Genomic DNA, 230,686 nt, shown 5'->3' with positions numbered 1-230,686 from the left:
GTGTCCCATTTTGGGAAAGCAACGATAGAAAATGCAAAACTCTCCTGGACGCTCAAAGATGAAGGGGGCACAAATGTGGCGAAAGGTAGTTTCGATCCTAAAACCTTAGCTATAACCAATTGCATAACCATCGGAGAGATTAAATTTCCCCTAAATAGCATAACAAAAGCAACCAAACTGAAACTGGAGGTTACCATTGATGGAACTGAATTCGCGAACGACTGGAGTTTCTGGGTTTATCCTGCAGAATTACCACAGGTTAAAAGCAATGTATATTACTGTACCAGTTTAGATGACAAAGCCCAGTCGGTTTTGGCCGAAGGGGGCAATGTTTTCCTCAATGCATCAGGCAAAGTGGTAAAAGGAAAAGAAGTGGTGCAGACTTTTTTACCGGTGTTTTGGAATACCTCATGGTTTAAAATGCGTCCGCCACATACACTGGGTATTTTATGCGACCCAAAACATGCTGCTTTTAACAATTTCCCGACCGATTTCCACAGCGATATGCAATGGTGGGAGATTGTCAATAAATCGCAGGTGATGAACCTCGAAGATTTTCCATCGGGCTTTAAGCCAATTATTCAGCCGATCGATACCTGGTTTTTGAACCGCCGTTTGGCGCTGGTTTTTGAGGCGAAAGTGGGTAAGGGGAAATTAGTAGTTTCGAGCGCCAATCTTTCGCCTGATTTAAAAGATAGCCCGGCGGCTCAGCAGCTTTATTTCAGTTTGCAGCAATACATGATATCTGATCAGTTTAATCCAAAATATGAAGTGGCTTTTAATACCTTAAAAGATATCTTCGAAAGTCCGTCGAAAATCCAGTTCGATACTTTTACAAAAGATAGTCCGGACGAATTAAAACCAAAACCGAAAACCAATTAAGATAAGCGAAACCACCATGAAGAAATTTATATTCAGCTCCGCTATACTATTCAGCATATCTGTCCAGTTACTTTTGGCACAGAAAATCCCAAATAAAAGGGAAGTTCTAAAAGTATTAAAATCTACAAACGCTTATTTTATGAATAAGTGGCCTGATGCCGGGAAATCGATCATAACCAACCGGGAAAGGCCAAGCAACATCTGGACAAGGGCCGTTTATTACGAAGGATTAATGAATCTTTATCAAATCCATCCTGAAAAAGCATATTATGATTATGCCGTTCAATGGGGGCAAAAACATAACTGGGGTTTAAGAAATGGCATTAGCACCAAAAATGCCGACGATCAGGCCTGTGGACAAACCTATATCGATCTTTACCTGATTGATCAGCAGCCCGAGCGCATCAAGGATATTAAAGCCTCGATCGATCTGGTGATTAAATCGGGCAAGGTAAACGATTGGACCTGGATCGATGCGATACAAATGGGGATGCCTGTTTTCGCCAAATTGGGCAAATTATATAACGATACCACCTATTACAATTACATGTACAAAATGTACCTACACTCCAAAAATACTGAAGGTGGTGGTTTGTACAATGCCAAAGATGGCCTTTGGTGGCGCGATAAAGATTTTGTGCCGCCTTACAAAGAACCTAACGGAGAAGATTGTTATTGGGCTCGAGGAAACGGATGGGTTGTGGCTGCACTGGTACGTGTATTGGAAATTATCCCTGAAAATGAACCTCACCGCAATGAATATTTAAAAACCTATCACGAAATGATCAAAGCTTTGGTGCCGATCCAGCGTACTGATGGTTTTTGGAATGTAAGTTTACATGATGCCACGCATTTTGGTGGTAAAGAAACTTCAGGTACTGCCTTGTTTGTATATGGTATGGCCTGGGGGGTAAACCAGGGGATTTTAGATAAGGCGACTTATTTGCCTATCATTACCAAAGCCTGGAATGCCATGACCAAAGATGCTGTTCAGAAAAACGGATCCATCGGTTTTATGCAGGGAACAGGTAAAGAGCCAAAAGATGGGCAACCGGTAACCTATACCAGTGTACCTGATTTTGAAGATTATGGTTTGGGCTGTTTTTTATTGGCCGGAACTGAAGTTTATAAACTTAAAAAATAATGAAAATGAATGTCAGAAACCTGGCTGCTTTATCGATATTAATGTGGTTGTTCTTGCTGCCTAAACAAAATATGGCACAAAGGGCAGGCATTGCTGTTTCTGAAATTAACAGTGTTTCATCGTTCCCGATTGTTGACGGAGGAAAAGCATCATCCATTTATATCGATGCAAAGGATGCCGAAGTGGTAGGAATTGCGGCTACTGCTTTTAAGGATGACATTCAATTATTAACTGGCCTTACTTCGCCGGTTTTTAAAAATAATACAACTTTAAGTGCCTATCCGATCATTATCGGTACAATAGGTCAATCATTTTATATCGATCAACTGGCTAAAGCCGGGAAAATCGACCGTACCACTTTAGCCGGCAAATGGGAAACTTTTTCGGTTTCGGTGATCGAAAACCCTTTAAAAGGCGTAAAAAGAGCATTGGTGATAGCCGGAAGTGACAGGAGAGGAACAGCCTATGGTGTATTTCAATTGTCAAGGATGCTTGGCGTATCACCCCTTTGTTGGTGGGCGGATGTGAAGCCTGCAACAAAAAAATCGTTATATGTAAAAGCTGGTCAGCCTTTAGTGGAGTCGCCATCAGTTAAATACCGTGGTATTTTTATCAATGATGAAGATTGGGGCATTCAGCCCTGGGCAGCTAAAATGATGGATACAGATGTGAAAGATATTGGTCCGAAAACCTACACCAAAATATTCGAATTACTGCTTAGGTTAAAAGCCAATTACATCTGGCCGGGTATGCATCCTTCAACCAAAGCGTTTTATTATTATGCCAACAATCCGGTCATGGCCGATAAATATGCCATTGTTTTAGGTTCCAGTCACTGCGAACCGATGCTGCGGAATAATGTTTTCGAATGGGCAGAGAATTTTGAACATGAATACGGTAAAAAACCTGGCGAATGGCGTTACGATCTGAATAAAAATGAAATGGCCAATTACTGGACTGACCGTGTAAAACAAGCTAAAAATTACGAATCGGTTTATACCGTTGGGATGCGTGGCATTCACGACGGCAGTATGCCAGGACCGAAAGATAAAAATGCAAAAGTAAATTTGCTGGGCGAAATCATAACTGATCAAAGAACAATTTTAAGCAAGAATATTACTAAACCCGTAAGCACTATCCCACAGATTTTTTGCCCTTACAAAGAGGTTTTATCTTTATATCAGGCAGGATTGAAACTTCCTGATGATGTAACCATTGTCTGGGCGGATGATAATCATGGTTATATCCGTCAGCTTTCGAACCCTGAAGAACAAAAACGATCGGGCGGAAGTGGGGTGTATTACCATATTTCGTACTGGGGTGCCCCGCAAGACTACCTGTGGCTTTCTTCTATTTCTCCATCCTTGATTTCTTATGAGTTAAGCAAAGCCTACCAGTACAAAGCTGATCGACTTTGGGTCATAAATGTGGGTGATATTAAACCTGCTGAAATGGAAACACAATTTGCGATGGACCTGGCCTGGAATGTAAATCAATGGAAGCCGGAAAATGCAGATCGATATGCCGAAAGCTGGGCCGCTGAAACCTTTAGCGCTGAGTTTGCAAAACCCATTGCCGAGATAAAAGCCGTTTATTACCGTTTGGCACATGCTGCTAAACCAGAGCATATGGCCAGTGTTACTTTCACTGATGAGCAGGCCGAAGAAAGATTGGCCGCTTATGAAAAGATTTACAATCAGGCTAAAAGTTTAAATGATCAGATCCCTGCACGTTTAAAAGATGCTTATTTCGAATTGATTTTGTACCCCGTTGAAGGTGCCATGCTGATGAACCAAAAGATTTTATACGCCAAAAAAAGTTTGGCCTTAGCGGCAAACGGAGATCAATCGGCTTTGACTTATTCGAAAAAATCGAAAGCTGCTTTTGAACAGATCCAGTTGATTACCAAAAAATACAATGAAGAAATTTCAGGTGGCAAGTGGAACGGCATGATGAGCTGGAAACCTCGCGATTTAGCCGTTTTTAAAATGCCAAAAGTGGCCGATTCTATTGCTGCGAGACCATCAGGTGCAGTAGCGAAAACTGAAAATAAAATAATTCTTCGTGCTGCTAAATATGCCGAGAAATCTGTTCCAAAAGGAGTAACATTACAAACTTTAAAGGGATTGGGTTTAGGTGGCGATGGTATTTCTCTATATCCTTTTACTTTTAAGCCTGTGAGCGATAATAAGCTTCAAAATGCTGCTTTTACCATTTATAATGTTGATTTTAAAACACAGGGTGAGCACCAGATCGAAGTAAAATGCCTGCCTACCCAAGGGGTTAATAACGGCATTAAAGTGCGTTATGCCATTTCTGTAAATAACGATACACCACAGATCATAAACATTTCTCCGGCTTCAGAAAATAACATCTGGAAACAGAATGTATTACAAGGTTACGCTTCAGGTTTAACCAAACACGAGATTAATAAAACAGGTAAATCGACGGTAAAAATTTATATGCTCGATCCGGGCTTGGTAATTAACCAGTTGGAAATACAATAAATATGATGAAGAAACTTTTAGCTTTTGCACTAACCTTAATTTTTATATTTTCTATTGCCAGGGCACAAAGCATTGGCGATTATAAATCTGGTTTTAAGAAAACGGGAAATACCATTTCATTTTCAACCACAAGGGGAGAAGTGAAATTCGAATTCTGTACACCGGAAATATTCAGGATCAGAAGCAGCTGGAGCGGTAAATTCGAAGCCAACGAAAACCTGATGGTAATCAATTACAGCTTGGCTAATGTTGCGGTTAAAGTTTCGGATAAAAAAGATCATTTTTTGCTTGCTACAGCAAAGTTGGTGGTTAAATTATACAAGGCCCCTTTCAGGATTGATGTTTTTGATGCTAAAGGTAAATTGCTGAGTAGCGAATTAAAGGGAGCGGTAAGTAAAGAAAATACGCAGGTTGGGGTAAGCAAAAAACTGCAGGCCGATGAACATTTTTTTGGTTTTGGCGAACGCATGGATTTTATGGATCGCCGTTTTAAAAAACTAACCTTAAATGTGGGCCGTGGTAAAGGTTTGCCGCATGCCATTGGTGCTTACAATATATTAGAGGCCAATTATTGTCCGGTTCCGTTTTTTATGAGTACAAAAGGCTACGGTATTTTCTTCCATAATTCCTTTGCCACCGAATGGGATATGGGCGCCACGAAAAAAGATCAGTACAGTTTTAAAGCAGCTGATGGAGAATTAGATTATTATTTCATGTATGGGCCAACTTTTCCGGCCATTTTAGATCACTATACCAGTATTACCGGCAAATCGCCGATGCTACCGCAGTTTGCCTTAGGACTACATGCTGGTACGTATAGCGGAGGTACGTGGGGGCATGAGGCTCAATCTTCTGATCATTATGTGGTTGAGCTGGCAAAAAAATACAGGTCATTGGGCATTCCGGTTGATTTGTTGTGGCTGGATTCTACCTGGCGCTTATTTGGCGAAAATGGCGGTAAAGGTGCCACTTCTTTCGAATGGAGAGAAACCTTTAAAGATCCAAAATCGATGTTCGATAGCATTTACGCCATGAACTATAAAATGGTGGGCTTGCATCTTCGTCCGCGGTTTGATAATGCCAAAAAATTAAACCTGTTAGATCAGGCGAGGGAAAAAGGTTATACCTATCCTGAAAATGGTAAACCCGGCGAATTTGTAAACTTTTTCGATGAAAAGGCTACACAGTGGTGGTGGGATAACGGTGTAATGCGGGTAGCAAAATTGGGGGCAAAATTCCTCAAAACAGACGAAGGCAGTGCTTTTGGATCTTTAGCCAACGAAAGTGAGAAAGTAGGGCCAACCGGAAAAGATGCCGAACGTTTACATAATCTTTTCCCTATCGCTTATGCCAAAGCGCCGTTTTTGGAGTTTGAACGATTTAATGGCTTTAGGGGATTGAACCAAACCCGTGAAGGTTATTCAGGTATCCAACGTTATCCTTATATTTTCGCAGGCGATTGGCCTAGCGAGTGGCAATATTTTGCTCCGGTAATTAAAGCGGGTCTAAATGTTGGTCTTTCAGGCGTAGGTTCATGGGCGCATTGTATGGGCGGTTTCGAGCATCAGGCTGATCCGGAATTGTATATCCGTTGGGTGCAGTTTGGGATGTTTAGTCCGATTGCCTTGGTTTTCGGGATGGATCACCCTGGTTATAAAGAGCCCTGGAAATATGGTGAAGATGCTTTGCGTAATTTTAAAAAATATGATCTGTTGCGTTACCGTTTATTCCCTTACCTGTACACGAGCATGCACCAGCAATATGAAACGGGTTTGCCGATGATGAGGGCTTTGGTTTTAAACCATCAGGATGACGAAAATGTATATGAAATTGGCGATCAGTATATGTTTGGCGATCATTTAATGGTCGCCCCGGTAACCACTAAAGGGGCCATTACCCGTTCGGTTTATCTGCCGGAAGGCACCTGGTTTAACTATTGGACAAATGAGAAATATGAAGGCAAAAGTTATCACCATGTGGTAGCGCCATTAGATACGATTCCTTTATTTGTTAAAGCGGGCAGCATTATTCCGATGCAGCCGGAAATGACCTACAGTGGCGAAAAACCCGTTGATGTGATTACCCTGGATGTTTTCCCTTACGGCGAATCTAAATATGACCTTTATGAAGATGATAATTTAAGCGCAGCCTACAAAACAGGAAGTTTTGCTTTAACGAAGATCACGTCTTTATTAACTGCATCAAATTTTACACTGAGAGTGGCCAAACCAGCAGGAAGTTTTAAGCCCAGTAAGCATAAATATCTGGCCAAAATACATTGGACAGGAAAAGCAGATCCTGCAACAGTTTCGGAGAATGGGCAAAAAATAAAAGCTTTAAAAACACCAGATCGTTTAGATAAAACTGAAGGCTGGTTTTATGATACCAGGAATAAAATACTCTGGATTAAATCGGCCGGAGATAACAGTACTGATTTGAGCTTTGTCGTGAATTAATGGGGGAGTTCCTCGGTCTGTGTCCTCACAGACCGAAACTGAACGATTTCAGTTTGGGTATAAAATAAATAATATTAGCGGTTCGTGCGGACACGAACCACGGCGAGGAGAATCCTTAAAAAAATAAAATTGAAAACATGAAAATTGCATTTAAGATGAAACTTAAACCCGGTTTTGAAACAGAATACAAAAAGCGCCACGATGAGATCTGGCCAGAGCTATCAACTTTATTAAAAGAAAATGGGATCAGCGATTATTCTATTTTTTTAGATGAAGAAACCAATACCCTTTTTGCTGTGCAACAACAAAACGGCAGCTCCTCCCAAGATTTGGGCAGCACGCGGATTGTGCAGAAATGGTGGGCATACATGGCCGATATTATGGAAACCAATGCCGATAATTCTCCAAAAACATTCCCTTTAGAAATGGTATTCCATTTAGATTAACGATATGCAATTACATCGATTCTGTTCTGTTCTGCTGTTTAGTACGCTAACTTTTGGTCTGGCCAAAGCACAAAAGCCTGTAAAAAATACCGGTAGCTGGCCGGTTATCGAAAAGCAGATGAAACCCTGGACCCGCTGGTGGTGGATGGGGAATGCTGTAGATGAACAGAATTTAGACCTTGTTTTAAAGAAATATGCCGATGCTGGCCTCGGTGGAGTAGAAATCACCCCAATTTATGGAGCCAAAGGCTTTGAAAAACAATATCTCCAGTTTTTGTCTCCTGAGTGGATGAATATATTACACCATACGGTAAATAAAGCCAATACTTTAGGCCTGGGGGTTGATATGAATACGGGTACAGGCTGGCCGTTTGGTGGTCCGCAGATTAAACCCGAAAACGCTGCAACCAAACTGATTACCCAGCAATACACGCTCAAAGCGGGCGAAAAGTTAACGGAAGCCATTCAGGTTAAAGAAGCCAAACAGGATTTCGCGCAGCTACAGGCTTTAACCGCTTACGGTAATAATGGTGAGGTACTCAATTTGCTTTCTAAAGTTCAGGCTGATGGATCTTTAAATTGGTCGCCCACTAGTGGCAGTTGGGATATTTATGCTGCTTTTGCAGGTAAAACTCGGCAAATGGTTAAACGTGCTGCCCCGGGAGGAGAAGGTTTTACTTTAGATCACCTCGATAAAAATGCAGTTGATGTTTACCTGAAAAGATTTTCGGATGCTTTTGGAAGCAAACCACAAGGTGTTCGCTCATTTTTTAACGACAGTTACGAAGTGTATGGCGCAACATGGACGCCAACCTTCTTTCAGGAATTTAAGAAAAACAGAGGTTACGACTTGGCCAGTCATATTAAAGAATTAAGCGGTAAAGATTCTACAAACGAAAACATAGCCCGTTTAAAATCCGACTATCGCGAAACCATGGACGAACTTTTGCTGCATAATTTTACACAAAACTGGACCGGTTGGGCACATCAGCTTAAATCGGCTACCAAAAACCAGTCGCATGGTTCACCAGGCAACTTGCTCGATCTTTACGGTGCGGTAGATATCCCCGAAACTGAAACCTTTGGTTCGAGTTATTTTCCTATCACAGGGCTTAGGCGCGATGCAGCAGATATCCGTAATGTAGATCCCGATCCAATGATGTGCAAATTTGCCTCATCTGCGGCACATACCGGCGGTAAAAAACTGGCTTCTTCTGAAACCTTTACCTGGTTAACTGAACACTTTAAAACCTCTTTTTCGCAGTGTAAACCAGAAGCGGAGCAATTGTTCTTGGCAGGTATCAACCATATTTTTTATCATGGTACCACCAATTCGCCAACAAATGCACCCTGGCCGGGATGGTTGTTTTATGCTTCGGTAGAAATGAACCCAAACAACAGTTTATGGCCACATGCGCAGGGTTTAAACAATTATATCACCCGTTGCCAGTCTATTCTTCAATCAGGAAAGCCAGATAACGAACTTTTAATCTACTGGCCCATATATGATGTATGGAACAAGGGCAAAGGTTTGGATATGGCCTTAAAAGTACATGATGTTGATGAGTGGTTACATCCAACGGCTTTTTATAAATTATCGAAAGAACTCTCTAAGTCAGGTTATTCTTTTGATTTTGCATCTGATCGGTTATTGAAGCAGTCAACGGTGAACCAGGCATTGATTAGTACCAACGCGGCAGCTGCGCCATATCAGGTACTCATCGTTCCGCAGTGCGAAATGATCAGTCCGGAAACTTTAGATCAGATGATCAAACTGGCCAGCAATGGCGCAAAAGTTATTTTTCAGGCATTGCCTAAGGATGTTCCGGGTTTAAATAACCTGGATGCAAGGAGAGCACAGCTCAAAGCCAGCCTGGCTAAATTGACTTTTACCGATGGTCCTAACGGAATTAAACAATTTAAGATTGGCTCAGGCCTAATCCTATTAGTGAACGATATACAAAAAGCATTAAGTTCGATAGCCATTATCAGGGAAACTTTAACTGATACCGGCCTTCAGTTTATCAGAAGAAAAACAAATACCGGCAAATATTATTATCTGGTGAACCACACGGCTAAAGATATCGATACCGAACTTTCCTTAAATGAAGAAGGCAAAGTTTTAATTATGGATCCGCAAAGCTCGAATGTGGGTGTGGCGGCAATACGCGATAAAAAGGTTCGCGTACAGCTTAAATCGGGGGAGAGTTTGTTTTTAAAAGTGGAGCGTAATGGAACAATCAATACGCCCTGGGTTTATTTAAATAAAGCTGCGAACACCATCAATCTTAACCAGTCCTGGAATTTACATTTTACCGAAGGTGGACCTGAGCTTCCGGCAGATCAGAAATTAGACAAGTTGGTAAGCTGGACCACTTTGAGCGATCCTAAACTACAGGCCTTTTCGGGTACGGGTGTTTATACTTCAGGTTTTAACTTAAGCTCAAAAACCGCTAAAGAATATGTTTTGAACCTGAACCAGGTTGATGAAAGTGCCAGGGTGTGGATCAATGGACAGGAAGTAGGTATTTTATGGAGCATTCCTTTTCAGGCCCGTGTGGGTAAATATTTAAAAGCAGGTCATAATACCATTAAAATTGAAGTGGTTAATTTGATGGCGAACCGAATCCGTGATATGGACATCAAAAAAATACAATGGCGGAATTACCACGAAATCAATTTCGTCAATATTAATTATAAGGATTTTGATGCTTCAAGCTGGAATGTAATGCCTTCAGGATTAATCGGCCCGGTAAGTATTACAGCTTTCAATTAATCCAATAATGGTGTGAACAGACTTAGTTGATCTCAGGTGGCTTAGGTAGTCAAATAACACTACGCATATTGGGAGTCAAGATTATTTACAGGTTATGCAACATTTTATCATGAAAAAACACATTATACTCACTTTGTTTATGGTCATTGCTATAAATGCCATGGCTCAGGATTATATCATCACCAAATTTGGTGTAAGTGCCGATAGCACCAAACTGAATACCAAAGCGATTCAAAGTGTGATAGATAAAGCTTATCAAAAAGGAGGGGGAACGATCGTCATCCCCAGGGGTGTTTACCTTAGCGGGGCACTTTTTTTTAAGCCTAAAACAAAACTGTTGTTGCAGGAAGGTGCTGTACTTAAAGGATCTGATCAGATCAAAGATTATCCATTTATCCCATCGCGTATGGAAGGGAGGAGCCTAAAATACTTCGCCGCATTAATTAATGCGACAAAAGTAGATGGTTTTAGTATTTCGGGCCCAGGCACTATTGATGGAAACGGACTTAAATTCTGGAAAACATTTTGGGCACATCGCGATTCGCTTAAAAAATTAGGAAGGGAATCTACCAACTTAGAGGTGAGCCGTCCACGCTTACTTTTTATCTGGGGATGTAATAACGTGAATATTAAGGGGGTAAAATTGCGTAATGCTGGATTCTGGACAACTCATTTATACCAATCGAATAATGTATTAATTGAGAATTGCGATATCCGCTCGCCATTTCGTCCGGTAAAAGCACCCAGTACTGATGGTATAGACATTGATTTTTGTAGAAAAGTAACCATCAGGAATTGTTATATCTCGGTGAATGATGATGCCATTTGTATTAAAGGTGGTAAAGGCCCTGATGCACAGAAACTGCCGGAAAACGGAATTGTTGAAGACATTTTAATTGAAAATTGTACTATTGGCGAAGCACATGCTACTTTAACCATGGGAAGCGAGTGTATTCATGCACGCAATATTATCATGCGGAACTGCAGGGTAGAGAATACCTGTCCGATTTTAAAAATGAAAATGCGTGGCGATACTTATCAGCTTTATGAAAATATCACCGTAGAAAATATTACCGGGAAATGCGGCGCCATTATCGATCTAAACCCCTGGAAACAATTTTTCGATCTGGCAGGCAGCACAGCAAAACCATTTGGTACCATCAGGAACATTAAGATCACCAATATTAAAGTGGAGGCAACAAAATTTGGCGAAATGGATGGCAATCCTGAAGATAAAGTATCAGGCTTTCTTTTTAAAGATCTGGAAGTTATCACCAAAACGCCATTTTTGAAGAACAGGTATCAGGATGTTAAAATCGAAAACGTAATGGTAAACGGGGCGCCATTGGTGGTTAAACCTTAATCCAAGACTTATTCTTAAGTTAATGATATAGGCTTCGAGATCAAACGATTAGGGTGACAGATTGCAAAGAACGGTCGTCTTTCCCGCGCAGGCGGGAACCACGAAGTGCTCAGCGAAGCTAATCTGAATACAAGATATAAACCTAGCTAAAACATTAAGATTCCCAATCAAGTTGGGAATGACGATCCACCTATACCTGCCATCTCCAGATAAATGTTTTTAACTCACCTTATCATCGGTTTTGTCCGGAAAGCACAAAAAAAATAGTATATATGTGGTCTGTGGAGACACAGACCACGGCAAATTAATACATCTCTATTTCCGTGCTTTCAGTGTTTCCGTGGCAAAAGAGCAAAATACTACCAATCCAGCTTCAATAAAGCTACCCCTTGCCTGGCCAGTTCCATTTCAAAAGCGCCACTTGTCGTGTCAAATTTTCTGGGTTTAGCAGTCATTTTAAGTTGCCCTGCTTTTTCTAACGCTGCAATTTGTTTCGCATCCGGGTTTTGTGGTGACCCCATTTTTTTCCATATCGCATAAGAATTACTGTTTTCAGCATCAATGCGGTATTCGGTTATGGTTACTGATTTGGCAGGTAATTTATTTAACAAAATGGAAATAAGATCTTTCGAATCTGTTTTATCTTCATCGTGATAATTCCACAGCATAACAGCTGCCGTTTTTTCAGCCTTAGTGGCTAAAACACCTATGTCTGTCTGGGCTTTTCTGATGCTCGAATCTAAAATAGAATTTAAATTGTACATGCGGTTGCTTATGGCTTCCACACGGTTCCCTTTCATCTGGCCAAACATCCTGAATACATTTAAAACAGGTTTGTCGACGCCGTTGGTGGCTAAATCGCGAAAACCCGCAAACCAGGGCTGATTTTCAAATTCGAACGACCAGGTAACGGCACCTAACAGATTGATGTTATATTGATCTGTAAGTTCATAAAGCCGGGCAAAGGAGGCTGCGGTATAACTCGAATACATCGTGCCGTTCCGATAAGCATTCTCCGGATTGGTACTCATGCCACAGGCGGCACAACCTTCAGGATCGGATTCGCCAATAATAACAGGGATGTTTTTAAGCTGAGGATATTTACTGATAATTTTATAATTGCCATCAATATTGCGGAGCTGGGTTTTAACATTCATCACCACAGTTCCGTTTGAAACTTTTGGCGATCCTTTGGCATGGAAAAGTACCGCATCTAAAGGCGATCCGATTTTGCCGGTTACATAATTGGTATCGTTTAAACAATGTTTGATAAAGGCATCTAAATACCTGGTACCACCGCCGGTTACATTGGCTCCACCAATTTTTGCAGTGGGCAAAGCCCTTTTAAGTCCATCGGCAGCATAATCGTAAAGTTTAAAGAATTCGGCCTGTGTACCTTTCCAATAAGCACCATCAGGCTCATTCCACACTTCCCAGTACCAGCTTTCTACCTCTGCCTGGCCATAACGTGCCACACTGTGTTTCACCCATTCGTAAACCAGATCTCCCCATTTTTTATAATCTTTAGGTGGATAGGCCCAACCGGTTAAAATCTCCTCATAACGGACACCTGGTTTCCATTTGTGCTGATAAGGAAAAGGTTTGGTTGACAGCGCTTCGGGCATAAAACCAATTTGCGCCAAAGGTTTCATGCCTCTTTTGACGTAGCTATCAAAAATCTGATCAACAATTTTCCAATTGTAAATGGGTTTGCCGTTTGCATCTTCGGTATAAGCATTCGTCGATCCCCATTTTAAAGCAGGGGTACCATCTCCAGAGGTCAGTAAATTATGCGCCCGTACATATACCGGAACCGGACTCAATTTCGAAATCTCCGTTAATAACTTCTGACCATCTTTCATATAGGTATAATTCGGTTCATCATAACCAAACCATGCCCAAATGGGTTTCATTTTCGCTATATTCTTGTCGAAATTAACCTGAATGTTAGCTTTTGATTGAGCATTGGCCGTACAGATAAAAACGGATAAGCTAAAGAATAGGAGGTAAGCACTTTTTAATGTTTTCATCGCTTTTTATTTTAGATATTTCGTCATACTGAACTTGCTTCGGTATCTGTCATGCCTTTAAGACCCTGAATTAAATTACGTTCGGTGAGCTCGGTTAAAGCCCGGTTTACTTCATAGCTTTCCGTTCACTACAGGTCAGGGTGACGACTGTTTAAAAATAGTTAATAACAGACTTCCGAAGTTTTGCCAAGTCACTGACATGTTAACTTCGGAAGCCTGGCACAGCCTAAGGCTGCTCATAAACCTCAGCTTCAATAATGCTTAATCCACCTTTTAATTTGGTTTCCGCACGTTCAACACCATCATCCAGCTTCTTGCCGTTTACCTCTACGCCAACATTCGAATTTTCTTTCTCTTTTCCGGAGCCCACTAATTGTATGGTCACTGTTTTTCCTTTCGTTGCTTTACAATTAGCCGTAAAATAACCCAAACTTGGTTTGCTATTGCCTTCGAAAACCACTTTTCCGTCAACTAAGATCTTTAATGGGTAAATTTTGGTTCTGAAACCATTCAGTTTTAAAGAGACCGCTGACAGGGTACTTTCTTTTGCTAAAGTATATTTGATCCATGCGGTGGCAATTTTTCCATCGTTTACCCAATCGCTCAATTCATTATCATCGAAGCTTAAACTGGCTTTATCGTTATTCGCACCAGCTTCCGCAGCAATAATTTTGATCGATTTCCGCGAAACAGTGTATGATGGATCAAGTGGTGTTGGACCTTTGCTTAAGTTCGGTTTCAAACCATCACCTGGCAGTTGAACAGATAATCCGTTAGTCGATTTAACAGGTAAAGTTTCAAAAGAAAGGTTTGCCATTTGTAAGCCTTCGGCCTTTGCCGTCAGATTAATTTTTCCGGCTGTAGTTGTCGATCTGATGAGCACTCTGTTTATGCCATTTTCAACCGGCAGGTCTTTAGCCAAAATATAGTTATCAGGTCCCTGCGCCAAACCACCACGCCATTCGGCAGGGCCATTTAAGCTGAAGTTGATCTTATTTGAAGCGGTAGGACAACGGTTTCCATTCTGATCGACTACTTCAACCTGCACCAACACCACATCGGCACCATCGGCTTTAAAACCACCCGGATTTTTTATTGTGGTGAATTTTAAAGCAACAGCTTGACCTGCTGTTTTTAACTGGGTTTCTGCCAGTTTTTTCCCGGCCGAAGAATAAGAGATGGCTTTGATTGTTCCTGCCTGATAATTAATGTTTTTAAAAGTGAACAGAAAACCATTACTTTTTTCACCAAAACCAAGTGATTTATTGTTCAAAATCAGTTCGACTTTGTCGCCACTTGCCACCACATATACATTCTTTTTGATGCCAGTTTTGTAGTTCCAGTGCCCTATTAAATGGATGCCTGTTTTTTTAGCGTCGACCCAACCATCCCACATGACCTGGTGTGCAAAAAAAGCATCTTTAGGGATGCGCATGGCATCCACTTCGCCGCTTCTGCGGTAGTTTTCTTCTCCGCGGTGGTGGGTATTCGAATCAGAGAATATGATGTTTACACCACCCGAACTTACCCGGGTTCCTGTTCCAGGGCGCTCTTCGTAATATTCGTTCCAGCGGATTACATCTTCAATCGCAAACGAATCCTGGTTGCGGTTATAATCACTGGCATCAGCGTCTTTATATTTAGGACCAGCGCCGTTTATGTGATAAGGAGGGGAGAATTCATCCCAATATTTTCGCAGGGCTTCATCTCTTGAATACTCCATAGACCATACGGGTTTAGTTGCACTTTTATTGATGTACAACATTTCGCCTCCATATTCCGCTTCAGGGATATCGAGCATTTCTCTCGAACCGATGGCCCTGCCGCCGTTTGGATCATACAGATTTCTGATGTCTTTCATTTCCTGCATGTGCGCTGCACTGATCGATTCGTTTCCACATTCGTAAAAAACGATACTCGGGTTGTTGCGGTTGTAAATAATGGCATCTGTCATTACTGTTTTCCGCTGATCCCAACGGGTTCCGGTTACATCTTTTTCCGAATCTCCGGCAGGCATCGCCTGGATCAAACCAACACGATCGCATGATTCGATATCCTGTTTCCAGGGCGTTATGTGCATCCAGCGTACCAAATTGGCATTGCTTTCTACCATTAATTGGTTGCTATAATCGCTTAGCCATGGTGGTACCGATAAGCCAATTGCAGGCCACTCGTTGCTGCTGCGCTGGGCATAGCCCTTCATCATCATTACCCGGTCGTTTAAGTAAACCATCCCGTTTTTAAATGCTGTTTTTCTAAAGCCGGTTTTGGTTTTAACCTCGTCGATAACCTGGTCTGCCGATTTTAACCTGGAGGTAACGGTATACAGATAACCATAACCCCAACTCCAGAAGTTTAAGTCGTTTACCAATGCCTGTGCTTTTAAGGTTAACGTATCGCCCGCTTTGATAGGGGTTTCTGCAGATTTAAAAGTTTTAACAATTTTTCCATCAAGGTCTTTTAATTCTACCTCGTAAACCAGTTTTTGATCTGTTGCACTTTCGTTTTTGACCTGCGATTCGGAAACAATCACCGCCGATTTACCTTTAATATCAAAATCCTTCGCGTAACAGTAGTTACCAGTGGTTTTTAAGGTCGAATAAAGTGGGAGTGTCTGGTATACCTGACCTGTTACATGCAGGCGTACGTTTTTCGATATCCCACCATAATTGGCATTAAAGTTTTTATCGTTCCATTGATAGCCAGAATTGGTCGCCTTTTCTCTGTAGTTCCAGGCATTATCGATCCTAACTGCAATTACATTTTCTTTGTTTTGATTGATTAAAGCGCTAATGTCAAACCCGAAAGCCATTACGCCATTTTCATGCCGACCAATAAACTTTCCGTTCAGGTAAAATTCACCGGCCTGCCTGATGCCTTCAAATTCGAGGAATATTTTATTGTTTGCATTGATTTCTGAAATGGTGAAATGCTTGCGGTACCAGGCAATACCAGTTGATAAATCTTCTATCGATTTTTTAAAGGCCTCATCTTCGTTCCAGGCATAGGGTAGGGTAATGGCTTTCCATGTTTTGTCGTCAAAATCGCTACTTTCTGCACCAGGTAAATCGCCAACATAAAGTTTCCATCCAGGATTAAAATTGTAGGTTTTTCTGTGCGTCGCAGGTTGCTGTGCCAGAGCAACAACAGGCAGTAGGGCAACCATTAAGAAAAGGTAAATGTGCTTCATTATATTGGTTAGGGTTTTAATTGAATAGGTAAGGGTTTGTCACGGTTGCAGCTGATTTCGCCATTCAGGTATTCCAGTTCGGCCAGTTGAATTACACTTCTTCTCGTTGTTGCGTTGTCAACGCCTTTATTTTCAGGTGTTCGGCCTGGATGGGTAAAATAGTAAATATAAGCTTTATCTCCGTTCACCACCACATCGGCATGACCACCCATTACACCATCATCGGTTCCTTTTCCGGGTTCCTGTAAAATATTTTTAGGCTGGCGTTTCCAGCTGAGGAGATCGGTTGAAGAATACAGGCCAAGGCCGTTCCAGTTGTCGACCACCATCCAATAGGTGTTTTTCCAATAAAATACTTTTGGACCTTCACAGCCTTTATCGCCAATCAGTTTTTTGCCGTTATCTTCCCAATGGTACAAATCTTTACTATCGGCATAATAGATCGATTTGCCTGCCATTTCATTATTATAATACATGCGCCAGCCCTTATTATCAGGCAGCTTAAACACACAGGCATCAATACAGCGGTCGGAAGCAAGCTTTAATTTAGATTCGAATTTCCAGTTGATGAGGTTTTTGCTGGTCAGGTGAACCATGTACCTTGGATGACGCCAATCTTTAAAAACGCCTGGTACATAGGTTAAATACATGTGGTATATCCCTTTATTTTCGATTACTTCAGGCGCCCAATGGGTATAATCGGTTAACCGGTATTGAATATCGCAGGTGTCACGGTATTTCCATATTACACCATCTTTCGATTCGGCAATGCCAATCCTTGTGCCATGCACCCAGCTTACCCCATCTAAATTTTTTTCGTTAGCCCTGCGGTTGGTATAAAACATAAACCATTTTTTTTCTCCTTTATTCCAGATCACCACCGGATCGGCAGCGCCATCGTAAACAGGATCACTGTACAATGGTTTGGGAACGGCTTGTACTTTATTGCTTTTTTGGCCAAAGGCGTATATCGAAAATAACATCAAACAGGCAAGCAAGATTTTCTTCATCTCTGAATTCGTAATTAAATGGACTTCTTCTATTTCACAGGGAAATGAAGCACCATTAATAAAAAGGAAATATTTGGTTAAATAGTTTAAACGAGTTTAGCGTTTAAAATTGAGAGCGCCATCCTGCTCTATCCTGTAGAAAATGGCCAGAACACATGTAAGCGGCTTTAAATGCTTTTCAAACGTTTGAAATTATGGTTTCGTGGCTGATATTGAGCGGTAACAAATACAATACGAAGTAGAGGGAGGGGGGAAAGGTTGCATCATAAGTTAATTTCTCATCAGATGCTGTCATGTTAGGTCCTGTCGAAACAATCAAAAGTGTTTAAAACAAGTCTTTCGACAAGCTCAGGATGACAAAACTATATTTATAATGCAACCTTTTTTATAGCCTAAACTGATTACCAGCCAGGGTTTTGCATCGCCTGTTTTTGCTCCGCAGTTAAAGGCTCGCCACCAATTTTAAGTACATCCAAGAAACTTTGAGGGATAGGGCGCAGGTAATGTTTGCCTTCTAGCGGTTTAGCTTCCAGGTTAAACGCAGCGGTACGTGCCACTAATGTTTTGGTGCGGGCCAGGTCTTCCCATCTCATCAATTCGCCCATCAATTCTCTGGAGCGTTCATCCAAGATAAAGGCTTTGAATTTATCTGCATTCGAGCTTGCACCAACTTTATCATAAAAATCTTTGCTGGAGTTAAAAATATCAGCCTCACTATTTAAATGCATCGAAGATAATGTATTGGTGGTGGTTACCGGAATATTGTTCGATTCGAAATAAGTGTTTTTGTCTGAATAGGAAACAATTGCAGAAGTAACCGCAGGATTGGTTTTATAAGCAATTCCACCATCAACGTAAGAAGAACGGTCTTCTCCGTCTTTATAGGCAGCGCGATCGCGAACCGTATTTAGGTAAGGAATGGCCTGAGCATACTGACCTAATCGTCCGTAAGCTTCTGCTGCAATTAAATAGGTCTCGGCAAGGCGGGCCAGAATTCCGTCACGCTGGCCGAACTGTGAGGCAACAAGGTTTCTGGAACCATCCATAAATTTAGATAAAGCCACATACTGGTTCACACCGTAATTGCCATGGGCATTTAAGTAACTTTGTGGTTGGCCGGCAAAATACCTTACAAACATAGATGGTTTGCGGCGGGCCAGATCGGTTGGTAAAGCAGGATCGGCCTTATCAACTATTGGTGTATATCGGGTATCGCCGGCATTGTTTACAATATACAAAACAGCCTCTTCGCCCAATGCAAATTTTGGTTGCCCTTCCTGTGCTGGAGTAGGTGCACTGCCTTTAACCCATTTTGGGATACTGGCTGCATTATTGGATACATAACGTGTTTTGAAGCTTTTCCAGAATCTCGAGTCATTCACACGGTCAAAAACATCCAAAGCATAATCTGTCGATCTCATGCGCTGAAATTCGCGTCCGCCTGCTATATCGCGTATCATTCCCGGAAGGGTTTGGTAAATGGATGGATAATACAAATGTATTTGGTTACCATATCTTCCCTGGGTTGCGGTATTGTTCGAAAACTGGGCAGCCAGGATAACTTCACGGTTGGTTTCGTTTGCACCATCAACTGTGGTGAAGTTCCAAAGATCGCTATAGTTAGTGGCCAGGCTATGCTGGCCGCTGCCAATTACTAAATCAGCATATTTAATCGCATTTTGCAGATCGGCTGTTTTAGTATCGCCATTCCAGTCGTTGTTCATTTCACTTGCCCGGAACAGATAAGCCTTCGCCAGAAAGTGAGCAGCTGCCCATTTGGTAATTCTTCCTCTTTCTGCAGGAACTGATGGGAGCAGGTTATAGGCTTGTGTAAAATCCTGAATGACCTGTTCGTATACTTCTTTAGCCGAATTCCTTGTAAAATCTTCTTTAATGGTTTCTAATGATTCGAGCTGTAGAGGCACACCTCCATATTGTTTAACCAGTTTAAAATAATCGAAGGCACGCATAAAATAACCTTCTCCCAGGCGGATATTTTTATTGGCCCCGGTATAATAAATAGGTACATTTTTAATCACAATATTGGCCGAATTAATATTGGTGTACATGTTGTCAAAAACAGCCTGCACATCTACATTTAGCGAATTTAAGGTTCCATCATAGGAGTTCCACATTTGCTCGGTTCTGTCGCCACCTACGGTAAACTCATCAACCCCGTAATTGGTGCTGGTGTAAGCCCAGGTATAATTAAAATGGAATTTTAAACTTTGGTACATACCTATAACCAGGCCATCTAATCCCTCTGTTTTTTGAAAATCGGATGTATTGCGCGAGTTGATCACTTCTTCATCCAGGAAACTTTTTTTACAGGAAGTGGGGAACACCATTAAGCTTCCTAACAAAGCCACTCCTGATATTATATTTATAATCTTTTTCATAATCAATATTTTTACACTCTGTTAGAAACTTGCGTTAATGCCAAATACCACACCTCTGTTAAAAGTGGAACCACCCAAATCCGGATCGATCCATTTTATCTTAGAATAAATTAAACCCGGATTAACCATCTGGGCATAAACCCGTAATCTGGATAGTGTTAATTTTTTGGTGATGTTGTCGGCAAAATTATAGCCCAAGGATATATTTCTAACCTTGATAAAAGACCCATCCTGATAGTTCATCGAACTTTTAAACTGATCGCCCGCTGCACTACCATAATTAGGTGCAGGATAATCGTTGGTTGGGTTGGTAGGTGTCCAGTAATCTAATACACGTTGTGCAAAACGGCCCTGTAATGATTCGGCGCCCGTTGCGATCAGGAAATTATATCTGGCAATAATAAAAACAGATAAATCGAAACCTTTGTAGTTAAACGTGTTGGTAATACCACCGCTCCAGCTTGGTGTATAACGGCCTAATACCTGACGGTCGCTGTTGGCATCAATTTTATGATCGTTATTTAAATCCCTTATTTTAATGCTTCCTGGTTTAAAACTGGTTCCATTGGCATTAAATAAGGCTATTTCTTTTAAATCATCAGGTGTATCTTGCCAAATGCCATCTTTAACATAATCGTATGCTACACTGATCCCGTTTCCGATAAAGAAAAGATCGGCAACCATGTCGCCACCATTCAGTTTAACAATCTCGTCTCTGCTGGTCGAAAAATTCAGGGTAGATTCCCAGCTAAAATCTTTTGTTCTAACGTTAACCGTATTTAAAGTTAAATCGAGGCCTTTGTTTTTAGTTGAGCCAATGTTATCATAAGAGGTAGGATAGCCGTTTATGATATTGATTTTTTTGAGTAAAATTAAATCGGTGGTTTTAGATTTATAAAGATCTAATGAACCGCTTATTCTTCCTTGCAGCAGGTCGAAATCGAGACCTAAATTATATTGTTGGGTTTTTTCCCAGCTTAACAATTTGTTTGGGAATGAAATTGGGTTTGCCAAAGAAGCATCTGATGCCACGTAACCGATTTGTGCAGCACTGCCAAAGGTATAGGTTAAGGGTTGCAAAAGACCCAATGTACTACCAATATCTACGGATGAGTTACCGGTACTACCCATGCCAAGCCTTAATTTCAATTGGCTTACCCATTTAATGTTTTTCATAAAATCTTCCTGATCCATGCGCCAAGCCAGGGCTGCTGAGGGGAAAAAATCCCACTTGTTGCCTTCTGCTAACTGCGATGCCCCATCGGAACGTAACGATGCGGTTAAGAGGTATTTACTATCAAAACTATAGTTTACCCTGGCCATATACGATTCAAGTGTTGATTTTCTAAAATCAGTATCAAATCCATCCAGTGCGGTAATACTTCCTGCCCTTAATCCATACCAGAGTGGGGCAATCAAATTTATTTTACTGCCTGTTAGAGATGAAGATTCATCTTGAAACAGTGAAGAACTCTGCAATAAGGTTACTCCAAAACTGTGTTTATTAATGGTTTTGTCGTAATACAATAAATGATCGAGGGTATAGGCAAACTTATTGCTCTGGTTTAACTGTGCATAATTGTTCACCGAACCCGGTATGCCTGCATCGCGGTTTACCGATTTTGCATCCTGGTATTTTCCGTTATAGAAATTAGAAAAATCAGGGCCAAAATTGATCCGGTATTTTAATCCTTTTACAATGTTTACTTCAGCAAAAGCCGAACCTAATGCCCTTAGGGTTTTACGGAGATTAATGTTGTAATCGGCCTCCAGAATTGGATTCTGAATATTGATATCACCTCCCGGCAGGTTAATTCTATTGCCGCTCGGATCGTAAGGGATAGCCATAGGAAGCATACCCCTTGCAGCCGCATAAATATTACCAGCGCCCGAAGCACTGGCTGCAACGAAACCATAGTTTTGAAGGCTATAGGTGGTGGTGATGTTAAGTCCCATTTTAAACCATTTCACCGGATTAATTTCTACACTTAATTTACCACTATATCTTTCAAAATCCTGACCCAGCTGTGTGCCGGTTTGGTTCAGGTAGCCGAATGATCCATATGCTTTCATTTTTTCGGTACCACCACTTACACTTAATACATGATCCTGGGTAATTCCGGTTCGGGTAACCAGATCGCCCCAATCGGTAGTCGGCACCAAACTGCCATCATAAACACCATTTGCCCAACCCTTTTCGATGTTCTCGAGTACGTAAGGGTCTCCGGCGAAAATTTCCCTGTCTTTCGCCAAAGTCGCTACAGTTGGATATTTCCTGGTATCACTGGCTGGTAATGCCCTAAATGCATCGCGGCGAAACTCAATATATTGTGCCGAATTCATCATTTCCATCCTGTCGTTTAACGTTTCGATGGTTGCCGTTCCCACATAATCCATGGTTAACCTTCCGGTTTTACCTTTTTTGGTGGTTACCAGTACAACGCCATTGGCACCTCTCGATCCATAAATGGCCGTTGCAGAGGCATCCTTTAAAATGTCGATATTTTCGATGTCGTTAGGGTTAATGGCATCGATCCCACCAGCTTGCAGCGGAATACCATCTACCACGAACAAAGGGGAGTTACTGGCTTTTAATGACCTAAGGCCACGGATTTTAATATCTCCAACCTGACCCGGGCGTTCATTAGAGGTAATATCTACACCTGCCGCTTTGCCCTGCATGGCTTGTAAGGCATTGGTTACAGGTCTCGATCTGATTTCTTTAGCGCCAACACTTACAACAGCTCCGGTTAAATCACTTTTCTTTACCGTATTATATCCCACGACTACAACTTCTTCGAGGTCATTTGTCGAACTCTTTAATTGAATGCTAATCGTTGTTTTTCCTTCAACGGGTACTTCCTGTGTGGTGTAACCGATATACGAAACCACCAAAACCGGGTTGCTCACCGTTGATGGAATAGTAATGGAAAAAGCACCGTTGGCATCGGTAGAGGCCACCAGCGTAGTACCCTTCAGTCTGATGCTCACACCAACTAAGGTTTCACCTTTTTCGTCAACAATTTTTCCTTTCAAGACTACGTCTCGTTTGCTCATTGAGCTGTTTGTAGTTACCGTTGAAAGTGCTGCTTTTCGATGACTGGAAGCTGCATTTGCAGTGCTCGCCACACACAGCAGGCAGAATACAGACATACCCGTAAGCAGGATTTTCTGGTGTGAAAAGCCTTTTCGTTGCTTAAGTTTTTCTGGATAAAAATTAAGATCCATAATTTTATTGGTTTTGTAAATATTTGGTTAGTTGGCCAAATAGCATATTAGATGTATGTGCTATCTGTTTTGAGGGCATATGATTAGGCAATTAATCCATTGTTTTTTGGATGCATGACCTGGTTGTACGATGAAAAATGAGTTAGTTTTTAATGTTTTGGCTATGATTGCTTTTCTTTTGTCTTACGTCTTTAAAAGACCATAAAGAGGTAATTTGATGCAAACGATTGCATTTTGCTGGTGTAATTTTTCTTGCTCATATAGGTATTGATTATACTTGGTTATACGAGATTAGAACTTTTATTTGGGTAATCCGTCCTGCTCTATCCTGTAGGAGGGATCTGATCTGCGAAATAAAAGATAAAGAATGATGTAAAGAGCAGTGTGTTCGGTCTGTTGTACCGGAGAAAATCGTTAAAAACAAAGACAGGCCATCCGGCACTGCCTCTGAGTCATTAACTAAAATTAAATCAACGCTGGCGGTTTAACGCTACCCGACCTGTTTATTGAAAAGCGTTTAATCCGCTTATTAAGAATTTTTTATAATTGGCTACTTCGAAATCTGCCCCCTGCGGTTGGGCCAGTAGGGTTTCTGTTTTAGGATCGAGCAGTACATAAAAAGGCTGTGAATTGGACTGGAATTTCCTGGCCTGCAGATCGCTCCATTTTTTGCCAATCGTATTGAGTTTTCTTCCCTCCGGGCTAATCACTACATCATCCGGGGCCAGTTCCGATTTATCATCCACATATAACTGGATCAGTACATAATCATCGTTGATCATTTTATATACCTCTTTGTCGGGCCAAACATTGGCTTCCATTTTCCTGCAGTTTACACAGGCACGCCCGGTAAAATCGATTAAAACAGGTTTGTTTAATTTTTTTGCTGCGGCCAAACCTTCATTATAATCGAAATAGGCGTTCAGCTTCAACGGTGCATGAAATTTATCTGCGTATTTATGTGGACCGTCATTTGTGGTTTGTTTTCCGGCTAACAAGCTGGCCGTATACAGATCGAAATCCTGTGTTTCCTGTGGTGGGAGGAATGCCGATACGCTACGTAAAGGTGCACCCCACATGCCTGGGATAAGGTATATGGTAAAAGCCAAGACTATGGTGGCCAGAAAAAGCCTCGGTACGGAGATAAATGCCAGCGGACTATCATGCGAAAACTTCAGTTTGCCCAAAAGATAGATGCCCATCATCCCAAAAATGACGATCCAGAGGCTTAAGAATATTTCGCGGTCAAACCATTCCCAGTGGTAGGCGAGATCTACATTGCTTAAAAATTTTAGCGCAAAGGCGAGCTCCAGAAAACCCAACACCACTTTTACACTATTTAACCAGCCACCAGATTTGGGCAGTTTGTTCATGGCCGATGGAAATAACGCAAATAAAGCAAAAGGAATAGCGAGTGCCAAAGAGAAGCCAAACATGCCTATGGCCGGGCCCAACAAAGCTCCGGTGGTTGCTGCCTGTACCAGTAAAGTGCCAATAATAGGGCCAGTGCAGGAGAAAGATACCAGAGCCAATGTTCCGGCCATGAAAAATAATCCTGCAAGGCCTCCTTTATCCGAATTGGCGTCCATTTTATTCACCCAGGAAGAGGGAAGGGTAATTTCGAATGCGCCTAAAAATGAAGCCGCAAAAACAACCAGCAGTAAGAAGAAAAAGAAATTGAATATACCATTCGTAGACAGGCTGTTCAGGGCATCGGCACCAAAAATTACCGTTACCAAAAGGCCAAGCACCACATAAATGAGGATGATGAAAAAGCCATAAAGTGCTGCACGCCGAAAAGCCTTTCCTTTTTCTGATCCTTTGGTAAAGAAACTTACGGTTAAGGGCAGCATGGGAAAGATGCAGGGCATCAGCAAGGCGGCTAAACCGCCAACAAAACCTGCAATAAAAATTCCCCACAGGGTTTTGTGTTCTTCTTTTTGTGGAGCAATAGTTTTTTGAACAGTTGCAGGTGTACTAACGGTTGTTTTCAGATTAGAATCGACCGCTTTAACTGTGCTGTCAGCTGTTTCAGGTTTAATCTCTGTAAAAGTTAAGTCATCGGTATTGGTGCTGTCTTGTGCATATCCATTTAAGGATATTGCACAACCTAACAGCAAGCCGAGACAGATTTTTTTTAAGGATATCATATGCGCTGCCAAACTTATTTTACGGGAATGCTAAAATCTACCTGTTCTGGTGGCAAACATTGTTTGTCATCGCATACCATGAACTCGACGCTACCTTTAACAGTCGCGGTTTTGCCTTTTAACTTGACCTTTTGCTGGAATATTACCGATTTTTCGAAATAACTCACATCCATTTTAAAGGTAGATTCGTACTTGGTAACTGCTTTTGGTTCGGTTGTGTACCCAACTAAGCTATAAGTACCCGATGATGGAAAGGTAAAGGTTGTTTTAACCGGACCACCATCCTTAACAAATTGCGAATAGAGGTGCCAGCCCTGGTCTACAGTAGCTTTTATAAATAGAGTGGCCGTAGTAGCGCTTGTTCTTTTTGCGGCGTAACTCCAGGTTACGGGTTTTAAAATCTGGCTGTATGCGCTGATGCTGATTAGGCATATCGCACATAATAAAAAGGTGATTTTTTTCATGTTGTGGTTTATTGGTTTATTTATTATTAATGTAATCTGCTAAAGGCCTGGTAATCGATAAAATCGACTTCAGGTGTGAGGTATCCGGCTTTAACAGGTTCTACCTTCATTAAATCGGTACTTAAATATTTTTTATTACTGTCAGAAAAGATGGTCACTACACAGCTGTCTGCACCCATTTTTTGCTGTTGTTTGATGGCCCCGATTACATTTGCACCTGAAGATATGCCTACGGCCAGTCCCAGTTTTTCGGCGAGTTTTTGTGCCATCAGGATGGCATCGCCATCGTTTACCTGCAGCACTTCATCCAATTCGTTCAATTTGACTATTTCGGGGATAAATTCATCCGAAATGCCCTGGATCCTGTGGCTGCCCACTTTATAACCAGTAGTTAAGGTTGGCGATTCGGCGGGTTCTAATGGATGTATTTTAATATCTGCATTTTGTTTTCTTAAGAAATTCCCTACGCCCATAATGGTTCCTCCGGTACCTACTCCGGCAACGAATGCATCAGGTGAAAGGTTTTTCAGTCGTAACTGCTCCCAGATTTCCTTACCCGTGGTATGTTCGTGTGCTTCAGGATTGGCAATATTCTCGAACTGCTTAGGCAGGAAAATATTTGGATCGCTTGCGGCCATCTTTTCTGCAAGTTTAATGCTGCCGATAAAACCACCTTCTTCTTTGCTCACCAGAATAATTTCTGCGCCTAAACTTTTAATAATGTCCATGCGCTCCTTACTTAACCAGTTTGGCATAATGATGGTAACCGGATGCCCCAAAGCCTTGCCAATGGCAGCAAAAGCAATTCCGGTATTTCCACTGGTTGCCTCAACAATCCGGTCTCCAGCTTTAATTTTACCTTCGGCATAAGCTTTTTTTAAGGTATAAAGTGCCATCCGGTCTTTAATACTACCCGTTAGGTTGTAGTGTTCGCATTTAACATAAATTTTGCCCAGGCTACCTTGATAGGTGTAGGTGAGTTCGAGCATAGGCGTATTACCAACCAGAAGTGATAAATGTTCAAATTTTCCCTCCATAGCAGAAGTCATTTTATTTCTTGTTAATGTGGTCATGGCTGTTGATTAGATCGGATAGCAATGCTTATTTTGATCGGTTTTTTATTTCGGTAAAACTCAGTATTATAATTTTTTATGTCAATACATGTTGTTTTTTACAGAAAATTTCTGCTTTTTTGATCATTATATAATTTTTATTTCAGTTTGAACTGATTTTTTTAACATCCATTATATCTTTTTTCAATTTATTCACCTAGATGACACACGGAGATTTAGACCAGGTTGATGTAGAAATATTAAAATTGCTGCAACATGATGCCGCTTTAACCAATAAAGAGGTATCATTGAAGTTGCATAAATCTATCGCTACCATCCACGAACGCATCAGAAGATTAAAGGAGCAGGGCTACATTAAAAGAATTGTAGCGATTCTTGACCGGAAAAAAATCAACAGAAATCTGATTGCCTTTTCGCATGTATTACTGAAAGAGCATACCGCTAAAACCCTGATCGAATTCGAAACTGAAGTTTCTAAGTTTGGTGAGGTTATGGAATGTTTGCAAATGACAGGCGCACATGATTTCATTCTCCGTATTGCCACAAAAGATATGGATGATTACCACGAATTCTTGCGGAACAAACTGGCAACACTGCCCAATATTACCACCGTTCAAAGTTATTTTGTCCTCTCAGAGCCTAAAAGCGAAACGGCTTATCCTTTGTAGTGTTGGTTTTTGGTTTATTGGTCATTGGTTTATTGGTGATTAGTCATTGGTTAGGGGTTAATTGTGTAAGTCGGTTAACTGGTTATGGTCTCATAGACTCTGGACTCCCGACTTCAGACTTTGGACTTCGGACTCTCAACTTCGAACTCCCGACTAATCCCAATAATTCTTACCTTTATTTCCAGCCATGGATCCCAAAGAAATACTGAAAGCGCATATTTCAAAAACTGCTACATTAACCGACGAGCAGTTCGACTATTTGTTTTCCCATTTCACGCTGCGGTCTTTTAAAAAAGGGCAGGCTATCATTAGCGAGGGAGATAAGGTCGATCACGAATATTTTGTGGTTTCTGGTTGTTTGAAAGCTTTTTTTATCAACGATGAAATCAAGATGTATATCCTGCAGTTTGCCATGCCTACCTGGTGGACTTCAGATTATGGCGCCCTGTATAATCATACCCGTGCAACCATCAGCGTAGATTGCATTAGCGATGCGGAGGTATTATGCCTATCTAACGATAACCGCGAAAAAGTCTGTAGCGAAATCCATCAGGCTGAGCATTTTTTCCGCTGGAGAACAAACAGGGGATATCTGGCTTCGCAAAAAAGGCTGTTATCTTTTATGAATAACGATACCAAAGCCCGTTACGAAGAACTTTTGACCATGTATCCTCAACTCTATAATCTCGTACCCAAACATTTAATTGCTGCTTATTTGGGTGTTTCGAGAGAAACCCTGAGCAGGCTTTACAACGCACACAAATAAGGCTTGCAGAATGTGATGTAGATCACCTAAGTCCCGTAAATTTCCTCCTTTACTTTGTGTTGTCAAATCACTAACGATTGATAAACAAAGAAATGGAAACTACAAAATTTGAAATTGTAAGCGCTCAAAGCAGTATCAACTGGACCGGTAAAAAAGTAACCGGAGCGCATAATGGAACTATAGCCATTAAATCGGGTACATTAACTTTAAACGATGGTAAACTCAGCAATGGGAACTTTATTATCGATACCACGTCCATCATCATATTGGATGTGACCGACCCTGCCACCAACGCACAGTTCGCCGGACATTTATTCTCTGAAGATTTTTTCGCCACTGATCAATTCCCGGAAGCCACATTTATGATCACAGCCGTTGATCAAACCAATGAAGATAATACGGTAATTACCGGCGATTTAACCATTAAAGGCATTACGCATGCAGTAATTTTTGCAGCAGATGTTGTGGTTAATGGAAATACGTTAACCGCTTCTGGTAAAATCTTTATTGATCGTACGAAGTACAACATGAAATTCAGATCAGGTAACTTTTTCACCAACCTTGGCGATAACCTGATCTATAATGAATTTGAGCTCGACGTAAAATTAACCGCGTCATTAACTATTTAATCGAAGAGCCATGCCATACGTAAAAATAGAAGTAACCCGCGAAGGCGTTACACGCGAACAAAAACAGACTTTAATTAGTGGGATCACCAAACTGATTAGTGAGGTATTGGATAAAGATCCAAAACTTACGCATATCGTAATTCAAGAAATCGAGCTGGATGATTGGGGCTATGCAGGCGAACAGGTATCGGTATTACGCAAAAAAGGAATAACAGCAAACAGGAAATAATCAACATCATGAAAACACTAACCATCATCATAACAGGCGCATCAACAGGTATTGGTCGTGCCATTGCAGCTTTATTTTTAAAACAAGGACACAATGTTGTAATCAATTCGGCTAATGAAAGCAATTTAATTAGGGCTTTCAACGAATTAGGGGCGCAGCATCAATTGGCCATGGTAGCTGGCGATATCAGTAAAGCTACTACTGGTCAACTATTGGTAGAAACTGCGGTAGCGCGTTTTGGTACTGTAGATGTGCTGGTAAACAATGCCGGTATTTTTGAACCAAAAGCATTTCTGGAAGTAGACGAAGCGCATTTAGATAGCTTTTTGAATATCAATTTGAAGGGTACTTTCTTTACCAGCCAAGCCGCTATAGCCCAAATGTTAAAACAGGATGGAGGCTCCATCATTAACATCGGAACCGTATTGGTAGACCATGCCATTGGAGGTTTTCCGGCAACAGCACCGATTTCGAGTAAAGGGGGCATCCATGCTTTGACCAAACAACTGGCTGCCGAGTTTGGTAAAAATAATATCCGCGTAAATGGTATCGCACCAGGCATTATCAGAAGCCCGTTACAGGAGAAAAATGGCATTAGTAATGCCGATGACCTTGCTGGTTTACATTTGCTGAACCGCATTGGCGAAACGCAGGATGTTGCTCAGCTCGCCCTGTACCTGGCAGAAAGTAATTTCGTAACCGGCGAAATCATCAATCTGGATGGAGGTCATGTAGCGGGTCATCATATGGGCTAAGTATAAAATTTAAAGCAATAACCAGGTATGCAAAGGAAAAGAATCAGCCCGAGCATACCTTAAAAATTAAAACCATGAACAATTACACCGAAAACGCAAATGCAATAGCAGAGGTACTGTCATCTTATTTTAAGGGAGTTTTTAATGGAGACACCGCACTGCTCAGGAAAATATTTCACCCGCAGTCTATATTGGCTGGTGATGTAAATGGCCTTCCATATTTTAAAACGCTTGATGAATATTTAGAAGGGGTTGCTAGCCGTAAAAGTCCGCAGGAGCTTAATGAAACATTCCGTATGGAAATATTGTCGATAGAAATTATCAATTCTATTGCAATTGCCAAAGTTCATCTGCCTATTTTTGATTTTAATTATTACGATCTTTTATCATTAAATCTAACTGATCGGGGATGGGTGATTGTGAATAAATTATTAACCAACGTAAAAATTTATTAGGATGTGGAATAGAACTAAAATAACCGAACTTTTAAAGATCGAATATCCCATTTTATTAGGTCCAATGGGCGGTGGATTTTCGACGCCCGAGCTTTTAGCGGCTGTATCAAACGCTGGTGGTTTGGGCAGCCTCGGCGCTTATACCTTAAGTCCTGAAGAAATTATCGAAAGTGATCAGCGCATCAAAACAAAAACAGATAAACCATACAACATTAACTTATGGGTAAATGATGTCGATGAACGATTAGTTAATTATCCATCAGAAAAAATAGAAAAAGTTAAAAGATTATTTAAACCTTTTTTTGATGAATTGAGCATCCCGATGCCTGATCTGGATACCCATATCCCTTCGAAATTTTTGAGACAGGTAGAAACCGTTTTTGAGCTGAAACCTGCTGTATTTAGTTTTATTTTCGGCATACCTTCAAAGGAAATATTAAACGAAGCGCGAAAATTAGGCATTAAAACAGTTGGTGCGGCAACCACATTAGATGAGGCTTTGGCATTGGAAGAAGCCCAGGTTGACGCCATTGTAGCAACGGGATTTGAAGCAGGCGGACATCGTCCTTCATTTCTTAAGCCAGCTGATGAATCATTAACAGGAACTTTTTCATTGATCCAGCAGGTAAAGGCGAAAACAAAAACACCCATAATTGCTGCGGGCGGTATTGCTGATAGTAAGGGGATACGTGCAGCACTAAGCCTTGGTGCAGATGCGGTTCAAATTGGCACCGCCTTTTTAGTAACCGACGAATCTAATGCCACGCCCATGCACAAGGCAAAACTTTTCTCTGATGAATCAAAAAACACAGTACTTTCTAAATCATTAACCGGGAGAATGGGCCGGATGATTGCTAACCGGATATCCACCGCGATTAACTATGAAACTGAGGTATTGCCCTTTCCATTGCAAACGCGGTTAATGGGGCCGTTAAGAGCCGCTGCTATTGAACAGGGAAAAACAGATATGTACAATTTCTGGTCGGGACAAAACGCGGTAAACTTAAAATATACTTCTGCAAGAGAATTAATGGGAGCGTTGATTAGGGAGATGGGGGTAGTTCGTTAGTCATTGGTTCATTAGTTCATTGGTCATTGGTTCATTTGTTCATTGGTCATTAGTTCATTGGTCATTAGTTTATTGGTCATTGGTCATTGGTTCATTGCTCATTGGTTCATTGGAAACTGATAACTATAAACTGAGGACTGCAAACTGATAACTGTTTCTTCCCTCATTTCCTTATTTTGTCTCTTCAGTAAGGCAACTTTTATGCTACATTGCGAAAAATATGTAAATTGAGCCGTTATTTTTTTGCTTAGTATTGCAGAGATATCCTTATTCTAATGAAACCTGATAATTTTCAACTATGGCCTGATAGTTTGCTTGTTAGCGATATGCAAAGCAATGACCGGTCTGCGTTCGAAAAAATCTACAACAGGTACTGGAGCAAGTTATATTTATCAGCCTATCATATTTTGCGCAATAAAGAGGCCTCTGAAGATATTATACAAGAAATATTCGTGAGCCTTTGGTTAAAACGTGCACATACTTCAGTCGATAACCTGAATAATTATCTGTTTACTTCAGTTCGTTTTCAGGTATTTAAGGCCATCAGAGACGGGAAATTACGCACCGATTTACTTCATGATACCGAACTTCTGGTAAGTCCGCACAATGCTGAAAATACCTTTGCCGAAAAAGAAATTGCACAACGCTTAGACGAGAGTATTGAGCAGTTACCGCAGAAATGTAAAGAAATTTTTATCCTGAGCAGAAAGGAACACCTTAGTGTAAAAGAAATTGCAGACCGCTTAAACATTTCACCAAAAACGGTAGAAAACCAGATTACCATTGCATTACGCCGCCTGCGCACCGATATGGGCGAATTCTTATTTTGGGCCATCCTCTTACTGGCCGGCATTTGGGGGAAATAAGTCAACACTCAGCTTATATTCGAAACAATTTCAATCCAATTGTTTACCATTACTTAACTTTGTTTAATTTTAATTTGCTGTTATATAGCTTGTTATATAAAATGTGAAATTTCTTTTGGGGGATGTTACCCATTTTAGGTACATACACCAAACCAGAAACGATTGAAAAAAGCAGAATTAATAAGATTAACAGAAAAATATGTAGCCGGTACAGCCAGTGAGGAAGAACGCCTGAAGTTAGAATCCTGGTACAATAATCAATTGGACCTAAAAAGTTTGACTGGTGAGAAACAGATTGATGAAGAGGAGCAGACTGAAGTGGGCGAAAAGATTTTTAATAAAATTAATCAACAGATAGATCAGCAAGAGATAAAACGTCCTAACCGGTATTTTTATCGCTTAGCTGTTGCCGCATCATTCATTGCCGTTTTAGGATTTGGCTGGTTTCTTTTGAGTGAACGTACGGATGTTAAAAAAATAAATACATCAGCCAGCTTAATCAAACCTGGAGGTAACAAAGCCTTTTTAACACTTGCTGATGGAACTAAAATCAATTTAGACCAGGCGGTAAACGGTACAATAGCTAAACAGGAGGGGATCCAAATTACCAAAACAGCCGACGGTCAATTAATTTATACCATTTTAGAAAATAAATCAGGCTCAGCGAAGCCGGGTTTTAACACCATCAGCACACCGGCTGGCGGCCAGTATCAGGTTACCCTTCCCGATGGAACTAAAGTTTGGTTAAATGCGCTGTCATCATTAAAATATCCGACCACATTTTTGGGTAAGTACAGAATGGTAGAGCTTGCCGGCGAAGGCTATTTTGAAGTAGCTAAAAATAAAAACAAGCCTTTTAAACTTAAAACAGCAAAACAAGAAATAAGTGTATTGGGTACACACTTTAATGTAAGTGCCTATGCAGACGATACAGAAGTTAAAACAACCCTGGTAGAAGGTGGTGTAGCGGTTAAAAACTTTAGTCCACTGGCTACAGGTTTATTAAAACCAGGACAGCAGGCCGTTTTTGAAAAGACGGGTTTCAAGGTGAGCAATGTGGATGTAGAAGAATATATCGCCTGGAAAAATGGCTTTTTCATGTTCAATAACGAAGACATTAAAGCAGCAATGCAAAAACTGGCCAGGTGGTACGATGTTGATATTGAGTACGTTGGCGATTTTGATGGAATTTATTTCGGAGGATCGTTTTCTAAACACAATAACCTGCAGGAAACCTTGAAAATTTTAGAATCAACAGATAAGTTTAAATTTAAAATAGAAGGAAGGAGGATTAAAATTTTAAAGTAAATATTAAGTTTTAATCTGAAAAACGGATTTCGAGTGCAATCGAAACCCGTTTAAAGCTTTAGATTAAAAAATTGTTCCAACAATAACCAAATAGTTAAAACATTGTAAATGTAATAGCAACTGCTATAAGCATTTAACTTAACCTAAAACCTAACAAATGTATGAAAATTTACGATTTTAATTTATACGGTAAAAGCTGTATAAAGAATAAAATTCTGTTATCTATGAAGCTAACCATATTATTGCTTTTTGTGGCCTTTTTACACGTTAATGCGGGCAGTTTTGCGCAAAAGAACATTACGCTTAACGAAAAAAACGCGTCATTACAAAAAGTGCTTAAAGCAATAAAAAGTCAAAGCGGCTATAATGTGTTTTTTATCCAGAGCGATTTAAAAAAGGCAAACATGGTGAGCATTGATATAAAAGATATGCCTTTAACTGAAGCTTTAAATCAATGCTTCAAAAATCAGCCATTAACTTATTCTATACAGGCCAATACGATTGTAGTTAAAGAAAGGCCTGCAAATATTGTCCCTGCCAATAAGCCTGAACAAAGTACACCTGTAAACAAGGTCATCGACGTGATTGGTACTATTTTAGATGAAATAGGCAAAGGTATACCTGGTGCCAGCATTAAAATAAAAGACAAAGAACAAGGCACGATGAGTGACGAAAGCGGAAACTTTAAATTGACTGGTGTAGCCGATGATGCCATTTTAGTTGTTTCTTATCTGGGTTATCAAACAAAAGAGGTAAAAGCATCAGCCACCGTAAAAGTTACTTTGGTGCCACAAAGCAATGATTTAAATGAGGTAGTAGTGGTCGCTTATGGTACACAGAAAAAATCGAGTTTAACAGGAGCAATTGCAACCATTACACCTAAACAATTAAAAGAGCGACCTGTAACCTCTATACAAAATGCATTACAGGGTATTTCCCCAGGTTTAACCATTTTGCAACGCCCTGGCGATGTAAGTGCAAGTGCTACAGGTGGTACTGCAGTAAATATTAGAGGAAGAAGCAGTTTGCAAGGTGCCGGTACCCCACTTTATATTATTGATGGTATTCCGGCCAGTTCGCAAGAATTTGCTACACTAAATCCAAATGATATTTCGGGCATGTCCGTACTAAAAGATGCATCTTCTGCAGCTTTATATGGCTCGAGAGCAGCTAATGGTGTGATTATGGTAACCACCAAAAGAGGTGGCGGAGAAAAAGCAACCATTGAGTTTAATGCCAATTACGGATGGCAATCGCCCACCCGTATTGCAAAATACTTAGGCTCGGTAGATTATACTACGCTTTATAATGAGGCGCTGACCAATGTTGGCCGTAGTCCAATGTACACACCAGCACAGATAGAGTTATACAGAAATGGTTCTCAACCAGATTTATATCCAAATACAGATTGGTATAAAGAAGTTTTAAGACCAAGTGCACCACAAGCAGATGTAAATTTAAATATCAATGCACCCGGAAAAGTTACCAGCAGTTATTTGGGTTTAAACTATTTAACTCAGGAATCGTTGATTCCAAACAAAGATCAGGACCGTTTTAATGCGAAATTAAATACGGAAACAAAGGTTATCGAGAATATTTTAAAGATTGGTACCAATATCTCTTTTATTAACCAGGCTTTCGATCGCTTGGGGAACTTAGCGTGGACAGAACTAAACCGTTCTTTGCCAACTACTGTTTTCCGTCAAAGCAATGGACAATGGGGATCGGTAAATAATGGTACTGTAGCCAGTAGCTCAATTCCATATCGTAACCAAGCCCGTATGATAGCTGAATCATCAAAAGGCAGTAACCGGAATAATTTGCTTCAAACTGCTGCGAATGCTACACTAACACCTTTAAAAGGTCTCTCAATAAATGGATTGGTTTCGTTAAAATTTACAAACAACAATAGCACGGCCTTTAACAATATCATGACGCCAATTAATAACTTTTTAACTGGTAATCCTATTGCGCTGCCTGCCGGACAAGGTACACAGAACGATTTAAGAGAGTATTGGTCTAAAAGAAAAGAATTGTTGGTTCAAGGTACTGCAGATTACGAGCGTACATTTGGAAAACATTATGGCAAGTTAACAGTAGGTGCGTCGCAAGAAAGTAATGTGCTTAGAAGCGCATTTCTTGGCAGAAGAAACTTTCCTAATAACGATTTAAGTACCATTATCAATGGTTCTGGTAACGGAGAAGATATTTTATCAGATAATAATAATGATGATATTATTGGCGGCGTTTTTGGCTTAGCCAATAGAACTGCTGCTGAAGAATGGTCAATGCGATCGATGTTTGGTCGTTTTAACTATGCTTTTAATGATAAATACCTGTTAGAAGTAAATGCCCGCATCGATTATTCTTCGCGTTTCCGTGAAGATGTGCGTAGAGCATTCTTTCCATCATTTTCTGCAGGATGGGTAGTTTCTAAAGAAGACTTTATGAAAAATATGACCTGGGTTGATAATTTAAAAATCCGGGGTTCTTATGGTTCATTAGGTAATCAGGACGTGGTTTCTGTTGGAAACTATTTTAACAGATTAAATGCTGGCTTTCAGTATAGTTTTGAAGGGACAGCCCAAGATGGAATCTGGCAGGCAGACGGATCATGGCCAACTACAACCTGGGAAAAAGTATACATGACCGATTTTGGTATAGACATGACTTTGTTAAAAGGTAAATTTGACATTACCGCAGATTACTACATTAAGGATACAAAAGATTTGTTATTACGTAATGCTGCCCTTGCAACCTATCCTTTAACTGTACCTTTTACCAATGCGGCAAGTACCCGCAATACTGGTGTAGAATTAGCCATTAACCATAACAACAGAATCGGAAAAGATTTTACTTTTAGTATTGGTGGTAACTTATCATTGATCAAAAGTAAAATCACCAAAATTGGAGACAATAATAACGATCGATTCGATGGTCAGTATATCCAGAGAGTTGGCGAATCGCTTGGATCTTTTTACGGTTATATTGCTGACGGTCTTTTTGTTAGTAATGAAGAGGTTGCTTCACATGCTTTTCAGGATGCACGTACCAGAGCCGGTGATATTAAATATAGAGATATAAATGGAGATAATGTAATTAACGCTGCCGACCGGACCATTATTGGTAACGATGTACCTTTTGTAAACTATGGTTTCAATTTAAGTGCGTCATATAAAGGCTTCGATTTTAATATCCTTACTTATGGTGTTGCCAAAGTAAAAACCTTTTTAGGGCAGGAAGCTTCAACGCCTTTCTTTAACGGTGCAAATGCCAAAACTCAGTTGTTAAACCGCTGGACAAAAGAAAACCCTGATCCAAATGCTGATTTCCCTAGAACATTATTAACCGCAGACGCTGGTCATAATATTGATCAACTTTCGTCATTCTACCTGTTTAGCGGCTCTTATTTCAGGGTAAGAGGCATTACTTTGGGTTATACTTTACCTCAAAATGCAGTGAAAAAAATTGGTTTGTCTAAATTAAGAATATACGGAACAACCAATAATCCTTTCACCATCATGGCAGATAAGCGCCTGAGTGATTACGATCCGGAATCTGCTTCAGGTCGTGGAGGTTACCCGGGTATTAAGACATGGTCGTTTGGTTTAAGTGCAGGATTATAAAATGATTACAAAAATGAAAAAGATATATATAATTACAAGTGTACTCTTATTAAGTGTTATTGTTTCTTGTAAAAAAGATTTTTTAGAAAGGCCACCATTAAACCAAGTATCGGAAGCTACTTTTTGGAAGAATGCCAATGATGTTTACCTAGCTGTAAATGGCGTTTATAGTCAGTTGCCTGGTGATGATATGGTATATGATGATGCGGCGGCAGACAATGCACATGCTCAATACCCTTGGGAGAGTTCGGCAACTTCAGTATCGTCGGGTAATGTAAATTCTACTTTAAATGCAGGTTGGGATTTTACAGCAATTGGCCGTGCCAATTATTTTTTAGATAATGCTGATAAAGTGACCAGCATGGATAAAGCATTATTAGACCGATATAAAGCTGAGGTACGTTTTATTAGGGCCAATGCTTATTTCTGGTTGATTTGTAAGTTTGGCGATGTGCCATTATCAACCAAAACAGTTGAGCTTGGCAGGGAAAATTTACCAAGAACACCAAAAGCCGAAGTATTAAAATTTGTAGTGGATGAATTAGATGCTATCGCTAAAGTTCTACCACAAAGTTATGCCGGCGGTAAACCAAACGAAAAAGGGCGCATTACCAAAGGAGCAGCTTTGGCCTTAAAAGCACGTGCTCACCTGTACGAAGGTCAGTGGCAATTGGCTGCAGATGCGGCAAGCCAGGTAATGACCTTGGGTTACGATTTGTATAAAGTAACAGCCGAAGATGCGCTTAACGCTAAGGATGATTACAGTGTTTGGGTAGATTTCGCAAATGCCGATGATGAGAAAAAATTCCGTTTAGGTCTCCGTAGTTATGAAGCCTTGTTTCATCAGGTGAACGAAGGAAATGTAGAAGTGATACTAGATAGACAGCGCATCCCACAACAAGATGCCAATTTCTTAAATACCTTGTTACCTTCAGGCGATCTTGGTGGCTGGGGCTCTATCGCGCCAACGCAAGAATTGGTAAATAGCTATCCAAGTTATAAAACCGGAGATTTAATTACTCCGCCATCGCAGGCACAAAGGGCAGCATGGTATAAAGCGAAAGATCCTGCATTTAAAAATGAATATAAAAACAGAGATCCACGCTTTTACGCCAGTATTTTATTCGATGGAAATCCTTGGAATGCCATCGAAGACGACTATTCGTTTAAATGGACTGAAGGCGCAGGTAATACAGCTTTAACGGGTTATAGCGTTCGTAAAATGGTTGATCCTAAAATTTATAGAGATCAGATTGACAACCACGCGAACAATATTTTAATTCGTTATGCGGAGGTTTTATTAACTTATGCGGAAGCTAAAAACGAACTAACTGGCCCTGATGCAACTGTGTATGATGCCCTGGATAAAATCAGGACGCGTGCGGGTATGCCAGTGGTTGATCGGACTAAATATGCAACACAAGAAACCTTGAGAGCATTAATCAGAAATGAAAGACGCATTGAATTGGCTATTGAAGGCCAACGTTATATGGATATCAGAAGATGGAAAATTGCCCCACAGGTAATGAAGCCAATATATAGCATTGCCGATGCGGCCAAACCGATCCAAGAAAGAACCTGGAATGATAAGTTGTATTTGATGCCAATCCCGCAAGATCAGATAGATCTCTCTAAAGGCGTTTTAAAGCAAAATAGCGGTTATTAGAAAATACACAACACAAATGAATAAATAAGGATGAATAGCGGCCAGTGTTTTACTGGCTGCTATTTTTTTGCCCTGATTTTTAATTTTGTTCAGTCGCTTATTAGCAATCAATATTTAATAAGATGAAGTATTTTGTCTTTTCAATTACTATAAAGATTGATGTTATGTTAAAAAAGTTTAATAAGTAGATAACTATGCTTAAATGTTTTCTCCGGTAATTATACATTTTTGAATAATTAATATAATACCCTACAATCATCCCAATATTCTATAAAAAATGACAATTAATACGACGGAGTGGCAAAATGACGATGAACTTTTTGAGGTAATAAAAACAGAACTTTATACTGCTGTTATTGGCGATATAATGGATAAGATGGGTTTGCTCCATCAGTTTTTGCCGCCACAGATACAACCTTTACATCCTGATATGTTTGTTGCTGGAAGAGCGATGACTGTGTTAGAGGCTGATGTTTTAGAGTGTGGGCAACATGAAAGCAGTAATCCCATTTTAAAAAAACCATTTGGTTTAATGCTCGAGGCGCTCGATGACCTTAAAAAACATGAGGTATATATCTGTACAGGTTCTTCCCCTAATTATGCATTATGGGGCGAGCTGATGAGCACAAGGGCACAGATGTTAGGTGCAGCAGGAGCCGTAGTAGATGGTTATTCGAGGGATACCAGAGGGATATTACACCTAAACTTCCCCTCATTTTCTTATGGCAATTATGCACAAGACCAGGCACCAAGAGGTAAAGTAATCGATTTCAGGGTGCCAATAGAAATTAAGGGTGTTTTAGTTAACCCGGGTGATCTGGTAATTGGCGATATAGATGGTGTTTGCATTGTGCCAAAACAGCATGAAGTGGAGGTGGTCACAAGAGCACTTGAAAAAGCCAGGGGCGAAAAAATGGTGCAGAAGAAAATCCTCGAGGGGATGAGCGCCAAAGAAGCCTTCGATAAATATGGTATTATGTAAAGAATAAATTCAAAAAGATAAATCAAACACACAAATGAAACTATTTTATAGAATTTTTACAGTTTTACTGGTTTTAGCGGGTGCGACACACGCACAAATTCAAAAAATCACCTATACCACAACCGATCAGCAGGTATTAAAACTTAACCGTATTTCACCTTCTGGCTCAAAACAGCCGGATAAGATCTCTTTGGATGGAACATGGCAGTTTTCTACCGATATCAACGCATTGCCTGCCGATAAAAATATTCAGGTGCCGGGTGAGTGGGTAATGCAGGGTTTTGAAGTAAAAAATTCGGTTTATGCCGGTTACAAAAAAAACTTCGACCTTCCGGAAAAGTGGAAAAACAAACGCATTAAACTCCGTTTCGATGCTGTATACAGTGATGCCGAAATTTGGGTAAACGGTAAGAAAGCTGCATCACATTTAGGTGGTTTTACACCTTTCGAAATTGATATTAACAATGTCGTAAAATGGGGCGCCAGTAACGAAATCCTCGTAAAAGTAAAGTCCGAAAGCAAAGCCGACTCCCTGGCAAGTGCATCTACCTATGCAGTGCATCCTTTGGGAGGGATTTCGAGAAAGGCATATGTAATGGCCCTCGCGCCAATCAATTTTGCCTATGCGGATGTTAAAACCATTTTGGATAAAAACTATGAAAACGCCACGCTGAATACGGATCTGATTATTGCCAATGAACAGGATAGTAAAACCGGGAATCTTGTTATAAAAGCAGAACTTTTCAAAACGGATGGAACGACAAAAGTGACTGAAAAAACGGTTACTGTTGATAAAAGTATGGCTAAAGGCGAATATTTACAGCAGAATATCAGTTTTGATGTAGTTAAACCTGCCAAATGGGATCCGGAACATCCTAATTTATATGTGGTAAAATTCAGCATTTTACAAGATGGTAAAGTGGAAGATGTCATCACCAAAAGTATTGGCTTCCGCCAGATAGAGGTAAGGGGGAACCGGGTTTTTGTAAATAACATGCCCATTAAACTTCGGGGTATATGCCACCACGAAACCATGCCTTTGCGTGGCCGTTCAGTTGGCGAAAACATGTGGGAAAAAGATGTTCAACTGTTTAGAGAAGGTAATGTAAATTATTTCCGTACCTCGCATTATCCGCCGGCAGAAGAACTGATTGATGCCTGCAACCGCCTGGGTATGTTTTTAGAAGTAGAAGCACCTTTTTGCTGGGCAGAAAATACTGCAGTACCAGCAGGAACAGAAATTTATCAAACCTTAATGGTCGATCAAACTTTAGATATGATTAACTATTTTAGGTCTAACCCAGCAGTACTCATCTGGTCGATGGGTAACGAGAGCGGTAAATACGCCGCCTATTTTAAAGAAACCGCTAAGTTGGCGAAATCGTTCGATCCAACACGCCCACGTAATTTTAGTCAGTATGGTCCCGATGCAGATGAAGGCGATCTGGAAATTACCAATCACCATTATCCGGGCCCAACAGGACCACAAACCTACAGGAATTATAAACGTCCGATTGTTTTTGATGAGTATGTGCATTTAAATGCCTATAACCGTTTAGAACTGGTAACCGATCCCGGCGTACGCGATGCATGGGGGATTGGTTTCGAAGCCATGTGGGAAAATATGTACCGCACCGATGCTGTTTTGGGCGGCGCAATATGGGCAGGTATTGATGATACCTTCTTTTTACCTAACGGAAAAACAGTTGGTTACGGCACCTGGGGGCCGCTTGATGGCTGGAGAAGACCAAAGCCAGAATACTGGCACATGAAAAAAATCTATTCGCCGGTAAAAATTAAACTGGCCAGCAACTGGAGCAATGGTAAAGTAGCCGTTGAACTGGAAAACAGATTACTTTTTAGCAACCTGAAAGAGTGTAAAATAGAATGGAGCGTAGCCAGTGAGAATGGATTAATTGAGGCCGATTTAAAACGAAACGGTAAAACCACAGCCAATGTTACCGTGAATAAAAAACCATTGCCAGGCGATAAAATGACGATTAAAGTTTACGATCCGCGTGGTGTACTCATTGATATTTACCAGTTTGCCATTGTACCAACAGTTACCGATTTAACTTTGGTACCCAAAACGGCTGGCCAGCCATGGACTTATACCCAAACCGGCAGCACTTTAACAGCTAAAAGTGGTAAGCTAAATGTTCAGCTTAATCTGGCTAATGGCGATATAGAACATGTAACCAACAACGGTGTAACGGTTTGGAATACCGGGGCACGATTAATGGTTTTGCCATTAACGGGCGAGGGCAGGGGAACGCAGATGACAGGTGAAAGCCAGCAATTTGATCCTTTTACCGATGTATGCAAAAACAGGATCGTTAAAGATATTAAACTGGATAAAACGAAAAACGGATTTACGGTTCACATAACAGATGTGTACAGCGAGGCCGGCGGAACCACAAGTTATACCTTTCTGGCTAATGGTAAAGTAAAAATCGATTATCAATATACCATCAAAAAAGAAGTTAACCCACGTCAATGGGGCCTTGTATTTGGAGTGCCAAACAGCTTTCAGGAGTTAGACTGGAACAGAAATGCACAGTGGGATTATTACCCGGCCGATCATATTGGCAGACCGATTGGTAAAGCACTGTTAAGCGCTGCTAACCAGGTTTCAGGTCCGGCAGGTCCATCTAAATTACCAACAACTGCATGGAACTTAGATCGAAATGATTTGGGTACCAACGATTTCAGGTCGACCAAAATGTATATCAATAAAGCAGTCTTAACCAACGGAGCATCTTCTTTTAATGTAAACGCCAACGGCCAGCAGCATATCAGGGCCTGGAAAGATGCACAAGGCATTAAAGCTTTGGTAGCAGGCTACAGCAATATGGGCGCCGAAAGGTTTTTTAGAGGGCACGCAGAAAAAATGGATCGCCCATTAAAAGCAGGCGATGTTATACAGGACAGTGTAACGCTTCAGTTGAAGTAATAAGTGGGTGTCGCCATTTCGATCGGATAATTGTCCTCGTTTGTAAGGAGGATAAAAAAGAAACACATTTTTAATGTGTGTGCATTAAGATTCCCGCCTGAGCAGGAATGACGAATGGCTCAGACTGACAACATGCCCATCTGCGACGTTATTCGGGACGATGAGCAAATTAAATTTTAATACAACAATCATGACCCTAAATAAAATTCACGGTTACCAAATAAGACGCAAATTATTGCTGACTTTTGCTTTGGTAACCAGTACTGCTTTAACGCTATTGGCACAGAACAGTGGCATAGCCAGTACCCTTTCACCAATCCCATCCTCGTTGCTCAGCAGCAATAAACCTGTTATTTCTTTAAACGGCGATTGGAAATTTGAACAAAGCAACAAAAAAGGAAATATTAAAGTGCCAGGGGAGTGGGTAATGCAAGGTTATACGGTTAATACCGGAGAAACGGCTACTTACACCAAAACGTTTTCGATACCGAACAATTGGAAAGGCAATCGCATGAAGTTGCGTTTTGATGGGGTAAGTTCTCACGCAGTAGTTAAAATAAATGGTAAAAAACTAGCTGAACACGAAGGTAGTTTTGTTCCCTTCGAAATTGACATTACCGATGCATTAAAAAGCGGAGAAAATCTGCTTCAGGTTGATGTGCAGGCCAATACCATCAGCGATATTTTGGCTTGTACCTCACAGTACGCTGTACATACCGTAGGGGGGATATTGCGTAATGTTACTTTGTTTGCCCTGCCAGAGGTTAATATCGCCGATTTTACAGTGGTAACAACACTCGATAAAAACCACAATAATGCGACACTTAACCTTAAAGCATTGGTCAACAATCAGGGGCAAAAGGCTTCAGCAGGACAGATCATTTACACTTTAGCAGCTGTTACCGGAAAAAGTATCGCTACGGTTAAAGCTGCAGTGCCGGCAGTATCTGGTCAAAAATCGACTTTAATTCATACCGATATTTCGGTGAAAAATCCAATAAAATGGAATACCGATAAGCCGTATTTATATACTTTAACCACGGTATTAATTATTGATGGAAAAACGACCCAAAGCCATCAACAAAAAATTGGATTCAGGCAGGTTGAGGTAAAGGGAAATCAGGTATTTGTAAATGGAATGCCCATTAAGTTAAGAGGAGTTAACCGCCATTCGGTACATCCACTTACCGGGCGTGCCATAAGCGACGATTTGGAGTTGAAAGATGCCGAATTGTTTAAACAAGCCAATTGCAATTACATCCGTACTTCACATTACCCACCAAGCGAAAGGTTTTTAGCCATAGCCGATAGTATTGGCCTGTTTGTAGAAAACGAGAGTTCCTTAACATGGATTCAGCACGGTGCTTCGCCAATCTGGAAGTTATGGAATTATAAAGACGAAAAGTTTTATCCTTACATGCTTGCGGCGAATATCGAAAAAATGCAGGCTGGCAAAAACCATGCTTCGGTAATTATCTGGAGTTTAGGTAACGAAAGTTATTGGAGCCCGCTATGGGATAAAGTTTATCGCGAAGCTAAAAAAATAGACCCTACACGACCTATTTCTTTTCACGATCAATGCTGGGGTGGTTTCAATAATGGAGGCAATAAAGTTGATATCGCCAATTACCATTATCCAGGCATTAATGGCCCCAAAGCTACCGATACGATGAAAAGGCCAACTTTGTTTGGCGAATATGCTCATTTAAGCACTTATAACCGTCGCGAATTATTAACCGATCCGGGCGTAAGGGCAAGTTATGGCCCATCATTGGTTAAAATGTACGATAGCATGTATGTACACAAAGGTAATTTAGGTGGTGCCATTTGGAGCGGTATTGATGATACTTTTCATTTACCCGATGGTAATATCGTAGGTTATGGCCCCTGGGGACCAATTGATGCCTGGCGCAGGCCAAAGCCCGAATATTGGGGCATGAAAAAAGCCTATGCACCCGTGGTCATCAAAAATGTGCTTCAGCCAATCATTAAAAATGGTAAATTGGTACTGGAAATAGAAAACCGTCATGATTTTATTTCGCTGAGTGATGTAGAAATTACTGCTCAGGTTGATGGTGTGCCTGTTAAGCTAAGCTCAGCAATCAAACCACATGGCGAAGGCCAATTAGAAATCCCTGTAAAAGAAGCAACAAAAGAAGTATATATTTCATTTAAAGACCCTTCGGGTAATGTGGTGAACGAAGAACTTATGGTTTTGAAACCGGCTGAAGAAACCATGGCACACAACAAGCTGAGCTTATCGCTTACAGAAAATGAAATGGCCTATTTTGTAACACAGGGAGATGTGAATTATACCATAAACAAAATTACAGGTGTAATATCTGGTGCAACAAACAAAGGGGTAAAAGTATTAGAACAGGGACCCGTATTTAGTGTAGTGGCGATGAATAGCGAAGATGGCGGCAAACCCAATGTAGCTGGCGAAACGTACCAGAATAATATCCACCCGATTAAAAATTATCCTTCGTACACCATTTTCGCAAATGCCATTAAGGTAGATCAAACGAACGATGCAATTACTTTTGCGATCAAAACCACTTATACCACCGGGGATGGTGATATAACCTATAGATTTTTTGCCAACGGCAACACTCAGGTAGATTACGAAGTGAAAACTACTTTAGAAAGGCCTTATCAATATGGGATGCTTTTCCAGTTACCTAAAACTTTCGACGAATTAAGCTGGAAACGCAAAGGCGAATTTACCGTTTATGCAGCAGAAGATATTGCCCGTAACAGCGGAACAGCGAAATTAAATGCTAAATGGTTACCAGGTGTAGAAGAATTTGGAAAACCGGCAGCTAAACAATGGAAAGATGATAGCAATGAGATGGGGTCGAACGATTTTAGATCAACCAAACAGCATATACTCCAAACCCGGTTAAGCAATGGAAGTAAGGAAATGGTGATTCAATCTAATGGTAAGCAGGCATCAAGAAGCTGGTTACAGGATGAAAAAATACAATTGCTGGTTGCTGATTATTGGAATAACGGTTCCGAGCCTTTTTACGGCTCGCCATTTACCGATGGACGCATTAATATTAAGGGCAAATCATTAAAAGGAAGTGTAAATTTTAGGCTGCAATAAAAAAGAAACGTCATTGCGAGAAGGCTTTTTCAGCCGACAGCTTGTCCCGACCTTTCGGGGAAGCAATCTTTCTAACAAGGATGGCTAGCATGAAAGATTGCTTTCCCGAACATTCGGGATTCCTCCTCGCAATGACGACCTTTTCTGGAATCTGTCAATGATAGCCTGTCGAAGGATTTGCAGTTTACTTAAGAAAACTCAATCTGACAGCTATTGGCTAAGTAAATAGAATAAATTAAAAGTTGGCGGTAATACCAACAAAACGAATATAAAAACAACAACAAAATGAAAATAACAGATGTAAAAGTATGGCTGGTTGAGGGCGTAAAATACAACTGGACCTTATTAAAAATATATACCGATACCGGACATACAGGAGTAGGCGAGGCCACAAACTGGCCAGGCAGTCCGATTGTTTTTGAAGCAACCAAACACGTAGGGCAGCGTATTATTGGTTTAGATCCGATGAAAACTGATTTTATATGGACTAAACTTTACAGAGATTTAAACTGGATGGGCCCGTTTGGTGCCAGTATGTGTGCCATTAGCGGGATAGACATGGCATTGCTCGATTTAAAAGCAAAAGTATTGGGCGTACCCTGCTACGAACTTTTAGGTGGCGCTTTCAGGAAAGACATTTTACTCTATGCCAACTACTGGTTTACAGGCGGCGGTCATAATACAGCAGATTATGCTGCACAGGCCAAAAAAGTTAAAGAAGCGGGTTTTACAGGCTTAAAATTCGACCCGTTTGCACACACCAATTATTTGTATGGCGAAGATCTATCATCAAACCTTCAGCTTACAGCTCCTCAACAGGATCTGGCATTTAATGTAAGTAAGGCCGTTCGTGATGCTGTTGGGCCCGAATTTGATATCATGATCGAAACGCACGCCATGTTAAATTACCGTGTGGCGGTAACCATGGCACAAAGGCTTTCAGAATTAAATATTACCTGGTATGAAGAGCCTGCAGGACCAGAAAATGCCAATACCTTAAAGGCCATGAGGGATCGGATTCCTTCGAATGTTTCCATCTGCGTAGGCGAGCGCCACTATACCCGTCACGGTATCCGCGATGTATTGGAAAAACATATCTGCGATATCATGATGCCTGATATTACCCGTTGCGGTGGGCCTTCAGAAATGAAACGCATGGCGACCATGATGGAAGCCTATAATGTACTCCTGGCGCCACATAATCCGAACGGGCCGCTATCTACATTGGCTTCGGCACAGGTTTGCGCTTCGGTGCCAAACTTTTTCAGACAAGAATTTATGTTTAACGATGTGCCATGGCGTGATGAAGTGATTTCGCATCCGATTGCTGATATGGTGCAAAACGGGCATTTGAAACTGAGCGACAGGCCAGGTTTAGGGGTAGATTTAATTGAAGAAGAAATGGAAAAACACCCCGGCATTTTAACGCCAAGGGCTGGTTTCTACGTTTAAATATGAATATAACCGATCAGGTTTAATGCCTGGTAGGTTTTTAAATGGATTTTATGGCACTAACAATAGATTTAAAAGGGAAAATAGCTTTGGTAACGGGTGTTACTTCGGGTATTGGTTTGGGGATTGCCAAAATGATGGCCAAAGCGGGTTGCACCGTTATAGGCTGTGCAGAACAAAGTGAAACGAGTGATGTTGCGCAGCGATTTTTAGCAGAAATGGAGTCTTTTGATGCACATACCGACTATTTTAAAGCCGATATGGTGGTAACCGAAGACATTGATGGGCTTGTTTCAGATATCACCAATGATTATGGGAGATTGGATATTTTAGTTTCTAATGCCGGACAGAATGTATTTACGGGATTAGAAAATAGTACCGAAAAAAACTGGCAGTTTAATTTAGACCTAAACCTTTCAGCACACTGGCGCCTGGCCAAACGTTGCAAATCATTATTAAACACAAATAATGGGGTAATTATTGTAATGGCTTCTAACCATGCCTTTGCCAGTATCCCCGGTTGTGCACCCTATAACATTGCCAAAACCGCCTTAACGGGTTTGGTTAGGAGTTTGGCCATAGAATGGGGGCCTGGTATTAGAACGATAGGTATTGCACCAGGCTTTATCGATACACCCGGTAATCAGCAATGGTTTAATTCATTTATTCAGCCTGAAGAAGAAAGACAACGTACGATAAACCTTCATCCGGTAAAAAAACTAGGCACGGTTGAAGAAATCGGAGGCTGGTGTGTGTTTTTATCCAGCGAATATGCAGGTTTTGCATCGGGGACTACCTATTTAATTGATGGAGGCCGAAGTGCAATGATGCAGGATAGCTAAGGTGATGATGGAAGGATGGGAGATGGATGATGGGAGATGGATGATGGGGTTTGGGGTTTGAGACAAAAGCGATACTAAGATGAGGGTAATTTTTTAACAATACGATGGATATTTGGAAGCCAGATGTGCTTTATAAAGCAGATTTAATTTTAGGAGAAGGTGCCCGCTGGCATGCTGGATGGCAAAAATTCTTGTTTATCGACATCAAAGGCAAACTAATTGGTACCTGTAATCCGGCAAATGGTAAAGTAGTTACCAAAAAAATATCGGCAATGCCTGGTATGCTGGCGCCTGCCGAAAATGATCAGCTATTAGTGGCTTTACAGGGTAAAATTGTGTTATTCAATTTAGCAACCGGTAAAACGATAAACCTGGCGAAATTTAAAGAGGATCCCGAAAACAGGAGTAACGATGGCGCTTGCGATGCATTAGGCAGGCTTTGGGTGGGAACCATGAATATTAATGCCAAACATGGTGCAGGTAATCTTTACTGCTACAACGGAAAATTAGTTAAGAAAATTGAAGGCACAAGTGTATCTAATGGTATTTGTTGGTCGCAGGATAACCGCACCCTGTATTACATCGATAGTTTTCTTTACCACATTAAAGCCTTCGATTATGATTTGGCTACCGGGAATATCAGCAACGAAAGAATTGTAGTAGAAATAACCGAACCTAATACCGTGGCCGACGGGATGTGTATTGATAGTGAAGGCATGCTTTGGGTAGCCATTTGGGGAGGTGCTTGCGTAAACAGGTATAATCCGCTCACCGGGGCCTGTATAGGAAAGATTGAAATCAATGCGCCAAACGTAACGAGCTGCGCATTTGGGGGTAAATTGATGAATCAAATGTTAATTACCACGGCAAAGGATGGATTAAGTGCCGACGAATTAAAAAAATACCCACACAGTGGCTCGCTCTTTATGGTAAAATTAAAGGTAACGGGATTGCCAACTGCTCCTTACAAACAACAATAGTTACTGGCTTTTGCCATAAAAACAAATACTACTAACCAAATAATAATCGTTTATGAAACTAGAACTTATCGACTACCTGATTATTGCCATTTATTTTGTTTTGGTAATGGGCATTGGTTTGGTGCTGAAAAAGAAAATAAAAACAGGGAATGATTTTTTACTGAGCTCGCACAACATTCCATTATGGATTACTTGTTTAGCTTTTATATCAGCAAACTTAGGCGCACAGGAGGTCTTGGGCATGGCTGCCAATGGCGCAAAATATGGCTTGTATACCATGCATTTTTATTGGTTGGGTGCTGCTTTAGCAATGATTTTTTTAGGCGTATACATGATGCCCTTTTACTACGGTAGTAAGGCCCGAAGTGTACCTGAATATTTAAAATTACGTTTCGACGAAAAAACCAGGACTTTTAACGCACTTACTTTTGCTGCAATGACTGTTTTTTCATCTGGTGTTTCCCTGTATGCACTGGCCATGTTAATGAAAGTTATTTTAGGCTGGGATTTCGATTTATCCATATGGCTTGCCGCTGGTGTGGTATTGATTTATACTTTCTCCGGAGGTTTAACAGGTGCCATTTATAACGAAGTATTGCAGTTCTTTTTAATTATTATTGGCATAGCGCCTTTGGTTTACATCGGTTTAGATAAGGCCGGAGGAATTGATGGTATTTTACAACATGTTGATGATGCGAAGCTTCACGTTTGGAAGGGTTTAGATAGTCCGGCAAACAACCCGATGGGCGTAGATGCCTTTAGTATGGTTTTTGGATTGGGTTTTGTATTGGCATTTGGCTATTGGTGTACCGATTTTTTGGTGGTACAAAGGGCAATGGCTACCCGAAATCTGAACGAGGCACAACGCACACCCGTTTTGGCTGCTTTTCCTAAAATTTTAATGCCAGCCATCGTGATTCTTCCTGGAATCATTTTATTGGCCTTACAGGGGCAGTATAGCGGCTTCGAACTGCCTGTTAATGTTAATGGCGATAAAGATTATAATATGGTACTGCCTTTATTGTTGCAGAAACTTTATCCGAGTGGTTTGCTTGGTTTAGGCATAACCGCATTAATTGCTTCATTTATGAGTGGTATGGCGGGCAATGTTACCGCTTTTAACACGGTATTTACTTATGATATCTACCAAACCCATATTAAGAAAAAAGCTTCCGATTTGCATTATTTAATGGTTGGCAAGGCCACTACTGTTGCCGGTATTTTAATTTCTATCGCTACAGCTTATGTGGCCCGTGGCTTTAACAGTATTATGGATTTGCTCCAGCTTGTATTTAGTTTTGTAAATGCACCCCTGTTTGCTACTTTCTTTTTGGGCATGTTCTGGAAACGGACCACTGGTCATGGAGCCTTTTGGGGTTTACTTTTAGGTACAGGCGCTGCGGCCATTACACATGGTTTATCGGTAGCCGAGGGCAAAGGTGGCTGGCTGATTCATTTGTTCGATTTTTATTCGGCAACAGGGCAGGCCTTTACCATTGCATCGATCTCCTTTATGGTGTGTCTGGTATTTACCATCGTAATCAGTTTGTTCACCAAAGCCAAAGACGAAAAAGAACTGGTTGGACTGGTTTACAGCTTAACGCCGAAACAAGATTTAAAGAGCAAAACCTGGTATACTAATCCACTTTATTTGGGGCTTATCGTTTTGATGATTACGGTAGCCTTTAATATTATCTTTTTTTAACCTACACTTCTGGATTAAAAAAAAGCTGATGGAAACATCAGCTTTTTTTGTTATTCCTGGATATTTTTTTAATTGCCCTTATACCAGCAAATAAGGCAATTTAAGAAGCACCGCTATTTTTTAAACCATATCAGTAATAGAAGAACAATAAAAGTGCATAATCCGCCAAAATGCATCAGGTAATTCTATTTTGAGCAGCGGCCATTGTACCTAAACGTGATTGAACGGAAATACTTTTTGCTGCAGATGTTTTATTATTTGGTGCTCAATTCGGTGCAAAAAGATTGCAGTGAAAGCAGGGCTGCAAACCGCCATGGAAGGATGTCCCGCTCTTTCCAAAAAAACATGTTTCAAATAAAGCAATCAACTGTTTCAAAAAGTTTAATCAGCTATAAAAAACAAAGGGCAATTTTCATATCGAAAATTACCCTTTTGAGTGTGTTAATTTATAATTGGCTAACGTTTAAAAGTATCCTTTTTCTGAACTGTAAAATTATCTATAGCATCTTTCTGAGGTTTATATGTTGTCTGATAATATAGATCTGTACCTGTTTTATAATCGTTAATCCGGGTTAATACCGATGAAGGATCTGTAACCTGCATGGTTTTAGGCAGGCCGTTTACATCAGTATACTCAACAGTCGTATAAATGGCTGTAGGATCTATGCCTTGCCAATCGATGGTTAAAATTTTACTGGTCGCATCGTATTTGGTCGTGGCGGGATTAAAAACACGGTTTACAATTGCTGAAGCATAATTTTCGCCAAATACAGTCCCATTGATGTAAATGGGTATAGACATGTTTCCTTTATTATCAAAAGTTCTGACTTCGAAATTAATGCCCCCTTCTGTTAAGTTATCAATAATTAACTTAACCTCGTCTACACCACTGCTGCGAACAATCGTTTTTTCGACCATGTTTTGTTTTCCATTCCAAAATACCTGGTATTTCACAATTTTAGGATCTGAAGTAAACTGACCGTATACCATCACCCGTTTGTTGCCCGCGAGAACTTTTGCAGAGTCTAAAATGCCTGGGTAAGATATTTCTTTGTCTCCTTGAAATTGCCCCCTGTAATCGTCTATTTTTGAGCAGGCACTAAAGGCGAAAAATCCCATTAATGCAAAAGACATCCATATATTTATTTTCATCTGAGTAAATTTAAATCGTCGTTATTATTTTAATTTTTACTGCCATAAACCTCTATTTGAGTACCCATAATGGCATAGGTGTTTTCCCAGTTGCGTGTAGACTTAATTCTTAAATACCTAAAGGCAGGTAAGCCAGGTTCGAACTCCGTTGGCCATCCTGCCAATGCATAGGCCAGATCCTCTGCTGTTTCGGTGCCCGATGGCAGGCCGGAAGGTTTTACTACCGATTGGGTAGCCAGTTTGGTCCAGCCGGTATAACTTCCATCTGCCGGCGGATTATTGGTTGCCCAGATTTCAAAATCGCGAAGATTTGCCCTAACATAGAATTTATTGCCCGATTCAGTTCGTGGGAAAAATATAAATCTACTTAGGGCCCTGGTTACACCTAAATCGATGGTAATGGTTTGTGGTGTGGTAACTCCTTCCAGTGTAAATGCCCTGGGCCAATAAGCAGGGGCGTAGGCGCCATCCCAAAAATAGCTCAAAAATGTACCATAAGCCATGGTTGCATCTCCTGGCAGGTTATATGCTGCAAACTTTGATTTGTCTAACATCCCTTCACTATAAGGTGTTATATTTTTATACAAAGTATCGGTATGATTGCCAAAACGGTCCATGACCACAAAACCAAAATTTGTGGCTACAGACTCTTGACCTCTAAGTGTACTATTCCCTGACAGCGTTTGGGTATAAATTTTATCCAATGCTTTAATACTGCCATTATCTGCTTTAATGATCGGGGCAATAATAACAGCAGCCCTGTTGGGATTGGTGAATTTTAAATTTGGTCCGCCAAAACCTGCAATAATATTTAAACTCTCATAAACAAGTTGAATGGCCGATTTTAGTGGTTTAATTTTTACGATAACAGGATCAGACATCACCTCGCTCTTCGTCACAGCGTATAATGTAATCTGCTGTTCATTTGTTGAGTTATAACCATCAATTAATAGCTGGCTGGTATAGTAAGAACTTACCACCTCCCTTTTTACACCTGGGCGTATTTCATATACCGCTTTAATGTAAGAAAGCCCTTCATTTGTGGGTAGGGTATAGGTTAACAAAGCACCACCACTCTTATTTTCTACGGTGACATTTGATACCGTTCCCGGCTTTTCAGCACTATTTTCGATAGGACCGTTAAGTATATCATTTTTACAGCCAAAGGTTGTAAGAACCACAAGCAGCAATATGATGCCGGATTGTAATTTTTTTAAGTTTTTTTCCATTTTGCCTAAAATTTACCAACCCGGGTTTTGAACCAGGTTTTCGTTTATTAATAAATTATTCTCTCTTATTGGCCATAAGTAATCTCTAGGGGCTACAAAACGTTGTGTATATCGGGTTATAATTCTGTAATAAAGTGTTGGATCGGCCTGATCTTTATCCCAGCCTTGTACGTTGCCATTAAGTTCCGTGCCTGCTGTTTTCCATCTTCTTAAATCCCAGAATCGGCTGCCTTCCAGCGCCAATTCAATCCCTCTTTCCTGGCGAATAATGCTGCGTAAGCCTTCTTTGCTTTGGTATTTGCCTGGGTTATTGGAAAAGTCTGTCCATGATTTTTGAACAGTAGGTAAACCAGAACGTTCCCGTACCTTATTCAGGTAATCGTAAACCAGGTTACTTGGGCCTGAAAATTCATTGAGTGATTCTGCATATAAAAGGTAGAGATCAGCTAAACGAAACATTGGCCAGGGATACCTTTCTGTACTGGTAGAGTTGTTTGCTGCCCAGGTAAATTTCCAGCTCACCAATTTTTTAGCATAGTAACCCGTTGGCGGTTGTGGCGTCCCGTTACCTGCCCCGCCTAAACGTACCTGCAAACTAAATGTTCCTTCATCGCTACGGGTTAAACTACCTTCCTGATACCATATCCCGCCATCAAAACCCAGTGAAGCATAAAAACGGTTTTCCCTGTCAAAATTAAGCCTCGATGAGGTATAACCTATTAAGTTGTTAAAACGCTCTTTGTTAACGCCGGCTCTTAGTTCTGATCGGTTACTGAAATTAAGGGTTTTATCTTCATTGGTCGGTACCCCATTCGTACTATAAAACAGATCAGCCAGTTTTAGCGTGGCGCCTACATCGGCAATAGCACCATTGCTTGCCCCATATCTGCCGTCAAAGTGACCCACCGTTATATATTGTAAATTACTGGTTGCTGTATTTGGATTCCCCCAGATCAATTCCGAGTTTTGCCATTTTTGACTCACTGCATTTCGCAGGTTCATCTGTTTAATGGTGGTATCGCTTAATTTAAATATAGAAGTAGGAAATTTGTACAATTGTATACCTACGCCTTCGCATGAAGTGATGGCAGCTTTACAAGCCAAAGCTGCTCTTTCCCATTTTTTTGGATCGTAGGTCGTGCTCACGAGTTGTACACCTTGTTTATCTTTAAATGTATTGTAATCCGTATTGCCATTAAATAAAGGGCTGGCCGCTAATACCAGAACACGTGCTTTCATACTCAGGGCAATAGGTCTGGTTACCCTGCCCAATTCATTGTTGGTGTTTTGAATAACATCTGGCAGGTTTGCAATGGCTAAATCAAGGTGTTTTACAATAAAGTTTACTACGCTATCAACAGGCATACGCCTTACTTTAGTGTTTTCTATCGGCCCGTCTACAGGTGCGTTTTCTTCGATAGTAGGAATCGGACCATAGGCACGTAATAAGATAAAATGGTAATAAGCTTTTAAAAATTCACCTTCAGCAATCCATCTATTTCTTTCGTCTATACCTATATCGGGTACTTTGCTCATGTCTTTCATGTTTTCTATAAAAACATTGCAATCCCTAATGGCCAGGAACATTCCTCCATCCCAATAATTAAAAAATGGTGCCACTACCGTTTGATTACCACGTGGTATATTCGTGGCAATATCAGTAGATCTGCTTGGTAGGGGAACACACATTTCATCGCCACCTAAAAATGCCGGATTTGAAGCAGTACTTCCATCATCTGGTATGTACGAATAACAGGTAAACAGGTACTTCTCTGCTTCGGTACGCAGGGCAAAAGCGTTTTCTATTTTAGGTAAGTTATCTGGTACCACATCTAAAAAACCTTTTTTACAGCCCATCACCAGTAATATGATACAGGCTATTATAGCGGGCGTTATTTTATATAAATTATTCTTTTGAGTCTTCATCTTGATCAAATAAAATTGTTAATCTGGTTAAATTCCAACCTTTATGCCCAGGTTATATACCCTTTGCAAAGGATACCCCAAACCATTACCGGCCATTTCAACTTCCCACAGTTTAAAGCTGCTTACTGCAAATAAGTTTAGACCGCTCATGTATATCCTGGCACTGCCTAAGCCGATTTTTTTAGCCAGTTTTTCACTAAAATTATAGCCCAGTTCAACCTGCTTTAAGCGTAAAAAATCGCCCCTTCTTAACCACCAGGATGATGCCACCGCATTGTTGGCCACTACTTCGCTGCTTAGTCTTGGCCAAAAGGCATATGCATTCCTATTGTCTTCACTCCAGTGGTCTTGTGCAATAATATCCAGCAAACCAGATTGGGTACCACCAAAGGTTACAAAAGGTGCTATCCCTTCTACATTTCCTGTACCTGCGCTACGACTTGAACTTGGATTGATGAAAAATGAAGAACGGGTTGATCCCTGAAAGAAAAAGCTAAAATCAAACTGTTTGATACCGAAAGAACCTCCAAAACCATAAATAATCTCTGGGTCTTTAGGCAGGCCGATAGGTACAATATCCAAAGAGCTGATAATCCCATCGCCGTTGATGTCGCGGTATTTAATATCTCCGGCACCATAAATACCAAAGTTTTGGCGTGGTGAGTTTCTCACTTCTGTTTCGTCGGTAAATAAGCGCTCGGCTACTAAGCCATACAGCTGTCCTGCCGATTTTCCCACCGCACTTAGGTGTTTTAAGTTGTCAGGATAATTAGGTTCTTCATTAAATAATACTTTGCTTGCGGCATAAGTAAAAGTTGAATAAATTTTAGCCCAATAGTTTTTGTTGAAATTTTTGTAGTAATTGAATGAAAAATCGACCCCCTGGCTGCTGGCTTCTCCAATGTTTGCAAAAGTACCGGCCTGCAAACCTGAAGTTGAGGGTACATTACTCCTGAATAATAAAATGCTAGAAGTGTTTTTCTTATAAGCTTCGATAACGAAATTGAAATCGTTAAATAAACTTAATTCTAAGCCTAAATTATATTGCTTTGTTTTTTCGAAAGTAATATTTGGATTTGCATAACGGCTGGTTGAGATACCCGGTCTGCTATAACCATAATTCTCTCCGAATGTTGCTCCTCTAGAGATATTATTTAATTGTACCTCTGATAAATAAAAGAAACGATCGGCATCAGATCCGATTTGATCATTACCACTTAAACCATAACTGCCCCGAAGTTTTAAATTCGTAATCACTTTACTTAAAGGCTCCATGAATTTTTCTTTCGTAACGATCCATGCTCCACTGATTGATGGGAAAAACCCGTAACGTTTATCCGGTGAAAACCGTTCTGATCCATTATAACCAAAACTAAAATCTACCAGGTATTTATCTTTATAAGCATAGTTCGCCTGGCCTAAAAAGTTTAAATTACGTTTTGGTAACGATAATTGTAAGGTGTTGGCATTGCCATTAACGGTAGAACGGACGGTGGTAATAAATCTTCCTCCAACTGAATGATTTTCGCTAAAGGTGCGTAGATAGTTAATTACCGCTTCACCATAAATAACTGTACTTACGTTTTTTGCTGATGGCGAATAGGTGAGGTACTCTGTTGGAGGGATTCCGATTTGGAGTGTTGATGAACCTGGAGTAGGTTCGTTAAGCGAGGTTAGGAGGGTTTGTCCACCAACCTGTCTGGCCTGATAATAAAAAGGACTGTACTGCCTAACCAAAGTAAAATCGGCATCACGCTGTGTAAAAGCCATGGCACGGGCACTTAAACCTTTTGTAATACCATCCAAATTTTGGTTTATCGTGATTTGGGGTACTAGTTGTGCCCTGTTGTATTCCTGAAACCCTTTTACTGATTCGGCAAATGGATTGGTATACAGTTGATTATTGGAGTTGGGCAATAAGGCACTGCCAAATAGGGGATGTTGTGCATAAGGTAAAAAACTTTGCGGATACAAAGCAGGGAAAGCTACCGGATTGCTTTGAGAAGCCAAAGTGAAAATCCGCGATCCACCGCCAACCGGCGAAGTATTGTTATCAAATGTACCACGTACGCTGATGAGCGCTTTGGTGGTTTTGGTAAAGTTGATGGTGATGTTTGACAATAAGGAATAAGAAAGTGCCTTTACATTGGTGTTAAAATTGTTTAACCCGGCTTCCCTCAGTAAACCATTATTCTCATCGTAAGTTAAACTTACATAATAAACTGCTTTCTCGTTACCGCCACTTACATCTAAATTTGCTGCCAAATTTCTGGTGTTATTTTTTGTCAGAATATTAACCCAGTCGTTACTTGGATACAGCAAGGGATCCATACCTGCAGCTGTATTATCGATTTTATTAGGTGAGTAAGGTGGATTTACACCGCCCTGGTTTTGAAAATCACGGGTGGTTACGGCCTCATTCGCCAAACGCATGTAGGTAATATTATCAGCCAGTTTAAAGTTTTGCGTATTGGTTGATAACCTGTTTTCTACCCTTGCATTGATTTTGGTAACGCCCTGCGCGCCCAATTTAGTGGTCAGTAACATTACCCCATTCGATCCTCTTGAACCATATAATGCAGTAGCTGCCGCATCTTTCAGTACCGAAAAATTATCAATATTATCAGGGTTAATACGGGCCAGATCGGTAGGTGTACTTTCAATACCATCAATATAAATCAAGGGATCTTGCTTTCCGGTTCCAAAAGTACCCACACCCCTTACAAAAAAGTTGGCATTATCTTGTCCGGGTTCACCGGTACGCTGGTAGGCAATAACTCCCGGAACACGCCCTGCTAAAGTAGTGGTAAGGTTACTGGTTGGGCCTTTTAGGTCTTTCGCACTAATGGTGGTTACCGAACCGGTTAAGGAACTTTTTTTCTGCGTTCCGAAGGCTACAACGGCCACTTCCTGCAGTTCATTCTGCGCATCATCTTTTAAAACAATGTTGATCGCTTTCGGATCGTTTGCGGCTACTTCGATTGTGGTGTAACCAACAAAGCTAAATCTTAGCCTTGCACCCGCAGGTTTGGGGATTTGAATCGTAAACCGGCCCTCATTGTCGGTAGTAGTACCAACATTCTGCCCGATTACCCCCACGCTAACACCGGCGAGGGGCTGTTGTTCTGCATTTCGTACTGTTCCTTTTACAACGGTTTTTTCTTGCGAAAAGGCTGCTGCAGATAGAAATAGCATGAAATAAAATAGGAAAATTTTCTTCATACAGTTTATATAGTTTTTGGTTAAAAAAACAGCTGATTGCTGAGGCACAGTCTATACCTCATGTAATCAAATGTTTACTAATACTAAAAGTACGCGCAGCATTATTCCTTTTGTAAAACTATATTTGGAAAAACTTAAATTTTTTTACCTTAAATAACTTAATTTCCTTATTTATCATTAATTTAGTTTACTTAATTAAGGTTTTTGTAAAATATTATGAGGTCTGAACTTATCAATGTTAACCATGCAGGTAACAAATCTGTCCATATAAAACATATCGACAATAACCGGCTGATTTCATCTTTCCACTTTCATGATATGTGCGAATTGGTTTGGATTGAACGAAGCCATGGTAAACGCATTGTTGGCGATCATATTGGGAATTTCGAAGATGACGACCTGGTACTGATGGGACCAAATCTTCCGCACATCTGGCAGAATGATAAAAGTTACGAGGATAGGGATGATAAGCTGGTAAAGTCTACCGTTATTTATTTTAGCATTGATTTTTTTTCGATGTTAACCGACGATCAGGCTGTTTTAATGCTGGTAGAAGACTTGGTTTCGAGGGCATCAAGAGGTTTAGCCTTCGAAAAAGAAACCAGTAATAAAATAAGGGAGATTTTACTCGGGATTGAAAATAATGATGGTTTCGAAAATATAGTTTCGGTTGTAGAAATCATCAAAATATTAGCTAGGGCAAAAGATTTTAAGTATTTATCTAGTCTCACATTTAAAAACCAATATGATGAGAAAGATAATAACCGGATTAATAAGGTGTATCAGTTTTTAATGAAAAACTTTCATAACGACATACACCTGAATGAGGTAGCCGAATTATGCAATATGACACCCAATTCATTTTGCCGCTTTTTTAAAATGCGGGCACAAAAATCGCTTACCCAGTTTATCAATGAAATACGAATAGGGCACGCCTGCAAATTACTCCAATCAGAAGATTATTCCATTGCGGATGTTTGTTATGCCAGTGGATTTAATAATCCAACCAATTTTAATAAATTTTTTAAGGCCATTAAAGGCATGAAACCATCAGAATATAGGAATAGGCTGAATAATTAAATGGTTCATTGGTCATTAGTTCATTGGTCATTCGTTAATTGGTCATTAGGCAAATGGTGCAGTTCAAGGCTATCGGTTAATCAACACTAAACACTAAGCTAACTGTTACTGTTTATTGCCAACTGTTAACTGCCAACTGTACTCCGGACTAAATTCTACTTCACCCGCACATTTTCTCCCGCCAGGCGAACGGTTTCGCTAATTCTTGTTGCTCTTGTTTCTGTTCTTTTGGCTTCTGATATCCATTTTAGTATGGCTTTCTTTGAAGAACGGGGAAATTTTTCCCAATATGATTGCGCTGGTTTGTTGGATTCAAATTCTTTTTTTAAATCATCGGGTACAATTAGATTTTCTACATCATTCAGGGCATCCCACATGCCATTGGCTTTAGCGGTTTCGATAGATTGTAATCCTGCATCGCTCATCAGTCCCTGGTCTATTAAGTGTAAAGCTTTATTCTTATTAATCGCGCTCCAGTTACTTTTAGGTTTTCTTTTTGAGAAAAATTGATAACGGCTTTCCTCATCCCTTTTTACCGTTAAGCTATCAATCCAGCCATAACAAAGGGCCTCATCAACGGCGTTGCTATGGGGCAGGCGATTTGCCGATACATCTTTTTTATAGATGATTAACCAAACAGATACTTCCTTTTCATGGTTCTCGGCCAGCCATTGGCGCCAATCGGCCTGGGTTTTGGCATAAAAAGCTTTAACGCCGTTTTTTATTTCTTCCATAAAATATAGTGCCTTTTTTTTGATGCTTAATCTTATTAAGATAGTAAATTTACCAATAATGTAATTGTTTTAATGGAGATTTATCATGGCTAATCAATCTTTAAGGAATGTATGGATAGATTACCTGCGCTCAACCATAACCGTTTTAGTGGTTGCACATCATGCGGCATTGGCCTACACCACTTTCTCTGTATTTAATAAGGATGCTTATATCCTGTCTACACATCCAGTAGTAGATCATGGCAGATGGGCCTTGCTTGATGGCATGGTCAGCTTTAACGATACCTTTTTTATGTCGCTTATGTTTTTTCTGGGCGGACTTTTCTTTTTTTCTGGCATTGATAAAAAGGGTTATCTATCCTTTATTAAAGATAAAATTTTCAGGTTATTGATTCCGTTCTTATTGCTGGGTACCGTGCTGATGCTTTTGGCATATTTCCCTTCATTTTATTTAATGCGTGTTAATACCAATATTTGGACTTATGTTCAGGATTTTTTCACAACTGAGGCCTGGCCGGTTGGTCCGCCGTGGTTTTTATGGTTATTGTTCGTTTTTAACTTTGTCGCGGCATCGTTTCATCAATTATTTTATGGTGGAAAGAACAGCGCGCTACAGTTAAACCTTAACAAAAACAGGACAACTGTTGGCCTGTTTTTAATTTTGTTTTTAACAGGTTTGCTTGCTTATCTGCCCATGGCAGGTTATTTCGGGCCATATAGCTGGACGGGGATTGGACCTTTCGATTTTCAGCTGAGCCGCTTAATCCTGTATTTTGCCTATTTTGCAATTGGGGCAGTCGTTGGAAAATTAGCGATCAGTGAAGGCGTTTTTGCTGAAAAATCGTTAACCGTTAAATACTACCGGTTATGGTGTTTGCTGGCCCTTTTGGCTTTCGGTGCTTTTTTGTATTCAACCGATGTTTTGAACAAAGCAGTAGATCAAAAATTGCTCAGTAGCAATCAGAATGCAATGATCAGCAACATTTTGTTTGTGCTTTGCTGCACTTTAACATTTCTTGCTTTCGTAACCAGTTATAGCAAATTGGTTGTCAAAAAGATCGCCTGGTGGGATTCGCTCAGTAGCCATGCCTATTTAATTTACCTGGTTCATTTTGTTTATGTAACCTGGCTCCAGTTTTTATTGTTATCGTTTAATATCCCTGCAGGTTTTAAGTTTCTAATTGTTTTTGTTTTATCGCTGGGATTAAGTTGGGCAACTGCTTATTTACTGCGGAAAATGCCTTTGGTGAAAAAATACCTGTAAGCTGGAGGATGTTGTTCATTAGGCATTGGTCATTGCATACTGACCATTGATAACTGCCCACTGTAAATTGTCTTTTGATTTTTGCTCATTGGTTCATTTGTCATTCGTTCACTAGTCATTGGTACAGTTCAAGGTTAAGTTGACTCTAAACGCCAAACCCTTAACTCTAAACTAATCAGCTCATTTATCCTTCACATCATATATAAGCTGCGCAACACCCGATGGAGCACTTTTGGTTTCTTTTAGGCTTAGCCAAACCCGATTGGTTATTTCGCTAAACAATAATTTTCCTCCACCTAATATTACCGGGTGTACAGCGAGCTGCAGTTCATCAACCAGGCCTGCATTTAAAAACGAAGATATTAACTTTGCACCACCATATAGCCATATGTCCTTACCCGGCAGTTTTTTAATCTCGTTAACCCTTCCCACAATATCCGACTGGATAAAGGTTGCACCCGTACCATCGTCGGTTTTGGTATGCGAAAAAACATACTTTTTCTTGCTGTTGATATTTTCGGAGATCGATTTCATCAAATCGTTTTCTTCTTCTCCGGGCTGGTAATTTCCCCAGAGATCGTAGCTGATCCGTCCATAAAAAATAGAATCTATGCCATCTAAAAAATCGTTAAAATTGGCATCCCCATCCATAATACACCAGTCAATTTCGCCATTTGGGCCTTCAATATACCCATCAAGGGTAACAGCAAGGTCGAGAATAATCTTTTTCATCTGTGGTCATTTTACGGTTTCGCTTTTTACAAGCCGTTAACCTCTAAATTACAAAATATCATTTAACGGGCTAATATAAAATCAGCCGCGAACTTAAAGTTGGCATTCATCCCCATCAGTTAATTTTTCAACTTAACCTTAAGTTAACATATACGCTCTTTCTTTGTTCAGCATTGCCTGATATATAGATGCTTTAACATGATCAAACCTTTTAGTGTTCTTTTACTTTTGCTGCTTTTCATTTCAAATGTAAATGCGCAGGAAGAAAAATTCGAATCGATTATTGCGCTCAATCAAAAAGACCCCACTGCAGCGCTGGCTCAGTTAAAAAAAATATACGCCAAATCTATCGACGATAATGATGAGCTTTTGGAAGGTAAATGTTTACAGCAAATGGGCAAGGTTTGTTATACACAGGGGCATTTTAGTCAATCGTTAGAGTTCTTTTTAAAAGCAGATAAAATATTCAATACTGCCAATCAATCGCTTTTGCTGGCCGCCAATCTTAACGATGCCGGTGTACTGTACTACTACATGAAGCAAAAAGATAAGGCCTTAAATAGCTATAATAAAGCCATTGGCATTTATAAACGAGCGAATAATTTAACTGGCCAGGCAACCGTTTTGGGTAATATCGGGCAGTTATACGAAAAAAGGCAGCTTTACGACAGTGCATTTTACTATCAAAAACTCGCTTTAAAAATAAACGAACAGGTTAACGATAAAAGTGGGGAGGCAAAAATACACGAAAACCTGGGCAGTATATATGAAGATCTGGAGCGTTACGACTCTGCTTATGTGCACTTTAAACAGTCGTTGGATTTATATCAGCAAGATCATAATGACCTGGGCAGCATTGAGGTGATTAATAATCTGGGCGATATCCTCCGTAAAACCGGCCGGTATAAAGAAAGTATTGTGCAAACTGAAACTGCATTAAAGCTGGCCGAAAAAATGGGCAATATTTATCAGTTAAGCTCCTGTTGCAGAGATTTGGGGAAGGCTTACGAACTGCTGAATAATATGGATAGTGCCTATCATTACGTAAAACTGGGTTATAAATATACCATCGATCTGTATTCGGAAGATGGTGCCCGGCAGGTCGCTTTTTTACAGGTGCTTTACGATATCAATAAAAAATCGGATGAGATTAATAAACTGAAAAACGACCGGAAGGTGAACCGGATTATTGCTTTTTCAGCCACAATTGTGGTGATATTATTGGTCGTTTTAGGTTTTGTTATTTTTAGCAGACAACGGTTAAAGTTGAAAGATCAACAGATGCTGGCGCGGCAGAAGGCAATAGAACATGATATGACCAGCCTCGAACTCAAAAATCTTCAGCTCGAAGAACAGCACCTGAAGCAGTTGCTGGAGGTTAAAAGCAGGGAATTATCTACCCATACCTTAAATCTGATCAAACACAACCAGTTCCTCGAAAACCTTAGAGCAACCTTACAGACGATGGTAAAGGAGGATAAACGCGATCAGAAAAAGCAGATGAACCAGATCCTCACCGAGATTAACCAGAGCTTTAACCACGAACGCAACTGGAAAGAATTTACAGTGGCTTTCGAACAGGTGCATCATCAATTTCTCGAAAGCCTGAAAAAATATAGCAATGAACTTACTTCAGCCGATATGCGCCTGATTGCACTATTAAAAATGAATCTCGATTCAGGCGATATTGCAACCTTGCTCGGTATATCCACCGATAGTTTAAGGGTATCGAGATATAGGCTCAGAAAAAAGCTGAATATGGCGCAAGGCGATAATTTATCTGCATTTATCCAGGCGCTATAATCGTTACATCAGCTGTAATAAATTACCTGTTTTTTGGTGTTTTTTACCGCTTAACAATTTGTTAATGTAACGGTAATAAAAGCATAACGGCGTTTTTGTGTATGCTTAATTTGTTGATAATCATTGTGTTGTATTTTTGTGTTGCTTTTTGATCTATGCCTGTTGTAACGCTGTTGCCTTTATGTAACCTCGATAATTTCCTGGTGTAAAATGGTGTATACACCTTTGCCCCGTCGATAATAAAAAGACATTACCAAACACGATGAATAAACGATTACAAATTCTGTTTTTATTTCTTTTTTGTGCAGGCACTGCAAATGCCACAAAACTGAAAGGCCATGTTTACGATAAGCAAACAGGAGAGGCCATTGTAGGCGCAACAGTGGTTTTAGAAAACCCAAGGCGCACAACCAATACCGGATTGGATGGCACTTTCGAATTTAAGGATGTAAAAGTAGGTTCAGCCAAAATTAGTGTAAGCTACATTACCTACAAAACCATCGAGAAAACCTTAGTGATACTGAAAGAGGATAATGATCACTTAAAGTTCTACATGGAGAGCGATTCGAAAAGTCTTGATGATATCACCATTAAATCGAATGCGGTGAGTTCTACCGACCAGGGGGCAAGACGCCTGGAAAAAAATGCGCCACAGCTGATGAATATCGTTTCAGGAAGATCGATTGAGATTTCGCCTGATTTAACGGTAGCCAATGTGATGCAACGCATTTCGGGTGTGTCTATAGAGCGCAATAGCAATGGCGACGGGCAGTACGCCATATTAAGGGGAATGGATAAACGCTACAACTATACTTTGGTCAATGGTGTGAAAATTCCAAGTCCGGATAATAAATACCGTTATGTTCCGCTTGATCTTTTTCCTTCTGATTTACTCGATCGTTTAGAAGTGTATAAAACGCTTACCCCCAATTTAGAGGGCGATGCCATTGGCGGTGCCATTAATATGGTGATGAAAAATGCGCCTGGTTTATTACAGGTAAATGCCAATGTTTCTACAGGTTATAACCAGTTGTTTTTTGACCGGAAGTTTACCAGTTACAATGCTTCAGGTATTAATTACAAATCGCCTTACGAAGTAAACGGGAAAAACTACAATGCTACTCAAAGCGATTTTACCAAAGGGACACTCGATTATAAATATAAAAATCCTGCACCCAATTTAATCGGGAGTTTATCCTTAAGTAAACGCTTTTTGGATAATAAACTCGGGGTGGTGCTGGCAGGAAGTTATCAGAATACTTACCGTGGTAGCAACAGTACTTTTTACAACAACGCAGTGGTAGGTATCGATCCTTATGCCAAAATTACCAGTAAAAGTTACCGTGAGTATTCCGAGCAGCAGCAACGAACAGGTTTACATGGAAAAATTGATTATGTTTTTAATAAAGATCACCAGATCAGTTTATATAATGTGTATGTTAACCTAAAAAATCAGCAGGTTAGAGATGCGGTAACCACTACCTATAATGGGGTTTATAATCCAACCGCAGGGAATGCTGAATTGGTTTACGATACGCGCAGCCGCTTAACGGAGCAACAGATTTACAATACGACACTTCATGGCGACCATAAATTCTTTGATGATAAATTTAAAGTACAATGGTCGGCTGTTTATTCTTCGGCTAAAAATGATGTGCCCGAAAATACCAGCATCAGTTTAAACGGGATACAGCAGAATTTTCAAAGCAAAAGGACCAGCTTGGTTAATACCGATCCGGTTACCCGCAGATGGGAGCGCAGTACTGATGAGGATTTGGCAGGATATCTTGATCTGACTTATCATGTTTTAGTCGATGAGCACAAACTGGATATTATGGCCGGAGGTTTATACCGCGATAAACAAAGAAGCAGTTTCTTTAACAATTACAACCTTGCCCCAAGTGCAGCCAATGCATTTGATCTTTACGGTGTGAATTTTCAAAATTATACCGATTTAAACCTCGTGGTGAGTAATCCTACAGGTGCAGTGTCTAATGCACTAACCTACGATGCAAGCGAAAAAATAGCGGCCGGATACGGTATGTTTAAATATAACTCAGCTAAATTGGAAGTAATCGGAGGGTTAAGGGTAGAACATACCAACCAGGGTTATAATCTGCTTTTTCCTGCAGGTGAGGCTTTTCCAAAAGGAAATCAGATTTATACTGATCTGCTACCCAGTTTAACTGCAAAATACTTCTTAAGTCCAAAAGCGCAATTACATGCTTCTTATTACAAGGCCCTCAACCGTCCGGGATTTTATGAAATTGTACCTGGAAGAGTGAAAAACGAAGAATTTGTAGAACGTGGTAATGTGAACCTGCAACGTGCTTTAGCCGATAATTTCGATTTGCGCTACGAACTTTTTCCCGGTGCTTCAGAGCAATTATTGGTTGGCGCTTTTTATAAACGCATTAAAAATCCTATTGAATATACCTTTCAGGCCGATGCCATTCGTGGACAAGACACTTTTTATACCCCAGGAAACTTTGGTACCGCCAATAACTATGGTGCAGAAGTAGATTACATCAAATATTTCAGCAAAATAGGTCTGAAAGCCAATTATACCTATACCCATTCACGCATCAATACCACTAAAACCACCAGGGTTATTAATCCTACTACAGGAGATACTGAACCGGCTAATGTTAATCAGGAGCGTCCGCTTTATGGCCAGTCAGCGCATATTGCCAACTTATCGCTATTGTTTAAAGACACTAAAAAAGGCTGGGATGTTCAGGTTGCAGGTGCTTATACAGGGCCACGCATCAACACGGTTTCTCAATTCCTAAATAACGATTTGTGGCAGGAAGGATTTGTACAGATGGATGCTTCTGCTGAGAAACGTTTTAAAGGTGGCATCAGTGTTTTTATCAAAGCCAATAACATCTTAAATACCCCCACAAAGTTATTTATAAAAGGTACAAATCCTGAGAATAACAATATCAATGAAGACCTGGTTAAAAACGGAAATACATTGATCAGAAGTGATTATTATGGCCAGAACTACCTGCTTGGCTTCAGATATAAGTTTAATTAATTAGAATTTAAAGATACAAAGACATGAAATCGAATCAGATTTTTAAATTGATGATCCTGATGGCGCTGACCTTAATAGGATGTGAAAAAGCCAATATCGATGTCGATACCACCGCTGTTGATGGTTCGGCAATTGGCGAAGTTTCAGGGGTTTGGGCTAAAGGCAGTACACAGGTCATTAAAGGTGATATTGTCATTCCGGAAGGGAAAACGCTCACTATTGAAGAAGGCGTAACGGTACTGATGGATACGGTTGCGAAACCCGAAATGATTATAAAAGGTAATCTGTATGCTTTGGGCACCACAGAGAACCCCATCAAATTTACCGTAAATGATTTTTACAAAACGCCATTGACCAAGTTTGGTAAACTTTGGGGTGGTATTTTAGCTGGTCCGACATGTGAGGAACTGGTGCTCGATCATGTCATTCTCGAATATGGCGGTGCTAAAACTTCCGATGCTTCTACTTCGGTAAAAATGGGCTTGTACAAAGCTGTTGCCGGCGAAAGTTTACCCGCCCTTTGGTTTGCCAATGCCAGGGGCAGATTGGTGGTTCAAAATAGTACCATCAGAAATTTTCAGGAAGATTGTACTTATATTGAAGGTGGAAGAATCATTTTTGCCAATAATGTGTTTTATACTACTGGAGTAACAGGAGGAGAGGCCATGAACTTTAAATCGGGCTGTTTGGCAGATGTGGCTTATAACCTGGTTTATAGCACCAATACCAATGCTTTAAAATTATCTAACACCGGAGATAAAACACCACAAGCCTATATTATTGCCTATAACAATACCATGGTAAATACGGGCTGGAGAAGGCCAACGGCGAAAGGCGGATCGATCTGGCTGGAAAGTACGGTTCGTGCCGATCTGTACAATAATCTTTTTGCCAATACCCGTTTTGGTGTGAAAAGAGATCCGAAAAAACCTGAAGACAGCCGTTCTGTTTACAGCAATAACTGGTATTATGGTTTCGACCAGACCACAGTAAATCAGTTTCAGCCAACTGGCGATATTGTGGGCGGTAAAAACGATGTCATTAGCAATGTTGCCGGTGCAAATGATCCTAAATTTGTGAATTATCCTTTAAATACAGCCGTGACGAATGCCGATTTTAATACCGCATGGGATTTCCACCTGCAGGGCAACTCACCAGCCTTGGGTAAAGGTATCACTAACTTTAGCCGCCATCACCAGACTGGAATTATAATGAAAAATGGTATCACCTATGTCTCACCTTCACCATCAACATTTGTTGGTGCATACGGAACTAAAATATAAAATGAAGCACAACAATATATTAAACCTTGCCGCTTTTGTGGTTTTAAGCCTGGCCATTTCTTGTAATGGAGGTACACCAAGCGGAAATGATACAGCAGTAAAACCCCTGTATGTATCTGATCCTGTCGATTTTGATACCGATGATCCTGCGATCTGGGTAAATCCGAATGATCCAGCGCAGTCTTTGGTGATCGGTACGGATAAAGATAGCAGTGGTGGCCTGTATGTTTTCGACCTGAAAGGTAAAATCATTAAATCAAAAACGGTAAAGGGTTTAAAACGACCAGATAATGTTGATATTGCTTATGGTTTGCAACTGGCCGGGAAAAAGACAGATATTGCAGTTACAACAGAACGTTACACGCATCAACTGCGGATATTTTCTCTTCCCGATATGAAAGCCATCGATAATGGTGGAATTGCGGTTTTTGTAGGCGAAACTGGTGCAGAGTACCGCGATTTGATGGGAATTTCGATGTATACCGATCCGAGTGGAAAAATCTATGCCATTGTTGGCCGTAAAACAGGACCTAAAAACGGAAGTTACCTTTGGCAATACCTGTTGACTGATGATGGAAAAGGTAATGTTAAAGCAGATTTGGTGAGGAAATTTGGCCAGTATAGTGGCAAAAAGGAAATAGAAGCCATTGCTGTAGATAACGAACTGGGTTATGTTTACTATTGCGATGAGCAGGTTGGTGTGCGTAAATATTACGCTGATCCGGCCAAAGGGAATACAGAATTGGCGCTATTCGGACAAGGCGATTTTGCTGTCGACAATGAAGGAATCGCTATTTATAAAACATCAGGAAATAAAGGTTATATCATCGTATCCGATCAGGGCGCTAAACAGTTAAAAGTGTACGATCGGGTGGCTAAAGCCAATACTGCCCGGCCACACCCGCTGTTAACCACCATTAAGTATTCCGCTAATCAAACAGATGGTATTGATGTAGTTTCAGTTCCTCTAAATAACGATTTTAAACACGGGTTGCTGGTGGCCATGAGCGATGATAAGACCTTTCATTTTTACAGATGGGAAGATCTGGCCGGTAAAAAACTCGACGTAAATAGGTAGGTTGCAACAAAGAAGTTAGCTGACAGATTTACAATGAATCGTCATCTCGACCGTAGTGGAGAGATCTGTCAATATAGTCCAAAGATCTCTCCACTGCGCGTTGCTCCGGTCGAGATGACGCCGATTTTTGGAATATGTCATTGAGAGTGGCACTGTGGAGTATAGAAGTCGATATTGAAAGATTTCTCCTCCAAATGAGTTCCTCTGGAACATTAAACAAATGCTTAAATCGGCTTGACTTCAGTCATAACAACAATTCATCGGTCTATACCGCGATATTATTCGATAATTTATATTCAGACGGGGTAATGCCCGTCTGTTTTTTAAAATACTTGCCAAAAAAAGAGGAGTTGCTAAAGCGCAGCTCCATGGCAACCTCCGAGATGTTCATTACATGGCTGGTTAACAGTAGTTTCGCTTCTCTGATCACCATTTCATCAATAATTGCACCCGCCGTTCTATCGGTTACCTGTTTAACCACCTGCGATAAATGCCTTGGCGTAATGCGTAAACAATTGGCATAATAAATTACACGTTTTTCCTTCTTAAAGTTTTCTGATACCAGTGATAAAAAACGATTGGTGAGTTCTGTCCTGCTATCGTGAACAAAAGGTAAGGCATCTTTCTGTTTGTTTTTTAGCAGAAAGAGGTCATAAAGCAGTTCCAGAAAGCTATTATGCACAATGTTTTTAATCTGCGGGGTATCTTTCGATACATTCAGCTTTTTGTGCAGGGCAAGCATATCATAATAAATGAATGTATATTCCTCTTTTGACAATGAAAATTTATGCGTGGGGTCGTTCTGGAACATCCGGTAAGCTTCTCCGCTGTTAAAGAATACCCCTTTGGTTTTTAAATAACTTTTGTTGAAATGGATGCTGATGAAAGAAACATCGCTGTTATCCTTAATCTCATAAACGGCATGTGGAAAAATGAGTAGAATATCCCTCTGGTTTAATACATGCTCCACAAAATTTATCCGAAGGTTCATCTTTCCCTTGGTGATCAGAATTAAAGCATAACTCGATACGCGGAAAGGTTCCGAACTGCAATAATGCGGATCGCTGCTATGGTGGATTTTTGCCATCAATCCATCATTTAAAGAAAGCGCTTCCTCATGGTTTTTTTCTGAAAAAGTTTTATTGAGTAACTCTTGTTGCATAAAATCGTTCAGCGTTTTTTAATAATTTCTTAACAGATTCGATCATCTTTTGCACCACAATTTTAGCCACCCTTTTACGGATAGTTTTTCGCCCTTTATCTGTCGGATTTTGCTATGGCAAATGTAATGTTCGGGATCAGTTTTGCAAGAACATTTTTTTAAAATGACTAATTTCTGATTGATTTTTGTGTTTTTGATTAAGAAATTGTATTGCTGTATTATGCTTAAATACAGGTATTTATGTTGTTTTTAATGCTTTTTTGGCTGTTTTTAACCTTTTTACTATTTTATAATAAAAGTCAGAATGTCAATTAGTCAATTCATCTGAATGTCACATTTTACCAATCCAACTTTTTGACCAATATATCCCACATTTGAACCTTTTTTTGGCTTCAATTCCGCGTTAAAATTGTGTTATCAAATCGTTCGGTTAATGCGGCCTTAATCTATATCGTTGATTTTAATATCTACAAATAGTATTCGGGTGCAGACCAAATTTTCAGAACAGGGTTTTAAAAAACTGAAGAATATAAGTGTTCAGCATGCGTAAAAAATTACAAGATAGAATTGCCTCTTTTAAGGATGCGGCGGTGATAAAAGAAAAGGGATTGTATCCTTATTTCAGGTCGATAGAATCTGGCCAGGATACCGAGGTGGTGATCAATGGAAAAAAGGTACTCATGTTTGGTTCAAACTCCTATTTAGGCTTAACCAATCATCCCAAAATAAAAGAAGCCGCCAAAGCAGCCATCGAAAAATATGGAACCGGCTGTGCAGGATCGAGGTTTCTGAACGGTTCGCTCGATATTCACCTCGAATTGGAAAACCGGTTGGCCGAGTATGTAGGTAAAGAAGCTGCAGTACTTTTTAGCACGGGTTTTCAGGTTAACCTGGGGGTAATATCTTGTTTATTGGATCGTAACGATTACCTGTTGCTGGATGAATACGATCATGCCTCTATTATTGATGGTAGCCGTTTAGCCTTTTCGCGGACGATTAAGTATGCCCACAACGATATGCAAGATTTACGCCGCAAATTAAGCCGGTTACCGGAAGATTCGGCCAAATTGATTGTTTCAGATGGTATTTTCAGTATGGAAGGCGATTTAGTTAACCTTCCTGAAATGGTAGACATTGCCAACGAATTTGGCGCCAATATCATGATGGATGATGCACATAGCCTTGGCGTAATTGGCTTTAATGGGTCGGGAACAGCATCACATTTTAATCTCACGGAGGATGTAGACCTGATTATGGGCACTTTTAGCAAATCGCTGGCCTCATTAGGCGGTTTTATTGCTGGCAGTACCGAAACCATCGAATATATCAAACACCGCGCCCGCTCACTCATGTTCAGCGCAAGTATGCCGCCATCTGCTGTGGCAAGTGTAATTGCTGCATTAGATATTATCGAATCGGAGCCAGAACGGATAGATAAACTTTGGGCCAATACAGAATATGCGAAAAAACTTTTGCTCGAGGCCGGTTTCGATATCGGGCACAGCAATAGTCCGATTATTCCCGTTTACATCCGCGATAACATCAAAACCTTTATGATTACCAATATCCTTCAGCAAAATGGGGTATTTGTAAATCCGGTTGTTTCGCCGGCAGTGCCTTCCGATTCGTCTTTGATCAGGTTTTCTTTAATGGCCACGCATACTTTCGAGCAGATTGAATCGGCCATCGCCAAACTAAGTGCAGCTTTTAAGGCCGTTAACGTAGAATTAGTAGGAAGCCAATCATGAGAGAACTGGTAAAGGTTTCTGGTAAAAAAGCATTAAAGTCCTTTGTTGATTTTCCGCACCAATTGTATGCGGATGATGTAAACTATGTTCCTGAGTTATTTATTGCCCAGCGCGATTTGCTTACCCCGGGTAAACATCCTTTTTACGAACATTCGGAAATCCAGCTTTTTTTGCTTTATGATGAGGGTAAAATAGTGGGCCGGATTGCTGCAATTAACAATACCAACCACAATAAGGTTTACGGCGGGCATGATGGTTTCTTTGGTTTTTTCGATTGTATTAATGATGTGAAAGTTGCGCAGGCGCTTTTAAACGCAGTACAGGATTGGTTATCAGATCGGGGATTGACGAAAGTTTTAGGTCCGGTAAATTTCTCTACCAATGAGGTATGCGGCTTACTGATTGAAGGTTTCGACGGACCGCCTGTAGCCATGATGCCTTACAACGCCCAATATTATCTGTCGCTTCTGGAGCAAACGGGTTTCCAGAAAAATGTCGATTTAAGGGCCTACCGTTATACCGCAGGGAATTATAGCGAAAGATCGGTTAAACTGCTGGATAGGATAGAAGAACGGCTGCTCCGGAATGATATTGTACTCCGAAAAATCAACATGAAGAAATTCAGGGAGGAATGCAACGCGGTAAGAGAGGTGTACAATAAAGCATGGGATAAAAACCTTGGTTTTGTGCCCATGACAGATAAAGAATTCGACTATACGGCGAACGATTTAAAACTGATCCTCGATCCTGAATTTTGCATCCTGGCCGAGCAGCATGGCAAGATCGTGGGGTTTGCACTGGCTATACCCGATATCAACCAGATCCTGATCAAAATTAAACGCGGCAGGTTGTTTCCTACAGGATTAATCAAACTTTTAGCCAATAAAAAGAAAATTGACGGCATCCGTATTTTATTGCTTGGCGTGGTCGATGGTTACCGAAAAATGGGCATTGAGGCCTGTCTTTACGGCCGTATCATCAAACATTTCAAGGCTAAAAATATGAAATATGCAGAGGCCAGCTGGACTTTAGATCATAACGACCTGATCAATAAACCCATTGAAGATATTGGCGGGAAGTTATACCGCAAATACAGGATTTTGGAGAAAACGATATGAAAAAGCGGGTATTGATAACAGGAGCAACCGGATTTGTGGGCTATCACCTGATTAAAGCTGCTTTAGCCAGCGATCTGGAAGTCTATGCAAATGTGCGCCGGTCAGCTGCTGCAGATCATCTTAAAGATTTTCAGATTAATTACGTAGATCTTGATCTTTCTTCGATATACCTGTTAAAAGAAAACATAGAAGAAAAAAAATACGATTATATCGTGCATGCCGCTGCGGTAACCAAGGCGAAAAAACTCGATGATTACAATCAGGTAAACGCCATTTATACCCGAAATCTGGCGCTGGCAGCTTCGAAATCAGAACACCCGATTAAGAAATTTGTATTTATCAGCAGTTTGGCCGCTCTGGGACCTTTAAATCAAAAAAATGAAAAACTGACCGATAAAGGGGCATCAAATCCGGTAACCAATTATGGGATCAGCAAAGCACTTGCCGAGACCTATTTGGCTCAGATTCAGAATCTGCCCTTAATTACCTTCAGACCAACAGCCGTTTACGGTCCGCGGGAGAAAGACATTTTCATATTGATTAAAACGATTAAAGCAGGGTTTGAGCTGTACATCGGTAAGCAGGAACAGGAACTGAGCTTTGTATACGCCACCGATCTGGCCGATATCATTATAAAAGCACTCGCATCTGATGTGGTTGGCAAAAGTTATAACATTTCAGACGGGGCAGTTTATAACCGTTCTGCACTGGCAGCCCATGTGCGGAAGGCTTTAAACAAAAAAACATTGACCTTGAATGTACCTGTGCAAATGATCAAGGGCCTTGCCTGGTCGATGGAAAGGTTGTATGGCGTATTCAATAAAATACCCGCCTTAAATGTAGATAAGATAAAAGAACTCACCGCCCTCAATTGGGGCTGTGATATTAAAAATATTCAGAACGACTTTGGTTTTGTACCCCAGTTCGGATTGGAACAAGGACTGAATGAAACCATAAACTGGTACCGTAAAAACAATTGGTTATAAGATTTTAAATAAAATAGAATGAAACAACAAGTAAAAGCAGCTGAAGGCAAGCTGGGAATATTAATGCCGGGATTAGGTGCTGTAGCAACAACCATGATTGCCGGCGTTGCTGCAATTAAAAAAGGAATATCGAAACCGATCGGTTCGTTAACACAGATGGGAACCATCCGTTTGGGCAAAAGAACGGAGAATAAACAACCAAAAATTAAAGATTTTGTGCCGCTGGCTGGTCTTGAGGATCTGGTATTTGGTGGCTGGGATGTGTACGAAGATAACGTTTACGAAGCGGCAATGAATGCCCGTGTATTAGATGCTAACCTTTTGCGCGATGTGCGTGAAGAACTGCAGGCCATTAAACCAATGCGTGCGGCTTTCGACAGAAATTACGTAAAAAACCTGGATGGAAAATATGTAAAAGATATCGATAACCGTTACGAACTGGCTTTAGCCGTAATGGAGGATATTAAAAACTTCAAAGCAGAAAACAATTGCGATCGTATCGTATTGGTTTGGTGTGGTTCTACCGAAATTTATTTCGAACCATCTGAGGTGCACGAATCATTAGCTGCCTTTGAGCAAGGTTTAAGAGACAACGATTCGCGTATTGCACCAAGTATGATTTATGCCTATGCTGCATTAAAATTAGGAATTCCTTTCGCTAACGGTGCACCAAACTTAACGGTTGATATTCCTGCCTTAATCGAACTGGCTAAAGAAACCGATACCCCAATTGCGGGTAAAGATTTTAAAACCGGTCAAACTTTAATGAAAACCATTTTAGCGCCTGGTTTAGCGGCACGTTCGTTAGGCGTAAATGGTTGGTTCTCTGATAATATTTTGGGTAACCGAGATGGTTTGGTATTGGATGATCCGGATAACTTTAAGACCAAAGAAGTATCAAAACTGGGGGTATTGGAAGATATCTTTAAACCAGAAGTTAACCCTGATTTGTATGGCGATATGTACCACAAAATCAGGATCAACTATTATCCGCCGCACGGTGATAACAAAGAAAGCTGGGATAACATCGATATTTTCGGCTGGTTAGGTTATAAAATGCAGATCAAAATCAATTTCCTTTGCCGCGATTCCATTTTAGCCGCACCAATTGTATTGGATCTGGCTTTGTTTATCGATCTGGCTAAACGTGCAAACCTATCGGGCATTCAGGAATGGTTGTCATTCTACCTGAAATCGCCACAAACAATTCCGGGTGTACCTGCAGAAAACGACATTTTTAAACAATTGATAAAACTTCAGAATACCTTACGTTACATCATGGGCGAAGAATTGATTACCCATTTAGGTCAGGATTATGAAGAAGAACTGATAGAAACGGTATAGTGTTTATCCACAAATTTCTTTCAACGGCTCTGGGAATAGGTTATATCGGCAAAGGTGCCGGTACATATGCTGCAATAGCAACCTGTATCTGCTGGCACCTTTCCCAGAGCCCTTATAGTAACCCATATTTATGGCCGGTACTGATCACCATGTTTATCGTGATGTTGGGGATAATGAGTGCCGATCGGGTGGAAGAAATTTGGGGAAAAGACCATCAAAGGGTGGTGATCGATGAAGTAGCGGGAATGTGTATTACCCTGTTATTTGTGCCTTTAAAATGGCAATATACGCTTATCGGACTTGTTCTTTTTAGGTTTTTTGATATACTTAAACCCTTTTATATCCGTAAAATGGAAGAATTGCCAGGTGGTTGGGGCGTGATGGCCGATGATGTGCTGGCTGGCATTTACGCAAATGTGATTCTCCAGCTGGTGGTGGTTTTAGCACTGTTTTAATCCATGATGTTCACTTACCTAAAAGCACAGGCATCATCTCTAGTCGCCTCGGCTACAGATTTCGGTGTGACGATCATTGCCGTAAATCTTTTTGGCTGGTGGTATCTGGCGGCAAGTATAAGCGGTACGGTTAGCGGTGGGCTTGTTAATTTTTACGTAAACCGGAAATGGGTTTTCGAAAGTGAGTCAAAAGCTATTAAATGGCAGCTATTGAAATACATTTTGGTATGGGCAGGCAACCTGATCATCGTAACCGCAGGGGTGTTTATCCTCACTCGTTTTTTTAATCTCAATTACGTACTCGCGAAGGTGTTTAGCTCGGTTTTAACCGGGTTAAGCTACAATTATATCATGCAAAAGCAGTTTATTTTTACAAGTTAAATGAAACCGATCTATTCATTTTTTCTCCTCGTGTTGCTCAGTTTTATTTTGCAGGTAAATGCCTTTGCCCAAAGGACAACAGTATCTGGTACAGTGCGCGATGCCGTAACCAAAGAAACACTGCCCAACGTTTCCGTTTTTTTTAAAGATACCAGGATCGGGATACAGACCGATATAAACGGAAAGTACACACTGGTTTCTCCCGATCCTCAAGGTGAAATCAGTTTTAATTATGTGGGTTATCGGACTGTTTTTAAAAATATAATGGCAGCTGCAACACAGGAGCTTGATGTTGCCCTGGTTCCCGATTCGAGGGCCCTGGATGAAGTGGTTATTGTGGGTGGTAAAAAGATAAAATACCGCAATAAGGATAATCCGGCGGTCGAATTGATCCGCCAGGTGATTGCCCATAAAGAAGAAAACCGCATTAAAAGTTATAATACAGCATCCTTCAGACAATATGAGAAGATGTTGTTCTCGCTGAGCAATGTTTCGGATAAGTTTAAGAACAAAAGAATGTTCCGGAATTATCAGTTTTTATTTCAGGAGCAGGATTCGACCTTGATTGGTGGGAAAAACCTTTTGCCGGTTTATATTCAGGAAAAACTTTCGGATAGCTACCTGAGTAAAAATCCCGAAAAGAACAAAACCATCGTAATTGGTGAAAAACAGGTTCAATTTGACAGCCGGTATATTGATAATAAAGGATTGAAAACCTATTTCGATCGGATGTACCAGGATATCGATATCTATAAAAACAACATCTCGGTCATCAGTAACGAATTTTTAAGCCCGATTGCAGATGGTGCACCTGCTTTTTATAAGTTTTTTATTACCGATACACTAAAAAATCAAAAACCTCAGGTTATTGAGCTGTCTTTTACGCCCCGGAATACAAATGATATGTTATTTGAGGGAAAGATTTATGTAACCAATGATAGCCATTATGCGATTACCGGCGCTTCATTTGGGGTGAATAAAAACATTAACCTCAACTTTGTGCGTGCGCTAAAAATCGACCTTGATTTTGAAGCAAACGATAAAGGCAAATACAGTTTAAGCAAAAGTAACCTATTGGCCGATTTTGGGATTGGCAAAACAAAAGGCATTGGTTTTACCGGCGAACGTACCGTTACCTTTAAAAATTACCAGTTCGATACGGTTTTGCCCGATACCATTTTTGAGGGGAAAAGTACTGTCGTATTAGCCGATGCTGCTAAAAAGGACGATAAATTCTGGGAGAAAAACAGGTTGGATAGCATTTCGAAAAACCAGCTGAAAATTTATGGCAATATCGATACCCTGCAAAACCTCCCATCCTTCAAACGGACAATGAAAATCGTTACCCTTTTATTTGCCGGTTATCAGAACTTAGGCCCTTACGAAATTGGCCCCGTAAATACCTTTTACAGTTTTAACAATGTAGAAGGTTTAAGGCTGCGTGTGGGTGGCCGAACAACGCCCGAGCTCAGCAAACGCTATTATTTCGAAAATTATTTAGCCTACGGGATTAAAGATGAAAAATGGAAGTTTTTCCTTTCCGGAACTTATTCGCTGAACAATAAATCGATCTACGAATTTCCTCAGAACTACGTGAGGGCCAGTTTTCAACGCGATACCAAAATACCTGGACAAGAGCTTCAGTTTGTACAGGAAGATAATTTTCTGCTTTCGTTTAAACGTGGGGTAAACGATATGTTGTTGTACAACGATTTTTACCGTTTGGATTATGTAAAAGAGTTCGAAAATCACTTTTCTTATAACCTTGGTTTTAAAAAATGGAGTCAAACGCCTGCCGGTGGATTGAACTATATCAACTCGAATAATCAATCTGTTAACAGGTTAAGCACCAGTGAAATTTCTTTACAATTAAGATACGCACCAAACGAAAAATTTTATCAGGGCAAAATTTATCGTGTACCCATTGCCGACCGTTATCCCGTATTTAATTTACGTTATACCGCAGGTTTAAAGGGTGTTTTTGGCGGCGAATACAATTACCATAACTTAATGGGAAGCATCGATAAACGTTTCTATTTATCACAGTTAGGCTATAGCGATGTGACTTTCGAAGGTAGCTATATTGCCGGAAAAGTGCCTTTCCCTTTATTGGCTATACACCGCGCCAACCAAACTTATGCCTATCAGCTTAATTCGTATAACCTAATGAACTTCCTGGAGTTTGTGAGCGATCATTATGTGAGCATTAATATAGACCACAATTTTAACGGCTTCTTTTTTAATAAAGTGCCCTTAATTAAACGATTGAAATTAAGAGAAGTAGTGTCGTTTAAAGCACTATACGGCGGTCTGCGAAATGAAAACAATCCGAATTTTCAGTCAGGATTATATCAATTGCCGGTTTACGAAAATGGCGCACAGCGAACTTATGCTTTGGGCAACGAACCCTATATGGAAGGCAGTGTTGGTGTAGGTAACATCTTTAAATTATTGAGGGTCGATCTGGTGAAACGGTTCAACTACCTCAATAATCCGGAAGTTTCGGAATGGGGAATAAGGGCCAGGGTAAAATTTGATTTTTAAGAAAAAAGCTATGGAAAAAAAATTAAGGGACAGTCTGCAACAGGGCATATATAAAGTGATCAATCCTTTTGTAAAGGGATTGATTAAAATAGGTTTAACACCTAATGCCGTAACCACCATAGGTTTGATCCTGAATATTGGTGTAGCGGTTATTTTTGTATTGGGTGCCGAAAAATCTAACCGCGGCGACATGTCATACATTGGTTGGGGCGGGGCGCTGGTGCTTTTTGCCGGCCTGTTCGATATGCTCGATGGTCAGGTGGCCCGTTTGGGCAACATGAGCTCGAAGTTTGGTGCGCTTTACGATTCGGTGCTTGATCGTTATAGTGAGATGATTATGTTTTTGGGGATCTGTTATTATCTCGTAGCGCATCATTATTTCTTAAGTTCCTTGTTTGCCTTTATCGCGCTGATTGGCTCGATGATGGTGAGTTATACCCGTGCAAGGGCCGAAGGTTTGGGCGTGGAGTGTAAAGGTGGTTTAATGCAGCGACCAGAGCGTGTGGTAACCATTGGTGTTTTTGCCATTGCCTGTGGTATTGCGGGTCATTTTATGGGGGGCGATTATAAGGTTTATGTGCCAGGTATTTCATTCCATGTTTTCGAAACGATGTCGATTTTTACCATGCCCATTACAGTAATGGCCGTGTTAACCAATATTACGGCGGTTAAACGGTTACAAGAGGCAAAAAGAGGACTCGAAGCACAGGAGTTTAATGAGCGAAAAGGAAATCACAAAGCTGCGTTAATTGCAGGTTTGGTGTTGATGACGAGTTTAGGTGGCATGTTTTCCTTCAACGCAAATGCACAGGCCGCTGATCCTTCTCCGATTACTTTCCCTACGCCGAAAGACATCAGTAATCAGTTGTTTTATTTACAGCGCGATCCGAATACCAACACCATTATCTGCCAGTTAAATGTAGATAAACATGGTGTGGTAGATAAAGATCAGCCTGTAAATGTATTTTGGATGCGGTACGGGGATAATGGTGAAAAGAAAGATTTAAGTTATATCCAGCGGAAATTTGCCTATGGTATCATCAGCAAAAATCTGGGTAATGGTCAGTTCGAACTTCGGTTTACCTCACATAAAAAACTGCCGATGTACTTAAATAAATCTGGCGCAGATAAAAAATACCACGTTTTTGCCACCATTAATAATAAAAAAATGCAACTGGAGCGGATATTCCTTCGGATTGAAGGCGGTACCTTTTGGTTCCCGAATGTGAAATATGTAGAAATAAAAGGTTTTGATGCTTCGGAACCTTCAAAAGTATTGATTGAAAGGATTAAGGTTTAGCGGAGGGCGTTATGCGGGTAGCGTTTCCTGGCTGTTCGTCATTTCGAGCGGAGTGCAACGTAGCCGAGAAATCTATATTCAAAGATCTCTCCGTTCCGCTTCGCTTCAGTCGAGATGACGAACCAAGGAGGAGCCGAAGACCTTTATTAGGTCGTCATTCCCAACTTGATTGAGGATCGTAATGCGATAAGCTTTAAGATTCCCGCCTGCGCGGGAATGACGATCGATTATATGATTTGTCTGTCTGAACGGATTCGAAGACCTTTTAGCGATTCGTTCATTATAAAGATCCTGAAACAAGTTCAGGATGACGATTAATGGTGAACAGAGTCGAAGACCAGTTTAAATAATTTTACCAAATGAAAAAGAATTTTGTTTCAAATTCCACCGCATCCATCAGGATGTTTAAACATGACTTTTTGGAAAGTTTATCCAAAGTTCGGTTTTATGTACCCTTGATTGTTTATGTTCCGGTGATTGCCTTTCTTTTTTGGAAAGCATTAGTGGAAATCGAAATGCCCGTTTTAAATTTTGCAGCTTGGTTTTTACTTGGCCTGGGTATCTGGACCATCACCGAATACATTTTACACCGCTATGTTTTCCATTTCGAACCGGAAGCGGAGTGGGGCAAAAAGATCCATTTCATTTTTCATGGTGTACACCACGATTATCCCAACGATGCCAAAAGGTTAGTGATGCCGCCTTCGGCAAGTATTCCCATGGCTTTGGGTTTTTACTTTCTTTTCGATTGGTTATTGCCCGATACGGTAGTTTACCCATTTTTCTCCGGTTTTATGATCGGTTATCTCTTTTACGACATGGTGCATTATGCGCTTCATCACGCCAATTTTAAAAGCGGTTTCTGGAAAAAATTAAAACACCACCACATGCTTCACCACTATTCCGATTCTACCAAAGGTTATGGGGTAAGCTGGACTTTTTGGGACCATATTTTTAGGTCTAATTTTGATAAAAAATAAAATGCAGCAAGAAGTATTGCTTAAAAACAACTTTTATAATCTTCGGACTATTTATCTAACAGCTGCTTTATCTGTTGGATACCTATTGTTATCGATACTTCTGGTCGGCTTTAAAACCGATCAGCTGGTACTGATTTTTATTTTTAATGCCTTATTCTTCATCTCCGCGGGAGCAAGGCGCTTTATCTTAGGTTTTTCAATCTTTATTGTTTACTGGATTCTGTTTGATTACATGAAAGCCTTCCCAAACTATCTGTTTAACGAGGTACATATTAAAGATTTATATGAGCTGGAAAAAAAACTATTTGGTATTCATCATCATGGATTAATACTTAGCCCTAACGAGTATTGGAAGATGAACAGCACTACATTTTTAGATGTATTGACAGGCTTTTTCTATCTGATGTGGGTACCGGTTCCGCTGGCTTTTGCCACTTATCTTTTCTTTAAAAATAAAGAGCAGTTTGTTCAGTTTTCGCTCACCTTTGTGTGGGTAAACTTATTGGGTTTTGTGGTTTATTATGCTTTTCCGGCAGCACCACCCTGGTATGTGCAGGAACATGGCTTCGAATTTATAGCCAAAACCGCAGGAAATACTGCCGGATTAGCCCGGTTCGATCATTATTTTAACATTACGCTTTTTCAGGGGATATACAGCAAAGGCTCTAATGTATTTGCAGCGATGCCATCGCTACATTCATCATACCCTGTTATTGTTGTTTATTATGGTTTAAAAAACCGTCTGGGCAAAATCAATATTTTCTTTTTTACGGTAATGTTAGGCATATGGTTTTCGGCTGTTTATACCAGCCATCATTATACGCTTGATGTATTGGCTGGATTAAGCTGTGCGCTTTTGGGGATCATTTCTTTCCATTATTTAATACATCATACCCGGTTAAAACACCTGGTTGCGAATATGATAAGGGCCATTGGTAATTAAAAAGCCCAATACCCGATCTTAAACGATCAGCTATTGGGCTTAGGATAAAATGAAACGGATTACTTAACCGTTATCCACTTGTTGAGCATATTATCTGGTGCTTCGAGTAGTATTTTATAAAAAGTTGAAGGATAATTTTTAAGATCAGCAAGGTAGTGCTGCTGACTGGCATCTACTTCGGCCAAAAGCTGATAATTGTCTTTTTCACCAGTTTTAAAATTATTCGTCGTTGCCAGCCAAATTTTTACTTTACCTTTCTTTTCCAGTGCTTTCCAGCTAATGTCGAGATGGTTTTGTACATGATTTAATTTTAATCCTGCTATGGATACCGGTCCGATAAATGGTGTGCCATCAATTTCCTGTGCTACATTTTCGGGTAGTTTTACCTGGAGAAAACGGGCAATTGAAGGCATAATGTCTACTACACCAAGATCGAAGTACTGGGCATAAGTATTCAGGTTTTTATAATTGCTCACCATCCAGGTTGAACGTTGACGCTCAGATTGTCCGCCATGTCCGCGGCCGGTTTTTTCATCACGTCCATGATCGGTTGTGATGACGATCAACCAGTCTTCTTTAAATTGCTGTTGACGGTAAGTAATGGCATCCCAAATCTGGCCCATTTGTTTGTCCAGCATCTCAATAGCTTTATAAAACTCCGGACTATCACCATAACGGTGTCCCATATCATCGGTATATTCGAGGTATACCCACGAAAGATCCGGCGCTTTATCGTGAATGATGCTGGCTGCCTGTTTAACCACTTCCTCATCAATAAGGTGCATGTAGGCCGAATTTTTATCATGTTTAAAGCGCGCTGTATCTAACTCGTAACCGTCTGCTACAAAATCGGGCTTAAAGTTGCCGGTTTCAGCAAGATCATCGCCAAGGAGTTTGGTCCGGTTATCGGTCCAGCTGGAGAAAATCGCTGTTTTTTTCTGCGGATACTGATTTTTAAACAGCCTGAAAATGTGCTGATAATTGTAATTAGGCGCTTTTATATCATTATCGGGCACGTTATGTTTATTCACCCAGGTACCGGTAAGTAAACTGTTGTAGCCCACGGCCGAAATGGTTGGTGTCTCGTTATAACTGGCTTTATCGCCACCCACATGCATGCGCGAATAGGATCCTGCTGAGATGATCTTTTTGAAATTCGGTAAGTTCAAACGTTCCATTACATCGGCAGGGATACCATCGGCGATTACATAGACGACTTTACGCGTCCTGTTTTGGGCAAGTACCGGCAGAGATAAAGAAACACAGCAGGCGAAAATAATTGTTCTTAATAACATGGTTCTGTCCTTGATTAGAAAGTGTGTGGGAAATATTCATTTTCAACTGTTCCGTCATCATACATTTTAAGTAATGCATATCCGGGTGGCGTTTCGAGGTAATAGCCTGGGCCTGCCGATTCTGCATCGCCCTTGCCCCACCAAAAACCACTCATGGCCCCATTGCAGCAGTATCGAACACCATTGTAAACGGTTTGATCGGAAAGATGATTATGACCACTCAGGCAGATTTTTACCTTATCGCGGTGTTTGTAGAAAAGATCTTTCAGCTTTTTACAATCCGAATGGCCGCCACCAACCAATACCTGGGTAGTGCCCAGAATTGGATAGTGCGACATCAGCAGGGTAGGCGTACCGGCAGGCAGGTTTTTTAACTCCTGCTCAAGCCAGTTATATTGCTCATCATCAAGCGAAATTTTACTGTTATTCCCGTCAAGGATAATGAAATGCCAGTTCTTTTTGGAGAAACTATAATAACGTTTAGGGATTTTCAGCCTTTTTACCACATAGTTCTTTCCATACATTTCATCGTCTTTTGTTGGCGCCTTCCACCAGGTATCGTGGTTGCCGATACAGCTGTGTACTTCGTATTGATCAATTGTTTTAATGCAGTCATCCCAAATAGCCCATTGTTCGGTTACCTGGTTGCGCAGCACATTATCGTAGGAAGCATCGTTGATCGAGTCGCCTCCGTTTAAGAAGAAATCAACTTTATGTTTGCCGATAATCTGTTTTAAACATGCTTTAAACCGCTCAGGGGCATTGTCTCCAATACGGATGTGCACATCAGTAATATGCGGTACAGTAAGGACCAGTTTTTTGCCTTTTGGTTTTTCCAGCAGTGTTTCCGAAGCCAGGGCAGGGAGTGTGCCTGAAAATGCAGCACCTGCTGATAGTCCTATGGCCTTTAGTAAAGACCTTCTTTTTATTTCTGCCATCTTACCAGCCAAAAATTTGTTTCAGTTTCGGGTTCAGGATTACTTGTTGCTGCGGAACAGGACGATAATAGAATTTTGGTTCCTCAAAGTTTCTGGTCGCATTTTCTGTTACGATATTTCCCCCGGTATTGCCGTTCTTTAAATAAACCGTTGCATCCGTTCCGATTAATCCAGCACGGTAATAAATAAGTTTTACCCCAAGTGAATTCTTTTCTTTCTGATCTTCACCGGGAATAGTTGCTGTTCTGTCGATCAAAATGATATCATCAACACCATCACCGGTAAGGTCGTACTTGCCCAGTCCGGCGAAAAACATGCCTTCAGGGCTTTTAGTAAGCAGTTTGCCCACTTTCCAGCGCATTAAATCATCAAACCTCATGTTTTCAAAAGCATATTCTACCCTGCGCTCCCTTCTAATTTCCAGGATAACACCTGCATTAGCCGTAACATTTGGATATTGCAATTGTAATGCGGGATCGGGATTAGCGTTAGCTGTTGCCAGATTGAGATCAGGCAGACCCGCTCTTTTACGAAGCAGATTTACCGATTGGTCGAGCTGTGTTTGACTTAAAGTACCTAATTCAGCAAGCGCTTCCGCATAGGTTAACAGCACTTCTGCATAGCGGTATACCGGAAAATCTACACCGTTTAAAATCGCATTATCGGTACTGTTTACATAACCCTTTAGCTGGTGGTAGCCGGTAAAGTTTTTGTTTAAGCGTTGGATATAGGGCGTAGGATCGGGTACCCTGATCCATCCCGGATAAACCATGGTTTGCGACATTCGCGGATCGCGGTTTTTAAATTCTGCCACAAAACCCAGTTGAGCATAATTGGCAACATCGGTAAACCTACTTCCATCTTTCATTAAATACGTTTGCAAGAGGTCTTTGGCTGGTGCCTGCTCATAATCGCCAAATACTGTCCCGTTCACATTCTGGCTTTTGCTCTTACTCAAATCAAAGATATTAACCAAAATCACTTCGTTATTGGCTGTTAAATCCTGACTGGAGAAAAGTGTGGCATAATCCTGTTCCGGTTTTCCGGTGTTGTAAATGTTAAACTTTTTGCCAGCGATGATCTCCCCGGAAATTCTGGCTGCGGTTTCTAAAAAAGTATTTGCCGAGCTGCTTAAATTCAGCTCATTGTGATATTTGCGATAAGTACCCTCGTAAAGTGCCGCCCGTGCATATAACGTAGCAACGGCCCATTTTCCCGGGGTACCCACCGGAACACTTTCCCTTACATTTTTATAGGCAAAATCCAGATCTGCCATGATACTATCGGCAATCATTGTTCTCGGATCACGGGCTTTGTACAATTCCTCATCACCTGGCTCCAGGGTGCCCGAATACCAGGGTACATCAGAGAAACGTTTTACTTTGTCTAAATAGAATTCAGCGCGGTAATACCGGGCTAAACCTGCGTAGTGATTTTTAACGGCAGCAGAAACCTGCGCTTTTCCGTAATTCTCCAGAAAGTAGTTAATGTTTCTTAATCTGCTCCAGCTCCAGCCGGTGGTAATATTCTGGGCATTCGCGTTACCCGCCATCATGTTTTTCACCTCAACTGCGGCGGTAGTGGCTACGTTATCGGTACTCTGATCGTTTAGATAAGTATTGCGGTCTGGTTGAGAGAGCAAACCATTTACATAAAGTGAAAGATCACTTTCGGTATTAAAGAACAGGTTAGGAGAGATGGAGGTTTGTGGAAAACGGTCCAGACCAGCTTTTTTACAGGCGGCGAGCATACCCACAGCTGCAATAAATACGATATATATATACTTTTTCATTTTAAAATGATTTAAATGTGAGGGCTTAGGTTAAAAATCGAGGTTTAAACCGAAAGCATATCTGCGTTGATAAGGATATGCCCAGGCACTTGGCCCCTGGTTAACCGCTTCCGGGTCGATGAATTTCTTGATGGAAGAAAACTCATACAGGTTTTCGCCGGTAACAAATACACGAAGACGGTTTACATGAAACTTTTTAGTCCATTGAACCGGTAGGGTATAACCAAGCGATACATTTTTGATCCTCAGGTAAGCACCATTTAACAAATATTTAGTTTGGGGAATATCTAAACCCGATCCATAATTGGCATCAGCAAGCCACGATTGTAATACCGGATACTGCGAGTCGGTATTGGCATCAGCAAGTCCGGCAGCAATATAGGAAGCCGAGTGTTTGGCTCTTTGTTCAGGCGAATCGGCTGCTCCACGGTAAAAATCAAGGTTCCATGGATAAACGTTAGCATAAGGTTGTTGATATGGTCCCCAGAAAAGATAGTGGTGAGGGTAAAAATCTCTTTTTAGTACGCCCTGTAAAAATATGGCAAGATCGAAACCACCCCAATCCATATTCAGGTTGGCACCAATGGTATAACGATCGGAGCTGTTTCCAATGATTTTTAAATCCTTTGGATCGTTTGAGCTCAGTCCTTTTTCTATTTTTTTGTTGCCGTCAAGATCTATATATTTTGGCCATCCCTCAACAATAGAAAGGGCACCCCATGGAATAAGTGCAGATTCATCTAAAGCGGCAATTTCTGCTTTACTGCGGAAAACGCCATCATTTTGTAATCCCCATATTTCTCCAAGAACCTGTCCTTCGCGGTAATTTGAAAACAGGTTCTGGTCATTTTTGAACTTGGTAATTTTGGCTTTAGAATCAGCCAGGAATACTTTTGCATCAAAGCTGAAAGGTTTCGAACCGAGATCAAACCGGTCTCTGTAGGTTACCGAAAGCTCCCATCCCTTGGTGCGCAGATCGGCCGAATTCTGGCGTGGCACACCTGTACCCAGCACACCCGGCAGTTCCTGACCGGCAGTAAGCATGCCTTTGGTATCGCGGATATAATAATCGAAAGTGAAAGAAAGTTTATCGTTCAGCAGGCCAATATCGGTACCCATATTCAAGGTAGAAACCCTTTCCCATGTATAAGTTTGAGGATCAACGCTTAGTCCCGGAGCGCCATTAATCACCTGATTCTGGCCATTGCCACCAATTAAATAACCTGAAGTACCTGGTACCAGAGATTGGATATAACCAAAATCGCCCACATTCTGGTTTCCAAGATCACCGTATGAGGTACGGAGTTTGAAAGAAGAAACGGTAGATAATAATGGTTTAAAGAAATCTTCAGCACTTGCTATCCAGGCAAGCGATGCCGAAGGGAAAAATCCCCAGCGTCTGTCTATCGGGAAACGCGATGAACCATCATACCTCCCGGTCGCTTCCAGGATGTACCTGTTTTTGTAGGTGTAATTTAATCTCGAAAATGCACTGTTGGTTGCATAAGCCGAATAACCTGCGCTGGCTGTTGCCGTACCGCTGGTAAGCGATAAATAGGGCAGAGAAGAAGAAATGAGTATGTCTTTACTCGCATTTACGGTAGAATAGCTATAATCTTCGCTGTTAAAGCCTACCATGGCACTGAAAAAATGATCGCCTAAGGTTTTTTTGTATGTACTGTATATGTTAAAGGCATTGTTATACAGGTAACCATTGTTTTCGGTTACTGAACCTGTTCCACCTTCTTCGCGGATATCATTCGGGCCATAGCCAATTTTGTATTTTTTACTGTCGTTATGTGTTTTCCAGAGTTCACGCTTGAAAGATGCATCTGCATTTACCTGAAGATCGCCTTTTAAAAATAAAGCCGTAGCGCTGGTAATATTCTGGAAACCGAACATATTCTGAAGGTTATTTCCGCCATCAACAAGTTTTGCAGCCAGTTTACCGGCAGCCGTATTTGCCCAGGTGCCATCAGGGTTTGTAGCTACATCAGTAGGCATGAGGTAATACAGATCGGTAATGTTTCCGTTGGGAAGCGCCCGTTTGGTTTGATAAATATTCAGGTTATTATCCACTTTAAGCCAGGAAAGCGGAGAAAAGCCCACTTTTGACCTTAAACCATAGCGGTCCCAATAATCGGCAGTAAGTTTGTTTAGCCCGTTATCCCGGCTGTAATCTGCCGAAAGATAGTAGGTTAAAGGTTTTTCGTTTACGGCTGCACCACCTGAAAAGGTAAGGGTATGGCTTTTAGATAAACTGGCGTTATTGAAAAAGTAATTATACCAATCGTTGCTGCCCATGTAAGCCCATTTGGTAGGATCGGTTGGATTTAATCGGGTATCGGCTATAGAAGGGTTATCAGATCTTTCTTTTGCCCAGCGATAATATTCATCGTTATAATTCACATAATCCCATGGTGTATTATCGGTAGAGGTTTCCAAAACCCTCGAAAAAATATACGGATCGGTTACCGGTTTAGGTAATAAGGTTGGTTTTCCCCATGATTGCGTGGTATTGTAGCTAATAACATTATTGCCTGCAGCACCTTGTTTAGTGGTAATCAGAATTACGCCAAATGCGGCACGTGCCCCATAAATGGCTGCCGATGCCGCATCACGTAATACCGTAAACGAAGTGATATCAGATGGGGTTAAGCGTAACATATCATCATTGCTGGTAGCAGGAATCCCATCAATAACCACTAGTGGCGAGCCACCGTTAATGGAAGTATATCCCCTGATGTTGATGTTGGGTACACTGCCCGGTGCACCACCTGCATAAGTGATATTCAACCCGGGACTGATACCCTGTAAACCCTGTAATACGTTGGTTACCGGTCTCGATTCGAGCTGTTTTCCCGAAATCTGATCAATTGCACCGGCAACATTGATTTTTTTCTTGGTTCCAAAGCCAACTACCACCACCTCATCGAGGTTGGCAAAGTCAGGAGATAGCGAAACATCAATTTTTGTTCTGCCACCAACGGCAATTTCCTGTTGTTTGTAGCCGATGTAGGAAAAAATAAGCGTAGCGTCTGGTTTTACGCTGCTTAAGCTGTACACGCCGCTGCTGTTGGTGGCGATGTGTAAGTTTGTTCCTTTAACAGTAATGTTTACAGCAGGGAGCGTTTCGCCCGTCTTTGCATCAGAAACCACCCCTTTAATGGCGATCCCCTGGGCAAAGCCACTGGCGGATAGGATCAGTAAGGAAAAGATCCAGAGTAACTTTTTTTTCATTTTTCTTAATTATTTAGTTGTTTGATTTGGAATGATAGGTGCTTTTCAGCGGCGCTAAATTGAACATATCATATTAAGGTTAAGTTAAGACTAAATTAATATATTAATTGAATGTTCATTCAATCTATTTAAAAAAATAAATTTGCACAATACAGCTACTTTTGATTAGTTTGCCTAATTAAATTAACTGCACGATGGGACGCAAAAGCCTAAAAGAGACAAGACGACTGGAAATTATCAAGGTATTTTACCAGGTAGCGAAGAAAGAGGGCTACGAAAATACCTCTATTGCCAAGATTGCGAAGGTAATGGATATTAACCCAAGCCTGATTATCCACTATTTTGAAACGAAAGAAGGACTGACTTATGAACTGATCGACCACATACTCGACCGGTATTTACTGATCTATACCATAAAGAATAAAGGGAAAGCAAACTTAGCCGATTTACAAGCCACAATTGAAATGCTGTTTTCTAAAAAGTGGAACCTGCTTTTTGATGACGGATTGTTTTACACCTTCTATGCTTTGGCATTTAGGGAGAAAAAGATCAAGCTGAAGTATAAACTTATTTTAGATGCACTTCGCAATGGTCTGGCCCTGATGATTGAACAATGTAATGAACAGCACATTACGAATGTGGAGAACCCACAGGTTGCTGCTGATTTTATTTTTGTACTGGTAGATGGTGCTTATTTTTACCTTTCAATGGAAAGCGATAAAAAAGCCTATTTAGATCGTTTGGCTTATTATAAACAAAAAGCATACGATGCCCTTTCTATCTCGCCCCTTAAGGCTGCTTCTGCTCCCGCTTGCTAAACTGCCTGCTTAAAGCATATAAACCAATAGACATCCAGAGGACATTTGCTGCGGCATTTGGCAGATCGTGGGTGTCTAACGCGGTTATGGCTAAACACAAACCACCCAATATATTGAGAGCCTGAAAAGCGAGTGAATCGGCACGGATTAATTTCATGCTTAAGAAAAGATAGCCAAGCGTACAAAATACCACTCCACACCATCCGATAATTGACATCACTAAGTTCATCATGTTGTATTGTTTGCTCGTAAAGCTATGAAATAATGTGGTTACATCTATAGGAACGATCAGGCAAAAAATTACATCGCTTTGGTTTTTATAGCCTGCATAAACTGCTAACCTTGATTGGTTTATTGAGTTATATATTTTATTTAGCAGGGTGTGTTTTAAACACAAACTGGTATATTTAACTGAAACAAAAGTAAATATGGATTTGAACATTGTAACAGCGATACAAAGTCAAGATCTTTTACCAAACTAAGCGAAATCAGGGAAAGAAATAAACGTCATATTATAGAACTTTTTCCGAATGTGAAATTTCGCGATAGTAAAAACCAGCTGCTTACAGTAGGTCGTTTTAAGCAGGTGGTTAAGGCCAGGGTGGAAATATGATCGAAGAAGGAAATAGAAGATTGTATAAAAACATTTAAAAAAGATGCTAAAAAAATAGCCAGGTATTATAGAAAGATCAGGAAATAACAGCGGAATTTTCCAGATACAGAGCGCTGAAGCTTGTTTTGATATTCAACAGGTTATTTTATATTAACATTTGCGCTATATTTTTGCTTATCCATGTGTTTAGTATAAGTTTTCAATTTTTTGTGTCATGACAGCAGTAATCGAATCAGCCGGGAACGACCATTTGCAAGGTGTATGTCCTTGCGGTAAGGGCGATAAATCGGATTTGGAAAGAATTCCACGGACATTTATCATGAAAACCCTGTTTTTCTGGTTACCTATGAAACGTTACCGGTGTTACCGGTGCATGCGTAACCGCTGGGTACTTGGCAGAAAATCACATCAAATCAGTGAATGACAATTTACAAGAGGGATATTTAATTTGCTGTTCCTGAAAAGGACTTATAGGACATTAGACCGCATCAGATCAGTTTGAGTATTTGCCCGGGTGATGATGATAGGTAATACTGGTTAAATATCACCTATCATCATCTTTCTTTATTTTATTGCACCAAATGCCGCAAAATAAGAGTTTTTGTGTAAGATCTCGGTAACGCTAAACCCAACTTTTTGCAATAAAGCCAGTTGATAGTTTAAAGAGCGTGGCGTATCTTCATATTCAATATAATCAAATACCTGCTGTTTATATGCGGCACCACCAAGGGTTTCGAGATAGGCCCCGTATTGATCTTTAAAAAGATGATCAATTAATACCGAATCGTGCGCAATAAGGTCCGAAATCCAGATGCTGCCTCCGGGTTTTAAAGCCTGGTAAACTTTAGAAAAAACGAGTTCCCAGTCGGCATCGGTTCGCAAATGATGAAATGTTGCAGCAGCAAGTATAATATCGAAATGATTATCGGGTAAATTCAGGTTGCGCATATCATCCTGCACAATGGTTATTTTTCCGGTCGTTTGTGCCGATACCCTGTCTCTTGCACGTTCCAGCATTGGTAAACTCAAATCGTTAAGGGTACAGTTAAGGTTTGGAATTTTACTGAGCATTTTTAAGGTATAATTGCCTGCACCACATCCAATATCCAGCAGTTCTTTCGCATTAGGATTAATATATTTAGCCGCTCCGGTGCAAAGCTCCATGGTAAGTGGTGCATCGATGGTGGTTTGTTGTCCGCTCTCTAAGTTCGAGAAACGTTCTACATCGTTATCAAACCTGGTTTTAATCTCTTCATTGGTTGCCTTGTGCGAAAAATCTTTATTCATTGCTTTAAATTTTTTTTGTAAAGTTAGTGCGGTTAATCATATTTGTAAAATATCAATTTTAGCATAAAACGATACTTTAAAGGTATTATAAATATGGAACTCAGACATCTGCTGTATTTTAAAACTGTTGCGGAAGAACTTCATTTTACCAAAGCAGCAAGCAAACTTTTTATCTCGCAACCTCCTTTGAGCAGGCAGATTAAAGAGCTTGAAGAAGAACTTGGTGTACAGTTATTTGTTCGGAATAATAAGCGGGTTGCATTAACCAATGCAGGCAGGTATTTTAAGGTTGAAGTAGACGCCATGTTTGCCAAACTGGAAGAAAGTAAAGAAGTGGTTCGTAAGATTCATGGGGGCGTTAGCGGCGAATTAAAGATTGGTTATATCAGTTCGGTTTATCAATCGCAGCTTGCCGAAATTTTAAAATTGATGCATCAGGAATTTCCTTACCTGAAAACAAGTTTATTCGAAGTACCTACACTCGCCCAAATTAAAGAGTTAGAACATGGTGGTTTAGATGTGGGAATTTTAAGAGCTCCGGTTTTATCGGAAAAATTAAAAGTAGAATCTTTATTTTTTGATCCCTTTGTAGTGGTTATTCCTTTAACGGATCAAAAAATTGATGCAAAAAACGGACTCGCCGATTTCTTGAAGAAAAGTCCGTTTATCTTCTTTAATAAAGATTTTGCACCCCAGTATAACCAGAAACTGATGGAGATTTGCCAGCGGATGGGCTTTAGCCCCGACATTACCCATGAGGCTAACAATGTGCACTCTATATTACAATTGGTAGAAGCAGGTTTGGGTGTATCTATTTTGCCCTTGTCGTTAAAAAAGCAATATGCACAGTTGAAAGTATCTTTTATTGAATTTGATGCTATTCCCGTTAATACTGAAGTGGTACTGGCTTATAAAGAATCGAATAAAAACCCGGCCTTAACCTGGTTTATTAAACATTATACCCAGTTAAATTGAATTAATTCACTCAAAAAAGAATCTCCTCTTACTTACGATACCCTTTAATGGGTAAACACCTGTGTTTTCCGCTGTTAGTTGCATGCTCCTTTTTATGATATAGGTGGCGGTTACATTCGATGCGGTTGTTAAACATAAACACCTTGCATAAAATATTCCTATCTCTGGTTTTAAGCTAAATAGCTTGATATTTAGTTGATTGTGTCCAATTTTCTATCCTTTCTTTAACAATTTTCACCCTTTTTTAACGGATAATACACCAGTTTTGATTTAACCAAACACGTATCCTTCCTGGCTTCAGGAAGATATGAGAACGTTATAAGTATGTCTACCTAAAGCATGTTTATAAGCAATTAACCAAAACCAACAATGATGAAAAAACAACTACTTCACAAGCTAGATCTTTTGAAGGTTAATCCGGAGCAAATTAAACGCTGTGTCTCCGCTGCGTTTTTCCGTTCCCCCTTACTGCTACACCTTAAAGCTTTAACCGAAATGTTTAATGTGCTGCCTTATCCTAAAATGATCCTGGTAACACTAAAATTTGATCATGTCAAATACTTTTCATTTCCAGGTCAACATTTAATTCCGAATTAAAGCCCGGCACAAAATTACAAAGGTAAAAACAGCTAAACAGTTTCCAGCCCAAAGAAAAAGAACAACAGAACTTGATGGAGAGCAGCCCCATTAGACTTTGTCATTTCTTTTCCTGAAGCATTGCCATAAAAATGGTGTGGGAATTTATTTGCCTAAACCGAAAGGTTTGGATGGGATTGTATTGCTGTTTTTAAATAGTTAAGCCAACAAACATTATTTAAAATGAACGAAAAAAATCAAGAATTGGATCATTACATTAAAAAGCTTTCCCAGGTCTGGTCACTTAAAAACATACCAGGAAAGATGGCCTTATTTTTAATGGCATCGATCATGTTTACCGGTATACTTAGCCTTAAGTCGTACGGAAAAGAAACAGATTACCTTAGAGCCGTTTCCAATAACAGCTATTTTCAGGATACGACAAAAAAAGCAAAACAGCCCGTTTCTATCGATTCGGTTGTGTTGGTGAGTTATGTATCGAAGAGAAATGTAGATACCGTAAAACTCAGCAACATTAGTATTTATCCTTTTATTTCTTTACAGCAAGCATTAAAGAGTAACTCGAAGGGCTTATATGTACAGGAAATTACCGGGGAACCTGGCAGCGCAGATCAATCGATGTTGTTAAGGGGCTTAAGCAGGCCTTTGCTTTCGAAAACCAATATTGCCGAAGCACAACCCGCTGTTTTTATCAATGGGATTCCCTTAATCGGCGATAATCCCTTTGTTTATACCATCCAGGAGTATGATTTCTCCCCAATTGGGCCAGCCACCAATTTATTGTCTTCTATCGATCTCGATAATATTCAATCCATAAACGTGGTCAGCAATTTGGCTGCTTTATCTATCTATGGCCCACGTGCTGCAAATGGTGCAATATTAATTACCACCAAAAATGCCCATCAGGGTAACCGTGAAATTTCTATTAACAGTTATTACGGCTATGCAACCAAAAATAAGATAACCACCACCAATGGTCGGGACGAAAGCCTTTTACGCCGTATTTTTTATAATAAATATGCCACTGCCGAAGATTTTGATAAATACCCTTCGTATCTGGCTGATGCCACTAACGAAAATTATTATGGCAGATCAGACTGGACCGATCTTTACTATAAAAATTCGGCCTTACACACCATAAATGCCAGTATAACAGGCGGAACGTCGAGATCTAATTTCAGGTTTTTTGCCGGTAACACTTCTAATGCAGGTAATGCTGACGATACACGACTCAATAGGTACAATGCATCTTTTTTTATTAATGTACTTCCTCTAAAATGGCTTACCATATCAACCATGGTTAATGCTACGCGGTTAAACCGTGATAGAAACCGTTCGTTAAGAGATCGTTTTGCCGAAATGCAATATATACCCGATCTGATTAGTCCGATAGCACCCAACAAAAATATTTATGGCAACTATTTAAGCGAATATGAAAATAAAACCATCGATAATAACATCAATAATGTAATTCAGGGCTCGTTCTCTGCCAATGCAAAATATAAAAACTTCGATTTCATTACCCGGATATCATTCGATTACAATGAGGGAATGAGAGATTTATTCTATCCTACAACTTTAATGGACGGGAATAATTATGTATCCAATTTTTATGCTTATAACCAACGTTTAAATGTAGATAACTCGCTGGCTTACAATTTTACACTAAATAAAACCCATGTTTTTAAAGCATTGTTTGGGCATACAATTTCGCTCGATGTGAACAAGTACAATTACCTGCAAGGTTACAAAGGCACCAGCGATTACATCAGGATCAATAGTGTTGACGGCGACATTAGCCATAGCGATTATTTACAGCCTGAAGGTTTTTATACCAAAAAGTTTACCGACAAGCAGAAAATCAATGTCAGTTCTCTTTACAGCAGCTTTGATTATACCTTAAACAACGAGTTTTTTGCTACTGTAATTGCCCGTACCGATGGTGCATCGAATATGCAGGCCAATAACAGGTGGTTTTTTTCACCGTCGTTAAGTACCAAATGGGACATTACAAAATATATTAAAGCCGGAAAATCGATTCTCAGCAGTTTAAGTCTTAATGCCTCATATGGTCGGTTGGGCACCCTTAATATTACCGATCAGTATGGTGCTGGTCCTCAGTATGTAACCGATTTAGGCTGGAGTTCTAATAAATCAGTAGGCTCGTATGGCGGTATTGGTACTTTATCCAGACCGTATAGCTCGGGCTGGATTGGTTATGATATTCCATGGGCTTATGTAGAAGAGCTTGATCTTGGTGTAGACGGTGCCTTTTTTAACAACAGGTTGCAAACCAGATTATCCTTCTATTCTAAAAACAATAAACGGATGATTTTGGGTGTGCCGGTTAATGCCGAATCGGGATATACCAAAGAGTACAAAAGCGGATTAGATGTAAATAACAAAGGAATCGAACTTGCAGTTTCGGCCGAAATATTAAAAGCCAGAGCCAATAAAATAGGCTGGACAACAGACTTTAACATTGCTTTTAATAAAAATACGCTGAAAGCATTGCCGAACAACCTTCAGGAAATAACCATCGGAACACAAAAACTAACCGTTGGAAAACCGATTGATCAGATTCTGGTGCTGCAAAGTCAGGGTGTTTACCAAACCGATGTTGATGTTCCTGTAAATCCCGCCAATTTTCAGATGATGAGCTACAAAGGGCTGAAACTTCATGGTGGTGACCCTAAATGGAAAGACCAGAATGGGGATTATGTAATTGATGAAAACGATAAAGTGGCCATGGGCGGTTATTTGCCAAGGATCGTGGGAAATTTTAACAGTACGCTGAGTTACAAAGGTTTTAATCTTGATTTTAACATCTATTTCGCCTTAAAAAGAAGTATCATCAATCAATCTGCTGCAAATCAGCTCGATTTCATTAACAAAACCGGAAATAACAACATCAATTCTGTAAATGAGATTACTTTTTGGCAAAAAGGAATTGATGTTGCCGATTACCCGACCTATAATCCATGGAGTGCTGTTCAATCGTACCGCACCGATCAGGATATTTTTGTTGAAAACGGATCGTATGCAAAACTAAGGTCTGTTTCTTTAGGGTACGACATTTCCAGATTCAAATACTTCAGCAAAAATTTCAAGAAAATTTATGTGTACGCCTCGGCGCTTAATGTATATACCCTGAAAAGTTATACCGGAGGTGATCCAGAGCTGGTTAACTATGTGGGTGAAGACACAGGTTATGGCCTGCCCTTGCCGAGAACATTCACACTAGGTTTAAAAATTGATTTATAAGCATAAAATGATCATGAATAATAAAGTAATACCATCAAGAAGGATATTCACAGTCTTGTTTATGCTGTTCAGTACCCTGTTTATATCGGCCTGTAATAAAAAACTGGATATCGATTCGACACACCTGGTAAATGAAAGCAATAACTGGAAGAGTTTAGCTGATGCACGCTCCGCATTATTGGGCTCTTATGGCCTGTTAAGAGCGGCACTGGCCGATAATAATGCGCATTGGTTATATGGCGATGTGCGTATGGGTGATTTTAAAGCCACTTCCAGGCTGGATTTAAAAGCCATTACCGAAAATAATTTAAACGCGCCATATCCGGTTGTAAAATCGTTGAGCAACTGGCGTAAGTTTTATGCCGTAATTAACAGCTGTACGGTTTTTATCGACCGTGCGGGAGAGATTTTAAAAAACGACAAACAGTATACCGAAGAAAACTATAAGGTAGATGTTGCCCAAATGAAGGCTTTAAGGGCATTTACTTATTTTTATATGGTTCGTATATGGGGCGATATTCCCCTGATTACCGCTTCAACGGATGGTAATTTTACAGAACGCCCGAGAATAGCAGGCGAAATTGTACTGCAGTTTGCGACCAATGAACTGTTAAGCATTGTAAATAATCTGCCTTACCGCTATGGTGCAATTGAGAATGGTTTCAATCAGCAAAACTATTATGGAAAAGTAGCCCCTTATTGGGACGGCATTTTATTCAACCGGATTTCTGCCTATTCAATTCTGGCGCATATTGCTGCCTGGCAGGGAAAATACCTCGATGCGGTAGCGTATTCAAAGTTTGTGATGACCAATTTTGGCCTAAGCGGTGGTGTATATACCACAACGACCAACTTAACCAAGGTAGATGGCCTGTTTTATGGCAATAATGCCGCCCAGTTGGTTGGTTTTCCTTTTAACTACAACACAACTGAAATGAGCACCATAGGCCATATGGAAGATCTGGCGCTGGCTGCACCCATTATCGCTAAAGCTGTTCCACAGATTAAAATGCCCGATGATGTAATTGCGTCCATCTTTAACGAACCCAACGACCTGAGGTTTAGGTTCGATCCGCTTACCGGTTTGCCGGTATCTGATTATTTCAGCGGATACGGAACTTCTAATACCGTATTCAGCAAAATAAAATGCATTAGAAATGCCTCAACCGATGGCTCACTGGCCATTTACAGTTCAGCTTTAATATTTACCAGGATAGAAGAAATTACCCTGCTTTATGCCGAGTCATTGGCTGCAATAGGCAGTATGGAAGATGCTACTGATGCTTTAGATATTGTCCGGAACAATAGGGGAATAGGTCTTTACAAAGGTACCAATGCAGGGTTGATCGACGCCATTTTTGCAGAACGCAGAAGAGAATTAATGGGCGAAGGCTGGAGATGGTACGATTTGGTGAGGTATAATAAGCTGAAAAACAATGATGCAAAGTTTTTAGACCTGATCAAAAAGGGAGGGATATACTGGCCTATTGATGAAGAGGTATTGAGCACCAATGCAAAAATTACACAAAACGAATATTGGAGGTAATGATGATAAAAAGTATTAAAAATATAGCATTCTGTATGGCCATAACACTGTTTATACTTTCCTGCAAAAAGGAAGATGACGGGGCATACAATTACGAAAATGAGGCAAATGTGTTCGATGGTAATGCCTATGCTTACCTAAAAGCGCAAACCGGACAGTACGATTCGCTACTAAAAGTATGCGACCGCATTACCTGGGCAAAAGATACCTTAACAAACAGCAAAGCGATTACTTTTTTTTCGCTCACCAACCGAAACTTTTCAATTGCCTTAAATGCCCTTAATAATTTAAGGTTAAGTCAGAATAAAAAAGCTGTGGGCATTTCTAACCTGGATGTAGACCAGCTGGGGATTTTGTTAGACCGTTACATTGTTAGAAATAAAATAACCACCGATAGCTTACACTTTGCCGATGGTGCATTTTTAACCAGTACACATTTTAATTACGGTATGAATGCGCAGGAGTTAAACTCAAATGCCAGCGGGTATGTTTTTGGCGGACCAAAAGGAGTGGTGTACAGCGATATTAAAAACTCACAGTATACCAAAGAATGGAAATCGGCTACTACACAGGCGGTAAATATTGCAACCAATAATGCAATTATACACGTGCTTTCTGCTTCTCACGAATTCGGTTTTGGCGAATTCTTAATCAGGTTAAATAAATAAATCATGAATGATATGATATCAAAAAATAAATCATTTGTCTTATTCTTTGTCGCTATTGGCATACTGGCCATATTTAGCTGCAAAAAATTATTACCGAGCGATAGTGATGCATTTAATAAAGATGCAGGTTTTAAACAAACCACCTACAGGCCTATACTGGGGCGTACAACCCTCATGGGCGATAATTTTAATATCGAAAGTTCTTCCTTGCCCTTAACTTTCAAAATCGTGGCGATGCGCAATGGCGACGGCCAGACCAGCCCTGAACTTTTAAAACCTTTTCCTGTGCTGGTATGGAAAAAAGCCTACGATGGAAGCGAAAAATCTATTCAGGAAATTGAAAATAAACGCACCACAGAGCAACACAGTTTATTTGAGGTAGGCGAACACTCTGGCGAATTTATTATGTGGGCTGAGGCTAAGAGCAATATTGTTAAAGCGCTTCCCGATTCAGGTTATGTTTTTGATGTGGAGGTTTCTAATAATGGTGGTCGTAAGTATTTTAATAATCTGGTATTACAACCACAAAGGGAATTGCCTTACGAGCCAAACAGAATAAATCCGTTAACAGGGGCCAATACCGGAGGTACCATTACGCCCTCTACTATAGCAGGCATTTTCGGTGAAAAATCGGGTCAGCCTTTAAGCGCCGGCGATGTTACCATATTGTTTAATAAAACAGGCGAGGGTAATTCGCTTTCCTTTAAGTTTTTAGATACCCTGTTAAAACCTATTGACCCTGCAAAATTTAAACTGACCAACTGGACTAAGCTGGTGCATGGTTTCAACATGAAGATGACACCAACATCTGTCAAATACGATGTGGCTTACCCAATTCCCCTGGTACAGATTCCAACCCCTTATACCAATGCTGCAGGGTCGAGGGCCCGTGTAGCTTTTTCGTACGACCGGATTGGTTTTGGAGGCTTTAGGGTAGAGGCAAACCTCGGTTTAGACTTTGCCATTTTCGAAAAGGGGGATTGGGAAATCGTGATCTGGTTTAACAAGGATAACCCCAAGTTTACTAACGATTAGCACCAGAAAAATAAGTTGAACATGAGTTTTTATTATACAGATATGGCTAAAAAATACATATTAAATTTATTGCTGTTAATGACGTTAACGGTATTGGGCAGTTCAGCATGGGCCCAAAACCTGATTAGCGTAAGGGGCAAGGTTGTAGATAAGGGAGATGGCTCAGGAATACCTGCCGTAACCATTATGGCGAGCACCGCAACCCGGGCAATAGGAATGACCAGAGATGATGGTACATTTACCGTAAGCGTACCCGATAACGCAACCTTAACCTTTAAATACCTCAATTATAAAGATGTTACGATAAAGTTAAACGGTAAAAACGATCTGAAGATCGTAATGGTTGAAGATCTGACCACTTTAGAAGAAGTTAAAATTACGGTTGGTTACGGTCAAAAAACCAAAGAAACCGTAATGGGGGCAGTTACTTCGTTAAGGGGGAAAGATATACAGGATGTTCCGGTGAGTAATGTTGCCGAGCTTTTTCAGGCCAAAGTACCAGGCTTAAACATCCAGAACAACACGGGTAGCCCGGGTGCAGCGCCTAGCATTAACATGCGGGGTTTATCAGGCATTAGTGTAACCGGATCAGGCGATAATGCATTTTTAACTCCTACTTCGCCGTTGTTTGTGATTGATGGGGTACCTGTTGATTTAAATACCGACTATCAGTACGGATTTTCCAGCAATGGTCCGGGTATTAGTCCATTATCATTAATCCCTGCCGAAGATATAGACGAAATCCTTTTCTTAAAAGATGCAAGCGCAACCGCATTGTATGGTGCGCAGGGCGCTTACGGTGTAATTTTGATCAATACCCGAAGAGGTAAATCGAAAACCCCGATTATCCAGTATTCTACTAATTTTTTCTTTAATACCCCACCTAAACTACGTCAGGTGATTGGGGGCGCTGCAGAAAGCAATTTAAGACTCTGGGAAATTTACACCTATGGTGCCAACATCTACTCGGCCAGGCAGAGTGTTGATAATACCCCCATGCTGGCCGATAGTTTAAATGCTTTTTATAATAACTCTACAGACTGGCAGAGCATTTTTTACCGCTCTACCTACAACCAGCAGCATAACGTAAATGCAAGCGGTGGTGATGACTCTTTTAACTATAAAATTAACCTGGGTTATTACGACGAAAAAGGTATACAGGAGAATACAGGTTTTACCCGGTACTCGCTAAGCATGAATACCCGCTACAAACCGAGTCCGAAATTTAATGTCAACCTCATTCTTTCCAGTAGCTTGGGCAATAGCCAGAAAGGAAGTGGTAACGGTATTCTGCAAACTGGTGTTGCTTCAGGGGCAGGTTCATCTTCACTATTACCTGGTCCAAATTTAATTAACAGCAATGCTGCCCTGGGGGCATTAATTGTTGATAACGACAACAAAGCCGGCAATATTAAAACGAGTGTAGAGGCCAGGTACGAGTTTCTTACTGGTCTGGCGGTTTCCAATATTACCAGTTACGATTATTCGATGGGCACAACAGAAACCTTTAATCCGGCCATCTTGAATAACAACGTTGCAGGTGTTTATTCTTATAACGATAAGCGGAGCACACTTTACAACAGGGCGATGGTTAGTTTCAATAAATCGCTCCAAAAGGATGTTCATAATATTGGCGCTTATGTTTTCTCTGAAGTTTATGTGCGGAATTTTCAGGCGCATGCTATTCAGCAGGATCAGTATACCAACGATCAGTACCAGGGGCCATTCGGTAGTGCTTCGGCAAGTTCGGGTGGTGGGGTATTGGATAATTATTCTGATTCGAGAGCCGCTTCACTGGCCGCAAGTTTATCTTACAACTACCAAACCAAATATCTGATTGAAGCTACATTCCGTTTGGATGGAACCTCAAGCACGGGCCTTAATGCACCATGGGCTAAAAATCCTTCATTAGCCTTGAAATGGAACTTCAATAAAGAAAATTTCCTGGCCGATTCTAAATGGCTTGATGTAGGTATGTTAAGACTTTCATGGGGTAGAAATATTGCACCGGTTGGTAACGTATTTGATGCCAACGGAACATACGATTATTATGGCAATTATAACGGTATACCTACCACCGCAGTCGATTTTAATAACCTTCCAAACATTAAATTACTACCAACCACAACCACACAATACAATGCAGGTTTAGATTTAAATCTGTTTAAAAACAGGATCACCCTAAATTTCGATACCTATTATAAAATGGTTGACAACCAGTTATGGGAGAAAAACATTACCACCCATAATGCCTTTACCAAGTTAAAAACCAACGAAGTAAGCAATGTTAACTATGGTTACGAACTGGCGCTTAGTTTTAGGCCTTTACCAGCCAGCAGCAAAGTTAACTGGTCTGTTAGTATAAACGGAGCCTACAATAAAGAGAAAATTACGGCTCTTCCTGATGCAACCAGACAGCTTTTACTAGATGGAGGCGCAACTGGCCAGGCCATATTGTACAGGCTGGGCCGAAATTCGTTAACCAATATCCTGTATAATTTTAAAGGGGTATTTTCTACTGATGATGATGTTCCGGTTAACCCTGCAAACGGTACGCGTTACCACACCTTTAATGGTTCAACCCCGGTGTATTTCAAAGCCGGAGATCCCTATTATGCAGATATCAACGGCGATTATGTACTCGATGCTAAAGATATGGTGGGAGCAGGTAATTCTCAGCCGCTAATTAATGGTGGTATTAGCAGTTATGCCTCTTACAAAGGCTTTTCGCTTAATGTAATTATGGCCTATACCTGGCACCGTGACATCCTGAACAATCCTTTAGCGGCAAGTTTCCAGAATTTCTCCTCACCATTTTCGGCAAACAACTTAGTGCCGATAACGGAGTATAACATCTGGCGTCAATCGGGCGATATTGCAAACTACCCGAACCCTTACGATTATTTAAGGTACGGCAGTTACTCGGCAACCGATAAGTCTACCCAGTTTTTGCCATTCAGGTATAACCAAACCCTGTTTCAGGAAGATGGCTCGTATTTAAAACTAGCTACCGTAACCGTGGGCTATACTTTTAAGCCTGAATTAACAAAACGCTTAGGTATCACCAGTTTAAGGGTGTATGGTACGGCCAATAACATCCACACATTTAGTTTTTATTCGGGCGCCGACCCCGAAAATGTGAGTTCACTGGGCAGAGATAACTCCGGAGGTTACCCCGTGAGGAGAACATATGCTTTAGGCTTAAACATTCAATTATAAACAGGATAACGATGAAAAAAATAATATACATACTATCAGTATTACTGCTGCTGAGTGTAAATTTTAGCTGCAAAAAATTCTTAAATGTTGAGCCGCTAAGTAAGCTGTCTGGTAACAATTTCTGGAAAAATGAAAAGGATGTAGAAGGTTACGACCTGGGTTTATATCGACTGTTTAGAGAAGCTTCGATGAAGAATGTGCTTTTCGAAATCGGCGATACCCGTTGTGGGTGGGTCATCCCGTCAACAAAAGGTTATCCACCTCGTATCGATTTTGCTTATATGGCTACGAATAACCTAAAAATGGCCATCGCAGCAAGAGCCGACCGTTCTTTGCCTGGCTATGAAGCCAATGCCATTAACGAATGGTTTCAATTGAGATCGAGGTATGATCTGATTCAAAAATGGATGCCTTTTTATAAAGTAATCCAGTCGGCCAATATTATGGTAAAGGAAGTAGAAGCCATGCCCGATGCCGCCATTTCACCAGTAAAAAAGAAACAGTTTATTGCTGAAGCCGTTTTTATGCGCTGCTTATCTTATTTCTTTTTAGTGAGGTTATTTGGTGATGTGCCTTACTACACCGATGCTTACAACCAGGAAGCGCTACCCCGCACCAATATGGTTAAGGTTTTAAAAGGCTGCTTGGCCGATTTGGGCGCAGTTAAAAATGATTTACCATGGACCTACAGCGATCCCACTTTTAAAGGCATCAGGGCCATGCGTGGCGGTGCTTTAGATTTAATGATGCACATGAATATGTGGTGTGCGGGTTTTGATGCCGCCAATGCCATTGCTTATTACAACCAGGTTGATGAACTGGGGAATGAGTTGCAGAATATCGGTGTCGACCAGGAAAAAGCCTACCGTTTATTGCCTATCGAGCAAACTTATCTCATCATGTTCGGTAAATCGCAAGAGGGACTTTTTGAGGTTCAGTTGAGTGATAACATAGGAGAATCGGTAGATGATGCCAGATATAAATACTCTTTCTCTGTGGTACATGTGCCGTTTTTTAATAGCGACAGACCTTATAGTGAAATGGTTTATAAATCAGACTACATGAAGAAAATTTATCCCGAGGGTGGTACCGATAAGCGTAAAACCGTTTGGTTTGATGAAACTATTTATGACGAAACAGGTACATGGCAGTTTTATAAATTTTTCAATAGGGCAGCGCTGGTTCAATCTCTTGATGATAACCCGATTATTTTCAGGCTGGCCGATGCCATCTTATTGCATGCAGAAGCCCTGGCCGAATTAGGTCGTGATGGCGAAGCGGCAACTTTGCTCAATGTGATCAGGGCAAGAGCTGGAGCTGATCTTTTCCCTGCCAACCCGGGCGAGGGAAAGATAAAAGATGCCATCTTTTTAGAAAGAGGTAAGGAACTGATGGGCGAGGGGCATCATTTTTATGACCTGGTGCGCACCAAAAAAATAATAGATCCAAAATTTACGCCAAATCCACTCTCGTTTTCGGCATTTCAGGCAGGCGCATGGACCTGGCCCATCGATCCGAGTGCAACGATAAACAATCCTTATATGACTTTGAATAACTATTGGAGGTAATAAGCAATAAGCAAATAATAAGATTTAACCTATTAAAGAATAGATTCAATGAATAAGTTTAATAAAAATACAGTACTGCTAACATTTGCCGCAATAGTTGTGGGTTTAGCTTTTAGCTGTAAAAAATACGAACATTATATAGATGGAGGGGTAAAAGAAGCCAAGTTTGACGGTACCATATTACAATATCTCCAATCTAAACCCTTACATTTTGATACCCTTACCCAGGTGATTAAAATAGCGGGCATGGAAAGTGTTTTCAGCAATGATAACCTAACATTTTTTGCACCCACCGATCCAACCATTGGCAAAGCGATCCGCACCTTAAATAAAGAACTCTTATCGACAGGAAAAGATACCGTAACCAAACTAACCGATATAAAACCGGCCGTATGGAAAACCGTACTTTCTTTATACCTCTTTAAGGGCACCAACCGGCTTAAAGATTATGGCCAGGTTGATACACTGGCACTGAACACCTATAAAGGCCAGGGCTACCTTTCTTACAATAGCACGCCAATGAACATTGGAGTGGTGTATAATGATGCAGTAACCAATGCCGGCAGTGCTTCAGAAGTAAGGGTGAAATATGCGGGCTACAGACAGTTGATGATTTCTTATATCCCTGATTTATCAAGGCCACAGGCCTTTTGGATAAATGCACTGGTGGCTTCATCCGATATCAATCCTACAAATGGGATTGTCCATGCGCTAAAAATCGAAAAGCACTCTTTTGGATTTAGCAGTAACTACTTTAATTCGATAGCAATAGAAAATGGAATTGGGAATCAATAAAAACATCAATATGTTAAGAAATAGACAAATTTTTGGTAAAAATACCATGTGGATGGCCTGTTTGTTATTGCTGGTACTTTCCGTTTCATCATGCAAAAAGGAAAATCCCATTAGCGAAGATCCCTATGCCGGAGGTAAAGAAACATTGGGTATAAAATTCTTATCAGATGTATCCGATACAGAAGATGTAAATGGCGCAACCCAGATCACATTCGAGGTAAATGGTTTAATGCCTTTTAAGGATAAAGTAAAATTCTACATCAACGATACCGAAGCTACCATTACTAAAATAACCGATAAAACCATTACGGTGCTTTTTCCTGTAGGTGCGAGTACCGGCGGAACTACCCTGGTGGTTGATGATCAGATCTTTTTTGGTCCGGCCTACCGCGTTGAAGGTAAAGTAGAAACAGATGCCACTTTTGCAGCCAATACCAGCGCTACCGTTATCAGGCAGATTTTACCCCTGCCCAATGGCAACTTGGTTATGGTGGGCTCATTTAATAACTACATGGCTGCTGCCACTGTTAAAAAGCCCATAAACAATATTGTATTAACCAATTCCAATGGTTTTATTACTTCAGGTTTTTCAACCGGAAAAGGTGCCAACGGTTCTATATCTTCTATTTTCAGACTGGCAACAGGTCAGTTTATTGTGGGTGGTAGCTTAACCAAATACAACGATCGTGATGGCATTAGCAGTATCACTAGATTAAATACAAACGGTTCTTTAGATTCTTCGAAGGTTGAAGTAGTGGGCACAAGCTCAGATCGTTCGTACGATACCGTAGCCACTTTTAACGGCGGGGTATTGGGCTTGGTGAATAAGGTTTTTAACTATAACAACAGCATTTATGTGGTGGGCAGCTTTAATAACTACGCTGAGTATTTCTACGAACGTTCAACCAGAGATAATAAAGTGGTGGGCTATACCAAATTAAACGGTTTGTTAAAAATGAGTATGGAGGGTAAAATGGACTCTACCTACAATTTCAATAAAACGGCAAACCTGCCATATGCTGGTGGTAACGGACCGATTAGCGATGCCTTAATGCAGAGTGACGGCAAAATTATCCTGGTTGGTTCTTTTACCAATTATCAGGGCCTGAGTGGCAACCGGATTGTAAGAATCGGTACAAACGGGCTGGTGGATCCAACTTATCCCTCAGGAACAGGTGCCGATGATGCCATAAACGCCATTACCTATAGTGCAACTTCGGGCAAATACCTTGTTGCGGGAGTATTTAACAATTACAATGGTTTTGCCACAAAAGGCCTGGTGATGTTAAATGCCGATGGTACGGTAGATAAAAGCCTGGTGTTAAGGTCAATCGAAGGGGGGAGCATCAGTAAAGCCTACCAGCTAAAAAGCGGTAAGATATTGGTGTTTGGATCCTTTAAAAAGTATGACGGCATCGTTAGACAGGGTTTTATGATCTTAAATCCAAACGGAAGTTTAGCTGCCGGATACAATAACACTGGTAAGTTTCAGGGCATCGTGAACGATGTGTACGAAAGTGTAGATATTTTCGGAAACCCTACCGCACTTATTGCAGGTGCAATTTCTCTTTTCGATAACCAGCAGGTTTCAGGTGCTGTCCGCATCTCTATTAAACCATAAAATAATGTTGTTATTAAATAATCATACAATGAAAAGTAAAATAGAAAAGTCAGCATTTATAGTTAAACTAACGGCCGTTTTAGTCGTTTTAACGATTTCTATAATTTCTTGTAATAAAGAATTAGCCGACAGAAAGGATTTCTCTAACAATACCGGAGGCAATGTTATTGATGCACAGCAGCAAAAAGTATTGTACGTGATTGTGGATGGTGCCAGGGGAGAGTCGGTTTTTAAATCCCCAACGCCCAATTTATCTAAAATGATCAAGAATGGTATGTTTACCATCAATGCTGTATCGGATGAAAACGGCCTCAACGCTACTTCATGGGCCGATATGCTTACGGGCGTAGACAAGACCAAACATAAGGTAATTAGCGAGGATTTTTCGAACAATAAACTTGCCGATTATCCAATGTTTTTTAAACGGGTTAAAGACAATACCAGTTTAAGAACAGCAGCTTTTAGCATATCTCCGGCACTGAGTACCAAACTGGTTACCAGCGCAGATGTAAACACTTCATTTTCGAGCGATGAAGCCGTAAAAACAGCAACACTGGCCGAATTGGCCAATAAGGATGCGGCTGTAGTGCTGGCTGAATTTCAGGGTGTAGATAAGGCCGGTGCACAATATGGTTACGATGCCAGTGTACCGCAATATGCAACGGCCATAAGCAATATCGATACTTACATTGGCGAGCTAAATACCGCCATCAAAGCACGGCCTAATTTTAGCAAAGAAAACTGGCTCATCGTAATTGCTTCAAACAAAGGGGGCGATTACCCGGTCATACCGGCTTTAATGGATCAAACCTTGTATAGTAAACCCTTGTTAAATGGCTTTGTTATCCTTTACAACCCTAATTTCAAATCGACCATTTATAACAAACCTGCTAATTTAAATTCATTGCCCTATTCAGGCAGTTATGGAAAATTAAATGGCGATACCATTGCCAGTGTTGATGCCGCCAAATCGAATCTCTATAATTTTGGTACCACTGGCGAGTATACAGTAGAGTTTAAATTAAAAGTTCAATCTTTCGGAACACAGAATGCACCAATATTTTTTAAAACAGCCAGTCCGGCCAATGGAACCACTGGCTGGTGGATTATCCATAACGGATCGAATGGTACCTGGAGGCTGGGCGGTTTGGCTTCTGCCGCGATCTCTACCCCAACCACCAAAGCCATGGAAGTTAATCAATGGTATCATATAGGCTTTAAAATCTACTTTGTGGGTACCGTGAGGTATGTGCAGATGTTTCAGGATGGCGATCCAATTGGTTCTCCAACGGTAATAACGGGCAGGAATGTAAACAATACTGAACCTTTAGTTGCCGGGTATCGTTCGGGATATGGCAATAGTGCTACACAGTTTATAACCGACATCAGGATTTTTAATGCCGCCGTTCCCGATGCGGTTATAAAAGATTTTGCCTGCCAGGTGCTTTTAGATAGCAGACACCCCAACTATAACAATTTAATCGGTTATTGGCCGGCACTCGATGGCACGGGGACCCTGATTAAGGACCAGAGTAAATCGAAAAGTGATTTTGTTTTCCAAAAATCTACCCAGTGGCAGAGCTTTGAAGATTACGACAATAAATTCTGTATCAAGCCAACACCAGAACTTTATAAAATAGTACCAAGAGGCATCGATATACCACGATTTATTTTAGGCTGGCTGAACATCAATGCAACAGGTTTTAACCTCGATGGAAAAGTTTGGACACCGATTTACACTAATATTTTAAAATAACTGAGCCATGAGAAGTAAAAAAATAATAGGCTTAACCTCAGCTTTTGCAGTTCTTTTGCTGCTTACCCAATCCTGTAAAAAGGATTATGGCTACTCTTTTGAAGATGGCTATAGCAAAACTGAAGTAGTAGATACTTTTGGAAACCAGGACCTGGATACCTCAAAATATAAGATTGATAGGACACAGTTTAACCTGGCGAGGGTTTTTCCAGGTTTGGTGGCGATTTCTGAACCTCGGATTAAAAATACCAAGGTAACCCTCGACTTTGATTTTGTATATGCCAATAATGCCAACCTCAGGATTTCTGTACCACCGCAGGGATGGTTCAGCACGGGAATGTATGCACCTGCCGGCGAACTCATCCAAATTGATGTTCCGGCGGGCGAATATGGAATGATTGCCCAGATAGGAGCATGGGATGATGATTTAACCAGCCTAACGACAAAGTTAAGGGCCCCCGTTATTTACACCCGCCATAACCTTGCGCCAGGTAAAAACCTGATCCGCAATTTATATGGTGGCCAGGTTTATATCATTCCACCAAGAGCGCTTGGCAGAAAAATAGATTTCTATTTCACGGGAACAGTTAAATCGCCAGATTTTGTGCTGGGCGAAACCACAGATGAAGAGTGGAAAGCCATGATTGCCAAAACAACAGTTCCTTTTTTCGAGCTGCGTGGCAAACGCATCATTTTTACTTTGCCGCTTTCACGTCTGGCTAAATTCCCAATTGCCAGTCCAACCGCTTTAATGCAAACCTGGGATGAGCAGATTTTACACTGCTACTGGGAATGGTATGGTTTATCAGAAAATGCAGCTGATGCCAGAGACTTAAATCCGATGTTGCCCTGGCGAATTGTACACGACATCCAACCTTCAGTTGGGGCGCAGCATAGCGGTTACCCGGTGGTAGCAATGGCCAATGATAATTATTTCGCACAGGCCGTAACGTTAAGCGGGGTGGTGGGCCAGAACTGGGGTACTTATCACGAGCTGGGGCACAACATGCAGATGAACAATACCTGGAACTTTGACGGTAACGGTGAGGTTTCGAACAACATTTTTTCTTTAATGGTAACCAAGTACCATGGTTATAAGCACAGTAATTATAAACGCATGATGACGGCTGCATTGGCTTTTGTAACACCTACTGGTACCAAATCATACGCTAATGCATCAGAAGATGCTAAACTAGGCATGTTTATCCAGTTGATGGAACGTTATGGATATAGTTTTATCACTTACCTCGCTACCGAAGCCAGGCACGCAAGGTTTACCTCAAACAACAACCAGGATAAGATCGATTTCTTTTACGAACGTTTATCGGAGTTTGCCAAAACCGATATGGAGCCTTTTTTAACCAAGTGGGGGATTACGGTAAGTGCGGTTTCCAAAGCTAAAATTCAGGCAAAATATCCATTGCTAACCGAAACCGTTTGGTTGTCTGATCCAAGTAAATAATAGTTAATAATAAAATAAACCAACAATGAAGAATTATTCACTTTGTTTAAAAAAATACAGCGTATTGACCATGCTGCTGCTCTGTGCCGTTATTTTTGGTTGTAAAAAGTATTATGATCCACCGGCCGTTTTCGAGAAACAGGAGATTGTTTCGGTTAAAAAAAGAAAGGTATTATTAATCGGTATTGATGGTGCTACAGGAGAGGATGTGAAAAAAATTATGCCTCCGGTTATTGCTTCCATATTGCCCAACAGTAAATATTCATGGCAGAGCAGAAGCGATGCTCCCGTAAGCGATGCCGGAACCTGGAAAAATATCATGACGGGGATCGCCACCATCCATAAAATACAGGATAGTACCTTTATCGTTCCTGAAAGTGCCAGCGAGCACGATGCAGTTGTAGAGTATCCCTCGTTAATTGAACGTTTGCAGGCTACCCCTAAAATGAGGTATTCTGTAGCGGTTTCGCCCTGGAACACCCTGGTTGATCGCTTACTTCTTTACGCTGATGAGCCGATTGCGGTGAACAACGATGCCGCTGCAGCCGATACGGCGGTTAAAAAAATAGGGATTAATAAGGCCGATTTAATAGTGGTCAACTTTAACCAGGTTAACCAGGCCGGGCTTAAATATGGCTATTCTGCTGATGTACCAGAATATAAGGCCGCGGTAGCGCAGGTAGATACTTACCTTGGTAAATTACTGGAGGCTGTTAAAGCCAGAAAAACATACGCGAATGAAGAATGGTTAGTGGTCATTACCTCCAATCATGGTGGCATAAACAAAGGTTTTACCAGCCAGACGGAGCGGGAGCGTAACTCCTTCAATATTTACTATAACCCGGCTTTTAAAAAGGTAGAAATAGATAATGTGTCTTTAACTGATGCCTTTTTATTTCCGGCAGCTAAAGCCGTTACTGATGTGAAGGCGGTGCTAAGTGCTGCTAATGCCAGCATTTACGATATTGGTAGCGCAGGCGATAAAACCATTCAGATAAAAGCTCAGGTAAAATCAACTGCGGGTGCAAATCAGCATGCTGTGATATTGTCGAAATTAAACGCTTCATATGGTACTGTTAACGGCTGGGAGTTCATGGTAGAACTGAGTGCAACCTCCACCAGAAGGTTTAGAGTAGTGATGGGCTATAATTCATCAACCTTAATTTATGCATATGCACCTGCTAATTTCGATCTGAATAAATGGTACGCCATAACCCTAAAAATCTATACAGATGCAGGTAAAAGAATGGCTGTTTTATATGTGGATGGAGTGCCAGGCACAGCAGTTGATATCACAGGAAGGAACATCGGTACGGTACCTTATGATCTGATTTTAGGTAATATTAACTCCGCAGTAAATACTTCATCATATGCCGTAAACGATATCGCCATATACAATAAAGCCCTTTCAGATACAGAAATTAAAAATTATACCTGTAGTGATGGTGTTGCAGTTGGTGATCCAAATTTAATTGGGTATTGGCCTTGTAAACAGGTAAATGGTAATAAGCTGCTTAATCAGGCACCTGTTGCGGCAGGTAAAGACCTTGTTTTTAGTGGAAATGGAGGCGCATGGAATGCCTTTGAAAAACCGGTATGTAACGCAACTGCACCATCAGGCAATACGGTTATGGCGGTTTCCAATTCAGATATTGCTTCGCAGATTATTTATTGGTTTGGGGTTAATATAGAAGATTCATGGAAGTTAAACGGGAAATCGTGGCTGAAACTCTACGAAGTGGAATTTTATAAACCGTAAATCAACAATAGATTTTAAATCATAAATATTGATGGATCTGCATCTTTTTTAGCTATGCAGATTCATCATTACTAAAAAATATATAGATGAAACACAAATACTATATCATCATTGTGAGTATTGCCCTGTGCTTTGCTGCCTGTAAAAAGTTTGCCACTGAAGCACTGAACGATACCACTACACCAAAAGAAACGCTGGATATTAAAGTGATTAATGACGATGACCAGTTGCCAGTGGCTGGGGTTAAAGTAATTATTAGTCGCCAAACTACAGGAACCGGCACCTATACGCAGGTAGATACCATTAGAACCGATAAAGACGGCCTGATCAAAACAAAATTACCCTATCCGAATAATATTAAGGTAGAAGTAGATACCACATATTATCACAAAGGTGAGCAGGCTGTTTATTTTAATGCTGCTGCAAGTATTCTTTTGCACACTACCCCAAAGTTTGGTATGGCACCACTGAACATAGCCGTTAAGGATGAGCAAAATGTAAGTATTTCTAACTTTCCTTTATTAATTGATACCAAAGCACCGGGCGCTGACACTTATACTTCTACCGGAGGTTTAGAACATGCAGGAACTGACGGACAGCTGGTGGTATCGTTACCTTATCCAAATGTGGTAAGGGTAGTGGTGGGCGATACCATGAAGTATTTTCCCGATACACTTTTGGCAACGCTTAAAAATGTGAAGGGTGGTGCTGTAAATCTGATCGCCAGGCTTAAGCCCCTAACCGTTCCATTAGAGATTACCGTATTGGATAAGGATAATAATGCATTACTGCCTGGTATTGATGTGGCCGTTCTGCAAAAACTGACTGGTGAAACTGATTTTAAAGATATTGGCTTATTGGGCACAACCGGCAGCGATGGAAAGTTGATTTTGAATGCTCCATTTGAAGGCGAGGTGAAAATCAGAACAACAGATCCCTCTTATTTCTTCCCTGATTCTGTAATTACCCGTCTGGCTTATGAAAAAAATCGAAAAGTAACCTTAAAATCGAAAAAACTGAGTCCCAAAGCCCCTGTTGATGTGTTGGTTTACGATCAGGCAAATAATCAGATTTTACCTGGTGTAACGGTTAATGTGAGTTCGAAAATTACCGGCGAAACCGCGTTTAAATTAGATACCACTGCCGTTACCGATGAAAATGGAAAATTGAGTGTACGGATACGTTTCTCTGGGGATATGAAATTTGAAGTAGTAAATGATACTTATTTTGCTTCGAAATCCATTACCGCAGTAAATACGGGTTCGGCAGCCAAGCAGGTTAGTCTTCCGCTAACGCTTAAAACAGCAACCTATCCTGAACCCATACTTTCGAATTTGATGGTGAGTTCACTGACTTTGAATAATGGAATTAGTTTAAACGCCCCTACCGATGTAGCAAACGATAAGCGGGGCAATATTTACATTTGCGACCAGAACAACAACCGCATTATACGGGTAAGTAGAAACGGTAATACCACCGTTTTAGCCGGAAGTGGTACGGCCAGCAGCGTAGATGGAACCGGAACAGCAGCTACATTTAACAAGCCAAAAGGGATGGTACTTAGCCAGGCTGGAACCGAGTTATATGTAACTGAATATTCAGGTCATAAAGTAAGGAAAATAACCATTAATCCAACCAATATGGCAGCTACTGTAACCACCATTGCAGGTAGTGGTGCAGCAGGTACTGCAGATGCCGTTGGAACAGCGGCCACATTTACCAATCCTAGCGGGATTGATTTAGATGAAGCAGGTGGTGCCTTATACCTGTCAGATTTATCGGCAAGTACATCAGTTGGCAGAATTCGTAAAATAGTATTAAATACCAATACGGTTAGTACACTTGGTACAGCTACAATATATGCTCCAAATGCCATTGCCCTAAATCCGAATAAAACATCACTTTATTTAGGCGCCTTTGGAAATACCTTCGGATCTACTGAAAGTTATCTCTTTAGGGTGACCGTTTCGTCGGGCGCGAGAACTGTATTAAAGCAAACCAAAACCAGCAATTTTAACGATCCTTCAGGGATATTTATTAGCCAGGCAGGGGTAATTTTTGTTTGTAGCGAGAAAGCACATTCTATCGCAAGAGTAACAAGCGAAGTAACAACCAATTCCACATTTGGTTTACTGGCCGGATCGGGTACAGACGATAGCATCACCGGCGTTAATGCGGTAACCGGTACTTCCGGAAACGTTGATGGCGCTGCCACTAATGCCAGGTTTAATCTCCCTTGGGCAATAAAATACAATACCTATGGTGGTTATTTCCTGATTGCCGATCAGGGCAACAACAAAATCAGAATCATGAAATCCAGTACGATTAATTAGTGAATGTAGCAAGCTGATTAAGGGCTATTGATGAGATTGCAAAAAGGCTGTTCTTCAATGAGAGGACAGTCCTTTTTTACGGATTTCAAAATATGTAGAAATCTGGTTGGCAGTATTTTTTCAAAAAGAACGGTCGACTGTATAAAAACGAGGTCTTAAAAATGGAAGATGTTGGAATATATCCTGAAAAGGTAGTTGATTTCAGATTTTCTACCTTATCATTTATAATTTTCACCCTCTTTTAAACTTGTAAAAGCACAAATTTGCCGCAACCAACATCAAAGCCTATGTTAAGGCTCAACACAAAATGAATAATACAAATTTACCTAAACTATGAAAAAATTATTGTTCGCCATATGTTTTCTGGCTGCAGCAGTAATGGCTAATGCACAACAGGCAGCTGATGATAAAAAAGCAATGAAAAACCTGCTCGACAAGCAGTTTGCATTTGCACAGAAACAATATCAGTTACTGGCCAAAAATACACCGGCAGACCGCATGCCAAAAACCTATTATGCCAAAAATAATAAACTGGAAACGAGCGACACCAAATGGTGGTGCAGTGGCTTTTATCCTGGTTCGCTGCTTTATATTTACGAGTATACAAAAGATTCCGGCACCTTAAAAGAAGCAGAAAAACGCCTTGCGGTACTAGAGAAGGAGAAACATTACACCGGAAACCACGATTTAGGTTTTATGATGTTCTGTAGTTTTGGCAATGCCTACCGCATAACTGGTAATGCTTTGTATAAACCAACCATCGATACGGCTGCTGCTTCGCTGGCTACACGCTACCGTCCGGCTGCTAAAGTAATCCAATCGTGGAACAGCAGTAAACAATGGAAAGGCCCGGTTATTATTGATAATATGATGAACCTGGAGTTACTGGCCTGGGTATCCGATCATGGTGGCGATCCGAAATACAAGAAAATTGCCATCAATCATGCCGATACTTCGCTTAAAAACCATTTCAGGTCAAACTACAGCTCTTATCACGTGGTAGATTACGATATGACTACAGGCAAAGTACTGAGAAGAGGTACAGCCCAGGGGGCATCTGACGAATCGGCCTGGAGTCGTGGCCAGGGCTGGGGCTTGTACGGTTATACGATGATGTACCGCTTTACCAAAAACAAACACTATCTTAATCAGGCAAAAAACATCGCCAAATTTATCATCAATCATCCGAATATGCCTGCCGATCAGATTCCATATTGGGACTTTAACGCACCGAACATTCCTGATACTTACCGTGATGCTTCTGCTGCGGCGGTGATTGCATCAGGTTTGTTAGAATTAGGGCAGTATGCAACAAAAAGCGAGCAGAAATTATATGTAAGCGAAGCAAAAAAAATGATTATTTCACTTTCATCTGATACCTATCGTGCAAAACTGGGTGAAAATGGTGGCTTTCTGCTCATGCACAGTACTGGCGCTTTACCACTGAAATCGGAAGTCGACGTTCCGCTTAGTTACGCCGATTATTACTATCTCGAAGCGCTAATGCGCTATAAAAACTGGTATTTATAACACACATAAAATGGAAAGAAGAAAATTTATAGGAGCGCTGTCATTAACTGGCGTATTTGGGTTATTTAATCCTAATGAAGTTTTATCCGCAACAAAAATTAATAATGCTGCAAAAGGCCAATCAAAAAACGACAGAGAATATTGGTATAAACTGCTATATAAAATTGCCAGCCCGGTTGTTTCCAATTTAGCCAATGGAACACTGATTAAAAATATGCCAGTGGTTACGGCGCCAAAATTCGACTCCAGAACACCTGCTGTATCCTATTTGGAGGCTGTTGGCCGTACCTATGCCGGTATTGCGCCCTGGCTTTCCTTACCTGATGATACCACAAAAGAAGGCGTTTTAAGAAGTACGCTGAAATTACAGGCCATTCAGGGATTGGACAGCTGTTTTGCAAAAAACAGTCCTGATAAACTAAATTTTAGCAAAGATTATCAGCCGATTGTAGATTCAGCCTACCTGGCACAAACTTTTTTAAGGGCGCCTAAAGCTTTGTGGGAGCCATTAAAACCTGAAACCAAGCAAGAAATTATTGCCTCGTTTAAATCATTGAGAAATAGAAAGCCATTTAAAAATAACTGGTTGTTATTCGGTTCTATTACAGAAGCCTTTTTATTGTCGATTGGCGAACCGCATGATGAAGCCCGATTAAATGAAGGTGTAGATACCTTAAACGCATGGTATAAAGGCGATGGCTGGTATGGTGATGGCGTAAACATGGCTTTTGATTATTATAACTCTTTTGTGATTCACCCGATGATGGTGGATACACTTGCCGTGATGCTGGATAAAAAGCTTATTAAAAAAGAACGATATGAGCTTGCTGTAAAAAGGATGCAGCGTTACGTAGTAGGGCAGGAGCGCATGATTTCTCCTGAAGGAACCTATCCGCCAATTGGCCGTTCAATTACCTACCGTACCGGTGCTTTTCAGGCTTTAAGCCAGATTGCCCTCATGCATAAGTTACCGGCCAATATTCAGCCTGCTCAGGTGCGTTCTGCTTTAACTAAAGTTAAACAGAACATATATGATGTCCCTGGAACTTTTGATGCAAAAGGATGGTTACAGCTTGGTTTTTGCGGGCATGATCCCGAAATAGCAGATTATTATACCTCTACAGGCAGTCTGTATATGGCTACTTTATCCTTCCTTCCTTTGGGTTTACCGGCCAGCGATGAATTTTGGGCTGCACCTGCGGCAGAATGGACCTCGAAAAAAGCCTGGGCTGCAAAACCCTTCTCCAAAGATTATCATGTAGATTTTTAATGATTTCAATTCAAATTAAAAAAAGCCAGTAGTTAGGCGTAACTACTGGCTATACATTAAGCTTCGTGTTAGTCGGTCTCTATCCACTCCGAAGGTAACTTCCCGAAGAACTTCTTGAATTCTTTACTAAAGTAGCGACTATCTAAAAAGCCCACCATATACGAAACCTGATAAACCGTATAAAGCCTGGTTTCCAGTAGTTCTGCCGCTTTTTTCAGGCGTAGCCCTTTTATAAAATCATTTACCGATGAACCAGTGACCGATTTTACTTTTTTGTAAAGGATTGGCGTACTCATGTTCATCAGCCTGGCCAGTTCGTTAACACCAAATTCAGGATTCTCTATGGAAGCTGTGATGTTTTCGACCAATTGATTCATGAATTTCTTACTCTCCGTACCAAGCTGGGTTTGGATTAACTGGTTAAAGATATCAATCGGCTCTGAATTTTTGTTCAGCAACTGACCAACATGCGTATGCACGTTCTGTATGGCTACAATAAGGTTGTTTACCTGCAGCAGCAAAGCCTGCGGGGTAAATGGTTTAGTGAGGTAAACATCAGCACCATGAGATAAGCCGGTTATTACATCTTCGGTCTGTGTTTTTGCCGTTAGCAATATAAAAGGAATATGGTTGGTGGCCACATTAGATTTGATCAGGTCACAAAAGTCAAATCCCGACATTTCAGGCATCATAACATCACTGATGATCAGATCGGGAATATGCCGTTTTGCCTGTTCCCAGGCTTCTTTTCCATTTCTGCTGATGATTACATGATAATAAGGGTTTAAGATATCATCCAGCAATGTAGCAAGCTCAAGGTTATCCTCCGCCAATAAAATGGTTGGTTTCTGGCTTTCATCAGCCTGTGTTAAGGGCAATAATGGTTTATGCTGCGTTTGTTCATCCCCATGATCAGGGAAAGTATGCTCAGCATTGTAAGCTGCTAACGAATCATAGGCTTCTTTTTGTCTTTTCGGTAATGAAATCGTAAAGGAAGTATGTCCGGGCTCATTCATCGTCTCCAACCGGCTGGTTACCGTAATCGTACCCTGATGAAGCTCAACAATAGCTTTTGACAGGGCCAGACCTATACCATAACCTGTATTTTGAAAACCATGGTCTGCAACCTGATAGTAATTTTCGAATAATTTGTTTAAATGCGATTGCGAAATCCCCCTTCCGTTATCTTCAATCGTAATGGTCACCTCGTGATAAGTCTGGCTGATCCTGAGTTTAACCAGGCCGCCATTCTGTGTAAATTTGTAGGCATTGGCCAGCAGGTTAATAATGGCTTTTTTTAATTGAAAGGCATCGCATAATAAAAAGGCTGATTTTAGATTTTCCTTTTCCAATAGGGTGGTAATCTGTTTTTGCTCAGCGGTTTCCGAAAACATCTGCAGGCAATCTTCCAGTATAGGCAGTAAATCCTGCACATTTTCTGATAATGTTAAATGTTTATCCTCTGTCTTTCTAAAATCCAGCAGTTCGTTAACAAGCGTTAGTAGTCGCCTGGCGTTGCCGGCAACCCCCAGTATTTTATCTTTTTGTTTCTTACCCAATTGTTCGTCAGAAACGAGTTGCTCTATCGGGGGAGAAATGAGGCTCAGGTGTGTTCTGATTTCATGAGATACATTGGTGAAAAAATTGATCTTATATTGGTGAAGTTCGTCTTCTCTTTTTAAGAGGGTGCGCAATACAAAATAACGACTGATGAAGAAAACGATGCTGGTTAAAATAATACCATACAGCATATAAGCCCACCAGGTGGCCCAAAACGGCGGATGTATGTTAATGGTTAAACGAATCGGTTCCATCCAGTTGGGGCTGCCATTATTACCGCTTACCATTAACGTATAAGTGCCGGGAGCGAGGTTGTTAAATGTTGCTTCGGCTAAATTAGTTGTGGTCCAGCCTTTGCTTAATCCCTGAAGGCTATACCGGAATGCATTTTTTTTAGGTTTAATAAAATCCAGCAATGCAAATTCGAAGGTTAACGAGTTCTGGTTATGGCTAAGTTCAACCCGGTTGGTATAGGTGATGGATTTACGCAATACCGAACTATCAATCTCTACCGGTACATCGAAAATCCGCATGCCGGTAATCACGATACTTGATTTTGTCGTATCGTCCCGGATTTGGTCAGGATCAAAATAAATCAGTCCATCCAATGTTCCAAAAAACAAATTGTTATCCCGTTCATACCTGGCGTTGATGTTAAAATTGGTACTAATCAGTCCGTCGGCTTTGGTATATTGTGTAACGATTTTCTGTTTTGGGCTAACCTTAAGCAATCCACTGTCACTGGCCAGCCAGATACGGTTTTGCCTATCGAAAGCGATGCTGTATACCGAACGATTATTCACCTGGCTATTGATTTGATATAAGGCGAACTGACCACGCTGCTCATTAAATGCTGCCAGGCCACGGCTTTCTAAACCTAAATAAATGGTGCCATGATGTTCGGAAATCGTATTTACAGGGTATTTTAAATGATAGATGCGGATACTATCACCCTCAACTTTCATTACTTTGGTTTCGGTAGCAAACCATAACCTTTTTTTGGTGTCCTGAAAGGCAACGCCAGCGAGGAAAGATTTTAGTCCCGGTTGCTGCATCAGTCTATCCGCTTTCAAATGTGTTCTGATGCGTTTATATACTTTTAAGCCATTGCTAGAGGTAATCCAGAGCCTGTTTAGCCCGTCTTCTACAATTGAGTTCACCTCGGTAATTCGCTCAGTCCCGGTTAAACGGTGTTCGATTGTGTTAGTGCTGGCATTAAGGACATCTAAAGTGCCCGAAAAAGTGCCAATCCATAAATTCCCATCCTCATCTTTAAATAGGGTTTTGATGAAATTTGAACTGATTGACTTATCGTTACCCTGTTGGTTTTTTAAATAAGAGACCTGTTTAGTTGACTGGTTATAAATATTTATTCCTCCGCCTTCGGTGCCAATCCAAAGCTCCGTTTGATTACGGTTGCACACGCTGCTGACCACCCGATGGTTGAGGTTTAAAGCGGTTGGACCAATGCCTAGATGGCGAAAGGGGGCAAGTGGTGGCTTTATTAAATCCAGACCGCTGTAATAAGAACCAATCCAAATGGTTCCTGAGCGCTGTTGAAACAAGCTGTGGATCGAACTATTATGTAAGCTTTGCTCATCGCCCGCTTTGCTGGTCAACTCAAAGGTATTCAGGTTATTGATATCGAAAAAAAACAGACCGTCGGCTGTGGCAACGCTAATCTTATGGTCTAACAAACTGATAATCGACCTGATTTTGTGGGTAGCCCCACCAGGCAAAGCAGGTTGTTGCTGCGCCTCAATAAATTTCCCTTGTTGGTAATGGCATAAAAGCAGGCCACCAGCATATGATCCAAACCAAAACCTTCCATTATTATCCATTTTAATCGAAGTAATTTTCTCCTTTTGCAAGAAAACGGGCAGTTCAGCTGTTGTTCTGCTCAGCATAATCCGGTCAGCTTTGATCTTTACTTCAAAAAGCCCCCTGTTTGTACCGCACCAGATCCTGCCATCTGACCCACAAAAAATCGTATGGCACAATATATCTTCGCCATCATCAAAAGCCCTTGCTGAAGCAATGATTTTATTTTCTTTAGTGATTAGTACGATACCGGCTGTGGTGCCCGCCAGGATATTTCCAGAAAGATCTCTTGTTACCTGCTTAACCTCGGGTTGTATGGGATAAGGAAGCTTGATCTGCCTGAATTTTTCGGTAAGGGGATCGAAAGTAATGAGTCCCAACGCAGTGCCCATCCATAACCGGTTCTGTTGATCCCAGAATAAAGACCTGATCAAAGCAGGCGATGAAGGTTTATTGGTATCCCCCAGGATATTCTTAAAACTGCGCCACCTCAAACCATCAAACCTGCTTAGGCCATTTTCGGTACCGAACCACATAAAACCCTGTCTGTCTTGAGCAATAGACAGCACATTATTCTGAACAAGTCCATCTTCGGTACTGAAATGTGTAGAAACAGATAATTGCGCATTTACCTGCAAAGCTCCACACAGGAGTAAGCACATCATGCCTATCCAGCCCGCTGCACGGATGGCGCATTTTCTATTTAAATTTAAATGAAGCAGGATGATCATTATAATAAAGTTATGAGATATTTGGTGTTAATATTCAAAATTAACCGACGATTACTGAAAAAGCGTAGGATTTAAGATTTTCGACCTATTTGTTTAAGATTTTCACCCTTTAATAATCGGTTAATTAAGGAAATTTACAAGCTAAGCTGAGCAAATAAGCGCTCAATAATATCCATAACCAAATAAACCCATTAAGCAGTTTTTTAAGATGCATGCACCTTAAAATGGGCATATCTAAAAATCAACTGGAGACAATCAAATGCGTAAATCTAGCCTTTTACTTTTTCTAATTCCTGTTTTATTCAGTGCAAAAACTGCGCATAGCCAATCGGGTGCATTAACCAGCAACACCATAAAAGTGAAGCCGATTAACTGGAGCAGTTTCCACAAAAAGCCACCTCATGATGAACTGGCGAAAGTTGTAAAAACAAGCCTGCTTAATGCCAATAAATTTGCATTAAGCACCTGGTACCGGGATATCAAAAAATACCAGCAGGATTCCAGCGGTTACCTCGACCTGAAAAGCATCTCAAAGGTTAACGAATACCGTTATCGTTTTCCTGCAGCAATGTCGTTTGGTGTAGCCATCGCGATCAAAACCAGGATCTACGATCCCGCTATTACAGGGGTTTCTTTACAGGAAGCTAAAAATAAAACGATCCAAATGGTAAGGGCTGTAGCCTACGACCATAAAGTGAATCAAACCAGAAAGGTTTGGGGTGGCGATTGGCAGGCCGCCCACTGGGCTTATTATTCGGGTTATGCGGCCTGGCTTTTATGGGATGATTTTTCCAAAAAAGATCAAACTTATATCACCCGGATGATCGTTTCCGAAGCAGATCGTTTTCTGGGTATCGTTCCACTCTATTATAAAGACAGCACCGGGAAAGTATTGTTTCCCGGTGATTCTAAAATTGAAGAAGATGCCTGGAATGCCGAGCTGTTATACCTGGCAGCGGTAATGTTGCCAGAGCATCCGCATTCCGCTCAATGGTTGCATAAGGCGGTAGAATATTTAATGGCCTCAACGGCCTTACCTTCCGATTTGCATAATTCGCGGATGATACACGGATATCCCGTTAGCCACTGGGTGCAGGGCTCCAATATGGAAGAACCCGGTTTCGTGATCAATCATGGGATCATCCATCCGCAGTATAATGCCATTGCCTCGATGATCAATGCACCGATTGTATTTTCGCTGGCCGGAAAAAAAACACCGGAGGCGGCGCGCTTCAATCTTGATAAAATTTATTTTTCGGTAACTGCACATCAGTTTTCATCACCACCTTATAAAGCCCCGGGTGGTACCATGTATCGCGAAGGAATGGCAGCTGTTTATTACCCCGAAGGTTCAGATTGGGGGCAGGGTGTTTACGATAATTATGCCAACCTCGATATTGCTGCATTTACCTATGGTTGGGATAATCTTGCCCAAAAACATAAGGGAAAATACTGGGCTAAACTGCATATGGATAAGGTGCTTGAACAGCAAAAGCGCTTTGCCGACGGGCACACTTATGCAGGCGATCAGGAAAACAGCTACCTGGGCAGAGAAGAGGCCATTGCCAGCCGGATGGGATCAGCCTGGATGACGATCTGGTTACAGCAGCAGGTACCGGCAGTTTATGAGAACAAGGTGATTCCTGAAAATTAGCGTTAATTTTTTTAAAAAAATCAACCAAGACCAATCAACAAAAATGAAACAAATGGTAAGTGTTTTTTTATTGCTAAGCGCTGATTATAGTCTGATAGCTGGAAGACAGGAGTTGAAATAAAAAAAAATACTGTAATTTACTAGCAATAACAAGCATTATATGAGCGATAACCACAACTCTAGAAGAAGATTTTTAACACAGGCTTTACTGGCTTCTGCTGCGGCCGCAATGCCTGGCTTTTTATTTGCAAACGGGCATAAGCCTTCAGGCTTTAGCGCTGCCGAAAAAGTAAACCTGGCCTGCATTGGCATCGGTAACCGCGGAGGCGAAATTATCCGCGAACTCCACAACACCGGATTGGCCAATATTGTTGCCTTATGCGATGTAGACATGGAGGCACCGCATACCCTGGCCATTCTGAAAATGTTTCCAAATGTGCCGCGTTTTAAAGATTTTAGGCAGATGTTCGATAAAATGGGTAGTCAGATTGAAGCGGTTTCTATTGGTACGCCCGATTTCTCGCATTTTCCGATTACCATGATGGCCATTGGCCTTGGCAAACACGTGTATGTGGAGAAACCGATGGCCCGCACCTTTAATGAGGTAGAGCTGATGATGAAAGCGGCAAGGAAAAACCCAAAAGTGGTTACCCAGATGGGAAATCAGGGGCACTCGGAAGCCAATTATTTCCAGTATAAAGCATGGGTAGAAGCAGGTATTATTAAAGATGTAACCGCCATTACCGCACATATGAACATGGCCAGGCGCTGGCATGGCTGGGATACGAAAATCACTTCATTCCCACCAGCAGAAACACAGCCCGATACCCTTGACTGGAATATCTGGCAGATGCAGACCCAGGGGCACCAGTATAGCAAAGATTTTGTGAACGGGCAATGGCGCTGCTGGTTCGATTTTGGTATGGGCGCTTTGGGCGATTGGGGTGCGCATATCCTCGATACTTCGCATCAGTTTCTTGATCTTGGCCTTCCTTATGAGGTAGACCCGATAAAGTTAGATGGCCACAATAATTTTTTCTATCCGATGTCTTCCACACTTTCGTTTAAATTCCCTAAACGTGGCAGTATGCCCCCTGTTGAAGTGAAGTGGTACGATGGTATTGACAATCTTCCCCCAATCCCGGCCGGATATGGTGTGCAAGGGCTCGATCCCAACATTCCACCACCAAGCAATGGTGCTGTTACTGCCGCTAAACTAAATCCGGGTAAAATTATTTATGGCAAAGACCTCACTTTTAAGGGTGGTTCGCATGGCAGCACATTATCCATTATTCCAGAGGAAAAAGCGAAGGAAATGGCTTCCCGTTTGCCTGTTGTACCGCTGAGCCCATCCAATCATTTTGCCAATTTCTTAAAAGCATGTAAGGGCGAAGAAAAAACCCGTTCATCTTTCGAAATTGCAGGCCCGTTAAGCCAGGTATTCTGCCTTGGGGTGCTGGCGCAGTGGACAGGAGAAAAAATAGTTTTCGACAGAAAAAAGAAGAAAATTACCAGTAGTAAAAATGCAAACGAATTGCTCATCGGCCCTCCACCCCGTAAAGGATGGGAGCAGTATTATAAAGTATAATTTTTCATATAGCGAATAGAAATATAATCTGTAGTATTCGACAATGTCATTAAGTTCAGGAGAAAATAAAAAATATGGTCATCCTGAACCTGTCGAAGGACAAATGTTTTTTATGAATTAATGGTATTGAGTGTATGAACCAAAACGTAATATCCTCTCCCGGAGGTTTGAAGCGTTTTGGTTCTGGTGTTTATAGTCTTGCAATCATCACCATATCAGTGAAAAAATATGCAACATAAGCTAGTTAAAATGAATGGTGCTGGAAAAAGAATCGTGGTATTGGTTGATCTTTTATGCTATGGAATAGTTGAACTTCCTATTGTTTATCACATCGATTTTCAGGAGGGTGATGTGAAGCGCTGTAAAGTAAACTGTTATATTGAACTTCCTGATACGAATGAACATAACTGGCTCATCCAAACTAATTTTGCTTTCTTTTTTACCGCAAACCCAAAAGGCAATGGTTATGTGTTATCTTTTGAAAATGATCTTAATAAGAACATCTATTATCATAATATGCTAAATGTATTTTCTGATTATCTTGTTTTTAAGGAAGACTTTTTCGCCTATTTTTCTGAATATTAAGCTGCCTGATCTGCCCTCTTTTAAAACAAAGCACAAACGTTTGCGTGTGATCGGCTTTTTTAAATTCCGTTTTCATCATGTGATCGCCTGTAAAGCAAAATCAAACCGGTCTCCTCTTTTTTGCAATACTATTTATTTCGATCATCTCCTATTTTTGTAATAATAAATTTACATGCGCAGGCGGTTTCGCAAATAACCAGATAATTATGCCTTTAAGCCAGGGGCTTAACCCTGTTGAATAGAATTTTATTATTTTTCTATTTCACCCACTAAGATGATATCCTAATTTAAAGGTTTTAAGGCAGATGCAGTGCAATTATCGGCACTATCAACACCTCCTAAATACAACGATATTGGCAATATACTGGCAGACAAACGTTTGTGCTGTCTTTTTTATTTGACTTAAATCAATTGTACTTAGTTTTGATAAAGGTCTCTAACTAAGATCTATACCAATCATCCTATAATCATTTTGTAAAAACAAACGAATAAATTTTCGCAATTAACCAACTAACCAAATAAACCTATAAACAACTTTTTGCCGGATACCTCTTGAAAAAAATGAGGTTGCAATCAGGAAGGATTACAGTATGGCCTGAAATGGGCAATATCAGCTGTGAGATGCCATTTGGCAAAGGTAACCAGGTGCGTGTAATATCGAACTGGAAAGATTTGGCTGGTGCAGGATAAAAGATTAATAGCGGTGGAAATGATGGTAGCTTTTTGATCACATAGAACTGAAAATTTAAACTCATAACCGATAACCGATGAACAGAATATTTTTCCTTTTGGCCCTGCTAACCTTAGTCGTTATAAACGTTGATGCCCAGCAGGCAGGGAAAATGGACAATGATTCCAGATCCAACAGTTTGATCGCTGCAGCGCCCTTTTTACGGATTACCCCTGGTGCGCGTATTGCTGGAATGGGAAATGCAGGAGTGGCACTGGAGGCTGATGCACATTCAGCAGCCATCAATGCAGCAGCGATGGCCTATCTGCCTACCCAATCAACAGGGGTAGGGTTAACCTATACGCCATGGATGCGGAACCTGGTGCCAGATATGAACCTTACTTACCTGAGTGGTTACCGCAACCTGGATGGCCGCAATACCATCGGGGCTTCTTTAAGATATTTTTCTCTGGGTACCGTTAATCTCACCGATGATAATTCACAGGAATTGGGAACGGCCCGTCCGACAGAGTTTGCGGCTGATATTACTTATGCCCGGAGTTTTGGGAAAGAATTCGCACTGGGCGGAAGTATCCGTTTCATCAATAGCAGTCTGTTTACGGGCACCACAAGTTCAGGCGTACAGTCAGGACCGGGAAGGGCCCTGGCAGCCGATATATCCGGGATTTACCGGACCGGGGTGATGTTATTCGGCGGACCTGCAGACTGGTCGATGGGGGTAAATATATCCAACATCGGGACAAAAATGAATTATAGCAATACCGGAACGCAATATTTCTTGCCTACGGAGTTCAAACTGGGCTCTGCAATAGCTTTTATTGGAAATGAAAGCAAACTGACCCTTGCCTTAGATATCAATAAACTGCTTATACCTACCCAGCCCATTTATTCGCCTGATGGAAAGATTATCAGTGGAAAGAACCCTGATAGGTCTGTCCCGGCAGGGATTTTCGGGTCGTTTAATGATGCACCCGGCGGTTTTAATGAAGAGCTAAGGGAAGTTGGGCTGTCAACCGGGCTCGAATTATTATTTAAAGATATGATGGTATTCCGTGCAGGTTATAACTATCAGGATGCCCAGAAAGGTGATGGCAGTTATTTTACCCTGGGTGCAGGCTTTAGGTACCAGATCTACAGCATTGATATGTCTTATCTGGCTACTGCAGAAAGAAGCAACCCGCTGGCCAATACACTGCGCTTTGGCCTTGCCGTAAATTTTCTCCCGAGGAAGGGAAAATAAAAGCAATAACAAGCAGGTCCTGGCCAGACTTTGCCGGTGAAAAGATATCAGATGAGGGGGGATGGCCGAAAAAAATAAACCAATGGCTTCAATAACCAATAGTCTTTTAAGACAAGCGGTTGAAAAGCAATATAAAACCCATATTATTTAATTTAAACCCTAACCAGATGAAAAAACGATTACTCTCTTTTCTTGCCATGTTATTGCTCTGTGCAATTGCAAATGCCCAAAACCCGGTCACCATCACGGCGGCGGCTTCGAAACGGCCATCACAGGGTGGTAGCGAAATTACGAAAGCCTACGATGGTAACCTGACCACCATGTACCACTCTAACTGGTCTTTAAACGCCATGCCAGATACGGTTGATTTTTATTTTGTTGGTGTAAAAAGCATTAATAAAGTGGATTATACCCCAAGGCAGTCGGGCCCAAATGGTATCTGGACTACTGTAGATGTTTATTATGCTACGGCCGATGCCCCTTCGGTTTTTGTAAGCAAGCTGAGTAATATCAGCTGGGCGCAAAACAATACGGTAAAAACAATCGATATGACGGCCAGTCCGATTGTAAAACCCTACATCGTCCGCTTCGTCATCAGGGCTGCAGGAGGCAATTTTTCGAGTTGTGCTGAAATCAATTTTAGCTCGGCAGAAACAGGGCCATTTGTTCAGCCGATTGATTGTGATAATCCGATAGCAGAAGATTTTACAGCCTATACGGATGTTAAACTAGATATTGCAAGCGCCAGCGTAAGCCCTGCGTCAAACGGCGGTGAAGGCATTGCGCGTACTTATGATAATAATACAACCACCCTTTACCACTCTAACTATACAGGTGGTGGATTCCCGATCAGTTTAACTTATAATTTCACGACCAATCCTTCCATTGATTACATCACTTATGTGCCGAGGCAAGATGGTGGTTCGAATGGTATTTTTGGCACGGGCGAAATCTGGTATAAAACCACGACACAAACTACCCTAACCAAATTAATGGATTTCGATACGGGTTTTAGTTCAGCTGCGTATCAGATCAGTTTTCCTGCAGCTTTAACCAACGTTACCCAAATTGTGGTAAAAGTGCTTACCGGTAAAAATAATTTCGCCAGTTGTGCAGAAATGCAGTTTTATCAGAAAAACAGCGCAGGCAATTTATACACAAATATTTTTGCCGATGAGTTACATACCACACTAAAAGCCGGAATAACGCAGACGGATATCGATGCCATTGCTTCTCCGTTTTTTAAATCATTGGCACAGTGTATTTTTAATAATAGTTATAACAAAAAATACCGTTTACAGACCTACGATTTTTATCCAAATCCCGGCACAGTAGAAGGCATATTAAAATCAAATGGCTTAAACAGGGTAGAAAACCCAACCGGAATTGCTTTCAAGGCCAATACCAAAGCGATTGTTTTTGTTGGTGATACCTATGGGGTAAATCCACAATTGTTGGTGAAGGATTTTGGACTTGATTATAGCGCCACTACCGATAGTTATCCTTTGAAAAAAGGAGTAAACATTATCAATGTATTACATGATGGACTGGCCTATATCAATTATTTTAGCGATAAGCCTAATCTGCAACCTATCCAGATTAACATTACCACAGGGCAGGTAAATGGTTATTATAATCCATTAACGGATACCAACGACCAATGGACACAGATGTTGCTGAACGGCGTGTATTCGAAGTTAGATATGAAAGGAACCTATGTTAATTTAAATCTCAACAAAAATATACTGATCAGTAATTCTGCAGCTAGTGGAAAAGCGCTGGTTGCAGCCTACGATACCATTGTGCACAATGAGTATACCTTAAATGGCCTTGTAAAATACAACAGAGTGCCTAAAAACCACATGTTTCTGAGGTCTATAACCGGGGATGGAAATCCTAATGCAAGTGGCGATGGTGTAAATTATCCCATAGGTGTTGGTGGTAGCGGTTCGAACCTGGCAAGCGCTACAGGGGTTTTTAAAGATCCCTGGGGAATTGCGCATGAGTTTGGTCATAATAACCAGGTGAGGCCAGGAGCTAAATGGATAGGCACCACTGAAGTAACCAATAACGTTAATTCGGCTTGGATCCAATACCTCTATAGCAGCAGTTACCCGAGTACAACAAGACTTGAAAAAGGTAACGATGTGCCTAAAGCAGGTGCAGCCAGTTTATATGGTGGCCGCTACGGATCGTTATTTGATAATTGCCTGATACAGAAAAAACATATGGAAGCACAAGGCGATGTGTTTGTGCGATTGGTGCCTTTGTGGCAACTGGAAGTTTATTATCAGCTTGCAGGCGCAAGTAAAAACCTGCCAACGATGCAACAACGATTATCAGGTACACCTGCTCCGGCTGGTCAGCCTGATGTAGCTTTCTGGTATGGAGACGTGTTGGAGAAAATGCGTACAACCAGTCAGACAGGATTAAATGAAGGTCAGTTACTGCTCAATTTCGTAAGTGCTACCTGCGATGCCGTTCAGGAAGATTTGACCGACTTCTTTGTGAAAAGTGGCTACCTGTTGCCAATTGATATGGATATAGACGATTATTCGATAAAGCGTTTAACCATTACACAGGCACAGATAGATGCACTCATCGCTGCTGTACAGGCTAAAGGATATCCAAAACCAGTATCTCCGGTCTTAAATTATATTTCGGCAAATACGATAAATACCTTTAGAAATAAGGTTCCACTCGCAACAACTGCGGTGGCAACAGTTGGCGTAACGGTGAATACCAACACCTTAAAAATCGACAATACGAAATGGGCCAATGCAGTAGCTTTTGAGACCTATAACCAAAAAGTACTTACCGATGTGGCCATTTATGGCGCCGGAGAAGCCACCACAGCAAATGCAACCACAACTGTTCAATACGCTGCAGGTTCTACCAGTGTTTATGCGATTGGATATGACGGTTCAAGAAAACTGGTTTATCCTGCTGTAGATGTGGCCAACCTGTTACCAACGGTGGCTATTACTTCACCGGTGAACAATGCTGTAATTACAGCGGGTGCCGATGTAGCCATAAACGCAAATGCAGCCGATACCGACGGAACAATCGCCAAGGTAGAATTCTATCAAGGCAGCACTTTGCTGGGGCAGTCAACCACTGCACCTTATAGCTTTACCTGGACTAATCCGGCTGCAGGAACTTATGCACTTACCGCTAAGGCGACCGATAATAACGGCGGAACAACGGTATCAGACACGGTTAAGGTGATTATCAATACCTTGCCAACGGTGGCCATCAGTTCACCGGCAAACCATGCGGTGTTTACAGCAGGTATGAATGTTACTATCGATGCGAATGCTACTGATACTGACGGAACAATCAGTAAAGTAGAATTTTATCAAGGCAACACATTACTGGGCCAGTCAACCACTGCGCCTTATGGCTTTACCTGGACTAATCCAGCGGCAGGAAATTATAACCTTATCGCTAAAGCGACCGATAATAATGGCGGAACAACGATATCCGATACCGTGAAGGTGATCATCAATACCTTACCAGCTATAGCGATCAGTTCACCGGCAAACAATGTGGTTTTTACTGCAGGTACCAATATTACAATTGATGCCACTGCTACCGATACCGATGGAACGGTTACTAAAGTTGAGTTTTATCAGGGCAGCACACTTTTAGGTCAGTCAACCAGCGCACCCTATAGTTTTAGCTGGGCCAATCCTGCTTCAGGAAATTACAGCCTTACCGCTAAAGCAACCGATAATAACGGCGGAACAACTGTTTCAGATACCATTAAAGTCAACGTAAATACTTTGCCAACGGTGGCCATCAGTTCACCGGCAAACCAGGCAGCATATACAGCGGGTTCGGATGTTGTTCTAAATGCCAATGCCGCTGATACCGATGGAACAATTACTAAAGTAGAGTTTTATGAGGGTAGCACTTTGTTAGGTCAATCTACCACTGCACCATATAGCTTTACCTGGAATAATCCTGGCCCCAGATTTTATAACATCACTGCAAAAGCCACCGACAATAATGGCGGAACAGCTGTTGCAGATACGGTTAGGATTAAAATCAATACCTTACCTACAATTGCCATCAGTTCGCCTGCAGACCTTGCGGCACTTACTTCGGGTACTGATCTGACCATTAACGCCAACGCTACCGATGCCGATGGATCGGTTGCTAAAGTAGAATTTTATCAGGGCAGCACGCTGCTGGGCCAGTCGACTACTGCACCCTACAGTTTTACCTGGACTAATCTTCCGGCCGGAGCTTATGCACTTACCGCAAAGGCAACCGATAATAATGGGGGAACAATACTATCGGCAATTGTAAACGTTACGGTTAGCGCTGCGCCAACCGTTTCAATTAGCGCTCCGATAAACAACGCTACATTTACGGCAAATTCGAATATTAGCCTTAATGCCAATACCACCGGAACGATTGTTAAAGTGGAGTTTTATCAAGGTTCAACTTTTCTGGGCCAATCTACAACAGCACCATTTAACCTGGTATGGAATAATGTTTCCGCAGGAATGTATACGCTTACCGCTAAAGCCACCGATCATTTAGGCAGACTAGCCACATCTTCGGCGGTTAATGTGAAGGTAAATGCGCCACAGGCTTTAACAGTTAATCCGGTAGCTGATGCATTTGTGCGGGATGGGATTTTTGCTGGTGTTAATAATGGCAGCGCGAAAAGCCTGGATGTGAGCAGCGAAAACTGGTCCTTTTTCAGAGAATCTTACCTGCGTTTCGATTACAGCACATTTTCTGGTTCAGTAGTAAACAGTGCAAAAATCAGGGTATATGCTTCCCGTATAGATATTAATCCATCGAGGGTGGTATCGGTATATGGCCTATCTAATAGCACCTGGGGTGAAAATACCATCACCTGGAATAACAAACCATCAGAAAATGGTACACTACTTGGTACTTATACCGTTAAAAATACAGCCAAGGCCTGGTATGAGCTGGACGTAACTGCTTATATCAATAGCCAGCTTGCTTTAGGGAAAAAAATCATTTCCATCAGGCTGATCAATCAGGCTGGAAAAGGATTTGGTAACCTGGTAGGTTTTAATTCGCGTGAAGCAACCAGCAATAAACCAGAACTGTTACTGAATCAGGAAGCAGTGAATTTCGAAGAATCGCCAATCAATACGAATATTGGCAATGCCATTGGAGCGTTGCTGGGATTAAAAATTACCGCCTGGCCAAATCCAAGTACAACCGGGTTTAAAGTACAGGTAGAAAGCACCAGCAATGAAGCATTGCAATACAGGGTGTATAATATTGCCCAACAATTGGTTAAAGAAGCTAAAACAGCCGCTACTGAGCAACTGACTTTTGGAGCCGAACTGCCTACCGGTGTATACATGGTAGAAGTAAGACAGGGCACAGAAAGAAAGGTTGTAAAAGTAATTAAGTTATAGTCCCTTAGTTTTTAATTTTAATGAAAAAGAGCGTGCCTGAAAAGCACGCTCTTTTTTTATGCACTTATTTTTAAAGTTAGCCGGGCTCTTTTTAAAGATCTACTCGTTTAAATAAACAAACCTTTACACAGCTATAAAGGTATCCATCTGTTTTAAGCCACACTTTTTGGTAAAATTAAAGATAGCCCCTAGGTTTCTGCAGAAAAAATAGCTTAAAGCCTCAAAACACCTCAAAATTTAAGGTTTTCGCACTATTCCTTTAAGATATTCCCCATATAATATTCAGTTGATTAAACAATTTTACAAACTAACCAGGCCGGGTAACCGGTCAATATAAATCAGCTAACCAACAAACCAATGAACCAAGTTTTTACGAAATGTAAACATTTTGAGCTTCCTGGGATTTTTCAGCAACAAGGCAGTCTCTGTCATCCAGGCTTGTCACATCCCAACAATGATCCTGCTAAAGTATGGGGCAGCAAGTGGCCTACCTATCACGCAGTAGCGCTGGGTGTAAATAACCGCCCGATCGAATTTCGCGCTGGCATTGATGCTTTTTGTCCCGGTTTTTTAGACCTCATCAATTATTGTATGAAAAGAATTTTTTCAACCCTATTAATCAAATTTTAGTAAGCGCATGAAAAAAAAATACCTGATATTTTTCATTGTGATAGTATGGTCACTATCGTACAATGTAACCAGCGCTTCTTCAGTAGATGGAGCTGAGTACCATTCTCATCAGAAATTAATTAAAGGGCAGGTAAAAAACCGTTATGGATATCCTTTAAAAGATGTTAAAGTGAGTGTTAAAGGTAAGGCCGGTAATGCACTTACTGATGCAAAAGGCTATTATAATCTGGAAGCCGATATCGATGATGTACTGATCTTCGAATTAACCGGCTACAATAAACAGGAGCACCGTGTGGCGGGAAAAAGCATTGATGTATTTCTACAAGAGGATCCTGCAGGCGAATTGGTGAATACTTTATTTGGAACCCCTAAATCTTCAACTTTTTCGGGTTCAATGGCTAAAGTTAAAGGAGAAGAATTGAGTGATATTCCTACGCCAAGTATCAGCAATACCTTAAGCGGAAGATTGAACGGGCTGATTACTACGCAGTCTATCTCAAATGGCAATGACCGCTCTTCACTTAGCTTAAGGGGCCGGACACCAATAATTATGGTAGATGGTGCGATCAGGGATATGGATGGACTGAGCTTTAATGAAATAGAAAGCATCACCGTCCTTAAAGATCCGGTTTCACTAGCCGCCATGGGAATGCGAAGCTCAGACGGTGTAGTATTGGTACAAACCAGGCATGGCCTTAATGCTAAACAGGTGATCAGTTTTTCAGCACAAGGCGCAATCCAGGAGTCGATAAACCTGCCAAAATACCTCGATTCGTATAATTATGCATTGCTTGCGAACGAAGCATCAGCCAATGACGGACGCCCTCAGATCTACAGTCCTGCAGATTTGGAAGGTTATAAGAACGGTACCAATCTATATCAGTACCCAAATGTAAACTGGTATGATACCGCACTTAAACCCCGTTATAGTTTCAATCGGTTTAACCTGAATGTTCAGGGTGGCGGGCCTGCTGCCAGGTATTTTGTAGCACTGGAGAATCAGAACCAGGGAGGGATTTTTAGGGATGGAACGAATGACCTGAATACTAACAATACGGTTAACCGTTACAATTTCCGGTCAAATGTTGATGTTGATATCGACAAGAATTTAAGCATAGCTTTAGGCTTGTCGGGAAAATACGAACAGGTGAATAGTCCTGGTGCCGGAACGGATGCCATACTGGACCAGATCAGGCAAACCCCTTCAAATGCATATCCTGTTTTTAATAAGGACGGTTCGCTAGCTGGAAATTCACTTTATGTAAAAAATATTTACGGTCAGCTTTATCAAACCGGTTACAACAGAGATAACCGACGCACCTTGTTAGTCGATGCCAGCCTGAACCGTAAACTTAATTTCATTACCAGCGGTCTTTCTTTAACAGGTGCTATACACTACACCTCTTATTATAGCAACATTATCTCGAGGAGCAGATCTAATTTCGCTGTTTTTCAACCCGTTATTGATCCGGTTACCCAGGCTGAAAGTTATTTGCAGTTTGGCACCAACGCCAGTTATGCCAATGCAAATTCGTACGGAAACAGTTTTGCAAGACGCTTGAATTATGATGCAGGCTTAAAGTATAACCGTAGCTTTTTAAAACATCATATTGATGCTTCATTAAGGTATATCTGGGACCAGTATGATGTTGGTCTTTCACTCACCCACGCCTATCAGGGGCTTGTTGCAACAGCGTCATACAACTATGATGGAAAGTTATTTGCTGACATGACGGTAAGCCACCAGGGAACCGAACAATATCCTGTTAATAAGAGGTACGGAACATTTCCTGCCCTTTCTGTAGGTTATGATCTTAGTAAAGAAAGTTTTATTAAGGGCGATATTTTTGATCAGTTAAAGTTAAAAGCGTCAGCCGGTGTGCTTGGTTTTGACAGGACTTCAAATTTTGCTTTTCAGCCCTACTACACCACAGGAAGTAATGCTTATTATTTCGGGAGTACAGCTACGGGAATGGCAGGCTGGAATGAGGCCTCTTTAGGAAATCCTTCCATTACCTGGGAAAAAACAAGGGTATACAGTGCGGGCATTGATGCAAGGCTTTTAAAGAACAGTTTGGGGATAAGTCTTGAATATTTCAGGCAGTACCGCTATGACGTACTGCAGCAAAGAGGTCAGTCAAACCCATTACTGGGAGCCGTTTATCCTTTAGAAAATTTAGGCGTTTATAACTATAATGGTATTGAGCTGGGATTAGATTACCAAAAAAGGATCGGAGCGGTGGAATTAAGTTTGAGTGGAAATCTTCAGGCGGCCAACAGCAAAGTAGTTTTTACAGATGAACTGGTCAGAAAATACGCCTACCAGCAACGTACAGGTCAGCAGATAGGCCAGGCTTTTGGCTTGGTTGCTTCAGGACTTTTCCAAAACCAGGCCGAAATTGACCAGAGTCCCAAACAGTTTTCAACGGTGCTTAAACCTGGAGATATCCGCTATGTGGATCAAAATGCAGATGGGGTAGTCAATGAAGATGATGTGACCGCGATTGGAAAAAAAGGTATGCCGGTTTATTACGCCGGTTCTATTGGCCTGAGGTATAAACAATTTGATTTTTCTGCTTTAGTGCAGGGCGTTGCCGGGAAAGACTTTTATTTTACAGGAAACAATGCATGGGAATTCCAGGAGAATGGGAATGTTCAGGAGCATCACTTAAATCGCTGGACACCCACCAATACTGCTGCAGATTATCCGCGTTTAAGCTTTGGTACCAACACCAATAATCACAGAACTTCAACTTACTGGATCAGGGATGGCAATTACCTGAGACTTAAAAATATACAGCTCGGTTATACCCTGCCTTCTTCGGTAACGCGCAAAATAGGGCTGGGAAATTTAAGGCTGTTCACTTCGGCCTTCAACCTGCTTACCATTACGAAGCTTAAAGACCTCGATCCGGAGTCGCTCTTCAGCAGCTATCCGCTTTACAAGAGCTATAACATTGGTTTAACCGCTAAATTTTAAACATATGAAATTATATAAAATATTAATCGTGGTATTGTTTGCCGTGTTTATCTCCTCCTGTGAAAAGGATGTGTTTACGCAGCTTCCTGTAGAACGTACCGACCTTAGTGATATCTTTAATCCTAAGGATAGAGAAGGCATATTGATTGATGAATATTTGGCGGGAATATATGCGCAGCTACCCAATGGCTTTAACCGCATAGGTAATAACCTGTTGGATGCCGGAACTGATGATGCATTGAGCGGAGATATTTCTGTGACTGCTGTAGATAAGTTTAAGACCGGACAATGGGGGCCTTCAGATCTGCCGGAAAACCCCTGGGTCACATCTTATATGGCAATAAGAAGAGTGAATATTTTACTGGCAAACATTGGCACCTCAGGCATTCCTGATGTGAAAAAAGATGCACTTCGTTTTCAGGCAAGGGCTTTGCGGATCATTTTTTATTTCGAGCTGGTAAAAAGATGGGGCGGTGTTCCATTGATTGGCGATAAAGTTTTTGTTTTGAACGACAACCTTCAGCTTCCAAGGAATACCAGGGCTGAATGTGTAGATTATATCCTGGCAGAATGTGAATTCCTGAAAGATAAATTGCCGGCAACGCTTACAGCAGGTGAGGTGGGCAGGCTTTCTAAAGGTGTGGTACTGGCACTTAAATCGCGCTTGCTTTTGTATGAAGCCAGCCCACTGTACAATCCTTCAAATGATGTGGTTAAATGGCAGGCAGCGGCAAAAGCGGCCGACGACCTGATTAAACTAAACAGCTATTCGCTCGAAGCCAACTTTGGAACCATGTTCACTACACGGAGCAACAAAGAATTTATATTGGCCTACCAGCAGGCAGATAATACCAGTATCGAAAGCCTTAACGAGCCGCCGGGTTATAAAAGGGCGGGGCAGGGAATCACCGACCCAACGCAGAATCTTGTAGATGCCTTTCCGATGTTGAATGGTAAGGCTATAGGTGAAGCAGGTTCGGGATATAACGCTGCAGATCCTTATAAAGACCGTGATCCACGCTTTTATCTGACCATATTTCACAATGGCTTTTCATGGCTGGGTAGCCCTGTAGAAACCTTTGTAGGAGGTAAGAACAATACGCGGATTGGTATTGGCATGGGTACAAAAACAGGCTATTACATGCGCAAATTTATGATCACTAGTGGCTCTGCAACAGGTTTTTCAAGCGCCACCCATAATTTCCCCATTTTCAGATATGCCGAAATCCTCCTCAATTATGCGGAGGCTCAAAATGAAGTATTAGCTGCACCTGATGCCTCTGTTTACAAAGTAATTAACGACCTCAGAAAAAGAGGCGGCAGCACCGGGGTTTTTGCGCAGGGCTCATTAGATAAAGCACAAATGAGGGCAATCATCCGAAACGAGCGACGCATTGAGCTGGCATTCGAAGAACACCGTTTCTGGGATATCCGCAGATGGAAAATTGCAGAAAATGTTTTAAACGGCTCCTTAAAAGGGATGAAGATTATCCAAAATGCCGACAAAACATTCACCTACGACCCGAATGTTGTGGTGCAAACGGTCACATTTGATGCGGCTAAAATGTACCTGTATCCGGTGCCTTATCTGGAAATACAGAAAAACAGCGCCCTGGTTCAAAATCCGGGCTGGAATTAAGCGGGCTTACAAATTACTATTTACGATATAATGAAGAAGATATATATAATGCTGGTTTGTACACTGAGTGTACTGTTTGGCTTTGCCCAAACCAGAACAATAAATGGTCGGGTAACCGATGGTGCCGGGGGGCTTCCGGGAATAAATGTTAAAGTAGAAGGTACTGCTATTGGAAGTACAACAGACAATAAGGGCCTTTACGTGATTCAGAACGCGCCTGCGAATGGAACGTTAGTATTCAGCGGGGTAGGTTACAGGACAAGATCAGAGAAGTTGCAATCCAAAAACGTATATAATGTACAAATGGAAGAAAGTGTAGAAGGATTGAATGATGTGGTGGTGATTGGTTTTGGAACACAGAAAAAAGCGACATTAACAGGATCAATTGCCAGTGTAAGTGGAAAGGAACTTAAACAGAGTCCGGTGGCAAATCTTACCAATGCCCTGTCTGGCCGTTTACCGGGTCTTTTTGCGCAGCAGAATAGCGGACAGCCCGGCAAAGACGAGGCCGCCATACAGATCAGGGGGATCAGTACCTACCGCTCAGGAACGGGACCTTTATTGATTGTAGACGGTGTACAACAGGATAATATTGGCCAGATCGATATGAACGAAGTAGAGAATATTTCTATTTTGAAAGATGCTTCGGCTACAGCGGTTTATGGGATACGCGGGGCAAATGGTGTAATCATCGTGACAACAAGACGTGGCCAGACGGGAGAAGCAAAGGTTTCCATCAGTAACCAAACGGGAATTCAGCAGTCAACCCGCTTGCCGAAATTATTGGATGCCTATAACTCACTGCTGTTATTAAAAGAAAGTTACGTAAATGACGGGCAGGCGGCTAATTTTCCATATTCCGATAGCCAGCTCGAAGAATTTCGTTTAGGTACAAATCCTTCCGTTTACCCTAATGTGAGCTGGTATGACGAAGTGATGAGGCCTAGCTCATTGCAAACACAGTTTAATGCCAACGTTTCTGGCGGTACCGAAAATGTAAAGTATTTTGTTTCGGCCGGAATGATGAACCAGAATGGACTGTTTAAAAACTTTAAGGAAAGTGAAACCGACAACACCTATTATTTAAAACGTTATAATTTCAGGTCGAATGTAGATATTAAGGTAAACAATAACCTGGATATTGGCCTCGATCTGTCTTCAAGGCTGGAAAACGTCAATCAGCCGCATCCCAACGAAGCAGGACGTTCAGTATTTAACCAGTTGCTCCGTTTAGGCTTTGCACCTTATTCATTCCCGGTTTACAATCCCGATGGTTCCTATGCCGCACCGCCTCAAAGCAATCAACATCCTAACATGGTAGCGCAGTTAACATTGGCTGGTTACGACAGGACTTACAACACCGTACTGACCTCTAATTTAACAGCCACACATAAACTCGACTTTTTGTTGAAAGGTTTATCTGCTAAAGGTGCATTTGCTTTTAACAATACCCAGTTTTCAGAAAAGGACCTGTTCAGAAGTGGTTATCCAACCTACAGGTATAACCCAACTAACAACACCTATAGTCTGTTCAATACGGCTAACAATGTTTTAAGGCCTTATCAGGTAGGTACAAATAACCTTGCTCCGAGAACGGCTACCAATCTCGAAGCATCTCTTAATTATGCAAACCAGTTCGGAAAACACAATTTAACGGTTCTGGCGCTTTATAACCAAAATACAAGGGTATATGTCAATGGTAGCGGAGTTCCCGATCCATCCCGTAAAATTAGTTACCTGGGCTGGGTTGGAAGAGCCACCTACAATTATGCGGGACGTTACCTGGTCGAATTTAACCTTGGTTATACCGGGTCAAACCAATTTAACAATACCAACCGCTTTGGTGTCTTCCCGGCCGCCTCTGCAGGTTGGGTGGTATCTGAAGAATCTTTTGTGAAGAATAACCTTAAATTCTTAAACTATTTTAAAATCAGGGGTTCTTACGGAATTGTTGGAAACGACAATGTTGGCCTTGACCTCACCACATATGCCTACCTGAGTACTTATGTGCCTACGGGCACTTACCAGTTCGGTGATTCGAATACCACCTACAACGGACTGGCCGAAGGAAAACTCGGTAACGACAAGCTGACCTGGGAAAAGGAAAGAAAGGCCAATATCGGCTTTGATGCACAATTGTTTAAATCTAAAGTAAATATCACCTTCGATTACTTCGATAATTTCAGGTACAATATTATTACCACAAGGACCACTGTAGGAGATGTGGTGGGGATTACCCTGCCTGAGGTAAACATGGGCAAAGTAAGTAATAAGGGAATGGAGCTGGAGATCGGTTATACCAACAGGGATCACAAACTGGGTTATTTTGTAAAAGGAAACATTGCAATAGCGAAAAACAAAGTGCTGGAGCGTGATGAGGAACGTAAAAAATATCCCTGGCTACAACTTACCGGACAGCCAGTAGGGCAGCCCTTTGGCTGGCAGTGGATCGGGTTCTATCAGAGCCCGGAAGATGTTGCTAACAGTCCTGGTACCGCTTTTAAACCGCAGGTGGGTGATTTGAAGTATGCCGATCTGAATGGTGATGGAATTATAAATGACGATGACAAGGGCCCTATTGGTTTCCCGGTTGTACCCAATACTACTTTTGGACTGTCTGCAGGACTAAACTATAAGGGTTTCGATTTTAGCTTTTTGCTTCAGGGAGCTGTAAACAACAGTGTTAGGCCTACAGATGAGCTGATTTATGAAAATATCGGAAATTTTCAGGAGTTCCACCTGGGAAGATGGACACCTGAGAATGCAGCCAATGCAACCTATCCAAAACTGCATCTTGCCGGTGGTGGTGCCAACAACAGGCCAACAACATCTACGTTCTGGCAGCGCTCAGGTAATTATCTCCGTTTAAAGAATTTGGAGATTGGCTACCAGTTAACGCCTTCAGTCCTGAAACGAATAGGAGTAGGTAGCCTTCGTATCTATGCTAACGGATCAAACCTGCTTACCTGGGACAAGCTTAAGATCCTTGATCCCGAGTCGCCAAGCGGCCGGGGCGAAAATTATCCTCAACAGAAAATTTATAGTCTTGGGTTAAACCTTAATTTTTAAGTGTCATGAAATTACTAAAACATATTGCATTACTAATATTGGCCGTAAGTGCCCTGTTTAGCTGTAAAAAGGACGGCGTATTAACAGGTGATACCCAGACTGATATCTTCGATAAAGACGTATGGACCGATAGTGTTCGTACCATACAGATATTAACCAGTATTTATGCCGATCTGGGGCCGGAAAGCATGACCACACGCATCAACACCTCTAACTCTTTGTCGGAGTTTAGCGATGAGTCTGACGAGCGCTGGACAACGACAAATGTGTCGCCTGCAGCAGCTTTTCAGCAAGGAAACTATAGCCCTAGTTCTTTACCCGATCCTTTTAATAATATATGGAAGAATACCTATAAATCGATCAGAAAGGCCAATCTTTTTATCAGCAGGGTAGATGAATCGCCATTATCTTCAGCGCTAAAGAAAAGGATGAAAGCCGAAGCTCGTTTTCTAAGGGCCTGGTATTATCATTTATTGATGAAACATTATGCCGGAATTCCTTTGGTTGATCGGGTACTTACATTAGATGATGATTTTAATCTGCCGCGAAACAGTTACGAAGAATGTGTGAATTATGTGGTTAAGGACCTGGAAAGTGCGTCAGCTGATCTGCCAATGGAATATACTGGAACAGAGGGTTATAACCATGGCCGTATTACAAAGGGTGCTTGCCTGGCACTAAAAGCCCGGGTGCTGTTATTTGCGGCAAGTCCTTTATTTAATGGGGGTGCTGCAAATGCTAACCCTGTTTTTGGATACCCAACTGAAGATAAACAGCGATGGACAAAAGCCGCTGCTGCTGCGAAAGCGGTTATTGACCTGAATTATTATAGCCTTTTACAGGGCGACGGCGGAAATAACAGCACCGCAGAGGGTTTCTACAATGTATTCCTGCTCAGGGTAAATAAAGAGATGATTTTTGCCAGACTGGCGGGAAGTAACCGCACTTATGAAAACTCACATCTTCCGGCAAGCAGGGGTGGCGCATATCATAATGCGCCCAACGGAGATTATGTAGACACTTATCCGATGCGTAACGGGATGCCGATCAATGCACCCGGCTCAGGTTATGATCCACAGAATCCTTATGTAAACCGCGATCCGAGATTCTATCGTTCCATTATCTATAACGGTGCATCGTGGTTAAATCCATCAACCAATACCAAACAACCGGTATTTACTTATTTTAATGCACCTAATGATGGGCTGAGCATACCTTATATCACTCCCGGAACAGAAACAGGTTACTATAACCGGAAAATGATGAGCGAAGATGTAACTGGTTCAACTGGAGGAACACAGCACTTTTTTCCTTTTTTAAGGTATGCTGAAGTGCTGTTGAATTATGCAGAGGCATTAAATGAAGCTGGACAAACGACCGATGCTTATGAGCCGATGCGTCAGATTAGAGAGCGGGCGGGACTTTTACCTGCAAATCTCCCTACAGGGTTAAATCAGGAACAAATGCGCAAATACATCAGAGACGAGCGTAGGATTGAACTGGCTTACGAAGATCACCGTTTCTGGGATATCCGCAGATGGAAGGTTGGAGCGAGTACATATGCAACTGTGCTTACCGGAATGAAGATCATCAAAAATGCAAATGGAACCTATTCTTACGAGAAGATTAACATCCCAAAACCTATTTCGGTATTTATAGAACCAAAAATGAACCTGCTGCCAATTCCGGCAATCCAGGTCAATATTTCAGATAAGCTGTTTCAAAATCCTGGTTGGTAAATCAACCAGGAAAATCATGAAGTAAAAATAATCTACCTATCAACCTAACCAAAAATCTATTCAAAATGAAAAAAACATCCCTGTTATTGTGCCTGCCGCTCTTTTTTGCAGCCTGCACGAAAAATGTTCCCGTAGAAACTGTCGAAACAACAACGCCAGTCGCAACTGTAGATACAGGCTTTACAAGTGATCACAAGTATAATTTAAATGTAGTATACTTTGTGCCTACAGATAATCCTGCTAAACCAGAATATGAACGCCGCTTAAGCGACATCATGTTGTCAGCGCAAACCTATTATGGCAATCAGATGAAGCTCAATGGATATGGATTTAAAACCTTTGGTTTATTCACCAATCCTAGCAAAACCAGGATAAAAATAATTACCATACCGGCAAAATACACTTACGACAAGTATACTACAGATCATTTGAATGATATTGTTGCTGAAGTGGAAGCTTATTTTACAGCCCACCCTGGCTCAAAATCAGGCGAGCATTCGCTTGTCATAAGTCCTTCCATACCAAGCGGCATCGGTAATCCGTATGTCGGTTACGGAAAATATTGTTTTTGGCCCGACAGAGGAGAAGAGGTTACCAGTACGACCGGACTGGGAGGATTAATGCACGAGCTGGGGCATGGTATAAATTTAGACCATAACAGACAGCGTGAGTCAAGGATAAATGACCCCAACTATGGTACTTCGCTAATGGGAAGTGGCAATGGGACCTATGGAAAATCACCTACATTTCTCACGGAGGCAGATTGTGCGATTTTAAATACCAATCAGGTTTTTCAAACCAACACTTCCATCACTTATTATGGAGCGGTAACGGCAAAAATTAAAAGGATGTACGCTTCTTATTCTACGACCAAAGGTGCTATTATTGTCTCGGGCCGATTTACCAGTAGTGTTCCGGTTACGGATGTTACCTATTACCTCGATCCCAACAACAATAATGAAGGAGTTGGGGTAAATAAAGATTATAATGCGGTAACCTGGAGCACGAAAGTAATCGGGCTTGATAGCTTTTATGTGGAATTGCCGATGACTGAAATGAATAACAGCTATAAAGCGAACAATCCTGCAGAATTAAAAGTAAAACTGATTCACGAAAACGGAAGGATCACAAATACGACCTTTAATTTTAACTTTTTAAATAATATTCCAGTGATCAACATAGCGCCATCCGGATTTGATAAAAGTGACTGGAAGGTAATTGATTTTAGTTCGCAGGAAACTGTAATAGAGAACAAACCCGCCAGTTATATGATTGACGATGATATTAATAGCTTTTGGTTTGCCAAACATTCATCTCCTGCAGCAGTTTTGCCTCATTATGTAACCATTGATCTCGCTCGAAGCAGTACTGCCGATGGCTTTACCATCCGCCAGCGGGCAGGGGCTTACCGTGCTGTAAAGGATGTGGAAATTCTGACCAGTTCTGATAACCAGGTTTGGGCCTCAGCAGGTAACTTCGTTGTACCAAAGGTTGACACTGAATCTAAAATTCCTTTTGCTTCTGCTAAAACATTCAGGTACTTCAAAATTATTGTGAAGTCTAATTATGATACGGCAGAACCAAATAAATCGTGTATTGCAGAAATTGGACTGTATAAAAACTAGATAAGGAATTTCAAAAGATTAAAGCTATATTTTGTTGTTAATCACAATTTTACCATCATAAATAACCATTAAATGTCTCCAAAAATTAAATTACTTCTGGTCAGCATCGGTTTGTTAAGCTTTCAGCTTGGCCAGGCCCAGAATGTTGACCAGAAACCCCTTTCCAATGTATGGACAGCCGATAATGGCAACGGCACGTTTAAGAACCCCTTACTTACGGGCGATTGGGCCGATCCGGATTTTATCCGTGTAGGTGATGATTTTTACTTTGTTTCTACCAGTATGAACTACGTGCCGGGCTGCCCTATTTTGCATTCTAAAGATTTGGTGAACTGGGAAATGGCAGGGTATGCCGTAGATAAATATGATGAAGATCCAAGATATAACCTGCAGGGTGGAAATATGTACAGTAATGGCTCCTGGGCAGCAACAATCAGGTATCACAACGGATTATTTTATGTTGGCTTTTGTACCCCGAGCAGGAATGGGGCAAAGGGCAGTTATTCCATGTGTGTGGCAAAAGACATCAAAGGGCCATGGAAGCGGACTATTTTTCCGGAATATTTATACGATCCGGGGCTGTTTTTTGATGATGATGGTAAAGTTTATGTGGCCCATGGACAACAAAAAATTTTTATAACCGAATTAAATGCAGATGCGTTATCGGTTAAAACACCTCAAAAGGAAATTTATGAAAACCGTGATTTTCCTTATTTAGAAGGTTCGCACATGTATAAAGTAAATGGAAAGTATTATATTTTAAGTACTACCGGAGGTACCAATGGCAGACAGATCTGTTTGCGGTCGGATAATATTTACGGTCCATACGAAGCGAAAGTCGTTATGCGCAGTGATGTAACGCTTCCCGGCAGTTTTTTACACCAGGGCGGAATGCTGCAGCTTAAAGATGGCTCCTGGTGGTTTATGATTATGCAGGACCGCTGGCCAATAGGTCGTTCTCCCCACTTAGAACCCGTGACCTGGGTAGATGGCTGGCCGATGTTAGGTGTAGATGGTAAAGGTGTAATAAATGCAGCAAAGCCAAATGTTGGTCAGACTTATCCTGTAAAAGTACCGGCAACATCAGATGAGTTTAATGCAGTAAACCTTGGCTTGCAATGGCAGTGGAACCATAATCCCGATAACGAAAAATGGTCGTTAAAGAAAAGAAAAGGCCATATGCGTTTACAGGCTTCATTGGCGAACGACTTAACAATGGCGCGCAATACACTTACCCAGCGTGTTCAGGGGCCAGCCTCTGAAGGGATTGTTGAAATGGATATAACGGGTTTAAAAGATGGTAATGTTGCCGGATTCGGTATTTTTCAAAAACCTTACGCTTATATCGCAGTAAGGAAAGCGGGCGACGAAAAAACATTGATTATGGTAAACAATAATAAAGTGATTGACAGCATTAAAGTTTTTAAACAGCATAAAATCTGGATAAAAGCAAATGCCTCACATATTGGTTATAAAGCAACATTCGCATACAGCCTGGATGGAGAGAAATTCATTTCATTTGGGAACCAGCTTAACATGGCCGTTGGGTATAACTGGACCGCCAATCGCTTTGCTTTATTTAATTTCAGTACCAAAAAAGAAGGAGAAGGTGGTTATGCAGATTTTAACTGGTTCAGGTTTAAAGGCACAAACCCTCTCGCCCAATAAACAATTACATAGTGCTGGTAACCAATTTATTGATGTTTTTTTAGCTGAATTATGGTTAAGTGAGGGCCTTAAAATTTAAGGTTTTCACACCAATCATTTAAGATTTTCCCTATATAAAAACGGGAGAATTAAGCAGCTTTGCTATTTAACAATCCTGAATAAATAAAGAATTTTTATCACCAGTTAAACAATATCCTAATAAATGACTGGATGTTATTAACCAGATCATTAAAATCAACAATTAAATGCAGAAACAAATAATTCTATTCCTTTTGGTTCTTTTCGCTTTCGAAAAGGTAAGTGCGCAGAAAAAACAGCTGGTAGCAAGTGATATCATCAGCCAGATGAAAAAAGTTGCTGACTGGCAATGGACAAATTTAGAAACAGCAGGATGGAAAAACCCGAAAAAAGACTGGACCAGTGGCGCCATGTATGCTGGTATGATGGCATGGGCACGCCTGGCCGATAACGATAGCTATTATAAAAAGCTCATTCAGGTTGGTGAAGATAACAAGTGGGAAACAGGAAGATATAGATATTTTGCAGACGATTATTGCGTTGGTCAGCTTTATTCGCAGTTGTATACCATTTATAAAAGACCCGAATATATTCAGAAGTTTAAAGCCCTGGCCGATACCATTGTTTCTTTACCACATTTGGAAAGTTTAGAATGGAAAAATAATATTTATACCCGCGAATGGGCCTGGTGCGATGCCTTGTTTATGGGCCCACCGGCACTGGGTTATTTAAGCCAGGCAACCGGAGATGCCAAATACCTCGATAAATCAATCGCATTATGGTGGAAATCAACATCCTATTTATACGATCAAGATGAGCATCTTTTTTACCGCGACAGCCGTTATTTCGATAAAAAGGAAAAAAATGGAACAAAAGTATTCTGGAGCAGAGGCAATGGATGGGTTATTGGCGGTTTAGTTCGTCTCTTATCGGTAACACCCGAAAATCATCCTGAGCGGGAGAAATTAGTGAAATTGTTTATCAGCATGTCTGAAAAGTTAGCGTCGCTGCAACAGGCAGATGGCAGCTGGCATGCCAGTTTACTCGATCCCGAAAGTTATGCTTCAAAAGAAACCAGCGGTACCGGATTTATCTGTTATGCGATGGCCTGGGGCGTAAATAACGGGCTCATCCCTTACAAAAAGTACGAAGGGGTAATTTCCAAAGCCTGGGCCGCCCTTAGCGCTTCTGTTCACCCTGATGGAAAGCTGGGCTTTGTACAGGCACAAGGTGCTGCACCCGATAAAGTTGGCTATGACGATACAGATGTTTACGGGGTTGGTGCTTTTTTATTGGCAGGAAGTGAAATGTTTCGCTTAAGTATTGCAAATCATGATAAAAGTGTTTTTGCCGAGGCATATAACGGATCTTCAACCAATAACAATCAAACGGTAAAAATTGCATGGCCACAAATTGTAAAAAAGGTTAAAGTGAAAAATCCGAAGCAATTAATTGCAAGAAACGCGGCCAGCGGCCAAATTGTACCTTTAAGTGTCAGCTATAAAGATGAAAAAATAACCGGGGTATACTTTACCGAGAATATTACAGCCGGAACCAGCAAATTTTTTGAAATCAGCACCAAATAAAATGATCAAATTAGCCATGAACAATATTAAACATGTCTTTTTAATAAGCCTTGTATTTTTAACCACAAGCACAGTTACCCAGGCACAAAGCGGAAAGAAGAATAAAGTAAATCCTCCAGCCAGCGGTGCACAAGACAGGGCATTCTGGGTAAAAACTTTATATAAAATTGCCTATCCTGTTATTCATCATCTGGCCAGCAATACGTTGAAAAAAAATATGGCTACCGAAGTGGCGCCACACTACTATAACAATGTAAGGGAGGTCGGTTATACAGAAGCTTTGGGTCGTACTTTTGCCGGTATTGCGCCCTGGTTAAGCCTGCCCGATGATGAAACAGAGGAGGGGAAACTCAGGGCAAAGTTTAAGGCGGAAACCATTCAGGCTTTAAGCAACGCCGTTGATCCGTCAAGTGCCGATTATATTAACTTCAGAACCGATGCGCAGCCTATTGTAGATGCAGCCTATGTAGTGCAGGGCTTTTTGCGTGCACCAAATATCTGGAAAGCATTAAACGAAACCACACAAAAAAGATACATCGCCGAAATTAAATCCTTAAGAAATAGAACAGGGGCTTATAACAACTGGCTCTTATTTACGGCAATAGAAGAAGCATGGTTGTTAAGTGTTGGCGAAGACTATGAGCCTTACCGCACCATGACAGCCATTAACAAACTAAATGAATGGTACGTTGGAGACGGCTGGTATTCTGACGGATCGAGTTTCAGTACCGATTATTACAATTCTTATGTCATCCACCCGATGATGATGGATATCCTGAAAGTAATGGTAAGCAAGAAAAAGATGTCCGAAGCACAGCTAACAAAAGCCACCGACCGTGCTGTACGTTATGCCCAGATTACCGAAAGGATGATTTCATCAACAGGCGAATATCCACCAATAGGAAGAAGTGTAACCTACCGTACGGCTGCTTTTCAAACCCTGGGGCAAATTGCACTCGATCAAAAGTTACCCAAAGAATTAAGCCCGGCACAAGTCCGTTGTGCGCTGACTAAAGTATTCGAAAATATGTATGCTGGTAACCAGAATTTTGATGCACAGGGATGGTTGGTTTTAGGATTTAACGGCCATCAGCCTGAAATTGCCGATCCATATACCTGCACAGGTAGCCTTTATATGGCAACCTTGGGTTTTTTACCCTTAGGCCTACCAGCCGACAATGCATTTTGGACAGAAGCAGCCGCACCCTGGACCGCTCAAAAAGCCTGGATGGGTAGTTCTTTCCAGAAAGACCACTCAGCAGGTAAATAATTAAATGAATATCAATTCATTTTAGTGTCCGCTGGAAGATTGCTTTTGTGGTTGCATGCTAAAGGAGTTTGTATTATAAATATTTTGTCATCCTGAGCCTGTCGAAGGGCTTTGCTAATATGCCTGATTTGTTATCCTGAGCCTGTCGAAGGACTTTATTGACTAGAATAAAGCTACCCAAATAAAAGAATGGTAGCACGAGACTGTACCCAACATTGATGGAAAACCCTGGATATGAATTATTCAGGGTTTTCACTTTTACAAGCAACTACTTAACCTGGGAAGCAACCAGTCTTTTTATCCTTAAAGGTTTAAATCAGCCATTGGTAAGACAATCAGTTATTTAACTCCATATTGACTCTGAAAAGAGAATAGAATACTGAAAAGGCCTAAAATTTAAAATTTTCACACTATTTGTTTAAGATTTTACCGGCTTAATAATCAGTTTATTAAAGATTTTTACGATAGAGATAAGCCAAGCGATTGGTCAAAATATTAACTAACCAGATAAACCCATGAACCAAATTTTTAAAACCCATGAAACAGGGTTTTAAACCTATAAATATCGCCGTTGCTATTTTGCATAAGCCAGGCGAATAAGAATATCAACTTACCTAACCAAAAATAAAACAATGAAAAAACAATTATTAATGGCCCTTGCCGCAGTAGGCATCTTCTGCGCTTCCTCCTGTAAAAGAACAGAAATCCCGGTAGCTGAAACAAACAGTACCTTCAAGTCTAATCCACAGATGACGGTATCGAACCCAGTGATATCTCACAACCGTAATCTTACCGTTGTCTATCTGGTTCCAACTGATCTTGATACACTTGCAAATTTCAGATCCAGGGTTGATGGCGTGTTAACATGGATCCAGAATTACTATGCCCAAGAATTGAATAGAAACGGATATGGGTTAAAAACCTTTGGCCTTGTTAAAGATACAACTACGCAATTAGTCCAGATTAATGTAATCAGGAGTACACAGTCGAAAACAAATTTCAATTCTGGTCTTGGTGTTACAGAAGTGGATAATTTTTTTACAGCTCATCCGGGCTTAAAGCAAAGCCAGCATGTACTTATCCTGTTACCACCATTCACAACAAATGCAAATGGAGAACCCGCCGGAGGAAATCCATTTTATGGGTACGGAAAATACTGTTATGCCCTGGATTATGCAGGCTTTAATATTGCTAATATTGGTACTGAACCGTTTACTAAATGGATTGGCGGACTGGCACATGAAATGGGACATGCATTAAATTCTTCCCACAACCGCGAATCCGTATCTCAAAAAAATAGCCTCGGTACATCGTTGATGGGATCGGGCAACTATACCCTGGGCAAAACGCCAACCTTTATTTCTGCAGCAGATGCAGCTATTTTTAACAACAACGAAGTATTCAACAATAACAGTTCTACTTATTATGGTAGTGTAAGCACCACAATACCTAGAATTTATGCCAGTTACTCAGCAGCACAAAGTGCGATCGTGTGCTCTGGAAAATTTACTTCTACAGGCACGGTAGATAAGGTCCTGTATTTTAACGATCCTAACGTGGGTAATGAGGGCACTGGAGTTAACCACGATTATAATGCGATTACCTGGGCGAGTTCCAAAATCGGAACAGATAGTTTCAGTGTGGTTATGCCTATATCAGAATTCTGGGTAAAAACGGATGGGATACCTTATGAGCTGAAGGTCAAATTTGTGCATACCAATGGTACCATTACCGAACACATCTATTATTATACCTTCCAGGGTGGCATACCTGTGATTAATTTCGGTTATCGCCCGGAACTTAGCAAAACAGGCTGGACAATCGATGGATTCAGCTCACAGGAAACGGGAGAGAATGGTTATGCAACGAATGTCCTTGACAATAACTCGACTACTTTTTGGCATAGCAAATGGTCATCATCCCCTGCAGGAACCTACCCTCATTTTATCAGCGTAAATCTTGGAAGCAATAAGACTGCAAGTGGTATCGCCCTGCAGCACCGTTCAGGATCAAGACGGGCGATCAAAGATTTTGAAATTCTGACCAGTACCGACGGCATCAGTTATACCTCCAGGGGAAATTTTTCGACTGTTAAAACAGATGGTAAACAATATTTTGCATTTGGATCGGCGCTGACCTTTCAATACCTTAAAATTGTGGCCAATACTTCCTGGGATGGAACACAATTTGCCGCCATAGCCGAACTTGGGTTATATTAGCAAAAGGGGCATCCGAATAGATCATTAATCATTAGGTAATGAAATATTACCTAATGATATCATCAAATCAATATCTACTATGAAAAAAATCACCTTTCTATTATTAACGGTTTTATTTTTTAGTTGTAAAAAAGAAAAACCAACGCCACCCGTTCCTGATCCTGTAACAACAGTTCAGTATAATTTTGATAACAATAATAACGCTGCGCTGATGTTCCAGGACGGTGAATCGATAGAACTCTTGACTTCTGAAGCAAGACGTTATGAGATTGGTAAGGTGCTGCGGGTGAAGGCTATCAATGCGACGACGATCGAAGTGGCTAATTTTGCGCCTGTTGAAATCGCAGATGCCACTATACTTTTAACCGTAGAGGGGCTATCAAAGCCGGTTAGGTTGTTCAGGATTGGAAAAATCAGGGCACATGGCGTCCAGCAGATCAAATATCCGTTCATTGAAGGGGGAACCAAATTTCTCGACAGCGATGGAGGAGAAGTAGATCTTGCGCAATATAAAACCACAGGTATTCCGATTGAAAAAGTATCGTTTGATTTTACCGGTGATTCGGATCTGATCAAAAAACTAAAAAGCTTGTCCAAATTAAAATGGAAGATTAAATACCATGAATATGATACTAAGGATATTCCGACTGATAACTGGAAAGATAATATTGAAGCTAAGGATATACGGAGATTCTCAGGCCTGATCATCAACCTGGCCTATCTGATCCAGGCTGAAGAAACCAGGACAGCATTTTTAGCTGAACCGATTACCGGAAACGATAAGGTGTTATTGACTGCTGAACAGAAACAGGAAGCTTTTAAGAAGATATTAGATATGTCAACAATCAACTGTGGCGTAGTGGTAAATGTTTCCGGGCTAGGTGGCGGATCTACATTTGGATTAGCCAACCATGTGTTACACGACTACCTGACCATGGACATCTGTTCCATTGCCGTACACGAAATTGGCCATATGGTCGGCTTTTCACATGATTCCAGTATGACCTATCCAACCGCTGACAAGCGGGGTGCGGTTGTAGCAACAGGGATAATCTATAAAGATATGCTGGCAAAGAAACAGTTACCGATCACAACCAGCAATTATTACCTGCCTACCCATCTATAACATAAACGAGCCGGGACTTTCCTGTTTCGTGCCTATTATCTGGTCAGCAAAGACAATTTACAATTTAGCTCACTTTTGGTAGAAAGCCAGAAGTGAGCTATTACCCGAAGGCTTACTGAGATTTACCAACATTCTAATTGGCCTATCGGCTCGTTTTTAAAGTGTTTTCAGCTTTATAGTAGAAATTATCTACCATTTTTAAAAGCTCTTATTTTTAATTGATCTAAATAGCTATATTTGCAGCCAACCATCAAACAGGTATTTGGAAGCTACAAATCATCCTTTCTCAGGTAAATTAATAAAGATCGATAAACAATCGTTCGAAATGGCCTATGAATTATACTGGGAGAAGGTATTTGCGGTTTGTTACAATAATATCAAAGAGGTTGAACCCGCAAAGGGTATGGTTCAGGAGATTTTTAAGTCCCTTTGGGAGCGGAGATCGGAACTCGAAATAGAAAAAATTGAACATTACCTGATCCGATCGGCCAAATTTAAAACCTTCGAGTATATCCGAAATAAGGTAAACCGGCAAAAGCATAACGAATTTCAGATGATGGACTGCTCGGTTTCCAGCAATTGTACTGAAGAACAGGTACTTTTTAATAATTTAAAAGAAAAAGTAGATGTTTTGGTCGATACCTTGCCCTGCCAGTGCAAACGGGTATACAAAATGAGTCGCGAACAGGGAATGAGCAATAAAGAAATTGCCGGTTTGCTGTATATTTCCGAACGTGCTGTAGAGTATCATATCACGAAGGCCATGAGCAGGCTTAAAGTTGGTTTGGCCAGTTATTAATTTTTTATTTCAAGAACTTACGGAAAATCGGTGTTTAGGCTACTTCTATTTAAAAGCAATAATTTATTAAGTTTGCAGATACCTGCATCCTTTTTAGGAGCAACTCATTAGCATGAACATTAGTCAAGAACTTTTAGAAAAATACCATTTAAATGCCTGTAGTGCCGAAGAGCGCCAGAGGGTAGAAGAATGGCTGTTCAATACTGATGTAGAGGAGCTGAATACCGTAGCTTTAGCAAAAGATAAAAATGCCCTGAAGCAGGAAATGTGGCAGGAAATTGAAACCGTTATGCCACAGGCGATTAAGCCATTGCCAAAAAGGAGTAATACTTATTTCATGTGGAAGGGTGCTATTGCCGCATCTGTATTTATCGCCATGGCTGGTGTTATTGCTTATTTTATAATGGCCAATAAATCTTTTGGACAAACTGACTTTTTAGAATTAAATAATCCCTCTGCACGGTATGTAAAACATATTGATGCCAAAGGATACGATGTGGCCATAGGACCAAATACCGTTGCTAAAATAAACAATAGCGATGGCATGATCGATCTGACGGGAAGTATCCTGATTTCTCCAAAGAAAGATATCAATCTTGTTTTTGAAGGCACAGATAAGAAGATAACCTTGTTAAAAGGACAGACTTATATTATCCTTAAAAATAAAACCGGTGTAAAAAGTATCGTGGTAATTAGCGAGCGCAATTTAATGGATTTACCCCCGGTGATGCAGAAACAACTTTCGGCCCAGTTTGATATTTAACCAGCTCTACCGCCTACAATGAACCTCCCTCGCATCATCAGATTTTTCATTCCCGTTATTTTTGCCTGCTGTATGCTCGGTTGCGGAGATAAGCGCACTGACCAAAAAGATGCTAAATACAGCTTGTATATTCTGGCCAAAGATGGAAGAGAATATATGCTCACGACGAATGCATTAGATCGTGGTTTGCTAAAACCGGAAACACAAGGTATTCTTTTGGATCAGAAAGATATGGATAGGGATGTTTTTGTAAAAGATGGATTCTTTTATCACCTCAATCGTAAAACCAGCCGTTTCTCTAAATTTAAACTGGAAAACGAAAAACTGGTTGTCGCAGGATTTTTGGATATTAAAGATTTCAGCATCGAGAACTTTAACTGGATCGGGAAGGATAGCCTGCTGCTTACCGGATTAAATCTTTCGGGTTACAACCATACCAAATATACTTTTATCAACACAGCTAAAATGGAGGTCATCGCAAAGGGCGATATGCAGATTCCCGCACCATCGGGTAAGTTCACCACCCTTTCTATTGGTTTTGTAGAGAAAAAAGCAAATGCACTTTTGGTTGGTTATACCTACCATGTAACACAGAATGTATCTAATTATTTAACCAGCGATACCTTATATGTTTCAGAACTGACTTACCCGGAAATGAAACTTCTTAACACACAAAAAGATACCCGTTCTACCTATCCTGGTGGAATCAATACCATTCAATCTTATAATTTTAAGGATGATCATGGCGATTATTATTTTCAGTCATGCCCGGGGATAGCTTTGGGGAACAGGACCGAGCTGCCTACTGGGGTGTTTAAGATCAAGGCCGGCGAAAAAAAGATAAACCAGGATTATTTCTTTAATATCTCGGCTTCAAAGGTTCAGAACCATGCTTATGGAATGTGGTACCTTGGCGGAAATAAAGCCATTATCCGTTCTGAAAGAAAAGACCTTTTTAAAGGTTTGGGCGATCACTATAGCACGGCACACTTTGAATTTTACGTACTCGATCTGCAAACACAATCGGTTACCAAACTCAATCTTCCGTTAGATAAGGGAACCAGAAGAGAGTGTGTGATTGTGGAGGGCGATACCGCTTACATTGCTGTGAATTCTACCAAAGAAGGCAATTATATCTGGCTATACAATATCAAAACCGGTACATTGAAAAAAGGACTTCAGTTAGGAGGGGATACCGATTTTATTATGCGGATAGACCGATTGAAGGATTAATAACTGTTTTTTTTAACCGCAAATAAAAGATTCTCCGCGACGTTTATCATCTCAAATTTGCGGGAATCCATATTCCATTTTACCTCTTCCATTTTCCATCCCAATTTTATTTTATTTTTTTTCGTTTCTCACCTTCGGGAAAATACGAATTGTGCTACTACCCAGTAAATGCACAATATTAAAACAATGTTTTACGGAAAAAATCTACTACTCATTTTATTCAGCGTACTATCTCTAAGCGCTTTTGCTCAAACTTCATCCTCCATTTCAGGGACCATTAAAGATGGCAAAGAAGTAATTGTTGGGGCTACCATCCAGATAAAGGAAACCAAAATTGGCGCCACAACAGATCAGTCAGGTTACTACGAAATCAAAAATATTCAGCCGGGCAGTTATACCATTGTCGTATCATACATTGGCTTTATTCAAGAATCAAAAAATATTACGGTTAAACAGGGGCAGATCGTTAAAATAGATTTTTCATTAAAGAAAGACCAGAAACAACTGAACGATGTTGCCGTAAATGGCAAAACCAAAACACAGGAAGTTAAAGAGTCGGGTTTCAGTGTTAACGCCATCGATACCAGAAAACTGGCCAATACCACTGCCGATTTAAATCAAATCCTGAACCGCAGTACCGGTGTCCGTATCCGCGAGCAGGGTGGTTTGGGTTCTGATTTCAAATTTTCCATCAACGGTTTATCTGGTAAACAGGTTAAATTTTTTGTAGATGGGATCCCGATGGATGTAATGGGCAGCGCCATGTCGCTCAATAACATCCCGGTTAATATGGCCGATCGTTTAGAAGTGTATAAAGGTGTTGTTCCGGTTAATTTAGGTGCCGATGCAATGGGTGGTGCAGTAAACGTCATTACCAATCAAAAGCTAAGCAACTATTTAGATGTTAGTCATAGTTATGGATCTTTTAATACCAACCGTTCTTCTTTAAATGGCCAGTTTGTAGATAAAAAAACTGGAATTATTGTTAAGGCCAGTGGTTTCTATAATTCTTCTGATAATAACTATATCATGAAAGATGTGGATGTAGTGCAGGGTGGAACGCGTATAGGCAATTATATTGCTGATTTAAACGGAGCAGAATTTGTAAAAGCAGATGTTCGACGTTTCCACGATAATTACGAGTCGTTGCTGGGGCAGGTAGAAGCCGGGATAACCAATAAGACATGGGCTGATGTATTATTTGTTGGCGTAGGTTATAACGAAGCACACCAGGATTTGCAAACAGGTTTCGACCAGAACATTGTATATGGCGAAGTAACCAGGGCCAGTAAAGCACGCAGTGCTACTTTAAGGTATAAAAAAGATAACCTGTTTACTGATGGTTTAAGTTTAAGTGCATTTTTAGCCAGATCTAAAGATACTTACAAAACCACCGATACGGTAAAACGCACCTATAACTGGGATGGTACTTATTTCGATAAGGGCTATTCGGAAATGGGCGGAATTAAAACGATCGCAAATATTATCAGGCCCAGAACTTATGCAATGGCCAATTTGAGTTATGTGATCAACAGCGAACACACTTTAAACCTAAATTATACTTTCGATCATTTAAAAAACAGAAATTTTAACGAACTGTTAACGGATCACGATGAAACACCTGGTCTTTTAAGAAAGCAGATTGTGGGACTGGCTTATCAGCAAGACCTTTTAGATAAGAAACTGGTCAATACTGCTTTTGTTAAATATTACCACCTGGGTTTAGAAAGGCCTAAATACATTAATCAGGTTTATACTTTACTGGATACCGCTTTTAGTAATTTGGGTTACGGGGTGGCATCCAGATATAAAATCACGCCAGATTTAGGCATTAAAGCTTCTTTTGAGCACGCTTACCGTTTGCAGGAAGCCGAAGAAATGTTTGGAGATGGTTTAAACTTACAGGGAAATCCAGATCTGAAACCAGAAAGTAGCGATAACATCAACCTTGGAGCCTATTACAATTTTAAGTTGGGCAAGCATACATTTTTTGTAGAAGCATCGGGCTTTTATCGCGATGCAAAGGATTTTATCTTCCCAGTGCCTGATGAGCGCTCTAAATTATTAAAAAACCAAAACCAGTCGAGCGTTCGCATTACCGGTTTTGAAGCCGAAGTACGCTACACTTACGATCAGTTATTGGGAATAAACCTGAATTTAACCTATCAAAATGCAGTAAATACTACAAAAAACGGTCAAACAGAATCGTATAATGTAGAAGGAACCTACCTGAATAAAATTCCTAACCAACCATGGTTATTTGGAAATGCCGATTTCAGTATCGGGAAAAATGACCTGTTGGGCAAAAATACACGCTTGCAGTTTAACTGGTTTACCCAATATGTAAACTGGTTTTATTTAACCTGGGAAGGAAAGGGAAACCCTAACGGGAAATCAGATATTCCTACACAGTTTATCCAAAATGCAGCATTAAGCTACTCATTGCACAACGGCAGGTATAACATTTCGGCGGAGTGTAAAAATTTAACCAACGAACTTGCTTACGATAATTTCAGGTTACAGAAACCCGGCAGATCGTTTTCTGTAAAACTGAGGTATTTTATCCAATAATCAATCTCCAAATCGATCAGACATTATTTTATATCAATCACGATGAACAAAATTATATATCACTTCAATAAATTATTCGCCATTGCACTTATTGTTGTTTTCGCCAGCGGATGCGAGAAAAGAGATGTTGGCCATATAGAAGAGGGTACCAAATATGCTGCGGTATTATGTGTGGGCAGCTGGCCAAATACCGCTTATTACATTGCAGGGATCCAATCGCTAACCGGGGGTACCGTTAGCTTAAAAGGGAATGGTGCCGAAATGACGGGCAAGGTTTATGCGCAGGATGTGATCCAGAGAGATGGTTTCTATTACCACGCAAATGCAGGTAGTGGCCGTTTAGGCAAATATCATGTAGAAAACGGATCGCTTTTAATCGATAAGGAGATTCCTTTTTCATGGTTAAACTGGAGCTCTTATACCTGGGTAGATCATAATACCCTGGTTATTTTTGGAGATGGAAACAACGAAGCCCGTTATGCTGTGGTTAAAGTGGACAAAATGACCATTAAAACAGGAAAGCTGAATTTAGAAAAGATTCCGGCCGGATTTGATGCCTATACCATCGGTTTTGCCGAATTCAGGAACAATAAACTTTTTCTGGGTTATGGTTTTGGTTCTACCGATTATACCAATTATCCGAACATGCCGGTTTATCAAAGGGCTTATGTAGCCGTAATCGATTATAGCACCATGGCGGTTGAAAAATCACTTTCAGATACGCGTACAACCGGGCTGGGCGGACCAAATGTTTATGCACCATCATCATTCGTGGATGAAACCGGTGATTTGTATTTCATCAGCGATCCGGTTAATGTTTACGATTATAAATCACCATCTGCCATGTACAGGATTAAAAACGGCTCGGCCGAAATAGATCCAACTTATTTCTTTAATTTCTCGGCTGTTGCCAATAACGAAATGGTTCCTGCCATGTGGTATATTGGCAATGGAAAAGCCATAGTACGTTCGCGAATTGCAGGCCAGAGTATCGATGCCGATCATTACTTCTGTGTAGTTGATGTTAAAACAGGTGCGTTGATCAAAAAATTAAATCTTCCGGCGGATAAAGGCGAACGTATGGTGAATGCTGTAATTGTTGAAGACGGTAAAGCATTTATCGCAGTTAATGCAGCAGATAAAGATTACATCTGGCAATACGATCCTGCTACCGATCAATTAACCAAAGGAGTAGAGTTTGTAGGCGGCATCGATTACATTTTAAGAATAGAGAAATTAAAATAACCTGAATATCTCCCTATAATGACGTTTAAAAAGATTAATGCCTGGCTGCACTTATGGCTTGGGATTGCTTCCGGAATAGTAGTATTTGTGCTGGGGATTACTGGTTGTGTACTCGTTTTTGAACAGGAGATAAAAAGTTTAAGCGCTCCGTGGCTGCATGCAACACCAGCTGCAGCTACCGGGCAAGCTATTCTTAAGCCTTCTGTATTGTATCAGGCGGTACAAAAGGCATTGCCTGGGCGGGAGATAGAATCGGTGTGGTACCATGGCGAAAATAGAACAGCACATTTTAGTATCCATGAAATGGATTCGCTGGTTTATGTTAATCCCTATACTGCAGAAGTGGTGGCTATGGTGAAGGAAAAAGATATCTTCCAGTTTTTTAAAGACGGTCATTATTACATGTGGTTACCCGAAAAAATCGGCCATCAGGTGGTGGGTTGGGGAACACTCATCTTTTTCTTGCTGCTCATCAGCGGATTGATTTTATGGTGGCCAAAAAAATGGAATAAAAAAGGAAGAGATCAGAGTTTTAAAATAAAATGGCGTGCCAGATTTAAACGAATCAACTACGATCTGCACAATCTTTTGGGATTCTATTCCATTATTGTAGCGCTTTTGTTTGCCTTTACCGGACTGATGATGAGCTTCGCCTGGTTTAACAAAAGTGTATTCTGGTTGGCAGGAGGCAAAAACGGTCAGCGGATTGAAGCTTTATCTGATACCACTAAAAACCCTCAATCGAATGTTCTTCTTCAGGTAGACCGTGCATGGAAAAAAGGAGTTTACGAAATTGCCGAACATCGCCCCTTCGAAATCATCCTTCATTTTCCGGAGAAAGTATCAGAAGCCATTTATGTATGTACCGATATGTATAAAGGGACCTGGCGCGATGTTTATTTAGATCAGCACAGCTTAAAAGAATTACCTGCCTCAAATAAAAGACTCCGTGATGAAAATCTGGCTTCCTGGATCAGACGCTCTAATTATGGATTGCATGTTGGTGAAATCGGTGGACTTACCACAAAAATTATTTTCTTTCTGGTAAGCTTCATCTGCGCCAGTTTACCCATTACGGGATTTTATATCTGGTGGGGTAAAAAGAAGAAAAAACCTAAAAAGAATAAAAACATCCCTATACTCTTAAAAGCTTAATTTATGTGCAAATTCCTATCCTTTGCTTCAGGTAAAAAACCTGATGTTAGTAGATTATTGTCTTATATTTTTCCGCTGGTGCTCTGCTTTTTATGGAGTAAACCTGTTTGTGCACAGACCGATTCAGCCATCAGTGGCATTGTAGTGATGGAAAACGGTAGCCCCGTAGAATTTGCCTCTGTAGCCCTGCAAGATGCAGATGGGAAAGGTATAAAAGGAACTTTGACCGATTCGTTGGGGCGTTTTTCCTTTCCGGCACTGCAACATGGTAGCTATCGTGTTAAAATTTCTAATATGGGTTATATCACGCATCATACCGATGTGATCCAGATTAGTATTCAGCACAGGGTAATCGGTTTAGGACGATTGAAATTAATAGAGGATGCGCAGACTTTAAACGCTGTAAACATTTCCGTTCAAAAAAAGGTAATCGAACAAAGTATAGACAAGATGACCATCAATGTGGAAAACAGCATTTTATCAGAAGGAAATACGGCTTTGGAATTGTTGCAACGCGTACCTGGCATTAAAGTAGACGACGAAGGTAAAATATCGTTAAAAGGGAGGGCCGGTGTTAACGTGATGATCAACGGAAAACTAACCTATCTTTCTCCGGCAGAATTAAGTGTATTGCTGAAAGGAACTAATTCGGCATCTGTTTCTAAAATTGAGCTTATGGCCAATCCTTCCGTCAAGTATGATGCTGCCGGTAATGCTGGTATCATTAATATTGTGATGAAGAAAAACCAGATGAAAGGCCTGAATGGATCGCTTGCTGTTAATGGCGGTTTGGGCCGAAAGGCAAGATATGGATCGGGTTTTAACCTTAATTACAAAAATGCAGGTTTTAACGTTTATGGAAGCTATAATTATGCTTACCGCGGCGAAACCGAATACCTCGATTTTAGCAGACGGTTTTATAATAATGGCCATGTAGCAGGTAATTACGACCGGATTTCTAATCAACATACCGAAACAAACGAACCCTTAAATACCAACAATTTCAGGGTAGGAATGGATGTAGATTTAGATCCGCAGAACGCCATTGGTTTTCTTGTAAATGGGAACATTGGTAAATACCTGCATGATAGTCAAACGAGTAATATTTTGCAAAATCAGCAGGGCATTATCCAGTCTGATATGGCCACCACCAATTATGATCAGCAGCACTGGAGCAATTTAACATACAACCTTAACTACCTGCATAAATTTAAAAAAGAAGCCAGAACATTTAGTGCCGATGTAGATTTTGCCAGTAACAGTTTTACGTCCAGGTTAAATTTAGATACTTACTCTGCGCCTGATGTATCTGCTCCTGCGCAAACCAGCAATAGAAAAGGTTATGTTCCGGCTAAAACCGATGTGTATGTAGGTAAGGTAGATTATACCGATCAATTGGGTAAGGCCATCAAAATCGAGAGTGGCTTGAAAAGTTCATTTATAACTTCCGATAATAACCTGGTTTATCAAAATTTAACGGATGGTGCCTGGGTGTACGATCCTGCGGGCAGTAACTATTTTAAATACAAAGAACAGATCCATGCCGCTTACCTAAACCTTAACCGCGAATTTAAAAGCTTTACCCTACAGTTGGGTTTAAGAGGAGAGTATACCCATACTTTGGGCAATCAGGTTACAACCGGATCGCTAATTAAAAGAAATTATTTTCAGTTGTTCCCAAATTTGGCACTAAATAAGACAGCAGGCGAAAATAACCAGTTCCAGCTGGCCTATAGCCGTAGGGTACAAAGGCCTGATTATGGCGATTTAAACCCGTTCAGGGTATTTCGAGATCCACTTTTATACTACGAGGGAAATCCATATTTAACGCCGGAACTGACACAGAACATCGTATTGAGCCATATTTTTAAAAGCAAATATACCACTGCCTTAAATTATAGCAGAACTACTGATGTCATAACCTGGGTATCGGGTCAGATTGATAACCTGAACACGACTTACGAACGCCCCCAGAACCTGAAGAGTCTGGTTAACTATGGTGTTAGTTTTACCGGTCAGACTAATTATTTCAGCTGGTGGACAGCAACAAATTTTGCCAATATTTACAATAATATTTATCGTGGTGGTGAAGATTCCGGAGCATTCAAAAACAGTCAGATTAGTTTTACCATCAATACCCAAAACTCATTTAAACTTGGGGGTGGTTATAGTGCCGAGTTAAATGCATATTATCATTCGAAATCAGTTTATGGCATTTCTACCAAAAAATCTTATCATTCCGTTTCAGTGGCGTTTCAAAAAAATCTCTTAAAAGACAAAGCCAGTCTAAAACTTTTAGTGAACGATATTTTTCAGTCGAGCCAATACAAACAGATTACCAGGTACCAGAATATAGATATGTATAGCCATGTAAATGTTGATGGGCGGCGGGTAATGCTTTCATTCTCCTATCGTTTTGGTAATTCTTTCAGTACAAAAGAACGCAAAAGGGGAAATGATGATATCCAGAACAGGGTAAAGGGAGGAATATAAAAATGTGAAATTGCCCTCTTGTACGATATTTTTTTGCAGTCTGGTAAATATAAAACCTATGATCATTTTCGCTGGAACACCCAATTTGGCAAACAATATTTCGAATGCCTGGATGGAATGGGTTGTAATGTTAGTATCTCTTAACAAAGAGGTGCTAAACAAAAAAACGAGACAAACAGCTTAAACTGATTTGTCTCGTTTTGTGCTCCCGACGAGATTCGAACTCATATCGATGGTACCGGAAACCATAATTCTATCCATTGAACTACGGGAGCATAAGGCTGCAAATATAGAAAATTCAAAATCATTTCATTAAAAAATCAAACCTATTTTTAATCTGTAAATACCTGACAAAATTAACTTCCTGCTGTTGAGCTATCTTTTATGTTAAAAAATGATTAAATCATAAAGCCAGGTGCTGGTAGAATGAGTTTATTCCTCTTTATTTTTAATTTAAGAATCCTTTTTGGCTAATTTTAAAGGTACACCGTTGGCTTTTTAGGAAATAAAAATGCACCTTTGCGAACCGTTAATAGAGGATTAGGCATGTAATAAATTAAATTTTGTTTATGGAAGAATTGGTTGTGGAAGAGATTCAGGAACTGCTTGAAAAAGAAAATGATAAGGCTTTAAAGCAATATCTCGATCAACTGAATATTTCGGATGTAGAAGAACTGATTGATGAACTTCCACAATATGCAGCTAAATTTATCGAAACCTTATCCCTCAACCGGGCCGTAAATGTTTTCCGGATTCTGGATTTTCCTACCCAGGAGCGTATCATTAAAAAACTTTCAGGCAATAAACTGAATCAGATCATCAAAGATCTGCCGCCCGACGACCGTACCGCACTTTTCAGCGAATTAAAAGGTGATGTGGTGAAAAAAATGATTACGCTTTTACCGCCTGAAGAACGTAAAGAATCACTTGCACTCCTTGGTTATAAAGAAGATAGTATTGGCCGTTTAATGACGCCCGATTATATCGCCGTAAAACCCGAATGGTCTATCACCAGGGTATTGGCGCACATCAGGCGTTATGGAAAAAACTCCGAAACCATCGATGTTGTGTATGTGATTGATAAAGAAGGGGTATTGCTGGATGATATCAGGATTCGCGAGGTTTTACTGGCCGATCCTGAAGCCATTATCGGCGAGCTTACCGATAAACGTTTCATTGCCTTAAAAGCAAACGATCCTCAGGAAGATGCCATCAATATCTTCAGGATGAACAACCGCGTGGCTTTACCTGTAGTAGACGAGAATAACATTTTGTTAGGGATTGTTACGGTGGATGATATTTTGTGGATTGCCAACGAAGAATATACCGAAGATATGCACAAAATTGGGGGTACCGAGGCTTTGGATGAACCCTATCTCGATACTTCAATATTTAACCTGGTAAGAAAACGTGTAGGCTGGCTGGCCATTTTAATGGTTGGCGAAATGCTTACCGCTACCGCAATGGGTTTTTTCGAAGGACAAATTCATAAAGCTACCGTACTCGCATTATTTATTCCGCTGATTATTTCATGCGGAGGGAATAGCGGATCTCAGGCTTCAACCCTGATTATTCAGGCAATGGCGCTTGGCGAGGTAACCATAAGAGATTGGTGGCGCGTAATGAACAGGGAAATTACATCAGGTTTTCTACTGGGTTTATGTTTAGGCCTCATCGGATTTTTACGCATTTTTGTCTGGCATTTGGCAGTACCTAATGTTTATGGAGAACACTGGATTTTAATTGCTGCTACCATTAGCGTTTCTTTGGTTTTTGTGGTACTCTGGGGGTCGTTAAGTGGCTCTATGCTGCCGATTTTATTAAAAAAACTGGGAGCCGATCCTGCAACCTCATCTGCTCCATTTGTAGCAACCCTTGTTGATGTTACCGGACTGATTATTTATTTCAGCTTTGCTGTTCTTTTTTTAAAAGGCGTTTTACTTTAAATCTAAATTATGCAAAAGAAAATTACCACACTTTTTACCGATATCGGTGGTGTTTTGTTAACCAACGGCTGGGACAGGCATGCAAGGGGAGAAGCTTCAGTACTTTTTAACCTCGATTCAGTTGATCTTGAAGAACGCCATCACCTTACCTTCGATACTTATGAGGTAGGTAAACTAACCCTTGATGAATATCTGGAACGTATTGTTTTCTTCGAAGAACGGAGTTTTACCTATGATGATTTTAAAGAATTTATGTTCAAAAAATCACTTCCTTATCCGGAAATGATTCAGTTGATCTGCGATTTAAAAAAGAAATATAACCTCAAGGTAGCCGTCATCAGTAACGAAGGCCGTGAACTAAACCAATATCGCATCAATACCTTCAGGCTGAATGAGTTTGTCGATTTCTTCGTGTCATCAAGCTTTGTGCATTTCCGTAAACCCGATGCCGATATTTTTAAGGTGGCCATCGATATTTCGCAGAGCGACGTAGAAACGAGCTTATACATCGACGATCGTATGCTTTTTGTACAGGTTGCCGAAGGTCTAGGCTTAAGGGGCATCCACCATACCGATTACGAAGATACCAAAGTACAACTGGCAGCTTACGGCTTAGAGATTTAATCAATAGCATCTAGCGTTGACAACTTTCTGGGCAGCCTTGCCTGTAAGTTGTTAACTCTGGGTGAAAATTTGAGTTTTTTTGAAAAGCAATGTAGGTAGGTCTTGCTAAAGCTTGCTCCTCCTGCCTTCGTCATCCTGAAGCATTCGTCATCCTGAATTTATTTCAGGATCTTTCATGTCAAACTGCTTGCTGGATATCTGTGTTTAATTTACCTTTCCTATGCGCTTCGACTCCACTCAGCGTGACAATAGACTGGTTTTCCGTGATTTCCGTGCCTCAGTGGCAAAAAAACGGCAAAAAAAAAGCCACTCTTACGAATGGCTCTATGTTATTCAAAGTCTCCTTTAGGGGATTTAGGGGCTTAAACGTTAAACCTGAAGTGCATAATGTCGCCATCTTCCACTACATAGGTTTTTCCTTCTACACCTAATTTACCAGCATCTTTACAGGCGTTTTCAGAACCTAAGGTTACGAAATCGTTGTATTTGATCACCTCCGCACGGATAAATCCTTTTTCGAAATCGGTGTGGATAACGCCGGCAGCCTGTGGCGCTGTAAACCCTTTGGTAATCGTCCAGGCCCTAACTTCTTGCACACCAGCGGTGAAATAAGTGTACAGATTTAATAATTTATAAGCAGCACGGATCAATTTATTCACGCCCGATTCGGTTAAGCCTAAATCAGCTAAAAATTCCTGACGCTCTTCGTAGCTATCCAGTTCCGCAATTTCTGATTCAATTTTAGCAGAGATCACTAAAACTTCTGCATTTTCATCCGCAACGTTGGCTTTAACTAAATCGACGTATTTATTGCCGTTAATTACCGATGCTTCATCAACATTACAAACATACATCACCGGTTTTTGCGTAAGCAGGCCTAAATCTTCAATAAAATCAAAATCTTCCTGAGCCAATGGTGCCGTACGGATCGATTTACCACTTTCTAAATGAGATTTAACTACCGTTAAAATTTCATAAGTACGTTTAGCATCTTTATCACCACCTGTTTTAGCCATTTTTTCAACTTTTTGAATGCGTTTATCAACGGTATCCAAATCTTTAAGCTGTAGCTCAGTATCAATAATTTCCCGATCGCGGATCGGATCAACAGAACCATCCACATGGATTACATTTCCGTCATCAAAACAACGTAAAACGTGAATGATGGCGTTGGTCGCACGAATATTTCCTAAAAACTGGTTTCCTAAGCCTTCACCTTTCGATGCCCCTTTTACCAAACCCGCAATATCTACAATCTCAATAGTATTCGGTTGTACTTTGTTTGGTTTAACCAGCTCAGCCAGTTTGGTTAATCGATCATCAGGTACTGTAATTACGCCAACGTTGGGCTCAATAGTACAAAAGGGAAAGTTTGCAGCCTGCGCTTTTGCATTTGATAAACAGTTAAAAAGAGTCGATTTTCCAACATTTGGTAAACCAACTATACCACATTGTAATGCCATTATTTATTAGTCTTTAAGTCTTTAGTCCACAGTCTTTAGTCGGTAATCATCATCCAGCTTACATTTTCCATCTCCCGTCCCGCTAAAATCCGCGCAAAGATAAGCTTTTAAAACCTTTATTTAAACCCTTGCTATTGTATCAAATCTATATTTTATCTAAGTTTAGCCCAAAATAGATAGAGATAAATGGAAGATTTTGAAAATGAAGTGCCCCAGGAAGTGAAATTGGTCGTTACCGAAGAAATGCGGAGCTACCTTTACGATATGAGTAAATGGGCAAGATTTTTATCCGTAGTCGGTTTTGTTATCTCGGCATTTTTAACTTTAAGTTCATTTGGAATAGGAGCAGCAATAACGGCAAATCCTGCAATGCTTAATCAGTTAGGACCCCTGGCCAGTATCGGGGCAACTGGAATTACTATATTTTACCTGCTGTTGGCCTTACTCTTTTTTTATCCAAGTTTGCTGTTGTTACGTTTTTCAGCTAAGGGCAAACAAGGTGTGTTGTTTGGCGATCAGGAAAACTTAAACGATGCCATTGCAAATGTTAAATCACTTTTTAAATTTTGGGGCGTACTTACCATTGTATTTTTAGTGAGTTATTTTCTACTCATCCTTGCCGTAGCCGTTAGCACTGTAGGTATCAAATAAAAAGGCATATAAGTAAAAAAGCCTCCTGATTTTAAAATTGGGAGGCTTTTTTTTATTGAAATTATAATTACTTAAAAAGTAAAATCGTCGCTTGCTTTAGTGCTATGTTCTCCATTTTCAGAATATTCATAACGTTTTTCAACCACATCCTGGTGAGTTTTGATGTAATCAACAGTTTCATTTAGTCCTTCTGCAAATTTTTCGAAATCTTCTTTGTATAAAAAGATTTTATGTTTTACAAACACACCGTCTTCTAATCTTTTCTTACTTTCGGTAACTGTTAAATAATAATCACCCGATCTAGTAGCCTTCACGTCGAAGAAATAAGTTCTCTTACCTGCTCTTACTTTCTTTGAAAAAACTTCTTCTCTTTCCTTGTTGTCGAATTCTCCCATGGTTGGTATTGATGTTGGTTTTTGGTTTCGGTAAATATAAAGCAAATATTTAAAGTTCAAAATACAATTTTATCACAATTTAAATAGTTCGGGTTTCCTCCTCCAAAAGTTGGTGGTTATAAAGCTCGGTATAGCTGCCATTTAAACTAAGTAATTCATTGTGTGTGCCTTGTTCAATGATTTTGCCGTTATCCAGCACTAAAATCTTATCTGCATTTTTAATGGTCGAAATCCTGTGGGCAATTAAAATACTTGTTTTTCCGGCCATAATTTTACCCAGGTTTTGCAGTATTTCCTCCTCTGTTTTCGTGTCAACCGCCGAAAGACAATCATCAAATATTAAAATCTTAGGCGATTTAATCAATGCCCTTGCAATAGAAACGCGTTGTTTTTGCCCGCCTGAGAGGGTTATTCCTCGCTCACCCAGCATGGTTTCGAATTTTTCTTCGAAGTCGATAATATTGGTATAAACCGAGGCATTTTTTGCAGCCATATGCACTTCCTCATCGGTAACCTGGTCTAAACCAAAGGCAATATTGTTTTTTATCGTATCCGAAAAGAGGAAAACCTCTTGCGGTACAAAACCAATTTGCTCACGATAATCTTTTAGATTTAAGGCCTTAATGTTCTTTCCATCAATATCAATGGCGCCATTTTCTACATCATACATCCGCATAATCAGATTCGCCAATGTCGATTTCCCGGAGCCTGTTTTTCCGATAATGGCTACAAATTCGCCGCTATTAATCTCAAAACTCACGTCTTTTAAAGCTTCAATGCCGGTATCCGGATAGGTAAAACTCACCTGGTCGAACTTGATTTTACCCGTGAGCTCAATTTCTGCACTTTCTTTTGACTGGATATCGGATGGGATATCTAAAAACTCATTTATCCGTTTTTGCGATGCAGCAGCCCGCTGGATTAAAGAAGTAACCCAGCCCAGCATGGTTACCGGAAAGGTTAACTGGTTAATGTAAATGATAAATTCGGCAATATTCCCTGCCGTAATACTGCCATTCATGACCTGGATACCACCAATATATATCGTTAAAATGGTACTCAGGCCAATTAATAAAAGCATGGTTGGGTAAAATAGTGCCGATACTTTAACCAGGCTCATCGAATCTTTTTTATAATCGTTGCTCTGGATGGAGAACATGTCTCGCGTATAATCTTCACGAACATAGGATTTAATGATCCTGATGCCCGAAAAACGCTCCTGAACAAAACTCGATAGATCTGATAAACGTTCCTGTATCTTCCCGCTTTTTTTAAAGATCAGCGTGTTTACATAATAGATAATCACCACCAGAAAGGGAAGGGGCAACAGGCAATAAATGGCCAGTTTGGCATTTACATCAAACATCGACCAGATAATAAGTACCGATAAAACAAAAGTGTTAATCGTGTACATAATCGCCGGACCAACATACATCCTTACCCGGTTAACATCTTCTGTAGCACGGTTCATTAAATCGCCGGTATTATTCCGGCGGTAAAAGCCTAAGCTCAGCTCCTGATAATGCTGGTAGATATCGTTTTTCATATCAAACTCTATATGCCGCGACATTAAAATAATGGTTTGGCGCATAAAGAACAGAAACAGCCCCCGCAATAAATAAAGTGCAATAACCAGCAAGCCAAAAAATAAAAGATTGCTGCTAAAAATGTCGTAAATAATGGCTTGTCGATCGAAGCCATAAAAAAGATTAAATATCTGAATGTTTTCGGTAATCAGATCAACGGCATAACCAATCACCTGGGCAGGCACTACGCCAAAAATATTAGAAATCACCACGAAAATACTTCCGGGTATAATCCACCATTTGTATTTAAGAAAGTATTTGTTTAATCGGCTTAAATGTTTCATTCCATACAAACTTAGCTAATTTTGTTATTTCATAATGCATATTTATCTGTTCGGGCCTAAGCTTTAAAAATTAATGACACTTGAGGATGTAAAATGGATGATGTAAAGTAGCTAGATTAATGAAAGCCCTAAACCATATCGCTAAAGTGTTCTCAGGCGACTTAGGTGGTCAATATTATTTTGAAAAGCAAGGTTTGGTGCTTTTTGGGTAGATCAGCCCTGCTATCCATTTCAAGCCGATGAAGAATCGGGCTTTACATTCCTATCAGGTTTATTTTACATGAGATTGTGGCTCTTGGTTCAGTAAAATCTGTTGTCAGTTTTAGTCATGGAAACTGAAAAGCATGGAATGTTTACCTCATCACCTCATTCTCATGCTTTGGTTCGTGCCCCACGAACCAAACATTAGTGAATTTAACCACGTTTTTTTTATGATTTACCTTAACCTATAACGTTTTAATAATCTCATAGGCTTATTAAATTTATCCAGAACCGAATTAATTTTGTTATAGTTTAGTTAAATAGGTGTAATAATGGTTTTTTATTTTAATTTTGCAGCAGGTTAGCCGAACGTTCAATATGCCAGCAAATTCTCCGTCAGATTTTTCAATTTTAGATCAATTAAGTGCCTATGGCCATAAAAAATTGGTTTTTTGCAACGATCCAGATACAGGTTTAAAAGCAATTATTGCTATACACGATACCACATTGGGTCCTGCTTTAGGCGGAACACGCATGTGGAGTTATAGCACCGAAGGCGAAGCTTTAGAAGATGCACTGCGTTTATCGCGGGGAATGACTTACAAAGCAGCCATAACAGGATTGAACCTGGGTGGTGGCAAAGGTGTAATCATTGGCGATTCCAGAAAAGATAAAACAGAAACTTTAATGCGTAGCTACGGTAGGTTTATTAAGAACCTGAATGGCGAATTCATTACGGCAGAAGAAATGGGTACCAATACACGCGATATGGAATATATCCGTATGGAAACCAATTATGTTACTGGTGTTCCCGAGTCAATCGGTGGTGCCGGCAATCCGGCTCCTTTTACTGCACAAGGTGTGTATTTAGGCATTAAAGCCAGTGTTAAGGAAGTTTTCGGTACCGATATGCTAGCCGGGAGAACCATTGTAGTTCAAGGCATCGGAAATGTTGGTGAGCACCTGGTTGCACTGTTAAGAAAAGAAAACGCCGAAGTTTTGATTAGCGATATTAACCAGGAACAACTCACTTACGTTGCCCGGAAATATAAAGCAAAACCGATCGAAGCCGATAAAATTTTTACAACTGATGCCGATGTTTATGCGCCGTGTGCCATGGGTGCTACGGTGAATAACAAAACCATCGAAAAAATGAAGTTTGCTATTATTGCAGGCTCAGCAAACAATCAGTTAAAAGATGAAGTTTTAGATAGCGAATTGCTGTTGAAGAAAGGGATTTTATTTGCACCGGATTATTTAATTAATGCCGGCGGATTGATTTCCTGCTATTCGGAGTTAACAGGTTTTGGTAAAAAACGTACTGTACAGCTTACCGAGAATATTTACGATGCTACACGCAGTGTAATTAAGTTAAGCAAAACCGAAAATATATCAACAAATATTGCAGCCAACCGCATTGCCGAGAAACGCATTGCAGATGTTAAAAAAATTAAATCGTCATATTAAATCATAATTATTAAAACAGGTTTTAAAAAACCACACTCGTTCTTACATTCATGTTAAACAGAAGGCACTTAAGAATCAAAGCTTTGCAAAATATTTTTGCTTGGCACATGGCAGACAAAAAAGACATTAAAGGTGATTTGAAAACTTTAATGCAGAGCATCGATAGCGTGTACGAAATGTACATCTGGATGTTATCTTTAATGGTAGAAGTTACCGAATTTACTGCTAACGACGCTGCAGAGCGCGCAAATAAGTTTATTAAAACAGCAGAGGATATTAATCCTAACATGAAATTGCTACACAATAAGTTTAGCGTTTTAATGCAGCAGAACCCTGAGTACGTATCTGCAGTTAAAAAATACAAAGTGGACTGGGGTTTCGATCCGGAAATCCGTAAAACAGTTTACAACTCGTTAAAAGCATCAAAAGAATATGCCGATTATCTGGCCGATCCAAACGAAAGTTTAGAATCATCAAAAGATATCATCAAATATATTTTCAGGAAAATCATCTTAAAAAACCAGGCCATTTTGCAGGTTTTTGAAGAGAAATTTATCAACTGGCAGGTAGATCACGAAGTGATGAAAGGTATGGTCGCTAAAACCTTGAAAAACTTTACATCCGAAGATCCATTCAAAAATAAATTGACTGAAATTAGTGCGGATTGGGTAGAAGACAGCAAATTTGTTCAGGATCTTTTTGTACATACTTTGCAAAATGATGCAAAATATCAGGAAATGATTGCCGATAGAACCAAAAACTGGGAATCGGAACGTATTGCACTAATGGATACCATTTTGATGAAAATGGCCATTTGCGAATTGTTAAACTTTCCATCTATTCCGGTTAAAGTAACCATCAACGAATATTTAGAGTTATCAAAAGATTACAGTACACCGAAGAGTAATTCATTTATTAACGGTATTTTAGACAAAATTTTAGGCGATCTTAAGAAAAACAATACCATTAAAAAGATTGGCCGCGGATTAATCGAAGATTAAAAATGAAAAGAACATTTATCCTGGCTATTGCTGCACTTTCATTTGCAGCATGTCGCAATGCAAATAATCAAACTACCGAAACTGCAAAAGCTGTTTCGGTTGGCAACGATACATCAAAAACAGCTAAAGTTGCCCCTGCTGATGCCCCTGTTATTGTTTTCGAACGCGATATTTTCGATTTCGGTAAAATAACCCAGGGTGAAAAAGTTAAGCACGATTTTAAACTTAAAAATACAGGTAAAAGTCCGCTTATTGTTTCAAATGCAACCGCAACTTGTGGCTGTACCATTCCGCAGGTACCAGGCGAACCAATTTTACCAGGTAAAGAAGGGGTGATTAGCGTAGTTTTTAATAGCGAAGGTAAAATGGGCATGCAAGATAAGGTAGTCACCGTAACATCAAATGCAAATCCAACGATAACCACTGTTCATTTGGTAGGAGAGGTACTTGCTAAAAAATAAATTGGTCGATCATCTGTTAAACATGGATGACCAACTATTCACAAAAAAACAAATAAATAAGAAATGACATCAACAGTAATATTACAGGCAGCAGCAGGTGGTAGTAACATGCTAACTACAATTGTACCAATGGTACTCATCATGGTAGTTTTCTACTTTTTTATGATCCGCCCGCAAGTTAAAAAAGCTAAAGACCATAAAAAATTGGTTGAAGAATTAAAAAAAGGTGATAAAATTGTAACTACCGCAGGTATTCACGGTCGTATCGCCGATATGAACGAAACTACTTTTTTAATTGAGGTTGAAGGTGGTGTAAAGATCCGTTTCGATAAATCGGCAGTTTCTTTAGATGCAACCAAAGCAGTTGCAGCGCCTAAAGCTTAATAAATTAATAAAATTTAAGTGCAGTCCCGAAAACTTTCGGGACTGTTTTTGTTTTACTACATTTGATTAAATGCATTTTGGATAATATTTTTCCAGCTTACCGCTAACATTAATTTATTATGCCCTTCATTAGGTTAACGAAGATTGAAAAAAGACGTGTATTTAGCTTATTGGCTTGCTTGCTGCTGGCTATAGCTGCATGGCTTTTTATGGCATTAAACAACAAATATATTTATGTAGCGAAAACGGTTTTAGTTTTTAAAAATACACCTACCAAAAGAGCATTTTATCCCTTACAGTCTGATACAATAGATTTACAGGTAGAAGGAACAGGTTGGCAATTATTATTTGCCCGTTTAAGGATCAGTCCGCCTTCTGTTTCTGTTAATCTGAGCCAGCTCAATACCAAAGATTTTATCGTTTTTTCCGATCAGCTGTTTAATATCAACAGGCAGTTAGAAAGTACACAAAAGGTAATTTCTGTTAAACCCGACACCCTGTATTTCGATTTCACCAAGCGCGTAGTGAAAAAAGTGCCGGTAAAACTGGTTGATAAACTGAGTTTTGTAAAACAGTATGGCATTTCCAGCGAAATTGTCCTCAATCCTAAATATGTAAAGGTAGCCGGTCCCTTAGAAGAGCTTTCAAAAATAAAATTCTGGCCCACCGATACCCTTAAACAGGATAAAATACAGAGTAGCAGTACAACCAGAGTAGCTTTGCAGCATAGTATCCATAAAAATGTAAGCATTTATCCATCATCTGTAGAGGTTAAACTCCCTGTTGATGAATTTACTGAGAAAACGATTGAAGTACCATTAAAAATTACCAATAATAGAAGCTATAACAGCATTAAACTTTACCCAAAAAAGGTTAAGGTTTCGTTTTTAGTGGCATTAAGTAATTACGATCAGGTTGATGAGAGTTTTATTACGGCTACTATTGATGTTGATGAATGGCAAAATTTAAGGCATCATCAGTTTACAGTAAAAATAACCGAGTTTCCTGATTATTGTAAATTGGTGAGCGTCGTTCCTTCTAAAATAGATTTCATTGTAGAAAAATAATGTATAAAGTCGGTATTACAGGCGGTATAGGCAGTGGTAAAACCACGGCTTGCAAGGTTTTTGAAGTGTTGGGAATTCCGGTTTTTTATGCCGATACCGTTGCCAAAGCAATCATGTGCAAAGATGTTTTGTTGGTGGAGGGAGTTAAAGCTACTTTCGGAAAAGAAAGTTATCTCGACGATGGAAGGTTAAATAACAAACACATTGCTGATATCGTTTTTAACAATGAAGAAGAACTTGCAAAATTAAATGCACTGGTTCATCCTGCAGTTTTTAGGGCATTTGATGCCTGGGAAGAAACCATACCACCTAATACTCCATATACGCTTAAAGAAGCTGCTTTGCTTTTCGAAAGTGGTTCCTATAAGATGTGCGATACCACTATCCTGGTTACGGCCCCTTACGAAATTAAAATGAAGCGGGTAATGCAACGTGACGGGGTAACAGCCGGGCAGGTTAAAGCACGTATGGATAAACAGCTGAGCGACGAAGAAAAATCGAAAATGACCGATCATTTTATTATTAATGATGAGCAGCAATCCATAATCGAACAGGTTTTAGCTTTACATCAGGAATTTCTAAAGTCGGCCAAAGAATTTAAGAGCGGCAAGGCTTAATCAACTTAAATCATAACATCCTTAAATCCTTTCATCCTGATCATGATTTTAGAAGATTTCATTACCATTGCCCCAACAGGTTTGTACTGTGTTTACGGCGATTTTTACCTCGATCCACAACAGCCGGTTAAAGAAGCAGTGGTTTCACATGCCCATGGCGATCATGCTATTGGTGGCAGTCAGAATGTGTACTGTACGGCTGCTACAGCAACGTTTATGAAACACCGTTACCGCAAATTTGCAGCAGTTGATTTTTATACCAAAAATTATCATGAGCCGTTCAAAATAAAAGAGGTTACCATCACTTTTTATCCTGCCGGACATATTTTGGGCTCGGCACAGGTTTTAATGGAGTATAAGGGGATAAAATACCTCTATACCGGCGACTATAAGATTGAACCAGATAGTACCTGTGAACCTTTCGAATTCGTTGAAGCTGATGTATTGATTACGGAGAGTACCTTTGCCAATCCGGAAACCAAACATCCTTCACCAATAGACGAAATAAAAAAACTGAACGAAACCAAGGCGAATATTATGCTTGGTTCTTATGCTTTAGGTAAAAGCCAGCGGATAATCCAATTGCTCAATGAGCATTGCCCCACGAAGAACATAATGGTTCACCACAGTATTATGCCTTTTGTTAAAATCTATGAGGATTATGGTATGAAAGTAGGGAATTATAAAATGTACGATAGAAAGGTGATGAAAAATAATCAGGAACATCAGGTTTATATTGTACCACCCATGGTTTTTCACAGTTACCATAAGGCAATTAATGTCGTACGCGCCTTTGCCTCTGGATGGAAAAATCTGCAGCAACAAAACGGGATTTCACTTTATATTTCTGATCATGCTGATTGGGATGCGATTTTAGAAACAATAGAAAAAGTTAAACCAACTCAGGTATGGACTTTACATGGTGATGGTAAACAGCTTAAAGATTTTTTTAAAGACAAACTTGAAGTTAAAATACTCAATTAGTTGTGATAATTGGAGAGTGGCATTATATCGGCTGTTCGTTATACTGAACTTGTTTCAGGATCTTTAATCGATAATATATGAAAGAAGGCGAAGATTTTTACTTTAACGAAGATGGGTTAATGGTTTTTACCGAGGCCTACCATTTGAAGCGGGGTTATTGCTGTAAAAATAAATGTAAACACTGCCCCTGGGGTTATGGGAAGAAGAAAGAGAAGAAGTGATTCAGTTGGTAGTTGGCAATTTTCAGTTCACGTTTCTCAATTTTGTCTACAACTCATTTCTCCTTGCTAAAGCGAACATGTTCATAAATATCGGTTAGGGCTATATCAAAGCCCATCGAAACCAGACTTAGTACATCAGAAATCTCCTCGTGTTTATTGAGTATCCAGTTTTGCTCACCACTAGTATAATAAGCCTCTACCAACACAGATTCAGAATCGATCATAATATACTCTTGTAACGATGGAATATCTTTATACAGCTTAAATTTTTTGCCTCTATCGTAATTTTTGGTTGATGGAGATAGAATTTCGATGATTACAGTTGGTGAAATCGAGGTGTCTTCATCAAATTCACTATGCTTTAATCCATTACAATAGATGGAAATATCAGGGTAGGTGAATAATGTATTTTCGGGAATGCTCATTCGTTTATCACTTCCATAAGGTCTGCATGGCTTGCCTTTAAGTTTGTTTCCAATTTCAATAAAAACGTTGCTAAAAATCTCGTTATGATTATCACCAGCGCCAGACATGGCAAATATCTCACCCTGAAAATACTCATGTTTTACTGTTGATGCTTTTTCCATCTCCAGGTATTCCTCAATAGTATAATGCCTTTTTTGATAGGCTACAGCAGGTTCATTTACAATCTCATCCATAATCAATTTAGTGAATTTGCCCCAAAGGTTAATTGTTTTAATAGTTAATTGCAGTTGCGAATGGAATCAAATTGCAGTGTTAAAGGAAACATGGCTGTAAATATCACTTAAAGCTACATCAAACCCCATCGAAGCAAGTATTAACCTATCAGAAATCTCTTCATGTTTATTGAGTATCCAGTTTTGTTCATCATTCATATAATAAGCCTCTACCAACACAGATTCAGAATCGATCATAATATACTCTTGTAACGATGGAATATCTTTATACAGCTTGAATTTTTTGCCTCTATCGTAATTTTTGGTTGATGGAGATAGAATTTCAATGATTACAGTTGGTGAAATTGAGGTGTCTTCATCAAATTCACTATGCTTTAGCCCATTACAATAGATAGAAATATCAGGATAAGTGAATAACCCATTCTCGGGAATATTCATTCTCATATCACTTCCGAAAATGTAGCAAGACTTTCCTTTTAATTTACTGCCAACTGCTAGGAAAATATTGGTGAATATCCAGTTATGATTTTCACTGGCACCAGACATTGCAAATATCTCTCCCTGAAAATACTCATGTTTTACTGTCGATGCTTTTTCCATCTCCAGGTATTCCTCAATAGTATAATGCCTTTTTTGATAGGCTACAGCTGGTTCATTTACAATCTCATCCATAATCAATTTAGTGAATTTGCCCCAAAGGTTAATTGTTTTAATAGTTAATTGCATTTCGCATAGAATCAAATTGCAGTGTTAAAGGAAACATGGCTGTAAATATCACTTAAAGCTAAATCAAACCCCATCGAAGCAAGCCTTAGCCTATCAGAAAGCTCTTCATGTTTATTAAGTATCCAGTTTTGTTCATCACTAATATAATAAGCCTCTACCAACACAGATTCAGAATCGATCATAATATACTCTTGTAACGATGGAATATCTTTATACAGCTTAAATTTTTTGCTTCTATCGTAATTTTTGGTTGATGGAGATAGAATTTCGATGATTATGGTTGGTTGGAGTATAGTGTCTTTGTCTTCTGTTAAATGTTTAATTTCGTCACAATAGATAGAAATGTCTGGATAAGTAAATAAAGTGTTTTCCGGGATATTCATTCTCATACCACTTCCAAATGGTATGTATTTCGAACCTTTTAATTGTGAAAAAAGAAGCCCAAAAACATTTGAAAATATTAGATTATGGTTAAAAGCCGCACCAGACATGGCAAATATCTCACCCTGAAAATACTCATGTTTTACTGTCGATGCTTTTTCCATCTCCAGGTATTCCTCAATGGTATAATGCCTTTTTTGATAGGATACAGCAGGTTCATTTACAACATCATCCATATACGAATTTACAGATGTTTTATGTAAGGATAAATATTATAAACGATTAAGTGTTTAAAACGGGTATTGGTTGGTTAATCGGTTAACTGTTTAAATCGGTTAACTGCAAATTGGCAACTAAGAACTGCCAACTGAATTAATGTCCCGCAAAGAAACCAATCAATGCTACACCAATCCCCAATAAAACAGCAATCATCTTGCGGGTATTGATTTTATGATCGGCACTCGATTCGAATAAGATGGTGGTAGAAATATGTAGGAAAATACCGATTACAATGCCCATAATTTTATTGAAATAAGCATCAATGCCTCCAATAGTACCATTGCTTAAGCCAACACTTACATAAAAGCCCAGAGGCGCCATAATGGCAAACACAATCAGGTAAAATATAATGCTGCTTTTTTTGAAATGGTTCTGCATCAGTATACTGGCCAGTGCAAAAGCAGCCGGGATGTGGTGTAAAGAAATTCCGAAAATCAATTCGTTATGCTGTTCTTTTGCTAATGGCATTCCCTCTAAAAAAGCATGTAAACACAAACTGATCATAATCCCAAATGGAAAAACATGCCCGTCGTGATGTTTATGGATGTGGCCATGTTCTACACCTTCTGAAAATTGCTCCAGGAAAATTTGTAATAAGAAACCAATAAGGATAAAAACACCAATTTGCCATTTATCGGGGCCGCTGTAAGCATCAGGAATTAAATGTAAAACCGTAATGGCAAATAGATAGGCGCCACTAAAAGATAAAATTAGCTTAAGTAATTTAGACTTATCACTTTTCACCAAAAATATAGCGGTTCCACCTAAAAAGGCACAGAAAAAGAGTACACAGAGTTTCCAGATTTCCATAGGTTAAAAATCAGGTTGTAATTTTTTAAATATTCTAGAACAGATAATGCCTATTGTTATGCCTAACAGCGCGCCGGTGGTTACATCAACAGGGTAATGCACACCAACGTATACCTGCGCAAAACTGATAATAAACGCCCAGCAGATACCAATAGGTAAAATAGGTTTCCAGCGGCTATAAAAAAGGCAGATTAAAAAAACAGCTATAGCAAAATGATTGGTAGCGTGCGCAGAAGGGAAACTTAAGCCACTTCCACAAGGTACACGGTGGATGATATCGTTCGTTAAACTTAAATCATTGCAGGGCCTCACGCGAGATACCATAGGTTTTATCACCCTCGAGGCAATTAAATCACCCATAGCGAAGGTGAACAGTACCATGCCAATAATGTAATAACCTTGTTTTTTATACTGCTTGATACAAAACACAACAATAAAAAGGTAAAGTGGCGACCAAAAGAAACGGTTACGCATTAAAGGCATCAACCAGTCAAAAAAGCCGTTTGAAAGTCCACGGTGGATTTTCAAAAACAATTCTACATCAAATTGCTGAATGCTTTCTATCATGCTTTTTTACAGATTAAAATTAACCGGTCTGAGCTATTTTCGTCAAAATCAGCTAACCCATAGTCGCCGAAGGCTTTTTCGATAACCATCCCGGCCTTGTTCAACATGCGTTCAAAATCTTCAAAACTAAATGCCTGTACCCGCTCTTCGAAATTATAGACCTTTTGTTTGTCTTCGAAATTTATCTTTTTAATAATTTTCCCATCAATAACATTTTTGGTGATGTTGAAAGTTATACCATCAAGTGATTTCGTTTCGCAGGAATTTAAATTGCGGATGATCTTTTCCGTATTAAAATAATCGAGCACCAAAATACCTTCGGCTTTCAAACACTTGCGAAAAGTTTTAAGTGCATTTACGTGGTCTTTTTCTGTATCAAAATAACCAAAACTAGTAAATAGGTTTAAAGCCACATCAAAATAATTGATGTAAAACAGCCTTCGCATGTCGTGAACGAGGAAGTGTAATTTGCTGTTTTCGAATTGCCTGGCGTATTTAATGCTTTGTTCTGATAAATCTATTCCGGTAACATCGAATCCCTTTTTGTTCAGATAAATGGAGTGCCGGCCTTTGCCACAGGCAATATCCAACATTTTAGCATCCGTTTTCGGGTGTAGAAATTGCGTAAGTTTATCGATGAAAAACTCGGCTTCAGCATCATTTCGTTGTTGATAAAGAATATGATAATATGGCGAATTGAACCAATATTGAAACCACTTGCGCTGCATATAAAAGCCGTTTGTATCTTAAAAAGATGCAAATATAAGGTTTTACAATCGCTAGTAAAGTTAGAATATGTTTTTATGCAATAAAGTTGCAAGAATATTATGAATCGATTTTTTATAGTATGAAAAATGAAGCCATGATTCGTGCAAAAAATTGGTAATAAAAATCAGATTAAGCATTTCAATTAAACACACGTTTGTTTTTAATGCTTCAGCCAATCCTATAAAACTGATCGCATAAATAGATATAAAAACAATGTAAATTAACTTGCAGAAGCTCGGCAAAATAGCAGCTATCTTGTTTTTTTTCTTATTTTTGAGCCTCAATTAAATTATATACAGTGACTTTAATAAAATCAATTTCTGGAATACGAGGAACCATTGGCGGAAGAGCTGGAGACGGCTTAACCCCATTTGATATTGTGAAATTTACCGCTGCTTTTGGTAGCTGGGTGGTGCAAAAAACAGGCAATAAAAGAATAGTTTTAGGTCGCGATGCCCGTATCTCGGGTGAGATGGTGAATAACCTGGTTATCGGAACTTTACAAGGCCTGGGCATTGAGGTAATCGATTTAGGTTTATCTACTACGCCAACTGTAGAAGTGGCCGTACCTGATGAAAAAGCAGGTGGTGGTATCATTTTAACCGCAAGCCATAACCCAAAACAGTGGAATGCTTTAAAATTATTAAATGCCAGCGGAGAATTTATTAGCGATGCTGATGGAAAAGAAGTTTTAGATTTGGCGGAAAGTGCTGATTTTGATTTTGCTGATGTAGATAAATTAGGTAAAGTAATTAAAAACGATACCTATCTTCAAAAACATATCGATAAAGTTTTAGCATTACCATTGGTTGATGTTGAGGCGATTAAAAAAGCCGATTTTAAAGTCGTAATTGACTGTGTAAATTCAACAGGTGGTATTTTTATCCCTGCTTTATTAAAAGCTTTAGGCGTAAGTAAGGTGGTAGAATTATATTGTACACCAGACGGACATTTTCCGCACAATCCTGAACCACTTCCTGAAAATTTAACTGAAATATCGAAAGAGGTTCAGAAACAAAATGCCGATTTAGGTATTGTTGTTGATCCGGATGTTGACCGTTTATGTTTTGTAAACGAAGATGGCAGCATGTTTGGCGAAGAATATACTTTGGTGGCAGTTGCCGATTATGTATTGAAGAATACGCCGGGAAATACCGTTTCAAACCTTTCATCAACACGCGCTTTACGCGATGTAACTGAAAGCGCAGGCGCTGAGTATAATGCATCGGCAGTTGGAGAGGTGAATGTAGTAAACAAAATGAAAGCGACCAACGCCATTATTGGTGGTGAAGGAAATGGTGGTATTATCTACCCTGAATCGCATTATGGCAGAGATGCTTTAGTTGGTATTGCCTTATTTTTAACGCATTTAGCTAAATTTGGTAAATCAATTTCAGTATTGAGAAGCAGTTATCCGCAATACCATATTTCTAAAAACAAGATTACCCTTACGCCAGAAATGGATATCGATAATTTGTTGAAACAAGTAGAAGAGAAATATAAAAACCAGCCATACAGTACAATTGATGGTTTGAAGATAGAATTTGATAAAACTTGGGTACATTTGCGCCGTTCGAACACTGAGCCAATCATCAGGATTTACAGTGAGGCAGAAAATGAAACCATTGCCGAGAATTTGGCAAACAAAATTATTTCTGACATTAAAGAAATATTACACCTTTAATCCCTAGAGGATTTTAAGGTTGAAGCATATTGGTAAGGGTTTAATAAAACGATTAAACCCTTACCATTTAAAACGGAGGCTATGCTTAAAAATGAGGCTTCCGCAACACACTAACTTTTAAATATTCGTAGAAATGAAAAGGGTCTATTTAGATAATGCGGCCACAACGCCTTTAGATGCGGCAGTAATCGCAGAAATGACAAACGTGATGGAAAACTATTTCGGTAATCCATCTGCCATTCATGCGCTTGGTCGTGAGGTGAGAACGCTTGTAGAGAAAGCCCGTAAAACCGTTTCTGGTCTGTTAAATGCATCTCCATCCGAAATATTTTTCACTTCCGGAGGTACCGAGGCTGATAATACAGCTATCCGTTGTGGAATTTCAGCCTATGGAATTAAACATGCCATTACTTCAAAAATAGAACACCATGCTGTTGAGCATACCTTAAATACAATGCTTAAAAATGGTGAAATCGATAAATTAAGTTTCGTTAATATCGACGAAAAAGGGAATATCGATTATAACCATTTAGAGGAACTGCTTCAAAACAATGAGCGTACTTTCGTTTCATTAATGCATGCCAATAACGAGTTGGGTACACTGACTGATATGGTTAAAGTTGGGGATATCTGCGAGAAATACAATGCCATTTACCATGCCGATACGGTTCAAACCATGGGGCATTATCCGCACAATGTAAGAGACCTTAAAGCACATTTTATTGTTTGCGCAGCACACAAACTCCACGGGCCTAAAGGCGTAGGCTTTTTATATGTAAACAGTAACATTAAAATTCCACCGATGATTTATGGAGGTGCACAGGAGCGCAACATGCGCGGTGGTACAGAAAATGTTTACGGTATTGTGGGTTTGGCAAAGGCTTTAGAAATTGCTTATGCAGAAATGGATCAGCATCAGACCTATATTCAGGGCTTAAAAGATTATCTGAAAACACAATTAATCGCCGAAATCCCTGGAATTGCTTTTAATGGCGAAACCGAGGCCGATAAAAGTTTGTATACAGTATTGAATGTATCGTTTCCGGAGATGGATATGGCCGATATGTTGTTATTTAATTTAGATATCAATGGTATCTGTGCATCTGGCGGCAGTGCATGCTCTTCCGGTTCAAATATTGGTTCGCATGTGTTAAATGGTATCAATGCCGATCCGAACCGTCCTTCGGTGCGTTTCTCATTTAGCAAATACACGACAAAAGAAGAGTTAGATTACGTAATCGAAAAAGTTAAAATGGTAGTCAAGCAAAATGCTTTAGCTTAAAATATCATTAACCAAATAGGAGAGTCTCAATGAAAGTTGGGACTTTTTTTTGCATAAAAATTTTGCTGATTTTCTATTCTGCGCCTTGCAGCCTCAAATAGTTATGCTGGCTGTGCCACCTAAACCTGATCGGAACGAACACGAAGTAAAGTGAAGAGCAGGATTGTACCTGCCTAAATATCACTATGCTTGATTTCCAAAACAATAACCATAATTGAATCGATAGGAAAGTCTCAATGAAAATCGGAACTTTTTTGTAGGAAAAAATTTTAATCACGATTTTTTTTGGAAAGCAAAGACAGCATTTCATTTTAAGGTTAGTCCTGCTTTCCATTTCAAATCCTCGCCCGATGAAAATCGGGCTGCGGGTTTTCCATTTCAATCAGGTTTACAAACTGAAACCAGTGCTGCTATTGAGGGTTTAATGGTATGGCGCCTGATCTATTCTGCACCTTACAACTCCAAATAGTTATGCTGGCTGTGCCACCTAAACCTGATCGGAACGAACATGGAGCGTAGCGAAGTAAAGTGAAGAGCAGGACGGTATTAGCCTAATGGCACTGTGGCTGATTTCCAAAATAAACAATCAATTTTGAATTCATCTGCTACTCACTATTTAAGCTAGAAAAAACTCTTGCAAAACTCAGAAATAAAACTTATATTTAATTAAGATAAAGGCAATCCACGCCATTTTAATGTAGTTCCAGAACGAAACCTTATCAAATTCCCCGTGGTATAAGGTTAAGCAAATTTTTAATAGCTTTTTTTACTTATGCATTGTGCAGTTAGAAAGGCATTCTGATTAAAATTGTTAACCCTGAAAACTAACCATGTTTTCAACAATCTATATCGTCATGGAAAAGAGCCAAAAAAATCAAAATCTAGAGAACGCGAAGCAGGAAGAAAAATTAAATGAAGAAAGGAAACACATTTACAAGTTTATCCTTAATCCATTTTCGTTTGAATCTTCAAATCATTTCAACAAAATCCATAAAAGAAGATTTCATTCTTTCGGTTGCATTCATGAATTAGGAAAACTTCCCGGAGCAATGTTGTAATTGCGACAGATAAACATAATTAATTTATACAAGTGGCTTTTCTGAGGAGAGGCAGATACTTCTTTGTGCAAACACTTTGGTTGATTACCAAACAACCAATATGATTGTATACACCTAGTCTTAGCGTCTCGCTAAGACTTTATTTTTGCTCGCACTGGTCTTAGCGTCTCGCTAAGACTTTATTTTTTCTACTGAAACGTAAAGAACAAGATTAATTGATAGACCTGAGGTCTTAGCGAGACGCTAAGACCAGAAATTGGTCAGCAATAATCCCATTCCCAAAACAACTAAGAAAAACAATCTTATTTTTCACTTGTTTCTTTAATACATCAATTTACAATACTATGGAAACAAATAAAGAAAAAGGTAAAGTTGTTGAAAACGATTTACTTGATAAAACAGCAGAAGATATTAAAGCGGATAGAACATTAGATGAAAACAAATCATCGAAAGTGTCAACCAATTTGTTTAATAAAGATAAAGACCGTAAAAACAATTCGTTTGGTCCGGGGCACGAGCCGGGCACCACACCAGGTTCGGGAATATAATTGCCCGGAATATAATTTACGAACAAAATGATTAAATTTAAACCACGGCATTTGCTGTGGTTTTTTAGCTACATCCCAAAATGGAAAGAAGAAATTTTATCAAAAATTCGGCATTGGCGATGGCCTTGCTGTCAGTTTATAAAACAGATGTTTTTGCACAGCAAGAACTGTTGCGCGCTTATAACTTTAAAGCATTGCGCAATAATGTAGGTATATTTACCGAGCAGGGTGGTACAATCGGGTGGTTAAATTCGAGTAATGGATTTGTGGTGGTAGATGCACAATTTCCAACTTCGGCACCCCACGTGATCGAAGAACTAAAGAAATTAGGTGATAAACCTTTCAAATACCTGATTAATACCCACCACCATGGCGATCATACCGCCGGGAATATTTCATTTAAAGGTTTGGCTGAAAAAGTTGTGGCGCATCAAAACTCGCTGGTGAACCAGAAAAGAGGAGCAGAGAAAGCAAATAATTTAGACAAACAATTATTACCCGATACTACTTTTGGGACAAAATGGACGGCAAAAGTAGGAGACGAAAACATAAAAGCTTACTATTATGGCTCTGGTCATACCAATGGCGATGCTGTTTATCATTTTGAGCACGCAAATATTGCACATGTAGGCGATTTGGTGTTCAATCGTAAATTTCCTTATATCGACAGAGAAAATGGCGCACACATCGGCAATTGGATTACTGCACTGGATAAAATTTTAGCCCAGTTTGATAACGATACCTTATTTATCTGGGGGCATAGCTTAGATCCTGAAAAAGTGACCGGAAACAAAGCAGATGTTAAAGCTTTTCAAAATTACCTTCAAAACCTTTTAACTTTTGTAAGCGGAGAGATTAAAGCCGGCAAAAGCAAAGAAGACATCTTAAAAGCGACAACCATTCCAAATGCATCAGAATGGAAGGGTGAAGGTATTCAAAGAAGTTTAGGTGCCGCTTATGATGAGTTGAAAGGGGTTTAGAAGACTTTCGTCATTGCGAGAAGGCTTTTTCAGCCGACGAAGCAATCTTATAAGCGGTAATTATTATTGTGCCCTAATTTATTGGAAAGTAATTTTCTTGCTAATAAATTTTTGACTGAATTAATTCCATGGACAATCTTTCAACTCAGATACCATTGAAAGAATCCAATAGAATGATCGTCATTCCCAATCAAGTTGGGAATGACGATTCCATGCAATATATAATTCATTACCACCCTGTCATTCGTTATAAAATAAATTATCCTTCAGGATGACAACCTTGGAATTTGGTGTTCATGTAAGAACAACCAAATCTTTTTTCAATTTATAAACGTTCTATATTTAAAATAATCCTTTCAACGTCATTGAATTACCGTAGGCTTTAGTCTTTAACAACTATATTTGTTACAATTCAAAATCTACAGCTCATGGATGATTTTATCGCAGCCCGTTCCCAGATGGCCTTATCACTAGGCTTCCACATCATTTTTTCCTGTATTGGCATGGTTATGCCTTTCTTTATGGCTGTTTCGCATTATAAATGGCTTAAAACAAACGATGAGGTGTATAAAAACCTCACTAAAGCCTGGAGTAAAGGTGTAGCCATATTTTTTGCTACCGGAGCGGTATCAGGCACCATGTTATCTTTCGAACTTGGTTTGTTGTGGCCAAAATTTATGGATCATGCAGGACCCATATTTGGTATGCCTTTTTCGCTTGAGGGAACAGCCTTTTTTATCGAAGCCATAGCCCTTGGTTTTTTCTTGTACGGCTGGAATAAGTTAAATAAATGGTTTCATTGGTTTACCGGCATGGTGGTAGGCGTAAGTGGTTTAGCTTCCGGAATATTGGTGGTTGCTGCAAATGCCTGGATGAACAGTCCGGCGGGTTTTGATTTTGTAAACGGGCAATACCTTAATATCGATCCCATACAGGCCATGTTCAATAAAGCATGGTTTAGTCAGGCTTTACACATGTGTTTAGCCGCATTTACCGCTACAGGCTTCGCTGTGGCTGGTGTACATGCTTTAATGATCCTGAGAGACCGCAATGCAGCGTTTCACTTAAAAGCTTTTAAAATTGCGGCCATATTTGCCTGTATTGGTGCTTTGCTGCAGCCTTTAAGTGGCGATATTTCGGCAAAAGATGTAGCCAAAAGGCAGCCTGCTAAACTCGCTGCGATGGAAGCTTTGTATAAAACTGAAAAACCTGCTCCACTCTTAATTGGTGGCATTGTGAATGAAAAAGATAAAACGGTAAAAGGTGCAATCGAAATCCCCGGTGCTTTAAGTTTTCTGGCCCATGGCGATTTCCAGGCTGAGGTTAAGGGACTGGATCAGATTCCTGAAAACGAACATCCGCCGGTGGCCATTACCCATTATGCTTTTCAGATTATGGTTGGGATTGGTACACTGCTGCTCTTAGTATCCTTAACTTATTTCTTCATCTTATTTAAAAAGAAACCTTTAACCGAAAAACGTTGGTTATTAAAGCTATTCGTTATAGCCATTCCGCTTGGTTATATCGCTTTAGAGGCAGGCTGGGTAGTTACAGAGGTTGGGAGGCAGCCCTGGATTATTTACGGCATTATGCGTACTAAGGATGCGGTTACACCGATGCCTGGTATTGCTTACTCCTTTTATATCTTCTCGGCCATTTACGTTTCGTTAAGCATCATAGTAACATTCTTGCTTTACCGGCAGATAAAAATGGTGCCCGTGCTGTATAATAAAACTGAAGAAAATAATCATTAACCACGGATGAAATTATGATCTGTGAAATCAAAACATCGGTGTAATCATTTTCAGATATGAAAGACGTTGTCATTACATTTTTATGCATGGCCATTCTGCTCTACTTTTTATTGGGTGGGGCTGATTTTGGTGCAGGGATTATCGAACTGTTTACTTCTACAAAAAACAGGAGCAGAACACGTAAAACCTTGTACCATGCCATTGGTCCGGTTTGGGAAGCCAACCACATGTGGCTGATTATTGCCATTGTGATTCTTTTTGTGGGTTTCCCACATATTTATACCACCATGTCGGTTTATCTGCATATTCCGTTGGCGATTATGCTCATCGGGATTATCGCGCGGGGTACTGCTTTTGTATTCCGTCATTACGATGCAGTCAAAGATGATATGCATTGGCTTTATAACCGCATATTCCGGTATTCGAGTTTTGTTACCGCACTTTTTCTGGGTATTATTGCCGGAAGCTTAATTTCGGGGCATATAAACACACAGGCGACTGATTTCTATACCGCCTATATTTCGGGCTGGCTGAATTGGTTTTCTGTCGCTGTAGGCTTATTTACGGTTGCACTTTGTGGTTTTCTTGCCGCGATTTACCTGATAGGTGAAACAAAAGAAGTTCATGATAAACGCCGTTTCATTAAAAAAGCCGAATTTATGAATGTAGCTGCGGTAGTTTTTGGCGCGATGGTTTTTATGGCTGCCCAAAGGGATGGAATTCCTTTGATCGACTGGGTTTTTAAAAGTAATGTAGGTTTATCAGCCATTATCCTGGCGAGTTTATCGCTGATTTTGTTATGGTACTTACTGCTTAGGGGTAAAACCAAGGTATTGCGTATTTTGGCTGGCTTTCAGGTCACTATGATTCTATTGGCCATTAGTTATGCGCATTTTCCAAATTTTATCCGTTTAAAAAACGGAGATGCCATTTCACTTCTCGAAACCGTAGGACCTGAAAAAACAATTTATAGCTTGGGTTTAGCTCTTTTACTGGGCAGTGTGTTGATTTTACCTTTTTTGGGCTATTTGTTTTATAAGTTTCAGAAGAAAGAGGAGTAAAAGAGATATACATTAAGAAAAATCGTCATCTCGACTGAAGCGCAGTCCCGAACGTTCGGGAGAGAGATCTACCTAGATAGGTTTCTCGACTGCGTTGCACTCCGCTCGAAATGACGATCCGAGGTAACAAAAAAAAGCACCTGTTTCCAAGTGCTCCTTTAAAAATGTATTTAAATCTTTAGCTACAATCCACCTTTTCTATTCGATTTCGTTTGTACCGGCCAGGTAGCTGGTTTTCCGGTACGCTCGTTTACAGGTAAATCTGTCGCTTTTTCATTTGAGGTTTTCTCAGGATCTTCGCAGGCCATATAAACCATAATGGCGGCTAAAATTACATTGCTTCTGATTTCGTCGAAAACCAGTTTATCGTAACTGTCGCGGTTGGTGTGCCAGGTATAGGTACCATAATCCCAGCTGGTAGAGCTTAAGGAGTAACCCAAGGCTCCGGCCGCAACAAAAGAGGCAAAGTCTGATCCTCCGGCACCCGGCGATCCAGGAAAAATGGTTTTGATCTGGTTTTTAATCGTATCTGGAACTGCTGCCAGCCAACGGGTAATGTAATCTTTTGATTTAGCAAAGCCTTGTCCGCCAATATTTACTACGCGGCCTGTACCATTATCCTGGTTAAACAATGCCTGAAGATTACCTACAATCTCCGGATGATCTTCTACAAAGGCCCTAGAGCCATTTAAACCTTGTTCTTCGCTTCCCCAATGGCCAACCAGGATGGTGCGTTTTGGATTAGGATAAAATTTCTTTAGAATGCGCATGGCTTCCATCATTAAAATGGTACCAGAACCGTTATCAGTAGCGCCGCTTGCCCCATCCCAGGAATCGAAATGTGCCGACAGCATTACATACTCATTTGGTTTCTGTGTGCCTTTGATTTCGGCTAGGGTATTGAAGGTAGGTACTACGCCTAATTTTTTAGCTTCTGCTTCAATTCTCAGTTTAGGTTTATCACCGTTCAATGCCAGGCGGTAAACTAAGCCATAATCTTCAACTGATAAATCTAAGGTTGGGATTTTTTTAGTGTTTGCACCAAAAATTTTATCTACACCAAAACCCTGCGACCAGTTATTGATCACTACGGCTACTGCACCTGCATTTTCTATGGCTAAAGGAAGTGTTTTTGCGGTTAAACCAGTTTTGGCAATGCTGGCTGTCCACGCTTTGGCGGCATCGGCCTTTTCCTTTTTAAACTTTTCGAACAAATCTTTGGTGGCAAATTCTTCCCAGTTTTTTTCTGGTCGGCCAGATAGTTGATTCATCGAAATCAATACGATTTTACCTTTTACATTTGGCAACCATTTTTGAAAAGCTACCGAATCTGTAATTTCTGGGAGAATAATCGCTTCTGCATTAATGGTTTTACCATTTGTAGAAGGACTCCAGGCCAATTGCGTACCTTCTAAGGTTCTCACCCGTGGACTTATTAAATCGATGTGTGTAATGCCCCTTTCCCAGCCAGCCCATTCGCCCCATTTTTCATTTTTTGCAGAGATACCCCAACCTGTATATTTTTTTACGGCCCAGTCGTTGGCTTGTTTCATTTGTGGTGAACCAACTAAACGAGGTCCAACAACATCTAAAAGTTCGTGAGCAAGTTTCTCCAATTGAGAATTTTCGTTCACTTCTTTAACAATATTGTCGATTATTTTTTTGTCTTGCGCGAATATGCAGGTTGAAGTGCATAGCAATAGCGCAGAAAATAGTAGTTTTTTATTCATAATTAGTTAGGGTTGATTATTTGATAAGCTAATTTATGAAATAAGGAGTAGGGTTGAAGGATGTTAATGGAAATGTTGCAAGAATCGGTGTGGGGCTGTATCATAAACCTAATTTCTCCAGATTTTGTCACGTTGAGCCCGTCGAAACACCTTTTATGTTGTTATGGAGCGTACTTCTACATGAAAAACTTATATGATAAAACATTCTCCTCCTGGTCACTTCTTCTTTTTTTCCTACATCCCTTGGCTATTAATCCTAAAAACTACTTTTCTGTATCTTATCATGAAAGGGCAAATACTCAGCAAGTGCAGCCGAGCCATACCAATTGTATAATTCTGGTTCCAATAATTTGGCTTTTATGGCCGGATCGCTTTCCAGTAATTGTTTGGCTTCTTCGATCGATTTTGTATTTAATACAAAAATACCGCGGTAATTTTTGTCGTTTTTACCCATCGGGCCAGCAACTACGAGTTTTTGCGCTTCAACCATTTTGCCCATGTTTGCCATATGGCCTGCGAATAAACTATCTGTTTTGGCTTTTGTTGCTGTGGTGTTTGTGCCTGATTTCAAAATAACGAGCACATACATTTTCATACCATAGTTATCGGCACCAAGTTTTTTAGCTAAGGCTTCATCGTAAGGCACTTTAGCTTTTTTCTCCTGCGCTAGTGTGGCGAAAGTAATGGTGATTAGGGAGATTAACAGGAATATCTTTTTCATTTTAGTTATGGTTTGGTTAGTTTAAAAATAAGAAAAAATATGGTGTATTTTATTCCCATCCCTCGGAGGGGTGCCCGAAGGGCGGGGTGGTTTAATGCTTTTGGTGGAAGTATCCCCTCTAAAGAACTACAACACTATTTAATTAAACCTGATTGCCGCGGTCCCGATGTAAAATCGGGAGAAGCAAAAAAGCAGGACCGAATTAACCTAAGTTATTCAAGCCCTGCTTTTCTAAATATTATGAATTCATTTTTTGGCACCCAGACCAATGAATTAATGGCTAATGAACTATTGAACCAGCTAGTTGTTCATCATTTTAATAAAAGCGCCCAGTTTAGCTTTCATGGCTCTTCTATCTACAATAAAATCGAGGAAGCCGTGCTCGAGAACGAACTCTGAAGTCTGGAAACCTTTCGGTAAATCTTTTTTAATGGTTTCTTTAATTACCCGCGGACCAGCGAAACCGATCAGTGCGCCCGGTTCTGCGATATTGATATCGCCTAACATCGCATATGATGCCGTTACACCACCTGTAGTTGGGTCGGTTAATAAAGAGATGTATGGCACTTTAGCCTGGCCTAATAAGGCGAGTTTGGCTGATGTTTTAGCCATTTGCATTAATGAAAATGCGGCTTCCATCATACGTGCACCACCTGATTTAGAAATCATCAGGAAGGGCACTTTATGTTTAATGCTGTAATCGATCGATCTTGCAATCTTTTCACCTACAACTGATCCCATTGAACCGCCGATAAAAGCGAAATCCATACAGGCAATTACCAGGTCTTGACCTTCAATTTTACCTACACCCGCACGGATAGCATCTTTTAAGCCTGTTTTAGCCTGACTTTCTTTAATTCTATCGGTGTAAGGTTTGTTATCGTTAAAGTTTAAAGGGTCGCCTGATGTTAGGTTAGGGAACAGCTCTTTAAATTCGTTATTATCAAATAAAACCTCGAAATATTCTTTTGAGCCTACTCTCAGGTGGTAATCACAGTAATGGCAAACGTATTTGTTTTCCTGAAGTTCTGCCTGATGTAGCGGTTTTTTACAATTTGGACATTTATTCCACAACCCATCTGGTGCTTCTTTTTTCTCCTCTGTTGTAGTAATGATACCTTTTTTTTCTCTCTTAAACCAAGCCATATAATTTTTTGAAGAATTGGATTGCAAAGAAACGAAAAATATAATAAAGTCGAACCTTATTAAATGTAAAAATACTTTATGGTGAGTTGGTTGATAATCAATTGTTGAAATAATTGAAAACTGGTATTTGCTTATGGCCAACTGCGAATTGTAAACTTAAGTGTGTCTTTTTTACACTAAGGATAATGTGTTTTTTACACTAAATAGGCCTTATTTTGCTGCTAGGCAAATAATTCTGTTGTCAGAAAAGCTTGGAATGTTATTTTTTTTTATAACTTCGGACTTAATAAAATTAACAAGAAATGAGTTTAAAAGGCTACAAAGGCGTAATTTACGGAGATGCCGTTCAAGAATTGTTTGAGCAGGCTAAAAAACATCAGTTTGCTTTACCAGCAGTTAACGTAACCGGTACAAATACGGTTAATGCGGTATTGGAAACTGCTAAGGCAGTAAATTCGCCTGTTATGATTCAATTATCTAATGGAGGTGCACAGTTTTATGCCGGCAAATCTTTAGATAATGAGAAATTGCAAGCATGTATTTTAGGTGCTGTATCGGCAGCTAAACATGTACATTTATTGGCAGAGCATTATGGTGTTGCCGTGGTTTTACATACTGACCACGCCGCTAAAAAATTATTGCCTTGGATTGATGGACTTTTAGACCACGGTGAAAAATTCTTCGCTGAAACCGGAAAACCTTTGTTTTCATCACACATGTTGGATTTATCGGAAGAGTCGATCGAAGAAAACATGGAAATTTCTGCTAAATACTTAGCACGCATGGCTAAAATGAATATGACTATCGAAATCGAACTTGGTGTTACAGGTGGTGAGGAAGATGGTGTGGATAACAGCGATGTAGACAGCTCTAAATTATATACCCAGCCTAGCGAAGTGGCTTATGCTTACGAAGAATTAAGTAAAGTTTCGCCTCGTTTTACTGTGGCTGCTGCTTTTGGCAACGTACACGGTGTTTATAAACCAGGTAACGTAAAATTGCAACCGGTAATTTTGAAAAACTCTCAGGATTTTATCAAAGAAAAATTTAGCTTAACTGCAGAGAAACCAATCAATTTTGTATTCCACGGTGGTTCTGGTTCTACCCAGGAAGAAATCAGGGAAGCAATTTCTTATGGTGCAATTAAAATGAATATCGATACCGATATGCAATGGGCATTTTGGGAAGGTATTTTAGAATACTACAAAAAGAACGAAGCTTATCTTCAAGGCCAGATTGGTAACCCTGATGGTGATGATAAACCAAATAAAAAATACTACGATCCACGCGTTTGGTTACGTAAAGGTGAAGAAACTTTCGTGAAGCGTTTAACTACTGCTTTCGAAGATCTAAACTGTATTAATGTAAACGACAAGCTTTAAGGGAGTAAAAAATGTCGTAAAGTTGAAAGGTTTTAACGTTGCAACAATTTTAACATTACAACTTTTCAACTAAAAACAAAAGCGCCATGGGTTTAAAAACTTATGGCGCTTTTGTTTGTTTTATGGTATATTTAAGCAAACAAATTGTAATGGCAAAATCTAAAAAGGATACCAAAAGAAATAATTTTTTCGAGAAATTCGCAAATGCAGCAACCAAGTTTACCGGTAGTTCTGTTGCGTTTATAGCCGCTACGGCAATTGTAGTTCTGTGGGCGGTAACAGGTCCGCTTTTCGATTATTCTGAAACCTGGCAATTGGTGATTAATACGGGTACCACCATCATTACCTTTTTAATGGTTTTTTTAATCCAAAAGGCACAGAATAAAGATGGTAAAGCCATTCAGCTAAAATTAAATGAACTGATTGCGGCACAGCAAGGCGCCAGCAACCGCATGGTAGATATTGAAGACCTGAGTGAAAAAGAATTAGACCAATTGCATAAATTTTACGTTACGATTGCCACACTTGCCAAAAAAGAGGCCGATATTCATTGCTCGCATTCGATTGATGTGGCCAAAGAGCTTAATGAAATGAAATTAAAATCGAATAAACACTTTAAACACCACGATAATGAGTCTACAAGTTCAAAAAGTTAATCATCCCGAAGATTTAGATAAAGTATTTGCTATCCGTAAGATTGTATTTGTAGAAGAACAGAACTGTCCGCCGGAACTGGAATGGGAACATGAAGAGGAGTCGGTACATTTTCTGGCTACCAGTAACGGACAGCCTTGTGGTGCCTGCAGATGGCGTAAAACGGATAATGGTTACAAGTTAGAACGTTTTGCGGTTTTAAAAGATTTTAGAGGACAGGGAGTTGGCCGTGCGCTCATAGCAGAAGCTTTATCTGATTTGCCGGAGGATGCGCATTATATTTACCTGAATTCGCAACTGGATGCCATGAGTTTGTATGCCAAATTTGGTTTTGTAGCTGAAGGCGAGCAATTTGAGGAAGCCGGGATACAGCATTTTAAAATGGTGAAAAAGGTTTAAGTTTTAAATACCAGTTTTGCTACTTAAGTTAAGCCAATAGCCCGGATACAATCTAATTAGACTGAAAAAATAGTATTGGTCTCACTATAAACTAAATTAATCGTAAAATACCTTGCTCGCACTAATGAAAAGAATACTCTTGACATTATCATTTTTTGGAATGGTAATGGCATCAAAGGCCCAGAAAATTGATACAGTCTATTTTGATTCAAAATGGGTAAAAACCGATAAGGCAAATAAACATTACTATAGAGTAATAAAAGAGGATACAGATCATAAAAGTTTCTTTATAAAAGATTTTTATAACACAGGTGCAATTCAAATGGAGGGAACTTATTCTTCACTTAATCCTGATATTAAAAATGGAAATTTCGTTTGGTTTTACCCAGATGGAAAGAAAAAAATGGAATCTGTATTTAAGCAAAACGAAATGATTAAAGTTGCAGAATGGGACGAAAGTGGTGAGTTAAAAAAAGGCCCTGATGTTGTTAAGGTAACAAATTCAATAACAGGTGAAAAAGGAATGGCATTCATCGAACGGGCACCATCTTATAAAGGGGGAATTTCTGCACTTATGGAATTTATTTCAAAAAATACAAAATACCCAAGGGAATTGGAAAAAGAGGGAGTAACAGGTAAAGTAGTTGTTCGCTTTACTGTAACCAAAGATGGTGATGTTATCGATCCGCAAGTAATTAATAGTGTTCATCCACTTTTAGATGCTGAGGCTGTCCGTGTTGTAAAATTGATGAAAAAATGGGAGCCCGGTAAGCAAGATGGAAAGTTTATTGATGTGAAATTCACTCTTCCTTTTAATTTTAACTAACTACCACTGAAATCCACATGTGGATGATCTTTGATATTCACTTAATGTTAAAAGATCGTAATACTTATTCCGTGTAAATCGGTGCTTCCGTGGCGAAAAATAGGCTTACCCAAATATCTTCCCTGATAAAACCATCGCCTCGTTCCACTTATCCATATTCAGATTCAACTTTTCTCCTTTCATATTCAAAAAGGTAATTACATCTTCGGTTGCAATGTTACCGGTGAGGTCATCTGCAGCCATAGGGCAGCCACCAAAACCTTTTAAAGCCGAATCAATACGTTTTACGCCCGAATGATAAGCCGCTTCTATCTTTTCGAAACGCTCAGCAGGAGTGGAGTGCAAATGAATGCCAATTTCTGTATTGCTAAACCTGGAAATGAGTTTAGGAAGAATATTTTCTATCTTTTCCGGTGTCGAAATGCCTACTGTGTCAGCTAACGACAAAATTTCGACTCCTCTACTTACCAGTACATCAGCCCACTTTTCTACAATTTCGTAATTCCATTTGTCGCCATAAGGATTACCAAAACCCATTGACAGATAAACCACTGCTTTTTTATTGTTTTTGGCGCACAAAGAGAGCATTTCTTCCACCGTATTTAATGATTGTGCGATACTTGAATTGGTGTTGCGCTGCTGGAAGGTTTCTGAGATCGAAAATGGAAAACCAAGGTAATTTACCGCTTGATGTTTTACAGCGTCTTCTACGCCTCTTAAATTGGCTACAATGGCCAAAAGTTTGGTAGAAGTATTGCTTAAATCCAATTGTGCCAAAACTTCGGCTGTATCGGCCATTTGCGGAATGGCTTTTGGCGACACAAAACTTCCAAAATCGAGCGTGTCGAAACCAACCTGTAACAAAAGGTTTAAATATTCGGCCTTAAGTTTGGTTGGAACAAAATCGTGTAGTCCCTGCATGGCATCACGTGGACATTCTACTAATTTGAAGTTGTTTTGGCTCATGTTTTTGGTTTAACCTCAAAATGCGCAAAGTTTTTCGCAAAGAAAAGAAGAAACAGGAAACAAATTTTTATCATCAAAGTTACCTTAAAGATTAAAGACTAAAGACTAAGAAACCTTAACTTCTTCTTTTACTGTCGGTACCTCATTCCTATAATCAACACTACGGTCTTTGGCAAAGGTTCTGATAATTAAACGCGTTCCTCTATCGTAACTGAAATAACTCCACACCCAGTTTACGAAAACAATAATTTTGTTTCTGAAGCCCACCAAAGTCATTAAGTGAACAAACATCCAGGTAAACCAGGCGAAAACCCCTTGAAAACGGACTTTGCCAATATCTACCACCGCTTTGTTTCTACCTACAGTTGCCATAGAGCCTTTATCGAAGTATTTAAATTTCTCTAGAGGTTTATTTTCTTTAATGTTGATCAGGTTTTTGGCCAGGTGATGTCCTTGCTGGATGGCGGCAGGTGCAACCCCCGGGTGGCCATTTGGGGTTTCCTCATCAATAATAGCGGCAACATCGCCAATGGCATATACATTTGGGTAACCCACCACTAAATTTTGCGTATCCGTTTTCAATCTACCACCACGAACAATTTCTGCTTTATCTAAACCAGCCAGTACTTGTCCTTTAACACCCGCACTCCAAATTACCGTAGCACTCAAAATTGGCGCTTTATCCTGTAAGGTTAGGGTATGACCGTCGTAACCTAGTACCCTGGTTTCGTTCATTACCTGAACGCCCATATCAGTAAGGAAATCTTTTGCTTTTTGCTGTGCCTGCGGCGACATGACGCCCAATAATTCCGGCGAATTTTCGATGAGGTAAATATTCACCTTACTAAAATCCATTTCGGGATAATCGTTCGGAATAACGTGTTTTTTCAGCTCGGCAATGGCTCCGGAGGTTTCAACTCCTGTTGGACCACCGCCAACTACCACAAAGTTTAATAGGGCACTCTTTTTATCTGCATCTTTTTCAATCAGCGATTTTTCGAAATTCTGTAAAATCAAACTTCTTAAATCCAATGCTTCCGGAATTGATTTCATGGGCATTGAATTGGCTTCAATTTCTTTATTGCCAAAGAAGTTACTGGTAGAGCCTGTGGCGATCACCAGATAATCGTAATTGATTCTACCGATATCGGTTTGTAAACAATTTTCGGCAGCATTTACTTCGGTCACCTTGGTCACGCGAAAAATCAGGTTCTTTTGACCTTTAAAAATCTTGCGTAAAGGGAAAGCAATCGAATCGGCTTCTAAACCGCCTGTAGCTACCTGATAAAGTAAGGGCTGGAAGGTATGGTAGTTATGTTTATCGAGCATCACCACCTGAAAGGGTTTGTTTTTTAATCGTTTAGCTAACTCAATTCCGCCAAATCCACCGCCAACTATAACTACTCTAGGGTATTCGCTTTTAGGAAGTTCTAAATCCATTTTGTATCGGTTTATCTATTGCTAATGTAACAAAAAGATAGCCAAAAGGTTTAAAAAGTGAGGTTTTGGCAGTTATTCTGATTTAATCATGAAGATATAACGCTGGTATGACGAACATGGATTTTGTAGGTTCTTAAGCACCACTTTAAGTTAATTAAACCTGATGGTAGTGGGCATCCCGATCCTTCATCGGGATAAAACGAACAGCAGGGCTATCGGAACCGAAGAGCTACAGGTATTGCTTTTCAAAAACCAAAAAATAAAACAGACCACTTTGTGTTTCTTTGTGCCTTCTTGGTAACAAAAAAGCGCATAAAAAAAGCGCCCCGATAAATCGGAGCGCTTATATATTTTAAGAAAATTAATCTCTTATTTTTTCTCAGCTGAGCTACCCAAATCGATTACGATAGGAGTAGAGATACATAATGATGAATATGTACCAATGATACGGCCGATTAACAATGCGAAGATGAATCCACGGATGCTATCGCCACCGAAAATAAAGATTACCAATAACACGAAGAATACGGTTAATGAGGTTAAGATGGTACGACTTAAAGTACTGTTCAATGCGAAGTTGATTAAGTTGTTACGCGCTTCGCCATGTAAATCTTCTTTACCAGATTCTTTTAGTTTCTCACGGATACGGTCGAATACAACAACGGTCTCTGTCATGGTGTAACCCATTACCGTTAAAATTGCCGCGATAAAATCCTGACCAATTTCTAAAGAGAATGGCATAATACCATCTAAAATAGTGTAGAAAGATAATACCATTAACACGTCATGGAACAATGCGATTACCGCACCTAAACCATACTGCCATTTTTTGAATCGTACCACGATGTAGATAAACATGAATAAACATGAGATCAATACTGCGTAGAATGCACCGTTTACGATATCACTTGCAATGATAGGCGTTACTTTTTGTGAACTTACGATTTCATATTTAGAACCGGCTAAACCTTTGTTTAAAGCGTCTTCTACAACTTTATCAGTTTTAATGTCCTGATCTTCGATGTGGAAAGTAGTGGTGATTTTTACCTGGCTATCTTCACCTGCAGTTTTAACCTCAGGCGTTTCGTTACCGAAAACAGGGTTTAACTTAGCTTTTAAATCTTCAGTGTTAACTGCTTTATCGAAGTGAACTAAATAAGTTCTGCCACCTTTAAAGTCTACACCTAAGTTTAAACCGCCATTTTTGAAATACATACCAATACCGGCAATAATAATGATGGTAGAGATTACGTAGTAAATTTTACGACGGCCAACGAAGTTGAAACTGATGTTTTTAAAGGCGTTACGGGTAATGCTGTTATCGAAACTTACATCGATTTTGCGGTTTAATAACGATTCGAAAACTACTCTCGAAATGGCTACAGCTGCAAATAATGAAGAAAGGATACCGATACATAATGTAGTTGCGAAACCTTGAACCGGGCCGCTACCGAAAACGTAAAGGATAGCACCTAAAATGAATAAGGTAACGTTTGAGTCAATAATTGAAGGCATTGCATGTTTAAAACCTTCTTTAATTGCAGTAGCCGTGTTTTTGCCATGGGCAAGCTCTTCACGTACACGCTCAAAAATTAGGATGTTTGCATCTACCGATAAACCAATGGTTAATACGATACCAGCAATACCAGGTAAGGTTAATACTGCACCAAGTGATACCAAAATACCAATGATGAAGAATAAGTTGATTAACAATGCAAAGTTAGCAACCCAACCCGCACGGTGATAATACAACGCCATGAAGATTAAGATTACGATAAAGGCAATTACGAATGAAATTAAACCATCGTGAATAGCTTGTGCACCTAAAGTTGGACCAACTACGTAGCTACCGGCAATACGCGCAGGAGCAGGTAATTTACCAGCTTTTAAGATGTTAGATAAATCTTTAGTATCTGCCTGAGTAAAGTTACCGGTGATTGATGAAACACCACCAGCAATTTCGTTCTGAACGGTAGGCGCAGAATAAACCTGGTTATCTAATACAATGGCGATAGATTTTTTGTTGTTTTGATCAGCGGCAGCTTCAGCAGTAATTTTTTTCCATTTAGCAGAACCTTCACTGGTCATGTACATGGTTACTTCTGGTTTACCTTTTTGATCAAAGTCAGCACGAGAATCACTGATTGCCTCACCACCTAAATCTGGTTTACCATCAGCACTCACCACTTTAATTGCATACAATTCGAAAATTTTCGAACCTTCTCTAGGTTTAACGCTCCACATAAATTTCATCGTAGATGGAATAGATGCAGCAACTTCAGGAAGTTTTAAATAAGCGTTAACCTTTGCAGTATCTTTTTGTAGCGACATACCCACAACTGCACCAGGCATTAATTGTTGTTGTCCGTTTTCGCCCTGATAAATTGGAAGGTTTAGAACAGCATATAATGGGTTAGATTTAATCAGTTCGGCTTTAACCGCACTGGTATCTTTTTTACCTAAACCAGCAAGTTTGCCACCTTTAGCAGTAGTATCTTTAGTCGCAGCTTTTTCTAAACCGGCTAATTTACCACCAGCAGCAGGAGCAGCTGTTGTATCTTTAGTTGCAGGTGCATCAGTTTTTAATGTTGCAGCTAAAATTTTATTAATGTTTTCTAACAATGGCGCAACTTCCTGTACCTGGTATACTTGCCAGAACTGTAATTCGGCAGAACCTTGTAAAAGTTTAGCAATACGCTCTTTATCTTGTACACCTGGCATTTCGATTAAGATACGGTTACTACCTTCTTGTTTTTGCATGTTCGGACTCACTACGCCGAAACCATCAATACGTGAACGTAAAACTGTAAATGAACGATCAATCGCGCTGGTTGCTTCTTTTTCTAAGAAAGATTCAACATCGCTATTGCTTGCGCTAGGTTTTAACTGAGATGCATTATCCTGGTTAGAAAAATAATCTGCAAGTTTTACTCCAGGGCTTAATTTTTCGAATTCATCAACAAAAATTTTGATGTAATCTTTACCACCGGCATTTAACTGGATCTGTGCATTCTGAACGGCTTTGTTAAAGTTAGCATCAGTAGGGTTACCCGCTAATGATTTAACCAACTCCGCTAACGATATCTCCATCGTTACGTTCATTCCGCCTTTTAAGTCTAAACCCAAATTAATCTCTTTCGCTTTTACCTCTTGATAAGTAAATCCAACTACAGGATAAACTTTCACGGTACTCATCGAATCTAAGTAAGCCTTTTCTTTGGCTAAATCACCCTTCGCAGCGTTTTTTGCGTCTTTTTCTACCTTGGATGCTACCAAAGTAAAAGAAAGTGCGTACGCACAAACGATAGCTAATACTATCGCTATAAACTTAATAAAACCTTTTCCTTGCATTGTTTGTTTAAAATAATTTTGTCTTTCGCTGTTTTTTAACAAGTCGGCAAATCTAATTAAATTTTTAAATTATAGAACCCCTTAATTGATAATTTATTAACATTAATTTTTATCGGGCAATAATCTCATTTTTTGTCTGCTAATCCTTTTACTAAATACCTGCATTTTGATGCTATCATGATTGGGAAAAGCAGGTGCAGCACTTTTGGCTTTGGTTCGGTCCCGCTAATGTTTCTGCACCGATAGAAAAATCGGGGGCATCAACGTATATCGGGTTTAGCTGGCAAGGGAAGAAGCGCTTCTTTGAGATTACGCCATTGCGAGGAGGAACGACAGCCTGTCCCGACCTTTCGGGGGAGCAATCTTACAACGATCGCGGTTTGCTAAAGCGTTGAGATTGCTTCGTTGGTTGAAAAAGCCTCCTCGCAATGACGACCTAACGAATTAAATTCTTTCCAAAACCTCAAAAGTATAATCGTATTTATTCTTTTCGTCGGCCTGGTGCGGTTCGCTGCTTATTAATTTCCATTCGTTGCGGTCAATTTCAGGGAAAAAAGTATCCGCATCAAAATTATGGTGGATGGTGGTTAAATATAGGGTTTGTGTTTTTGGCAAGGCTTGTCTGTAAATTTCAGCGCCACCAACAATAAATACGGGTTTATCTTCCTTTTGGGTAATGGCTAAAGCTTCATCTAAACTGTTTACTACTTCAACGCCTTCAATTTTTAAATCCGGATCTCTGGTAATCACAATATTCCTGCGGTTTGGCAATGGTCTGCCTACAGAATCAAATGTTTTGCGACCCATTACTACGGTATGCCCCGATGTGGTTTGTTTAAAAAACTTTAAATCGGCCGGCATGTGCCATAAAAGCTGATTGTTTTTGCCTATTGCAAAATTTTCGCCTACTGCTACAGCGATGGATAACCCCAACCCCTGAAGGGGCTTTTCCGTTCCATCGTTCAACCCATCCGCCCCTAAAGGGGAACTTGAATTTCCATCGTTCATGTGTAGTGCTTAATCTCTATATTATTGTTTTATTGCTATCTTTTCCCTCATGTCTTTAGCTCCCCCTTCAGGGGGCTGGGGGGGTTATACCGCCACTATTCCTTTAATATGCGGATGCGCTTCGTAATTCTCCAATGTAAAGTCCTCAAACTTGAAATCGAATATACTTTTCACCTCAGGGTTGATTTTCATGGTGGGCAGCGGTTTTGGCTCACGGCTTAATTGCAGGTTGGCCTGTTCGATATGGTTATTGTACAAATGTGCATCGCCAAGGGTGTGGATAAAGTCTCCGGCCTCTAAACCACATACCTGTGCCACCATCATGGTCAATAAAGCATAAGAAGCAATGTTAAAAGGTACGCCTAAGAAAATATCGGCACTGCGCTGATATAACTGGCAACTTAATTTTCCATCAGCCACATAAAACTGGAAAAAAGCATGACAAGGCGGCAAAGCCATATTTTCGATTTCAGCCACATTCCAGGCGGAAACAATAATCCTGCGCGAATCGGGGTTGTTTTTAATGGTATTGATAATATTGGTGATCTGATCGATGTGCTGTCCATCGGGTGCTGGCCAACTTCTCCATTGCGAACCATAAACAGGTCCCAGATTGCCGTTTTCGTCGGCCCATTCATCCCAGATCCTTACGCCATTATCTTTTAGGTACTTAATATTGGTTTCGCCGGTTAAAAACCAGATCAGTTCATGTATAATAGATTTTAAGTGCAGTTTCTTTGTGGTCACCATCGGGAAACCTTCCTGAAGGTTAAAACGCATCTGATAACCAAAAACGCTTATGGTTCCGGTTCCCGTACGGTCGTGCTTTTGAGCGCCATGATCAAGCACATGCTGCATTAAATCTAAATATTGCTTCATACTGTTCTGATAATTTACAAATATCTAAAATTTATCAGGTGTTCAGAATCATTTTTATACACACTGCCTAATTGTTAACATTGATTGGGCTTAGTCCCGACGTGAAGCCGGGACATACATAAAATTTGTATGTTTGCAAAATGTGCCGGTTGCTGGTTTTGGCACTATGGACTCAGGACTATTGACTATAGACTCACGACTAAAATGTTATCTTTTCCCAACGCAAAAATAAATCTTGGTTTAAATATCACCAAAAAACGTGCTGATGGGTACCATAACCTCGAAACGGTTTTTTATCCGATTAATATTAAGGATTCGGTCGAAATTACCGATGCGGAAGAAACATCCTGCAAAATCCACGGCATTGATATTCCCGGCGATGCGAATGATAACCTGTGTGTTAAAGCCTTTCAACTCGTAAAAAAGGAATATGATATTCCGGCACAGCAGATTAATTTATTGAAAAATATCCCTGTGGGAGCAGGTTTGGGTGGCGGATCGGCAGATTGTGCTTTCCTGATTAAATTATTGAATGAGAAATTCAGTTTAGGAATGTCGGTTGATAAGATGGAAGGGTACGCCCGTCAGTTAGGGGCAGACTGTGCTTTTTTTATCGAGAATAAACCAGTTTACGCGTTTAATAAAGGCGACGAATTTGAAAAGTGCGAAATAGATTTGTCAGCCTGGTTTAAAGTTTTGGTAAAACCGCCTGTACACGTGAGTACGGCCGATGCTTATGCGCAGGTAAAACCGCAAAAACCTTTGCAATCGTTAAAAGAAATCATACATTTGTGCCCAACAACATGGAAAAATAAGGTTATCAACGATTTCGAGCCATCGGTATTCGCAAAGTATCCCCAAATTCGTCAAATAAAAACCAGTTTATACGATGCAGGCGCAACATTCGCTTTAATGAGCGGCAGCGGTTCGTCGGTTTTTGCAATTTTCGACCATCCGGTTAAATTGCCCGAACTGGAAGAAAATAACTTAGTATTTTATAATATTTAAATTAAGGTAGAGGGTTGGAAGGTAGAAGGCTTAAGGTCTTGATACCTGATACTTAATACTCAGTACGATTAATATGAACATAAATCTGATCCGCAAGAGCGGTAAATTTAATTTTGAAGCAGAAAACGAGAGCGGTTTTACTGTAGAGTTGGATGCAAAGGCTGCCATTGGTGGCGAAGGAAAAGGTTTCAGGCCTATGGAGATGTTACTGATTGGATTAGGCGGCTGCAGTGGCATTGATATGGTAAACGTATTAACCAAACAGAAAGAACCGCTTGATGATGTTAAAATAGCGATTAAAGCAACCAGGAAAGATGAAGAAATGCCGCCGATTTTTGACGTCATTGATATTCACTTTGATTTATTTGGCGATTTAAGCGTTCAAAAGGTGGAGCGTGCACTACAAATGACCTTCGATAAATATTGCTCGGTATCGAATATCTTAGGCCGCTCTGCAACCATTAATTTTACTTACAAAATAAATAAGGTGTAGGGGGAGGTTTAAGGTGTAGGGTTCAATCTCATATCTCAAATCTCACATCTCAAATAGTATCTCACATCTCAATACACATATCTTACAATACAATGAAATCCGAAAATTTTGAAACCATAGCTATACGCACTCAAACAGAACGCAGTTTACACAAAGAACATTCATCGCCTATTTATCTTACTTCGAGTTATAAGTTTGAGGATGCCGAAGAAATGCGTGCCTTGTTTGCAAACGAAAAAGAGGGGAATGTATATAGCCGTTATTCAAATCCAAATACATCAGAGTTTATCGAGAAAATGTGCCTGTTAGAGGGCGCTGAAGATGGTTTTGCCACCGCTACAGGCATGGCGGCTATTTTCACCACATTTGGTGCTTTCCTGAAAAATGGTGATCACCTGGTTTCCAGCAGATCGGTTTTTGGTTCTACACACCAATTATTAACCAATGTTTTTTCTAACTGGGGCGTCACTTTTGATTATGCCGATTTAGATAAACCACAGGATTGGGAAGCTTTAATTAAGCCGAACACCAAAATGATCTTTGTAGAAACCCCATCTAATCCAGGTATCGACATTATCGACCTTGAATTTTTGGGCGATCTGGCTAAAAAACACAACGTATTATTAGTGGTCGATAATTGTTTTGCCACACCATATCTACAACAACCTATTAAATTTGGTGCACACATTTCTATCCACTCGGCTACTAAATATATCGATGGTCAGGGACGTGTGTTAGGCGGCGTTATTTTAGGTACTAAAGAATTAATCGCCGATGTAATAGGTTTTGCCCGTCACAGCGGACCAGCATTATCACCTTTTAACGCGTGGATTTTATCTAAAAGTTTAGAAACTCTGGCCATCCGTATGGACCGTCATTGCGAAAATGCTTTAAAGGTTGCCGAATATTTAGAAAAACACCCGAAAATTAAACTGGTTAAGTATCCGTTTCTACCATCACACCCTCAGTACGATATTGCCAAAAAGCAAATGAAACAGGGTGGTGGTATTGTAACCATTGTGGTTGAAGGGGGTATCGATGCTGCGCGTAAATTTATGGATGGCCTGCAAATGTTCTCGATCTCAGCAAATTTAGCCGATACCCGTTCAATTGCAACACACCCAGCTACCAGTACGCATAGTAAACTTACTGAAGAACAGCGTAATGAGGTGGGTATTGAACAAGGTTCTATCCGTTTATCGATCGGTTTAGAACATATCAACGATATTTTGGCCGATATTGAGCAGGCATTGGCTTAAGGCATGATATCGTCATTTCGACCGTAGTGGAGAAATCTTTTATCATAGTACAAAGATTTCTCCATTTCGCTACGCTTCAGTCGAAATGACGAATTTTCTCAAGGAGATAGATTTAAAAATATAATATAGCATCTTTTGTTTGATTAAGGCTGCTATTCGTATTTTGAAAAATCTACCGCAAATATACACCGGTTAACCTGACTGCCATTTTGAGCGCCTGCATTGGGTTCAAACTCAGTTAAGCTCCATAAATATCCGTATTGTGCTTCCAGGTATAAGGATTCAGCACCATAGGGCCATCTGTATCGCACGGTATTGGTATCACCATCGGTATATCTTGCTAAACGAGCGGTTGATCCATACGATTCGCTCGGTGATCCGGTGCAGGAAAGCCAGGTTCTGTTTCCTTTTCTAAAAACGCCCTGTATGCCATGTGCATGATCTGAAGTAAACAGACTGTTTTTTGGAATCACAGTTTGTATACCCGAATTCTGCACTTCGCCGGATGTATTGATGGGAAACCCGAATATTTTAGGTACAATCGATGCATCTGCACTTCCGGCATAATATTGCCCTGTCCATAATTGATTATTCTCATAATTTACCTGTACCGTTGAAAAAGGATCTGCCTCGTTAATTTTATAATAACCGATTTGTGGCAGTATGTACCGGTAATTAAAAGCATAAAGATTACCACTACCGTCTTTGCCGCACTTATTTTCGGTACCCGTGCCAGCGCTTACTTCGATAATTTTATCTAAATCGAATACCCTTAAGCCTAAACTTGTGCTGCTTAAATAAATTTTACCATTAAAATAAGCTATCCCGCCGGCGTGCACATTTAAGGGTGCATAAGTGCCATATTGCGTATAATCCAAGGTGCCGGTTGGAAGGGTATGCTGTACCAGTAAAATGTGCCTGTAAGTTAAATAAGTGCTCGAGCTTGGGCTGATGTCAATCAGGGTTATTCTCGATCCTTTGCTCTCTGCCGCATCTTTGGCATACCAGCTGACCAATAAATAGCGTACACCATTCCTCGAGAAACCGGCGATTCCCTGCGGGCGCCATATAGCGGTGGTTTCATCATCTTCATTCCACCTGATACCCCTTACTCTGTTTTCTTCAGGAACATTAAAGCCATATACTTCGGTGTAAGCACTGCCGCCAATCGCCTGGCGGTTTTTATCAATTTGTGTTGGGTTTAAAAATGAAAAACCGGTGCTGATGTAGCCTGATGTATTGGTATAGGCATTTACACTTACGGCAGCGCTGGTTGCTGCTGTGGTGGCCAGCAACCTGTTTTTTTTAAGATTTGCGGTGTCGGTGTCCGCTTCATTTAAGGTATTCTTTTTACAAGATACAGCTAACAAACATGGGGCCAGTAGCATCCAGATGAGTTTTCTTTGCATGGGTTCTTTAAGTTTAATGGTTTTTTTAGGTAAATAATTGTCAATGGTAAAATTGAAGCAATTTAAACGGTATATGTAAACTTAAACCTCAGGCGGTGTTAAGGATTGGTTATATTGCTCGCGCATAGCGTAAGTTTCAAATGGAAATAGAACCGGTGGATGGTAATGAACTTTTTTCATCGAAAAAACTATATTTGATCAATTGATCAAAACATAACTTTAATGAAATTAAATAATTTTATCCTTGTGCTTGGCTTAGCATTTTTTCTTATTGCTAAATTTACCTTCGCACAAGTAAGCCTGGTCCCGCAACCTGAATCACTTCAACTCTTAAAAGGTAACTTTATTTTTTCTGCCGGCACCGCCATTTCAGTAAATACGGATAGTGTTTTTTCAATGGCCATCCGGGAGATCAATCTGCTTAAAAAAGCCAGGGCAAATGGCATTGCCAATAAAATTTTGTTTACCAAGGATGCAAACCTAAAGCCAGAGGCCTATCGCTTGCGTATTTCCCCAACACAAATAACCATTGCCGTAAGTGATAAGTTAGGTGCTTTTTGGGCAGTACAAACCCTTAAACAGCTGGCGGCTGCCAATGCTTTTAAAACTGGCAATACCTGGAGTTTGCCCGCATTAGAAATTAATGATCAGCCGAAGTTTTCATGGCGTGGTATCCATTTAGACGTTTCCCGTCATTTTTTTGATATCGATTATCTTCACCGTTTTATCGACCGGTTAGCCTTTTATAAGTTTAATAAGTTTCACTGGCACCTTACCGATGATCAGGGCTGGCGAATTGAAATCAAGAAATACCCTGAGCTAACGGCAAAAGGGGCTTGGAGAAAATTAAATAACCAGGATTCTGCCTGTTTAAAACTGGCTGCTACCAATCCCGATTACAATATTCCGGAGAAACATTTTAAAATGATCGATGGAGAAAAAATGTATGGTGGGTTTTATACGCAGGTGGAGATCAAAGAACTGGTATCATATGCAGCTGGTAAAGGGGTAGAAATTATTCCTGAGATAGATATGCCCGGCCACATGCAAGCCGCAACAAAACTGTTCCCCTGGCTAACCTCAACCGGATCAGTGCAAAGGGAAAAAAGCTTTACCGATCCCATTTGTCCATGTAAGGAAACTACTTTTGAATTTGCTGAAAATATTTTCAGAGAGGTAGCACGCTTGTTCCCCTCAAAGTATATTCATTTAGGAGCAGATGAGGTTGAAAAAAGTAGCTGGAAGAATATACCCGAATGTGAGGCCTTAATGAAGCGCGAAAACCTTAAAAATATTGATGAGATCCAGAGTTATTTTGTTAAGCGCATGGAAAAATATTTCAATAGCATGGGCAAAAAACTAATTGGCTGGGATGAGATTTTAGATGGTGGCGTTTCGCCAACGGCCACCATGATGTATTGGCGCACCTGGGTGCCAACAGCTCCTAAACATGCGGCAGAAAAAGGAAATCAACTCATTATGACTCCCGGAGAGTTTTGCTATTTTGATGCACAACAGGATGCACATTCGCTGAAAAAAGTGTATGGATTCAATCCAACTGGTTTTGGTCTTAACGCAAACGAACAAAAATATGTTTTAGGTGGGCAGGCCAATCTCTGGACAGAATATATCCCTTCAGAACAAAGGCTGGAATATATGCTTTTTCCGCGCATGTTAGCGATGGCTGAAGTATTATGGGGGCATCAACAGAATTTCGAAACCTTTAGCCGGAAAATGGATCAGCAGTTTGCTGTTTTAGATGCGATGCATATCAATTACCGTTTTACTGATCTTAAAGGTTTTGCCGAAAATAATGTTTTTCTGAAATCGGCAGCGCTTAACATCGAGGCACCCAAAAATGCTATCGTGCATTACACCACTGATGGAAGTACACCAAAAATCAGCTCTCCAACATACATTAAACCCATTTATATTGATCGAACCCAGACGATAAAAGCGGCCATATTTGGTGCTGGCGGAAGGATGGGCGATGTTTTTACTGCCAATTATGTACAAACCGATTATGTGGATGCCGTATCGCTGAATAATCCAAAACCAGGTTTGAATTTTAGCTATTATCCGAAATTTTACAAGGTTGTAAATTTAATCGCAGAGGCTGATAAAACGAAAACCGCAACCACAGCGGCTATCGAAATTCCGGTGGAAGATAAGGCAGGAAGTTTTGCTACGCGCCATAAAGGTTTCTTTTATGCAGCCGAAGATGGTATTTATTCGTTCTTTCTCCGTTCTGACGATGGAAGTGTGCTTAAAATGCAAAATAAAACATTAATTGATAATGATGGAATGCACTTTGCCATCGAAAAATCCGCACAAATTGCGTTGAAAAAAGGCTACCATCCTTTTGAACTTTTGTTTCTGGAAGGCGGCGGCGGATATACCCTGCAGCTGGAATACAGCATTAATGCAGGAAAACGTAGGGCTGTATCTTCTGCAGATTTTTTTATAGAGTAACGGTTTTTTTAAGATGAACGACATTGCTTTTATTCTTTCCGAGTTGGAAGCCATCAGTGAGCCTGAGTATTTAAAAAAGATGACTCATTTTGGAATCGATACTTCCAGGGCTTTTGGTATTCGCGTGCCCAACATCCGCAAGCTGGGCAAGCAGATTGGTAAAAACCAGGACCTCTCTTTACTGCTTTGGGAGACTGGATTTCATGAAGCCCGGCTTTTAGCAACCTTTATAGGCGATTATAAAGAAGTCGGAGAAGCGCAAATAAATGCCTGGACGAAAGATTTTAACTCCTGGGATATATGTGATCAGGCTTGCGGAAATCTTTTCGTTAAAACACCTTATTTTAAGTCGAAGGTTTTTGAATTTGCCCAGGCCGAAGCGGAATTTGTGAAACGTACCGGTTTTGTGTTAATGGCCGAGGCGGCTGTACACCTTAAAAAAGAACCCAACGAAACTTTTTTAAGTTTTCTTCCGGTTATTGAAAGAGAGGCTTACGATAACCGGAATTTTGTTAAAAAGGCCATCAACTGGGCACTGAGGCAGATTGGTAAACGAAATGTTTTTCTGCATGAGTATGCCATTGAAACCGCCAACAATATCCTTGCTCAAAACAACAAAAAAGCAAACTGGGTAGCTTTAGATGCCTTGAGGGAGCTTAATAGCGATGCCGTACTGGCAAAGCACGGCCTTTAGTACATCAGGTTTTAAACCGCTTACCGCCAAATGCCAAACGCCCCACGCTAAACGCCCCACGCCCAACGCTTCGCCCTAAACTTTCTTACCCTACATCAACGTCTGCCAAACTTCGCTGCTGTAAATTTGTATCATAAATAAGAAAGGAAATTTATGTCACAGTTTATTTTGCACAAAGAAAACACCCGCGGTCATGCTAATCATGGTTGGTTAGATGCACACCATTCATTCAGTTTTGCTAATTACTACAATCCGGAAAGGATGCACTTCGGCGTTTTAAGGGTTTTAAATGACGACAGTATTGATGGTGGAATGGGCTTTGGCTCGCACCCACACGATAACATGGAAATTATTACCATTCCATTAGCTGGTGCAATTGCACACAAAGATAGTATGGGTAACTCAGCCGTAATTAAAAACGGAGAAATTCAGGTAATGAGTGCCGGAACAGGAGTTAGCCACAGCGAGTTTAATGCAAATGCAGATGAACAATTAAATTTATTGCAAATTTGGTTATTTCCGAACCAGAAAAACGTTACCCCACGTTACGATCAGCAAACTTTAGATGTTGCAGCAAGGCACAATAACTTCCAGCAGATTTTATCGCCAAACGCGGATGATGCCGGTGTATGGATCCATCAGGATGCCTGGTTTTCGTTAGGAAAGTTTGATGAAGGTTTTGAAACCACATACCAAATCAAAAAAGCTGGAAACGGAGTTTATGCTTTCGTCATCAGCGGAGAAGTTACCATTAACGGACAGGTGTTGAGCAAAAGAGATGGATTAGGTGTTTGGGATACCGACAGCATCAGTTTTAAAGCCAATACTGCAGATGCAGAGGTTTTATTGATGGACGTTCCGATGGAATTGAATTAATTTAGAAGAATCGTCATTTCGACTGTAGTGGAGAAATCCTGAAGTAGAGATCAGGTATTTCTCCGCTTTACTGCCAATGAAAAAATTGGTATTTCAGTCGGAATGACGACTTTTTTGATCTACAACGATATTGCTTAAATTTAAAATATGCAAACTACTATACTTTATATCGGCCGCGATACAGAAATTACCGCTGTGATGAACCGCTTGTTAAATGCCCGGCCCGAATGGAAGGGTTTATGTGTTTGTAAAAATGAAGAAGCCATTTCCATTTGTAAAGAACAACAGGTAGATCTGGTTTTACTCGGAAACGGTATCGAAGCCCATTCGGAAGCCGAACTAAAAACCAAACTACTTGCTTTAAGACCAGGGTTGAAAATTATCCAGCATTATGGTGGGGGCAGTGGCTTGTTGTATGGTGAGATTATGTCAGCACTTTAACTACGAAAAAAATACCCGTCATTTCGGTAGATAATCTATTGGATAAAAATCAATGTGATGGAGAAAAAGTTTAAGAAGATCATTATCCTGAGTCGCCGTCATCTCGAGCGAAGTGCAACATAGCCGAGAGATCTATCGAAGCAGATCTCTCCATTTCACTGCGTTCCAGTCGAGATGACGATTTTGCTATTGAGTATCAGATCGTAGAACCATGCTAGTCCTAACTCTTAGCTAATATAATCTCTATCCTCGTCGCTCAATTCTTTTTTGTTCGAAACCGGTTGATTTCTTTCGATCTCATCATCATAACTGCTCACTGTTTTTCTGGGACGACCCACCACAAAACCGATAATAAAACCGATGATAATGCAAACGCCAATAACCAAAAGTTTAGATACAGGAACCGTGGTAACCAGGAAATCAAAATCAACAGGTTCGGTATTCACCATTAAAAATATGGTCAGCAATGCAGTCAGGATAATGATGGAAATTGTTTTTGCGCTCATGGTTTTAAAAGCTATAATTAAATGAAAACTCTAATATCGGATTTTGATTGTAAATCTGATTAACAAAAACCAATCTCGCTCCTAAATCTACAACAGGCTGATAGCGCAAAAGGTTTACACTTGTGTTCAATTCTACTCCGTAAGTTTTCGGATCGTTAAAGGTTGTGCCCTTCCCAATGTTTTCGTAATGGCAAAATAAACCTGCCCTAAAATTTCTGACGTAGGCTAAAGGCCCCAACTCCCAATCCGGAAAAGCAAAGGGAAAACGGTAGTTGAAAAGCAGGCTGTTTTGTAATGTGCTTTTCGCTAAAATGTTGTTGTACCCATAAACAGTTGCAATCTCGGTTGCGTACTGATTTACCCCACTTGCTTTTTGATAATTGAAGCTCGCCAAAAAGGAATGGTTTTTTGCAAGGCCTGGAAAGTAAAGGAAACTTTCGAGCGCTAAGATTTCTCCTTTTAAGTTTTTGTCAAAAGGCTGGTGATTGTAAGTTGCCCTGAATACTTGTGCCCACTTTGGTGCAATGTCTCTTTCGGTAGTGCGCACACTGTGGTTGAAAGTGAAATTATATTCCATCGGAAATTTGAGCTCGCGGATAAAACCGGTAGGCATGTTTTCGGGCATGTACCTTTGCGTAAAACTGGTCGCTGCATTTAGGGTAAAAGCATAGTTCTGATTGCGGGCATTAAACGAAAGCGGAACCGATGCATTAAGTTTAATATAGTTCTCTCTCCAATCGCCCTGTTGTGTCGCGTTTTTAGCTCTGTAGAACGTTCTTTTCGGACGGTTGCGGTACAATACACTAAATACAGGATAAAGTGCCTTATAGCTGATGTCTGCTGTGTACTCAAAACGTTTTAAATCGCGATGGTATTTTACGCCTGTATAAAAGTCCATCGTGTTGAGCAGATTGTTCGATTGCAGCTCCAGACCGAAAAGATATTCGTTGTCGATAACCGGAATAATACTGTGGAAGCTGAAAAGGTTTAAGGTTTGATGGTAGCGTTTAACCTGGTAGGTGCTGTCTGGAATTTTGTCGAAAACATTCCCCACATTTTCCTGCTTTTCAGCAGCAGCCGAAAAATCGACAAAGTTATTTTCGCCGACTGGTTTTTCGGATAAGGCTGCCTCCGCAATTTCGTAACCATTGATTTTATAATTGTTAAAAATGATTTTTCCGTCAGCAGTTTCGCTGGGGTTAAAGGCTCCGTATTTCGAAGCACTAAGGGCATTGATTTTTTTCGAAACAGGATCTATGCTGTAGATATTGTCGATGCCGTTAAAGTGTGCATTGAAAACAATTTTGTTGTTGATGAAAACCGGGCGGCTGAGCTGTTGCCTGCTGTTCGAAATCAGCAGCGATTTTTTTTCTCCGTCAATCAGCCATAAACTTTTTCCTTTCTCAGTTACACCGATATAGGCAACCTTATTTCCTGATTCATCAAAGGAAGGTGTCTGCAGGATTTCGTTTTCAAGATTGGGGTAGGTCTTTAAAATTTTTCCTGAAGCTGCATCTAACTCTACCAAATTAAACTGATTGTTCAGCTCCACTTTTGAAGCGATGATTTTCTTCCCGTCGTTAGAAAGGCTGGGCGAGAAGAGCCTGCTTTTGCTGCTTAATTTTTTGAATTTTTTAGTCTTTAAATTGTAGGAACAGATGACGCTATAACTCCGTTGTTTGTAACGCGGATCGTAGCGTATTTCATCCCAAACCAAAAGCTCGTTTTTTAACGTAAACCATGGCTGTTCCTGGTAACCAATTCCGAATAATTTTTGCTCTGATTTATCTTCGTTAATAACTACAAAATAACGTGCATCAGTCTTGCTTTCTTTGAGTGCTAAAACCTGGTTTTTATTTAGCCGTACAGGGAGGAAATAATCCGTTGCCAGAGCGGGTTTTTTATTTAAGCTTTCATAGCTTTCTGTAACCGATTTTTCTTCCTGTATTTTCCATTTTTCAGCAAGCTTGTTTTGAGTGGAAAGAAAGTAAGTTCTGGAGTTTTGTTTCGTGAATTTTTTTAAGCTCTGCGAAAAGGGGTACGGCCTTACCGGTCTTTTTCTAATGTCGCTAAGTAGACTGTCGGAAATGAACTGACCATATTTTTCTTTCATATCCGATACCATCAAATATCCGGTTTGGTAATAGCCGGGAGTAACGTCTTTGTTCGAACCGAAATAGGCCTTGCTGTATGATATTTTTTTGCCTTCCAAAATGGAAGCGCGGTAAGGCATGATCCAACTGGGCTGCCGGCCTCTGCCCGAATTGGTCAAAGCGGTTTCGTTAACCACTGCATCACCTTCGAAAAACCAGGTAGGGATGCCCGCCCCGAAGTAAGCGAAGTAAACCAGTTCAGGAAAGGGGTGTGCTTGTGTTCCTGTCAATTTGTCAAACTGGGCAATGTGCCTAAGCTCATGCACCGCCAGGTTATTTAGCCAATCCTGACTGTCGAAAAACTGGGGTGGGGTTGCATAGAATTCAGACTTCTTGGGCGCGAGCTGAACAAAGCCATTTGCTACAGTTCCGCGGTTCTGCAAGAGGAGTGGAATGGTGGTTTTTTGCTGCCTTAAACCCAGTCCTATTTTCGGGTAGATGAAGGGTAGGGTATTGGCCATTCTTTGGGCTTCTTTCTCCAGTTCTTGCGGATAGATGATTTTAAAGCCCCCTGCAGAAATATAGTTCCATTTTACACTAAGTGGGTTTTGTGCAGTGCTAAAAATCTGACCAAAAACCGATAGTGATGTGAAACTTAAAGTAATTGCACTTAAATACTTGATAATTAGTTTCTTGTTTGATATGTTTAAATTCATCTAAATTCTTTGCTAAAATATTTAGTTTTTTAAAATTTGCAACTGCTGATTTTTGTAAATTTTTAATTGATGTGAAATTATTTAAGTTGTTGATTTTTAAATTTTAATGAAATTTATATAAATCCTTAATTTGTTGGTTTTATCTCTAATTTTTATTTATTTTTATGGCTGATTTGTGCTCAAGTCAGCATTTTTAATCGCTTTGATTTTATTGATTTAATTTACACTTATTAATCGATTTTCTTCGAAAATTTTAACGCCTTTTTTAATTGGTGTATGGTTTTTGAGAAATCGGCAAGGCAAAGGCAATGGCTTAAAATGTGTCTTTATTTGATAGGTTTTGCTGCTATTTTTTGGCTCTTTAATGCGGGAAAAACAGTCAGGATTTTAGCTCGAATAATCTGCTTTAAAATTGAATTCAGCAGATCTGAATTTTGCTAAATCATCACATGGTATCTGTCAGGTTTTAAGGCAAAAGTTAAGGGTTGAATGCGGCCTTCAAAATTTTTGCGCATGTGCTCGATTAGATTGTGGTGACAAAATGTCTTTATTTTTTAGCTGTTATTTAGCTTGTATGTTGTTGATCTTTTAACTCGTTTTCAGTATTTGCTATCTGATTTTGATCAATAATCGGAAAGCGAAATGGCTGCCCGATTACCAAAATTGATCGCTTTAATTGAGTTTGGAGCACGGTTTTTACGCCCATTTTCTTGCTTAAAATTTGATCTTAAAGACGAAAACTGTATGTTTTTTTGCTGTTTAGGCGCCCGAAATCGATAATAATTTGGCCCTATAATGCGATTTCCTGACGATATTCGTGAATAATGGTGTTTTCAGGTTATTTTAAATGGAATTTCATTTTTGTTTAAAAAATGCTGTTTATGGTGGTTTAAAAGCAGTTTTTTACTGTTTTTGTCTTTGTTCTTTTAAAATTGAGAATGGACTGCTTTTTCTCTCGTACCTGGTGAAAAGCATGCTAAAATTTGGTTTTATAGCCGTGATTTTCGTCCATATTTTTGCGCTTGGCAATCATAAAGTGGCCTGTATTTTTCGTGTTTCTAAAGAAGGTTTTGATGAAATCCAAAACCATTGTCGATTGAAGACTGAACTTTTAAGACAAGTTATCACCTTTTACTATAGCGCCTTTAATTCAGGGTGTTGTGAAATTTCAATAGAAAATACTTCATAACAATTACCACTATCGAGTATTGTTTTTGGCCTTTCTTCTTGCTTGTTTTGGTGGTATTTTTCGTTGAATTGGATGAGTTTTTTTATAGCGTTTTAATCAGCTTATCTAGCTGCTTTTTTTGAGTTTTCTACCGTTTAATTGGGCGAGGATTTTTGCTAAATGATGTCGTAGATTTTTATTCTTTTTGGAGGCTTTATAATTGCAAAAACAGGCTAGTCATGAGCTTGGGTGTAGCTTAAAATAAAGCTGGTATTTTTGACTTAATTTAGCTGCTGATTTGATTGGTTTTTACATTTAAGTTCTCCGGTATTTTGACTCCAATTCTGGTTTGTTATCGGGGGTGGGTTAGTGGTGTTTAAGCGTTTTTTATCGTAGGAAGCTTTTGGCTGTGAAGCTTACAAGTAGGTCTTGATCTTGTGTGGTATAGCCAAATTTTAAAGTTGTTTATTTAGTGTTTTGTTGATCTTTATCTGATCTTATTACATAAATGAGCGTCTGCTTGGTTTACTAGAAAAATGCAGGGTGAAGTAATTAAACTCCGTTGTTGGATTCGCTTTAGTTTAATGATTTTGAATGATGCCGGATCGCTCTTTTAGTATGTTTCTTGTCCTTCATTCCATAGTGGGAAAATGAACTATAACGGTTTTCTGATCATTAAGGAGTTAAGAAAGTTAAGGTTTTGAATCCCGCAGATTGTGTTTGAATTTTCTGTGATGAGGTATTAAGAATATGGTTGTAAACTGTGGTTGTTTTCGATTTTATACTGCTGAATATATTGCATTTTAATGCTCGTCATTCTCTTCATTTACGATTGTGTTTTTGTTCTGAGGGTGTGATTGAAACTGACCTTGCAGTAAAGTTGAACATCAAGATCTTTATATCGTAAGGTATCGGTTTGCGGCGTATACTCATTTGTTTTTGCATCTGTAAACAAGCTCATCTCGATGCCTTTGAGAGATCAGGTTCACCTTAAAATGATGAACCGTGATAAGCTTTCTCCTTTTGTTTTTGCCTGGTCTTTATAAGGAAATTTAACGCTGAAGTTTTAAGTATTGTATAACCTGGAAAGAGGAGCAGGCGACAATAGGAACGATTGAAAAATTGATCCGGTTGGTATAAAGCTATATGGAAATTTAAATGGTTTTTATCGAAACCTTGAATATTCTCGAAGGTGTATTTACAGTTGGTTTTTCCTTTTTTTATAAATCGGATATAGAAAAATAGAAGCCAGAATAATGGTTGCGCCAATATAAAATCCACCTGTCATCTGCTCTTTATTTTGAAAGAAAATGAAGGCCAGTACGATTCCGTACACGGGTTCCAGATTGGTAATTAACGCTACCCTAAAAGCCGATAAAGTTCTCATTACTGCAACACCGGCAACGTACGCAACAGATGTACAAAGTGTGCCAAGAAGAGCAAGATAAAACCAGTTTTTAGCGCTTAAGTTGAAAGCTGTGTTTATCAGCGTTCCATCATATAAACGGTATAAAGTGATCCAGAAGAAAGCGCCTACCAGTTCGTAAAAACTAATGATAGACGGTTCGCTTTTTTGAACCAGGGTTGAATTTATTGTGGAAAAAAGACTCGAAGCTACCGCTGCCAGTAAACCAAAAATAATCCCAAGGGTATATTGACCTTCAAATTTAAAGATCATGTATATGCCCAATATGATGAGTAAACCGATTAAAATATCGCCCATTTGTATCGGCTGTTTTTTAATCAGCGGTTCTAAAATTGCGGTAAATAAAGTGAAGGAAGAGAGGCATACCAAAGTGACCGAAACAGTAGAAACTTTAATGGCATGAAAGAAAAATATCCAGTGAATGGCTACAATTCCGCCGGTTAAAAAGAATTGGATAAACTGTTTTTTGGTGATCTTAATGTTCTTTTTGGTGATTAAAAACCAGGCGAAAAGTGTGGTGGATGCAATTAAAACCCGGTACCATACCATAGGCACGGCATCGATAGAAATTACTTTACCCAGTACGCCTGTAAAGCCCCAAACCAACACCGTAAGGTGAAGGATCAGTAAATTCTTTTTGGTAGCTTCCATTGCTATTTTGGTGCTTTTCTTAATAGGTAAAAACCTAATAACCCAAAGAATAATGTAGGCATAATAACAGCAGCAAAAGGCGGTAATCCCCCTTTAGTAGAAAACATTTGCGTGAACTGATTAAATACGATATAAGCAAAGCTAATGAAGATTCCGATACCTAAGGATACACCGACCCCTCCGCGTACTTTACGTGATGAGAGTGCTACGCCTATAAGCGTTAATACAAAGGCAGAAAGCGGATGAAGATAACGTTTATATTTTTCGAACTGAAGATCGTTCATTACCCCCGTTCCGCGGATTCTTTCTTTCCTGATCTTGTCAGAAAGTTCCTTTGTGGTTAAATTCTGCACTACATTATCATATGCAGAAAAATCATCCGGACGCATATCCAAAATGGTATCCTTCAACTTCCCGTTGCCATAAATCATGGTTTCTTTCAAGCCGTCAATTTTACGGATGGAGTAATTGTTCAGCTGCCATTTGCGTTTCAGCGAATCCCATTTTATGTTTTCTGCAACGATTTTTTTGGTGAGTATATCTCCACTAAAATTATCCAAAGAAAACCGATATCCTGAATTCGTTTTGTTGTCGAAATTGTCAATGTAGATATAGGTTTTGTCATCCAGTTTCATATGGATGTTTGATTTAGTGGAAGGATCATTCCGCTTTACGTAAGTATTCTCAAAGCTGTTTTTTAGGGTATTGGTATAAGGGAGGATGTATAGATTTGAAAGCAGGTTGGCTGAGAAAATAATCGTAGCCGACACTAAATAAGGAAATAAAAAGCGGTTAAAACTTACGCCACCACTTAAAATTGGTACAATTTCAGTCTGATCGGCCATTTTAGCGGTAAAGAAAATTACCGCAATAAAATTGATCAGTGGTGAAAGCATATTCACATAAAAAGGAATGGAGCCTGCATAGTATTTAGAGAGGATCCCCCAAAAACTAAGACCGCTTTTCATGAAATCATCCATCTTTTCCGATAAATCGAATACGACAATAATGATCACAAAAATGGCCAGGGTATAAATAAATGTACCCAGGTATTTCCCGATAATGTATTGATCGATGATTTTTATTCTCCCTTTTAACAGACTCATTTTATAGCTTATTGCCTAATACTTTAACCATTTTGTTTTTCCACTCGTAAAATTCACCAGCAATGATCTTTTCCCTGGCCTGTTTGACCAGCCAAAGATAGAAATGTAGGTTATGCAAGGTAGCAATTTGAGCGCCAAGCATCTCCTTACTATGTACTAAATGTCTTAAATATGCTTTACTGGTGACTAAATCAGCGTGAAGATCGCTCTCTGCATCCAATGGAGAAAAATCGTTCTCCCATTTCTTGTTTCTGATGTTAATAATACCATTTCTCGTAAAAAGCATGCCATTTCTGGCATTTCGGGTTGGCATTACACAATCGAACATATCGATACCGAGTGCAATATTCTCTAAAATATTGATCGGCGTACCAACACCCATTAAATAACGCGGTTTTTCCTCCGATAATATATTACACACCACTTCAGTCATGGCATACATCTCTTCGGCTGGCTCACCAACGGATAAACCACCAATGGCATTCCCCTCACGATCCATGCTGGCAATAAATTCAGCAGATTTTATACGTAAATCTTTATATACCGAACCCTGAACAATAGGGAAAAGGGTCTGGTCGAAACCATATTTAGGTTCAGTGCTATCAAAACGTGCACAACAGCGTTTTAACCAACGGTGTGTCATTTTAATGGATTGCGCAGCATAAGTGTAATCGCATGGGTATGGGGTACACTCATCAAAAGCCATGATGATATCAGCACCAATAGTGCGCTGGATATCCATTGCATATTCTGGGGTGAAAAGGTGTTTTGACCCATCAATGTGTGAGTGAAAAGTAACACCTTCTTCCTTAATCTTACGCACTTTGCTTAAAGAATATACCTGGTAACCTCCACTATCGGTTAAAATAGGGCGGTCCCAGCCAATAAATTGATGTAATCCACCAGCTTTTTCAAGGATGTCTAAACCTGGTCTTAAATATAAATGATAAGTATTACCTAGAATGATTTTAGCATCAATATCGTCTTTAAGTTCGCGCTGATGTACGGCCTTTACCGTTCCAGCTGTGCCCACAGGCATAAAAATAGGGGTTTGTATTTCGCCATGAGCAGTGGTTACTGTTCCAGCTCTGGCTTTAGATAGTGGATCGTTAGCCTGTAAACTAAATTTCATCTGTTTCTATATTATTTTTCTCCAATTGTTAGCTGGAGCTTACCACCTTCAAAATACGTTTTATTAAATTAATTATTATTTTGATGGCAGACGGTTTATATGTGTTTTTTCTCGTCGAAAATCTGCCAAAAATAGCAAAAATTGAGGGCATATTTTTGTTTAATTTTTTATCCACATAAAAGTGATTTACAGATTAAAAATGAGAAATTTGCGCCTATTTATTTTACCATCGTGATATTAACCCTGCTTGAAATTATTCTGCTCTCGATATTGGCTTTTTGCCTGTTGGTTCAGCTTTACTATGTACTTTTTGTTCATTTGAAATTGGCCAATGTAAACATCGAGGAAGTCCCGTTATCGGCCCAAAAACCCATAAGTGTAATTGTTTGTGCCCGAAACGAAATTGTAAATTTAACGCAGTATCTGCCTACATTATTAAACCAGGATTATCCGGAATTCGAAATTGTGGTGGTTAACGACCGCTCCTGGGATGGTACAGAAGAATTTCTTGAACAACTGGAAAAGCAACACCGTAACCTGAAAGTAGTTAAGATTTTAGATAACGATAAATTTATAGCAGGTAAAAAATTCGCGGTAACCATGGGAATAAAGGCTGCAAAGTATGATTGGCTGGTTTTTACTGATGCAGATTGTACGCCAGCTTCCGAACGTTGGTTAATGGATATGCAACAACCTGCCGACGAAAATACGGAGATCGTTTTGGGCTATTCACCTTATCTGAAGAAAAGAAGTCTGTTAAATGCACTCATTCGGTTCGAAACCTTTTTTACTGCGGTAAATTATTTGTCTTTTGCGCTAAAAGGCATGCCATATATGGGCGTTGGGCGCAATATGGCCTACAAAAAATCACTTTTTTTCAAAAATAAAGGCTTTGCAGCACACATGCATATCCCATCCGGAGATGATGATTTATTCGTAAACGCACATGCCAATAAATACAATACTGAAATCCGTTTACACCGCGACAGTCATGTTTGGAGTGAACCTAACAGTACCTGGGGAGGTTATCTGAGGCAGAAAAAACGTCATTTTGGTGCCGGAAAGCTGTATAAATCAAAACATAAATTTATTTTGAGCCTTCAGATTGTGTTTCAGTTTCTGTTTTATGCTTTCTTTGCCGCATGTATGTTCTTTAGTCGTGAGGTCCAATATGTAGCGCTCGGAATCCTTGGCTTAAGCATCATCATCAGGTGTTTTATCTATCCAAAATTGCTGAAACGCTTAAACTATAGCGATTTGCGTTGGTGGTTCCCGATTTTAGACATACTTTTGTTTCTGTTTTTAACCCTGAACGGATTTTTAGCCCTATTTGGCAAGAAAAAAGTTAACTGGAAATAATTCAATAATCCTATAGTAATTGCAATATGCTTGATGTAAAACCCGATATCGTTTTAAAATATTTTCCTGACTTAAGTGACAAACAAATTGCTCAATTCTCACAATTGTTCGATTTATATCGCTATTGGAATGCGCAGATTAATGTAATTTCGAGAAAAGATATTGAAGAATTATATGAGCGCCATGTATTACACTCTTTAGGCATAGCTAAAGTTTGCACTTTTAAAGCCGGCGAATCTGTTTTAGATGTAGGTACAGGTGGCGGTTTTCCGGGCATTCCATTGGCCATCCTGTTTCCTGAAACGGAATTTTATCTGGTCGATTCTATCGGAAAAAAGATTAAAGTGGTAAAAGAAGTGGCTTCTGCCTTAGGTTTGGAGAATTTAAGGGCTGATCATTTAAGGGCAGAACAAATTAAAGAGAAATTTAACTTTGTGGTATCGAGAGCCGTTACGCGTTTAGGCGAATTTTACCCATGGATACAGGGGAAATTTAAAAAAGATACGTTAAATGCCATTCCAAATGGGATTTTGTACTTAAAAGGTGGCGATTTGGCAGAAGAGATTAAAGAATCAAAACTGAAAGCAGAATTATATCCGCTTTCAGCTTATTTTGAAGAAGATTTCTTCGAAACGAAATACGTGGTTTACGTACCGCAATAGTTATCTTATAAATGTACATTATATAAAGCTCCCTTCAACAGGAATAATGATTGGAGATTTTTGTCCGATGAAGTATATAGATATTTTTTGAGAAACATTACCTTTCATTGCGTTTCTTATGACCACATCAATGCTGAAATTTTTGTTAGGTATTAAAGTCTTAGAGTTAGTTTTCAACTCTAAAAAATCACAGTCAGTAGTTATTTTTTCTATTTTAAGATTCTCATTAGATATATTGTTCAAAAGAATCAAGCCTGCGTAATCTTTATCTGATCGTAGATTATTGAACTCTACCTTTGGTATTAAAAGTTTTAGTTTCCCAAAATAAATCTTGTAATCACCCATCCCTTTTTCATAGGCCTTAATCAATACTTCCTTTAAGTTTTTATCAGATGTTGACGTAGGTTTACGCTCTATTGTTTGGTATTTAATATCCGTTGAAGCTTGAGCTGTTTTAGTATCCATAGCAGCCCAGTAAGCTTTTATAGTTACTTTTTTTAGTTTTTTCTTTTTGGTTGTATCCTGCTCAATGGGAGGTGGAGGAGCTAAAATTATAATTTTTTGTGATGAGTTAGCTGGTAGTTTTACTTTCGGCGGAGTGCCTATGATCTCAGGATTTGAACTGAAAATCTCAATAGCACCATGACTAGCTTTTTCACCATATTTTGCCTTAGCAGTTGCTGGATTTAACCTAATCATATGTTTTATGTTTTTTACGCCCCCACTCGTGCCTGCTTTTATTTCTTTGCCATTTAGAAGTATTAACTTTTTTGTATATGTCGTTAGTTTTTTTGATTTAGGATCTCTACGTAAGGCTAAATACAATTCATTGGGATTTGGTACGTGTATGCCATCATTACTGTCGAATGCTTTTTTAACTGTATCTTGTTTTGTTGACGGTAATTTCAAGGAAGGGCCAAGTTCCACAAAACCATAATTTTTTGTAAAAGCCATGGTAGAAATGCATAATATGCCTGCAGTAACGGGCAGTGCTAGTAGCAATTTGAGCTTTGCCCAACGTGCTGATTTCTTTTGATTTAGCATGTTAATTCTCTTTTTTAATATTGATGAACTGAATATTTGGTTAGTTAATGTTAAGTTTTGGATCCCCGTTGAATTTTGGATCAGAAACATTGCATAATGATATTTTTCTACATCGCATCTCGTTGTTTCTTCATCGGCCAGGTACTCGTGGATTAACTTAATGTCTTTTTTAACGAGATAAACGATTGGGTTAAACCAGTTGATGATTTGAATGATTTCGAATAACAGCACATCCAGACTGTGTTTTTGTTTAATGTGCACCAGCTCATGTTTGAGTATGGTGTTTTTTTCTGCCAACTGTGGATCTAAAAAAAGGAGATTGAAGAATGAAAAAGCTATTTTAGAATCTTTTAAATCAATGATTTTCACTCCATTATCCAATTTAATAGATGGTAGTTTACGCATGTGGATAATTCTGGATAAGTTAAAGAGCATTTTAAGCAGAAAAACAAGGGTAACCAAAGTATAAATTGCGATAATCAGGTGATCACTATTGAAGATACTGGGTTGATGACTTTCCAGCGGCAAATTTTCTGGAATCATCACCTGGTCAACAACCGTTTCCGTTGTAGGTGCTATCGTAACCTGTTCGATTACAGGTGCTTTTAAGAAGCCCAGCTGAAAAAATGGAAGAATAAATGCCAGTATGGAGGTGATAATTAAATAACTTCTATTTAAGCCATAAAAGGTTTCCCGGTGGAGGAATAATCTATAAAAGCCATAAAATAAGGCGAAATATAGATTTGCTTCGAGTAAATAATATAACCAGCTCATCATTTATCTTTTTTAAGTTTCTCAGCCAATTGAATAATTTCATTGAGTTCTTCAGTACTCATACTTTTTTCTTTTACCAGAAAAGAAACCAAACTTTCGTAAGAATTTTCGAAGTAATTGTTCATGACCTTGTCGAATGCAAAACGCTTGTAATCAGTTTCTTTGATAATAGGAAAGTAGATATGTGTATTGCCTATGGCTTTATGATCAACAAAACCTTTTCCTTCCAAAACCCTGATTACCGTTGAAACGGTATTGTAGGCAGGTTTGGGTTCGTTCATTTTTTCGATAACGTCTTTTACTAAGGCTTCGCCCATTTCCCAAAGGATGAGCATGATCTGTTCTTCTGCTTTTGTGAGTTCTTTTATCATATCAACTATTTTTATAGTTTGGTTAAATGAAGTTACTACTATAAAAATAGTTTTCAAACTATTTTTATAGTTTTATTTGTAATTATTTGATATACAGTTAAATAATTTTTGTTTTGAAATGTATAAGGCATAAAAAAACCTGCCGCATAGGGCAGGTTTAGGTTATTTTGTATTGTTTATTAAAACTTTTCTGATCTTTTTGGATTATCCGTCATGATCATTTTATCTTTTAACAATTGTTGTAAACCTGATTGCTTGTCGATACTTTTTACCACATCTAACACCGCACTTGCTGCATGACTGAAAAATGGCTTAGTAATGGTCGTATATTCATCTGTCGCTTTATGGTAGTCTTTATGATCTTCTACACCGAAGTATAAAAAAGGGATATTTTTAGCGTTAAAAGCCCCTTGATCGCTCTGGTTGGTCCAATCATCATGACCTTGTTTAGGATCATCATGGCCGAAAAGTAATTTGATATTGGTTTTAGTCGTATCTACATATTTCTTTAAATCAGGGTATTTAAAAGTTCCACATACATAAAGTTCACCTTTATCACTATGGCTGATCATATCCATGTTTAGATCAATGGCAATAGTGTTAATGGGTACAGGTGGATTGCCCACAAATGCTTTTGCACCTTGCAGTCCCATTTCTTCGGCATCGAAAGAAGCAAAAATGATGGTGTTGTTAGGTTTGTTTTTAGCGAAATAAGCGGCAATTTTTAATAATCCTGCAGTTCCTGATGCATTATCATCAGCACCATTAAAAACTTCATCTTTTACTACGCCTAAATGGTCGTAATGGGCAGATACCACAATAACATTGCTTCCTTTGCCTGGTATGTAGCCGATGATGTTGGTGCCATTTATTTTGGCATTGCCTCTTCCATTAAAAGTGAACTCCTGCGCATAGTTTACATGTTGGGGGTAAGATTTTAAACCTAATTTTTGAAATCTTTCAATAATATAAGCCCTGGCCATTTCAGCTCCTTTTGTTCCGGTTTTTCTACCCTGATAGGCATCTGAAGATAATACCTCAACATCTTTTAGTAATTGGGTATCCAACTTGTCCGATGTGGTATTATTTTGGTTTTTTACTGATGAACAGCAACTTAGCATCATGGCTAAGGGAAGGATATATAGGATTTTCATGGTTATAATAGATTACTGCCAAAACAATTTTAAAATAGTTGGATACAACTTGAATTTTTCATCGGCGGATAATAAGGTAGCATCTTGTTGTATCGCTGAAGAAATTATTAACCGATCGAATGGATCTCTATGTTCATTCAACAATGGGACGTTATTATAATTGAAAATTGAGGAATTTTCAATTGATAAAAACGTAAAACCATCTAAAAGTGCTTGATTATAAATGTCCTCAACAGTTACACTGAAATTGGGAAGTTTACCAAGAGATTGTTTTATTGAGATTTCGAATAAACTAATTTGACTAAAGTAAACGATATTTTCTATGTTTTGAATAATATCCAATACTTTTTTTGGGATTTTTGGACTGTTTTCCTGAAACCAAAGTAAGCAATGTGTATCTAAAAGATAGTAATTAGATGTCATTACATGTACTCTTTTAAATCATCTAGAGGATCGTTAAAATTGTCTGGGATTGATATTTTACCTTTCAGCGCACCCGGAATTCTTTTTAAGATAACTGGTTGTTCATCTGTAAGAAAGGTAACAATAACCTCTGTTTTTGTTTGTACAGGTGCTTTTTCTTTCAACGTTATCTTCCCTTTTTCGTAATATCCTTTAACTGTAGCTAACATATCCTTAAGTTGTTATAACAAATATACATTTTTTCATTATGCTATTCAAACGCTGTTTAGTTTACGGTATTGCGTTTCTAAACCTGATGGAAACGGCAGCTCCCGGCGTAAAGTCGGGACTATAGTGTACAGCAGGCCTGAAGAAGCTAGTGGTAGTAGCTTTCATTTTCTTAATTACAAAATAGATTGCTTCCCGAAAGTAGGGGCAGGCTGTCGGCTGAAAAGCCTCCTGGCAAAGACAGAAACGGTAGGTTTTGCTTTGGTCTTTCTACTTTTATCTTTAAGATTTTAAGCCGCTACTTCCCTTAAATCGACCGCTACAACCCTCGAAACACCTTGTTCTACCATGGTTACGCCATAAATAATATCGGTGCTGGCAATGGTTCGTTTGTTATGTGATACAATGATAAACTGCGATTGATCAGAGAATTTGCGGATAATATTATTAAATTTATCGATGTTGGTATCATCCAATGGGGCATCAACCTCATCGAAAATACAGAAAGGGGCAGGTTTTAACAGATAAAGTGAAAACAATAGGGCTGTAGCCGTTAAAGTTTTTTCTCCACCGGATAACTGATTGATGGATAAAGGCCTTTTCCCTTTCGGACGTGCTATAATATCAATATCAGCCTCTAACGGATTATTGATGTCTGATAAAATCAGGTCGCAGCTATCTTCTTCGTTAAATAGAGAGCGAAAAACCACGATAAAATGCTCACGTGCCTGGGTAAAGGCCTGCATAAATTTATCTTTAGCGGTATCGTCTATCTCTTTAATCGTTTGTAAAAGATCGGTTTTGGCTGCATTAAGGTCCTTTTTCTGGTTCTGGATGAAAGTGTAACGTTCTTCCATTTCTTTAAAGGCCTCCATAGCCATTGAGTTAATGGCACCAAATTCGTCCAGTTGGCGTTTCATTCGCTCTACCTTTTGGCGGAGATCAAATTCACTTTCTAAAGCTTCAATTTCAGTGTCTGTTTCTAAAAGATCGTTAATGTCGATGTTGAATTCGACAGCTAAACGTTCTTTTAAGGCATTCAGATCGATTTTTAAAGCATTCTTTTTGTCCTTAATCTCCGTTAATAAGAAATCGGTTTCTTCGCGGTTTTTACGGATATTGGTCAGGTCGTTTTCAACCTCGTTAATGCTTCCTTTACTTGTGAAATAGGCTTGCTCGGCTTCTGCAAGCCCTTTTTCCATCTCTTCACGTTGTTGATACATTTCTAAAAGCGTATCATCGTTAAGATCGGTGTGTTGTAAGGTTGCCGTAATTTGAGTCAGTGCTTCCTGTAATTCTTTGTCGTTTTGGGCGATGCGTTTGTTTAATGCTTCTTCCTGTACGAAACGGTAATCTAAATCTTTTTCTAAACCCGATAATTTGTTCTGTTGCTGGTGAAAACGGATGTTATCCTGATTGTATTTACCTGCACTTTCGTTTACCTGGTCGGCAATTTCCTGATAATTAAGTTGCTGTTCCTGTAAATTAACATGCGCTTCTTGCTGGTCTTTTTGCAATTGAACCAATGCAGGCAATTTTTCAGACAAGGCTTTTTCTATCGAAACAATCTTTTGGGCAATGTCTGTTTTGCGGTTTTCACTGGTTGTAATAAATTCCTGGTACTGGTCGCGACGGGTTTGCACAGAAATGTGTTCGTTGTTTAAACGGTTCATTTCTTGTTGCAAGGCATTAATCTGATTGATTTTTGAAGCTTCTTTTAACTCAAATATTTGATCAGTTTCGGCTTTTATCGCCGCATTATATTGATTAATCAACGATTCTGAAGCCTTGATTTCTTTTGCCAGATTTTCTAAATTCTTGGCACGACCAATCCTTTTACCTTCAAACAAACCTACCGAACCACCCGCTAAAGTGAATTTGGTTTGGGCATATTTCCCGTTTTTAGCCAAAATGGTTAAACTTTCGGTTGGCGTGACTTTAAATAAATTTTCTTGCTCAGCCACTGCGATGTACACATTTTGTAAAAGCAGGTTGCACAGGTGTTGGTATTTTTTGTCGACTTCTATTACCGATAAAGCCGAAACAAGTCCCTCATGTGTACCAATAACCGGATTTTTATCAGGAACATTTTCTAAAATGAAAAAGTTAGCCCGTCCGCGACTGGCATCGGTTAAGAGGTTAATCGCCTGAACGGCATCTGCATACTGATCAACCACATAATGGTTCATTACCGGTTCGAGGTAATTTTCTATAGCAATGCGGTAATCTTCATTACAGAATAAAATATCAGAAAGGAGCAAGGCACTTTTAGCAAAAGCGTTGTTTTTCTTTAAAAAGCGGATCGATTCGGGGAAACCTTCCAGACTATCAACCAGCGATTTTGTGAGGTTATACTCGTTTTGTTTGGCATCCTTTTTACGGTTTTCGGCCGTCAGTTTTTCCTTATTCGAACTTAGGTTGATTTCGGAAGCTGCCAGTTTTTCCTTTAAAATTTCTTCAGCCTCCGTCAGGTTTTTAATGTTGGCTTGCTTTTCCCTAACCTGGATATCAAGTTCGGCTAAAGCATGATCGAAAGCCTTTAACTCTAAGGTTTTGGTTTCGGTATCATCCACATTTCGGTTAGTTTCCTGTACCAGTGCATCTTTTTGGATATTCAGGATATCAATTTCCTTTTGCGACTGATATACGTTGTTTTGCAACTCGTTAACCGATTTAATCAGGTTGTCAATCCTGTTTTTCTCCGTCTGTTGTTGCTCGCGCAAAGTATCAAGTGTCGATTTCAGTAGCTTTAAATCAGATTCCAATCGGTTAAAAACTTCGGTTTCTGTTAAAACTTCTTCATTTAAACGTTTGATGTTGTATTTAATGTGGTTAACCTGATTTTTATCTTTTTCGAGCTCGCCAGATAAACGGGTTTCTTTTTCCTGTAAAAAACGCATCTGTTCGTTTTTTACTTTTTTCTCACTTTCGTAAGCGCGGATTTTAGAAACAAACTCGTTTGTGGCCTTTTGCTGTACGGAAAGGTTCTTTTCCTGGCTAATACTACCCAGTTTAAGCTTTTGCAGTTCGGCTTCGCCAGTATCTATTTTGTTGCTGAGTTCTGTCCGGTTTACCTGCTGATTTTGCTCCTGTGTTTCTAAAGCATTTAAGTCGGTACGGAAGAAGGCTATACGGTGAGTAGCCAACTGAACACTCAGTTCGCGGTATTGTTCTTTTAACTTATAATAACGTTCGGCTTTACGTGCCTGATTTTCTAAGGTTTTAAGGTTTTTTTCGATCTCGAAAAGTAAATCCTCAACCCGTTCTAAATCCGCTTCAGTGTCTTTTAACTTACTGAAAGTCTGTCTTTTACGTAATTTGTATTTTGAAATTCCCGATGCTTCCTCAAATAAAGAACGGCGGCTATGCTCTTTGTTGGTAATAATTTCATCAACCATTTTAAGCTCGATAATGGAATAACTATCAGAGCCGATTCCGGTATCCAGAAAAAGGTCGGTAATATCCTTTAACCTGCATTGAACATCGTTTAAACGGTATTCGCTATCGCCGTTTCTATAGAGTTTACGTGTAACAGTAACCTGCGAATAGGCGGTAGGCAAGATATTTTTGGTATTATCAAAGCTTAATGAAACCTCGGCGAGCTGCGCTTGTTTACGGTTTTTTGTCCCATTGAAAATGATGTTCTCCATCTTTTC

Annotated in this window: 163 protein-coding genes and 1 tRNA gene (2 of these 164 only partly in view); 112 read left to right on the top strand and 52 right to left on the bottom strand. The window is 40.1% G+C overall.

Annotation, left to right across the window (positions count from 1 at the left end):
* The 7 genes from AC07YT_RS05645 to AC07YT_RS05615 all read left to right on the top strand — a co-directional run.
* Nucleotides 1-882, top strand: partial view of an exo-beta-1,4-galactosidase gene (locus AC07YT_RS05645; RefSeq protein WP_494945205.1) — the 3' portion only. It extends 1,980 nt beyond the left edge of the window; the window shows 882 of its 2,862 coding nt (coding positions 1,981-2,862); its start codon lies beyond the left edge, outside the window; the stop codon is at nt 880-882.
* Between the two features lie 16 nt (nt 883-898).
* Nucleotides 899-2,026 (top strand): glycoside hydrolase family 88/105 protein, encoded by a 1,128-nt coding sequence (locus tag AC07YT_RS05640; RefSeq protein ID WP_086547220.1) that lies wholly within the window; start codon nt 899-901, stop codon nt 2,024-2,026.
* On the top strand, nt 2,026-4,533 hold the full coding sequence (locus AC07YT_RS05635) for a glycosyl hydrolase 115 family protein (RefSeq protein WP_086547219.1): 2,508 nt from the start codon (nt 2,026-2,028) through the stop codon (nt 4,531-4,533). The genes AC07YT_RS05640 and AC07YT_RS05635 overlap by 1 nt, the downstream gene beginning before the upstream one ends.
* A gap of 2 nt (nt 4,534-4,535) precedes the next feature.
* Nucleotides 4,536-6,989 carry a glycoside hydrolase family 31 protein gene (locus AC07YT_RS05630; protein WP_086547218.1) on the top strand — a complete coding sequence of 818 codons (2,454 nt, stop codon included), beginning with the start codon at nt 4,536-4,538 and terminating at the stop codon, nt 6,987-6,989.
* 137 nt (nt 6,990-7,126) lie between these two features.
* The gene (rhaM, locus tag AC07YT_RS05625) at nt 7,127-7,435 is read left to right on the top strand and encodes an L-rhamnose mutarotase (RefSeq protein WP_086547217.1); all 309 of its coding nucleotides are present in this window, start codon (nt 7,127-7,129) and stop codon (nt 7,433-7,435) included.
* Between the two features lie 4 nt (nt 7,436-7,439).
* The gene (locus tag AC07YT_RS05620) at nt 7,440-10,211 is read left to right on the top strand and encodes a glycosyl hydrolase (RefSeq protein WP_086547216.1); all 2,772 of its coding nucleotides are present in this window, start codon (nt 7,440-7,442) and stop codon (nt 10,209-10,211) included.
* A 109-nt stretch (nt 10,212-10,320) separates the two neighbouring features.
* Nucleotides 10,321-11,574 carry a glycoside hydrolase family 28 protein gene (locus AC07YT_RS05615; protein ID WP_086547215.1) on the top strand — a complete coding sequence of 418 codons (1,254 nt, stop codon included), beginning with the start codon at nt 10,321-10,323 and terminating at the stop codon, nt 11,572-11,574.
* 359 nt (nt 11,575-11,933) lie between these two features.
* On the opposite strand, the gene AC07YT_RS05610 is transcribed toward AC07YT_RS05615, so the two are convergent.
* From AC07YT_RS05610 to AC07YT_RS05575, 8 genes are all read right to left on the bottom strand, one after another.
* The gene (locus tag AC07YT_RS05610) at nt 11,934-13,604 is read right to left on the bottom strand and encodes a GH39 family glycosyl hydrolase (RefSeq protein WP_086547214.1); all 1,671 of its coding nucleotides are present in this window, start codon (nt 13,602-13,604) and stop codon (nt 11,934-11,936) included.
* Nucleotides 13,605-13,830: 226 nt separating this feature from the next.
* Nucleotides 13,831-16,794 (bottom strand): DUF4982 domain-containing protein, encoded by a 2,964-nt coding sequence (locus AC07YT_RS05605; RefSeq protein WP_086547213.1) that lies wholly within the window; start codon nt 16,792-16,794, stop codon nt 13,831-13,833.
* A gap of 8 nt (nt 16,795-16,802) precedes the next feature.
* Nucleotides 16,803-17,804: a family 43 glycosylhydrolase gene (locus AC07YT_RS05600; protein ID WP_086547212.1), complete on the bottom strand. Its 1,002-nt coding sequence runs from the start codon at nt 17,802-17,804 to the stop codon at nt 16,803-16,805.
* A 401-nt stretch (nt 17,805-18,205) separates the two neighbouring features.
* Nucleotides 18,206-20,203, bottom strand: a complete 1,998-nt coding sequence (locus AC07YT_RS05595) for a RagB/SusD family nutrient uptake outer membrane protein (RefSeq protein ID WP_086547211.1) — start codon at nt 20,201-20,203, stop codon at nt 18,206-18,208.
* Between the two features lie 21 nt (nt 20,204-20,224).
* Nucleotides 20,225-23,431: a SusC/RagA family TonB-linked outer membrane protein gene (locus AC07YT_RS05590; protein WP_494945204.1), complete on the bottom strand. Its 3,207-nt coding sequence runs from the start codon at nt 23,429-23,431 to the stop codon at nt 20,225-20,227.
* A 503-nt stretch (nt 23,432-23,934) separates the two neighbouring features.
* Nucleotides 23,935-25,581: a protein-disulfide reductase DsbD family protein gene (locus tag AC07YT_RS05585; protein ID WP_086547210.1), complete on the bottom strand. Its 1,647-nt coding sequence runs from the start codon at nt 25,579-25,581 to the stop codon at nt 23,935-23,937.
* Nucleotides 25,582-25,595: 14 nt separating this feature from the next.
* Nucleotides 25,596-26,045 (bottom strand): protein-disulfide reductase DsbD domain-containing protein, encoded by a 450-nt coding sequence (locus AC07YT_RS05580; protein WP_086547209.1) that lies wholly within the window; start codon nt 26,043-26,045, stop codon nt 25,596-25,598.
* A 26-nt stretch (nt 26,046-26,071) separates the two neighbouring features.
* Complete coding sequence (locus tag AC07YT_RS05575) at nt 26,072-27,118, bottom strand: PLP-dependent cysteine synthase family protein (protein ID WP_086547208.1); 1,047 nt, start codon at nt 27,116-27,118, stop codon at nt 26,072-26,074.
* A 200-nt stretch (nt 27,119-27,318) separates the two neighbouring features.
* Here AC07YT_RS05575 and AC07YT_RS05570 point away from each other — a divergent pair, with 200 nt between their 5' ends.
* The 18 genes from AC07YT_RS05570 (at nt 27,319) to AC07YT_RS05485 (ending at nt 51,178) form a co-directional block, all read left to right on the top strand.
* Nucleotides 27,319-27,786 carry an Lrp/AsnC family transcriptional regulator gene (locus tag AC07YT_RS05570; RefSeq protein ID WP_086547207.1) on the top strand — a complete coding sequence of 156 codons (468 nt, stop codon included), beginning with the start codon at nt 27,319-27,321 and terminating at the stop codon, nt 27,784-27,786.
* Between the two features lie 187 nt (nt 27,787-27,973).
* Nucleotides 27,974-28,552 carry a Crp/Fnr family transcriptional regulator gene (locus AC07YT_RS05565; RefSeq protein ID WP_086547206.1) on the top strand — a complete coding sequence of 193 codons (579 nt, stop codon included), beginning with the start codon at nt 27,974-27,976 and terminating at the stop codon, nt 28,550-28,552.
* 92 nt (nt 28,553-28,644) lie between these two features.
* Nucleotides 28,645-29,181 (top strand): YceI family protein, encoded by a 537-nt coding sequence (locus AC07YT_RS05560; RefSeq protein WP_086547205.1) that lies wholly within the window; start codon nt 28,645-28,647, stop codon nt 29,179-29,181.
* 10 nt (nt 29,182-29,191) lie between these two features.
* Entirely contained in the window at nt 29,192-29,410 is a 219-nt protein-coding gene (locus tag AC07YT_RS05555) for a tautomerase family protein (RefSeq protein WP_086547204.1), read from the top strand.
* Between the two features lie 8 nt (nt 29,411-29,418).
* Nucleotides 29,419-30,165 carry an SDR family NAD(P)-dependent oxidoreductase gene (locus tag AC07YT_RS05550; protein WP_086547203.1) on the top strand — a complete coding sequence of 249 codons (747 nt, stop codon included), beginning with the start codon at nt 29,419-29,421 and terminating at the stop codon, nt 30,163-30,165.
* 74 nt (nt 30,166-30,239) lie between these two features.
* A complete protein-coding gene (locus AC07YT_RS05545) occupies nt 30,240-30,620 on the top strand; it encodes a nuclear transport factor 2 family protein (protein WP_086547202.1) in 381 nt (126 codons plus the stop codon).
* A gap of 1 nt (nt 30,621) precedes the next feature.
* Nucleotides 30,622-31,689, top strand: a complete 1,068-nt coding sequence (locus AC07YT_RS05540) for an NAD(P)H-dependent flavin oxidoreductase (RefSeq protein WP_086547201.1) — start codon at nt 30,622-30,624, stop codon at nt 31,687-31,689.
* A 275-nt stretch (nt 31,690-31,964) separates the two neighbouring features.
* Nucleotides 31,965-32,555 carry an RNA polymerase sigma factor gene (locus AC07YT_RS05535; RefSeq protein ID WP_086547200.1) on the top strand — a complete coding sequence of 197 codons (591 nt, stop codon included), beginning with the start codon at nt 31,965-31,967 and terminating at the stop codon, nt 32,553-32,555.
* A 162-nt stretch (nt 32,556-32,717) separates the two neighbouring features.
* A complete protein-coding gene (locus AC07YT_RS05530) occupies nt 32,718-33,863 on the top strand; it encodes a FecR family protein (protein ID WP_086547199.1) in 1,146 nt (381 codons plus the stop codon).
* Nucleotides 33,864-34,087: 224 nt separating this feature from the next.
* Entirely contained in the window at nt 34,088-37,489 is a 3,402-nt protein-coding gene (locus AC07YT_RS05525; protein WP_494945203.1) for a TonB-dependent receptor, read from the top strand.
* Nucleotides 37,490-37,502: 13 nt separating this feature from the next.
* Complete coding sequence (locus AC07YT_RS05520; RefSeq protein ID WP_494945202.1) at nt 37,503-39,155, top strand: RagB/SusD family nutrient uptake outer membrane protein; 1,653 nt, start codon at nt 37,503-37,505, stop codon at nt 39,153-39,155.
* A 277-nt stretch (nt 39,156-39,432) separates the two neighbouring features.
* Nucleotides 39,433-40,137, top strand: a complete 705-nt coding sequence (locus AC07YT_RS05515) for an RraA family protein (RefSeq protein ID WP_086547196.1) — start codon at nt 39,433-39,435, stop codon at nt 40,135-40,137.
* A gap of 34 nt (nt 40,138-40,171) precedes the next feature.
* Nucleotides 40,172-43,090 (top strand): glycoside hydrolase family 2 protein, encoded by a 2,919-nt coding sequence (locus AC07YT_RS05510; RefSeq protein ID WP_086547195.1) that lies wholly within the window; start codon nt 40,172-40,174, stop codon nt 43,088-43,090.
* A 190-nt stretch (nt 43,091-43,280) separates the two neighbouring features.
* Nucleotides 43,281-46,199: a glycoside hydrolase family 2 TIM barrel-domain containing protein gene (locus AC07YT_RS05505; protein WP_494945201.1), complete on the top strand. Its 2,919-nt coding sequence runs from the start codon at nt 43,281-43,283 to the stop codon at nt 46,197-46,199.
* 285 nt (nt 46,200-46,484) lie between these two features.
* On the top strand, nt 46,485-47,651 hold the full coding sequence (locus AC07YT_RS05500) for a mandelate racemase/muconate lactonizing enzyme family protein (RefSeq protein WP_086547193.1): 1,167 nt from the start codon (nt 46,485-46,487) through the stop codon (nt 47,649-47,651).
* A gap of 53 nt (nt 47,652-47,704) precedes the next feature.
* On the top strand, nt 47,705-48,493 hold the full coding sequence (locus tag AC07YT_RS05495) for an SDR family NAD(P)-dependent oxidoreductase (protein WP_086549373.1): 789 nt from the start codon (nt 47,705-47,707) through the stop codon (nt 48,491-48,493).
* A gap of 104 nt (nt 48,494-48,597) precedes the next feature.
* Nucleotides 48,598-49,473: an SMP-30/gluconolactonase/LRE family protein gene (locus AC07YT_RS05490; protein WP_086547192.1), complete on the top strand. Its 876-nt coding sequence runs from the start codon at nt 48,598-48,600 to the stop codon at nt 49,471-49,473.
* A 52-nt stretch (nt 49,474-49,525) separates the two neighbouring features.
* A complete protein-coding gene (locus AC07YT_RS05485) occupies nt 49,526-51,178 on the top strand; it encodes a sodium:solute symporter family protein (RefSeq protein WP_086547191.1) in 1,653 nt (550 codons plus the stop codon).
* Between the two features lie 456 nt (nt 51,179-51,634).
* Here AC07YT_RS05485 and AC07YT_RS05480 read toward each other — a convergent pair whose 3' ends face one another.
* Genes AC07YT_RS05480 through AC07YT_RS05465 form a run of 4 tightly spaced genes read right to left on the bottom strand, consistent with a single transcriptional unit; the run spans nt 51,635 to nt 58,707 of the window.
* Complete coding sequence (locus tag AC07YT_RS05480) at nt 51,635-52,330, bottom strand: DUF4998 domain-containing protein (RefSeq protein WP_086547190.1); 696 nt, start codon at nt 52,328-52,330, stop codon at nt 51,635-51,637.
* Between the two features lie 29 nt (nt 52,331-52,359).
* Nucleotides 52,360-53,559 (bottom strand): DUF5000 domain-containing lipoprotein, encoded by a 1,200-nt coding sequence (locus AC07YT_RS05475; protein ID WP_086547189.1) that lies wholly within the window; start codon nt 53,557-53,559, stop codon nt 52,360-52,362.
* Between the two features lie 12 nt (nt 53,560-53,571).
* Nucleotides 53,572-55,485, bottom strand: coding sequence for a RagB/SusD family nutrient uptake outer membrane protein (locus tag AC07YT_RS05470; protein ID WP_086547188.1), 1,914 nt, complete (start codon nt 55,483-55,485; stop codon nt 53,572-53,574).
* A 27-nt stretch (nt 55,486-55,512) separates the two neighbouring features.
* Nucleotides 55,513-58,707, bottom strand: coding sequence for a SusC/RagA family TonB-linked outer membrane protein (locus AC07YT_RS05465; RefSeq protein ID WP_494945200.1), 3,195 nt, complete (start codon nt 58,705-58,707; stop codon nt 55,513-55,515).
* Between the two features lie 216 nt (nt 58,708-58,923).
* On the opposite strand from AC07YT_RS05465, the gene AC07YT_RS05460 reads away from it, so the two are divergent.
* Nucleotides 58,924-59,787 carry an AraC family transcriptional regulator gene (locus tag AC07YT_RS05460; RefSeq protein ID WP_086547187.1) on the top strand — a complete coding sequence of 288 codons (864 nt, stop codon included), beginning with the start codon at nt 58,924-58,926 and terminating at the stop codon, nt 59,785-59,787.
* Nucleotides 59,788-59,942: 155 nt separating this feature from the next.
* Here AC07YT_RS05460 and AC07YT_RS05455 read toward each other — a convergent pair whose 3' ends face one another.
* Nucleotides 59,943-60,521, bottom strand: a complete 579-nt coding sequence (locus AC07YT_RS05455; RefSeq protein WP_086547186.1) for a YdeI/OmpD-associated family protein — start codon at nt 60,519-60,521, stop codon at nt 59,943-59,945.
* Between the two features lie 85 nt (nt 60,522-60,606).
* Between AC07YT_RS05455 and AC07YT_RS05450 the strand changes: the two genes are divergently transcribed.
* Nucleotides 60,607-61,785 (top strand): acyltransferase family protein, encoded by a 1,179-nt coding sequence (locus tag AC07YT_RS05450; RefSeq protein WP_086547185.1) that lies wholly within the window; start codon nt 60,607-60,609, stop codon nt 61,783-61,785.
* Nucleotides 61,786-61,965: 180 nt separating this feature from the next.
* Here the strand turns inward: AC07YT_RS05450 and AC07YT_RS05445 are convergent, their stop codons facing one another.
* Nucleotides 61,966-62,517, bottom strand: a complete 552-nt coding sequence (locus tag AC07YT_RS05445) for a dihydrofolate reductase family protein (RefSeq protein WP_086547184.1) — start codon at nt 62,515-62,517, stop codon at nt 61,966-61,968.
* A 198-nt stretch (nt 62,518-62,715) separates the two neighbouring features.
* Between AC07YT_RS05445 and AC07YT_RS05440 the strand changes: the two genes are divergently transcribed.
* The 4 genes from AC07YT_RS05440 to AC07YT_RS05425 all read left to right on the top strand — a co-directional run bounded on the left by AC07YT_RS05440 (nt 62,716) and on the right by AC07YT_RS05425 (nt 69,721).
* The gene (locus AC07YT_RS05440) at nt 62,716-64,320 is read left to right on the top strand and encodes a tetratricopeptide repeat protein (protein ID WP_086547183.1); all 1,605 of its coding nucleotides are present in this window, start codon (nt 62,716-62,718) and stop codon (nt 64,318-64,320) included.
* Nucleotides 64,321-64,582: 262 nt separating this feature from the next.
* Nucleotides 64,583-67,360: a TonB-dependent receptor gene (locus tag AC07YT_RS05435; RefSeq protein WP_086547182.1), complete on the top strand. Its 2,778-nt coding sequence runs from the start codon at nt 64,583-64,585 to the stop codon at nt 67,358-67,360.
* A 23-nt stretch (nt 67,361-67,383) separates the two neighbouring features.
* A complete protein-coding gene (locus AC07YT_RS05430; protein WP_086547181.1) occupies nt 67,384-68,643 on the top strand; it encodes a hypothetical protein in 1,260 nt (419 codons plus the stop codon).
* 1 nt (nt 68,644) lies between these two features.
* Nucleotides 68,645-69,721, top strand: coding sequence for a phytase (locus AC07YT_RS05425; RefSeq protein WP_086547180.1), 1,077 nt, complete (start codon nt 68,645-68,647; stop codon nt 69,719-69,721).
* 265 nt (nt 69,722-69,986) lie between these two features.
* On the opposite strand, the gene AC07YT_RS05420 is transcribed toward AC07YT_RS05425, so the two are convergent.
* Nucleotides 69,987-70,883, bottom strand: a complete 897-nt coding sequence (locus AC07YT_RS05420; RefSeq protein WP_086547179.1) for a helix-turn-helix domain-containing protein — start codon at nt 70,881-70,883, stop codon at nt 69,987-69,989.
* Between the two features lie 542 nt (nt 70,884-71,425).
* On the opposite strand from AC07YT_RS05420, the gene spt reads away from it, so the two are divergent.
* The 10 genes from spt (at nt 71,426) to AC07YT_RS05370 (ending at nt 82,682) form a co-directional block, all read left to right on the top strand.
* On the top strand, nt 71,426-72,631 hold the full coding sequence (gene spt, locus AC07YT_RS05415; protein WP_086547178.1) for a serine palmitoyltransferase: 1,206 nt from the start codon (nt 71,426-71,428) through the stop codon (nt 72,629-72,631).
* A complete protein-coding gene (locus AC07YT_RS05410) occupies nt 72,628-73,749 on the top strand; it encodes a hypothetical protein (protein ID WP_086547177.1) in 1,122 nt (373 codons plus the stop codon). Before spt ends, AC07YT_RS05410 begins: the two co-directional genes overlap by 4 nt.
* Nucleotides 73,746-74,735, top strand: a complete 990-nt coding sequence (locus AC07YT_RS05405) for an NAD-dependent epimerase/dehydratase family protein (RefSeq protein WP_086547176.1) — start codon at nt 73,746-73,748, stop codon at nt 74,733-74,735. Before AC07YT_RS05410 ends, AC07YT_RS05405 begins: the two co-directional genes overlap by 4 nt.
* An 18-nt stretch (nt 74,736-74,753) precedes the next feature.
* The gene (locus tag AC07YT_RS05400) at nt 74,754-76,079 is read left to right on the top strand and encodes an inositol-3-phosphate synthase (protein ID WP_086547175.1); all 1,326 of its coding nucleotides are present in this window, start codon (nt 74,754-74,756) and stop codon (nt 76,077-76,079) included.
* Entirely contained in the window at nt 76,079-76,534 is a 456-nt protein-coding gene (locus AC07YT_RS05395; RefSeq protein WP_494945199.1) for a phosphatidylglycerophosphatase A family protein, read from the top strand. The genes AC07YT_RS05400 and AC07YT_RS05395 overlap by 1 nt, the downstream gene beginning before the upstream one ends.
* Nucleotides 76,535-76,537: 3 nt before the next feature.
* Nucleotides 76,538-76,915, top strand: a complete 378-nt coding sequence (locus AC07YT_RS05390) for a GtrA family protein (RefSeq protein ID WP_086547173.1) — start codon at nt 76,538-76,540, stop codon at nt 76,913-76,915.
* Nucleotides 76,916-79,459 carry a DUF5686 and carboxypeptidase-like regulatory domain-containing protein gene (locus AC07YT_RS05385; RefSeq protein WP_086547172.1) on the top strand — a complete coding sequence of 848 codons (2,544 nt, stop codon included), beginning with the start codon at nt 76,916-76,918 and terminating at the stop codon, nt 79,457-79,459.
* A 10-nt stretch (nt 79,460-79,469) separates the two neighbouring features.
* Nucleotides 79,470-80,759 carry a DUF4833 domain-containing protein gene (locus tag AC07YT_RS05380; RefSeq protein WP_086547171.1) on the top strand — a complete coding sequence of 430 codons (1,290 nt, stop codon included), beginning with the start codon at nt 79,470-79,472 and terminating at the stop codon, nt 80,757-80,759.
* A gap of 359 nt (nt 80,760-81,118) precedes the next feature.
* Nucleotides 81,119-81,739 carry a sterol desaturase family protein gene (locus tag AC07YT_RS05375; protein WP_086547170.1) on the top strand — a complete coding sequence of 207 codons (621 nt, stop codon included), beginning with the start codon at nt 81,119-81,121 and terminating at the stop codon, nt 81,737-81,739.
* A gap of 1 nt (nt 81,740) precedes the next feature.
* Nucleotides 81,741-82,682, top strand: a complete 942-nt coding sequence (locus tag AC07YT_RS05370) for a phosphatase PAP2 family protein (protein WP_086547169.1) — start codon at nt 81,741-81,743, stop codon at nt 82,680-82,682.
* A 59-nt stretch (nt 82,683-82,741) separates the two neighbouring features.
* On the opposite strand, the gene AC07YT_RS05365 is transcribed toward AC07YT_RS05370, so the two are convergent.
* Genes AC07YT_RS05365 through AC07YT_RS05350 form a run of 4 tightly spaced genes read right to left on the bottom strand, consistent with a single transcriptional unit; the run spans nt 82,742 to nt 89,947 of the window.
* Nucleotides 82,742-83,977 carry an alkaline phosphatase family protein gene (locus tag AC07YT_RS05365; RefSeq protein ID WP_086547168.1) on the bottom strand — a complete coding sequence of 412 codons (1,236 nt, stop codon included), beginning with the start codon at nt 83,975-83,977 and terminating at the stop codon, nt 82,742-82,744.
* Between the two features lie 14 nt (nt 83,978-83,991).
* Entirely contained in the window at nt 83,992-84,915 is a 924-nt protein-coding gene (locus AC07YT_RS05360) for a metallophosphoesterase family protein (protein ID WP_494945198.1), read from the bottom strand.
* A gap of 1 nt (nt 84,916) precedes the next feature.
* Nucleotides 84,917-86,707, bottom strand: a complete 1,791-nt coding sequence (locus tag AC07YT_RS05355; RefSeq protein WP_086547167.1) for a RagB/SusD family nutrient uptake outer membrane protein — start codon at nt 86,705-86,707, stop codon at nt 84,917-84,919.
* Between the two features lie 30 nt (nt 86,708-86,737).
* A complete protein-coding gene (locus AC07YT_RS05350; RefSeq protein ID WP_086547166.1) occupies nt 86,738-89,947 on the bottom strand; it encodes a SusC/RagA family TonB-linked outer membrane protein in 3,210 nt (1,069 codons plus the stop codon).
* 194 nt (nt 89,948-90,141) lie between these two features.
* Here AC07YT_RS05350 and AC07YT_RS05345 point away from each other — a divergent pair, with 194 nt between their 5' ends.
* A complete protein-coding gene (locus AC07YT_RS05345; protein WP_086547165.1) occupies nt 90,142-90,765 on the top strand; it encodes a TetR family transcriptional regulator in 624 nt (207 codons plus the stop codon).
* Here AC07YT_RS05345 and AC07YT_RS05340 read toward each other — a convergent pair.
* Both AC07YT_RS05340 and AC07YT_RS05335 read right to left on the bottom strand, forming a co-directional pair.
* A complete protein-coding gene (locus tag AC07YT_RS05340; protein ID WP_086547164.1) occupies nt 90,737-91,207 on the bottom strand; it encodes a CBU_0592 family membrane protein in 471 nt (156 codons plus the stop codon). The genes AC07YT_RS05345 and AC07YT_RS05340 overlap by 29 nt on opposite strands.
* Nucleotides 91,208-91,942: 735 nt before the next feature.
* The gene (locus tag AC07YT_RS05335; protein ID WP_086547162.1) at nt 91,943-92,665 is read right to left on the bottom strand and encodes a class I SAM-dependent methyltransferase; all 723 of its coding nucleotides are present in this window, start codon (nt 92,663-92,665) and stop codon (nt 91,943-91,945) included.
* Between the two features lie 93 nt (nt 92,666-92,758).
* Between AC07YT_RS05335 and AC07YT_RS05330 the strand changes: the two genes are divergently transcribed.
* The 16 genes from AC07YT_RS05330 (at nt 92,759) to AC07YT_RS05255 (ending at nt 118,063) form a co-directional block, all read left to right on the top strand.
* Nucleotides 92,759-93,640: a LysR family transcriptional regulator gene (locus tag AC07YT_RS05330; protein ID WP_086547161.1), complete on the top strand. Its 882-nt coding sequence runs from the start codon at nt 92,759-92,761 to the stop codon at nt 93,638-93,640.
* A gap of 369 nt (nt 93,641-94,009) precedes the next feature.
* Nucleotides 94,010-94,237, top strand: a complete 228-nt coding sequence (locus AC07YT_RS05325; RefSeq protein ID WP_086547160.1) for a hypothetical protein — start codon at nt 94,010-94,012, stop codon at nt 94,235-94,237.
* A 222-nt stretch (nt 94,238-94,459) separates the two neighbouring features.
* Nucleotides 94,460-97,501 carry a SusC/RagA family TonB-linked outer membrane protein gene (locus tag AC07YT_RS05320; RefSeq protein ID WP_086547159.1) on the top strand — a complete coding sequence of 1,014 codons (3,042 nt, stop codon included), beginning with the start codon at nt 94,460-94,462 and terminating at the stop codon, nt 97,499-97,501.
* Nucleotides 97,502-97,514: 13 nt separating this feature from the next.
* Nucleotides 97,515-99,047, top strand: coding sequence for a RagB/SusD family nutrient uptake outer membrane protein (locus AC07YT_RS05315; protein WP_494945197.1), 1,533 nt, complete (start codon nt 97,515-97,517; stop codon nt 99,045-99,047).
* A 35-nt stretch (nt 99,048-99,082) separates the two neighbouring features.
* Nucleotides 99,083-99,715 carry a hypothetical protein gene (locus tag AC07YT_RS05310; RefSeq protein ID WP_145954262.1) on the top strand — a complete coding sequence of 211 codons (633 nt, stop codon included), beginning with the start codon at nt 99,083-99,085 and terminating at the stop codon, nt 99,713-99,715.
* 3 nt (nt 99,716-99,718) lie between these two features.
* Nucleotides 99,719-100,750 carry a DUF5007 domain-containing protein gene (locus AC07YT_RS05305; RefSeq protein WP_086547156.1) on the top strand — a complete coding sequence of 344 codons (1,032 nt, stop codon included), beginning with the start codon at nt 99,719-99,721 and terminating at the stop codon, nt 100,748-100,750.
* Between the two features lie 21 nt (nt 100,751-100,771).
* A complete protein-coding gene (locus tag AC07YT_RS05300; protein WP_086547155.1) occupies nt 100,772-103,969 on the top strand; it encodes a SusC/RagA family TonB-linked outer membrane protein in 3,198 nt (1,065 codons plus the stop codon).
* Nucleotides 103,970-103,980: 11 nt separating this feature from the next.
* Nucleotides 103,981-105,537, top strand: a complete 1,557-nt coding sequence (locus tag AC07YT_RS05295) for a RagB/SusD family nutrient uptake outer membrane protein (protein ID WP_086547154.1) — start codon at nt 103,981-103,983, stop codon at nt 105,535-105,537.
* A 48-nt stretch (nt 105,538-105,585) separates the two neighbouring features.
* A complete protein-coding gene (locus AC07YT_RS05290) occupies nt 105,586-106,332 on the top strand; it encodes a fasciclin domain-containing protein (protein WP_145954261.1) in 747 nt (248 codons plus the stop codon).
* Between the two features lie 10 nt (nt 106,333-106,342).
* Nucleotides 106,343-107,953 carry a DUF5008 domain-containing protein gene (locus tag AC07YT_RS05285; protein WP_494945196.1) on the top strand — a complete coding sequence of 537 codons (1,611 nt, stop codon included), beginning with the start codon at nt 106,343-106,345 and terminating at the stop codon, nt 107,951-107,953.
* 28 nt (nt 107,954-107,981) lie between these two features.
* Nucleotides 107,982-109,709 carry an alkaline phosphatase family protein gene (locus tag AC07YT_RS05280; RefSeq protein WP_494945195.1) on the top strand — a complete coding sequence of 576 codons (1,728 nt, stop codon included), beginning with the start codon at nt 107,982-107,984 and terminating at the stop codon, nt 109,707-109,709.
* 7 nt (nt 109,710-109,716) lie between these two features.
* Complete coding sequence (locus tag AC07YT_RS05275) at nt 109,717-111,171, top strand: M60 family metallopeptidase (protein ID WP_086547151.1); 1,455 nt, start codon at nt 109,717-109,719, stop codon at nt 111,169-111,171.
* A gap of 25 nt (nt 111,172-111,196) precedes the next feature.
* Complete coding sequence (locus AC07YT_RS05270) at nt 111,197-112,930, top strand: alkaline phosphatase family protein (protein WP_086547150.1); 1,734 nt, start codon at nt 111,197-111,199, stop codon at nt 112,928-112,930.
* Between the two features lie 86 nt (nt 112,931-113,016).
* Nucleotides 113,017-115,263 (top strand): NHL domain-containing protein, encoded by a 2,247-nt coding sequence (locus AC07YT_RS05265; protein ID WP_086547149.1) that lies wholly within the window; start codon nt 113,017-113,019, stop codon nt 115,261-115,263.
* A 333-nt stretch (nt 115,264-115,596) separates the two neighbouring features.
* Entirely contained in the window at nt 115,597-116,793 is a 1,197-nt protein-coding gene (locus AC07YT_RS05260; protein WP_086547148.1) for a glycoside hydrolase family 88 protein, read from the top strand.
* Between the two features lie 10 nt (nt 116,794-116,803).
* Entirely contained in the window at nt 116,804-118,063 is a 1,260-nt protein-coding gene (locus tag AC07YT_RS05255) for a DUF2264 domain-containing protein (protein ID WP_086547147.1), read from the top strand.
* A 68-nt stretch (nt 118,064-118,131) separates the two neighbouring features.
* Here the strand turns inward: AC07YT_RS05255 and AC07YT_RS05250 are convergent, their stop codons facing one another.
* Entirely contained in the window at nt 118,132-122,175 is a 4,044-nt protein-coding gene (locus AC07YT_RS05250) for a hybrid sensor histidine kinase/response regulator transcription factor (protein WP_086547146.1), read from the bottom strand.
* Nucleotides 122,176-122,434: 259 nt separating this feature from the next.
* Here AC07YT_RS05250 and AC07YT_RS05245 point away from each other — a divergent pair, with 259 nt between their 5' ends.
* The 24 genes from AC07YT_RS05245 to AC07YT_RS05130 all read left to right on the top strand — a co-directional run bounded on the left by AC07YT_RS05245 (nt 122,435) and on the right by AC07YT_RS05130 (nt 163,175).
* The gene (locus AC07YT_RS05245) at nt 122,435-123,829 is read left to right on the top strand and encodes a hypothetical protein (RefSeq protein WP_086547145.1); all 1,395 of its coding nucleotides are present in this window, start codon (nt 122,435-122,437) and stop codon (nt 123,827-123,829) included.
* 160 nt (nt 123,830-123,989) lie between these two features.
* Complete coding sequence (locus AC07YT_RS05240; protein WP_086547144.1) at nt 123,990-125,417, top strand: Gfo/Idh/MocA family protein; 1,428 nt, start codon at nt 123,990-123,992, stop codon at nt 125,415-125,417.
* A gap of 228 nt (nt 125,418-125,645) precedes the next feature.
* Complete coding sequence (locus AC07YT_RS05235) at nt 125,646-126,002, top strand: hypothetical protein (protein WP_086547143.1); 357 nt, start codon at nt 125,646-125,648, stop codon at nt 126,000-126,002.
* A 561-nt stretch (nt 126,003-126,563) separates the two neighbouring features.
* Nucleotides 126,564-126,692 carry a hypothetical protein gene (locus AC07YT_RS05230; protein WP_494945194.1) on the top strand — a complete coding sequence of 43 codons (129 nt, stop codon included), beginning with the start codon at nt 126,564-126,566 and terminating at the stop codon, nt 126,690-126,692.
* Between the two features lie 77 nt (nt 126,693-126,769).
* Nucleotides 126,770-127,933, top strand: a complete 1,164-nt coding sequence (gene porV, locus AC07YT_RS05225) for a type IX secretion system outer membrane channel protein PorV (RefSeq protein ID WP_086547142.1) — start codon at nt 126,770-126,772, stop codon at nt 127,931-127,933.
* Nucleotides 127,934-128,100: 167 nt separating this feature from the next.
* Nucleotides 128,101-133,347, top strand: a complete 5,247-nt coding sequence (locus tag AC07YT_RS05220) for an Ig-like domain-containing protein (protein WP_086547141.1) — start codon at nt 128,101-128,103, stop codon at nt 133,345-133,347.
* 357 nt (nt 133,348-133,704) lie between these two features.
* Complete coding sequence (locus AC07YT_RS05215; protein WP_086547140.1) at nt 133,705-133,977, top strand: hypothetical protein; 273 nt, start codon at nt 133,705-133,707, stop codon at nt 133,975-133,977.
* Nucleotides 133,978-133,984: 7 nt separating this feature from the next.
* Nucleotides 133,985-136,957 (top strand): SusC/RagA family TonB-linked outer membrane protein, encoded by a 2,973-nt coding sequence (locus AC07YT_RS05210; RefSeq protein WP_086547139.1) that lies wholly within the window; start codon nt 133,985-133,987, stop codon nt 136,955-136,957.
* 4 nt (nt 136,958-136,961) lie between these two features.
* A complete protein-coding gene (locus AC07YT_RS05205) occupies nt 136,962-138,596 on the top strand; it encodes a RagB/SusD family nutrient uptake outer membrane protein (RefSeq protein ID WP_086547138.1) in 1,635 nt (544 codons plus the stop codon).
* Nucleotides 138,597-138,626: 30 nt separating this feature from the next.
* A complete protein-coding gene (locus AC07YT_RS05200) occupies nt 138,627-141,665 on the top strand; it encodes a SusC/RagA family TonB-linked outer membrane protein (protein ID WP_086547137.1) in 3,039 nt (1,012 codons plus the stop codon).
* A gap of 5 nt (nt 141,666-141,670) precedes the next feature.
* Entirely contained in the window at nt 141,671-143,404 is a 1,734-nt protein-coding gene (locus tag AC07YT_RS05195) for a RagB/SusD family nutrient uptake outer membrane protein (RefSeq protein ID WP_086547136.1), read from the top strand.
* A 65-nt stretch (nt 143,405-143,469) separates the two neighbouring features.
* Nucleotides 143,470-145,029 carry a discoidin domain-containing protein gene (locus AC07YT_RS05190; RefSeq protein ID WP_086547135.1) on the top strand — a complete coding sequence of 520 codons (1,560 nt, stop codon included), beginning with the start codon at nt 143,470-143,472 and terminating at the stop codon, nt 145,027-145,029.
* 72 nt (nt 145,030-145,101) lie between these two features.
* Complete coding sequence (locus AC07YT_RS05185) at nt 145,102-146,697, top strand: glycoside hydrolase family 43 protein (RefSeq protein ID WP_086547134.1); 1,596 nt, start codon at nt 145,102-145,104, stop codon at nt 146,695-146,697.
* Nucleotides 146,698-146,942: 245 nt separating this feature from the next.
* Nucleotides 146,943-148,301, top strand: coding sequence for a glycoside hydrolase family 88/105 protein (locus AC07YT_RS05180; protein WP_086547133.1), 1,359 nt, complete (start codon nt 146,943-146,945; stop codon nt 148,299-148,301).
* Between the two features lies 1 nt (nt 148,302).
* Nucleotides 148,303-149,571, top strand: a complete 1,269-nt coding sequence (locus AC07YT_RS05175; RefSeq protein ID WP_494945193.1) for a DUF2264 domain-containing protein — start codon at nt 148,303-148,305, stop codon at nt 149,569-149,571.
* Between the two features lie 632 nt (nt 149,572-150,203).
* Nucleotides 150,204-151,790: a discoidin domain-containing protein gene (locus AC07YT_RS05170; protein ID WP_086547132.1), complete on the top strand. Its 1,587-nt coding sequence runs from the start codon at nt 150,204-150,206 to the stop codon at nt 151,788-151,790.
* A 79-nt stretch (nt 151,791-151,869) separates the two neighbouring features.
* Complete coding sequence (locus tag AC07YT_RS05165) at nt 151,870-152,916, top strand: hypothetical protein (protein WP_086547131.1); 1,047 nt, start codon at nt 151,870-151,872, stop codon at nt 152,914-152,916.
* A 262-nt stretch (nt 152,917-153,178) separates the two neighbouring features.
* The gene (locus tag AC07YT_RS05160; RefSeq protein ID WP_494945192.1) at nt 153,179-153,715 is read left to right on the top strand and encodes a sigma-70 family RNA polymerase sigma factor; all 537 of its coding nucleotides are present in this window, start codon (nt 153,179-153,181) and stop codon (nt 153,713-153,715) included.
* Between the two features lie 112 nt (nt 153,716-153,827).
* Entirely contained in the window at nt 153,828-154,478 is a 651-nt protein-coding gene (locus tag AC07YT_RS05155; protein ID WP_086547130.1) for a hypothetical protein, read from the top strand.
* A gap of 18 nt (nt 154,479-154,496) precedes the next feature.
* Complete coding sequence (locus AC07YT_RS05150; protein ID WP_086547129.1) at nt 154,497-155,711, top strand: DUF4374 domain-containing protein; 1,215 nt, start codon at nt 154,497-154,499, stop codon at nt 155,709-155,711.
* Nucleotides 155,712-155,897: 186 nt separating this feature from the next.
* Nucleotides 155,898-158,282 (top strand): TonB-dependent receptor, encoded by a 2,385-nt coding sequence (locus AC07YT_RS05145; RefSeq protein WP_086547128.1) that lies wholly within the window; start codon nt 155,898-155,900, stop codon nt 158,280-158,282.
* Nucleotides 158,283-158,324: 42 nt separating this feature from the next.
* A complete protein-coding gene (locus tag AC07YT_RS05140; RefSeq protein ID WP_086547127.1) occupies nt 158,325-159,527 on the top strand; it encodes a DUF4374 domain-containing protein in 1,203 nt (400 codons plus the stop codon).
* An 18-nt stretch (nt 159,528-159,545) separates the two neighbouring features.
* Nucleotides 159,546-160,682 carry a PepSY-associated TM helix domain-containing protein gene (locus AC07YT_RS05135; protein ID WP_086547126.1) on the top strand — a complete coding sequence of 379 codons (1,137 nt, stop codon included), beginning with the start codon at nt 159,546-159,548 and terminating at the stop codon, nt 160,680-160,682.
* A 3-nt stretch (nt 160,683-160,685) separates the two neighbouring features.
* The gene (locus tag AC07YT_RS05130; RefSeq protein ID WP_086547125.1) at nt 160,686-163,175 is read left to right on the top strand and encodes a TonB dependent receptor; all 2,490 of its coding nucleotides are present in this window, start codon (nt 160,686-160,688) and stop codon (nt 163,173-163,175) included.
* Nucleotides 163,176-163,378: 203 nt separating this feature from the next.
* Here AC07YT_RS05130 and AC07YT_RS05125 read toward each other — a convergent pair.
* A tRNA-Arg gene (locus AC07YT_RS05125) sits at nt 163,379-163,450 on the bottom strand.
* Between the two features lie 294 nt (nt 163,451-163,744).
* Here AC07YT_RS05125 and mgtE point away from each other — a divergent pair.
* Together mgtE and AC07YT_RS05115 are read left to right on the top strand one after the other, a co-directional pair.
* Nucleotides 163,745-165,121: a magnesium transporter gene (gene mgtE / locus AC07YT_RS05120; protein ID WP_086547124.1), complete on the top strand. Its 1,377-nt coding sequence runs from the start codon at nt 163,745-163,747 to the stop codon at nt 165,119-165,121.
* Nucleotides 165,122-165,130: 9 nt separating this feature from the next.
* On the top strand, nt 165,131-165,745 hold the full coding sequence (locus AC07YT_RS05115) for an HAD hydrolase-like protein (protein WP_086547123.1): 615 nt from the start codon (nt 165,131-165,133) through the stop codon (nt 165,743-165,745).
* A gap of 362 nt (nt 165,746-166,107) precedes the next feature.
* Here the strand turns inward: AC07YT_RS05115 and ychF are convergent, their stop codons facing one another.
* Nucleotides 166,108-167,208 carry a redox-regulated ATPase YchF gene (ychF, locus tag AC07YT_RS05110; protein WP_086547122.1) on the bottom strand — a complete coding sequence of 367 codons (1,101 nt, stop codon included), beginning with the start codon at nt 167,206-167,208 and terminating at the stop codon, nt 166,108-166,110.
* A 186-nt stretch (nt 167,209-167,394) separates the two neighbouring features.
* Between ychF and AC07YT_RS05105 the strand changes: the two genes are divergently transcribed.
* Nucleotides 167,395-167,859, top strand: a complete 465-nt coding sequence (locus tag AC07YT_RS05105) for a hypothetical protein (RefSeq protein ID WP_086547121.1) — start codon at nt 167,395-167,397, stop codon at nt 167,857-167,859.
* A gap of 71 nt (nt 167,860-167,930) precedes the next feature.
* On the opposite strand, the gene AC07YT_RS05100 is transcribed toward AC07YT_RS05105, so the two are convergent.
* Nucleotides 167,931-168,254, bottom strand: coding sequence for a DUF3276 family protein (locus AC07YT_RS05100; protein WP_029275977.1), 324 nt, complete (start codon nt 168,252-168,254; stop codon nt 167,931-167,933).
* Nucleotides 168,255-168,333: 79 nt separating this feature from the next.
* A complete protein-coding gene (locus AC07YT_RS05095; RefSeq protein WP_086547120.1) occupies nt 168,334-170,124 on the bottom strand; it encodes an ABC transporter ATP-binding protein in 1,791 nt (596 codons plus the stop codon).
* A 579-nt stretch (nt 170,125-170,703) separates the two neighbouring features.
* Between AC07YT_RS05095 and AC07YT_RS05090 the strand changes: the two genes are divergently transcribed.
* From AC07YT_RS05090 to AC07YT_RS05055, 8 genes are all read left to right on the top strand, one after another.
* Nucleotides 170,704-171,792, top strand: a complete 1,089-nt coding sequence (locus AC07YT_RS05090) for a Glu/Leu/Phe/Val family dehydrogenase (protein WP_086547119.1) — start codon at nt 170,704-170,706, stop codon at nt 171,790-171,792.
* 50 nt (nt 171,793-171,842) lie between these two features.
* Nucleotides 171,843-172,793: a transcription antitermination factor NusB gene (gene nusB / locus AC07YT_RS05085; protein WP_057933473.1), complete on the top strand. Its 951-nt coding sequence runs from the start codon at nt 171,843-171,845 to the stop codon at nt 172,791-172,793.
* A gap of 2 nt (nt 172,794-172,795) precedes the next feature.
* Nucleotides 172,796-173,254, top strand: a complete 459-nt coding sequence (locus tag AC07YT_RS05080) for a DUF1573 domain-containing protein (protein ID WP_086547118.1) — start codon at nt 172,796-172,798, stop codon at nt 173,252-173,254.
* 63 nt (nt 173,255-173,317) lie between these two features.
* On the top strand, nt 173,318-173,638 hold the full coding sequence (gene yajC / locus AC07YT_RS05075; protein WP_086547117.1) for a preprotein translocase subunit YajC: 321 nt from the start codon (nt 173,318-173,320) through the stop codon (nt 173,636-173,638).
* A gap of 119 nt (nt 173,639-173,757) precedes the next feature.
* Nucleotides 173,758-174,705, top strand: coding sequence for a YbbR-like domain-containing protein (locus tag AC07YT_RS05070; RefSeq protein ID WP_494945191.1), 948 nt, complete (start codon nt 173,758-173,760; stop codon nt 174,703-174,705).
* A complete protein-coding gene (gene coaE / locus AC07YT_RS05065; RefSeq protein WP_086547116.1) occupies nt 174,705-175,322 on the top strand; it encodes a dephospho-CoA kinase in 618 nt (205 codons plus the stop codon). The genes AC07YT_RS05070 and coaE overlap by 1 nt, the downstream gene beginning before the upstream one ends.
* Nucleotides 175,323-175,364: 42 nt before the next feature.
* Nucleotides 175,365-176,306 (top strand): exonuclease, encoded by a 942-nt coding sequence (locus tag AC07YT_RS05060; RefSeq protein WP_086547115.1) that lies wholly within the window; start codon nt 175,365-175,367, stop codon nt 176,304-176,306.
* Between the two features lie 77 nt (nt 176,307-176,383).
* Complete coding sequence (locus AC07YT_RS05055; protein WP_162799929.1) at nt 176,384-176,527, top strand: C1orf53 family protein; 144 nt, start codon at nt 176,384-176,386, stop codon at nt 176,525-176,527.
* A gap of 53 nt (nt 176,528-176,580) precedes the next feature.
* Here AC07YT_RS05055 and AC07YT_RS05050 read toward each other — a convergent pair whose 3' ends face one another.
* From AC07YT_RS05050 to AC07YT_RS05025, 6 genes are all read right to left on the bottom strand, one after another.
* A complete protein-coding gene (locus tag AC07YT_RS05050; RefSeq protein ID WP_086547114.1) occupies nt 176,581-177,186 on the bottom strand; it encodes a Uma2 family endonuclease in 606 nt (201 codons plus the stop codon).
* 66 nt (nt 177,187-177,252) lie between these two features.
* Complete coding sequence (locus AC07YT_RS05045) at nt 177,253-177,912, bottom strand: Uma2 family endonuclease (protein ID WP_086547113.1); 660 nt, start codon at nt 177,910-177,912, stop codon at nt 177,253-177,255.
* Between the two features lie 11 nt (nt 177,913-177,923).
* Nucleotides 177,924-178,529, bottom strand: a complete 606-nt coding sequence (locus AC07YT_RS05040; RefSeq protein ID WP_086547112.1) for a Uma2 family endonuclease — start codon at nt 178,527-178,529, stop codon at nt 177,924-177,926.
* Nucleotides 178,530-178,665: 136 nt separating this feature from the next.
* Nucleotides 178,666-179,382: a ZIP family metal transporter gene (locus tag AC07YT_RS05035; RefSeq protein WP_086547111.1), complete on the bottom strand. Its 717-nt coding sequence runs from the start codon at nt 179,380-179,382 to the stop codon at nt 178,666-178,668.
* A gap of 3 nt (nt 179,383-179,385) precedes the next feature.
* The gene (locus AC07YT_RS05030) at nt 179,386-179,949 is read right to left on the bottom strand and encodes a phosphatase PAP2 family protein (protein ID WP_086547110.1); all 564 of its coding nucleotides are present in this window, start codon (nt 179,947-179,949) and stop codon (nt 179,386-179,388) included.
* A complete protein-coding gene (locus tag AC07YT_RS05025) occupies nt 179,946-180,677 on the bottom strand; it encodes a class I SAM-dependent methyltransferase (protein WP_086547109.1) in 732 nt (243 codons plus the stop codon). Before AC07YT_RS05025 ends, AC07YT_RS05030 begins: the two co-directional genes overlap by 4 nt.
* Before the next feature lie 338 nt (nt 180,678-181,015).
* On the opposite strand from AC07YT_RS05025, the gene glmM reads away from it, so the two are divergent.
* The 6 genes from glmM (at nt 181,016) to AC07YT_RS04995 (ending at nt 189,084) form a co-directional block, all read left to right on the top strand.
* Complete coding sequence (gene glmM / locus AC07YT_RS05020) at nt 181,016-182,401, top strand: phosphoglucosamine mutase (RefSeq protein WP_086547107.1); 1,386 nt, start codon at nt 181,016-181,018, stop codon at nt 182,399-182,401.
* 133 nt (nt 182,402-182,534) lie between these two features.
* Entirely contained in the window at nt 182,535-183,683 is a 1,149-nt protein-coding gene (locus AC07YT_RS05015) for a cysteine desulfurase family protein (protein WP_086547106.1), read from the top strand.
* Nucleotides 183,684-185,085: 1,402 nt separating this feature from the next.
* Complete coding sequence (locus AC07YT_RS05010; protein ID WP_086547104.1) at nt 185,086-185,289, top strand: hypothetical protein; 204 nt, start codon at nt 185,086-185,088, stop codon at nt 185,287-185,289.
* Nucleotides 185,290-185,369: 80 nt separating this feature from the next.
* A complete protein-coding gene (locus tag AC07YT_RS05005; protein ID WP_086547103.1) occupies nt 185,370-186,269 on the top strand; it encodes an MBL fold metallo-hydrolase in 900 nt (299 codons plus the stop codon).
* Nucleotides 186,270-186,697: 428 nt separating this feature from the next.
* Nucleotides 186,698-188,023 (top strand): cytochrome ubiquinol oxidase subunit I, encoded by a 1,326-nt coding sequence (locus AC07YT_RS05000; RefSeq protein WP_086547102.1) that lies wholly within the window; start codon nt 186,698-186,700, stop codon nt 188,021-188,023.
* Nucleotides 188,024-188,079: 56 nt separating this feature from the next.
* Nucleotides 188,080-189,084 (top strand): cytochrome d ubiquinol oxidase subunit II, encoded by a 1,005-nt coding sequence (locus tag AC07YT_RS04995; protein ID WP_086547101.1) that lies wholly within the window; start codon nt 188,080-188,082, stop codon nt 189,082-189,084.
* Nucleotides 189,085-189,266: 182 nt separating this feature from the next.
* Here the strand turns inward: AC07YT_RS04995 and AC07YT_RS04990 are convergent, their stop codons facing one another.
* The 3 genes from AC07YT_RS04990 to accD all read right to left on the bottom strand — a co-directional run bounded on the left by AC07YT_RS04990 (nt 189,267) and on the right by accD (nt 192,681).
* Nucleotides 189,267-190,814 carry a M20/M25/M40 family metallo-hydrolase gene (locus AC07YT_RS04990; protein ID WP_086547100.1) on the bottom strand — a complete coding sequence of 516 codons (1,548 nt, stop codon included), beginning with the start codon at nt 190,812-190,814 and terminating at the stop codon, nt 189,267-189,269.
* Nucleotides 190,815-191,070: 256 nt separating this feature from the next.
* Nucleotides 191,071-191,535 carry a YciI family protein gene (locus AC07YT_RS04985; protein WP_086547099.1) on the bottom strand — a complete coding sequence of 155 codons (465 nt, stop codon included), beginning with the start codon at nt 191,533-191,535 and terminating at the stop codon, nt 191,071-191,073.
* Nucleotides 191,536-191,835: 300 nt separating this feature from the next.
* The gene (accD, locus tag AC07YT_RS04980) at nt 191,836-192,681 is read right to left on the bottom strand and encodes an acetyl-CoA carboxylase, carboxyltransferase subunit beta (protein ID WP_057933455.1); all 846 of its coding nucleotides are present in this window, start codon (nt 192,679-192,681) and stop codon (nt 191,836-191,838) included.
* Nucleotides 192,682-192,983: 302 nt separating this feature from the next.
* Here accD and fbaA point away from each other — a divergent pair, with 302 nt between their 5' ends.
* The 4 genes from fbaA to AC07YT_RS04960 all read left to right on the top strand — a co-directional run bounded on the left by fbaA (nt 192,984) and on the right by AC07YT_RS04960 (nt 195,942).
* The gene (gene fbaA, locus AC07YT_RS04975) at nt 192,984-194,063 is read left to right on the top strand and encodes a class II fructose-bisphosphate aldolase (protein ID WP_029276269.1); all 1,080 of its coding nucleotides are present in this window, start codon (nt 192,984-192,986) and stop codon (nt 194,061-194,063) included.
* Nucleotides 194,064-194,149: 86 nt separating this feature from the next.
* Nucleotides 194,150-194,719, top strand: coding sequence for a low affinity iron permease family protein (locus AC07YT_RS04970; protein ID WP_478357156.1), 570 nt, complete (start codon nt 194,150-194,152; stop codon nt 194,717-194,719).
* Nucleotides 194,694-195,116, top strand: a complete 423-nt coding sequence (locus AC07YT_RS04965; RefSeq protein ID WP_086547098.1) for a GNAT family N-acetyltransferase — start codon at nt 194,694-194,696, stop codon at nt 195,114-195,116. Before AC07YT_RS04970 ends, AC07YT_RS04965 begins: the two co-directional genes overlap by 26 nt.
* Nucleotides 195,117-195,240: 124 nt before the next feature.
* Nucleotides 195,241-195,942, top strand: coding sequence for an energy transducer TonB (locus AC07YT_RS04960; protein ID WP_086547097.1), 702 nt, complete (start codon nt 195,241-195,243; stop codon nt 195,940-195,942).
* Nucleotides 195,943-196,047: 105 nt separating this feature from the next.
* Here AC07YT_RS04960 and AC07YT_RS04955 read toward each other — a convergent pair whose 3' ends face one another.
* The 5 genes from AC07YT_RS04955 to AC07YT_RS04935 form a co-directional block, all read right to left on the bottom strand.
* Nucleotides 196,048-196,908 carry a hydroxymethylglutaryl-CoA lyase gene (locus AC07YT_RS04955; RefSeq protein WP_086547096.1) on the bottom strand — a complete coding sequence of 287 codons (861 nt, stop codon included), beginning with the start codon at nt 196,906-196,908 and terminating at the stop codon, nt 196,048-196,050.
* A 105-nt stretch (nt 196,909-197,013) separates the two neighbouring features.
* Nucleotides 197,014-198,348 (bottom strand): NAD(P)/FAD-dependent oxidoreductase, encoded by a 1,335-nt coding sequence (locus AC07YT_RS04950; protein ID WP_086547095.1) that lies wholly within the window; start codon nt 198,346-198,348, stop codon nt 197,014-197,016.
* 369 nt (nt 198,349-198,717) lie between these two features.
* The gene (gene secDF, locus AC07YT_RS04945) at nt 198,718-201,699 is read right to left on the bottom strand and encodes a protein translocase subunit SecDF (protein ID WP_086549365.1); all 2,982 of its coding nucleotides are present in this window, start codon (nt 201,697-201,699) and stop codon (nt 198,718-198,720) included.
* 444 nt (nt 201,700-202,143) lie between these two features.
* Nucleotides 202,144-202,707 (bottom strand): dihydrofolate reductase, encoded by a 564-nt coding sequence (locus AC07YT_RS04940; RefSeq protein ID WP_494945190.1) that lies wholly within the window; start codon nt 202,705-202,707, stop codon nt 202,144-202,146.
* Between the two features lie 84 nt (nt 202,708-202,791).
* Nucleotides 202,792-203,586, bottom strand: coding sequence for a thymidylate synthase (locus tag AC07YT_RS04935; protein ID WP_086547094.1), 795 nt, complete (start codon nt 203,584-203,586; stop codon nt 202,792-202,794).
* Nucleotides 203,587-203,790: 204 nt separating this feature from the next.
* Between AC07YT_RS04935 and ispE the strand changes: the two genes are divergently transcribed.
* The 3 genes from ispE (at nt 203,791) to AC07YT_RS04920 (ending at nt 206,346) form a co-directional block, all read left to right on the top strand.
* Nucleotides 203,791-204,594 carry a 4-(cytidine 5'-diphospho)-2-C-methyl-D-erythritol kinase gene (ispE, locus tag AC07YT_RS04930; RefSeq protein ID WP_086547093.1) on the top strand — a complete coding sequence of 268 codons (804 nt, stop codon included), beginning with the start codon at nt 203,791-203,793 and terminating at the stop codon, nt 204,592-204,594.
* A 73-nt stretch (nt 204,595-204,667) separates the two neighbouring features.
* The gene (locus AC07YT_RS04925; protein ID WP_086547092.1) at nt 204,668-205,087 is read left to right on the top strand and encodes an OsmC family protein; all 420 of its coding nucleotides are present in this window, start codon (nt 204,668-204,670) and stop codon (nt 205,085-205,087) included.
* A 92-nt stretch (nt 205,088-205,179) separates the two neighbouring features.
* Nucleotides 205,180-206,346, top strand: coding sequence for a trans-sulfuration enzyme family protein (locus AC07YT_RS04920; RefSeq protein ID WP_086547091.1), 1,167 nt, complete (start codon nt 205,180-205,182; stop codon nt 206,344-206,346).
* Nucleotides 206,347-206,498: 152 nt separating this feature from the next.
* Here the strand turns inward: AC07YT_RS04920 and AC07YT_RS04915 are convergent, their stop codons facing one another.
* Complete coding sequence (locus AC07YT_RS04915; protein WP_086547090.1) at nt 206,499-207,755, bottom strand: hypothetical protein; 1,257 nt, start codon at nt 207,753-207,755, stop codon at nt 206,499-206,501.
* A gap of 222 nt (nt 207,756-207,977) precedes the next feature.
* On the opposite strand from AC07YT_RS04915, the gene AC07YT_RS04910 reads away from it, so the two are divergent.
* The 4 genes from AC07YT_RS04910 (at nt 207,978) to AC07YT_RS04895 (ending at nt 212,238) form a co-directional block, all read left to right on the top strand.
* On the top strand, nt 207,978-210,227 hold the full coding sequence (locus AC07YT_RS04910) for a family 20 glycosylhydrolase (RefSeq protein ID WP_086547089.1): 2,250 nt from the start codon (nt 207,978-207,980) through the stop codon (nt 210,225-210,227).
* 13 nt (nt 210,228-210,240) lie between these two features.
* A complete protein-coding gene (locus AC07YT_RS04905; protein WP_086547088.1) occupies nt 210,241-210,921 on the top strand; it encodes a DNA alkylation repair protein in 681 nt (226 codons plus the stop codon).
* Nucleotides 210,922-211,074: 153 nt separating this feature from the next.
* Nucleotides 211,075-211,797 carry a pirin family protein gene (locus AC07YT_RS04900; protein ID WP_086547087.1) on the top strand — a complete coding sequence of 241 codons (723 nt, stop codon included), beginning with the start codon at nt 211,075-211,077 and terminating at the stop codon, nt 211,795-211,797.
* A 147-nt stretch (nt 211,798-211,944) separates the two neighbouring features.
* Nucleotides 211,945-212,238 (top strand): hypothetical protein, encoded by a 294-nt coding sequence (locus AC07YT_RS04895; RefSeq protein ID WP_086547086.1) that lies wholly within the window; start codon nt 211,945-211,947, stop codon nt 212,236-212,238.
* A gap of 227 nt (nt 212,239-212,465) precedes the next feature.
* Here AC07YT_RS04895 and AC07YT_RS04890 read toward each other — a convergent pair whose 3' ends face one another.
* The 5 genes from AC07YT_RS04890 to tgt all read right to left on the bottom strand — a co-directional run bounded on the left by AC07YT_RS04890 (nt 212,466) and on the right by tgt (nt 221,036).
* A complete protein-coding gene (locus AC07YT_RS04890; protein ID WP_086547085.1) occupies nt 212,466-212,744 on the bottom strand; it encodes a LapA family protein in 279 nt (92 codons plus the stop codon).
* Nucleotides 212,745-212,748: 4 nt separating this feature from the next.
* Nucleotides 212,749-215,553 carry a hypothetical protein gene (locus AC07YT_RS04885; RefSeq protein ID WP_086547084.1) on the bottom strand — a complete coding sequence of 935 codons (2,805 nt, stop codon included), beginning with the start codon at nt 215,551-215,553 and terminating at the stop codon, nt 212,749-212,751.
* Nucleotides 215,554-217,919: 2,366 nt separating this feature from the next.
* Nucleotides 217,920-218,798 carry a DMT family transporter gene (locus AC07YT_RS04880; RefSeq protein WP_086547083.1) on the bottom strand — a complete coding sequence of 293 codons (879 nt, stop codon included), beginning with the start codon at nt 218,796-218,798 and terminating at the stop codon, nt 217,920-217,922.
* 2 nt (nt 218,799-218,800) lie between these two features.
* Nucleotides 218,801-219,904 (bottom strand): LptF/LptG family permease, encoded by a 1,104-nt coding sequence (locus AC07YT_RS04875; RefSeq protein WP_086547082.1) that lies wholly within the window; start codon nt 219,902-219,904, stop codon nt 218,801-218,803.
* A 1-nt stretch (nt 219,905) separates the two neighbouring features.
* Nucleotides 219,906-221,036 carry a tRNA guanosine(34) transglycosylase Tgt gene (gene tgt / locus AC07YT_RS04870; RefSeq protein WP_086547081.1) on the bottom strand — a complete coding sequence of 377 codons (1,131 nt, stop codon included), beginning with the start codon at nt 221,034-221,036 and terminating at the stop codon, nt 219,906-219,908.
* Between the two features lie 141 nt (nt 221,037-221,177).
* Here tgt and AC07YT_RS04865 point away from each other — a divergent pair, with 141 nt between their 5' ends.
* Both AC07YT_RS04865 and rsmG read left to right on the top strand, forming a co-directional pair.
* Complete coding sequence (locus AC07YT_RS04865) at nt 221,178-222,395, top strand: glycosyltransferase (protein WP_494945189.1); 1,218 nt, start codon at nt 221,178-221,180, stop codon at nt 222,393-222,395.
* A gap of 26 nt (nt 222,396-222,421) precedes the next feature.
* Nucleotides 222,422-223,057 carry a 16S rRNA (guanine(527)-N(7))-methyltransferase RsmG gene (gene rsmG / locus AC07YT_RS04860; RefSeq protein ID WP_086547080.1) on the top strand — a complete coding sequence of 212 codons (636 nt, stop codon included), beginning with the start codon at nt 222,422-222,424 and terminating at the stop codon, nt 223,055-223,057.
* Nucleotides 223,058-223,075: 18 nt separating this feature from the next.
* Here rsmG and AC07YT_RS04855 read toward each other — a convergent pair whose 3' ends face one another.
* The 6 genes from AC07YT_RS04855 to smc all read right to left on the bottom strand — a co-directional run.
* Nucleotides 223,076-224,878 carry a M56 family metallopeptidase gene (locus AC07YT_RS04855; protein WP_086547079.1) on the bottom strand — a complete coding sequence of 601 codons (1,803 nt, stop codon included), beginning with the start codon at nt 224,876-224,878 and terminating at the stop codon, nt 223,076-223,078.
* Nucleotides 224,875-225,246: a BlaI/MecI/CopY family transcriptional regulator gene (locus tag AC07YT_RS04850; protein WP_086547078.1), complete on the bottom strand. Its 372-nt coding sequence runs from the start codon at nt 225,244-225,246 to the stop codon at nt 224,875-224,877. Before AC07YT_RS04850 ends, AC07YT_RS04855 begins: the two co-directional genes overlap by 4 nt.
* A 179-nt stretch (nt 225,247-225,425) precedes the next feature.
* A complete protein-coding gene (locus AC07YT_RS04845; protein ID WP_086547077.1) occupies nt 225,426-226,400 on the bottom strand; it encodes a M28 family peptidase in 975 nt (324 codons plus the stop codon).
* Nucleotides 226,401-226,412: 12 nt separating this feature from the next.
* Nucleotides 226,413-226,823 carry a type II toxin-antitoxin system VapC family toxin gene (locus AC07YT_RS04840; RefSeq protein ID WP_086547076.1) on the bottom strand — a complete coding sequence of 137 codons (411 nt, stop codon included), beginning with the start codon at nt 226,821-226,823 and terminating at the stop codon, nt 226,413-226,415.
* Complete coding sequence (locus tag AC07YT_RS04835) at nt 226,823-227,032, bottom strand: DUF2281 domain-containing protein (protein WP_086547075.1); 210 nt, start codon at nt 227,030-227,032, stop codon at nt 226,823-226,825. Before AC07YT_RS04835 ends, AC07YT_RS04840 begins: the two co-directional genes overlap by 1 nt.
* 288 nt (nt 227,033-227,320) lie before the next feature.
* Nucleotides 227,321-230,686: the 3' portion of a chromosome segregation protein SMC gene (gene smc / locus AC07YT_RS04830; RefSeq protein ID WP_086547074.1), read on the bottom strand. It continues 174 nt past the right edge of the window; the window shows 3,366 of its 3,540 coding nt (coding positions 175-3,540); its start codon lies off the right edge, out of view; it ends in the stop codon at nt 227,321-227,323.

This window comes from Pedobacter sp. GW460-11-11-14-TSB4 (genome assembly GCF_059423705.1).
This window is presented reverse-complemented; position numbering and strand designations above follow the sequence as displayed.

Excerpts from the sequence above, each read along its gene's own strand:
- AC07YT_RS05640 (WP_086547220.1), top strand. The coding sequence starts at position 899 with ATGAAGAAATTTATATTCAGCTCCGCTATACTATTCAGCATATCTGTC.
- AC07YT_RS05635 (WP_086547219.1), top strand. The coding sequence starts at position 2,026 with ATGAAAATGAATGTCAGAAACCTGGCTGCTTTATCGATATTAATGTGG.
- AC07YT_RS05630 (WP_086547218.1), top strand. The coding sequence starts at position 4,536 with ATGATGAAGAAACTTTTAGCTTTTGCACTAACCTTAATTTTTATATTT.
- rhaM (WP_086547217.1), top strand. The coding sequence starts at position 7,127 with ATGAAAATTGCATTTAAGATGAAACTTAAACCCGGTTTTGAAACAGAA.
- AC07YT_RS05620 (WP_086547216.1), top strand. The coding sequence starts at position 7,440 with ATGCAATTACATCGATTCTGTTCTGTTCTGCTGTTTAGTACGCTAACT.
- AC07YT_RS05615 (WP_086547215.1), top strand. The coding sequence starts at position 10,321 with ATGAAAAAACACATTATACTCACTTTGTTTATGGTCATTGCTATAAAT.
- AC07YT_RS05610 (WP_086547214.1), bottom strand. The coding sequence starts at position 13,604 with ATGAAAACATTAAAAAGTGCTTACCTCCTATTCTTTAGCTTATCCGTT.
- AC07YT_RS05605 (WP_086547213.1), bottom strand. The coding sequence starts at position 16,794 with ATGAAGCACATTTACCTTTTCTTAATGGTTGCCCTACTGCCTGTTGTT.
- AC07YT_RS05600 (WP_086547212.1), bottom strand. The coding sequence starts at position 17,804 with ATGAAGAAAATCTTGCTTGCCTGTTTGATGTTATTTTCGATATACGCC.
- AC07YT_RS05595 (WP_086547211.1), bottom strand. The coding sequence starts at position 20,203 with ATGAAAAAGATTATAAATATAATATCAGGAGTGGCTTTGTTAGGAAGC.
- AC07YT_RS05590 (WP_494945204.1), bottom strand. The coding sequence starts at position 23,431 with ATGGATCTTAATTTTTATCCAGAAAAACTTAAGCAACGAAAAGGCTTT.
- AC07YT_RS05585 (WP_086547210.1), bottom strand. The coding sequence starts at position 25,581 with ATGATATCCTTAAAAAAAATCTGTCTCGGCTTGCTGTTAGGTTGTGCA.
- AC07YT_RS05580 (WP_086547209.1), bottom strand. The coding sequence starts at position 26,045 with ATGAAAAAAATCACCTTTTTATTATGTGCGATATGCCTAATCAGCATC.
- AC07YT_RS05575 (WP_086547208.1), bottom strand. The coding sequence starts at position 27,118 with ATGACCACATTAACAAGAAATAAAATGACTTCTGCTATGGAGGGAAAA.
- AC07YT_RS05570 (WP_086547207.1), top strand. The coding sequence starts at position 27,319 with ATGACACACGGAGATTTAGACCAGGTTGATGTAGAAATATTAAAATTG.
- AC07YT_RS05565 (WP_086547206.1), top strand. The coding sequence starts at position 27,974 with ATGGATCCCAAAGAAATACTGAAAGCGCATATTTCAAAAACTGCTACA.
- AC07YT_RS05560 (WP_086547205.1), top strand. The coding sequence starts at position 28,645 with ATGGAAACTACAAAATTTGAAATTGTAAGCGCTCAAAGCAGTATCAAC.
- AC07YT_RS05555 (WP_086547204.1), top strand. The coding sequence starts at position 29,192 with ATGCCATACGTAAAAATAGAAGTAACCCGCGAAGGCGTTACACGCGAA.
- AC07YT_RS05550 (WP_086547203.1), top strand. The coding sequence starts at position 29,419 with ATGAAAACACTAACCATCATCATAACAGGCGCATCAACAGGTATTGGT.
- AC07YT_RS05545 (WP_086547202.1), top strand. The coding sequence starts at position 30,240 with ATGAACAATTACACCGAAAACGCAAATGCAATAGCAGAGGTACTGTCA.
- AC07YT_RS05540 (WP_086547201.1), top strand. The coding sequence starts at position 30,622 with ATGTGGAATAGAACTAAAATAACCGAACTTTTAAAGATCGAATATCCC.
- AC07YT_RS05535 (WP_086547200.1), top strand. The coding sequence starts at position 31,965 with ATGAAACCTGATAATTTTCAACTATGGCCTGATAGTTTGCTTGTTAGC.
- AC07YT_RS05525 (WP_494945203.1), top strand. The coding sequence starts at position 34,088 with ATGAAGCTAACCATATTATTGCTTTTTGTGGCCTTTTTACACGTTAAT.
- AC07YT_RS05520 (WP_494945202.1), top strand. The coding sequence starts at position 37,503 with ATGAAAAAGATATATATAATTACAAGTGTACTCTTATTAAGTGTTATT.
- AC07YT_RS05515 (WP_086547196.1), top strand. The coding sequence starts at position 39,433 with ATGACAATTAATACGACGGAGTGGCAAAATGACGATGAACTTTTTGAG.
- AC07YT_RS05510 (WP_086547195.1), top strand. The coding sequence starts at position 40,172 with ATGAAACTATTTTATAGAATTTTTACAGTTTTACTGGTTTTAGCGGGT.
- AC07YT_RS05505 (WP_494945201.1), top strand. The coding sequence starts at position 43,281 with ATGACCCTAAATAAAATTCACGGTTACCAAATAAGACGCAAATTATTG.
- AC07YT_RS05500 (WP_086547193.1), top strand. The coding sequence starts at position 46,485 with ATGAAAATAACAGATGTAAAAGTATGGCTGGTTGAGGGCGTAAAATAC.
- AC07YT_RS05495 (WP_086549373.1), top strand. The coding sequence starts at position 47,705 with ATGGCACTAACAATAGATTTAAAAGGGAAAATAGCTTTGGTAACGGGT.
- AC07YT_RS05490 (WP_086547192.1), top strand. The coding sequence starts at position 48,598 with ATGGATATTTGGAAGCCAGATGTGCTTTATAAAGCAGATTTAATTTTA.
- AC07YT_RS05485 (WP_086547191.1), top strand. The coding sequence starts at position 49,526 with ATGAAACTAGAACTTATCGACTACCTGATTATTGCCATTTATTTTGTT.
- AC07YT_RS05480 (WP_086547190.1), bottom strand. The coding sequence starts at position 52,330 with ATGAAAATAAATATATGGATGTCTTTTGCATTAATGGGATTTTTCGCC.
- AC07YT_RS05475 (WP_086547189.1), bottom strand. The coding sequence starts at position 53,559 with ATGGAAAAAAACTTAAAAAAATTACAATCCGGCATCATATTGCTGCTT.
- AC07YT_RS05470 (WP_086547188.1), bottom strand. The coding sequence starts at position 55,485 with ATGAAGACTCAAAAGAATAATTTATATAAAATAACGCCCGCTATAATA.
- AC07YT_RS05465 (WP_494945200.1), bottom strand. The coding sequence starts at position 58,707 with ATGAAGAAAATTTTCCTATTTTATTTCATGCTATTTCTATCTGCAGCA.
- AC07YT_RS05460 (WP_086547187.1), top strand. The coding sequence starts at position 58,924 with ATGAGGTCTGAACTTATCAATGTTAACCATGCAGGTAACAAATCTGTC.
- AC07YT_RS05455 (WP_086547186.1), bottom strand. The coding sequence starts at position 60,521 with ATGGAAGAAATAAAAAACGGCGTTAAAGCTTTTTATGCCAAAACCCAG.
- AC07YT_RS05450 (WP_086547185.1), top strand. The coding sequence starts at position 60,607 with ATGGCTAATCAATCTTTAAGGAATGTATGGATAGATTACCTGCGCTCA.
- AC07YT_RS05445 (WP_086547184.1), bottom strand. The coding sequence starts at position 62,517 with ATGAAAAAGATTATTCTCGACCTTGCTGTTACCCTTGATGGGTATATT.
- AC07YT_RS05440 (WP_086547183.1), top strand. The coding sequence starts at position 62,716 with ATGATCAAACCTTTTAGTGTTCTTTTACTTTTGCTGCTTTTCATTTCA.
- AC07YT_RS05435 (WP_086547182.1), top strand. The coding sequence starts at position 64,583 with ATGAATAAACGATTACAAATTCTGTTTTTATTTCTTTTTTGTGCAGGC.
- AC07YT_RS05430 (WP_086547181.1), top strand. The coding sequence starts at position 67,384 with ATGAAATCGAATCAGATTTTTAAATTGATGATCCTGATGGCGCTGACC.
- AC07YT_RS05425 (WP_086547180.1), top strand. The coding sequence starts at position 68,645 with ATGAAGCACAACAATATATTAAACCTTGCCGCTTTTGTGGTTTTAAGC.
- AC07YT_RS05420 (WP_086547179.1), bottom strand. The coding sequence starts at position 70,883 with ATGCAACAAGAGTTACTCAATAAAACTTTTTCAGAAAAAAACCATGAG.
- spt (WP_086547178.1), top strand. The coding sequence starts at position 71,426 with ATGCGTAAAAAATTACAAGATAGAATTGCCTCTTTTAAGGATGCGGCG.
- AC07YT_RS05410 (WP_086547177.1), top strand. The coding sequence starts at position 72,628 with ATGAGAGAACTGGTAAAGGTTTCTGGTAAAAAAGCATTAAAGTCCTTT.
- AC07YT_RS05405 (WP_086547176.1), top strand. The coding sequence starts at position 73,746 with ATGAAAAAGCGGGTATTGATAACAGGAGCAACCGGATTTGTGGGCTAT.
- AC07YT_RS05400 (WP_086547175.1), top strand. The coding sequence starts at position 74,754 with ATGAAACAACAAGTAAAAGCAGCTGAAGGCAAGCTGGGAATATTAATG.
- AC07YT_RS05390 (WP_086547173.1), top strand. The coding sequence starts at position 76,538 with ATGATGTTCACTTACCTAAAAGCACAGGCATCATCTCTAGTCGCCTCG.
- AC07YT_RS05385 (WP_086547172.1), top strand. The coding sequence starts at position 76,916 with ATGAAACCGATCTATTCATTTTTTCTCCTCGTGTTGCTCAGTTTTATT.
- AC07YT_RS05380 (WP_086547171.1), top strand. The coding sequence starts at position 79,470 with ATGGAAAAAAAATTAAGGGACAGTCTGCAACAGGGCATATATAAAGTG.
- AC07YT_RS05375 (WP_086547170.1), top strand. The coding sequence starts at position 81,119 with ATGAAAAAGAATTTTGTTTCAAATTCCACCGCATCCATCAGGATGTTT.
- AC07YT_RS05370 (WP_086547169.1), top strand. The coding sequence starts at position 81,741 with ATGCAGCAAGAAGTATTGCTTAAAAACAACTTTTATAATCTTCGGACT.
- AC07YT_RS05365 (WP_086547168.1), bottom strand. The coding sequence starts at position 83,977 with ATGTTATTAAGAACAATTATTTTCGCCTGCTGTGTTTCTTTATCTCTG.
- AC07YT_RS05360 (WP_494945198.1), bottom strand. The coding sequence starts at position 84,915 with ATGGCAGAAATAAAAAGAAGGTCTTTACTAAAGGCCATAGGACTATCA.
- AC07YT_RS05355 (WP_086547167.1), bottom strand. The coding sequence starts at position 86,707 with ATGAAAAAGTATATATATATCGTATTTATTGCAGCTGTGGGTATGCTC.
- AC07YT_RS05350 (WP_086547166.1), bottom strand. The coding sequence starts at position 89,947 with ATGAAAAAAAAGTTACTCTGGATCTTTTCCTTACTGATCCTATCCGCC.
- AC07YT_RS05345 (WP_086547165.1), top strand. The coding sequence starts at position 90,142 with ATGGGACGCAAAAGCCTAAAAGAGACAAGACGACTGGAAATTATCAAG.
- AC07YT_RS05340 (WP_086547164.1), bottom strand. The coding sequence starts at position 91,207 with ATGTTCAAATCCATATTTACTTTTGTTTCAGTTAAATATACCAGTTTG.
- AC07YT_RS05335 (WP_086547162.1), bottom strand. The coding sequence starts at position 92,665 with ATGAATAAAGATTTTTCGCACAAGGCAACCAATGAAGAGATTAAAACC.
- AC07YT_RS05330 (WP_086547161.1), top strand. The coding sequence starts at position 92,759 with ATGGAACTCAGACATCTGCTGTATTTTAAAACTGTTGCGGAAGAACTT.
- AC07YT_RS05325 (WP_086547160.1), top strand. The coding sequence starts at position 94,010 with ATGATGAAAAAACAACTACTTCACAAGCTAGATCTTTTGAAGGTTAAT.
- AC07YT_RS05320 (WP_086547159.1), top strand. The coding sequence starts at position 94,460 with ATGAACGAAAAAAATCAAGAATTGGATCATTACATTAAAAAGCTTTCC.
- AC07YT_RS05315 (WP_494945197.1), top strand. The coding sequence starts at position 97,515 with ATGAATAATAAAGTAATACCATCAAGAAGGATATTCACAGTCTTGTTT.
- AC07YT_RS05310 (WP_145954262.1), top strand. The coding sequence starts at position 99,083 with ATGGCCATAACACTGTTTATACTTTCCTGCAAAAAGGAAGATGACGGG.
- AC07YT_RS05305 (WP_086547156.1), top strand. The coding sequence starts at position 99,719 with ATGAATGATATGATATCAAAAAATAAATCATTTGTCTTATTCTTTGTC.
- AC07YT_RS05300 (WP_086547155.1), top strand. The coding sequence starts at position 100,772 with ATGAGTTTTTATTATACAGATATGGCTAAAAAATACATATTAAATTTA.
- AC07YT_RS05295 (WP_086547154.1), top strand. The coding sequence starts at position 103,981 with ATGAAAAAAATAATATACATACTATCAGTATTACTGCTGCTGAGTGTA.
- AC07YT_RS05290 (WP_145954261.1), top strand. The coding sequence starts at position 105,586 with ATGAATAAGTTTAATAAAAATACAGTACTGCTAACATTTGCCGCAATA.
- AC07YT_RS05285 (WP_494945196.1), top strand. The coding sequence starts at position 106,343 with ATGTTAAGAAATAGACAAATTTTTGGTAAAAATACCATGTGGATGGCC.
- AC07YT_RS05280 (WP_494945195.1), top strand. The coding sequence starts at position 107,982 with ATGAAAAGTAAAATAGAAAAGTCAGCATTTATAGTTAAACTAACGGCC.
- AC07YT_RS05275 (WP_086547151.1), top strand. The coding sequence starts at position 109,717 with ATGAGAAGTAAAAAAATAATAGGCTTAACCTCAGCTTTTGCAGTTCTT.
- AC07YT_RS05270 (WP_086547150.1), top strand. The coding sequence starts at position 111,197 with ATGAAGAATTATTCACTTTGTTTAAAAAAATACAGCGTATTGACCATG.
- AC07YT_RS05265 (WP_086547149.1), top strand. The coding sequence starts at position 113,017 with ATGAAACACAAATACTATATCATCATTGTGAGTATTGCCCTGTGCTTT.
- AC07YT_RS05260 (WP_086547148.1), top strand. The coding sequence starts at position 115,597 with ATGAAAAAATTATTGTTCGCCATATGTTTTCTGGCTGCAGCAGTAATG.
- AC07YT_RS05255 (WP_086547147.1), top strand. The coding sequence starts at position 116,804 with ATGGAAAGAAGAAAATTTATAGGAGCGCTGTCATTAACTGGCGTATTT.
- AC07YT_RS05250 (WP_086547146.1), bottom strand. The coding sequence starts at position 122,175 with ATGATCATCCTGCTTCATTTAAATTTAAATAGAAAATGCGCCATCCGT.
- AC07YT_RS05245 (WP_086547145.1), top strand. The coding sequence starts at position 122,435 with ATGCGTAAATCTAGCCTTTTACTTTTTCTAATTCCTGTTTTATTCAGT.
- AC07YT_RS05240 (WP_086547144.1), top strand. The coding sequence starts at position 123,990 with ATGAGCGATAACCACAACTCTAGAAGAAGATTTTTAACACAGGCTTTA.
- AC07YT_RS05235 (WP_086547143.1), top strand. The coding sequence starts at position 125,646 with ATGCAACATAAGCTAGTTAAAATGAATGGTGCTGGAAAAAGAATCGTG.
- AC07YT_RS05230 (WP_494945194.1), top strand. The coding sequence starts at position 126,564 with ATGAGGTTGCAATCAGGAAGGATTACAGTATGGCCTGAAATGGGCAAT.
- porV (WP_086547142.1), top strand. The coding sequence starts at position 126,770 with ATGAACAGAATATTTTTCCTTTTGGCCCTGCTAACCTTAGTCGTTATA.
- AC07YT_RS05220 (WP_086547141.1), top strand. The coding sequence starts at position 128,101 with ATGAAAAAACGATTACTCTCTTTTCTTGCCATGTTATTGCTCTGTGCA.
- AC07YT_RS05215 (WP_086547140.1), top strand. The coding sequence starts at position 133,705 with ATGAACCAAGTTTTTACGAAATGTAAACATTTTGAGCTTCCTGGGATT.
- AC07YT_RS05210 (WP_086547139.1), top strand. The coding sequence starts at position 133,985 with ATGAAAAAAAAATACCTGATATTTTTCATTGTGATAGTATGGTCACTA.
- AC07YT_RS05205 (WP_086547138.1), top strand. The coding sequence starts at position 136,962 with ATGAAATTATATAAAATATTAATCGTGGTATTGTTTGCCGTGTTTATC.
- AC07YT_RS05200 (WP_086547137.1), top strand. The coding sequence starts at position 138,627 with ATGAAGAAGATATATATAATGCTGGTTTGTACACTGAGTGTACTGTTT.
- AC07YT_RS05195 (WP_086547136.1), top strand. The coding sequence starts at position 141,671 with ATGAAATTACTAAAACATATTGCATTACTAATATTGGCCGTAAGTGCC.
- AC07YT_RS05190 (WP_086547135.1), top strand. The coding sequence starts at position 143,470 with ATGAAAAAAACATCCCTGTTATTGTGCCTGCCGCTCTTTTTTGCAGCC.
- AC07YT_RS05185 (WP_086547134.1), top strand. The coding sequence starts at position 145,102 with ATGTCTCCAAAAATTAAATTACTTCTGGTCAGCATCGGTTTGTTAAGC.
- AC07YT_RS05180 (WP_086547133.1), top strand. The coding sequence starts at position 146,943 with ATGCAGAAACAAATAATTCTATTCCTTTTGGTTCTTTTCGCTTTCGAA.
- AC07YT_RS05175 (WP_494945193.1), top strand. The coding sequence starts at position 148,303 with ATGATCAAATTAGCCATGAACAATATTAAACATGTCTTTTTAATAAGC.
- AC07YT_RS05170 (WP_086547132.1), top strand. The coding sequence starts at position 150,204 with ATGAAAAAACAATTATTAATGGCCCTTGCCGCAGTAGGCATCTTCTGC.
- AC07YT_RS05165 (WP_086547131.1), top strand. The coding sequence starts at position 151,870 with ATGAAAAAAATCACCTTTCTATTATTAACGGTTTTATTTTTTAGTTGT.
- AC07YT_RS05155 (WP_086547130.1), top strand. The coding sequence starts at position 153,828 with ATGAACATTAGTCAAGAACTTTTAGAAAAATACCATTTAAATGCCTGT.
- AC07YT_RS05150 (WP_086547129.1), top strand. The coding sequence starts at position 154,497 with ATGAACCTCCCTCGCATCATCAGATTTTTCATTCCCGTTATTTTTGCC.
- AC07YT_RS05145 (WP_086547128.1), top strand. The coding sequence starts at position 155,898 with ATGTTTTACGGAAAAAATCTACTACTCATTTTATTCAGCGTACTATCT.
- AC07YT_RS05140 (WP_086547127.1), top strand. The coding sequence starts at position 158,325 with ATGAACAAAATTATATATCACTTCAATAAATTATTCGCCATTGCACTT.
- AC07YT_RS05135 (WP_086547126.1), top strand. The coding sequence starts at position 159,546 with ATGACGTTTAAAAAGATTAATGCCTGGCTGCACTTATGGCTTGGGATT.
- AC07YT_RS05130 (WP_086547125.1), top strand. The coding sequence starts at position 160,686 with ATGTGCAAATTCCTATCCTTTGCTTCAGGTAAAAAACCTGATGTTAGT.
- mgtE (WP_086547124.1), top strand. The coding sequence starts at position 163,745 with ATGGAAGAATTGGTTGTGGAAGAGATTCAGGAACTGCTTGAAAAAGAA.
- AC07YT_RS05115 (WP_086547123.1), top strand. The coding sequence starts at position 165,131 with ATGCAAAAGAAAATTACCACACTTTTTACCGATATCGGTGGTGTTTTG.
- ychF (WP_086547122.1), bottom strand. The coding sequence starts at position 167,208 with ATGGCATTACAATGTGGTATAGTTGGTTTACCAAATGTTGGAAAATCG.
- AC07YT_RS05105 (WP_086547121.1), top strand. The coding sequence starts at position 167,395 with ATGGAAGATTTTGAAAATGAAGTGCCCCAGGAAGTGAAATTGGTCGTT.
- AC07YT_RS05100 (WP_029275977.1), bottom strand. The coding sequence starts at position 168,254 with ATGGGAGAATTCGACAACAAGGAAAGAGAAGAAGTTTTTTCAAAGAAA.
- AC07YT_RS05095 (WP_086547120.1), bottom strand. The coding sequence starts at position 170,124 with ATGAAACATTTAAGCCGATTAAACAAATACTTTCTTAAATACAAATGG.
- AC07YT_RS05090 (WP_086547119.1), top strand. The coding sequence starts at position 170,704 with ATGCCAGCAAATTCTCCGTCAGATTTTTCAATTTTAGATCAATTAAGT.
- nusB (WP_057933473.1), top strand. The coding sequence starts at position 171,843 with ATGTTAAACAGAAGGCACTTAAGAATCAAAGCTTTGCAAAATATTTTT.
- AC07YT_RS05080 (WP_086547118.1), top strand. The coding sequence starts at position 172,796 with ATGAAAAGAACATTTATCCTGGCTATTGCTGCACTTTCATTTGCAGCA.
- yajC (WP_086547117.1), top strand. The coding sequence starts at position 173,318 with ATGACATCAACAGTAATATTACAGGCAGCAGCAGGTGGTAGTAACATG.
- AC07YT_RS05070 (WP_494945191.1), top strand. The coding sequence starts at position 173,758 with ATGCCCTTCATTAGGTTAACGAAGATTGAAAAAAGACGTGTATTTAGC.
- coaE (WP_086547116.1), top strand. The coding sequence starts at position 174,705 with ATGTATAAAGTCGGTATTACAGGCGGTATAGGCAGTGGTAAAACCACG.
- AC07YT_RS05060 (WP_086547115.1), top strand. The coding sequence starts at position 175,365 with ATGATTTTAGAAGATTTCATTACCATTGCCCCAACAGGTTTGTACTGT.
- AC07YT_RS05055 (WP_162799929.1), top strand. The coding sequence starts at position 176,384 with ATGAAAGAAGGCGAAGATTTTTACTTTAACGAAGATGGGTTAATGGTT.
- AC07YT_RS05050 (WP_086547114.1), bottom strand. The coding sequence starts at position 177,186 with ATGGATGAGATTGTAAATGAACCTGCTGTAGCCTATCAAAAAAGGCAT.
- AC07YT_RS05045 (WP_086547113.1), bottom strand. The coding sequence starts at position 177,912 with ATGCAATTAACTATTAAAACAATTAACCTTTGGGGCAAATTCACTAAA.
- AC07YT_RS05040 (WP_086547112.1), bottom strand. The coding sequence starts at position 178,529 with ATGGATGATGTTGTAAATGAACCTGCTGTATCCTATCAAAAAAGGCAT.
- AC07YT_RS05035 (WP_086547111.1), bottom strand. The coding sequence starts at position 179,382 with ATGGAAATCTGGAAACTCTGTGTACTCTTTTTCTGTGCCTTTTTAGGT.
- AC07YT_RS05030 (WP_086547110.1), bottom strand. The coding sequence starts at position 179,949 with ATGATAGAAAGCATTCAGCAATTTGATGTAGAATTGTTTTTGAAAATC.
- AC07YT_RS05025 (WP_086547109.1), bottom strand. The coding sequence starts at position 180,677 with ATGCAGCGCAAGTGGTTTCAATATTGGTTCAATTCGCCATATTATCAT.
- AC07YT_RS05015 (WP_086547106.1), top strand. The coding sequence starts at position 182,535 with ATGAAAAGGGTCTATTTAGATAATGCGGCCACAACGCCTTTAGATGCG.
- AC07YT_RS05010 (WP_086547104.1), top strand. The coding sequence starts at position 185,086 with ATGGAAACAAATAAAGAAAAAGGTAAAGTTGTTGAAAACGATTTACTT.
- AC07YT_RS05005 (WP_086547103.1), top strand. The coding sequence starts at position 185,370 with ATGGAAAGAAGAAATTTTATCAAAAATTCGGCATTGGCGATGGCCTTG.
- AC07YT_RS05000 (WP_086547102.1), top strand. The coding sequence starts at position 186,698 with ATGGATGATTTTATCGCAGCCCGTTCCCAGATGGCCTTATCACTAGGC.
- AC07YT_RS04995 (WP_086547101.1), top strand. The coding sequence starts at position 188,080 with ATGAAAGACGTTGTCATTACATTTTTATGCATGGCCATTCTGCTCTAC.
- AC07YT_RS04990 (WP_086547100.1), bottom strand. The coding sequence starts at position 190,814 with ATGAATAAAAAACTACTATTTTCTGCGCTATTGCTATGCACTTCAACC.
- AC07YT_RS04985 (WP_086547099.1), bottom strand. The coding sequence starts at position 191,535 with ATGAAAAAGATATTCCTGTTAATCTCCCTAATCACCATTACTTTCGCC.
- accD (WP_057933455.1), bottom strand. The coding sequence starts at position 192,681 with ATGGCTTGGTTTAAGAGAGAAAAAAAAGGTATCATTACTACAACAGAG.
- fbaA (WP_029276269.1), top strand. The coding sequence starts at position 192,984 with ATGAGTTTAAAAGGCTACAAAGGCGTAATTTACGGAGATGCCGTTCAA.
- AC07YT_RS04970 (WP_478357156.1), top strand. The coding sequence starts at position 194,150 with ATGGGTTTAAAAACTTATGGCGCTTTTGTTTGTTTTATGGTATATTTA.
- AC07YT_RS04965 (WP_086547098.1), top strand. The coding sequence starts at position 194,694 with ATGAGTCTACAAGTTCAAAAAGTTAATCATCCCGAAGATTTAGATAAA.
- AC07YT_RS04960 (WP_086547097.1), top strand. The coding sequence starts at position 195,241 with ATGAAAAGAATACTCTTGACATTATCATTTTTTGGAATGGTAATGGCA.
- AC07YT_RS04955 (WP_086547096.1), bottom strand. The coding sequence starts at position 196,908 with ATGAGCCAAAACAACTTCAAATTAGTAGAATGTCCACGTGATGCCATG.
- AC07YT_RS04950 (WP_086547095.1), bottom strand. The coding sequence starts at position 198,348 with ATGGATTTAGAACTTCCTAAAAGCGAATACCCTAGAGTAGTTATAGTT.
- secDF (WP_086549365.1), bottom strand. The coding sequence starts at position 201,699 with ATGCAAGGAAAAGGTTTTATTAAGTTTATAGCGATAGTATTAGCTATC.
- AC07YT_RS04940 (WP_494945190.1), bottom strand. The coding sequence starts at position 202,707 with ATGAACGATGGAAATTCAAGTTCCCCTTTAGGGGCGGATGGGTTGAAC.
- AC07YT_RS04935 (WP_086547094.1), bottom strand. The coding sequence starts at position 203,586 with ATGAAGCAATATTTAGATTTAATGCAGCATGTGCTTGATCATGGCGCT.
- ispE (WP_086547093.1), top strand. The coding sequence starts at position 203,791 with ATGTTATCTTTTCCCAACGCAAAAATAAATCTTGGTTTAAATATCACC.
- AC07YT_RS04925 (WP_086547092.1), top strand. The coding sequence starts at position 204,668 with ATGAACATAAATCTGATCCGCAAGAGCGGTAAATTTAATTTTGAAGCA.
- AC07YT_RS04920 (WP_086547091.1), top strand. The coding sequence starts at position 205,180 with ATGAAATCCGAAAATTTTGAAACCATAGCTATACGCACTCAAACAGAA.
- AC07YT_RS04915 (WP_086547090.1), bottom strand. The coding sequence starts at position 207,755 with ATGCAAAGAAAACTCATCTGGATGCTACTGGCCCCATGTTTGTTAGCT.
- AC07YT_RS04910 (WP_086547089.1), top strand. The coding sequence starts at position 207,978 with ATGAAATTAAATAATTTTATCCTTGTGCTTGGCTTAGCATTTTTTCTT.
- AC07YT_RS04905 (WP_086547088.1), top strand. The coding sequence starts at position 210,241 with ATGAACGACATTGCTTTTATTCTTTCCGAGTTGGAAGCCATCAGTGAG.
- AC07YT_RS04900 (WP_086547087.1), top strand. The coding sequence starts at position 211,075 with ATGTCACAGTTTATTTTGCACAAAGAAAACACCCGCGGTCATGCTAAT.
- AC07YT_RS04895 (WP_086547086.1), top strand. The coding sequence starts at position 211,945 with ATGCAAACTACTATACTTTATATCGGCCGCGATACAGAAATTACCGCT.
- AC07YT_RS04890 (WP_086547085.1), bottom strand. The coding sequence starts at position 212,744 with ATGAGCGCAAAAACAATTTCCATCATTATCCTGACTGCATTGCTGACC.
- AC07YT_RS04885 (WP_086547084.1), bottom strand. The coding sequence starts at position 215,553 with ATGAATTTAAACATATCAAACAAGAAACTAATTATCAAGTATTTAAGT.
- AC07YT_RS04880 (WP_086547083.1), bottom strand. The coding sequence starts at position 218,798 with ATGGAAGCTACCAAAAAGAATTTACTGATCCTTCACCTTACGGTGTTG.
- AC07YT_RS04875 (WP_086547082.1), bottom strand. The coding sequence starts at position 219,904 with ATGAGTCTGTTAAAAGGGAGAATAAAAATCATCGATCAATACATTATC.
- tgt (WP_086547081.1), bottom strand. The coding sequence starts at position 221,036 with ATGAAATTTAGTTTACAGGCTAACGATCCACTATCTAAAGCCAGAGCT.
- rsmG (WP_086547080.1), top strand. The coding sequence starts at position 222,422 with ATGCTTGATGTAAAACCCGATATCGTTTTAAAATATTTTCCTGACTTA.
- AC07YT_RS04855 (WP_086547079.1), bottom strand. The coding sequence starts at position 224,878 with ATGATGAGCTGGTTATATTATTTACTCGAAGCAAATCTATATTTCGCC.
- AC07YT_RS04850 (WP_086547078.1), bottom strand. The coding sequence starts at position 225,246 with ATGATAAAAGAACTCACAAAAGCAGAAGAACAGATCATGCTCATCCTT.
- AC07YT_RS04845 (WP_086547077.1), bottom strand. The coding sequence starts at position 226,400 with ATGAAAATCCTATATATCCTTCCCTTAGCCATGATGCTAAGTTGCTGT.
- AC07YT_RS04840 (WP_086547076.1), bottom strand. The coding sequence starts at position 226,823 with ATGACATCTAATTACTATCTTTTAGATACACATTGCTTACTTTGGTTT.
- AC07YT_RS04835 (WP_086547075.1), bottom strand. The coding sequence starts at position 227,032 with ATGTTAGCTACAGTTAAAGGATATTACGAAAAAGGGAAGATAACGTTG.